Source organism: Caballeronia terrestris (assembly GCF_001544515.1).
In the GTDB taxonomy this organism is placed as follows: Bacteria; Pseudomonadota; Gammaproteobacteria; order Burkholderiales; family Burkholderiaceae; genus Caballeronia; species Caballeronia terrestris.
Genome location: NZ_FCOL02000003.1, coordinates 115,036 through 284,467, shown reverse-complemented (window position 1 = coordinate 284,467; position 169,432 = coordinate 115,036). Strand labels below are relative to the sequence as shown.

The window sequence follows — 169,432 nt, the reverse complement described above, 5'->3', positions numbered from 1 at the left end:
CGCGTGACCGACATCATGGGCGAGATCGCGGCGGCATCGGAAGAGCAGAGCAGCGGGATCGACCAGGTAGCGCGCGCTGTCACGCAAATGGACGAAGTGACGCAGCAAAACGCGGCGCTCGTCGAGGAAGCGGCGGCTGCGGCGCAATCGCTCGAAGATCAGGCGGGCGCGTTGCGGACGGCAGTCGAGACTTTCAGGTTGAACGACGAGGCGACGGCAGGATTCAGCGCGATTGCGACGCCGAAGGCCAAAGCGCGTGTTACGACCGTCGCAAAGCCTGTTCAAAAGAGCGCGCCGAAAGCGGCTGTGCGCGCGCCTGCCGCCGCGCCGAAGCTCGCAGCGACGGCGGGTGGAGACTGGGAGACGTTCTAAAGCGCGTGCGCAAGAACTGACCGCTTCACCGGAGGACGACCTCGCCGATCGTCCTCAAAATAAGAATGGCTTTTAAATTGTCTCCGCATTGCGGAGACAATTTCGTTTTGCGCCTCGATTTCTTCCCGCAAGACCCCAGCGACCCCACCGCAAACGCCCCCGCACGATCTCGATCCCCTGACGAAGCGTCACATCGAATTCCTCGACGGAAGGGACACCGTTGCATCAAGGTCGCCCTTCGGCATCGGGCCTCCGCACTTTCCCTATGTTACGATCGTAACAAGAGTGTTATAAACTGAGATCAATCTATCAAAAAGGTGTTGTGCATCGCACAACTCGCGAACGATCTCATGCTCGATGCTGCTTCGAAATCCGTTCTAGCCTGGCCGGGCCGCTCGCCGGCGCAGGTCATCGCGCGCAATTCCGGCGTCCCGTTCGACCTCGCGTGGCTCGACGGCTTGCGCGTGAACCAGTCGGCGGTCGGCCGGCGCGCCTCGACGCTCGGTACGCGCCGCGCCGTCAAGAAAGACGCGCAGGCTGCGTGGCTGCTCAAGGCCGTCACCTGCATCGACCTCACGACGCTCAACGGCGACGATACGACCGCTCGCGTCGAACGCCTCTGCGCCAAAGCCCGCCGCCCGATCCGCGACGACCTGCTCGACTCCCTCGGCATGCCGCCCGGGTCGATCAAGACGGGCGCCGTGTGCGTCTATCACCGCTTCGTGAAAGCCGCCGTCGCCGCGCTCGACGGCAGCGGCATTCCGGTCGCGGCGGTATCGACGGGCTTTCCCGCCGGGCTCATCCCGCATCCGCTGAAGCTGCGCGAGATCGAGGCATCGGTCGCGGATGGCGCCGCCGAAATCGACATCGTCGTGACGCGCGAACACGTTCTGACCGGCAACTGGCAGGCACTCTACGACGAGATGCGCGACTTCCGCGCGGCTTGCGGCGACGCGCACGTCAAGGCGATCCTCGCGACCGGCGACATCCGCACGCTGTCGAACGTCGCGAAGGCGTCGATGGTCTGCATGATGGCCGGTGCCGATTTCATCAAGACCTCGACGGGCAAGGAAGGCGTCAACGCGACGCTCGACGTCTCGCTCGTCATGGTGCGCATGATCCGCGAGTACCTGGAACGCACGGGCGTCGCGATCGGCTTCAAGCCGGCGGGCGGCGTATCGACGGCGAAGTCGGTGCTTGAATACCAGATCCTGATGAAGGAAGAACTCGGGCGCGAATGGCTCGAAGGCGACCTGTTCCGCATCGGCGCATCGAGCCTGCTCGCCGATATCGAGCGGCAACTCGAACATCACGTGAGCGGCCGTTACTCGTCGTTCAACCGTCATCCCGTCGCGTGATCCGCGCGCAGTCATCCAAACTGAAAGCCCCATGAGCGTAGCCGAATACTTTTCTTCGATGGAATACGGACCCGCACCGGAAGACGATCGCGCCGCGCGCGTATGGCTCGATCAGCATGCAAGCCGCTTCGGCCATTTCATCGGCGGTGCCTTCCGCGCGCCCGCAGCGGGCGATGAAGCTGAGCGCTTCGAATCGCGCGAACCGGCGACGGGCCGCGTGCTCGCATCGATCGCGCAAGGCAGCGACGCCGATGTCGCCGCCGCCGTCGATGCCGCGCACGGCGCGCTCGCCGCGTGGCAGGCGCTCGGTGGCGTGGGCCGCGCGCGGCATCTGTATGCGCTCGCGCGCATGGTCCAGCGGCACGCGCGGCTCTTCGCGGTGCTCGAATCGCTCGATAACGGCAAGCCGATCCGCGAGACGCGTGACATCGATATTCCCCTTGTTTCCAGGCACTTTCTGCATCACGCGGGCTGGGCGCAACTGCAGGATCGCGAGTTCGCGGACTGGGCTCCACTGGGCGTGATCGGCCAGATCGTGCCGTGGAATTTTCCGCTGCTGATGCTTGCGTGGAAGATCGCGCCCGCACTGGCGCTGGGTAACTGCGTCGTGCTGAAGCCAGCCGAATTCACGCCGCTTACCGCGTTGCTTTTCGCTGAACTCGCGCATCGCGCGGGGCTGCCGGCGGGCGTGCTCAACGTCGTGACCGGCGATGGGCGCACGGGCGCGGCGCTCGTCGAGCACCGCCAAGTGGCGAAGATCGCGTTCACGGGTTCGACGGAAGTCGGCCGTCAGATTCGCGTCGCGACAGCGGGCTCGGGCAAGTCGCTCACGCTCGAACTCGGCGGCAAGTCGCCGTTCATCGTCTTCGATGACGCCGATCTCGACAGCGCCGTCGAAGGCGTCGTCGATGCGATCTGGTTCAACCAGGGCCAGGTGTGCTGCGCGGGTTCGCGCTTGCTCGTGCAGGAAGGGGTCGAGGCGCGCTTCGTCGAGAAGCTCCTGCGCCGCATGGAGACGCTGCGCGTCGGGCCGTCGCTCGACAAGGGCATCGACATGGGTGCTATCGTCGACGAGGTGCAGCTCGAACGCATTCGCTTGCTTGTCGCGAAGGGCGAGAGCGAAGGCTGCGTGATCCATCAGCCGTTGAAGCTGCGTTTGCCCGAGGGTGGCGCGTTCTTCCCGCCGACGCTCGTAACGAACGTCGCGCCCGCCTCGATGCTCGCGCAAGAGGAAATCTTCGGCCCGGTGCTCGTGACGATGAGCTTTCGCACGCCCGACGAAGCCGTCGCGCTCGCGAACAACTCGCGCTACGGGCTTGCCGCGAGCGTGTGGAGCGAAAACATCAGCCGCGCGCTGGATGTGGCGCCGCGCCTGCAATGCGGCGTCGTCTGGATCAACTCGACCAATCTCTTCGATGCAGCCGTCGGCTTTGGCGGCTATCACGAGTCGGGCTTCGGACGCGAAGGCGGGCGCGAGGGGATTTACGAGTATCTGAAGCCGCGTGCGTGGACTAAGCTTCCGGTTCGCGGCGAGAAGGCCGCACGCTCAAGCGAAACGCAAGGCGAAGCGCACGTGAACGTCAGCGCGCTCGACCGGACCGCGAAGCTCTTCATCGGCGGCAAGCAGGCGCGCCCCGATAGCGGCTATACGCGGCTCGTGCATGCGCCTTCGGGCAGTATCGTCGGCGAAGTGGGCGAGGGCAATCGCAAGGACATTCGCAATGCGGTGTCGGCGGCGCGCGGCGCGCAGAAATGGTCGCATGCGAGCACGCATAACCGCGCGCAAGTACTCTATTACCTCGCCGAGAACCTGTCGGCGCGCGCCGAGGAGTTCACGCGGCAACTCGCTTCGCGCGCAGGCTTGAGCGAACGCGATGCGGCACGCGAAGTCGAAGCATCGATCACGCGCCTGTTCACCTACGGCGCGTGGGCCGACAAGTTCGACGGCGCCGTGCATTCGCCGCCGTTGCAAGGCGTCGCGCTCGCGATGAACGAACCGCTCGGCGTGATCGGCGTCGTGTGTCCGGATGAGGCGCCGCTGCTCGGCTTCGTGTCGCTCGTGGCTCCTGCGCTCGCGATGGGCAATCGCGTGGTCGCGGTGCCGAGCGAAGCGTGTCCGCTGATGGCGACAGACTTCTATCAGGTCGTCGAGACATCGGATGTGCCGGGCGGCGCGTTGAACATCGTGACGGGCGATTCGCGCGCACTCGCTCAAACACTCGCGCAACATGACGACGTCGATGCCGTGTGGTGCTTCAAAAGCGCGGCGCTATCGACGATGGTCGAGCGTGAGTCCGTGGGCAATCTGAAGCGTACGTTCGTCGATCATGGCCGCGTGTTCGACTGGCACGATGCATCGAGCGAAGGCTTGCCGTTCCTGCGGCAGGCCGTGCAGGTGAAGAACATCTGGGTGCCGTACGGCGACTGAATTCCGAATCATCAAAGGGCGAAGACTTCACGACGAAGCGCGCCCACGCATGGAGGAGACACTGTGCTGAAGAACATCGATCCGCTCCTGAACGCCGACATCCTGCACGCATTGTGCGCGATGGGACACGGCGACGAAGTCGTGATCTGCGACGCGAATTTCCCCGCCGACTCGGTCGCGCGGCAAACCGTGCTCGGCAAGCTCTTGCGCATCGACGGAGCGAACGCGCCGCGCGCGATCCGCGCGGTGCTGTCCGTGCTGCCGCTCGATTCGTTCGTCGATCATCCGGCCGAGCGCATGGAAGTCGTCGGAGATGCGAGCGCGTTGCCCGCGGTGCAGCGCGAAGCGCAACGCGAAGTCGACGATGCCGAAGGGCGCGAGACGCCGTTTGCTTCAGTCGAGCGTTTCGCCTTCTACGAACGCGCGAAAAAAGCCTACTGCGTGATCGCGACCGGCGAAGCGCGCGGCTATGGTTGCTTCATCTTCAAGAAGGGCGTCGAACTCGCTCCCGATGCACCGGAGATTGCGAAGTGAAGCGCGGCACGGTAGTGATTCTCGGCATCTACGTGACCGATCTCGCGTTTCGCGCCGAGCGCATGCCGCTGATCGGCGAGACGATTCCCGGCTCCGCCTTCGCCATGGGACCGGGCGGCAAGGGTTCCAATCAGGCAGTCGCTGCGGCGCGCGCGGGTGCGGACGTGATCTTCTGCACGCGCATCGGCGCGGACGCATTCGGTGAAATCGCGCAATCGACGTGGCGCGCCGAAGGCATCACGTCGCGCGCGACGGTCCTCGAAGGCGTATCGACCGGGGCGGCACACATCTACGTCGACGAGCGCACCGGCGGCAACGCGATCATCGTCGCGGCGGGCGCGGCGGGCACGCTGTGTCCGGCGGATGTCGATGCGATCGAAGCCGATATCGCCGATGCTGCCGTCTTCGTCACGCAGCTCGAACAGCCGATTCCGGCGGCCAAGCGTGGCCTCGAACTCGCGCGCAAGCACGGCGCGACGACGGTCTTCAATCCTGCGCCCGCGCTGCCGCTGCCCGACGACATCTATCCGCTCTGCGACTACATCACGCCGAACGAGACCGAGGCGACGGCGCTGACCGGCATCGCGATCACATCGGCCGACGATGCGCGCCGCGCCGCCGACGCGCTCCTCGCGAAGGGCGCGCGCGCCGTGATCGTGACGCTGGGCGAAGCGGGCGCGCTCCTGCATTCGGCGGAGGAATCGGTGCTCGTGCCGGCGTTCGATTGCGGACGCGTCGTGGAAACGGCAGGCGCCGGCGACGGCTTTACCGGCGGCTTCGCTGCCGCACTCGCACGCGGCGAGTCGCCACGCGATGCAGTGCGCTTCGGCTGTGCGCTCGCGAGCCTCTCGGTGACGCGCGCGGGCACGGCCCCCTCGATGCCCACGCTCGATGAAATCAACGCGGTGCTCGGCGAGCGCCGTGCCGCGGTGTCCAACGGAGCCTGACCGATGAAAGCGTCGAAGTGGTTCGCCGACCGCCAGCTCAACTTTCTCGTCGGCGTGAACCTGCTGGTCGTGATCGTCGCGACGTGGCTCTCGGGCGGCCAGTTCCTCGATATCGACAACCTTCAGTCGATGGGCGGACAGTTGCCCGAACTCGGCCTGCTCGCGCTCGGCATCATGCTTTCAATGGTGTCGGGCAACGGCGGTATCGATCTGTCGGGCGTCGGGCTCGCGAATCTCTCGGGGATGGTCGCGGCGATGGTGCTGCCGAAACTCGTCGTCGCTGACGATTCGCCCGCGCTCTATACAGCGGTGTTCAGCGGCGTGGTCGTCGTGGTCGGATTGCTCGGCGGCTTGCTGAACGGTGTCGTGATCGCGAAACTCAGGCTCACGCCGATCCTCTGCACGCTCGGCACGCAACTGCTCTTTACCGGCATCGCGGTGGTGCTGAGCAATGGCGCGTCGGTGCGCGTCGAATACGTCGATCCGCTGTCGAATATCGGCAACGGCACGTTCCTGCAAGTGCCGATCTCGCTGTGGATCTTCATCGCCGCCGTCCTCGTGCTGGGTTGGATTCTCAAGCGCACGCCGTTCGGGCTGCGTCTCTATCTGATGGGCACGAATCCGAAGGCCGCGTTCTATGCGGGTATCCCGCGCGCGCGGATGCTGATCGTGACCTACGGCCTGTGCGGCGTGCTCGCGTCACTCGCTGGGCTCATCAGCGCGACGCATACGTCGAGCGCGAAGTGGGACTACGGCAATTCGTATCTGCTGATCGCGATCCTCATTGCGGTGATGGGCGGCGTGAATCCGGCGGGCGGCTACGGGCGCATCGTCTGCGTGTTTCTCGCCGCGACCGTGCTGCAATTCCTGTCGAGCCTCTTCAACCTGCTCGGCGTCTCGCAGTTTTTCGGCGACTGCGCGTGGGGCTTTCTGCTACTCGCCTCGCTCGCCTTCGCGGGCGGAGAGCGCGTGCGCGCGATTTTCGGCATCGGCGGAGCGGCGCCTACGCCCAAGGCGCCGCCGCCCGCATCGACCGGACGTTAGTTTTCAAACCTTCTCGTGCAGCACATTCGAACCATAAGCGAAGATAAAGGAGACATTGCATGAAACTGACCCGACTCGGAACCGCGCTCACAGCGGTGGCGCTCGCCGCTGGCGCGATCGCCGGCGCAGAAGCCGCGACCAATGAGACGATCGTCACGGTGGTGAAGGTGACGGGCATCAACTGGTTCAATCGCATGGACGACGGCGTGAAGGAATTCGGCAAGGAAACGCCGGGCGTGACCGTCTATCAAACGGGCCCCGGACGCGCCGACGCCGCGCAGCAACTGAAGATCATCGAGGACCTGATCGCGAAGAAGGTCACGGCGATCGCGGTCGTGCCCTACGACCCGCCGACGCTCGAACCGGCGCTCAAGAAAGCGATGGATCGCGGCATCAAGGTCGTCACTCACGAAGCCGACAACGCGAAGAACACGATGGTCGATCTCGAAGCCTTCGACAACACCGCGTACGGCGCGGGCCTGAACGAACGTCTCGCGAAGTGCATGGGCTCGCAAGGCAAGTGGGCGGTGCTGGTCGGCTCGCTCGGCAGCCGCTCGCAGGTGCAATGGGCGGACGGCGGCATCGGCAACGCCAAGCAGAAGTACCCGAAGATGGATCTCGTCGAGCCGAAGCTCGAAACCAACAACGACGGCGAGCGCGCGTATCAGGTCGCGAAGGAAGTGCTGCGCAAGCACCCTGACCTGACGGGCTTCCAGGGCTCGTCGTCGCTGGACGTGATCGGCATCGGGCGCGCGGTGGAAGAGGCGGGCAAGGTCGGCAAGATCTGCGTGTACGGCACGGGCCTTCCGACCGAAGCGGGCAAGTTCCTCGAAAGCGGCGCAATCAACGGCATCGCGTTCTGGGACCCGAAGCTCGCCGGCCTCGCGATGAACAAGGTCGCGAAGATGCTCGTCGATGGCAAGACGGTCGCCGATGGCTCCGACCTCGGCGTGCCGGGCTACACGAAGGTGACGGTCAGCAAGGGTCCGGGCAAGGGCGTGATCGTGCGCGGCACCGGCTGGGTCGACGTCGACAAGACGAACTACAAGCAGTATCCGTTCTGATACGCATGCGGGGCGCTTCGCCTGCGCAAAGGTGGAGCGCCCCGCTTTGAACGAAGGACATGATGAATTCAGCACCGCTTCTCGAAGTCGTCGATATTCACAAGCGCTTTACCGGCGTGTACGCGCTGCGTGGCGTGAGCCTCGCGTTCAAGCGCGGGCAGATCTATCACCTGCTCGGCGAGAACGGCTGCGGCAAGAGCACGCTCATCAAGATCATCTCGGGCGCACAGCCGCCGGATGAAGGCGAACTCGTGATCGAAGGCGCAAGGCACGCGCGTCTCTCGCCATTGGAAGCGCTCTCGGCGGGTATCGAAACGGTGTATCAGGACCTTTCGCTTCTGCCGAACATGAGTGTCGCGGAGAACGTCGCGTTGACGGCGGAACTCGCCACGCACGCGGGACGTCTCGCGCGCACGTTCGATCGACGCGCGATGGCCGCGACCGCGGCGCTCGCGCTCGAAGCCGTCGGCCTGCCGGGCGACGCGGATTTCCAGGCGACGCTCATCGAACAACTGCCGCTCGCGACGCGTCAACTCGTGGCGATCGCGCGTGCGATTGCGAGCGAAGCGAAGTTCGTGATCATGGACGAGCCGACCACTTCGCTCACGCAAAAGGAAGTGGACAATCTGATCGCGGTGCTCGCGAAGCTGCGCGCGGACGGCGTTGCGGTGCTGTTCGTGAGCCACAAGCTCGACGAATGTTATGCGATCGGCGGCGAAGTGATCGTGCTGCGCGACGGCCAGAAGATGGCGCAAGGTCCGATCGAAAACTATACGAAGGCGCAGATCAGCGAACTGATGACGGGCAAGCATCTTTCGACCGAACGCTATCGCGCCGATGGCGCCGCCGAGTCGCGCGAAGTCGTGCTCGATGTGAAATCGCTCGGACGCAAGGGCCAGTTCGCCGATGTCTCGTTTGCGCTGCATCGCGGCGAGATTCTCGGCGTGACCGGCCTGCTCGATTCCGGCCGCAACGAACTTGCGCGCGCGCTCGCGGGCGTCGCACCTGCGGATCATGGCACGGTCACGCTCGACGGTTCGATCGTGCGCCTGCGCACGCCCGCCGACGCCAAGCTGCAACGCATCGGCTACGTGCCGGAGGACCGGCTGAACGAGGGCCTTTTCCTCGACAAGCCGATCCGCGACAACGTCATCACCGCGATGATTTCGAGCCTGCGCGACCGCTTCGGCCAGATCGACCGCAAGCGCGCACAGGAACTCGCGGAACGCACCGTAAAGGATCTGCAGATCGCGACACCCGATGTCGACAAGCCCGTGCAATCGCTTTCCGGCGGCAACCAGCAGCGCGTTTTGATCGGCCGCTGGCTGGCGATCGATCCGCGCGTGCTGATCCTGCACGGACCGACGGTGGGCGTCGACGTGGGATCGAAGGACATCATTTACCGCATCATGCAGCGGCTGTCGGGCGCGGGGATCGGCATCATTTTGATCAGCGACGACCTGCCTGAACTGCTGCAGAACTGCGACCGAATCCTGATGATGAAGAAAGGCCGCGTCGCGAACGAGTATCGCGCCGAAGGCATGGCCGAAGCCGATCTTTATCACGCTCTACTTTCCGAGGCAGCATGAGCGAGTCTATCCGTCGCGTCTCGCCCGAGACGATGCCGCAGTCCACGCAGGACATCCCGCCGCGCGTGCGGCAACTGAGCTGGTCCGCGCGGCTGACGCGCAACCCCGAGTGGTTCACGGCCGCGCTGATCGTGGTGACATGCATCGTGGTCGGCACGCTGAATCCGCGCTTCTTCCAGTTCGCGACGGTGTTCGACCTGCTGCATTCCGCCACCACCGTCTCGCTTTTCGCGCTCGGCACGCTGGTCGTGCTGGCCTCCGGCGGGATCGACGTGTCGTTCACCGCGATCGCCGCGTTCACCATGTATTCGATCACCAAGGCCGTGTTCGCATGGTGGCCGGATGCGCCGTTCGTGCTGATCCTGCTGACCGGCGCGCTCGGCGGCGTGCTGCTCGGGATCGTCAACGGCATTCTCGTGCATCGGCTGAAGGCGCCGTCGCTGATCGTGACGATCGGCACGCAGTATCTGTATCGCGGCTTGCTGCTGACGTTCGTCGGCACGCAGTTCTTCATGAACATCCCGCACAGCATGGATACGTTCGGGCGTCTGCCGCTCTTTTTCTATCACACGTCCGATGGCTTGCGCGCCGTGCTGCCAGTGTCGGTGATCGCGCTCGTGATCGCGGCGGTGGTGACGTGGTGGCTGCTCAACCGCACGATGATGGGGCGCGGCGTGTACGCGATGGGCGGCAGTCTGCCGATCGCCGAGCGGCTCGGCTACAACCTGCGCGCGATCCATCTGTTCGTGTTCGGCTATACGGGGATGCTCGCGGGCGTCGCGGGAATCCTGCACGTATCGACGAACCGGCTCGCGAATCCATTCGATCTCGTCGGCACGGAACTCGATGTGATCGCGGCGGTGATTCTCGGCGGAGCGCGGATTACGGGCGGAACGGGGACCGTGGTGGGGACGCTGCTCGGGGTCGTGCTCGTGACGCTCATCAATAGCGTGCTGATTCTCGTCGGCGTGCCGAGTACGTGGCAGAAGGTGATTATCGGGGCGTTTATTCTGGTCGCCGGGACGTTGTTTGCGCTGGGGCGGCGAGGTTAAGCGCTTTATGAAATGACAACGGCCGTCGATGCGAATCGGTGGCCGTTTTTCATGGAGCGCGTCCGGCGTGAATCGTTGTGGTTCAGGCGCACGCGTCGCGGATTGCGAGGGACCGGGCCTATTACTGCCCCCTCCGCGCCTGCCCTTTCTCCGTAATCACCGAATCGAACTCATCGAGCTGCGAGAAGCGCACGGCCTTGACCTTCCCGAACTTGCTGGCATCGACGACGAGATGCCGTTCCACCGCGCTCGCCATCGCCGCCTGCTTGATCGCGACCTCGTGAAAATTCCAGCACGTCACGCCGCGCGCCTCGTCGACGCCGCCCGCCGATAAAAACGCCTTGTTGATCCCCATGCGCCGCAGCGTCTCGACGCTTTCGTCGCTCGCGAACGAATCCGACGACGGCACGTACACGCCGCCGAGCAGGATCATCCGCACGTTCGGCCGGCGCCGCAGGATTTCCGCCACGTTCAACGAATAGCAGACGACCGTCAGATGCATTTCGGCGGGAATCTGGCGGGCGAGGGTGGTGAGCGTCGTCCCGCAGTCGATGAATACGGTTTCGCTATCGACCAGCAGCTTCGCAGCCGCCGCAGATGCCTCCGCCTTCGCTTGCGCGAAGTGGTCCTTTTCCTCGTCGATGGTGTAGCCGGCCGCGTTGGGCACGTCAGCGGCGCTCACGATATAACCGCCGAGGTACGTAAACCGCCCCGGGCTCGCGGCGATGTCGCGCCGGACCGTCATTTCCGATACGCCGAGCAGCGTTGCGGCGTCGCGCAGACGCATCACGCTCTGATTGTCGAGGGCGCTGGCAAGGGCGCGCAGGCGTTCGGCTTTGGTCATCGGCAAGGGCCTGCGAGTCGGCGAAGCGCGCCGCTGGCAGTGTTAGATTCCGGTCGGAAGATGAAAGAATTATAACAATGCAAGCTGCCGATACGATGCGCTTACCCGGCCGCCGCGGGTAAATCCCGACTCGCCGAATCGCCGACCGAACCTGTTGTTTTTTTAAGATAGGTTGCACTGCAGCATAAAAAGAGTAGTATCTAGGGTATTCCCTTAGTTACTTACCCGGATAACTGCCATGAAGACGACTGCTCAAACCTCCTTGCTCGTTTCCCTCGGTTCCTGGCTGCGCAATGCGATGGCTGTTACGCGTCGCGAATGGAATCGCGCGCTGGACCTGCACGTCCAGAACTGCGAGATCCTCGTCGAAGCCTATCGCCGCGACTGATCGCATGCGGCCGCCTCGACCGCAGCAAGAAGAAGAAAAAACGCCCCGGAAACGTTAGTTTCCGGGGCGTTTTGCCATCTGAAGCGCGGCAAGCGCGAATCTAAATCGCCCAGCCGCCGAGATAGAACACCGCCAGCACCAGCGCGATCACGACCGTCCCGACGTTCAGCTTGCGATATTCGCCCGCCACGATCCGCCCGATCACGAGCGTGCAGAAGCCAAGCATGATGCCCGTCACGATATTCGCCGACAGCACGATGAACACCGCGCAAACGAGGCCCGACATCGCATCGACGGTGTCCTCCATGTGCAGCTTGCTCACGTTGCCGAGCATCAGCAAGCCGACGTACATCAGCGCGGGTGCCGTCGCGTAGGAAGGCACGAGCCCGGCGAGCGGCGAGAGGAACATCACCGCGAGGAAGAGCGCGCCGACCACCGCCGCCGCCAGCCCCGTCTTCGCGCCCGCCGCCACGCCGACCGTCGATTCGATGTAAGCCGCCGCCGGCGCGCCGCCGAAGCACGCGGAGAAGATCGAACTGACCGAGTCGGCCGTCAGGGCGCGGCCGCCGTTCACGATGCGCCCGTTCTTGTCGATCTGGCCCGCCTGGCCGGCGACCGCGCGGATCGTGCCGGTGGCGTCGAAAACGGCCGTCATCACGAGGGCGAGGACGCTCGGCAGGACCGCCATCGAGAGCGCGCCCTTGATGTCCATCGCGCCGATCAGCGAAGCGTGGCCCGGCGCGGAAAGCGACGGCAGCGCGAAAATCCCGTGAAAACGCACGGCCGGATCGAACGCGAGGCCGATCGCCGACAGTCCGACCACCACCAGCAGAATCCCGCCCGGCACGCGACGGCGCTCCAGCCCGAAAATCGCGGCGAGGCCGAGGATCGACATCATCACCGGAAACGCGCTGATGTGCCCGAGCGACACCGGCATGCCGGGCGCGGGATTCTTCACGATCAGCCCGACGTCGTTCGACGCGATCAGCAGCAGGAACAATCCGATGCCGATGCCCGTGCCGTGCGCGACGCCCGTCGGCAAGTTGCGCAAAATCCACGAGCGCACGCCGGTGACGGAGATCGCCGTGAACACGACGCCCATCAGGAACACGGCGCCGAGCGCCACCGCCGGCGACAGCCCCTTGCCGAGCACGAGCCCGAACGCGGTGAACGCAGTGAGCGAAATCGCGCAGCCGATCGCGATCGGCAGGCGCGCCCAGATGCCCATCAAAAGCGAGCCGAACGCGGTCGTGAGACACACGGCGACGAATACGGCGCTCGTGTCGAAACCCGCCTTGCCGAGCATGCCCGGCACGACGAACACGGAATAGACCATCGCGAGGAACGTCGTCACGCCGGCGACCACTTCGCGCCGTTGCGTGCTGCCGCGGGCGGAAATGCCGAAATACCGGTCGATGAAGCCGCCGCCTCGCGAGGCCACGTGGCCGTCCTCTCGTTCGATCTCGTTGATCTCGGTGATGTTGATGTCGCCAAGCGGCTGGGCGGGGGATTCCATCATGGACTGCTCTCCTTTATCAGCTTGCTGAAACGGCTGGTGCCGGGCGCATCGGAGCGCGCGGTGCCGTCGTCAGGGTCGTCTCGTCTGTGTAGTTTTGGGTGTGTCCGAGACAGCCGCGGGCTGGACTCGGTCAGGACAGAGACTAGGGGAACGCAAAGCATCATCCAATCTCATAAAAAACATGCCGTTCATGCCGGCATGCTTATAGTCTTGCGCACCGGGGCGAGCGCGCGGTCGACTTCAGGCAAACCCTTATACAAAAAGGCCAGGCGCGAGGGCCTGGCCTTTCAATCAGCTTGGGGTTTACGTGGCCGAAATCACCGAATCACGCGCGCCACGCCGCGTCCGCGCGGATCGGCCATCGGCTCGGGCGTGGTGTCGTCGATGCGGATCGCCTGGATGTCTCCATTGAAGTCCTGCATCGTGAATTTGTAGCCCTTGTCTTCCAGCGCCTTCACGACTTCCGGGTCGAGCTTGTGGTACGGCTCCTGGAAGATGGTGTTCGGCGGCAACAGTTGGTGATGGAACCGCGTCGCGCCGACGGCTTCGGGCAGCGGCATCCGGAAGTCGTAGACGTTTGAGATGACCTGGAATATCGACGTGAAAATGCGCGAGCCGCCGGGCGTGCCGATCACCATCGCGACCTTGTCGTCCTTCGTGAGGATGGTCGGCGTCATCGACGAAAGCGGGCGCTTGCGAGGGGCGATCGCGTTCGCATCGCTGCCGACCACGCCGAACATGTTCGCGACGCCCGGTTTCGACGAAAAGTCGTCCATTTCGTCGTTCAGCACGATGCCCGTGCCTTCCGCGACGACGCCCGAGCCGAAATACCCGTTGATCGTGTACGTGTTCGAGACGGCGTTGCCCCATTTGTCGACCACGGAATAGTGCGTCGTCTCCGCCTTCTCCGGCATCGACGTGCCGAGGCCCGGCAGCACGCTCTTCGTGTCCGACGGCGTATCCGGATTCACTTCCTGCGCGCGCTTCAGGATGTAGTCGTCGTTGGTGAGCTGCGCGACGGGCACCTTGTAGAAATCCGGGTCGCCGAGATACTGCGCGCGATCGGCGAACACGCGCTTCTCGATTTCCGCGACGAGGTGAATGTACTGCGCCGAATCCAGCGGGACGTTGTCGAATTTATCCTTGAGATCGGCCTTCATCTTCAGCAACTGCACGAGACCGATGCCGCCCGAACTCGGCGGCGGCGCGGTGATGATCCGGTAGCCGTTCCAGCTCGCGAGGATCGGCTGGCGCCACACGGCCTTGTATTCCTTCAGGTCGCGCTCGGTGATCAGGCCGTGGCCGCGCATCGATTCCGCGATTAGTTGCGCCGTCTGGCCTTCGTAGAAGCCTTTCGCGCCGCCGTCGGCGATACGCTGCAGCGTCGCCGCGAGGTCGGGCTGCTTGAACACCGCGCCCTGCTTCATGCCGCCGAAGTACAGGTCGAAATTGGTCTTGCCGGCGAATTCCTTCGATGCCGCGTCGCGCCGTTCCTGCAACTGGTCGTCGACTTCGAAGCCGTCCTGCGCGTATTTGATCGACGGCGCGAGCACCTGCTTCCACTTCAGCTTGCCGAAGCGCTTCTGCGCCTCCCACATGCCCGCGACCGTGCCGGGCACGCCCACCGCGCGATGGCCGTAGAGGCTCATGCCCTTGATGACCTCGCCCTTGTCGTCGAGGTACATGTTCTTGGTCGCGGTAAGCGGCGCGCGCTCGCGATAGTCGAGGAAGTACGGCCGATGGTCGACGTAGAGCGTCATGAACCCACCGCCGCCGATGTTGCCCGCCTCCGGATACGTCACGGCGAGCGTGAACGCGATGGCGACGGCGGCGTCGACCGCGTTGCCGCCCTGTTTGAAGATCTGCTCGGCGGTATCGGCGGCGTACTTGTCGGCGACCGCGACCGCCGATGCTGTCAGGACCGCCGGCTGGGCATCGGTTTTCGCGTAAGCGGGCGTCGATTCGACGAAGCCCGTCGATACAAAAAGCGCGGCGGCCGCGAACGCGCCGAGCATGCGCGAGCGCACGCGTTGTTCGAATTTCAACGACATTTCCAGATCGCTCCGTGGCTATCGGTAAAGATGGGCTTATACCACGCGAGCGCTTTTTTAAGAAAGCGCCGTCAGGCGCCTACGGCATCAACTGACCGCCGTTCACGTCGATGATCTGGCCCGTGACGTAGCGCGACATCGTCTCGGAGGCGAGGTAAAGGAACGCGCCGCTGCAGTCGTCCGGCTCGCCGATGAAGCCCATCGGAATGGTCTTGCGGAACGCGTCGAGCTGCTCGGGCGACGTAAAGCGGTCCTGGAAGGGCGTCTGGATCACGCCGGGCGCGACCCCGTTGACGCGGATCTTGTCGGGCATCAGTTCCTTCGCCATTCCCTTCGTGATCGTGCTGACGAACCCCTTCGATGCCGCGTAGAGCAGCGCGCCCGGGCCGCCGCCGTTCCTTGCCGCGACCGACGTCACGTTGATGATCGAGCCGCCGCCGTTCTGGCGCAGCGCGGAGAGCGCCGCGCGCGTGAACGCGACGACCGAGCGCGCGTTGATGTGCAGGACTTCGTCGAAGAGTTCGTCGGTGACGCTTTCGAGCGGCTCGCGCTTGACGAGGCTTCCCGCGTTGTTGATGAGGACGTCGAGCTTGCCGAATTCGGCGGCGACCTGGGCGACGGCGGCGTCAATGGCTTTCGTGTCGCGGACGTCGGCGCCGACGGTGATCGCGTTCACGCCGAGCGCGCGCACTTCCTGCGCGACGGCTTCGGCCGCTTCCTTCGATGCGTTGTAGTGAATCGCGACGTTCGCGCCGTAGCTGCCGAACGCGCGCGCGGCCGCGGCACCGATGCCGGTGCTCGCGCCGGTGATAAGGACGGATTTGCCTTTCAGGTCGTGCATGTGTGCTCCTGGGTTGCCTGCTGACTAGGAAAGGCTCGCCGCGCGGAAAGCGGGCGAGCGAAGCGTCTACGGGTGTTTGAGCGGGGGAGCGAGCGGTGGTTCGATTTATGTGCGGGCGAATGCCGCGCGTGCAAAAGGGCTATTCTTTAGAACGGAGACGTAAAGGAGGAACGAATGAACGCAAAAGTCGACCGCATCCCCAAAGACCGTCACGGCGTGACGCCTTATCTCACCGTCGCGGGCGGTGTCGCCGCGATCGAGTTCTACAAGACGGTGTTCGGCGCCACCGAGCTTTTCCGCCTCGACGCACCCGGCGGCCGCGTAGGCCACGCAGAGCTGGAGATCGGCGGCACCGTGATCTATCTCTCCGACGAGTTCCCCGAGATGGACGTGCACGGCCCGCTCTCGCTCGGCGGATCGCCCGTCACGCTGCATCTGTACGTGGAAGATGTCGATGCCGTCGCGCAACGCGCCGTCGACGAGGGCGCCACGATGCTGCGCCCGGTCGCGGATCAGTTCTACGGCGATCGCGGCGGCAAGCTGCGCGATCCGTTCGGTCACCTCTGGTGGCTCGCGACGCATATCGAAGACGTGTCGCCGGACGAGATGCGCGTGCGCGCCGAGAAGCTCTTCGACGGCGAAGAAAGCTGAGGTGCTTACTCGTCGAACGAGTAGTGCTCGACGATACGCAGCACCGATTCCCTGAACGACGCGACCAGATCCGAGCGGATGCCGCTGCTCGGATACGAGAGCGCATATTCGTATTCGATCGCGGTCTCGAACGGCCTGACGACTACGCCATGCGCGCGCCATACCTTCGCCGCGAACGGCTCGACGATCGACACGCCGAGCCCGCCCGCGACCATCGCGTAACGCGTGTGCGCGGTGTCGGTGAGGACGGTGTAGTTGGGACGTTCCTCGGTCGCGGAAATCGTCGACTGTTCCGCCTCGTAGGCCTGCCGCGAATTCGGCAGCCAGCCGATGATCTTCTCGCCGCGCAAATCCTGCGCGCGCACGACCTTCTTTTTGGCGAGCTTGTGACCGGCCGGCATCGCACAGAGCGCGCGCGTCTTGAGCAGCGTCTGCACTTCGATGCCCGCGACCGCCGGAAACGCCTGGCTGATCGCGACATCGGCCTTGTGGTTCTGCAGGCTCACGAGCACCTCGGGCACTTTCACCGAATCGACGCGGATCGGCACGCCCGGATGGCGCTCGACGAAGTCCGCGAGGATCGGCGGCAAGAGGGTGGTGGCGAGCACCGGCATGCACGCGACGGTGAGGCCTTCGGAGGCTTCGTCGCGGATCATGTCGGCGACCTGCTTGAGGCGTTCGAGCCCGAGAAAATTTTCCTCCACCGACTTGTAGAAGCGCAGACCCGCAGTGGTGGGGTTCAGACGGCCGCCGATTCTACTGAACAGGCTAAAACCGAGATCGGCCTCTAAATCCGCGATCAGGCGGCTGATCGCGGGCTGCGTGACATGCATCTTGCGCGCGGCACCGACGCTGGTGCCGGTCATTATCAAGCTTCGAAATGCTTCGATCTGGCGAAAACGGATCATCGTACTGGATTACTCATGCATGACAACAAGGACACGGATGGTATAGGAAACAACCCCTTACTGCCTTGATGGACCGGCCCGTCCCGCCGATAAAACAAAGGTTTCGCCAAAGCAGCGCCAGGGTATGCATAAAACGTATTACCTATAAGCACATGTGAGTGGATTCCGCCTTATTGTTGTTAAATACTCGCCGCCAGCCTGAATTGTTGCCGTAAGCGAAGCGCAAAGAACGCGACTTCTCGTGCGATAAAGCGGTCTCATTTTTCGAAAGCAAAACGTTAGGCTCACTAAGATTGATCGCGATCCGGTTTAGCTAACGAAGGCTAAACGCATCGCCGAATAAGAATCGGGCTGCGAGCATCGCAGCCTGCGTGTAACAACATAAGACTTAGCAGGAGACTTCCCCGTGACGTTCTTGTCTGTCCCCTTGGCATATCGTTTCGTTCCGCGCAGTCGCGCTATCGCCGCCGCGCTAGCCGCCGTATCCGGCGCGTTTGCTTTTAACGCTCAGGCAGCCAACGTGCCGTCCGGCGTGCAACTCGCCGCGAAGCAGGAACTCGTGCGCAACAATGCCGCCGAAGTCGAGACGCTCGACCCGAATCTCGTCGAAACGGTGCCGGCGAACAATGTATCGGAGGACCTGTTCGAAGGCGCCACTACGACCGACGCGGACGGCAACGTGCAGCCCGGCGTCGCGGAGAAGTGGGAGCAGAAGGACCCGACCACCTGGATCTTCCATCTGCGCAAGAACGCCAAATGGTCCAATGGCGAGGCCGTCAGCGCAAACGATTTCGTGTACGGCTGCCAGCGGCTCGTCGATCCGAAAATGGCGTCGCCGTCGGCGGGGACGTTCGGCAAGTTCCTGCTCAACGGCACCGACATCATCGCGGGCAAGAAGCCGGTGACGGCGCTCGGCGTGCGCGCCATCGACGCGAATACGCTCGAAGTAAAGACGCCGTATCCGGTGCTGTTCCTGCCCGAACTGATGTCGAATACGACGCTCGGGCCCGTGAACCGCGCGGCCGTCGAGAAGAACGGGAAGGACTGGACCAAGCCCGGCAAGCTGGTGAGCAACGGCGCGTATCAGTTGAAGGAGTGGCAGGTCAACAGCAAGCTCGTGCTGACGAAGAATCCGAACTATTGGGACGCATCGCGCGTGCAATTGAGCCAGGTGACGTACCTCCCCGTCGAGGATGAAAACAGCGACGTGAAGCTCTTCCAGTCGGGCGAGAACGACTGGGTGTATCAGTTGCCCTCGGGCACGTACGCGAAGTACAAGGCGCAGTTCCCCGCCGACATCAAGAACGCGCCGATGCTCGGCCTGCGCTACTACTCGTTCAATAACCGCGATCCGCTGTTGAAGGACGTGCGCGTGCGCAAGGCGCTTTCGATGGTGATCGATCGCGACTTGCTCGCGCAGCGCGTCACCGCTGACGGCCAGCTCGCCGCGTATGGCGTGATTCCGCAGGGCGTCAAGGGCGCCGACGTGACGAACTACGAGTGGTCCGCGTGGCCGATGGCGAAGCGCGTCGAGGAAGCGAAGAAGCTGCTCGCGGACGCAGGCGTCAAGCCCGGCACGAAGATCCGCTTCGCGATGAACACCAGCGAATATCACAAGAAGATGGCGATTTTCGCGGCATCGGAATGGAAGACGAAGCTCGGCCTCGATACAGAAATCGAAGCGATGGAGTTCAAGGTGCTCCTGAAGAAGCGCCACTCCGGCGACTATCAGATCGCGCGCAACGGCTGGGTCGCGGACTACAACGACGCCACCACGTTCCTCACGCTCGTGCAGTGCAATTCGGAGCAGAACGACAACTTCAGCTGCAACCCGAAGGCCGATGCGCTGATCAAGGAGGCCAACGAGACGACCGACCAGGCGAAGCGCACGCAATTGCAGACGCAGGCCGCGAAGCTCGCAATGGACGATTATCCGATGCTGCCGCTTTTGCAATACACGCTCGTGCGGCTCGTGAAGAGCTACGTCGGAGGATACTCGCTGAAGAATCCGATGGATCGCTATCGCAGCAAGGACCTCTACATCGTCAAGCACTGACGGCGGATCGCGGCGCTGTCCGCGAGGAGACATACCCATGTGGTCGTACACATTGAGGCGCGTGCTGCTGACGCTGCCCACGCTGTTGCTTGTCATCACGGCCTGCTATCTGCTGCTGCACGCCACGCCCGGCGGTCCCTTCGACGGCGAGCGCAAGGTGTCGGCGGAAGTGCTCGCCAACCTGCAGGCGAAATACCATCTCGGCGAGCCGCTCTGGAAGCAGTACCTGCTCTATCTCGACAGCCTGCTGCACGGCGACCTCGGCGCGTCGTTCCGTTACGCCGACTGGAGCGTCAACGAGCTCGTACTGCGCGCGCTGCCGGTGTCGCTCACGATCGGCGGCGTGTCGATGCTGCTGTCGATCGTGATCGGCGTCGCGCTCGGGATTCTCGCGGCGCTCTATCGCAACAGCGCCGCCGACTATCTGCTGATGCTCGTGAGCAATGCGGGCAGCGCGTTTCCGTCGTTCGTGATCGGGCCGGTGCTGATCCTCGTGTTCGCGATCCTGCTGAAATGGCTGCCGGCCGGCGGCTGGAACAGCTTCGACATCCGCTACATGGTCCTGCCGATCCTCCTGCTCGTGATGATCAACGTGGCGACCGTCGGCCGCGTGACGCGCGCGAGCCTGATCGAAGTGATGAACACGAACTACATCCGCACCGCGTACGCCAAGGGGCTGTCGCGCTGGACCATCGTCTTTCGGCACGCATTACGTCCGACGCTGATCCCCGTCGTCTCGGTGATCGGGCCGCTCGCGATCTCGTCGATCACGGCGGCGGTCGTCACCGAATCGGTGTTCTCGCTGCCGGGCATCGGCAAGCTGATCGTCAACGGCGCGGCCAATCGCGATTACACGCTCGTGCTCGGACTCGTCGTTCTCGTCACGGTCGTGGCCGTGCTGCTCAACCTGCTGGTCGATCTCGCGTACGCGTGGCTCGATCCGAAGATCCGCTACTGACATGAGGCCGGCAATGAAAACCTCCCTCGCGCCGCTGCTCGAAAAAGCCGCCGCCGCGCCGCTCGAAGGCCGCAGCCCGTGGCAGGACGCGCGTCTGCGCTTCATGCGCAACAAGGCTGCGGTCACGAGCGCCGTGCTGCTCGCGCTGATCACGATCGCATGCATGTTCGGCCCGATGCTGCTGCCGAACCAGTTCGATTCCGCCGACTGGAACGCGATGAGCGGCACACCCTCCTTCGCGAACTGGCATCTCTTCGGCACCGACGAAACCGGCCGCGACCTGCTCGTGCGCTGCCTGATCGGCGGGCGCGTCTCGCTGATGATCGGCGCGCTCGCGACGCTGACCTCGGTGACGCTCGGCATCGTGTGGGGCGCGATCGCGGGCTTCGTCGGCGGGCGCGTGGACAACGCGATGATGCGCTTCGTCGACATGATGTACGCGATTCCGTACCTGCTGATCGCGATCCTGATGGTGACGCTGCTCGGCCGCGAGTTCTACCTCGTCGTGCTCACGATCACCGTGTTCTCGTGGATGGACATGGCGCGCGTCGTGCGCGGCCAGACGCTCGCGATCCGCTCGAAGGAGTACGTGGAGGCGGCGCGCGCGATCGGCGTATCGACGAGTGGCATCATCGTGCGGCACGTAGTGCCGAATTTGCTCGGCATCGTCGCGATCTATACGACCGTGACCGTGCCCGGCGTGATCCTGACGGAATCGGTGCTGTCGTTTCTCGGTCTCGGCGTGCAGGAGCCGATGACGAGCTGGGGCGTGCTGATCCAGGACGGCGTCGGCGTGATGGAAAGCTCGCCGTGGATTTTGCTGTTCCCGGCTGCGCTCTTGTCGGTGACGCTCTATTGCATCAACTTTATCGGCGACGGGCTGCGCGATGCGCTCGACCCGAAGGATCGGTGAGCGTGATGTCATTGCTTAAAGTCAGCGACCTCGAAGTTGCATTCCAGACGCCCGATGCCATCGTGCGCGCCGTGAACGGCGTGAACTTCGAGCTGGAAGAGGGCAGCACGCTCGGCATCGTCGGCGAATCGGGGTCGGGAAAGAGCCAGAGCGTTCTCGCGATGCTCGGCCTCCTCGCGCGTAACGGCAGCGCGAACGGCAGCGCGTTGTATCAGGGCGAAAACCTGCTGACGATGCCCGCGAAGGCGCTGAATCGCATCCGCGGCAATCGCCTGTCGATGATTTTCCAGGACCCGATGACGTCGCTCAATCCGTACTTGACGATCGAGCGGCAGATGACCGAAGTGCTCGAACTGCACAAGAACATGACGCGGCGCGCGGCGAAACAGCGCGCGATCGGCATGCTCGAAGCGGTGCGGATTCCCGAGGCGGCGCATCGTATCGATCAGTATCCGCACGAGCTGTCGGGCGGCATGCGCCAGCGCGTGATGATCGCGATGGCGCTGCTTTGCGAGCCGCAAGTGCTCTTCGCCGACGAACCGACCACCGCGCTCGACGTCACCGTGCAGGCGCAGATCCTGCAATTGCTGCGCAACCTGCAGCACGACTTCGGCACGGCGATCGTGCTGATCACGCACGATCTCGGCGTGGTCGCGGGGCTCTGCGAAAAGGTCATGGTGATGTACGGCGGCCGCGTGATGGAGCATTGCAGCGCGGACAACCTGTTCGCGCGGCCGTCGCATCCTTACACGATCGGCCTCTTGCGCGCGGTGCCGCGTCTGGACCAGAACGGCGCGGCGTTGCAGGGCATTCCCGGCAATCCGCCGAACATGGCGCATCCGCCTGCGGGCTGTCCGTTCCAGGAGCGCTGCATCGACGCCGATGCGCACTGCGGCGAACGCGCGCCTGCGCTCGAACCGTGGCGTAACGACGCGACGTGGCTGCGCGCGTGCTATCGCCCGGTTGAGCGGATGAAGTCGTTGCACGAGGAGCCGAGCCATGTCTGAGCGAACCATTCTCTCCGTGCGCGACGTGCAGGTGCATTTCAAGGTCAGAGCGAAGAGCCGCCTGCCGTGGGCGCCGTCGCGCACGCTGAAAGCCGTCGATGGCGTCAGCTTCGACCTGAAGGCAGGCGAGACGCTCGGCGTGGTCGGCGAGTCGGGCTGCGGAAAATCCACGCTTTCGCGCGCGATCCTCAACCTGATCCCCGCGACGCACGGCGAGATCGTGTGGATGGGCGAGGACCTCTCGGGAGCGTCAACGCGCGCATGGCACGACGTGCGGCGCGATATCCAGATGATCTTCCAGGACCCGCTCGCGTCGCTCGATCCGCGCATGACGGTCGGGCAGATCATCGCGGAGCCGTTGCGCGAGCATCGGCCGGGGATGTCGAAGGACGAAACCATGCAGCGCGTGCGCGCGATGATGGCGAAAGTCGGCCTGCGCGACCAGATGATCAACCGCTATGCCCACGAGTTTTCCGGCGGACAGTGCCAGCGGATCTGCATTGCGCGAGCGCTCGTCGTCGAGCCGAAACTCGTCGTGTGCGACGAACCGGTGTCCGCGCTCGATGTGTCGATCCAGGCGCAGATCGTCAATTTGCTGAAGTCGCTGCAGGCGGAGATGGGACTTGCGCTGATCTTCATCGCGCACGATCTCGCGGTGGTCAAGCACATCTCCGATCGCGTGATGGTGATGTACCTCGGCCGCGTGATGGAGCTTGCCGGCAAACAATCGCTGTACGACGTGCCGCGCCATCCGTACACGCGCGCTTTGCTCTCGGCGGTGCCCGTGCCCGATCCGGCCGTCGAACGCCGCAAGGTCGTGCAGATACTTTCCGGCGACATCCCGAGTCCGATCGATCCGCCTTCCGGCTGCGTGTTCCGCACGCGCTGCCCGATTGCCGAGGCGCGTTGCGCGCAGGAAGTGCCTGCGCTGCGCAAACTTTCGGACGGCACGGCGGCGGCCTGTCTGCTCGCTTGAGCATTTTCCCCGACTTTGAACAAGACCCATGAGCTAGAGAACAAGAACCTCCCATAAATCCTCAATCCCCCGCTTTTGATCCGATGCCCCGGTCTTTCCGACCGCCGGGCACGGCTCAGTGCATTCCTTCGATTTGAATCGGCAGTCAGCAACATTTAAGAACAAGTGGGGATCTTTCCGTGAAAAAACAGAAGCGTTCACTCGCCTTATCGATTTTGCTTTTTAGCGGCCTCATGGCCGGCACGGTCGCGGCCTATGCCGAGGAAACCGAAACCGAACCGCCTTCGCGCCATACCGAGGCGCCGCCGAGTTCGCCGCCGAATACCGAAGCCGATGCGCCGATCAGCAAGCAATCGCAATCGAAGGGATTTATCGAGGATTCGCATTTCAACTTGCTGTTCCGATCTTATTCGGAGCATTTCGAAGCGGAAGGCCTCAAGAAAAAGGATGCGTGGGTCATCGGGAATCAGGCGGTATTCGAATCGGGCTATACGCGCGGACTGTTCGGCGTCGGTTTCGATGCGTCGCTTTTCAGCGCGTTGAAACTGAATGGCGGGAACGGGGCGGGGAATCGTGTGCATCTGAATGCCGACGGCACCGGACAAAATCAGCTTGCGTGGACGTATCCGGGCGTGTGGGACGTGAAGGCGCGTGTATCGAATACGGTGCTGAAATACGGCCAGCAGCTCTTCGATAATCCCTATCTCGTACCGCACGATAATCGCGCGCTGCCGCCTACTTATCGCGGCTTCTCGCTCGCCAGCGACGAGATCAGGAGCCTCACGCTCAAGGCGGGTAGCGTCGACGCCGTGCTGGCGCGGGGCATGACGAGCACATCGTCGCTCTCGACGGAATATGGCGGCGTGAAGTTCAGCCGTTTCACGTATGCGGGCGGCGATTATACGATTGGCGACGATACCGCGATTTCTCTTTACGGCAGCCGTGCGGAAAACGTGTGGGATCAGTATTATCTAACGGCGTCGCATAGTATCGGCAGCCCGTCGGCGATTCGCTGGACCGGCGCGCTCCAGTATTACTACACACACGACGTCGGCCAAAGCCGGGAAGGTCCGATCAATAATCACGCATATAGCCTGGCGCTGTCAGGGCAGCATAACGCGCATACCGTGCAGATCGGCTTCCAGCAGATCGCGAGCAATCAGTTCTTCGATTATGTCGGCCAGTCCGCCGGCGATTATCTCGCCAATTCGCTCGACGTCGATTACAACGCGCCGCACGAAAAGTCGCTCAGCCTCTCGTATTCGATCAACTTCAAGGATTATGGCGCGCCCGGCCTGAAAATGACGATGTGGACCGCCTACGGTTGGGGTGCCGACGCGACGACATCGGCGAACCGATATGCCAATCCGTCGAGTGCGCTACACGACCTCTATTGGAAAAACGGCGAGCCAGTCCACGGCACGCATTACGAATTCGGCGTAATTCCGAGTTACACGATTGCGAGCGGACCGTTGAAAAACACGTCGATGAAGTTTTATTACATGCATCACCACGGCAGCCAGTACTACTCGGACAGTTCGAGCGACGTGTACCGCCTGATGGTCAACGTGCCGGTGAACGTGTTCTAAGACGATTCGCGGGGGCTTGGAAGCATGCCCGAAACGAACGCGCCGATCATCCTAGGGAAACCTACAATCATAAACCTTCGCATTACATTAACCTTTCGTCTATAACGTGAGTGCGTGTCGCGGATCGCCATGTCTCGCGTCATGTCTCAGGCCCGCCAGCATTTGCTGGGGGGCCTTTTTTTCGCCTTGCCGAAATCATTAAGCACCTGCTTTCAAACGCTTACGTTGAAAGACTTCCTAGTGAAAACCCCATCGATTCTTTCGCTTGACTTACTTGATATATCACATACTGTGTATATCTGATTGCTCCAGAAAATTGAGCAACACCGGAGGATGCCGCGAGGTATCCCAACGAAAAGTCAGACAAGCTTAGGAGACAGGCATGGAAACGGAACGTCAGGCAGGGGCGTCGCGTCTAGCTTCGCCGTGGGTGCAACTCGTGTTCGGCGTGGTCTGCATGGCGATGATCGCCAACATGCAGTACGGCTGGACGCTATTCGTGAACCCCATCGATGAGAAGTACCACTGGGGACGCGCGGCCATTCAGGTCGCGTTCACGATTTTCGTCGTGACTGAAACCTGGCTCGTTCCGATCGAAGGCTATCTCGTCGACAAGTACGGCCCGCGTCCGGTGGTCGTCGTGGGCGGGCTGCTGTGCGCCATCGCGTGGGTCATCAACTCCTACGCGGCTTCCCTGCCGATGCTCTATTTCGCGGCGGCGGTCGGCGGCGTGGGCGCGGGCGCGGTGTACGGAACGTGCGTCGGCAATGCGTTGAAGTGGTTCCCGAATCGCCGGGGGCTCGCGGCGGGCATTACCGCGGCGGGCTTCGGAGCGGGGTCGGCGGCGACCGTCGTGCCGATCGCGCACATGATCAAGAACAGCGGCTACGAGTCGACCTTCCTCTGGTTCGGTCTCGGGCAGGGCCTGATCGTGTTCTTCCTCGGCATGGCGCTGTTCGCGCCGCCCGCCGAGTTGCTCGCGCCGGTCAAGAACGCGCTCAAGCGCGCGGTCTACAACGCGAGTCCGAAGCAGGTGTTGTCGTCGCCGATCTTCTGGGTCATGTACCTGATGTTCGTGATGATGGCGGCTGGTGGCCTGATGGCGACCGCGCAGCTCGGGCCGATCGCGAAGGACTTCGGCCTGCACGATTCACCCGTGTCGATCCTCGGTCTCACGCTGCCCGCGCTGACCTTTGCGCTCACGATCGACCGCGTGCTCAACGGGCTGACGCGGCCGTTCTTCGGCTGGGTGTCGGACCGCATCGGCCGGGAGAACACGATGTTCATCGCGTTCGCGGTCGAGGCGGTCGGCATCATGATGCTGTCGAAGTACGGGCACAGCCCGGTGGCGTTCGTCGTGCTGACGGGCATCGTGTTCTTCGCCTGGGGTGAAATCTACAGCCTCTTCCCGGCGACGTGCGGCGACACCTTCGGGCCGAAGTTCGCTGCAACCAACGCGGGCCTGCTGTACACGGCGAAGGGAACGGCGGCGTTGCTGGTGCCGTTCAGCAGCGTCATTACGACGATGACCGGAAGCTGGCACGCGGTGTTCACGCTGGCTGCGGGGATGGCGGCGCTTTCCGCGCTCCTCGCGATTTTCGTGCTCAAGCCGATGCGTCACGCGCATGTGCAGAAGCATTCGCGGGCATCGGTCGACATGCAGTACGGGTCGCCGATCAAGGACTGACGACGACCTTCGTTCGAAAAAAAGCGGCGGACGCGACGAGCGTCCGCCGCTTTTCATTGCGCACCCGCGTCGTCTCAATGCGAACCCCGATCGCAAGCGCCAGAGCGCACGATTACACTTCAGCGATTCGCGTCAGACGTTCGTCGGGCGTTTGGCGTACTTCTGTATGGTTAACCCCGATTTCAACGTAAACGAACAAAAAGGAACATGCTCCTTGTTGTTTTGGTTTCCTTTTTGAAAATCAGGGCCACGACCGCAGCATCGGTGTCCAATAAAAACGAACGAGACATGGATGAACCAAACGCCTGGCAGTTTCCTTGGCCGCGTCCCGCAAAGCGGACGCCCGCGCCTTTCCCGAGCCGGCTTCGCCGCGCGGCCGGCGACACTTTTTTCGACGACCACCCGCACGCACGGCCCATGAGCGCGCGCCTCCGATGAGCGCCATATGGCGCCGGACCGCGGCGGGCGAAGCGCGCACGGTCATCGACGAAAAGACAGCAGGCATCGACAAGGAGCGCATTTTGGTCTTGGAACTGGAGCGGGTCACCGTCGTTTCGGGCGGGCAGACGCATCTGTACGGCGTCGATCTCCGCTTGACGCCGGGCGCCATCAACGTGCTGCTCGGCCCCACCCAGGCGGGCAAGACCACGCTGATGCGCGTGATGGCCGGGCTCGACAAACCGAACGCGGGGCGCGTGCTCGTCGACGGGAAGGACGTGACGGGCGTCGGTGTGCGCCAGCGCAATCTCGCGATGGTTTATCAGCAGTTCATCAACTACCCGGCGATGACCGTGTTCGACAACATCGCGTCGCCGCTCAAGCTGCAGGGCGTCGATTCGAAGCAGGTCGCCGTGCGCGTGAAAGAAGTCGCCGCGAAGCTTCATATCGAACATTTACTGCAACGGCGGCCGGGCGAACTGTCAGGCGGGCAGCAGCAGCGTTGCGCGCTGGCGCGGGCGCTCGTCAAGCGTTCGTCGCTCGTGCTGCTCGACGAACCGCTCGTCAACCTCGACTACAAGCTGCGCGAAGAACTGCGCGCCGAACTCGCGACGCTCTTCGCCGACGGCAAGACGACCGTCGTGTACGCGACGACCGAGCCGCTCGAAGCGCTGCTGCTCGGCGGCTACACGGCGATCGTCGACAAGGGCCGCGTGCTGCAATACGGCCGCACGCTCGACGTCTACAACGCGCCGGCGACCGTCGATGTCGCCGCCGTCTTCAACGATCCGCCGATGAACATGCTGACGAGCGAAGTCACCGCCGACGGCATCGCGCATCTGCCGATCGGCATCGACGTGCCGGTCAGGCTCGGCGCCGCCGATGGTTCCACCTGCCGCATCGGCATCCGGCCAGGGCATCTGCGGCTTGAGGCGCGTACGCCGCGCGCGATCGCGGTGCCGTGCCGGCTCGAACTCGCCGAGCTGAGCGGCTCGGAAACGTATCTTCACGTCCACACGAAGACGGGCGGCATCGATCTCGTCGCGCAGTTGCAGGGCGTGCACCAGATCGCGCTCGGCACCGAACTCGACGTATTCGTCGATCCCGCCGAACTCTTCGTATTCGATGGGCACGCCAAACTCGTGTCCGGCCCGGAGGCGAGCCATGGCGCGTATTGAGTTCGAGAACCTGGCGCACGCGTATCGCCCGAACCCGGCGACGCTCGACGACTACGCGCTCCAGCCGATGAGCATGGTCTGGGAAGACGGCGGCGCGTACGCGTTGCTGGGACCGTCCGGTTGCGGGAAGTCGACGCTGCTCAACATCGTGTCGGGGCTCGTGACGCCGTCGGAAGGACGCGTACTCTTCGATGGCCGCGACGTCACCCGCCTTGGCGCGCGCGAACGCAACATCGCGCAGGTGTTCCAGTTCCCCGTGATCTACGACACGATGAGCGTCTTCGACAACCTTGCGTTCCCGCTGCGCAACCGCAAACTGCCGGCGCGCGAAGTCGATGCCCGCGTGCACGAAGTCGCGGAAATCCTCGACATGACGCGCGAACTGAAGCGCAAGGCGAGCAACCTGTCGGCGGATGCCAAGCAGAAGATTTCGCTCGGGCGCGGCCTCGTGCGCAAGGACGTCGCCGCGATTCTCTTCGACGAACCGCTCACCGTGATCGATCCGCACATGAAGTGGATGCTGCGGCGCCAGTTGAAGAAGATCCATCAGCAACTGAAGCTCACGCTGATCTACGTGACGCACGATCAGGTGGAAGCGCTCACGTTCGCCGACGAAGTGGTCGTGATGACGAACGGCCGCGTCGTGCAGAAAGGCGGGCCGGAGGCGCTGTTTTTGAAGCCGGATCACGCGTTCGTCGGGTACTTCATCGGCAGTCCGGGAATGAACCTCTGCCCGATCGCGCTCGATGCCGATGCCGTCACGATCGGCTCGCAACGCCTGCAAGTCGACGCGAACACGCTCGCGACCTTGAAGCACGCGAACGGTGATCTGAAGCTCGGCATCCGTCCCGAATTCACGCGGCTTTCCGAGAACGAAACGCCGGGCGCGGTCAAGGCGCGGCTCGTGCGCGCGCAAAGCCTCGGCAACTACCAGCTCGTGACGGCGGATTGCGATGGCCACGTGTTCAAGGCGAAGGTCGAGCCGCACGTGACGCTGAACGACGGTCCGGTGTGGCTGCGGCTCGCCGCGCCGGAGACCGTGTTCTTCAGCAACGACGAAAGGATCGGACGATGAAGCCCATTAATCAGAAGGCGTGGCTACTGGTCGTGCCCGTGTTCATCTGCGTCGCTTTCTCTGCGATCCTGCCGCTGATGACCGTGGTGAACTATTCGGTGCAGGACATCATCAGCCCGACGCAGCATGTGTTCGTCGGCACCGAATGGTTTCGCAACATCATCAACGATTCGGATTTGCGCGGCGCGCTTGGCCGTCAGGTGATTTTTTCGCTGTGCGTGCTGCTGCTGGAGATACCGCTCGGCGTCGGCCTCGCGCTCGCGATGCCCGCGTCGGGCTGGCGCGCATCAGCGGCACTGGTGATCCTCGCAATGCCGTTGCTGATTCCATGGAATGTCGTCGGCACGATCTGGCAGATCTTCGCGCGCCCCGACATCGGTTTGCTCGGCTACTGGCTCAATCATTTCGGCATCGACTACAACTACACGGCGAGTCCGTCGGATGCGTGGGTCACGGTCCTCGTGATGGACATCTGGCACTGGACGCCGCTTGTCGCGCTGCTCTGCTATGCGGGATTGCGGGCTATTCCCGATGCGTTCTATCAGGCCGCCGAAATCGATGGCGCGAGCCGCTTCGCCGTGTTCCGCTACATCGAGTTGCCGAAGATGCGCGGTGTGCTGATGATCGCGGTGCTGCTGCGTTTCATGGACAGTTTCATGATCTACACCGAACCGTTCGTGCTGACAGGCGGCGGCCCGGGCGATTCGACGACGTTCCTCTCGCAATACCTCACGCAAAAGGCGGTGGGCCAGTTCGACCTCGGGCCGGCGGCGGCGTTCTCGCTGATCTACTTCCTGATCATCCTGCTGCTGTGCTTCATCCTGTACAACTGGATGGAGCGCGTCGGCAAGGGCGGCCCCGCGACGACGGGAGACGACCATGCGTGACGACCGCCGCTGGATGCGCACGTTGACGATCGTCGTCTACATACTCTTCGCGCTGCTTCCGCTCTACTGGATGCTGTCGATCTCGCTGCGCACGAACGAGGAGACGCTCTCCGCGTTCTCGACGTTCCCGCGCCACGTCACGTTCGACAACTACAAGATCATCTTCACCGATCCCTCGTGGTACTGGGGCTACATCAACTCGATCATCTACGTATTGATGAACACGGTGATGTCGGTGCTGGTCGCGTTGCCCGCGGCGTATGCGTTCTCGCGCTATCGCTTCCTCGGCGACAAGCACATGTTCTTCTGGCTGCTCACGAACCGCATGACGCCGCCTGCCGTGTTCCTGCTGCCGTTCTTCCAATGGTATTCGAGCGTTGGGCTGATGGATACGTATATCGCCGTCGCGCTTGCGCACATGCTGTTTAACGTGCCGCTCGCCGTGTGGATTCTCGAAGGCTTCATGTCGGGTGTTTCGCGCGAGATCGACGAGACCGCGTACATCGACGGCTATTCGTTTCCTGCGTTCTTCATCAAGATCTTTCTGCCGCTCATCAAATCGGGCGTCGGCGTGACGGCGTTCTTCTGCTTCATGTTCAGTTGGGTCGAGTTGTTGCTCGCGCGCACGCTCACGACCGTCAACGCGAAGCCGATCGCGGCCGTGATGACGCGCACGATCTCGGCGGCGGGCATGGACTGGGGCGTGCTGTCGGCGGCGGGGGTGCTGACGATCATCCCGGGCGCGCTCGTCATCTACTTCGTGCGCAACTACATCGCGAAGGGCTTTGCGATGGGGAGAGTCTGATGATTACGTGGATGTACTGGACGCCCGAGGTGGCGATCTTCTTCGCCTGCATCGCGGTGATGCTGGCTGGCATGACGGTCTGGGAGATCCGGGCGCCGACCGTCGAGCGCAAGGGCTTCCTGCCGATTCCTACTACGCGCGGGGACCGGCTGTTCATCGGCTTGCTGACTGCGGCTTATATCAACCTTGCGTGGATCGGCGTGAGTTCCGAAGGCGCCAGTGCCTGGCCAGGATTCGTGGTTTCGATGCTCGTGCTTGGGGTGGTGATGTGGAGGGGGTAAGCGCTGGCGCTTGGAGTGGGGCTGATTTGGTGCGCGTGGGCTTCTATGGAACTTGCTTTCTTAGCGGTCTATTTGCTCTGCCCCTGTCCGGGGCGGGACTCACTTTCTTTGCTGCTGCAAAGAAAGTAAGCAAAGAAAGCAGCTTCCAACCGCTAGTACAAACGAACCCTCACTCGCGTAAAAGCGGATTGGCGCTGGAGAGTAAGTGTCGCCCTCATGGTGGAACCGGGCTTGGCTCGCGGACCCACTGTGGCAACGCGCAGTACACCGGACAGGTGCAGCAGTCATACATCCGTCCTCGCGCTACGCGCTCAGACGTTGGGTGCACGGCGCAGGGAATTATGGCAAGCAGGGAGCGCAATCAAGAGATGGCTTTTGTGAACCCGACGTCGGAGCGAAGCGAGGACGGAGCTACGCGCTCAGACGTCGGGTGTACGGCGCAGGGAATTAAGGCAAGTAGGAGCGCAAGCAAAAGATGGTTCTAGTGAACCCCACGTCGGAGCGAAGCGAGGACGGCGCCAAACGGAGCGCATACCACTCAGAGGAAGTGCGCGTTGCCACAGTGGGTCCGCGAGCCAAGCCCGGTTCCACCGTGAGGGCGACACTTACTCTCCAGCGCCAATCCGTTTTTACGCGAGTGAGGGTTTGTTAGCTTTGGCGGTTGGAAGCTGCTTTCTTTGCTTACTTTCTTTGCAGCAGCAAAGAAAGTGAGTCCCGCCCCGGACAGGGGCAGAGCAAATAGACCGACAAAAAGACAAGTTTCATAGAGGCCCACGCGCATCAAACGGCGTTCAACAATAAACCCCGAGCGCCAGCGCAGAAAGACAGCCGGTTCGTTGTTACCCCGAGCGGAACCCGGCAGATGATCCAAGGGGTGTGTGAGAAAGTGAGGAGAAAACCATGAAGCACAGGAGACGGATCGTCGCGCTTGCAGTCGGGAGCATCTTCGCGGGGGCGTTGGCAAGCACCGCCGCACTCGCAGATACTGCAGCAGCGCAAAAGTGGGTCGATAGCGAGTTCCAGCCGAGCACGCTCTCTAAGCAACAGCAGTTGGACGAGATGAAGTGGTTCATCGACACCGCCGCGAAGCTCAAGTCGCAAGGCGTGAAAGAGGTCCACGTCGTGTCGGAAACGCTCGACACGCACATGTACGAATCGAAGACGCTCGCCAAGGCGTTCGCCGAAATCACCGGTATCGAGGTCAAGCACGACATCATCCAGGAAGGCGACGTCGTCGAGAAACTTCAGACGTCGATGCAATCCGGACAAAGCATCTACGACGGCTGGATCTCGGACTCGGACCTGATCGGCACGCACTATCGCTACGGCGTAATCGTGCCGCTCTCCGACTACATGGAAGGCGAGGGCAAGGCCTACACCAACCCGGGCCTCGACATCAAGGACTTCATCGGCACGAGCTTCACGACCGCGCCCGACAAGAAGCTCTATCAGTTGCCCGACCAGCAGTTCGCGAACCTCTACTGGTTCCGCGCCGACTGGTTCGCGCGCAAGGACCTGCAGGACAAGTTCAAGGCGAAGTACGGCTATGACCTCGGCGTGCCGGTCAACTGGAGCGCCTACGAAGACATCGCCGACTTCTTCACGAACGACGTGAAGACCATCGACGGGGAAAAAGTCTACGGTCACATGGACTACGGCAAGAAGGACCCGTCGCTCGGCTGGCGCTTCACCGACGCATGGCTCTCGATGGCCGGCGAAGCGGACAAGGGCATCCCGAACGGCCTGCCCGTAGATGAATGGGGCATCCGCGTGACGCCGGACGGCTGCCATGCGGTGGGCGCGTCGGTGTCGCGCGGCGGCGGCACGAACAGTCCGGCCGCTGTTTATGCGACGACGAAATACATCGACTGGCTGAAGAAATATGCGCCGCCCGAAGCCTCGGGGATGACGTTCAACGAAGCCGGCCCGGTCCCCGCGCAAGGCAAGATCGCGCAGCAGGTCTTCTGGTACAGCGCGTTCACGGCATCGATGCTGAAGCCGGGCAACGTGACCAATGCGGACGGCACGCCGAAGTGGCGCATGGCGCCGTCGCCGCATGGTCCTTACTGGAAGGACGGCATGCAGAACGGCTATCAGGACGTCGGTTCCTGGACGTTCTTCAAGTCGACGCCCGCCAACCAGCGCGCGGCTGCGTGGCTCTATGCGCAGTTCGTGACGTCGAAGAGCGTGTCGCTGAAGAAGTCGATCGTCGGTCTCACGTTCATCCGCGACTCGGACGTGCATAGCGACTACTTCACGAAGAACGCCAACAAGTACGGCGGGTTGATCGAGTTCTATCGCAGCCCGGCGCGCGTCGCGTGGACGCCGACCGGCAACAACGTGCCCGACTATCCGAAGATGGCGCAGCTCTGGTGGAAGAACGTCGCGACGGCGGTCGCCGGCGAGAAGACGCCGCAAGCCGCGATGGACAACCTCGCGAAGGAAATGGATCAGGTGCTGGCACGCCTGCAGCGCGCGGGGATGAAGGTCTGCGCGCCGCAGCTCAATCCGGAAAGCGATCCTTCGAAGTGGCTGTCGGACCAGCACGCGCCGTGGAAGAAGCTCGCGAACGAAAAGCCGAAGGGCGAGACGGTGAAATACGACGAACTGCTGTCGGCGTGGAAGAGCGGGAAGGTGCGTTGAGCTATTCTTAAGTTGGTCAAGGCGGGCGGCCCGGCAGGTCGCCCGTTTTTATTGGGCACGCGCTGTCCGCGGTTGGCCCGCCGCTTCGTCGACGCGCGTCGTCGCTGCTGCCGGCAGGTGGTCTCCTCGCCCATTTGTCCAGGCGTGACCGGCGATGATGTTTGCTTGTGTCGGCATGCGCGTTTCGCGTCGATGCCTGCCCCGATCCGTTCACGATGCGTCCTGCTTGTTGGTGCCGTTCCCCGTTCCCCGTTGGCCCGGCAGGTCCGCATTCGTTGAACCGTTGACGTAGTGTCGCGCTTGCCGCGCGCGGCTGAAACCCGCCGCGAGTAGGGTTGGCTCGGGCTTCAGGGGGATGGTCTTGTGAACCCCGCCAAAGGAGGGCGGATGCTGGCGAATTCAGCCCGGCTTGCCGTCGGCGCGTGGCCGGCACAGCAAGCGCGCATACGCGGCCACATAGATCGCGAAGCCGAGCGCCCAGCACAGGCCCGCGCTCCAGAGCCACACGCCATAGAACTGCGGCGCGACGAGTGGCCCGAGCACGCGCAGCGCCGATCCGCCCATCACGAGCGCGTAGCTCCAGACATCGCGCGAATCGGCGACGAGCGGCCGGCCCGTATGCCCGCGCGCGGTGCGCGTGATCATCGCGATGATCGCTCCGCCGATCACGCCCGCCGTGAACGCGTGCATCGCGAGGGTGTGCGGCGCTGCGCCCACCGCTGAGAGGGCGAGCAGCGCGAAGCCAAGCGGAATCCACGCGTACGCGAGATGCAGCACCGCGAGGATCGCCGGACGCCGCACGCGATACGAGCGCCAGCCGATGAGCCGCGCCGCATGCGTCGCGCACGCGGTGACCGCGAGCACGAGGACGATCCGCGAATCGATCGCGGCGGCATCGGCGAAGAGCGCGAGCACGGTGACGGGCGCGACCGCGAGCTCCACGGGACGCCATTTGCGCGCGACGAAGCCGGGTATCGCGTTGGCGGTGAACATCGGAATGACGCGTCCGCTGATCACGCTGACCAGCAGCACGACAATGCCCGCCGCCGCGTAAATGCAGCGCATCGCGAGATCAGGGCGGGCGTCGAGCGTGAAGAAGTGGAAGGCTGCATCGAGCGCGCCGAAGACGAGCAGCACCGGCACGAGGAAGTAATTGCGCTTGTTGCCGGCAGCAAGCAGCACGCGCAACAGCAGCAGCGCCGTGACGGGCAAGAACGCGCTGTCGACGATAGCGGCCGGCACTGCGGGACCGCTCCACACGAGCGCACGCGCCGCCAGCCACAGCGCGGCGAGACCTACGAGCGCGGCGCCGTGCGCGGTATCGCGTCCGGTCCACGCGCGCACAGCGGTGAGCAGAAAGCCGGCGACGATCGCCGCCGCGAACCCGAACACCATCTCATGCGCGTGCCATCCGATCGGATTCGCGCGCATCAAATATCCGCCCGTCACAGGCACTCCGGCCAGCACCATTAGCCACACGACCAGCGCAACCGACGCGCACGCCGCGCCGCCAAGATAGAACGGCCTGAAGCCGAGGTTGAACAGCGCGAAATGCCCGGGCGGCTGGCGCTTTCCGGGCGGTGCGACGTAGGTGGTGGAGGGTTCCTGGATCTTCATCAGAGTGTCCCGAAGCGCCTTCAAGTATGAGCCGCTGCAACTGCTTTGCGAGCCTTTCCGCTCGACCGTTGCGAAGAGCGAAAGGCGCGCAGGCTCATTTCAGAATCGGCATCAAGAAGGGATCTTGCGGAAGCCGATCGAGAAACGATTCCATGCATTGATCGCCGAAACGAGCAGTGTCAGGTCGACGATTTCCTCGTCGCTGAAGTGCGGCTTCACGGCTTCCCACACGGCGTCGGGCACGTGCTCTTGCGACACCAGCGTGAGCGATTCGGTCCATTCGAGCGCCGCACGTTCGCGATCCGTGAAGAACGGTGATTCGCGCCACACGACGACCGTCGCGAGCCGTCGATCGGTTTCGCCGGCCTTGCGTGCATCGGTCGTGTGCATGTCGACGCAGAACGCACAGCCGTTGATTTGCGACGCGCGCAGCCGCACCAGTTCGGCGAGCGACTTTTCCAGCGACGATTTGCCGATGCGCTCTTCCAGCGCGAGCATCGCCTTGATTGCGTGGGGGTTGGCTTTGTAGAAGTCGAGACGGGATTGCATGATCGGTTCCTCTTCGTTCGGTTGAGCGAGGCGCCGGAAGTGGCGCGACAGGAGCAAGATTAGGCTTCGAAGTGGCTTCTGAAAATAACCGGTTTTGGCTATTTTTAGGTGACCAGTGACGCGCGATGAAAACTGCGCACGCCACCGGTTATCGAAACGTTATTCCAGCGCCGATGCCGGCCCGAAAAACTCGTAGCGGCTCTGAGAATCCGGTACGCCGAGCGCCTTCAGATGCCTCTTCACCGCCTTCATGAACGGCACCGGCCCGAGGAAATACGCGTCGACGTCGCGCGTTTCCGGCAGCCACTGATGCAGCCGCGCCTCGTCGATGAAACCGAAGCCGTGCGCGTGATCGTCGCCATCGCGGCGATGCTCGTAGCAGTAGAAATGCTTCAGTTGCGGATGGCGGTCCGCGAGCGACTGGATCGTTTCGCGGAACGCATGCACGCCGCCATGACGCGCCGCGTGGATGAAGTGCACCGGACGCCGCGTCGCGAGCGCGGCTTGCAGCATCGCGAGCGTCGGCGTGATGCCCACACCGCCGCTTATCAGTACGAGCGGCTTGTCGTTATGCTCGAGCTTGAAATCGCCCGACGGCGCGAAGAGTTCCAGCGTGTCGTTTTCGTGCACGTTTGCGTGCAGGTGATTCGAGACCTTGCCGTTCGGCTCGCGCTTCACGCTGATGCGGTACTCGCGGCCATTGGGCGCGGCCGAAAGCGAATAATTGCGCCTCGTTTCTTCGCCGTCGATGATGACGCGCAAGCCGATGTACTGGCCCGGATGGAAGTCGAGCAGGGCGCCGCCGTCGTCGGGACGGAAGTAGAACGACGTGATCTCGTCGCTTTCCTGCACCTTGCGCGCGACGCGAAAGAGCCGCGTGCCACGCCATCCGCCGGGCGCTTCTTCGCGCTCGCTGTAGATCTTTTCTTCGAGCCCGATGAGGATGTCGGCGAGCTGGTTGTAGGCGGCGGCCCAGGCTTCGATCACGGCATCGGTCGCGATCTCGGCGCCGAGCACTTCGCGGATCGCTCTGAGCAGGCAGCCGCCAACAATCGGATAATGCTCCGGCAGGATGTTCAGCGCGACGTGCTTGTTGATGATCTGCGAGACGAGACCGCCGAGTTTTTCGAGCTGGTCGATGTGCCGCGCGTACATCAGCACGCCGTTCGCAAGCGCGCGCTGTTGCGAGCCGCTCGCCTGATGCGCCTGGTTGAAGAGCGGACGCACTTCCGGGTGCTCGGCCAGCATCATCGCGTAGAAATGCCGGGTAAGGGCCTCGCCGCCGCTTTCGAGAAGGGGAACGGTTGCTTTGACGATCGCACGGTGTTCGGGTGACAGCATGAGTGGTTCCTCGCGTGAGTTTGAGTGGTTGCCCGCAATACGCATCCACGATTCGTGCCAGCCTTGTATCTCAATGAAATCAATAGGTTAAATGGATTGATGGTCGATTCGACTCTGGTCATAACGACTCCAACCGAAGTCGATATGACTGCAAAGGCATTACTCGACGCCCTCGTCCCGCTGATGCAGGACTTGTCGCGCGATCTCTCCGATACCGAGCGCTACCGGCGCCTGTTGCAGAGCCTGCGCGCGCTTTTTCCCAGCGATGCGACCGCGCTCCTGCGTCTCGACGGCGACACGCTCGTGCCGCTCGCCATCGACGGCCTGACGAGCGACACGCTCGGCCGGCGTTTTCGCGTGAGCGAGCATCCGCGTTTTGCGCAACTGCTCTTGCAGGCGGGGCCGACGCGCTTCGCATCGGACTCTGCGCTGCCTGATCCCTATGACGGCCTCGTGAAGGGCGTCACCGGCGATCTCGAAGTGCACGATTGCCTCGGATGCCCGCTTTTCATCGGTGGCCGTCCGTGGGGTTTGCTTACGCTCGATGCGCTCGATCCGGCGCGCTTCGATCGCGTCGACATGGCGTCACTCGAAGCGTTCCTGAGCCTCGCCGCGGCGACGGTGAGCGTGGTCGAGCGCATCGATACGCTTGCGCGCGAGAGCGAAGAGGAGCACGAGCGCGCCGAGGCGTATCGTCAGGCGAGCGGCAGCGCCAGGCGCGAGATGATCGGCGCGAGCGAGCAGCACAAGCGCTTGCAGGAAGAGATCGCGATCGTCGCGAAGAGCGACCTGACGGTGCTCGTGACGGGCGAAACCGGCGTCGGCAAGGAGCTGGTTGCGAGCGCGATCCATGCGCTCTCGACGCGCGCGAGCAAGCCGCTCATCAGCCTGAATTGCGCGGCGCTGCCCGATACGCTCGTTGAAAGCGAGCTCTTTGGACACGTGCGGGGCGCGTTCTCGGGGGCTTCGTCGGACCGGCGCGGCAAGTTCGAACTCGCCGATGGCGGCACGCTCTTTCTCGACGAAGTGGGCGAACTATCCCTGGTCGTGCAGGCGAAGCTGCTGCGCGTCTTGCAGAACGGCCAGCTTCAGCGCATCGGCTCGGATAGCGAGCACACCGTCGATGTGCGGCTGATCGCGGCGACCAACCGCGACCTCGCGCACGAAGTGCGGGAGGGACGCTTTCGCGCGGACTTCTATCACCGGCTGAGCGTGTATCCGCTCGTCGTGCCGCCGCTGCGCGAGCGCGGTCGCGACGCGCTGCTGCTCGCGGGCTACTTCCTCGAGGAGAACCGCTGGCGACTGGGCTTGCAGAGCCTGCGCCTATCCGCCGATGCGCAAGCTGCGCTGCTCGGCTATGCATGGCCCGGCAACGTGCGCGAACTGGAGCATTTGATCGGGCGCACGGCGTTGAAGGCGCTCGCGGCGCTGCGCGAAAGGCCGCGCATCCTCACGCTCGATGCCGCCGACTTCGGCCTGTCCGATACAACGCAGGCGCGCATGCGTATCGAGCCCGATGCCGCGCAAGCCGCCCAGCAAAATTTCCGCGATGCAGTAACGTCGTTCGAACGCACGGTCGTGGCCGGCGCGCTTGGGCGTAACAGTCAGAACTGGGCATCCGCTGCACGTGAACTGGGCATGGACCGCGCCAATCTGAACCGTTTGGCCAAGCGGCTGGGCTTGAAATAAAAGCCGATACAAATCGAAAGCCGTCCAGAAAACCCGCTATTGTTCCCCGCATCAAAAAAGTGGTATTGATTATTCCCTTCATACGCACGCGAATTTAAATGTCCTTTGCGTTTTCACAATGTTCACTTAACTAGCTGCTGTATTCCTGCTGGCATTTTCCAGCGAGTCTTGTAAGATCAAGTCAACCCAGCCGCACCCGTAATCGCTGTTCGCATCGCCTTTAATAACGCTCGTTGCTGGATCGTTGAGATTCACCGCTGCAACGAAACGAACACGGCAAATCGAAACGGGGGACACGTGGAAAAACGCAGCGCTTTTTTCTTGTTCGCGCTCCTCGCGTTTTTCAGCATGAATGCCTTCTGCGCGGACGCGCCGCTTGAGCGCGCGCCCGACACGATGGCTGCGCGCGTCCTCGGCTGCGCTGCGTGTCACGGCGCACGCGGCGAAGGCACCGACAACGACTATTTCCCCCGCCTCTCCGGCAAGCCTGCGGGCTATCTCTACAATCAGTTGCAGGCGTTTCGCGACGGCCGCCGCAAATATCCGCCGATGAATTACCTGCTCGCGTATTTGCCCGATGCGTATCTGCATGACATCGCCAATTACTTCGCGTCCGAGCATCCTCCGTTTCCGCCATCGGCCCCCGTCACCGTCGATGCCAAGACACTCGCGCTCGGCAAGACGCTCGTGATGCAAGGTGATGCATCGCGCAAGCTGCCCGCGTGCGTCGCATGTCACGCGGCGGCGATGACTGGCATGGAGCCCGCCATTCCCGGCCTGCTCGGCCTGCACGCCAACTATCTCAGCGCGCAGCTCGGCGCATGGCGCTACGGCACGCGCAGCGCGCTTGCGCCCGATTGCATGAAGACGGTCGCTCAGCTTTTGAGCGAGCGCGACATCACGGCCATTGCCGCGTATCTCGCTTCGCTGCCCGCGCCGGCCAACCCGGTGCCGGTAGCGGCCGGGTCGTTGAAGATGCCGCTCACGTGCGGCAGCGTGCCCAACTAGCCGAGGACTCGACGTGCCCAGTCTCCGACACCTCGAAGCGCTTGCCGTACGGGTCCTGCTCGGGACGAGCTGCGCCGTGGCGCTCGCGTGCGTGTCGATGACCGGCGCAAGCGCGCAGACGACCACGACGAAAGCCGATGCCGCAACCATCAAGCGTGGCGAGTACCTCGCGCGCGCGGGCGATTGCGTCGCGTGCCACACGCTGCCGGCAGGCAAGGAGTTCGGCGGCGGCCGTCCGATGGACACGCCGTTCGGCACGCTGTTTTCGCCGAACATTTCGTCGGACAAGGAAAACGGCATCGGCAAATGGACCGCTGCCGAGTTTTACACGATGATGCACACGGGCAAGTCACGCGATGGTGCGCTGCTCTATCCCGCGATGCCGTTCGGCTCGTACACGAAGGTCACGCGCGCGGACTCGGACGCGATCCACGCCTATCTGCTCTCGACGACGCCGATACATCAGCCGAACCGGCCGCACGAATTGCGCTTTCCGTTCAACCAGCGGCAACTGCTGCTCGGCTGGCGCGCGCTCTTCTTCAGGGAAGGCGAGTACGTGCCGGACCCGAAGCAGTCGGCGGAATGGAATCGCGGCGCGTATCTCGTCGAAGGGCTCGGACATTGCTCGATGTGCCACACGGCGATCAACAAGCTGGGGGGCAACGTGTCGTCGAAGGCGTTCGAGGGCGGGCTGATCCCGCTGCAGAACTGGTACGCACCGTCGCTCACGTCGAACAAGGAAGCCGGGCTCGGCGACTGGAGCATCCAGGACATCGTGGGCCTGCTGCATGCCGGCATCTCCGATCGCGGCGCCGTGTACGGACCGATGGCGGAAGTGGTCTACAACAGCCTGCAATACCTGACCGAAGAGGACGTGCGCGCGATGTCGGTCTATCTGAAGGCGCTGCCGCAGCGCTCCGGCGATACGTCAGAGCCGCCAAGCCCCGACGTCACCGAAGCGCGCAACAACCTCGTGCCGCTCGGCAAGAAGGTCTACGACGCCGAGTGCGCGGTCTGCCACGCGGCGCAAGGGCAGGGCAAGCCGCCGCATTTCCCGCCACTTGCGAACAACCAGTCGATCGAGATGAATTCCGCGGTTAATCCGATCCGCATGGTGCTGAACGGCGGCTACGCGCCCGGCACCTTCAAGAACCCGAAGCCCTACGGCATGCCGCCGTTCGCGCAGTCGTTGTCGGACGTGGAGGTGGCGGCGGTGGTCACCTATATCCGCACGGCGTGGGGCAATCACGGCGCGCCCGTGACCGTCAAGGAAGTGAACGAACTGCGCTCCGCACCACTTTATTGAGGACGTGATGAGCATGCCACTCTCCGAAAGAGATGCAGACGACGAAGCCGCCGTCGAGGAGATCGTCGGTCGCGGCCCGGGCGGCGCTATCGTGCTCGCGAGCATCGCGACCGCGATCGTGATCGGCTGCTGGTTCGCGTTCTACTTCATCGTCTTCCTGCCTCGCGGCGTGATCCAGTGAGGCGGCGCACATGGCCATGAACTCCGCATCGCACGATGTCGCCGAACGGGTCGAGAAGCGCTGGGCGATGGTCGTCATCGCGATCATCCTGGTCCTCATCGCGATGACGATCTTCACCGGCCTGCACTGGGCGATGATGCCGCCCTCGCGCGTCGAGACGATCCGGCCCGAGACGCTGCACGTATCGGGCGAATTCGTCGAAAGCAACCTCGGCAGCGCGACGGAGCCGGACGGCTCGGTGACCGTGCGCATCGTCGCGCAGCAGTACTCGTTCACGCCGCAATGCCTGCTCGTTCCCGCGAACACGCCGATCACCTTTCGCGCAACGAGCTCCGATGTCGTGCATGGCTTTCTCATCACGAACACGAACATCAACTCGATGCTGGAGCCGGGCTACGTCTCGACGTTCAAGACCACGTTCGACAAACCGGGCGATCACCTGATGCCGTGCCACGAATACTGCGGCGTGGGCCACCAGGGCATGTGGGCGCACGTGCGCGTGGTGGACAAGGCGTCGTTCGCGCAAATGGCGGCTGCCTCATCGGGGAGGTTGAGCTGTGTTAAATAGCAAGCGACTCGTGCTCGCGCACTTCTGGCTGGCGTTCGCGGCATTCGGCATCGCGCTCCTGCTCGGCGCGTGGCAGATGCTCGTGCGCAGCCCGCTGCATCCGTGGCTGCAGGACGCCGAGATTTACTACCGCTCCGTGACCGCGCACGGCTCGGCGATGGGCTACGTCTTCCCGACGCTCGTCGCGATGGGCTTCGGCTATGCAGTGAGCGAGCTTGCGCTGAAGAAACCGCTGATCGGCTTGCGCTGGGCGTGGGCGGGATTCGTGCTGGTCGCGGTGGGCGCGGTCGTCGCGATGGTGCCCGTGGCGATGGGCCTCGCGTCCGTGCTCTACACGTTCTATCCGCCGATGATCGGCAACGTCTTCTATTACCTCGGCGTCGTGCTGGTCGTGGTCGGCTCGTGGATCTGGGTCGGGCTGATGTCGGTGAACATGAACGCATGGAAGCGCGAGAATCCGGGGCGCCCGGTACCGCTCGCGATGTTCGCGACCGTCGCGGGCGCGTACTTGTGGGGCTGGACGGCGGTCGGCGCGGCGCTCGAAATCATCTTCCAGATCCTGCCGGTCGCGTTCGGATGGAAGAGCACGATCGACGCGGGACTGGCGCGCGTATTCTTCTCGTGGACGCTGCACGCGATCGTCTACTTCTGGCTGATGCCGGCTTACATCGCGTACTACACGATCATCCCGCGCGCGATCGGCGGGCGGCTCTACAGCGATTCTATGGCGCGCATCTCGTTCATCCTGTTCCTCGTCGTGTCGATGCCGATCGGCATTCACCATCTCTTCGCCGATCCGCAAGTCGGCGCGGGCTTCAAGTTCATGCACTCGGTGTTCACGGCGCTCGTCGCAGTGCCGACACTGCTCACCGTGTTCACGATCTGCGCATCGGTCGAGATCGCGGCGCGGCTGCGCGGCGGGAAGGGCGCGCTAGGCTGGATCGCGGCGCTTCCGTGGCACAACCCGATGATGCTCGCCGTCGCGTTCTCGTTCGTGATGCTCGGCTTCGGCGGCGCGGGCGGCATCATCAACATGAGCTACCAGCTCGACTCGACGATCCACAACACGCAGTGGATCACTGGCCACTTCCATCTGATCTTCGCGGGCGCGATCGTCATCATGTATTTCGCGATCGCCTACGATCTGTGGCCGCATCTGACGGGCCGCGCGCTCACGAGCCTGAAACTCATGCGCGCGCAGTTGTGGCTGTGGTTCATCGGCATGATCGTGCTGACGTTTCCGTGGCATTACGCGGGCATTCTCGGCATGCCGCGCCGCATGGCCTTCTACGATTATTCGAATCCCGAGATCGCGGCGCAGGCGTTCTCCGTCATTCTCTCGGTGATCGGCGGGTTCATCCTCGTCGCATCGGCGGTGCTGTTTTTCATCGTCCTGATTCGCGGGCATCGCGCCGAACGCGTCGTGCCCGAGGAATTCCGCTTCAGCAAAGCCATACACGAGCCGCGCACGATACCGGTCGCGCTGAACGGCTTCGCCCTGTGGCTCGCGCTGATGATCGGCCTCACGCTCGTCAACTACGGCTATCCGATCGCGCAACTGATGACGCGCGCCGAGACGTCGGTGCCCGCCGTTCCCATCGGAGCGCAGCGATGAACGACGAACGTCTTTTCTCGCTGAGCAATACGTGGTTCAAGACGAGCGTCGCGATCACGGTCGGGGTCGCGATCGTGGCGGCGGTGATCGGGTTCGTATGGCTGCCGTCCGTACAAACCGACGCGGGATTCAAGGGCATCTGGAACGCGATCTGCAGCGCGGCGGGCGTGCCGCAGAAGTGGCTCGAAGGCGGCACGCCGGTGGCGCCGACGGTGCGGCTATCGGCCGTCGAAGTGACGCCGCAACTACTCGCGAAGTCGAGCGACAACTCGATCGGGCGCGGCGCGACGCTCGCGCTCAGATGCACGATGTGCCACGGCGAGCGCGGCATGAGCGACGCGAATTCGCCGAATCTCGCCGGACAGTATGCAGTCGTGATCTACAAGCAGCTGCTCGATTACCAGCATGGCGCGCGCACCAATGCGGTGATGTCGCCGATGGCGAAGAACCTGAGCGACCAGGACATGCGCGACCTCGCCGCGTACTACTCGAGCCTCCCGAAGCCGGCGGCGCAGCATCGCGTAAGTACGTCGAACGCGCCGGCGATCGTCGCGCACGGCGCACCGATGCGCAACATCGCGCCTTGCGCCGCGTGTCACGGCGGCATCGACAACAAGGCGGGCAGTCCGTGGCTCGACGGCCTGCCAGCGTCCTACACGAAGGCGCAGTTGCAGGCGTTCTCGACGGGTGCGCGCAGCAACGACATCAACGAGCAGATGCGCAATATCGCGCGCAACATGACGCCCGAGGAGATCGACGCGGCAGCGGCTTACTACGCGGGAGCGTCAGCGCACTGATTGCCCTTCGTCCTTACCGGGCGCGGTGTTATCGTTGCCCGCGCCGGATGCATTCTGTATCTTGGGTTCGTCGAAACGAACGATCGAACGCGAACCCATGTCCACCGATGCAGACAGCTACCAACAAGCGCCCATCCGAACCGATGTGCTGATCGTCGGCGCCGGTCCCGTGGGGCTTTTCGCCGCGTTCGAGGCGGGCGTGATCGGCCTTTCGTGCCAGATCGTCGATGCGCTCGGACGCATTGGCGGGCAGTGCATCGAGCTGTATCCCGACAAGCCGATCTACGACATCCCCGCGATTCCCTCCTGCACGGCACGCGAACTCGTCGAGCGTTTGATGCAGCAATGCGCCCCGTTCGATGTGCCGATCCATCTGGAGCAACGCGTGATGGACGTCGTGCAGCGCGACGACGGCCGCTGGACCGTACGCACCGAACAAGGCATGACGTTCGATGCCGCCGCGATCCTGCTCGCGGCCGGCAACGGCGCGTTTCTTCCGCAGCGATTGTTGCTTCCCGAAGCGCCTGCGCTGGAAGATCGGCACGTGTTCTACAGCGTTGCAAAGCTGGCCGATTTCGCCGATAAGTACGTCGTCGTCGCGGGCGGCGGCGACTCCGCGCTCGACTGGGCGCTCGCGCTCCGCAACGTCGCGAAGCGCCTCACACTCGTGCATCGGCGCAATGGCTTCAGCGCGACGGCATCGTCGGTGGACAGCATGAGGCGCGCCGTCGAATCGGGGGAGATGGATTTCGTCGTCGGCATGATCGCGGGGCTCGAAGCGCCGGAGGGCACGTTGCGCTCTGTTTCGATGAAGCATGTGGAGGGCACGAGCGAGATTGCGGCCGACATGCTCGTCGTGCTCTACGGCCTCGTCGCGGACCTGGGGCCGATCGCGAACTGGGGGCTCGACATCCGCGGCGGGCGCGTGGAAGTCGATACGTCGAACTACGAGTCGTCGCGGCCGGGCATCTTCGCGGTCGGCGACATCGCCAACTATCCGAATAAGCAGAAGCTGATTCTGTCGGGCTTTCACGAGGCGTCGCTCGCATTGCGTAAAGCGTACTCGTATGCGTATCCGGACAAGAAGCGCGTCCACGTGCATTCGAGCTACGACGCGAAGCTTGCCGAGCGCGTGCATGCGAGTGCGACATGACGGTGCAAATCGTCATATCTTTGAGGTCATTTACCGTTCCAATATGCAGGACGGCATGCGCATACCACGGTTCGCAATGAGCGCACAGGTTGGGCCGAAACCCGCGCCAGCTCTATGGATGAGCCCCATCGAAGGGCATCCTTGGTTTATTTATACGTAGGTATCATGGCGCGCCATTTTCGAACGATGTAAGGTGTGCTCTCGCTACGTATCATCGACTACATAACTACTCCGTAACTCCCGCCGGACCCGCACGCAGCATCGAGTGCCTCCGACGCGGCCGCTTCATTTTCGACGTGAATTCAGCGCCCGGTGCTGGCTTTGAGCGCCGGTTCCTCCTGATCTGACGAGAAGAGGTGCCTTATGGAACGACGAACCTTCGGTATCGATCCCTGGTCGCAAACGGTCGGCTGGCTGACGATGCAGTCGGCCGGCAAGGGCGCGTGTGCCAGCGATTCGAGCGCCGCACGCAAACACGCGATCTGCGACGCCCCCACGAGCGCCGCCGTGCGCGTGAGCGTGATCGACCGGCCGACGTCGAGCACGGCGACGGTCGCGTGGTGCGATCCGCGCTCCTGCCGCTACGGCGATCAAGTCTGGCGCGCGAGCATCGCACGGCAACCGGGCACCTGCGCGCTGAGCGGCCGCAGCATCGGACGCGGCGATGCGATCTATCGGCCGCGTGCGTGCCGCCCGTCGCCGCTGAACGCCAGCGCGATGATCCTCGCGGCGGTTGTCGAGGACGTGCCGCGCGGATAGCGCATAGCAGATTGACGGGCACGCGTCATGCTCGCTCGTGCGGTCCTGAGCGGACTTCGGAGTGAACGTGGGCGCACGCATCGCCGGATGGCTGCTGTTGATCGTGTTCTTGATCGTGATCGTCGGCGTGGCGCTCGTAGGCTTCGCCATGTATTCGGGGCGCGTCGCGGTGCCGGACAAGTGGAACCCGTTCGCGCCGCTCGACGTGCGCGAGCCGCGCGGACCGCTCACGTCGATCAAGCTGTGGCGCATCGCGCATGACCACGCGCTTTGCATGGCGGCGCTGGATCGCTCGGGCGTCGCGTACCGGCCGATTGCGGATTCATCGAAGCCCGCCGGCTGCGAACTAAACGATGTGCTCCGCGTGACTCAATCGGATGTCCAGTACAGCGGGCCGTTTCTCGCGACGTGTCCGCTCGCGGTCGGCATGGCGCTGTTCGAGCATCAGACTCTGCAGCCGGCGGCGGAAGAAATCTTCGGCCAGCCCGTGCGGAAGATCGAGCACGTCGGGAGCTTCGCGTGCCGCAACGTCAACAATCAGGAAGAGGGGGCGCGCAGCCAGCATGCGAGCGCGAATGCCATCGACCTGAGCGGCTTCGTCCTCGAAAGCGGACGGCGCGTCACCTTCGCGCGCTGGGACGGCGACTCGTCCGATGCCGTGTTCCTCCATCGCCTTCACGACGGCGCGTGCCGCGCGTTCAACACGACGCTCGGCCCCGATTACAACGCGCTGCATCGGATGCATTTTCATGTCGACATGGGGCCGTACCGACTCTGCCGATAGAGCACGACAAGAGCATGTCGCAGCGGGTTCGATAGAATCACGCGGTGAATGCTTGCGGCACGATGTGTGCATGCATGCAGCAAACCAATGTGAATCACTCTGAGGCCGCAATGGACGATCCCTACGAAAGACGCGCTCTGCTTCTCCACCTCGGCGATGTGCTCGAAGCGATCTTCTGCCTGACGAAATGCGCGGACAGCCGCGCGACCATCGGCGAAGCGCTCGCGAAAGACGACGCGCTGGTGAGCTTCAACATCCTTAATCAGGTCGATGCCGGAATGCATCCTCAGGATTTCATCAAGCGCGCGACGGGCGCTTTCTTCGTGTGGCCGAAGGCGCTGCTTGACGAGACGCTGAACCGCCAACTGCTCGCGCACACGATCCAGCATGATCTCTTCGCAGGCGACGCGAAGGGCTGGGAGGCGTATGTGAGCGAGCGGCGCCAGGAGGTGCCGTGGTTCGGCGAGAATTTGCCGAAGGTGCCGAAAGAAGAGATCGAAGCGCCGCCGAGCGAGGTCGAAGCGCCGCCGGGCGATGCCGATGCGCCGCCTGATTCAAAAGATCAGCCTTCGCGCTATTCGACGTGGCCGTGGCGGCCGGAGTAAGCGTTACTGCTTCTTGCTCATGCTGCCCGCGCCCGCATCCATGCCGAGTCCGTTCGGACGGTCAGGCGCCGGACCCTTCCCCGACGACGTCTTGCCCGGATCGGTCTTGAGCGCCTGATTGCGCGCGGCGGTCGCGCTCGCGGGCGATGTCGTGTTGTGCTCCTGATAGGCGGGCGTGCTGTCCTTGTCGAGCTTGTTCGGCTGCTGCGCGTTCGCGACGATCGCGATCGTGCTGCCGATAAACACAGCCGCCATGTGGCTGAGCGCCAGTGTTGTGGGCTTCATCGTGATCCTCGCTTTTGTGTGTGCGCCTGATTTTGGGGCAGCAAGGATCGGTCCCGAATGCGCTGCGTTGTTCGACGCGGTGCGCCTCTAACGCCGGGCGTAAAATCATCGTCCTCCCGCTGATACCTCTTCCTCCCATGTACATCGAAACTCCGCTCGTCGAATCACGCGCACTCTCCGAGCGCCTCGGCAAATCCGTCTGGATGAAGATCGAAGCGATGCAGCCGACCGGCTCGTTCAAGGCGCGCGGCATTGGCCACGCGTGCGCGGTGTACAAGGAGCGCGGGGCGCGGCGGTTCGTGTCGTCATCGGGTGGGAATGCGGGGCTCGCCGTTGCTTACGCGGGACGCAAGCTCGGCGTGCCGGTGCTCGTGGTCGTGCCGGAGACGACCTCCGAGCGCGCGAAGCACCTGATCGGCATGGAGGACGCCGAGGTCGTCGTGCACGGCAAGTCGTGGGACGAAGCGAATCGCTTCGCGCTCGCGTCGTGCACATCGGCCGATGCGTTCCTCCATCCCTTCGACGATCCGCTCCTCTGGGAAGGCCACGCGACCATGATCGACGAAGTCGCGCGCGCGGGACTCGAGCCGGATGCAGTCGTGCTGTCGGTGGGCGGCGGCGGGTTGCTCTGCGGCGTGGCTGAGGGCCTGCGCCGCAACGGCTGGGAGGACGTGCCGATCGTCGCCGTGGAAACCGAAGGCGCCGATTCGTACGCTCGCTCGCTGGCTGCCGATGAGCGCCTCGAATTGCCGGCGATCACGAGCATCGCGACGTCGCTCGGCGCGCGCAGCGTGTGTGCCGAGGCGCTCGCGCTCGCGAAGCGTCGCCCGGTGGCGAGCATCGTCGTATCGGACCGGCAGGCGGTCGCGGGATGCTTCGAGTTGCTGACCGAGCACCGGATCGTCGTGGAGCCCGCGTGCGGCGCGTCCGTCGCCGCGCTCGATGCGCTCGCGCACGCGCAAGAGGCCGAGCTGCGCGACGCCCGGAACATCTTGCTGATCGTGTGCGGAGGGGTGGGAACGAGCGTCGATCAATTGAATCGATGGCGCGCCGCCACGGACCCCAACACCGAAACAGCTTGACAGTCAATCGGAGACCACGTAATGTCTGGGTCGAAGTATTCAAGAAGTCCGATTGCTGTTCATCATCCTCCGCTCGCGGTATTTGTTGTCCTCATTCCTCCTTGATGCTTCCCTCGTCCCGGCCGGTTTCCGTTCGGGATGGCTTAATTTTTAATTTCAAGGATTCGTTATGGATACCGGTACCGTCAAGTGGTTCAACGACAGCAAAGGCTTTGGCTTCATCACCCCGGATAAGGGCGGTGACGACCTTTTCGCGCATTTCTCCGAAATCCGCAGCGATGGCTTCAAGACCCTCGCAGAAAACCAGAAGGTCAGCTTCGAAACCAAGCAAGGCCCGAAGGGTCTGCAAGCTTCGAACATCACCCCGCTGTAATACCGCGCTGTAAGCAGTAGATACAACGCTCGTCGCGAATCGGCCCAGCCGGTTCGCGACAGTAGCTGAAACCCTCGCGGAGCTTCTTGTGCTCCCGCCACGGTTGCCGGAAATACGGCACACCATCGCAGCGCCCCTTCAGCATTTCCAGCGTTTTTTCTCGCACTTTCCTGCGTATTTCAAGCGGCTTTTTCAAGTCACTCATCAAGCGTTGCGCCTTTGGCCGGCTCGTTTGCCGCGACCACGCGCATGCGCTCGCACCATCATGCAAAACTCGAAAATTCAAAACTACAACGGCTATAAAGTTCTCCCGTCGGCGCATCGTCTGCCTGACGGATCGTTCGCATCCAACCTCCTGCTCGAACGCGATAGCGGCGCGGGCGAAGCGATGCGCTATCAATTCCACATCCTCGACTGTTTCGACGACGAACAGCAGGCGCTCGGTCATTCGAGCCGCTGGGCGCGCCAATGGGTCGATTGCCGCGGCTAGGCTTTTCTTCTACCCCGAGCGTGGCGTGGCGCACAGCGCGCTTTCCACGAACGCGTCCCTGCGCGCCTTCGACCCGAAAAATGGCGGAAGAAGCCGGTGCTTCTGGCGTGGCGAGCGTTACAGGATCAGTATCCTTGACTCAGGCCGGGCGGCAATCGAAGGGGCTCGAACGGCAAGCCGAGCCGCGACGTGCCGACACCGCCGCTACGATTAAAAAACAACGCTTCGGGGTTTGCACGCCAATGAGACTTTCCACCTTCGCCGGGATTACGCTGCTCGTCGCCAGTAGCAGCGCGCTCGCACAGCAACCGCTCGCCGTGCCCGGCCGCAGTCAGACCGCGGGCCAGCAGGCCGTCGATAACGCCGCCTGCTACGCATACGCCAACCAGACAACACGCGTCGTCATGGCGCGCGAGCCGCAGATGGCTCCGCGCGATCAGCCGCGCGAACAGCGCACGTTCGCGCCGCCTCGGCCCGTCGAGCCGCCGCTTCCGCCGGTTGCCTCGGGGGCGCTGGCTGCTTCGGCGGCGGGCGCGTCAGGCGCTTACGCGCCGATGCCGGCCAGCATGGCGATGCCGGCGAGCGGCGCATCGGCGGCTGTGGCTGCGGGTGCTTCGATGCCCGCCGCATCCGATGCCGTCGCGGCGAGTGGCGCCTCCGACGCGCACTACGCCGAGATGAAGATGCCGCCGCTTCCGCCGCCCGAGCCGCCGATGACGCGCTACTGGCGCGCTTACGGCGACTGCATGCAAGGCAAGGGCTATTTCGTGCGTTAAATACGGAACGCGCGGCGAGTGATCGTCCGCGCGGTTTTGCCGTTTACGCGCTCGTTGAAGCGCGCCGCAACGCGAGATGCTGCAGCAGCATGATGGTCTTGCCATCGACGATCTCGCCGCGCGCGACCATCGCCAGCGCCTGCTCGAGCGGCAACTCGATCACCTCGATGTCTTCCCCTTCCGACGCCACGCCACCCCCTTCTGCGACCTTCGACGCCGAATCGTAGTGGGCGACAAAGAAGTACAGTTTCTCCGTCACCGATCCGGGGCTCATGAACGCCTCGAACACCTTCTCCACGTCGCGCACGCGATACCCCGTCTCCTCCTCCAGCTCCGCGCGAACGCGCTCCTCGGGCAATGCCGCGTCGAGCAATCCGGCGGGCGCTTCGATCAGCATGCCGTCGTGGCCGTTAACGAACGCGGGCAACCGGAATTGCCGCGTCAGCACGACGGTTTCGCGCGCCGGATCGAAGAGCAGCGCGGTTGCGCCGTTGCCTCGGTCATAGGTTTCACGGCTCTGGCGCTGCCAGACGTTGTTGCTGCGCAGGAATTCGAATGTGGTTTTCTTAAGCACGTACCAGTCGTCGGAAAGCGTCTCCATATCGATGATGCGCACGCGCTCTGCAGTGTTCAGCGGCATGTTCCAGCTCCGGTTGGAAAAAACGTCAGCTAATGGTATCGTGCAGACTCGTGCAAAAACAAGAAATTTCGTGCAAGACAATTTCCGATGCTGACCTCGCAAAGAAAGACCGCCATCCTCGATACGCTTGCACGCGACGGCCAGGTGCTGGCAAAGACGCTCGCGGAGGAATTCGGCGTGTCGGAGGACACCGTGCGGCGCGACTTGCGCGAGATGGCCGCCGAGGGGCTCTTGCAGCGCGTGCACGGCGGCGCGCTGCCCGCGTCGCCCGCGACGGCGGATTTCGCGCATCGGCAGTCGATCGAATCGGTCGCGAAGCGCGCGGTCGCCAGGGCGGCGGCGGAGATGATCGTGCCGGGACAGGTTGTGATCGTCGATGGCGGGACGACCGCCGTGCAGCTCGCCCGCTACCTGCCGCGCGACCTGCGCGCGACAGTCGTCACGCATAGCCCGAGCATCGCGGTCGAACTGGTCGATCATCCGTCGGTGGAGGTCGTCGTGATCGGCGGGCGGCTGTACAAGCATTCGATCGTGACGGTCGGCGCGGCCGCGATCGAAGCGCTGTCACACATCCGCGCCGATCTGTTCTTCATGGGCGTGACGGGCGTGCACGCAAGCGCGGGCCTGTCGACCGGCGATCTCGAAGAGGCCTACATGAAGCGCGCCCTCGCGGCGCACGCTGCTGAAACAGTTGTGCTGGCGTCGGCGGACAAGCTCAACGCGGCGTCGCAGTACCGGATCGGCGAGATCACGATGGCGAGCACGATCGTCGTCGAGCGCAATACGCCCGCCGCACTCACCGATCCGATCGCGGCTGCTGGCGTGACGATCGTAAGGGCGTGACGCGGGTCGTTGCGATCTATCGCAGCAGCCCAAACACCACCACCCCCGTCTGCGTCCCCACGAACACCTTGCCCTGCGTGATCATCGGTGTGATGAACTTGTTGCCCGGACCCCACTGGTCGCGCGCGCCCGACTGATTGCTGTTGTACAGCTCGCGCCCGAGGTTGCTCGCGTCGTATGCGTGCAGCGCGCCGGTCGCGCCGTTTTCCAGCGCCCACACGATGCCATTCTCCGCGCCATTTGCGGAGATTGCGGGTGTCGTTCCGGGGTAGGGGAAGGTGGTCGCGGTGCGCGTGGCGGCGCTCGTCGCAAGGCGCGCGTTGGTGACGGGCAGTGCCTTCAGGCTGTCGTTCAGTCCGCCGTAGTACACGACGCCGTTGTAATACGCCGCCGAACCCCAGATCCCGCCCGCGAGCGTGCCCGTCAGCGTCTGCCAGTTGCCGTTCGCATTCGGGTTGTACTTGCCCATCGCGTCGCGATCGACGACGTAGATCTTGTTGTCCTTGCCCGCGCCGACCGCGAGCCGCTTGACCGTGCCGTCGGCCATCGTCTGGTCGGGCAGAAGGAGCGGCCCGCCGGAGCCGAAATCCTCGTCGTTCGCGGCCTGCGTGACGTTGTTCATCGTCGCGAAGTAGTCGGTGACGGCGAGGCTCGGCGCGAGCGACAGCTTCATGAACGTGTTGCCGAGATTGCCGTCGACGGGAAAGCCTTGTGCGTTGAGCGTCGGCGTGAACGAGCCGTTGCCGTCGATCAGCCAGAGCGAGGCGCCATCGGATGCCATGCCCGAGCCGGCCATCCAGATCGAGCCCTGCGAGCCGTTCGGCGTAACGTTGAGCGTGCCGGTCTGCCTGAGCGTGTCGGCGCTGTAGGCCATCACCCAGCCGGTGTACGGGCCGCTCATGCAGTGCGCGGTCCAGCCCATGTAGACGATGCCACCGACGAGCGTGAGCGCCGCGCGTTCGGTGTGCAGGTCCGGCTCGAAATGGATCACGCCGTTCACGCTGTTGCTGCCGTTGCCCGGATAGCTCGCGGCGATCTCAGTCGGGCCGCCGAAGAGCTCGGCGCCGGTCGCGAGGTCGATCGCGTGGAAGCGGTGATGGGCGGCGCCGTTGCCGTCGGTGCTCATCGCGACCGCGTAGAGCGCGCCGTTCGGGCCGCGCGTGCGGTCGATGACCGGTGTCGACGTGATGCCGATTTCCGGCGTGAAGTCGGGGCAGCCGGTGGTGGTCGAGGTCTCGCCGGCGCCGAGCAGCGTGATTTTCCAGAGTTGCGCGCCGGTGTCGGCGTCGTAGGCGTAGAGACTGCCATGTTCGGTCGCGACGTAGACGACGTTGTGCGCCGCCCCGCCGGTCGCGAGGTTCGTCACGTAGAGCGGCTGGGCGTTTACCTTGCCGTCGGCGGGGACCATGCGCAGCTTGCCGAATGTCGCCACGTTCACGTTCGATAAGGTCAGAGTCGTCTCGGCGAGCATCTGGCCGGTGCGGGCGAGATCGTTGTGATGCATGAGAACGTCGGTGGGATAGGTTTTTGCGGTGGTGGTCCCGCTGCCGGTGTTACCGCCTGCGTTGTTTCCCCCATTTGTGCCGCTGCCGCTGCCGCTGCCGCCGTCGCTCGCATCGCCCATATTTGAGCCCGAGCCGCTCCCCGAATTCGCGCCAGAACCGCTTCCGGACGAGCCGCCCGCGCTGCTGCCGTTGCCGCCCGGAGCCATGCTGGTGGTTGTCGTCGTGCCGTCGCCGCCGCCTCCGCCGCAAGCCGCGCAGCATATAGCGACGAGTGCCTGCAATCCGAGAAGCCTCAGGCGTCCGCGCGCACGGACGGTTGCGCCTTCAGCGGCGACACGGCCGGCCTGGCCGGATAGCGGCGAATTCATGCGAGTCTCCAGCGCTCTGGCGTCCCGGGTGAATTCTTGGATGCGTTGTTGGCATCGCGCGTGCGACGCTTGGCAGCGCGACGGGACTGCGTCGCTGCGGACTACACTCGCAGCAAGAAAAACGCCTGGCCGACGGTTCTTACTGCGCATGGCGCGCTTTCAAATTCGCGAACGATGTCAGCGAAAATTTCACAATCGAAGATGTAGGAGATGCCGAGCGTGCATTCGTCGGCGGAAACGTGTGGATTCAGGCGGGAACTAAGGAGCAACGATGAACGTAAAACACGAAGGCGGCTGCGCATGCGGCGCGGTGCGCTTGCGGGTGAGCGCCGAGCCGCTCGAAGTCAACCTGTGCCATTGCCTGACGTGCCGCAAGATTCACGGCGCGCCGTTCGGCATCTACGCAATTTTCGAGCGCGGCGCGGCCGAGTTCTTCGGCAAGACGCGCTTTTGGGAAAGCTCGGCGACCGGCCGCCGCCATCATTGCGCGGTGTGCGGATCGCCGGTCTATCTCGCCTTCGAAGGCGTGCCGGAAGTCGAAATCCCGGCCGCGCTCTTCGATGAAATCGGCCTCTATGCGCCGACCTACGAGATCTGGGCGAAGCATCGCGAGCCGTGGCACGACGCGCAAGGTCGGCCGCAATACGACGAAGCGGGACCTTAAGTTGTCAGCCGACGCTCAACACTCCACGATCGCCTTCACCACGCCTGCCTTCGGATCGAGCAAGCTCGAAAAGCCCGAAGGAACATCGGCGAGTTGCATCCGATGCGTATTGAGCGCCGCACTCGGCACTTCGCCCGCGCGCATCGCGGCTAGCACCGTCTCGAAATCCTCGGGCGTCGCATTGCGGCTCGCGAGCAGCGTCGCTTCGCGCTTGTGGAACTCGGGATCGGCGAACGAGATGCGCTCCGGCACGATCGACACCAGCACGTATTTTCCGCCGTGCGCGATGAATTCGAAGCCGCGTTCCATCGCGCGGGCGTTGCCGGTGGCGTCGAAGACGACATCGAAGAATTCGCCGTCGGTCAGGCGCGCGAGTTCATCCTTGTCGCCTTCGCCGATTTGCACCGTCGCATGGACTTTCAGCTCGCGGTGGCAGAACGAAAGCCGGTCTTCGCGCGTATCGAGCGCTGTGACGGTCGCGCCGCGCAGCCGCGCGAACGTGAGCGCGGCCATGCCGATCGGCCCTGTGCCGACGACCAGCACGCGCTGGCCCGGCTGCACGTCGGCGCGGCGCACGGCATGCGCGCCGATCGCGAGGAATTCGACCATCGCGGCTTCGTCGAGCGTGACGCCTTCCGCTTTGTGCACGAACTGCGCGGGCAGGCTGAGGTATTCGGTGAACGCGCCGTCGCGATGCACGCCGAGCACCTGAATGTTCGTGCAGCAATTGGTCTTGCCCTGCCGGCACGCGATGCACTTGCCGCATGAGAGATACGGCATCACATAGGCGTTGTCGCCGGCGTTGAGGCCGCTCGCCGGATCGGCTTCCTCGACGACGCCCGATAATTCGTGCCCCATCACGCGCGGATACGAGAGAAACGGCTGATTGCCGGTAAAAATGTGCAGATCGGTGCCGCAGACGCCGACGCGCTTCACGCGCAACAGCACTTCGTTCCCACCGCGTTGGGGCTTGTCGCGTTGTTCGGCGCGCAGGGTGCCGGGCGTATCGCAGATCACGGTCAGCATGGTTCGTTCGTCTCGCAGGTTTTTTGAGGTGCGTGGGGTTGCGACAAATCTACCCATCCGATCCGTTTTGGTCAAGCCAGTTGATGTACTTAGATAACTGGTAAGGCCGGTTGACGCGCAAGCGTGGCGCCGATATTCGTCTTATATTGCAGCATCCCCGACAAATAAGGTCTTGTCAGTGAACGACATTCTCGATTTCGTCGAGCGGTATCCGCGCCTTTTCGTGCTCTCGGGCGCGGGCATCAGCACCGATTCGGGCATCCCGTGCTATCGCGATCGCGAAGGCCAGCGCACCGGCCGCTCGCCGATCCTGCTGCAGGAGTTCCTCAACTCGGATTACGCGCGGCGGCGCTACTGGGCGCGCAGCCTGATCGGCTGGCCGGTCGTCGCGGGGGCACAACCGAATGCCGCGCATCACGCAGTGCGCGCGCTCGCGTCACGCGGACGGGTGCATCGGCTCGTGACGCAGAACGTCGATGGACTGCATGCGCGCGCCGGCAACGCGGACGTGATCGAACTGCACGGCAACATCGGCCGCGTGCGGTGCCTCAATTGCGGCGAGCAGCATGCGCGCGCCGACGTGCAGCGCCTGCTCGAAATCGCCAACCCGGCGTTCGCGGGACTCACGGCGCCCGCCGTGCCCGACGGGGACGCGCACATCGAAGACCTCGATTTCGGCGCCTTCGACGTGCCCGGCTGCACGCGCTGCGGCGGTCTGCTGAAGCCGGACGTCGTGTTTTTCGGCGAGGGCGTGCCGCGCCCGCTCGTCGACGATGCCGCCCAGGCACTGGAAGCCAGCGACGCGATGCTCGTGCTCGGCTCATCGCTGATGGTGTATTCGGGCTACCGGTTCTGCGAATGGGCGCATCGCGCGGGCAAGCCGATCGCTGCGATCAATATCGGCCGCACGCGCGCCGACCCGCTGCTAGCGCTGAAAGTCGAGCAATCGTGCGCAGCGGCGCTGAACGCGCTCATCGAAAGGCTCGATGAGCGCGAACTCGCGCGCTAGCCCTCGCGCGACAGCACCGTCAGGCCCTCGACCAGACGCTCCACATCGGACATCCGCGTGAAAACGGCGGGCGTCACGCGCACGACAACGCCCGCATCCGGCCCCGGCCGCGACACCGTGAACACGCCGAAACGCTTACGCAAGGCGGCGACGATCGCGTTGTTGTCCACCTTCGACGTGCGCCCGTGCAGCCGGAACGACGTGATCCCCGCGACCATCGACGGATCGTCGGGCGTCTGGATCACTACGCCCGGCAATTCGCGCGCGGGCGTCACCCACGCGTCGCGCAATGCCCGCAGGCGCGCCTCCTTCGCGCGCGCACCGATCTTCAGATGCAGTTCCAGCGCGGCCGGCAGCGTCGCCCATGCAGCGAAATTCGGCGACCCGGTGTGAACGCGCGAACGGATATCGTCGGCGGGCCAACTGCGGTCGCCGAGATGCGGATCGATCGCGCCGAGGCCGTCGCGCCGGATATAGATCGCCCCGCAGCCGAGCGGCGCGCCGACCCACTTGTGCAGATTGAGCGCCGCGAACCCCGCGCCGAGAGAAGGCACGTCGAAGTCGAGCTGGCCCCACGAATGCGCCGCATCGACGATCACGCCCGCGCCCGCCGCCTCGGCCATCGCGGCGATGTCGCGGACCGGCATCACGAGGCCCGTCGCGTAGCACACGTGCGACAGCAGCACGAGACGCGTGCGCGGGTGCGCGCGCAGCGCGGCCGCGTAGGTGTCGAGCACGCTTTCGCGTGTGGCCGGCTCGGGGATCGTCAGGCGCACGGGCGTGACGCCCCGGCGCGCCTTGAGCCACTCCATCGCGTCGCGGCCGCACGGGTAGTCGAGGTCGCTGTAGAGCACGGTGTCGCCGGGTTCGAGCCGGTTGTAGCCGCCGATCAGCGCGAGCAAGGCTTCCGTCGCGTTGCGCGTGAGCTCGATTTCGTCGATGCCGCACCCCATCGCCGCAGCGATCTGCCCGCGGATGCCGTCCATCATCGCGGGCCAGCGGTCGCGGATCAAAAATGTCGTTTCAAAATTAACGCGCTCTGTCCAGTACAGAAGCATCGACTTGACCGGCTCGGCCATCGCGCCCCAGAAGCCGTTTTCGAGGTTGATCAGCGCGTCGGAGTGGCTGTATAGCGCGCGCACGGCACTCCAGTAAGGCTCGTCGCGGGCGATGTCCTTGGCAGGCGGGGACGGCAGCGCCGCGAGCGCGGCGTCGAATACAGGGAGGCGGTAGACGAGTTCTTGCATCGGCGGTGGACACTGTTTCGGTAAAAAGGAACCCACACCATAAACCCAGGCACGTACGTTCGCAAAGGTATAGCAACTTTTTGTCCAGCACCCTTCAGGCCTTTGGAAACGGGTCGTTATCAGATGCAGAGCGTGTGATCGGGCCGCCGGGCCGCGGAATCCGATCCCTCAATCGACAGCCGGTTTTTCCGATCGGCGGATCGGGCGCCATTGTCCGCCAAGGGCAGGAGAGAACGCAGTGAATCTGAAAAACGTCACGATCAAGAACAAGCTCGTCGCCGGCTTTGGCGTCATGGCCGTGCTGGTCCTGGTTATCGCGGGCATGTCGCTCAGGGCGCTCGCCACCGCCACCGATGGCTTCTCGCACTACGTGCACGGCATCGACGCACGCGCCGACGTAGCCGCACAGTTGCGCGCGGCCGTCGACCGGCGCGCGATTGCCGCGCGCAATCTCGTGCTCGTGAAGACGCCCGCCGACGTCGAAATCGAGAAGGCCGACGTCCTGCGCGCTCACGAGGACGTGCAGGCGCGCCTCAAGCAGTTGAAGGACATGATCGCCGCCGCGACCGATACCAGCGACAAGGCGCGCGCGCTCGTCGCGGAGATGGATCGCGTGGAAGCGCTGTACGGTCCGGTCGCGACGAACATCGTAGGCCTCGCGCTCGCCGGCAAGACCGAGGAAGCCATCGCGAAGATGGACGACCAGTGCCGGCCGCTGCTCGCCGCGCTCGTGAAAGCCACCGATGCGTACGCGAGCTTCACGCGCGAGCGCCGCGACGGGATCGTGCAGGCGTATCAGAGCGACTATGAAACGCAGCGCAACGTGCTCGCCGCGCTCTGCACGGGCGCCGTGCTGCTCGCCGTGCTCGCCGGATTGTCGATCACGCGTTCGATCACGCGGCCGCTCTGCGTTGCTGTCGAGTTCGCCCGCACGGTGGCGCGCGGAGATCTGCGCAGCAAGATCGTCGTCGATACTAAGGATGAAACGGGCGACCTCTTGCGCGCATTGCAGGAGATGAACGAACGCCTGACCGAAACCGTCGGCCGCGTGCGGGAAAGCAGCGGTGCGATCGGCAATGCGGCAAAGGAGATCGCGACGGGCAACACCGATCTGAGCCAGCGCACCGAGCAGCAAGCCGCTTCGCTCGAAGAAACCGCCGCGAGCATGGAAGAGCTGACCTCGACGGTCAAACAGAACACCGGCAACGCGCAGCAAGGCAGCACGCTGGCATCGAATGCGTCCGACGTCGCACAGAAGGGCAGTGCGGTGGTGAGCCGCGTGGTCGATACGATGCACGGCATCAGTGAAAGCTCGGCGAAGATCGCGGACATCACGGGCATCATCGAAGGCATCGCGTTCCAGACCAACATCCTCGCGTTGAACGCGGCCGTCGAAGCGGCGCGCGCGGGCGAGCAAGGGCGCGGGTTCGCCGTGGTGGCGAGCGAAGTGCGCAGCCTCGCGCAGCGTTCGTCGACGGCGGCGAAGGAGATCAAGGAACTGATCGCGAGCTCGGTCGTGAAGGTGCAGGACGGCTCGGTGCTGGCCGGTGAAGCGGGCAAGACGATGGCCGAAGTGACGCAGGCGGTCGCGCGCGTGACGGACATCATGGAAGAGATCGCGGCGGCATCGATCGAGCAGGGACGCGGCATCGAGCAGGTCAACACGGCGATCGCGCAGATGGACGAAGTCACGCAGCAGAACGCGGCGCTGGTGGAAGAGGCGGCGGCTGCATCGCATGCGCTCGACGAGCAGGGGCGCCAGTTGAATCAGGCTGTGGCGTTCTTCGTGATCGAAGGTGGTTCTTTCAGCGCGGCGCCGGTGCAACCGACGTTTGCTAAGGGGAAAGTGAAGCGCGCGCCGGTGCTTGCCACGGCTTCTTCGGGCAGCGAAAGCTGGAGCACGTTCTAAAAGCAAGCGCCGCCATGAGGTTCATGGCGGCGCTTTTCTTTAGCGATTTACATCGACGATCACGCGACCCTTCACTTCACCCTGCAGCAAACGGCCCGCGACATCGACCGCTTCGCCCAGCGCGATCTCGCTCGCGACATCGTCGATCACATGCGCCGGCACTTCCTGCGCGATGCTGTTCCAGGCGGCGATGCGCCGTTCATGCGGCACGTACACGCTGTCCACGCCCAAGAGCGCGACGCCGCGCAGGATGAACGGCGCGACCGATGCCGGAAGGTCCATGCCTTGCGCGAGTCCGCACGCGGCCACCGCGCCGCCATAGCGCAGCGTCGCGCAGATGTTCGCGAGCGTATGGCTGCCGACGCAATCGACCGCCGCGCCCCATCGTTCTTTTTGAAGCGGCTTGCCGGGCGCGGAGAGCGTCGCGCGGTCGATCACTTCGGCGGCGCCCAGTTCACGCAGACGCGCTTCCTCGGCAGCCCGCCCCGTCGATGCGACCACGCGAAAGCCGCGCCGCGCGAGAATCGCGATCGCAAGGCTGCCGACGCCGCCGTTCGCGCCGGTCACGAGCAGGTCACCGCGGTCCGCGCGCACGCCGTGCCGTTCTAGCGCCTGCACGCAGAGCATCGCGGTGTAGCCCGCGGTGCCGACCGCCATCGCCTGGCGCGTGGTGAGGCCTTCGGGCAGCGGAATCAGCTGGTCGCCGGGTATGCGCGCCTTCTGCGCGAGACCGCCCCAATGCGTTTCGCCCGCGCCCCAGCCGTTGAGCACGACGCGGTCGCCCGGCTTGTAGCGCCCGTGTCCGCTCTCCTCCACGACGCCCGCGAAGTCGATGCCGGGCACCATCGGAAACGTGCGCGCAATCGGCGCACGGCCAGTGATCGCGAGCGCGTCCTTGTAGTTGAGCGTCGAATACTCGACGCGCACGAGCACGTCGCCATCGACGAGGCGCGCTTCGTCGATGGACTGGATGGACGCCGTCATGCGGTCGTCCTGTTTGTCGAGCAGCAGTGCATTGAACATTGCGGAACTCCGGGTCTCCTGCTTCGTGTCCGCATGAAGAAGCCGATGCGGCGCTGAAGCACTTATCTGGTTGCGTAGCTAATCAATTACTCCGCACGAAGCGACGACGCATCGCGCCACCGCTTCATGGGCGTACTTCAGTGATGCTCGAACTGCGCGCGGGGCTTGGGCGCTGCCTTCATCTTCGCGTACTGGAACTCCGGCAGCGCCTTGATTGCGTCCTTCGTTGCGCCCGCGAGCACCGGCTTGCCGCCGACGAAGTCGAGCTGCTCGATCGGGATCGCGACGTCGTGATGCGGGACGCCGAGGAACTGGTTCGCCGCGATGATCGCGAACGAAACCGAACGGTCGGGCGCGACGATGATGTCGTGAATCACGCCCACGCGCGCGCCCTGATCATTCACGACCGGCTTGTTGAGGATCGACTTCTTGACGCTCCAGCCTTCGATCATCGCAGTGGACACTTCCACGGTTACGCCGAGCGGCTGGGAGCCCGCGACCTGTGCAAACGCTGTCGAGGACAACATCCCCATGGCCGACGATACGATCAGTAAAGCGGCGATTCTCGATTTCATTTTTCCATTCCTTTTGAAGGTGAATAGGACCACGGAAGCAGGAACGCGCGAGAGAGCGCGGTAGCAGTTTGACGGATTGCCGCGCGTTTTGCAGACATGGCGCGGCGAGACGATCGATGCACCACGATCGGGCGGGATGGCGTTAAGCTTCGTTCATTGCGCGAGCCTGAAAGAAGGCAGCGCTGACTCTTTACCGCATGGAGAGAACGATGCCCACTTGGCGGAATCCTCGCATCATTGAACTGTTCGGCATCGACACGCCGATCATCCAGGCACCGATGGCCGGGTCCAGTACGCCGGACCTCGCGATCGCGGTGAGCGAGGCGGGCGGCCTTGGTTCACTGCCTTGCGCCCTGATGAGCGTCGATCAGGCGCGTGAAGCGATCGGCTTGATCCGCTCGAAGACGAGTCGCGCGCTAAACCTCAACTTCTTCTGCCACGCTACGCCGCCGCATGATCCGGTGCGCAACATGCGCTGGCGCAACCGGCTCGCGCCGCTCTATGTCGAGTTCGGAATCGATCCGGAAGTTACGCCGCCTTCAGCGGGGCGCCGTCCTTTCGACGATGAATTCTGCGCGCTCGTCGAGGCGACGCGGCCTGAAGTCGTGAGCTTTCACTTCGGCTTGCCGGAGGCGCGTTTGCTCGATCGCGTGAAGGCAGCGGGCGCGAAGGTCATCTCGTCGGCGACCACGGTGGCCGAAGCGCGCTGGCTCGAAGAGCGCGGCTGCGACGCGATCATCGCGATGGGGCTGGAGGCGGGCGGCCATCGCGGCAACTTCCTCACCGACGACATGGCGACGCAAGTTGGCACGTTCGCACTCGTGCCGCAAGTCGTGGATGCCGTGAAGGTGCCGGTGATCGCGGCGGGCGGCATCGCGGACGCACGCGGGATTGTCGCGGCGTTCGCGCTGGGCGCGTCGGCGGTGCAGATCGGCACGGCGTATCTGTTCTGCCCGGAGGTCAGGCTCGCCGCGCACTACACAAAGGCGCTGCGCGAAGCGGTGGACGATGCCACCGCACTTACCAACATTTTCACCGGGCGGCCTGCTCGCGGTATCGTCAATCGTGCGATGCGCGAACTCGGACCGCTGTCGGAGGATGCGCCGGCTTTCCCGCTGGCGGGCGGCGCGCTCTTGCCGCTCAAGACGAAAGCCGAACAAGCGGGCTCGGGTGAATTTACTAACCATTGGTCCGGACAGGCTGCGCGTCTCGCGCGCGAGATGCCTGCAGGCGAGTTCACGCGGGTGCTTGCTGCAGAGGCACTGGCGCTTGCTGGCGTCGCAGCCGATTAAGCGTGTTTCAGCGCGCTGCCCTTGTGGACGGCGTGCTTGCCGCTTTTCTCGCTCTCGACTTCGTAATGCGGCTCGGATTTCGATGCATCGACCGTGTGACCGTCGATCGTCGTGCGCGACGTGATCACGCGCACGATGTGCCCGCTAGTCTCGCCTTGCGGTGTGTTCCAGGTGACGTGATCGTGTGACTTGAACGCGGTGCGCATATAAGGTTCCTGTAGTGTCATGTCAGGCGGTCGAGCGTTCCTGAATCTGCCTGACCGCCGAAGTACTTTTGCAGCGCTTCATCGAACTCGTCGTGATCGGCTTCGCATTGCGCGAAGAGCGTCATCGACGAGTGGAATTTCATGTCGTCGGGGTAACCGAAAATCTGCGCGACGGTACGTTCCTGCACGCCGTTCACGATGCGCGTCAGTTCGCGCAAGCGCGAGCCGAGCACCGGATGCGCGAGATACGCCCCGGCCTCCGCACGTGATGAAATCGCATACTGCTGCGCCATCGCGCTATGCCCGAGACCCGCGATCTGCGGAAAGATGAACCACATCCAGTGCGTGCGCTTCCAGCCCGCCTGCAACTCGGAGCGCGCCTGCTCGTAGGTGGAACGCTGCGCATCGATAAAGCGTTCGAGATCGAATGTGTCGTCGCTCATGTCAGCTCCTTGTGTCACACGAATTAGCAACGCGCGTACCCGAGGCTCAAGTGCTCACGGCATCGACGATCCGTTTGCGCAGCGCCGCATCGGGGTAATTGCCGAAGCCCGCGCGCACGTTGTCGAGCATGTGTTCGCGCTTGCCTGTGCCCGGGATCACGCAGGTCACGGCGGGATTCGCCAGCACGAATTTGAGCAGTACCTGCGCCCAGGTCGTGCAGCCAATCTCCGCTGCCCATGCGGGAAGCGGCTTGTTGCGCAGTTGGCCGAGCAGCCCGCCGCCACCGAACGGCTGATTGACGATCACGGCGACGCCGCGCTCTTTCGCGAGCGGCAGGATGCGTGCTTCGGCGTCGCGATCGCCGGCGGCGTAGTTGATCTGCACGAAGTCGAGCTTCTCCGAGCGCAGCACCGCTTCGACCTCGCCGAACGCGCTCGACGTGTAATGCGTAATGCCGATATAGCGGATGCGTCCGCTCGCTTTCCACTCGCGCAGCGTGACGAGCTGCGTGCGCCAGTCGAGCAGGTTGTGGATCTGCATCAGGTCGATGCGCGGTTGCTGGAAGCGCCGCATCGATTCCTCCATCTGCGCGATACCCGCTTCGCGCCCGCTTGTCCACACCTTGGTCGCGACGAACGCCGTGCGGTGCGCGTCCAGTTGCGTGAGCACCGCCCCGGCGACTTCCTCCGACGAGCCGTACATCGGCGACGAATCGATCACGGAGCCGCCTGCATCGAAGAGTACGCGCAGCGTGCCGGCGATACCTTCGCGCGCCTTCGCGTCCGCGCCGACATCGAACGTGCGCCAAGTGCCGCAGCCGACGATGGGAAGCGCTTCACCGGTTGAGGGAATCGCGCGTTTGGTCATGGTCTTCGCCTCAGGCGTTTGCGCGCGAGCGGCGCTTGCGAACGGTAGCGCGAGCGTCGCGCTGGCCGTGAGCCGCACGAAGGCGCGACGGTCGTATGTGAGAGGAGGCATAAGTTTTCAGTACCGCCCAAGCGATGCCGACCGCCTTGCGCGCCGTGCATCGAGGCTGAACATTCCGCCACCAAACGCCGCGACCTGCAGAAAGCCGCCCGCGATCGCGATGTTCTTCATGAAGTGGATCGTCTGGTTCTTGTCGTCGAAATGCGCGTGGAAGGCGAACGCAGTGGCGAGCGCGAAAAGCGTCATGACGACCGCGACGAAGCGCGCGTGGAACCCGAAGACGAGCGCGATCGAAAAGCCGATCTCGACGACCACCGCCCCGGCGTACGCGATGCTCGGAAACGGCATGCCGCTCGACGCGATATACGCGATGGTAGCCGTCGGTGCCGCGAGCTTGCCGAAGCCGCTCATCAGGAAGATGGCCGCGAGCAGGAGGCGGCCGAGAAGCGCTGCGAAAGAGGCGGTGCCCGTCATGTGCTGTCTCCGTGTATCGATGGATGGGTCGGTTTGGTGCGTGGCACTCACCATACATCAGGACGATGCACTGAGACAAACCATCTGAAGATCGTCGCGCAGTGATCGAGGCTCGTAGTCGAAAGTCAGGAAAACGGAATTGTCATCGTTGCTGGCGCAATATCGTCCAGTTACGATGGTTTCGATTGCCCTGCGCCACCCGCCTATTCGTCAGATCGAAACGCGAAAGGACCCGTATGAGCATCATCTTCACCTTCGGCAAACATCGGCTGGTCACGTGCCAGGGTTGCGGAAGGCTGCTAGCCATCGATGACGACGTGTGTCCCCATTGCGCGTTCGATCGCAGCAGCGAGATCCACGATATGGCGCGGCTTGAGAATTCCGTGGAAGCGCCAGTGCCGCTTCTCCTGACCGACGATCGTCCTCGCGAAGTGCCTGCGCCTCGGGCTTCACGCAGGCGCACGCATCGGGCCAAGGCAGTGATCGTTGCGGTGGCGATCGTCGTCGTGGGAGGGCTGTGGTACTTGCAGAGCCGCGAACCGGAGGAACACTTCACGCCGATGACCGCGCAAGCCGCTTTGGGTTCGGTGGAAGACAAGGGCAAGCAAAACGCACTCGCCGTGCAAAAGGACGCCCAAAGCAATGCACTCGATGCACAACTCGGGCTCGCGCGATCATGCGTGAAGGTGAATGCATGGGACTGCGTGCGCGAACATGCGGGCAACGCGCTCAAGCTCGATCCGAAGAACGGGGAATCGCAGGATCTGCTGGAGCAGGCCATCACGCAGGCGGGGTGGAAGAGCAAATGAAGCGTGACTATTGGGCATATCATCGAACCATGAAAGCTCAACGCACCGATAACGGGCAAAACCTCCGCCGGGAAGCGTTCTCTGATAGGCTGGACCGTTCGACGCGCGCCTGATTGCGTCATACCGCACCATTGACGCATCGAATGCATGCGCCGCCGCCGCGAAACGGCTAAAGTCCGTATAACCGATCCGTCTGATCAAAGCCCCGCAGCGACCCGATTCCCCGCAGGAGATTGCCATGACGCTTTATCCGCAAGCCGCGCATCATTGCGCGGCCACGGTGCCTTTCACGCGGTGACCCAAGTGACCCAGACAAACGACCCGCAGCGTTTCACCGTGCGGCACGTCAGCGCTTATCGTTATTCGGAACCGGTTGAATTCGGCGAACACCGGATGATGTTCCGGCCGAGATCGAGCCACGATCTGCGCCTCGTGACCACGCAATTGCACATCACGCCGACGCCTGCGCATCTGCACTGGCTGCACGACGTATTCGACAATTCGGTGGCGGTCGCGACCTTCGCCGAGGAAGCCTCGGAGCTGATCTTCGAGAGCGTCGTGACGCTCGAGCATTACGAGGCGCCGCAGCCCGACTACGCGCTCGAACGCTACGCCACCACGTATCCGTTCGCGTACACGAACGAGGAAGCATCGGACCTCGTCAATGCGCGCAACCGGCAGCATCCCGACGAGGACGTGAGCACGTGGGCGCGTCAGTTCCTGTCGTCGGGGACGCCGACCGGCACGCTTGCGATGCTGCGCGCGATGACGCTCGCCATCGCCAACGACTTCAAGTACACGCGCCGCACGGAGAAGGGCGTGAACCGCCCCGCTGATACCCTGCGTCACAAGAGCGGCAGTTGCCGCGACTTCGCGGTGTTCATGATGGATGCGGTGCGCTCGCTCGGGCTCGCCGCGCGCTTCGTGAGCGGCTATATCTTCGTGCCCGATCATTCGGAGACGCAGGGCGGCGGCGCGACGCACGCGTGGCTGCAGATCTATCTTCCCGGCGCGGGCTGGGTCGACTTCGATCCGACCAACAGCATCATCGGCAACCGGCATCTGATCCGCGTGGCGGTCGCGTGGAATCACTATCAGGCGCTGCCGCTCTGGGGCACCTGGAACGGCACGCCCGGCGCGTTTCGCGGACTCGAAGTGACGGTGCACGTCACCGAAGTGCCGCACGAGGACGCGACGCCAGCGGTCAAGGGCGAGCCCGCCAAACTCAAAGCACCGGTAAAAGAGCCAATGAAAGAACCTGTTAAAGACTTGAGCAAACCCAAGGCCGCCCAATGAAACTCCGTGTCGGTTACGAACTGGTCTACGAGTGTCCGCAACCGACACCCATGATGCTGATGCTCAACACGCATTTCTCGCATGCAGAGGAAGTGGTGGTGCCCGACGTGCTCGTGGTCGATCCGCCGGTGCCGATCGTGCAATACCGCGACGGCTTCGGCAACCTGTGCAGCCGCATCGTCGCGCCGGCGGGGCGCATTTCGTTGTCGACGACAGCGCTGCTTGAAGTCAGCGGCGAGTTCGAGGCGCGCGCGCACGACGGCCGCCAGCATCCCGTCGAAGAGTTACCGACCGACTGCCTGGTTTTCCTGCTCGGCAGCCGCTACTGCGAAACCGACCTGCTCTCCGACATCGCGTGGCAACTCTTCGCGAAGTCGGCGCCCGGCAGCGATCGCGTGCAGGCGATTTGCGACTACGTGCACCGCCACATCACGTTCGGCTACCACCACGCGCGGCCGACCAAGACCGCGTGGCAGGCCCATGAGGAACGCGAGGGCGTGTGCCGCGATTTCGCGCATCTTGCCGTTACGCTGTGCCGCGCGATGAACATTCCGGCGCGCTATTGCACGGGCTATATCAGCGATGTCGGCTTGCCGCCGCCGTACGCAACGATGGATTTCGCCGCGTGGTTCGAGGCGTACGTCGGCGGGACGTGGCAGACATTCGATCCGCGCAACAACGCGCCGCGCATCGGCCGCGTGCTGATGGCGCGCGGTCGCGATGCGGCGGACGTTGCGCTCAGCAACAACTTCGGCCAGACGACGCTCGTCAAATTCGAGGTGCATTGCGCGGAAGAATAAGTATGTGCGCGCCTGACGGTGATAATCTGCATGAAAGGTGTCGATTCATTCTGCCGTCATTCAACGTGTCGGGATTCCCATGTCCGCGCCCAATGCGACCCTCAGGCAGCACATACGGCTTTGCACCGGGAGCGACAACGTGCGCATCGCGTACGCGTCGTGTGGCAACGGGCCGCCGCTCGTCAAGGCGGCGAACTGGCTGAGCCATCTCGAGTTCGACCTGCGCAGTCCCGTCTGGAGCCATCTGGTCGCGGAGCTGTGCAGGAGTCACACGCTGATCCGCTACGATCAGCGCGGCTGCGGTCTCTCCGACCGCAACGTCGCCGATATTTCCTTCAGCGCATGGCTGCGCGATCTCGAAGCCGTGGTCGATGCGAGCGGCGTCGAGCGCTTTGCGCTGCTCGGCATCTCGCAAGGCGCATCGATTTCTCTCGCTTATACGATCGCGCATCCGGAACGCGTGAGCCATCTGATCCTGTACGGCGGTTACGCGCGTGGCAAGCTCGTGCGCACGACGACGGTGCAATCGGTGGAGGAGGCCGAGACGCTCGTCAAGCTCGCCGAGCTGGGCTGGGGTCAGGCGAATCCCGCGTTTCGCCAGTTCTTTACGACGCAGTTCATCCCGGGTGGCACGGCCGAGCAGCATCGCTGGTTCAACGAACTCGAACGCATCTCGACTTCTCCGCAGAACGCCGGGCGCATCATGCGCGTTTTCAACGAGATCGATGTCGTGGATCTGCTGCCGCTTGTGCGCTGTCCAACGCTCGTGCTTCATGCGAGCGGCGATGCGCGGGTGCCGTTCGAGGAGAGCCGTCTCATCGCGGGACTGATACCCGGTGCGCGCTTCGTGCCGCTCGATAGCGAGAACCATCTGCTGCTCGATGGCGAGCCTGCGTGGCTGCGCTGGCGCGAGGAGTTTCGTGCGTTTCTGCCGACGGGGACATCGGCTGATCCGGCTTTTTCGCTACTCACGCCGCGTGAGCGCGACATCGTCGAGCTGATCGCGGGTGGCCGCGACAATGCGCAGATCGCCGCACGCCTCGGGCTCAGCGAGAAGACCGTGCGCAATCACATCACCAGCATCTTCGCCAAGCTCGAAGTGGAGAGCCGTGCACAGGCGATCGTGCTCGCGCGCAAGGCGGGCTTCGACGCGCCTCCGGGACACTAGTCCCATATAAAAAGCAATCCGCATGCACGTCCCGGCCCCGTCCGGGACCGCCGCCTCATGCCCGTCCCCCGCCGCGTCCGGAGAATCCATTCTCGAACGGTCGCGAAGAAACACCCGTCTCGCTCCCGCTCAATTCCGCAACCCACTTTCCGACAGGAGCCAGACCATGCAAGCCGTTCAACACGAATCGCAAACTCAACGCTATGCAAGCTGCATTGCGGTGTCGAAGCGCATTCGCTGGGATATCGACCGCGATGTCATTCGCGCACGCCATTTCGATTTCGCGCACAAATTTCTCCCGGACGGTCTCTCGCAGGTCGATCGCCTCACGTTCCTGCACGCAGCCGAACAACGGCTCATGTCGCAGATTCAGGGCCGCACGTATGCCAACATGTTTCGCCTTTGCGAGCGTTTCATCGGCGCGAAGATGCTCGAGCTCGGTCACGATCACGCGCTCGGCGACCAGATCGCGCTCGAAGCTGTCGTGCGCTTCACCGACGAAGAGCTGAAGCATCAGGAGCTTTTCCGCCGCATCGAACTGCTCGCCGCCGAAGGCATGCCCGAAGGCTACCGCTTCATGCCGCAAGCCGACGACGTCGCGCAGTTCGTCCTCGGCAAATGCACCTGGGCGATTCTCGCGCTGACGTGCCACATCGAAATCTTCACGCAGGTTCATTACCGTCAAAGCATGGAGACCGACGACAGCCTCTCGCCGCTCTTCAAGGACGTGTTTCTCTTTCACTGGAAGGAGGAATCGCAGCACGCGATCATCGATGAACTGGAGCTGATTCGCGAGCACGCGAAGCTCGACTATGCCGCGCGCGATGCCGCCGTGGACGATCTCATCGCGCTGGTGGCGGGCGTCGACGGCATGCTGCAGATGCAGGCCAAAGCCGATGCCGAGTACTTCCGCGCGCAATGCGGCCGCACGTTCACGGCGCAACAAAGCACCGCCATCGATGCCGGTTTGCTCGACGCGTATCGCTGGCAGTACATCGTCTCGGGCATCGAGGAGCCGCGCTTCGCGAAGCTGCTGGCGCGTCTCGTCGACGAGCGGCAGGCGGACCGGATCGGCTCGGCGCTCGCGCCGATCATGCGTCGCAGCCCGATGAACTGAGGCCGCCGCGCCGGTCCGCCCGGGCCTGAAACTACGGTACGATGACCTGTTCTCACCACGCGCGTGGCGCGAGGGGCAGCGGGTCATGCGTCACCCATCGATCGATGTCATGCGCCGTCTCGGCGTCGCCTGCCTGCTCGCGGCCGGCGTCGCCGCGCCCGCCTGGGCGACCGACGAGCCATCGACGGTCGTGAGCGACGTGCACCTCTTCGTCGTCGCGGAGGACGGCTCGGTCGTCGAGGACGACGCGACGGTCCTGCGTGCGAACACGCCTGCGGGCATCGATGAAATCGCGCAGCGTTACGTGTGGTTCGACAAAAGCGTGTCGAAGGTCGACATCGTCGATGCCTACGCGATCGACATGAACGGCGTGCGCCACGCGGTGATGCCCGACCAGATCCGCGACATCCAGGAGCCGCGCTCGGCGGGCGCGCCCACCTTTCAGGACGCGAAGCTGCGCGCCGTGATCTTTCCGGGAGTCGGCACCGGGTCGAGTGTGTATCTGCGGTTTCATAAAAGCCAGTCGACACCCGTCGTCGCCGGCCAGTTCAACTACTTCGTCGAGCCGGGCCGGCGCCCGGTGCAAAGCCAGAAGCTGATCTTCGACCTGCCGGCCGGCAAGACGCTCTACGCCGACGCGCGCGGCTACGTCGCGTCGCCGCCCGTGACCGAGAACGGCCGCACGCGCTACGAATTCAACTACAGCAGCGAGCGCGTCGAGCGCATCGAAAACGGCTCGGTCGGCTACGTGCAGTACGGCGACCGCCTGATGGTCTCCACTTTCCCCGATTACGCGACCTTCGCCGCGAGCTACCGCGAACCCGCCGCCGATCCGACCGCCGACGCTCCCGCCATCCGCGATCTCGCCCGCGCGCTCACGCGAAACGATCCCGACGAGCGCGTCAGGGCGAAGACGCTCTACGATTGGGTGCGCCGCAATATCCGCTACGTGGCGCTCTTCATCGGCCAAAGCCCTGCCGTGCCGCATCGCGCGACCGACGTCCTCGCGAACCGCTATGGCGACTGCAAGGACCACGTCGCGCTGTTCGGCGCGCTGCTCGCGGCGGTGGGTATCCGCAGCGAGGCGGCACTGATCGGCCTCGGTGCCGTCTACACGCTGCCCGCCGTGCCCGGCTACGGATCGGGCGCAATCAATCACGTCATCACCTGGCTGCCTGATCTGCAGCTCTACGCGGATTCGACGGCGGCGAGCGTCGAGTTCGGCTATCTGCCGCCGATCGACATGGACCGCCCGACGCTCCTCGTCGATTCCGGCACGCTCGCGCGCACGCCCGCCGTGCAGCCGCTCGGCCGCGACGCGCGTCTGGCAATCGACGTGGCGGCGAACGGCGGCGCGGCGCTGTCGTACTGGGTGCGTGATGCGGGCTGGATTGCGGAGATGGAGCGCTCGAACCTGCGCTCGACGAGCACGCAGCGGCGCGACGCGCTCGCCGTCGAGCGCCTGCGCGCCACCGGCCTGCGCGGCAGCGCGAGCCTCACGACGAGCGACGTCGATGCCACCACCGGCCCGTTCATGACGACGCTCGCCGGCACGCTCGACGACGTCGTGTGGCCGACCGGCACCACGGCGCTGCCGGCGCTGACGAGCCTCTCCGGCGGCATCGCGACGCAAGTGCGCAACTGGCTTTCCGAGCGTACGCGCACGCAGCCTTTCGTGTGCGTCGGCGGCGAGTTCGAAGAGGTCTCGCAGATCGCGCTGCCAAAAGACGTGCGCGTCGTGGAAGTGCCGGACGGTGCGACGATCGAGGGCCGCTTCTTCGCCTTTCGCTCGCGCTACGTGTTCGATCCGGCGAGCAACGTGATCCAGGTGACGCGGCGCCTGAGCGCGGATTTCGGCAAGCAGGTGTGCTCCCCAGCCGATTTCGAGGCGACGCTCGCACTTTTGAAGAAGATAGAGCGCGATATGCAGGCGCAGATCATCGTGAAGGCGGCGCGCTGAAGCCTTTGCAACCTGCGTGACCTAAAATCGATAAGACGCGGCGCAACCGGCCGCTTCACGACATAACAACATACGACCCATCTTCCGAATGGGCGGAGAACACCGCATGCCCTTCTTGACGGAAGACCACGGCTGCCCGGGGTGGAAAGGCGAGATGGCCGGACGCATCAAGGCGTTCGACTGGTCGCTGACCGAGCTGGGACCGATCGACGCCTGGACGCGCAGCCTGGCCGCCGCCGTGCAGCTCCTGCTGGCGTCGCCGGTGCCGCTCGTCATGCTCTGGGGCCGCCAGGGCTACATGATCTACAACGACGCCTACGCGGAATTCGCGGGCGGGCGCCACCCGTATCTGCTCGGCGCGCCCGTCGAGCTCGGCTGGCCGGAGGTCGCGGCTTTCAACCGCCAGGTGATGGAGACCTGCCTCGCGGGCGCGACGCTCTCCTACCACGACAAGGAGCTCGTGCTGCTGCGCAACGGGCGGCCCGAGCACGTGTGGCTCGATTTGTACTACAGCCCCGTCGCCGACGACCACGGCGCGCCGGCCGGCGTGCTGTCGATCGTCGTGGAGACGACCGGGCGCGTGCTCTCCGAGCGCCATCGTGAGTCGGCGGAGGCCGCGTTTCGCGCGACCAACGAGCGCCTGCAACTCGCACTCAACACGGGCGCCGTGCTCGGCACGTGGGTGTGGGACGTCGCGACCGACACCATCCGCGGCGACGAACGCTTCGCGCGCACCTTTTCCGTCGATGCCGACGCCGCCGCCCACGGCCTGCCGCGCGAAGTCGCGCAACGCACGGTCCATCCCGACGACCGCGACCGCATCGCCCATCTTGCGGGCGAGATGCTGCAATCGAACGAGCCGTTCAACATCGAGTTCCGCATCCGCCGCCCGGACGGCAGCTACGGCTGGGTGCAGGCGAACGGCCGCTGCCAGCTCGACGCGACCGGCGTACCGTTGCGCTTCCCCGGCGTCCTGATCGACATCCACGAGCGCAAGATCGCCGAGGAGGCGCTGCGCCAGCTCACTAGCACGCTGGAGCAGCGCGTCGCCGATGCGGTGGCCGCGCGCACCGCCGCCGAGGCCCAATTGCGCCAGGCGCAAAAGATGGAGGCGATCGGCAGCCTGACGGGCGGCGTCGCGCACGACTTCAACAACGTCCTGCAGGTGATCGGCGGCAATCTTCAGATGCTCGCGACGAGCGCGGGCGGCGACGCGGCCGCGCAGCGCCGCATCTCCGCCGCGACGGATGCCGTGCAGCGCGGCGCGCGTCTCGCCGCGCAACTGCTCGCGTTCGCGCGGCGCCAGCCGCTGTCACCGGCGGTGGTGAATCCGGCGCGGCTGCTCGCTGGAATGACGGAGATGCTGCACCGCGTGCTCGGCGAGACCGTCGCCGTCCGGACGAACCTCGACGAAAAGCTGTGGAACGTGCTCGTCGACAAGAACCAGCTCGAGAACGCGCTCCTCAATCTCGCGATCAACGCGCGCGACGCGATGCACGGCGAAGGCACGCTCACGCTGAGGGCGCGCAACGTCGTCGTGGGGGCGGGCGAATGGCGCGAGACGCCCGAGCTGGCGCGCGGCGACTACCTGTGCTTTTCCGTCACCGATACGGGCGCCGGGATGCCGCCCGAGGTGCTCGAACACGCATTCGAGCCGTTCTTCACCACCAAGCCCGACGGACGCGGCACGGGCCTCGGCTTGAGCATGGTGTTCGGCTTCGCGAAGCAGAGCGGCGGGCATGCGTCGATCGAAAGCGAGCCGGGGCGCGGCACGACCGTGCACCTCTGCTTTCCGCGCTGCGACGAGGCGGAAACGCCCGAAACCGTCGACACGGGCGGCGTGCCGCTCGGCGCGCACGAGACGATTCTCGTCGTCGAGGACGATGCCGACGTGCGGCTCGCCGCCGTCGAGATGCTGACGGAGCTCGGCTACGAAGTGCTGAAGGCCCCCGACGGCGACGCGGCGCTCAAGCTGATCGAAAGCGGGCTCGACATCGACCTGCTGTTTACCGACGTCGTGATGCCCGGCGAGGTGAAGAGCGCCGAACTGGCGCGGCGCGCGGCCGCGTGTTCGCCGCCGATCGCGGTGCTCTTCACGTCGGGCTATACGCGCGACGTGATCTTCCACCAGGGCAAGCTCGACCGGGGCGTGAGTCTGCTCAACAAGCCGTATCGGCGGGACGATCTGGCGAGGAAGATTCGCGCGGCGCTCGAAAAGAACCGCGCGCGCCGCGCCGGAAGCCCGCCGCCGAAAGAGATGCCGCGCGCCGCGGGGCAGCGCTCGGTCTTGCTGGTCGAAGACGATGGCGATTCGCGCGAAGCGATGCACGACCTGCTCACGATCCTCGGTCTCGAATGCACGGCGGTGGCGAGCGCGGAGGAGGCGGTGGAGGTGCTCTCGGCGGGCAGCTTCGACATCTTGCTCACCGACTTGACGCTGCCCGGCATGTCGGGCGCCGAACTCGCACGCGACGTGCGGCAGACGCGCCCGGCGATCCGCGTCCTGCTCGTGTCCGGCTACGGCAACAGCGCGGTGATCGGCGAGCCGATTCCGGGCGTGCGCGTGCTGCAGAAACCCGTCGATTTTGCGGTGCTGCAAAGCGAACTGACGGGCCACACCGACAGCGACGTCAGCGCTTGACCGCCGACGCGAGCACGCACGGCATCGGCACGAGCAATTGCCCGTTCTGCATGTAGCGGGCCACGCTCGCCTTCACTTCGCTTTCGATTTTCAGGAGCGCCGGCGGCTCCTGCGCGTTGAGCAGCGCGCTCATGCGCACGCCGCCGCGCAGCAGGCTGTGAAACGGCGTTTCGGGCGGCGCGATGTGCCACGTCTGCTCGACTTCGATCACTTGCGGATCAGCGAAACCCGCATTGGTGAGCACACTTTTCGATTCGTCGGCGTCGCTGAAGCGGAAGAACGGCGGCCCGGCCGGCAGCGCGACGTCCATCCGGCCGTGCATCTCCACGGCTTTCAGCACCATCTGGAAGCCGATCGCCTTTTCTGGCGCCGCCCACACCGTGAACGCGACGCGCCCGCCCTTGCGCAGCACGCGGAACGCCTCGGCGAGCGCGGCTTCGGGGTCTGGGAAATGCAGCATGCCAAAGGCGATGCCGACCGCATCGAAGCTTTCGTCGTTGAAGGGGAGTTTGTCGGCGCTCGCGACCTGGAATTCGACTTCCGGATACGTCTGCCGCGCGTGGGCGATCATCGCGGCGGAGAAATCGATGCCCGATACCGTCGCGCCGCGCTCAATGGCGGCCGCCGCGAGCGTGCCGGGGCCGGTCGCGACGTCGAGCATGCGGCTCGCGTCGCCGACGCCGAGCGCATCGAGCAGCGCGCCGTGCGACTGCGCGGTCAGCCTGACGAAGTAGTTTTCGTAGGGCTGGACCAGATGCTCCCAGCCCCGGTGTTCGAACGCGGTGAAATCGTCGTATGCCATCGAAAACCTCTGCTTGGCCGCATGGCGCGCAGCCCCGGACCTGAGCTCTGGCTAGGTCTGAGGCCGGTTCACCGATGCTTTCAGCTCCTTCAGCGCGTCTTCCATGCGCTTCGAAACGAGCGCGTAGGCTTCCGCCTGAGTCTGCTGGGTGGTGCGCGCGATGTCCTGCATGTCGGCGAGACCGTCGCGCAGCGCGCGTTGCACGAGTTCGGTCGCATTGAAAGGCGGCTTGCTTGACGACGCCTCGAACTGCGTCGCGATCGCTTCGAGCTCGCTCAGCGTCCGGCGCAGGATTTCGAGCTGCTTGTCGCGCAGCGCCTGCATGCCGCCGAACGCGACCTGGTTCGTCGCGGCGAGCGCCTCGACGTCCCTGCGGCGCGCCTCCAGGATCGCCGAGACGTCGAATCCCGGCAGCTTGTACTGCTGGAACATCGCGGCGAACTGGCTAAACGGATCGCTGAATTTTGATTGATTCATTCGTGTCTCCCGTGGTCTGCGAGTCGGTGCGGCGCGTGGGGGCCGGCCGCGTGCGCGTTCGTTCCCGCAACGATGCCGGCAACTGATACTACCAACAACGCACGCGGGCAGAGCCAAGGGAAAACACCAGAGCAGGCATGCCTTTGGCAAGCCTTTCGGACGCTTGTGTGGACGCTTTTGCAGACCTTGACGCAGGTCAACGCATGCGAGCATCGGGGCTACAAAAATAGAAAGAGGTATGAGCGTGCAAGGGCGGCGTCATGGAAGTCGGCATGCAGATCGCGTATCGCGGATTCGCCGGATCGGCGGCCATCGAGGCCGCGGCGGCCGGAGAACTCGCGCGCATGCAGCGCTTTGCCGGACGCCTTACTGGCTGCCACGTCGCGGTGGAACTGATGCGCTCGGCTTCGAGGGCGGATCGCTTCGACGCGCGGCTCGATCTGATCATGCGCGCGCACGAGCTGATCCCGATGCCGCATAGCGTCGATGAAGACGCGCGCGCCGCTTTGCACGTCGCGTTCGACGCGGCCGTGCGCGAGATGGAGAAAAGCCATGGTCAGGGGTGAATCGCGGATCGTACTGGCGGCGGTGGCCGTCTTCGTTGCGCTCGTGGGCATCTCGACCGCGTTACGCGGCATGCTTTTCGACCAGGACGCCGTGATGCTCTACGGCGTCCTCGCGATCGTCACGGGCGTGACGACCTTCGTCGTGCTCCTGATGCCGCTGCCAAGCGACGGACCATGAGCGAAGTGTTTCCCTAGGCGTCTTCTTCGCCCGCGAAGACGCCGTGCTCGGCCGTGATACGTTCGCGGTCGATGCACTGCACATGCCAGCGTCCGGCCGCCGGTGCGCGCGACGCATCGATGTACCACAGCGCGCGCCCAGCCTGTCCTTCGACGCATCCGCCGACGGCATCGAAATCGAGGTGTTCGAGCACGCACAGCGGCGACTCGGCATGCGGGTCGCAAATCAGCGTGCCGTCGGGACGCGCCTGCAGGCCGCCCCAGTCCGGCAAATCGACGCTTTGGTGTCCCTCGCGTGACCAGCGGCGTGTCTCCTTGTCCAGCCACAGGATGGCGAATGCAGCGGAATCGACTCGCTCGAACGCATCGAGCTTGACGGTGATACGCATGACAAACCTCCACGATAGCGATTCAATCGCCCGGGACCACGCGGCTTCAGGCGCACGCCACGTCGTTCCGGGAACCGGTATTCCAATAACGGCATGACGCGGGAAAACGCGTTCATGCCGACCATGTCTGATGGGCGGGCGATGCGTGCAGGCTTTGGCCGTGCACTCTTGCATCGCAGCAACTTCTTCTTCACGGCGCTTTTAATAGCGCTGGCTACATTCTTCCACTCTAGTGAGAAGCAAGGCCGATGCCGAAGTTCAATCGAAATTCGCATCGCGCTGAACGGCGCTCTGAGTCCGCGTCGTTGCGAATCTGCGGAGACCCGTTCGATACAACACTATGCGTTTCCATCGATGCCGTCCATCGAGCATTTTGCGCATTGGTATGAATGTGCATTTGCTTTGCTTATGCTCAAGAATGAGCCACGGACGCGGCGTGTAGCGAGATCACTAGCGGCTGTGAAAGCACGAAGCAGTGCACGCGTGCACCAGTGCGATTCGCCCGCGCCCCAACAAGCAGCCTGGGTCCGGCTTTTGCGGCTGCAGCAAATTGCGGTGCTAATTTTTCGAGATAGCACGCCGCTCTGTGAGCACTTCCTTAAAAAGGAACGAACGTCATGCGCGCGATGATCTTCGACGGAACGTCGCCCTTGCTGCGCGAAGCCGACCTGCCGGACCCGATCGCCGACACTGGCCAGTTGCTGATCGACGTCCACGCGTGCGGCGTGTGCCGGACCGATCTGCACGTCGTCGATGGCGAGCTTGACAAGCCGAAGCTGCCGCTCGTGCCGGGACACGAGATCGTGGGCGTGGTGACGGCGGTCGGCGTCGGCGTGACGGATTTCGAGCCGGGCGATCGCGTCGGCGTGCCGTGGCTCGGGCATACGTGCGGGCACTGCCGGTATTGCGGCGCGGGCCGCGAGAATCTCTGCGACGCGCCCGCATTCACCGGTTACACGATCGACGGCGGCTACGCGGAGCGCGTTGTCGCCGACAGCCGCTATTGCCTGCATCTTCCCGCGCGCTATTCGGATATCGAAGCGGCGCCGCTCATGTGCGCGGGCCTGATCGGCTACCGCACGCTCGCGATGGCGGGCGACGCGCGGCGCATCGGCATCTACGGGTTCGGCGCGGCGGCGCACATCATCGCGCAGGTGGCGCGTCACCAGGGGCGCGCGGTGTACGCGTTCACGCGTCCGGGCGATGCCGCCGCGCAGCAGTTCGCGCTCGATCTGAAGGCGAACTGGGCCGGCGGCAGCGACGAATTGCCGCCCGACGAACTCGATGCCGCGCTCATCTTCGCCCCGGCCGGCGCGCTCGTGCCGGCGGCGCTGAAGGCGGTGGCGAAGGGCGGCGTCGTGGTGTGCGGGGGAATTCACATGAGCGACATTCCGTCGTTTCCGTACGCGCTTTTGTGGGGCGAGCGGCGTGTGGTGTCGGTGGCGAATCTCACGCGCGACGACGGCCGCGCGTTCATGAAGCTCGCCGCGCAATTCCATCTGGAGATGCGCACGACCGAATACCGACTCGCCGATGCAAACCGCGCGCTCGCCGACCTGCGCGAAGGGCGCGTGACGGGCGCGGCGGTGTTGAAGGTGCGCTGAGGCGCTAGACGCGCGACAGCTTCTCGCGATCGAGAATCCGCACCTGCCTGCCGCGCGTATCGATGAGGCCGTCCTTTTGAAATCTGGACAGCATCCGGCTGACGGTTTCGAGCTTGAGTCCGAGAAAACTGCCGATTTCCTCGCGCGTCATGCGCAACTGGAATTCGGCCGATGAGTAGCCGCGCGCCGCCAGTCGTGCCGACAGATCCAGTAAGAACGCGGCCACGCGCTGCTCGGCCGTCATCGTGCCGAGCATGACCATCAGCGCCGACTCGCGCACGATCTCGCCCGAGAGCAGCCGATGCACGTGATGCTGCATCGTCCTGACTTCGCGGCACAGCGTTTCAAGCAGATCGAACGCGACGATACACACGGAGCTGTCTTCCAGCGCGATCGCTTCGCAGGCGTGACGGTCGGTGCAGATGCCGTCGAGCCCGAGCGTCTCGCCCGGCAGATGAAAGCCCGTAACCTGCTCGTGGTCGTCGTGATGCGTGATCACGGTCTTGAAGCAGCCTACGCGCACGATGTAGATGCTGCGGAAATCGTCGCCCGTACGGTAGAGCGTTTCGCCGCGATGAATGGTGCGGGTCGGGAACTGGATCGAATCGATGCGGGCGAGGTCGTCGGGGGAGAGGTCGGGCGGTGTGATGGGACGGTCCGGGCACGGCATCGCCCCGGCGCCAAGCGCGGCACGCTGCCGAACATCGGTTGCGGATGACATGACCTGCCTCGGCCCATCGCGGAGGATTCATCCAACAGTATCGTTCACGGCGCGGCTAAAACCAAAACCCGCCGCATGAGACGCTTCAAAACTCCGCGTCGAGTTCGTCGATTTCCTCGGCTTCGTGCTGCGCGTCGGCGATCCATTCCTGCATCTCCGGCATCGCGAGAATGGTCTGTCCGTACGTGACGATCTCCGGATCGAGCTTCACGTCGTAGGTCACGAAACGTGTCACGACGGGCGCGAACATCGCGTCGGCGGCCGTGCGCTCGCCGAACAGATACGGCCCGCCGTATTGCGCGAGACATTCGTGCCAGATCGTCGTTACCCGTTCGATGTCGGTCTGCGCGCGCGCCCACACCTTGAAGCCGGGTAAGTGCGCCTTGAGGTTCATCGGCAGGGCGGAACGCAGCGACGCGAAGCCCGAATGCATCTCACCGCAGATCGCGCGGCAATGCGCGCGCTCACGGCGCTCGGGCGGGAGGAGCCCGGCATCGGGGCACACTTCGTTCAGGTATTCGGCGATCGCGAGCGTGTCCCAGACCTTGATGCCGTCGTGAACGAGGCACGGCACAAGGATCGACGGCGAGAGCAGCAGCAGTTCCGCGCGCGCACGGGGATCGTCGACGGGCATGACGACTTCCTCGAACGGCAGGCCGCTGAAACGTGTCAGCAGCCATCCGCGCAGCGACCACGAGGAGTAGTTCTTGCTACTGATGGTCAGCGTCGCTATTGCCATACGAATCTCCAGCGGGTTGTAAGTGCCGACAAGGCACGCCGTGGTGCGGTGGCGCACCATTTCGCGGCAAAACCATGGCCCGGACGGGTACGCGCAAGTGTTATGCCAAGCTAATCAGACTACTATGCCGAAGTGATGCGGCGGTGTAGCCGATCAAGCCCGCGTCGAGGCGCTCGTGGCATATGTATTGCGTTCTCAAGGGCTCCTTTGTGTATCGCGCATCTGTGGGAGATCGATGAACCCCTTCGCATATCCCGCCTACCAGGCGCTGTCCGACCTGATGCTGCCGCTCCGGCACGGCGCCGCGCTCGTCAGCCACGCGCTCGCCGCGTGGCCCGCGATGGCCGCGACGCCGCAAGGCCGCGGCCTGCGCGCGCGCTGCGATCTCATGACGCTCGCGGGTCTTACGCATTCGCGCCCTCCGTTCGAGCTCGATTCGGTCGAGATCGACGGAAAGACGGTGCCGGTCATCGAGCAAGTCGCGGCAAAGACGCCGTTTTGCTCGCTCGTCCACTTCGTGAAGGACCTGCCAGCGGCGCAAAGGCAGCCGCGGGTGCTCGTCGTCGCGCCGATGTCCGGGCACTTCGCCACGCTCCTGCGCGGCACCGTGCGCACGATGCTCGCCGATCACGACGTCTACATTACCGACTGGCACAATCCGCGCGACATTTCGCTGATGCACGGCCGCTTCGGTTTCGATGAATACGTGCAGCACATCATCGATTTCGTCGAGGAGATGGGGCCGGGCTCGCACCTGCTCGCCGTGTGCCAGCCGACCGTCGCGGTGCTCGCGGCCGTCGCACTGATGGCGGCGGATAACAACCCCGCGCAGCCCGCGAGCATGACGCTAATGGCCGGCCCTATCGATACGCGCATCAACCCGACGCGCGTGAACGATCTCGCGAAAAGCAAGCCGCTCGACTGGTTCGAGAAGAACCTGATCAGCGCCGTGCCGTTCGGCTTCGCGGGCGCGCACCGGCGCGTGTATCCGGGCTTCATGCAGTTGAGCGCGTTCATGTCGATGAACATGCCGCGCCACCTCGAATCGTTCGCCGACATGCACTACCAGCGCGCGAAGGGTGATCCCGATATCGCGGACGCGGTGCGTGTCTTCTACGAAGAATACTTCGCCACGATGGACCTGACGGCCGATTTTTATCTGGAAACCGTCGACACCGTCTTTCAGCGCCATTTGCTGCCGCTGCACGAACTGGAAGTGCGCGGACGCAAGGTTGAGCCGTCGGCGATACGGCGCACCGCGCTCTTGACCATCGAAGGCGAGCGCGACGATATTTGCGCGGTCGGCCAGACGCTCGCCGCGCAGGACCTGTGCGACAAGCTGCGCCCTTATCTGAAGGCGCATCACGTACAGACGGGCGTGGGGCACTACGGTGTGTTCAACGGCAAGCGCTGGGAGCGGCACATCTATCCGCGCGTGCGTGCGCTGATTCACGACAACGAGGCGAGCCCGATCACCGTCAACGCGCGCGCGCAGCCGATCCTGCCGTTGCAGTCGATTGCGCCGCTCAAAAGCGCGGAGGCTTTGAGCGTGATGGACGAGCCGGGGAAGATCAGCACGGACGCGACGCCGCGTCCTTCGCGGCATCGCGAGGCCATTGCGCCGGAGCACATGATCGATCCGGAAGCGCTGGCTGAAGACGTGCCGATCTCGCAGGCCGTGCAATCCGATGGCGATGCCTCAGCGCGCTCGCCCTGAAACGTGCGCGACGGTCAAGCCGTCTCACTCACCCAGGGCGTGACGGCGGGCACTTCGCACGGCCCGACGGCATCGATCGTCTTGAAGTCCGCCGGACCAACGATCTCCAGATACTCCATGTCCTCCGAATAGTCGAAGAGGAAATGGACGATGCCGGGCGCCTGATGCACGCAGTCGCCAGCGGCGACGAGCGTTTCCTGATCGCCGTACATGAAGCGCGCCCAGCCCTTCAGCATGATCACGATATGGAACTCGGCCTCATGGCGGTGCCAGCCGGTGCCTTGCTCTGGTGCGGCATGCGCCTTCACGAGTTGCGCGATTACTCTGCCGCCCGTCGCGCTCGCGATGCCGAGATCGCGGTAGCGAAAGAAATCGCGCAATCCTTCAGGCTCGTAACTCGTGTCCTGCGAGCGAACATGCGAAAACTTCGTGGGCAAGTCGAACATTTCGAACGATTCGGAAGACATGGCGCGCTCCAGTTCGGTGGATGGCAATGGGACACCGCAAGGTGGGGGTCGTCATCAAGCATCAAGCGTTCCATTCGTTGTTCGCTCAAGCATTCGAAACGATCCCGAGCGTCACCAGCGCCTCCATCCCGCCGCCTTCGCGCGCGCGCAGTTCCAGCGACCCGCCATGCAGCTTCGCAATACGCTCGACGATAGCAAGCCCCAGCCCCGTGCCCGCTGGATGCCCCGCGCCGCCGCGCCCGCGCCTGAACGGCTCCTTCAGCTTCTCCATCTGGTCGGCGGCGATGCCCTTGCCGCGATCGCCGATCGCGATGCACACAGCATGTGCATCCTTATCGATCCACGTGCGCACCGATAGTCCCGTGACGCCGTAAAGCACCGCGTTCTGCATCAGGTTCATGAGCATGCGCATCGTGCTCACGGGGCGAAACGCGAAGGGCGGCACGTCGCCGAGCGTGAGGTCGAACTCGTGGCCGAGACCCGCAAAATCCGCGGCGAGGTTCGCGATCAGCGCGTTCACATCGCCGACGATGGGCGCCTCGCGCGCGCCGCTCCCCGCATAGTCCATGAACTGCTGGAGGATGCCGTCGATCTGTTCCAGATAGTTCTCCGACGATGCGACGAACGCCTGGTCGCCGCCTGCGGGAATCGCCATCGCCATCGCGAGACGCAGCTTCGTGAGCGGCGTGCGGATATCGTGAGAGATGCCGGCGAGCATCAACGCGCGGCTCGCCTCGGCTTCGCGCAGCGCCTCGGTCATGCGGTTGAACGCGACGCTGACCTGCGCGATTTCGGTCGGGCCGTCGGTGGGCAGCGGCTCGGGCTGGCCGCCCGCGCTCAGCTTGCGCGCAGCGGTCGCGAGGTCGTCGAGCGGACGGTTGAGGTGGCGCTGGATCGCGTAGGCGGTGAGCGTCGCGAGCGCGGCGAGGCCGAGCGAGAGCAGGAACGTCGTGAGCATGCCGTCGCTGTGTGCCGCGTCGGGGATCACGAGCGAAATCCAGTACGGCTCGCTTGCGACATGCACGCGGAACCACAGGCGCTCTTCCGCGTTCGCGCGTGTTTCCCAGCGCACGGGCATGTCGGCGGGGAGATGGCGGCGCAGCATCGTGAGGAACGTCTCGCGCTGGTAGGTGCGGTAGAGCGCGCGTAACGAGCGCGGTGGTTCTAGCGTGGCGTCGGCGGGCAGGGCGGCTTCTGCGTGGAGCTTCGCAATGAACGCGCCGCGCGCGTCGGGGGGCGCGACGGCGAGCACGTCGCCGAGCGTCGTCACGTAGTTCGCGAACGCGGCGGCCGCGCGTTCGATGCGCGGCGTCTGCACGTAATGCATCAGCACGCTGAGCGAGCACACCTGGCTCAGCGCGACGAGCGCCACCAGCAGCGCGATGTTGCGCGCAAAGAGCGAACGCGGCAGGCGAAGGCGCTTCACGACGCGATATCCGCAAGCAGCATGTAGCCGACGCCCCACACGGTCTTGATGAAGCGCGGCTTCGACGGATCGGCTTCGACGATCTGCCGCAGCCGAAGCACCTGCACGTCGATGCTGCGATCGAGCGCGTCGTGCTCGCGGCCGCGAGTGCGCGCGATCAGGTTGTCGCGGCTCACCGCGCGATTCGGCGACGCGCCGAGCGCAGTCAGCAACTGCATCTGCGCGGAGTGGATCTCGAAAGGCTCGTCGTTGCGAAAGAGTTGCTGGCGCCCGAGGTCGAGGCGGAATTCGCCGAAGCGGATCGACTGCGCGGTTAGCGTCGGATCGCCGGAGGCCATTTTCTGGCGCCTGAGCAGCGCTTTTATCCGCGCGACGAGTTCGCCCGGCAGGAACGGCTTCGCGAGGTAATCGTCGGCGCCGGTCTCAAGGCCAATGACTTTGTCGACCGGATCGCCCTTCGCGGTCAGCATGAGGATCGGCAGCGTGTGGCCTTCGGTGCGCAAGCGGCGGCACACGGAGAGACCGTCTTCCGGCTCCATCATCAGGTCGAGCACGAGCAGGTCATACGGCTCCCGCTGAAGATAGCGGTCGAGCCGCTGGCTGTCGGCGACGGCGCGCACCTCGAAACCCTGCGAGCCGAGAAAGCGCTGCAGCATGTTGCGCAGTTCGGCTTCGTCGTCGAGGACGATGATTTTCGGCAGCGTGTCCATGTCCGATTGGCTCCTGCAAAAGCGCGGCGATGCGCTGATGAGCATCGTGCTTCGGGTGCTCAAGGCGTGCTCGTTAAATCAAGCGACGATCGCGTGGCGCGCCGCGTGTCGTCAGTGCGATGCCGCGCGTTGCTGCATGAATTGCTCGATCTGCGGGAGGGTGACGTAGCCTTTTTTCTGCGTGTCGATCTCGTCGAAATGCTGCGCGACGCGGGGCATGCCGGAGGCGGCCTGCTCGTGGGTGAGCTTGCCGTCGTGCGTGGTGTTGGCGCTCGTGAAGCGCATCTGCAACTGCTGCATCGCGTGCTCGACGCGCGGCGAGGCGCCCATCGGCTGCGTCGCGGTCTGCGCGAATGCGCCGTTCGACAACGCGATCGCACTGCATGCCGCGAGCAAGGCCAGCATCTTTTTCATTTGGATTCTCCAATCGATTCGTTTTGACAGACGCATTCTAGGGACGGCCCCACGGTCGATGCAATTTGCAAATCATGTCGCCGAATGTCGTGGTTTTTGGTCAGGCGATTAAGCACCTACATCATCGGCCGCCACAAAGTTCGCGACATCCGATGACACAAGTTTTCGCTACGGTTTTCATGGCGCCTTGGCTATCGTTTGCACCGTCGGCGCCACGAGCGTCTCAACGGTTCGCTTCAGGCGAGCCATCGGCGGGAAGCCTTCTTACGCGAAGGAAACACGCCGCATTCGATGCATGAGGATTCCAAGTGGACTTTCGTATGATCAGTGTCTCCGCCGCCGCAGCCCTCGGCCTCATCTGTTCGGAAGGCGCCTCCGCTTCCACCGTCGTGCGCGTCACCTACATGGCGCCCGCCATCGTCTATGCGCCGCCGCCGCGGCCCGTCTACTACTACGTGCCCGCGCCGCCGACTTACGTCGTGCCCGTCGTTGCCCAGCCGGTCGTGCCTGTTCCTCCGCCGCCGCCGCGTGTCACTGTCGTGGTGCCGGTGCAGCGTAGCTATGCGGTCGCGCCCGTGCCCGTCGTGACGTATTCGCAGCCGGTGATGGTCGTGCCGGTCGCCGGGATGCACTGACATCGACATCGACTAGTGGTGCTCCCTGATCGCGAGAAACACCGACTTCAGTCGCTCGGCCTTCGCGCCGAGCACGCCGGGCACTTCGTCGAGCCTCACGGGTTCCGGTCCCGCGTCGCCGGGCAGAGGCGGATTGTTGATCGCGAAGAGCAGCGTCTCGCCGTCTGGACTCACGCCTAACGCCTGCACGGTCATCGTCTGAAGCGAGACCTTGCTCACGCCCGCGACGCGCTTTACCCCGTCGATCACGATGCCGACCGGCGTGATGTCGCGCGGACGAAACGAGCGCTTCGTGAGGCGCACGTCGGTCAACGCGATCTGGACGACCATCGAATCCGGCTGCGGTGTATCGACCACGTTGGCGTTCTGCAGCACGTTCTCGCGCAGGATGTCGGTGAAGGCGGCGGTGAGCGCGGCCATCTGCGTGGGTTCGATGCCCTTGTACGGCGAATCGGGCGCGAGGAAGATTTCGATCGGCGCGAGATACACGCTGTGCAGCGCGGCGCGGCGGGCATCGTAATCGGGCGCGATGTAGCCGGTGCTGCCGGGAATTTGCGCGACTGGCCCGAGCGGTGTATCCGGCGGGATCAGTCCGTCGGCGCGTGCTGCGCTGCATGCAAAGATGAGCGCTGTAGCGATGAAAAGCAGAAACGTCGGCGATTTCGCGTGTCGGTTCATGGTGACTCCGGGGTGAGTGAGCCTCGATGGCCTTTCGTTATTGAGTGCGCCGCTTGCTGAAGTGTTCTAGACCATGAGCCTTACAACTTCCTCCCCGACACCTTTTTATTCAGACGTGATGCGCTCCACGGCCGCTTGGTCCGGCTCCTATACTGAATCAGCGAACCGCTGCGCGCGAGCACGCGCGACGGTTTGCCGTCGAGCCGGGCGCACGGCAACGGGTTGGCCGGGTGGCCGGTTCCGCAACGATTTCCCACGGAGGTCAGGACCATGCTATTCATTGCCAAATGGACCGCGTTGCCCACAGCCGAGCAGGCGGCGAGCGAGCGCTTTCGCAGGACGGGTGGCGCGCCGCCCGACGGCATCAAGGTGATCGGACGCTGGCATGCGGTCGGCGGCGTGGAAGGGCTCGCGATCTGCGAATGCGCGACGATCGAACCGCTGGCGGCGTGGGTGCTCGAATGGGCCGACCTGATGAGTTTCGACGTCAAGCCCGGTTTGACGGACGAACAGCTCGGCGTCTTGCTGACCGCTGCGGCCGAGAAGAAATAGATCGAACGTCAGGTGGCGGCGGGCGCTCTTTTTGCGGGAGGGGAGGGTCCCCAATCTCAGGGCATCGAGGCGTTAGGGTTTGTGGGGCTTGTCGCGCCCCGGCGATTGCTTCAAGATTACGGGCGTACTAGTTAGTTAAAAATACCGGCAGGATGGCCCTCACCCGACGGAGCCCGAGCCGCAAAGGAGCGAAGAGCATGAGTCAACCCTGCATTATCTCCGTCGCCATCACCGGTTCGGTTCCGAAGAAGAAAGACAATCCGGCGGTGCCCATCACGATTCCCGAGCAGGTCGAAAGCACGCACGAAGCGTACGAGGCGGGCGCGACGCTGGTTCACCTGCACGTGCGCGACGAAGATGAAAAGTCGAGTTCCGACCGTCATCGCTTCGCCGAGCTTCAGGAAGGTATCCGCAAGCATTGTCCCGACATCATCATCCAGTTCTCGACCGGCGGTCGCGGACGCTCGTTCGAACAGCGCGGAGCAATGCTCGACCTTGCGCCCGACATGGCGTCGCTGGCAACGGGCTCCGTCAACTTCCCGACGACCGTTTACGAAAATCCGCCCGATTTCGTGCGCACGCTCGCGAAGATGATGCTCGATCACAACGTGAAGCCCGAGATCGAAATTTTCGACCTGGCGATGCTCTACAGCACGGTCGATCTGGTGAATCAGGGCCTGTTGAAATCGCCGGTGCACGTGCAGTTCGTGATGGGCGTGAAGAACGCGTTGCCGGCGCGGCGCGAAATCCTGGAATTCGAAGTCGAGCAGTTGAAGAAGAATCTGCCCGACGCGACCTGGACGGCGGCGGGCATCGGCCGTCATCAGCTCGAAGTGAACCACTGGACGCTCGAAATGGGCGGCCACTGCCGCACCGGCCTCGAGGACAACGTGCGCTGGGACAAGGACACGCTCGCGAAAAGCAACGCCCAACTGGTGTCGCGCGTGGCGTCGCTGTGCGCCGAGTACGGGCGTCCGGTGGCAACCGCGAAACAGGCGCGCCAACTGCTCTCGATGTAAGGTCAAAGTGCCGGGCCTAATCGCCCGGCGCACACACCCGGATAAACCCGCTCCGGTAGAACAACCCGAAAAATCTGCCTTACAATCGGGCTTTACGCTGACAAACCGTGAAGCCCGCAATGAACGAGCGCAAAACATCGGGTCTGGCCGACCGGATCTACAGCGACATCCTCAACAGCATCATCGAAGGCGAGTTCAAGGAAGGCGATCGCCTTCTGACCGAGCACGCGCTCGCCGAACGCTTTTCCACCTCCCGCCCGACCGTGCGCGAAGCGCTCGCGCGGTTGCGCGCGGACGGCATCATCGTGACGCGGCGCGGGTCGGGCACGACCGTCGGCCGCCGTCCGGACCCCGACGTGCGCCGTTTCGCGCCGCTCGAAACGCTGTCCGACATCCGCCGTTGCTATGAATTCCGCGTCGTTACCGAGGCGGGCGCGGCCGCGCTCGCCGCTCGCCACGCCGACGACAGCGACATTGCCGCGATCCAGGCCGCGTGGGAAGAACTGGAGCGCGTGGTCGAGACGCAGGGCATCGGCGCGAAGGACGATTTCGCGTTTCATATCGCGATTGCGCGGGCGTCGAAGAACCAGTTCTTCATCACGGTGATGACGTTCATCGAGGAGCAGGTGGTCTTCAGCATGAACCTTTCGCGCAATCTCTCGCTCGTGAAGACGCTCGAACGCCAGCGGCTCGTGCAGGCCGAGCATCTCGAAGTGCTCGAAGCGATCCGCGCGCACGATCCAGAACGCGCCGGGCGAGCGATGAAGGCGCATCTCGAAAACGCGCTCGACCGGATGTTCGGGTCTTAGTAAACCGCGCTCAAAGCCCTGCACACAGGGAAAACCACGGCATCAAGTTGTTTGACAACATTGAAAGCCGAATGATACTTTCGCGTCACCCAGACACGCCGCGCGCGAGGTGCCATGAACGTCTCTCCGATCGTCGAAGCCGAGTTCGCTCACAGCGTGATGGCGGTGCCGCCGCTCGCGCGCCGCGGCGATTCTTCGCTCGACGCCGACGAGAACCGCAGACTGATCACGCATATCGAAGCGGGCGGCGTGCGCACCTTGCTCTATGGCGGCAACGCCAATCTGTATCACGTCGCGGTCAGTGAGTATCGCGCGCTGCTCGATCTGCTGGCCGAGAGCGCCGGCCCGCAAACGCGCGTGATTCCCGCGATCGGCCCCGATTTCGGCAAGATGCTCGACCAGGCGCGCATCCTCGCGAAGACGTCGTACCGAACCGCGATGATCCTGCCGCTCGCCGGCTTCACGACGCCTGAAGGCGTCGCGACGGGCCTTTCGCGGCTGACCGACGCGGCCGGTATTCCGCTCACGCTCTATCTGAAAAGCGAAGACTACGTGGATGTCGATACGCTCGCGCGCCTCGTCGACGACGGCACGCTGCTCGCCGTGAAGTACGCGATCCCGCGCGCGAATCCCGCCGACGATCCTTATCTGCGCCGCCTGCTGCAAAGCGTGAAGCCGTCGCGGGTGGTGTCGGGCATGGGCGAGCGGCCCGCGCTCGTGCATGTGCGCGACTTCGGCCTCGCCGCCTGGACGACCGGCTCCGGCTGCATCGCGCCGCGCGCGGTGATGGCGCTGCTGCGCGCCGCGAAGGCGGATCGAACGGAGGAAGCGCAGCGCCTCTACGACGCGTTCCTGCCGCTCGAATCACTGCGCGACGAGATATCGCTGATCCGCGTGCTGCACGACGCCGTGACGCTTTCAGGAATCGCGGACATGGGACCGATCCAGCCGCTCCTTAGCGCGACGCCGCCTGAACATCTGGCGCGGATTAAGAAAGCAGTCGAAGAACTGCTCGCCTTCGAAACAAGCTGCGAAAGGTGTTAAACAAATCGGTCGAAACACGCTCCGGGTATATCCCGAGCAATGGCCGAAAGCGCTATCCCGCAAGCGCTTCCACCGCTCGGCGTGTTCGTCTGACGGCCCGGTTGACAAGGTATATTTGCTTGACATCAGCTTGCGCGGTTGGCTATTTTCCAGCTTTCAGAAGTAACAGAATGCCGGCGTAAAAATCGACCGGCCGCCATCCAAACGAAAGAAGTGAGGAGACAAAATGACGTTGCGTTCAGGGTTGTCAGTCAGGTTGGCGGCGATGTGCGTCGCGGTGAGTGCGGTCTTCGCCACGGCCGCGCAGGCGGCGGACCCGGTATCGATCAACATTGTCGACGTCGCGGGGAACCTGCAGTTGACGCAAAAGGGCTTCGAGGCCTTCAAGGCGAAGAACCCGAATCTCGTGTCCAGCATCACGTTTACCAACGCGCCCGCGCCGCAGTTGCCCGGCAAGATCAAGGCGATGCAGGCGGCGGGCCGCTCGGACATCGATCTCGTCGTCACCGGCACCGATGCGCTCGCCGCCGGCATCCAGCAGGGCCTCTGGGAAAAGCTGCTGCCCGAGCAATCGGCCGCGTTCCCCGGCGTACTCAACAGATACGCGCCCGGTCCGCGCAAGATGCAGGACATCGCGCAGGGCTACGGGCTCGAAGTGACGTACATGCCCGCCGGGCCGCTGCTCGAATACAACCCGGCAAAGGTCACGGAAGTGCCGAAGACGCCCGAGCAACTGCTCGCGTGGTGCAAGGCGCATCCGAACAAGCTGATCTATGCGCGCCCGGCGAATTCCGGGCCGGGGCGCACGTTCCTGATGGGCCTGCCATACGTCCTCGGCGACAAGGACCCGCTAGACCCGATCAACGGCTGGGACAAGACCTGGGCCTTCCTCAAGCAGTTGAACGACTGCATTCCCTACTACCCGGGCGGCACGTCGGCAGTGATGAAGGAACTCGGCGAAGGCACGCGTGACATGACCGTCACGGTGACGGGCTGGGACATCAACCCGCGCGCGCTCGGCATCGTCCCGGCGGAGTTCAAGGTGCAGGCGTTCGACAACATGACCTGGGTGAACGACGCCCACTATATGGTGATCCCGAAGGGCGTGCCGAAGGAAAAGCTGGACGTGCTCTACAAGCTGATGAACTTCATGCTGGAGCCGGCGCAGCAGGCGCTGACCTACGACGACGGCTATTTCTATCCGGGTCCGGCGGTCAAGGACGTGCCGCTTTCGATGGCGCCGGCGAAGAGCCAGGAAACGATCCAGAAGTATGGCCGGCCGGAGTACGCGAAGCTGCTGTCGGATCGTCCGCACGTCGTGCCGCTGAACGCCGCGGCGATGGTGTCCGCGTTCCAGAAGTGGGATCGCGAGATCGGCGCGCAGAAGACGAAGTAAGCGGATTTCGTGGATTGAAACGCGGCGGCTTTCGCTTGGCTTATCGCAGGTAGCGAAGCCGCCGCGTCATCGGGAATAACGTCATGAAGCACAATTTCGAACAGTTGCGGCTGGATTCGGTGTCGCGCAGCTTCACCAACGCCGAGGGCCAGCAGCTCGCGGCGTTGCGCGGGCTCAACCTGAACATCCGGCGTGGCGAGTTCATCGCGCTGCTCGGGCCGTCGGGCTGCGGGAAGTCGACGGCGCTCAACTGCATCGCCGGATTGCAGCCGCTGACGGGCGGCGGCATCTGGCTCGACGAACAGCGCATCGATGTGTTGCCGCCGGAGAAGCGCGGCTTCGGCATGGTCTTTCAGAACTACGCGCTGTTTCCGCACATGTCAGTGCTGGAGAACGTCGGCTTCGGGCTCAAGATGCAACGCGTGCCGAAAGCCGATGCATTGCGCCGCGCGAAGGCCGCGCTGCAACTCGTGCAACTGATCGGACACGACGCCAAGCTGCCCGGCCAGCTTTCGGGCGGACAGCAGCAGCGCGTCGCGATCGCGCGCGCGATTGTCATCGAACCGCCGCTCGTGCTGATGGACGAACCGCTCTCGAATCTCGATACCAAGCTGCGCATCGAAATGCGCGCGGAAATCCGCCGCATCCACGGGCAATTGGAACGCGCGACGATCTACGTGACGCACGACCAGGACGAGGCGCTTTCGATGGCCGATCGCATCGTCGTGATGAAGGAGGGCGTCGTGCAGCAGGTCGCGCCGCCAAAGGAGGTGTACGGACGGCCGAAGAACCTGCACGTCGCCCGCTTCATGGGTTTTCGCAATGTCACGAGCTTCACGCTCGAAGGGCAGCAGGGCGAGGGCGTCGCGGTGACGTCGAACGGCGTGCGCCTCATCGGCACGCCGATGGAAGGCTTCAACAGCAAGAACGTGAGTGTCGCGCTGCGTCCGGAAGACATGGAACGCGCCGCGCCCGGCACGGAAAACGCGTTCGATGCGAAAGCGGAAACCGTCGAATACGGCGGCCGCGACTCGCTGATCCGCGTGAACACAGCATTCGGCAAGCTGTGGGCGCGGCTTGCGGGCGAAGTCGCCGAGGGCGAGCGTCTTAGCCTGCGCGTCGCGCCTTCGCGCACGCTCGTCTACGACGGGGAAGCGCAATGAGCACGCCCGCGCTGCCTGTTCGGCGGGATCCGAAGGGCTGGCTCGTCTCGCCGGCGCTCATTTTCATCGTCGCGCTTTTCATCTATCCGTTCGCCTACGGTCTCGTGCTGTCGTTCACGCCGATGAACGGCGGCGGCGCGCTCGCCAACTACATCACGTTCTTCACCGACACGTCGATGTGGCCGACAATCATCGTCACGCTCAAGCTCGCCGTGCCCGCGACGGTGATCAACGTCGGCGTGTCGGTGCCGGTGGCGTTCGCGCTCAGGCGCACGTCGCCGTATCAGAAGTTCGTCACGACGCTGCTCGTGATCCCGGTGACGCTCGGCACCGTGCTGATCGCCGACGGCATGCTCACGTACTTCGGCCCGAACGGTTGGTTTCCCCAGGCGCTGCAGGGCCTGCATCTCTATTCCGACGAAGTGCGCCTCACGCATAACTATTGGGGCGTGCTGATCTCGCTGATCGTGTCGGGCTTTCCGTTCGCGTTCCTGCTCACGCTGTCCTACGTGACCGGCATCGACCCGACGCTCGCGCGCGCCGCCGCGACGCTCGGCGCGAGCCCGTGGCAGCAGTTCCGGCAGATCTATTTCCCGCTGCTGTTGCCGGGCCTCACGATGACCGCGTGTCTCTCGTTCGTGCAGGCGTTTTCGGTGTTTCCGTCGGCGGTGCTGCTCGGCGCGCCGGCCGGTCCGACGCGCGTCATTTCGATCGCCGCCGCCGAGGCCGCGTTCGAAAGCTACGACTATTCGCTCGCCTCGACCATCGCGATCCTGATGGGCTTCGTGCAACTGATCGTGGTCGGCGGGATGCTCTACGCGCGGCGCTTCTTCTATACCGGTCCGGTGACGGGAGGCAAAGGCTGATGGCTTCCGACAACCACACGGCGCAGGCTTTTCCTGCCGCACTGAACGGCAAGAACATGAAACAGCGCGCGAGTTTGCCCGACCGGCTCTGGAAGGCGCTCGTCTGGTTCACGATGGGTTTTTTCCTGCTCAACGTGCTGCTGTTGATCGCGACGGTCGCGGTGAATTCGGTCGCGACGCGCTGGTTCGGCACCCTGCTGCCGCAAGGCTTCACACTGCACTGGTACGGGCAGGCGTGGAGCGACTTCCAGTTGACGAGCGTTCTGTGGGTGACGATTCAGGTCGTCGGCGCGGTGGTGATCCTGTCGATCGTGCTCGGCGTGCCGGCCGCCTACGCGCTCGCTCGCGTGCAGTTTCCCGGCAAGCGCGTGGCGATGCTCGTCTTCCTGCTGCCGCTGATGGTGCCGCCCGTGACCTACGGCATTCCGATGGCGACCGTCATGTACAAGGTACATCTCGCGGGCACGCTGACGGGCGTGATCCTCGCGAACCTCGTGCCGGCGCTGCCGTTCGTGATCCTCGTGATGACGCCGTTCATCGAGCAGATCGATCCGAACCTGGAATCGGCGGCGCGCATCTTCGGGGCGAACACGACGCGCTATTTCCGCTATGTGCTTCTCCCGCTGCTCGTGCCGGGCATGCTGGCGGCCGGGCTGCTCGTTCTGGTGCGCACGATCGGCATGTTCGAACTGACGTTTTTCACCGCCGGGCCGACGACGCAGACGCTCGTCGTCGCGCTGTACTACGCGGTGTTTTCGACGGGCGTGCGAGCGCCGCAATCCATCGACGCGATGGCGATGATCTACATGGCGATCACGCTCGTCTGGGTGCTGATCGCGCTGCAATTCGTCAGCCCGACGCAGCTCGTGTCGCGGGTAAAAGAGCAGAAGCAATGAGGTGTGAATGCAACGACAGGTAGTCAGCTTGAACGCGTCGGCGCGCCTGACGCTCGCGCGCGGACCGCATTCGATGGAACTCGCACCGGCGGCGGGCGGCAGAATCACGCGCTTCTCGACGACCCTGGACGGCGGCACGGCCCACGACTGGCTCGTGCCGATCACCGCCAAAAATTGGCCCGCCGATGCGTGGCCGAAGGGCGGCTGCTATCCGCTCGTGCCGTTTTCGAACCGCGTGCGCGATGCGCGCTTCACGTCGCCGGACGGCACGCGCATCGAGCTGTCGACATTTCTGGGCGCGGCGCATGCGCTGCATGGCTTCGGACAGTACGAGGCGTGGACGGTGGAGTCGCAAAGCGCGGATGAAGTCGTGCTGCGTTACACGCACCAGGCGGGGCGGGAAGGCTGGCCGTGGGCGTTCGAAGTCACGCAAACCTTCGCACTGACCGATGACGGTGCGCGGCTGACCATGCGGATCAGGAATGTATCGGAGCGGGAGATGCCGGTGGGCTTCGGCTTCCACCCCTATTTCACCGCCGATGCCGCCGATCTCGACGCCCGCGTGGACTGGCGCCATGAGACTGAGATCGCGATCGAGCCATCGCCGGATGCGCCTCGCCGCCATCACGAGCGTGAGGCGGCGGGTTATACGCGCTATCTCGGCGGCTGGGATCGCCATGCCCGACTGCGCTTTGCGAACGGAGCATTGCTTACGTTGAGCGCGAGTGACGAGCTATCGCACGTCGTCACGCATTGCCCGCCTGGCGCCGCGTATCTGTGCGTCGAGCCGGTCTCGCACGTGAGCGACGGCTTCAACCTGCAATCGAAAGGCTTGGCCGGCACGGGCGTATCGATCATCGCGCCAGGTAGTGAAACACAGGCGTGGCTCGAGCTGGGAACCGGCGTCCGCCGGGACGCACGCGACGGCGGCGCCTTCTAGCCGCTTCGATTGCTCTAGCCGAACCGCTCGCACGCGATGCCTTCGCCGGCATCGCGCCCCGCGCGACGAGGCAAGTGTCCTTGTTCATCATGCACCTCCAGGAGTAGCCGGCGCGGCGAAAAACGCCTCCACCAGATCGACGATGCGCCACGTCGAACACGGGCGGCGGCAGTGCGCGTCGAAGCCGACGTCCTTGAGCGTTTGGATCGGATCGGCGGGCCAGACATTGCTCATGGCGACGAGCAGCCGCCCGGTGAGGTCCGCGTCCATGCGCAGCGTGCGGATGAAGATATAGCCTGACTCGCTGTCGAGGCTCGTATCGAGGATGAGAGCCTGTGGCTTCCACGTCTCGACGAGCCTGCGCACCGATTTCAGATCCTGCGAATGGATCACCTGAAGCCCCTTCAGCCGAAGCATCACTGCAAGCGATTCCGCGATCGATTTATCCTTGTGCGCCACGAGCACGCGGCGCGACGGGTCCTGCGTCCTTGCCCGCTTGATGCTCCATAACGCAAACTGTTTCTCCTGATCGACAGGTGATCGGCTGGCCATGTGCTTCTCCGCTATGCAATGCAGTGGATCGGATGAGCCATTTTCGACCGGCCGTGCTTAACGCAATACCCGCACCGCGCAGGGTGGCGCCGAATCATTGGGAGGGTAAGTGAATCCATCGATCCCCGCGAAAGGAGGGTGGCGGGGCGTCTGCGGGCGCGTACTATCGGTGTATGTTCTCGGGGACTGCAATGGAAAACGGATACTTCAAAACAGTATTGCTGGTAGAGGACGAAGGGCTCACGCGCAGCGCGATGAAGACGCTGATTCTCGCGAACGAGCCGTTGCTCGAAATCGACGAAGCGGACGGTTTCGAGCAGGCGAAGGCCAAGCTATCCGCGGGCTCGTACGATCTGATGTTCCTCGACTATCACTTGCGAGGGAATTCGACCGGCATGGACCTGCTCAACTGGATTCGCGAGGAAGAGCGCGAGGTGCAGACCATCATGCTCTCGGCGCAGGACGACCGCGACACCGTGCTCGATTGCATCAAGAACGGCGCGTGCGGATTCATCTCCAAGGGAAGCGAACAAGGCGCAGGCGTTTTTCGTGAAGCGCTACGTACGATCCTGAGCGGGCGCGTGTATCTGCCCAACACGGTGCTCGGTAAAGGCGGTCACAGCCCGAAGCCGGTCGCGACGCATTCCAGCCCGACGGTCGAATCGCTCGAACTGCCGCCGCGCCTGACCGAGACCCTGCGCTATCTGTTGCAGGGCCTCTCGAATAAGGCGATCGCGCGGAAGATGAACATCAGCGAGAACACGGCGAAGGAATATTCGAGCGACCTGCTCGCGCGTTTCCATGTGACGCGCCGGACGTTCCTGATCGTCGAGATGGCGCGGCGCGGGATCGAGATGCCGGTGAGCCATCCGTCCACGTCGTGACGTCGTGACGCTCTGGGCGATCAGGCGGCGACTTCGTCCGGACACTTGCCCGATACCAGCGACAGAATCTCCTGACGCAAGTCCGCCGGGCTGACCGGCTTGGAGAGCACGTCGTGCGTGCAGGCGAGCGGAACGATCGTCGCCTGCGGCTCGCCCGTCACGACGAGCGTCGGGCAAGGGCGCCCGAGCTTCTGCGTGCCGAGCATCGCGACTTCGCGCGCCGTCTTGAAGTCGCGCAGGCGGAAGTCGGTGATGATGAGGTCGGGGAAGCGCTCCAGCGAATCGAGGATCTCCTCGTACTCCTCGAACGTCGCCGCCGAATCGAACAGCACGCCCCATTGCGACAGCAGCGCCTCGGTCGACGCGCGTACCAGGCCATCGTCCTCCACCAGCAGCACATAAAGGCCGTCGAGTTGCAGGGCCTCGTCCGCGTCGGTTTTGGCGGGCAGGCGCGGCGACGGCTTCTCCGGACTCGCGCCGCACAGCGGCATCTCCACCGAAAAGCGCGAGCCGAGTCCTTCGGCCGACTTCAGTTCGAGCCGGTGTTCTTCGAGCATCGAAATCACCGCATTGACGATCGACAGCCCAAGGCCGAGCCCCTTGTCGCGGTCCTGCTCGGGGTTGTCGACCTGGAAGAACGGCTGGAAGATCGCTTCCCAGTGCGCGGTCGAGATGCCGATGCCGTTATCGACCACGTCGATGCGCGCGCGCGTCGCGGAACGCACGACACCGACGATCACCGTCGGCTTCGCGGTCTGTCCGGTGTTGGCGTACTTGATCGCGTTGGAAACGAGGTTGGCGACCGCACGCCCGAGCCAGTGCGCGTCGCTGCGCACGCAAACGAGGCTCTCTTTCGGCAGGCGCAGACGCAGATCGACGCCGCGGCTCTTCGCGAAAGGACCGAGCTGCTCGGCGGCTTCCTCGATGATGAGCCGCAGATCAAACACGTGATAGCGCGGCACGACGCGGCCCGATTCCAGCCGCGAAAGGTCGAGCACCGCGTTCAAAAGACGCGCGAGGATCACCGACGAGCGCCCGCATTCGTCGATCAGCCGTCCCGCTTCCCTGAATTCGCCTCGCCGGATCGCCTCCGACGACGCCTGCAGGAACAGGTTGAGCGCGTGCATCGGCTGGCGCAGGTCGTGGGTCGCTGCCGCGAGAAAATTCGATTTATCCTTGCTCGCGGCCTCAGCGGCGCGCATCTGCTGCTCCTTGAGCGCGAGCAGCGCGTTCGTCTTGATCTCCTGGTCCTTCTTCGAAATCTCGAGTTCGGTGTTCTTGCGCCCCAGCTCGACGTTCGCCGTCGACAAGTCGCGATTGAGCGACGCGAGTTCGCGTTCCGCCGCGTACCGTTCGCGCGAGACGCGTTCCGCGTGCACGCAGACGCCATGACCGACCACCGCCATGTTGATCAGATAAAACATGCCCGCGCCGAAATCGGCCGGGTGCAGGACGTTGAATGCCACCTGCAGAAAGATCACGGCGCCGAGCGTCAATATCGCGACGGTCAATGCCGATTTGGAGCGCAAATAGAAGAATGAAAACTGGAAAAAAAGCGCGAGATAAAGGCCGGGAAAATGCTGCGAATAATTGAATGGCGCCGGAGTGACGGCCACCATCCAGAGCATTAGAAAAATAAGTCCATAAATACCCGTGAAAATCACCCGCGATGACATCACATGCGAGCGGAACGACGGCCGCAACACCAATACGCCGACGCACATCAGCAGCAAAATGCCGAGGAGCCGGAGCACGAGCAGGTCTGTGAACGCGACCTGGAGTATCGGCGTGCGGCGCGCGACGGTCAGGTCCCAGGTGAGGAAGGACGTCCACAACACCAGCGCCAGCAAGGCGGAAGCGCGCCGGAACGCGCAGAAGCGCTGGCTGTGGTCTTCGAGAAACTGCGCTTCGAGGGCCGGGTCCGCGAATGGCCTGGGTATCGACAGGTTCTTGATCAGACTCGCGCCCGCTTCACGCGCGGCAGCGGAATACGACCAAGACCTTTGAACGCCGCCAATCCGGTTCGGGACATGCATTTCACGCTCGCTTATACAGGGAGGAGGTTAACTACTGTAGGCGACATCTCACACGCGACAAGCGCGTTTTTCGGACGAAATTTAGAACGCTGGGAATGGCCGGTATTGGCGTCGAGGGAAAAATGGAGGGTGAAGCGCCGCGCTCAATGGAGAGAATAACCGCTATAAGAGAGCCCGCCCCCGGCCCATGGACGAGGGCTTGGGCCGTTCAACTCTTTGGCTTGGCCTTGGTGGTGCGCTTGGCGACCTGCATTTCCTTGGCGCCTGTTGCTTTGACAGCCGATTGCTTCGTGCCGGTCGCGCTTTTCTTGCGACTCGACATTTCGTTTTCGGCCGGATTGCTCGGCGGGGCTTTCCTTGGGGATGGCATGTTGACCTCCTTCACGTGTCGAATTGACACATTTTAAAAATAGGCGCCACATGCCCGGGAATCAAGCGCGTCAAGCCTTTCGTGATGCATCGGCGCGACACGTCGGGCCATTTTGTTCAGAGAGCGAAGCATTTCGAACGCAACGGCATCAAGACGGCTCAGCCGATCAGCTTTAGTCCAACCGGCAGCGATTCGCCGAACACGCGTCCCTCGTCGGCGCGATCGAGCTTGACGGCCGCACTCACCATGTCGATCCAGGTCCGCGATGCGTTCGCCGCCGTGAGCCGCCGCACGACTTCGGCGCGAGTGTCGGCGGGGAGGTCGCGCGAGCGGTCGCCCGTCATGCGCGCGATCTGGACCGCGGCGAACGCAGCCGGCTCGACCTTCTTCCAGTCGAGCGCGAGGATCGCCGTGAGCCATTCGACCGCGACTTCAGGCGGCACGACGCCGTGCGCGCTGCCGTAAAACGGCTGGCGCGCGCCGATGCGACCGACGGCCCACCAGCCCTGCGGGTTCTCCGAAGGCTTCTTGAGCCGCGTCAGCAGCCATTGCCCGACCTCGGTCTTGCGCTCGACAGGCACGCGTTCGAGCGATGCCGCGAGCCGCACCATGTCGTCGTAGCCGACCTTCATCGTCCCCGACGGGCGGTTGTAGCGCGACGTGCCGGGCGGCTGGAGATGGAACGCCATGTCGTCGAGCAGGAAGACTTGCGCTTCTTCGGGGAGGCCGCCCGCCGCGCGCCGCCAGAGCGTCCACCACTCGGACCAGATCTGGCTCTCGTTGACGTACTGGATACCCTGCGCGTAGAACGGCCACAGTTGCTCGACGCGCCAGTCGTCGAGCGCGTAGCCGAAGCCCGGCCGCACGCAATAGCCCGCGAAATTGAGCCACAGCCGCTCGTGGTCCGCCGAGCGCCGGCGCCGCCGTGCGCGGTCGATGAAGGTGCCGAACAGTTCGCGCAAGAGCACGATGTCCCAGCTTTCGCGCGGGCCGAGCAACTGTTCGAGCTGCGCGCGCAGCCGCTTGACCTCCTTCGGCCCGACGTCGTGCGACTTGGCGCCGAACGTGCGCTCGACCTGCTCGATCGCCTTCGGCAGCGCGGGATGCGACTTCGAGGCGTCGATATCGCTTTGCGCCTGCTCGCGCCGCAGCTGGAATTCCAAGCGCCAGCGACGTTTCGGATCGTCGGCGGCGATGCAGTGGACGTCGAGCGTGCCGACTTCGGTGAGCGTCGTCGTCAGGTGGACGGCGGTTTCGCTCGCGCCGCCCGCGCCCTTCGGGTCGACGACGGTCGCGATCGGCGGCAGGCGCACGAAGTCGCCCGCCGATGCCGAGAGATCGGCGATATCGCCTGCGCGGTACGCGGTATCCGCCACCGACGATACCAAATGGAAGCGCACCGGCGCTCCGAGCTTCAGCGCGAAAGTGCGATCCTTCAGCTCCATTGGCTGGCCTTCCTCCGTGCCGCGCGGCAGAAGGCAGACGCCGCGCCCGGTCTGGGTCTCGCCGTCCTCGTCGAGCACGAGGAACAGGCTGCGCGGCGATCCGCCGCCGATCCGCGGCGCATGTCCCGCGCGCGCGAGCGCATACGCTACCGCGCCGCGCGCCACCGCCACGTCCGGATTCGCGTTGTGAAGCAGGTTGAGCGGCTCGCCGCGCCAGGCGCCGAGCGTATCGGCGAGGCGCTCGGTGAGCGGCGCCGCGCGAAAGACGCCACCGTTCAGCAGCAACGTATCCGGCACGGGCAAGCGCGCGCCGTCGGAGTCGGGCGTCGCGAGCGCTTGCCGCGACTGCGCCGCGTGCTGTGCGAGAAACGCGGCGATGTGGCGGGTGATCGCGGGATCGCTCGCATACGGCAGCCCGAACTCGACGATCCCGCCGCGCGCGCGCCCCGGCCGCTCCTCCGACGACACCGCGGGAAAGAACCCGTCGACGATGATCCTTTCGATCTCCTCGCGCGACACCTGCGCCGAGCGCGACCCGCCGACGAGCTTCGAGCCCGCGCCGAGCAGCGTGATCGACGTGGACTCGGGCGCGTCGTCGCCGAGCAGGTGCTCCTTCGCGGCGCGGCTGCGCTCGACGAGCTGCGAAAGCTGCCCGGCCGAGAGCCGCGTCGTGGTGGAACTGCCCGGCGCGATCCGCCCCTCGGCGAGATGCGCGAGCGCGAGATCCATGTTGTCGCCGCCGAGCATCAGGTGATTGCCGACGCCGATGCGCGTCAGTTGCGGCTCGCCGTCCTGCATCTCTACCTTGATCAGCGTGAGGTCGGTCGTGCCGCCGCCGACGTCGCAGATCAGCACGAGCCGCGTCGCGTTAAGCGCCGTGTCGAGGCTCTCGCGATGGTGGAAAAGCCAGTCGTAGAAGGCGGCTTGCGGCTCCTCCAGCAGCCGCAGCGCCGGCAGCTTCGCGAGCCGCGCGGCTTCGAGCGTCAAGGCGCGCGCGCCTTCGTCGAAGGAAGCGGGGACGGTCAGCACGACGTCCTGCGCTTCGAGCGGCGCGTCCGGAAAACGATGGTTCCACGCGGCGCGCAGGTGCGCGAGATAGCTCGCGCACGCCGCCACGGGTGAAATTTTGGTGACGTCGTCGGCCGCGCCCCACGGCAGGATCGGCGCGGTGCGATCCACCGATCCGTGCGACAGCCAGCTCTTCGCGCTCGCGACGAGGCGCCCAGGCACCTGCGCGCCGAGCGTGCGCGCGAGCCGGCCGATCACGACCGGCTGCGCGTCCTTGTGACCGGCGGCTTGCCATGGCAGGTGCAAGTCGCCGGGATCGAGCTCGCCCGCCGCCGCGTGATAGCGCAGCGACGGCAGAAGTGGCCGCGCGGCGACCTCGCCGAGCCCGACCAGTTGATCGACATCGAAGACGCGGATGTCCTCCGACCCCGTCTCCCCGTACGCGACGACCGTATTGCTCGTGCCCAGGTCGATGCCGACGGTGTAGCGCTTCATCTGGCGCGACGCCTATTCACTCACGCCGCCGCGCACGTCGAATTCGACTTTCCAGCGCTCGCTGCTGCCGCGCGGCACGGCTTCGAGTTCGAGCGTGCCCGCTTCCGTCACGCGCGCGTGCAGCTTCACCGGTACGATTTCGCCGGGCGTGCGGCCTTCGGTGGGCAGCGTGGCTTCGATTTCGTCGAGTTCCTGAAGTTCGTCGGGCTGCCAGTAGTCGAGCATCGTGCCGACCTGATCCTGGCGCCGCACCGACGATCCGAAGAAGCGGAAATGCACCGGCTCCCCGACGACGAGCCCGAATTCCTGCGCGGGCAACTCGGCGTCGGTGCCTTCCTCCATGCCGAACGGCGCGACGCAAAGCGCCGTGACGGGCGGTTCGAGACCCGGCACGGCGGGCATCGCCGATTCGACTGCGACGTAGTACGCGCGCGCCGTGCCGCCGCGAATCCGCACGCCCTTGCCGCGCCGCACGTAACCGTAGTAAGCGGCGCCGCGCGCGACCGCGAGATCGAGGTCCGCGCCTTCGAGCAGCCGCGCGGCCGGCGCGCCTTCGGCGGCAAGCCAGCCGTTGAGCGTCTGCAAAATTCGATCGACGAGCAGCGTCGACTTGAAGACGCCGCCGTTGAAAAGGACCGCCGTCGGATGCAGGAAGGTGGCGTTTTCCGGCACGCTGCGGCCGAGATCGGCGAGCGCCGCGACCTGCCGGCCGAGGAAGCCCGCGAGATGACGCGTCACCGCGGCATCCTGCGCGTAGGGCAGCCCGAGCTGTGTCAGGCCGACGCGCGCCCGGCTCACCGGCCGCGCGCTGGCGTCGACTTGGGGGAAGAAGCCGTCGAGGATCGTCTGCGTGAGTTCGGCGCGCGTGAGTTCGGTGCGGATCGAGCCGCCGATCAGTTTCGAGCCGCGGCTCGGCACGACGAGCGGCACGGCCTCCTGCGACGGATCGGAGAGCAGCGTTTCCTTCGCCGACCGGCACGCGTAGGTGAGCGCGCGCAGTTGCCACGGATCGGGCTGCGTGCCCGCGGACGCAAGTTTGCGTGCGACGACGTGCGCGAGCGCGAGGTCCATGTTGTCGCCGCCGAGCAGGATGTGCTCGCCGACCGCCACGCGATGCAGTTCCAGATTGCCTTCCCGCTCGACCACCGCGATCAGCGAAAAGTCGCTCGTCCCGCCGCCCACATCGACCACGAGGATCACGTCGCCCACGCGCACTTGCTTGCGCCAGGCGCTATCGGTGTTCTGGATCCAGCTATAGAGCGCGGCCTGCGGTTCTTCGAGCAGCGTCATGCGCGCGTAGCCCGCGGCCTGCGCGGCTTCGGCCGTCAGTTCGCGCGCGGCCGGATCGAACGAGGCGGGGATCGTGACGGTGATCTCCTGCTCGGCGAAAGGCGCGTCGGGATGCGCGTGGTCCCATGCTTCGCGCAGGTGCGTCAAATAGCGGACCGATGTTTCCAGCGGCGAGACGCGCTCGACTTCCTCGGGCGCGTCGTTCGGCAGGATCGCCGCGCGCCGGTCGACGCCGGGATGGCACAGCCAGCTTTTCGCGCTCGAAACGAGGCGGATCGGCGTGCCGGCGCCACGGCTGCGCGCCAGTTCGCCGACGGCGAAGGTGCGCTCGGCGGTCCACGGCAGGTTCAGGTCGCCGGGCGTGAGCTCGTTCGGATGCGGCAGATAGAGGAACGACGGCAGCAGTTCTGGCTGCTCGACAGCGCCGGGCGCGGTGATCTGTGCGATCGGCAGAACACCTTGCACGGTTTTGTCGCCGTCGCTGGCGGTGATGTCGACGTAGGAGAGGGCGCAGTGCGTCGTGCCCAGATCGACGCCGATCGAATAGCGCGGATCGCTCATAGTTCCACCTCGGCGGGGGCGACGACGCTTGCGTCGTGACTGTCGGCGAGCTTCGGCAGGCGCACGTCGGCGACTTTCCAGCCGCGATGGCTGATGCTGCCGTTGAACGGCGGCTTGCCGACGACGTTGCCCGTCAGGCGGATCGCGGTGGCATCGAAACCGTCGGGCAATGTGACGCGGCTGCCTTCGGCTTCGTCGCGCACCGGGCGGATCGTGAAATGCTCGCGCAGCACAGTGCGGCAGCCGTCGTGGACGAGGCGCGCGGCGGCGCCGATGTCGGCGTCGGTGTAGTTGGCGATGTCTTCCTCGACGAAATCGATGAAACGCGCGTCGCGCTGGAGCAGGCCGAGCAGTTGCAGCGCGGCTTCGGGGGTGGCTTCCTTGAGTGTGGGAGCGACGGGTTTTACGGGTGCCGGAGCCGGAGCGGCTGCGGGCGCTTCACGCAGACGCTTCACCTGGCCGGCGAACTCGGCGTCGCCGAGAACGCTGAAAAACGTGCCGAAAGCTATCGACATCCTGCCGAAAAATGACGGGTTCAAGTCGGTCATGACATGCTCCTATGGCCGTTGCCCGAGGACGACCCATCCTCAGGCGACGCTGAACAGACTGTGGGCTGCGGGGTTGCCTGCGCGGTTTTTCGCGCGGCGCGCGGTGTTCGTTTGATGCTTGCGGGTTTGTTGGCCTGATGCGGGCCACGCGGCCGATACGGCCGGCGGTGCCGGCAAGCACTCTTGCCGGTTATACAGCATCCGCATTTATTTTCGTGACGGAACGGGGGAAATGCAGTGCTGATGGGCGCTCCGGCGGGGCCGGGCACACATTTTCGCGAATATTGAGGGCAAGTCAAGGACGATATTCAGCCGATTCCGGACAGCGCCCGGCCGATGCAGCGGGCTGTTTTAAGCTACGGAAGCCCTCACGCCTTATACCCGATCGTCCGCAACAACCCGCGCCGCCAAGCCACGTCCTCGGTGGTTTCGACGCCGAGCGGCGGCAATCCGTCCACGACGCCCACTATTCCGCGTCCCCGATCCGTCTGCGCGACGAGCACCTGCGTCGGATTCGCGGTCGCGCAGAAGATGCGGCACACCTCCGGCACGGCCTTCACCGCGTTCAGCACGTTCACCGGGAAAAAACCGTCGCCGAGAAAGACGATGAAGCTGTGCCCGGCGGCGATCGACAGCGCGTTCCTTTCCGCGAGTTGCTGCGAGGCGGGATCGGTGCCGGACGAGCGCACGAGGCGCTTGCCCGACGCCTCGCAGAACGCCAGCCCGAATTTGATTCCCGGCACGGCGCCGAACAGCGCTTCGTGCAGGTCCTCGACGGTCTTGATGAAATGCGACTGCCCCAGGATGAAGTTGGTGTCCTCGGGCTTGTCGATGTCGACAGTGAGCAGTTCCATGTGAGCCTCCGCGCATTCGCGACTTTACACATGAATAGTAGGTCAGGCGCGCAGGTCGAACCCGTCGAGATAGAGCCTGGGCGCTTCGCCGTCCCAGGCGCGGCCGTCGCAGAGCACGTCGCGGCGGTATTCGTCCGGTAACTCGACGCCCTCGAGCGCGGCTGCCTCGCGATACAGCGCCGTCTGGTTGACCGCGACGGCGATTTCGGCATCGCCAGAAGGTCTGTCAAGCAGACCCCAGCGACGATATTGCGTCATGAACCACAGGCCATCGGAGGAGCGCGGATAGTTGACCTTGCCGCCATCGAAGAAACTGACGGGGAGCGCATCCGGAAAACGCGCCGGATCGTAAGCGCCGGTCAAACGCGGCTCGATCAGTTCGCGCGGCGCATTGACCAGATCCGGCGCGGCGAGCAGCGGCGCAATCTCCGCGCGATGCCCCGGCTCGTCGAGCCAGCGGCAGGCTTCGAGCATCGTCCGGATCAGCGCGCGCGACGTGTTCGGATACAGCGCCGCGAAATCGCGCCGGCTCGCGAGCACCTTTTCGGGATGATCCGGCCAGATGCCACTCGTCAGCACGACCGTGCTTCCCGCCCCGCGCGCTTCCGCGAGCGCGTGCCAGGGCTCGCCGCAGCAAAAGCCGTCGAGCTGGTCTTCGGCCAACGCATCGACCATGCGCGGCGGCGGAATCACGACGCTCTCGATGTCGCGCAACGGATGCACGCCGTTCGCCGCGAGCCAGTAATAGAGCCACATCGCGTGGGTGCCGGTCGGGAAGGTCTGCGCGAGGACGGGCGGGCGTCCGAGCGACGCGAACGCCTTTTTCAGGCTGCCCGTCGCGCGATAAACCTCGGCGAGCGCGTTCGACAGCGTGACCGCGCCGCCGTTGCGATTGAGCACCATCAGCACGGCCATGTCCGCCTGCGGCCCGCCGATGCCGAGCTGCACACCGTACACGAGCCCGTAGAGCGCATGGGCGGCATCGATTTCGCCGGACAGCAGCTTGTCGCGCACGGCCGCCCACGACGGCTGGCGGCACAGTTCGAGCGTGAGTCCGTGGCGGCGGCCGAAGTCGAGGAGGCGCGCGGCGGCGAGCGGCGCGACGTCCGACAGCGCGACGAAGCCGAGCCGGATATGCGTCTTTTCGGGCGGGCCGAAGCGGTCGGCGGGGATCGAGTCAGGTGTGTTCATAGCGTGCGGGTCACCCCAGTAGATCGGCCATCGCGATCAGTTGCCGCGCGACTTCGGCCACTTTGATGCCCTGGTCCATCGCGCGCTTGCGCAGCGCGGCGTACGCCTCCTGCTCCGTCATGTGGCGGCGGTCCATCAGGAGGCGCTTGGCGCGGTCGATCGTCTTGCGTTCTGCGAGCTCGCTTTCCACCTGCGCGAGCCGCAGACGCAACTTCTCTTCGTGCGCGAACCGCGCGAGCGCGACTTCGAGGATCGGCGCGAGCCGCTCGGCCGCGAGCCCTTCGACGAGATACGCCGTCACGCCCGCGCCGACCGCCGCGCGGATGAACTGCTGATCGGCGTCGTTGCTGAACATCAGCACGGGGCGCGGCGCTGCCTTGTTCATCACGGCGAGCTGCTCGAGCGTATCGCGCGAAGGCGATTCGGTATCGATGATGACGACATCCGGCCGTTCGCGCTCGACGACCTTCGGCAGCGCGGCGGGCGTTGCGACTTCGGGCAGCATCTCGTAGCCGAGGCGTGCGAGCGCCTGGCGCAGATCGCCGATCGGTTTGTCCGTGTCGGTGACGAGGAGAACACGAAGCATGGGTCAGGCGCAGAGTGAGTTCATTGCAGGGGGCGTGCTGCTTATATATGCGCTTCTCTTGTTAACCAAGTATATCGGCGCGTGATTTTTGATATCAGGCCGCATGCGCCATGTCATCGTGCGCTTCATATCGCGCGTTTGCCTCGCCAATCGCATTCCCGACGAGAATCACCGCCGGACTGCCGAGCCCGGCCGCGGTCGCATCAGCGGCGAGACGGCCGAGCGTCGTGACGAGCCGCCGTTCGCGGTCCGTGCCGGCCCATTGCACGACCGCCGCCGCCGTACTCAAGGGCAGCGTCGAAAGAAGCCCGGCGCAAATCGTGTCGATGCGGCTCATGCCCATATAGATCGCGAGCGTGGTGCCGGTCGCGGCGAGCGCGGCCCAATCCGGCTCGCCGTGATCCTGCATGTGCGCCGTGATGAAGGTCACGCCCTGGCAATGCTCGCGATGCGTGAGCGATACGCCGAGGCTCGCCGCCGCCGCGAATCCCGACGAGATGCCGTTCACGATATCGACCGGAATCTGTGCGCGCCGCAGCGCCGCGAGTTCCTCGCCGGCGCGGCCGAAAAGCAGGGCGTCGCCGCCTTTCACGCGCACGACGTGCAGCCCCTTCGACGCATAACGCTGCATTAGGCGCTGGATGAACGCCTGCGGCGTCGACTTGCAACCGCCGCGCTTGCCCACGCGAATCACGCGCGCACGCGGCGCGAGCGACACGATGTCGGGATTGGCGAGATCGTCGAGGAGCACGACGTCGGCGGCGGCGAGCGCCTTCGCGGCCTTGATGGTGAGCAGGTCCAGATCGCCGGGGCCGGCGCTGAGCAATGTGACCTTGCCGTTATTCATCGTGATGTCCTCTTGGATATTGATGCCGCGCACTAAACAAAAAACGGCGTCCGCTCGTGGGGTGCACGAGGGGACGCCGTTGTCCGGGGGTTTGCCTTGGAGGCCAGTGATCGATGCGAGCCGGCTTCGTTGCCGACGGCGCTCTTGCCCATGCAATATGCGGGCCATTCGTCTTGGAGCCTTGATTGGCGGTGCCAAAGCAGGCGGCAATTCCAAAAGGCGCACACCTGCTGTGCTGCGCTGCACAGATTCGGCGCCAAGCGCCTCGTTCGAGGGAATGCACCAATTGAAAACCCGGCGTGCGCTGCGCACGCCCGCAGTGCTGCATCGCACCAGCGATGTGCCGCCGCGCTTCATCGTGAATCCGGATCGGCGTCCGCGTGACCCGGCGAAAACCCCGCAAAGCCGCGTCCTATAAGGAAATCACCCCTGATGGCATAGCCCTTGCATTTTGTCTTGCCATCGGATCAACGGCGATCCGCAGAAATAACCGCAGCACGCGCAACAGAGCGCACCCCCGATACCCGAGCTTTTGGACAATGGCGTCCCCCGAGCAGATCGACATCTGTTTCGCGGGACGCCTTTTCTTTTTCTGGAAAAGAAAATGGCAAACAAGGCAACCCGAATCGATCTCTTCAGCATGCGCACGCCGCCGATGCGCGCTTTCCACCTCACGTGGATGGCGTTCTTCGTCTGCTTCTTCGCGTGGTTCGCCTGCGCGCCGCTGATGCCGCTCATCAAAAAGGAGTTCAACCTCTCCGTCGACCAGATCGCTAACATCAACATCGCCGCCGTCGCGGTGACGATCCTGGTGCGTCTCGTCGTCGGCCCGATGTGCGACCGCTTCGGTCCGCGCAAGGTGTATTCGGCGCTCCTCCTTGCAGGCGCGGTGCCGGTGTTCGGCGCGGCGCTCGCGACCGGCTACGAGAGCTTCCTCTGGTGCCGCCTCGCGATCGGCGCGATCGGCGCGAGCTTCGTCATCACGCAGTACCACACGTCGGTGATGTTCGCGCCGAACGTCGTCGGCACCGCGAACGCGACCACCGCCGGCTGGGGCAACGCGGGCGCCGGCGCTTCGCAGGCGCTCGTTCCGCTGCTAGTCGCGGCGGCGATCGTGATCGGCGTCGGCGAACAGTCGGCATGGCGCGTCGCGCTGCTCGTGCCGGGCATCGCGATGCCGGTCATGGCCTTCTTCTACTGGCGCTATACGCAAGACTGCCCGCAAGGCGATTTCTCCGATCTGCGCGCACGCGGCATCGCCATCGACGGCGGCAAGAAAGGCGGCTGGGACAGCTTCCGCACGGCCTGCGCGAACTATCGCGTGTGGATGCTGTTCGTGACGTACGCCGCGTGCTTCGGCGTCGAAGTGTTCATCCACAACATCGCGGCCATCTATTACGTCGATCACTTCCAGCTCTCGCTGAAGGCGGCGGGCATCGCGGCAGGCAGCTTCGGCCTTCTCGCACTCTTCGCCCGCGCACTCGGCGGCTGGCTCTCGGACAAGGTGGCGGCGAAGCGCGGCCTGGACGTGCGCTCGACGCTCCTCTTCGCACTGATCGCGGGCGAAGGCATCGGCCTCTTCTGGTTCGCCCACGCCGACGGCGTCGCGCTGGCGATCGTCGCGATGCTCGTGTTCGGCCTCTTCACGCACATGGCCTGCGGCGCGACCTACGCGCTCGTGCCTTTCATCGACCGCAAGGCGCTCGGTGGCGTGGCGGGCGTGATCGGCGCGGGCGGCAACGTCGGCGCGGTGGCGGCGGGCTTCCTGATGAAGGGCGTCGGCAACGTGCAGCAGACGCTCTCGATGCTCGGCATGCTCGTCGCGGTCTCCGCGCTGTGCGCGCTCGCGGTGCGCTTCAGCCCGGAGCACAAGGCACGGGAAGCCGCGTTGCGCGAAAGCGCGCTCTCGGTCAACAACGGTGTAGTCAACTAAGGACGCGGTCATGAAAATCATCGTCATCGGTCACGGGATGGTCGGCCACAAGTTCCTCGAATGCCTCGCCGACACGCAGGCGGAAGGGCTCGACATCACCGTGCTGTGCGAAGAGCCGCGTCCGGCCTACGATCGCGTGCACCTGTCCGAGTTTTTCGCAGGCAAGACGGCGGACGACCTGTCGCTCGTCGCGCCCGGTTTCTTCGAGCGTGAGAACTTCGTGCTGAAGCTGAACGCGCGGGCGGTGTCGATCGATCGCGCGGCGCGCACGGTGACGGTCTCGACCGGCGAGACGCTCGACTACGACAAGCTCGTGCTCGCGACGGGTTCCTATCCGTTCGTGCCGCCGCTCGCGGGCAGCGATCGTGCGGACTGCTTCGTCTACCGCACGATCGAAGATCTCGAAGCGATGCGCGAATGTGGTGCGCGCTCTAAGACGGGCACGGTGGTCGGCGGCGGGCTGCTCGGTCTCGAATGCGCGAAGGCGCTGCGCGACATGGGGCTGCAAACGCATGTCGTGGAATTCGCGCCGCGTCTGATGGCCGTGCAGGTCGACGAAGGCGGCGGGCGCGTGCTTAAAAGCCGTATCGAGGAATTGGGCCTGACGGTGCATACGCAGCGCAGCACGCAAGCGATCGTCGATGGCGAGACAGGCACGAACCGCATGCAGTTCGCCGACGGCACGCATCTCGATACCGACATGATCGTGTTCTCCGCGGGCATTCGTCCGCGTGACGAGATCGCGCGCGCGGCGGGGCTTGAAGTGGGCGCGCGCGGCGGCATCGTGATCGACGATGCATGCCGCACGAGCGACGAGAACATCTTCGCGATCGGCGAATGCGCGGTGTGGAACGGCCAGGTATTCGGCCTGGTCGCTCCGGGCTACGACATGGCGCGCGTGACGGCCAAGCAGTTGCTGGGCGAAGCGGCCGAATTCGGCGGTGCGGACATGAGCACGAAGCTGAAGCTGATGGGCGTGGACGTGGCGAGCATCGGCGATGCGCACGGCAAGACGCCGGGCAGCCGCACGTATCAGTTCAGCGACGAGCGCAAGCAGGTGTACAAGAAGATCGTGGTGTCGGATTGCGGCAAGTATCTGCTGGGCAGCGTGATGGTCGGCGATGCGAGCGAATACGGCACGCTCTTGCAGATGATGCTGAATCGCATCGAATTGCCGGACGCACCGGAGTTCCTGATCCTGCCGCAATCGGATGGACAGGCGAAGCCCGCGCTCGGCGTCGAGGCGTTGCCGGCTGCGGCGCAGATCTGCTCGTGCAACAACGTCACGAAGGCGGAGATTTGCGAAGCGGTGTGCGCGGGCGCGACGAGCATCGGCGCGATGAAGGCCGCCTGCAAGGCCGGCGCATCGTGCGGCGGCTGCGTGCCGCTCGTCACGCAAGTGATGAAGTCCGAGATGAAGCGGCAGGGCATGAGCGTGAACAACCATGTCTGCGAGCACTTTCCTTATTCGCGTCAGGAGCTGTATCACATCGTGCGCGTGGAAGGCGTGAAGAGTTTCGGTGCGCTGCTCGCGAAGCATGGGCGCGGGCATGGGTGCGATATCTGCAAGCCGGTCGTGGCCAGCGTGCTTGCTTCGTGCTGGAACGAGTTCGTGCTGAAGAAGGAGCACGCGAGCCTGCAGGACTCGAACGACTATTACCTGGCGAACATTCAGCGCGATGGCACGTATTCCGTCGTGCCGCGCATGCCGGGTGGTGAAGTGACGCCCGAGGGCTTGATCGCGGTCGGGCAAGTCGCGAAGAAGTATGGGCTCTATACGAAGATCACTGGTGGGCAGCGTGTCGATCTCTTTGGCGCGCGTGTCGAGCAGTTGCCGTTCATCTGGGAAGAGCTGATTGCGGCTGGCTTCGAATCGGGTCATGCGTATGGCAAGTCGTTGCGCACGGTGAAGTCGTGCGTCGGGTCGACCTGGTGCCGCTATGGCGTCGGCGATTCGGTCGGGCTCGCGATCGAGGTCGAGAATCGCTACAAGGGTTTGCGTGCGCCCCACAAGATCAAGTTCGGCGTGTCGGGATGTACGCGGGAATGTGCTGAAGCGCAAGGCAAGGACATCGGGATCATCGCGACAGAGAAGGGCTGGAACCTCTATGTCTGCGGCAACGGCGGGATGAAGCCGCGTCATGCCGAATTGCTCGCTTCCGATCTCGACAAGGAAACGCTCATTCGTTACATCGACCGCTTCCTGATGTTCTATATCCGCACGGCGGACCGGTTGCAACGGACGAGCGTCTGGCGTGACAACCTCGAAGGCGGACTGGACTATCTCATCGATGTGGTCGTGCATGACAAGCTCGGTTTGTCGGATGAACTCGAGGCCGAGATGCAGCTTGTCATCGACACGTACGAGTGCGAGTGGAAGAAGGCCGTCACTGATCCCGAGACGCGCAAGCGCTTCCGTCACTTCGTGAATAGCGATCAGGGCGATGGGAATGTCGCCTTCGTCGAGGAGAGAGGGCAGATTCGGCCTGCCACCGTCGAGGAACGTGCAGGGCGCGTGATTCCTATCGCGGTTCTGGATTCTGCTGGCGCTTGATTTTCTTAAACCGGTGTAACCCAAAGGAAAACGGATCATGAACGCAGAGCGAATCGACCAATCCTGGACCCCAGTCTGTGACCTGCACGAAATCATCCCCGACACGGGGGTGTGCGCGCTGATCAACGGCTCGCAAGTTGCCGTATTCCACGTCGCCGGCGGTAACGACACCGTCTTCGCCATCGACAACTACGACCCCAACTCGCAAGCCTCGGTGCTCTCGCGCGGATTGATCGGCAGCCTGGGTGAACGCGTCGTCGTGGCCTCGCCGATCTACAAGCATCACTTCGATCTGCGCACCGGGGAATGCCTCGAAGTCCCCGCGCATTCGGTCGCGTCCTACCCCGCAAAAGTCGCAGCCGGCAAGGTATGGGTCGCGGCATGAAGATCGAGCATGCATCGTCGAGCGGTGGCGGCACGGCGGCACGACGTCTGAAGCTCGTCGTGATCGGCAACGGCATGGCGGGCATGCGCACGGTCGAGGAGCTGCTCAAGCTCGCGCCCGCTCTCTACGACATCACCGTGTTCGGCGCCGAACCGTACGGCAACTACAACCGCATCCTGCTTTCGCCCGTGCTCGCAGGCGAGAAAAGCGTCGACGACATCATCCTCAACTCGCGCGACTGGTACACGCAGAACAACATCGAACTGCATGCGGGCGATCCGGTTACCGAAATCGATCGCGCGCGCCGCATCGTGCGCTCGCAAAGGGGCATCGAAGCACGCTATGACCGCCTGCTGATCGCAACCGGTTCGAAGCCGTTCATCATTCCGGTGCCGGGTCATCAACTGCCGGGCGTGATCGCGTTTCGCGATATCCAGGACGTCGAGACGATGCTCACGGCCGCGCGCGATCATCGTCACGCGGTGATCATCGGCGGTGGCTTGCTTGGGCTCGAAGCGGCCAACGGCCTGCAACGCCAGGGCATGCACGTTACCGTCGTACACGTCACCGATGCGTTGATGGATCGCCAGCTAGACAAGAGCGCGTCAACGCTCCTGCAACGCACGCTCGAAGCGAAGGGCATGCGCTTCATGCTCGCGGCGAACACGGCGGAGATCGTCGGCCCGGATCGCGTGACGGCCGTGCGTTTCGCCGACGGCGCCGAGATTCCTGCCGATCTCGTCGTAATGACGGCAGGCGTGCGGCCGAACATCGACCTTGCCAAAGCGGCCGGGCTGCATTGCGAACGCGCGATCGTCGTCGACGATACGTTGCAGACCTACGATCCGCGCGTCTATGCGGTCGGCGAATGCGTGCAGCATCGCACGGCGACCTTCGGGCTCGTCGCACCGATCTGGGATCAGGCGCGTGTCGCGGGCGCGCATCTCGCGGGCGCGGGGCATCGCCGCTACGTGCAGCGCGCGACCGCGACGAAGCTCAAGGTGACGGGCGTCGATCTCTATTCGGCGGGCGATTTCATCGGCGGGCCGGGCAGCGAGGATCTCGTGCTGCGCGATCCGAAGCGCGGCATCTACAAGCGTCTCGTGCTCGAAGGCGGCCGCGTGATCGGCGCCGTGCTCTATGGCGACGTGAAGGACGGCGGCTGGTACTTCGACCTGATCCAGAACCGCACCGACATCTCCGCGCTGCGCAGCCAGTTGCTGTTCGGCAAGACCCTTTGCGAGGCGCTGGCCGCCTGAACCGGAACCGAACGTGAGCTTTCCCGTCATCCCTATTTCGTCGTCGGCTTCTTCTTCAACCGTGAAGACGACGTGCCCGTATTGCGGCGTCGGCTGCGGCGTGAAGGCGACGCCGCGCGGGCACGCGCAACCCGACATCGCCGGCGACGAAACGCATCCGTCGAACTTCGGGCGCCTCTGCGTGAAGGGCTCGGCACTCGGCGAAACGGTGGGCCTCGACGGACGGCTGCTGCAACCGAAGCTGCGCGACAAGGACAGCGGCGCCATGCACGCGGTGCCGTGGAGCGATGCGATCGGCGTGGTCGCTGACGGCTTCACGCGCATCATCGACCAACACGGTCCTGATTCGGTCGCGCTCTACGTATCGGGCCAACTGCTGACCGAGGACTACTACGTCGCCAACAAGCTGATGAAGGGTTACGTCGGCAGCGCAAACATCGACACGAACTCGCGGCTTTGCATGTCATCGTCGGTGGCGGGGCACAAGCGCGCGTTCGGCGAGGACATCGTGCCGGTGAACTACGAGGACCTCGAACTCGCGGACCTCGTCGTGCTCGTCGGATCGAATACGGCATGGTGTCATCCGATTCTCTTTCAGCGCATCGTGAAGATGAAGGAGAAGCGGCCGGAGATGAAGATCGTCGTGATCGATCCGCGCTATACGGCGACCTGCGAAATGGCGGACCTGCATCTGCCGCTGAAGTCAGGTTCCGACGTGCAGCTCTTCAACGGCCTGCTCGCGTTCCTCGCGGAACACGATACGACCGACGCCGCGTTCGTCGATGCGCACACGTCGGGCTTCGATGCCGCGCTCGCCGCAACCGATGGCTCCGATCTCACGCAAACGGCCAGGGCCTGCAAGATCGATGCGCATGAGTTGCTCGAGTTCTATCGTCTCTTCGCGCGCACCGAGCGTGTCGTGACGGTGTATTCGCAAGGCGTCAACCAGTCGAGCTCGGGTACCGACAAGGTCAACAGCATCATCAACTGCCATCTCGTGACGGGACGCATCGGCAAGCCCGGCATGGGGCCGTTCTCGTTCACCGGACAGCCTAACGCGATGGGTGGACGCGAAGTCGGCGGCCTCGCGAACATGCTGGCCGCTCATCTCGAACTCGATAACGTCGAACACCGCGAACTCGTGCAGACGTTCTGGGAATCGCCGTCGATTGCGTCGCGACCCGGACTGAAGGCGGTCGATCTCTTCAACGCGATCGAGGCGGGCCGCATCAAGGCGGTCTGGATCATGGGCACGAACCCGGTCGTGAGCCTGCCCGACGGCGAGCAAGCGAAGCGCGCGCTCGCGCGATGTGAACTCGTGGTGAGCTCGGACATCATCGAGCGCACCGATACGAATGCGTTCGCGCACGTTTTGCTGCCCGCGCTCGGCTGGGGTGAGAAGGACGGCACGGTAACGAATTCGGAGCGCCGCATCTCGCGTCAGCGCGCGTTTCTTCCGGTGCCGGGCGAAGCGCGCGCGGACTGGCGGATCATCTGCGACGTCGCGCGACGCATGGGCTACGAAGGCTTCGACTTCAGGGGCGTGCACGAAATTTTCGATGAACACGCGCGACTGAGCGCTTATCGAAACGAAGAAGACCGCGTGTCGCGTGCGTTCGATCTCGGCGCGCTGACGGGCATGGACCGCGCGCGCTATGACGCGCTCACGCCGATCCAGTGGCCTGTGACAACGGCAAACGCAGTGGGCACGGAACGGCTCTTCGGTGACCATCGCTATCGTCACGCGGACGGCCGCGCGCGCTTCATCGCGACGCCGCCGCGCGCACCGGTCAACGCCATCGACGACGACTACCCGCTCGTGCTCAACACGGGCCGCGTGCGCGACCAGTGGCACACGATGACGCGCACCGGCAAGTCCGCGAAGCTAGCGGGTCACATCGGCGAAGCATTCATCGACATGCATCCGCAAGACGCGCTCGCATGCGGCGTGCGCGAAGGCGAACTCGCGCGCGTGTCGAGCCGCTGGGGATCGATGGTCGCGCGCGTGCAGCATGGTGGCGGCATGTCGCGCGGCAGCGTGTTCGTGCCGATCCACTGGAACGACCAGGTCGCCTCCGATGCGCGCGTTGGCGCCGTGGTGAACCCCGTGGTCGATCCCGTTTCCGGCGAGCCGGAGTTCAAGCACACGCCGGTTGCCGTGGAGAAATTCCATGTGTCTTGGCATGGCTTCGCGTTGAGCCGGGATACACCTTTGCTCGATGACGTGACCTACTGGACGCGCATTCAGGGCGCGCAATTCGTGCGCTACGAGCTGGCGGGACGCAAGCACTTCGAAGGCTCCGACGATCATCGTGCATGGGCGCGCGCGATGCTGGACGTCGATGATCCGCATGCCGACTGGCTCGAATACGAAGACCGTTCCGCAGGCGTGTATCGCGCGGTGTATGTGGTGGACGATCGCATCGAGGCTTGCGTGTTTCTTTCCGAGCGGCCTGAACTGCCTGCGCGTACATGGCTTTCGACTCTGTTCGCGAAGGACCAGCTCGACGAGGAGGACCGCATCGGCCTCTTGCTCGGACAGCCGGTCGGCAAGGGCGTCGATACGGGACCTACCGTTTGCTCTTGTTTCGGCGTCGGACGCAATACGATCTGCAGCGCGATTCGCGAGCAAGGGCTCAAGACGGCGGCAGAAATCACGTCGTGTCTCAAGGCCGGCGGCAATTGCGGATCATGCGTGCCGGAGCTGAAGAAGCTCATCGTCGAAACTGAAATGGCGCGCTTGAGCACGGTCTGATCGCCCGCGAGAATGATATGCCCCGGCGCGCTCGCGCCGGGTATCGACACACCTCGAATCCCCTCAAAGCCCCTCCGCATCAGCGATTTCCCGTATCCCGCCACGCTCAATGAGCGCTATCGAACCAACAATTGCATGAGCAATTTCCTTGTAAGGATTAGTGTTGGCCTTCGAACGAATCTGATTGTCGGTCTTCCGTAAAGTCACATCAAACGTAGGTACAGCGTAAGGAACCTACAAGAAAGGCATCGACATACGATGCTACGGGGATCGAGATGAAGAACGCACAAAAACAAATGAGCATCACTGGCGTGGCCGCCAATCGCGCCTCTTTGCGCACACGCGACACCGCCTCACACGGCCAAAGCGCCGTCACTGTCATCTCCAAGCCAAGAAATCCACGAGCGCGCTGCTGAACGCGCACCACGCCTAAGGCGCCTGGCGTTTGGTAATCGCCCGGAGCACGACGCTCCGTGTGAAAGCACACGCACGCCCCAAGCAATCCGACAACGCTTTTCGCTTCACCTGCTACATGCCGGCGTCCATGTAGCTGGATAACCGTGCGCCATCAAACCGGAGACACACCATGAAACGCAATCTGATCGTAGCCGCAGTCCTCTCCCTCGCTTCCGTCGCAGCCTTCGCAACGGGCACGAGCTCCAGCTCGAGCTCGACTTCGGGTGGCTCGACCGCCGCTGCCGTTCTCGGCTACGGCCACTTCAGCGCAACCGATGCAGGCGCAGCAAACGGCCACGCCACGGCAACGGCCGGCAAGGGCTTCAACACGACGGGCAACACGACGAACGCAACGACTAGCCACATCAACACGACGACGGCTGGCGGCAAGGGCTTCGGCGGCGCAACGGCCGGCGGCACCTCGGGCGCCGACGCGGCTGCCAACGCATGGAGCAAGCTCGGCGGCGGCTGGCGCTAAGCCGAAAGGCTGCAGCAAAGCTGGTGACATGACCACGAGCGTCGTGAGCCGGCCAGGTAGAGAAGGTGGTAGTGGGTAAATAACAGAGAGTCCAAACTTTCAATTCACCATGGGATGTCCATCATGAAACGCTCGATGATCGCTGCTGCACTGTTCTCGCTTTTCTCGGTTGCCGCTGTTGCCGGCACGGGAACGAACTCCACCTCGACGTCTTCGTCGGGTGGCCAGACCTCGGCTTCCGTGTCGGGCTACGGCTTCTTCAAGGCAACCGACTACGGCACCGCCAACGCGAACGCGCAAGCGGTTTCCGGCAGCGGCTTCGGTCTGACCGGCAATGGCACGAACGCCACGACGAGCCATACCAACACGTCGAATGCAGGCGGCTACGGTCACGGCAATGCATCGGCAATCGGCGGCTCGGGCGCGGATGCAACAGCCAATGCCTGGAGCAAGCTGGGCGGCGGCTGGCGCTAAAGCCTCGTTTGTCGATGTAAAGAGGCGGCGCCCGGTCCGATATTCGTCGACCTGGCTCCGCCTCGCCGCGAAAACCATAAAAATTCAAACCGTTTCAAGGGATCGCCTCTGCGTCGCGTTCCCCTTCCTTCCGGAGAAGCATCATGACCAAGACCACATTGCAACTCGCATGCGCCGTACTGTTTTGCATCGGACAGGCCGCGCACGCGGATACCACCGCCAACTCGTCGTCGGGATCGACGTCCGGCTCTTCGTCGGTGGGTATCGGCCAGGGCGGCGGATCGAGCCTGAACAACATCGGGACCTCGGCCAACTCGTCGGCGAGCACGAATTCGGCTTCGTCGTCGGTGGGCGGCATCGGTAGCGCCAACGCATCGGGCGGATCGTCGAACGTGAACGTCTCCGTGACCATGCCCGCGATGACCGCTTCGAACGGCACTTCAGGTTCGGGCACGGGTACCACGGGTTCAACGGGAAGCACGCCCGACGCCACCACGAAGGCCACGACGCCGGGCTCGAGCCCCTACGATACGCGCGCCACCGTCGACTACAACCAGAGCTCCTACTCGGTGCGCACGACGCCGTCGATCGCGGCGCCCTCGCTCACGACGACGCTGTCCGACACCTGCATGGGCTCGGCGAGCTTCGGCATTTCGGTGACGGGTTTCGGCGCGACCGGCGGCACGACGATGGTCGATCAGGCTTGCGTACGCCGCCTCGATGCACGCGAATTCCGCGCGATGGGCCTGACCGACGTAGCGCTCGCACTCCTGTGCCAGAGCGATTCGAATCGCCGCGCCGTGGAAGCGACCGGCCACCTGTGCCCGGGAACGACGGCACCGCTCGCGAAGACGGGCGATGGCGCAACGCTGTCGGATGATGAAAAATATCGCGATCCGATCGTGCGTGCGCGTCTCGGGCTGCCGGTGACGGCCGCGAACGATCCGGCGGTGCAGATGAAGTCGCAGCGCGCGCCTGAAGTGAAGAAGGATCAAGTGGCTCCGGCACGCCCGCTGCAAAGCGAAGTGGCCGACGTGAAGACAATCCCGGTTGAAGACCGCAAGATCGAAGTCTCGCTCGTCAAGTAAGACCTGAGAGGCTTGTCAGGCGCAATGACAACATGCGTCGCGGAGATGAGGCGCGGTAATAGAGCTTCTCTCCAATTTTAGGGTTGGTCGTTGTTGCTGGACCGGAAAGCCAACCCTCGTTTTCAAATCGAGGCATCCGTATGAAGAGTCGTCCGATGCTCATGCTGCTCGCGTTGATGGCAGCGGCAGGCGTGAATGCACAGACCGCGCCGTCAGGTTCGGTCCTGTGGGCGGCGAGCCCCGCAGGCCAGCAGCCGATGCCGGGTGCGCCGCCGCTCACGCTGTTGCCGTTTTCGAGCGGAGCGGTACCGCTCAGAACCGGCGATGGCGGCAAGTGCCTGCTCGTCGCGCGGCGTGGCACGCAAATCGTCGCGGTCGAATTGTCGCCGGTCGTGAACGGGCCGAAGCTCGTCGGCTGGGCGCCGAAGCAGATCGACATGAACACGCTGACTTCGAAGTGGGGCTATCAGGCACCGCAGGCCAGTAGCGCTGTCAGCGCGTTTGGCAATCCGGTTACGAAGTCGATCGCGGCTACGAACAAGACGAGCGTGTCGTCGAGCGCGAGCGCCGAATCGTCGGAGACGGTGACCGTCAACGGCAAGACGTATCGAAGATTCACGCAATTCAAGGACACATCGGCGGACGAGTTTCTCTGCGAGTAAGGCCTAGCCGACCGATCGTTGACGCATGTCGCCACCGATCGTCGCAGCCTGTGCAGGAGAATTCGGCGGCGCGGCCGTCCTTTGTTCGTTGCCGTAACGCGCCACCGAAAACGCGAACGTGTTGACGCCCTGAGCGCTGCTCGCCGACACCGTTCCGCGATGCATTTCCGCGACCGCCTTCACGATCGCGAGCCCGAGCCCGTGATTCTCGCGGCTGTTGGTGCGCGAACTCTCCGCGCGATAGAAACGGTCGAACAGATGGTCGAGCATCGCAGGCTGGATCGGTTCGCCGGGATTGGCCACCGCGATGCTGATGCGCCCGCGTTCGCGCCCGATCGATACCGATATCGTCGCGCCGCGCGCACAATGCTGAATTGCGTTCATCACGAGATTGATGAGCGCGCGTCCGAAGAGCGACGTGTTCACGAACGCGCGTGCATCGCCGGTCGATACCGCGTGCACCTGCGCCTCTTCCAGCGGTATCTCCAGAAATTCGAGTGTGCGCGTCACTTCCGCCGCCAGCGACACTTCGACGAGACCCGTCGCGCGCTCGCCCTGATCGGCGCGCGCGAGGAACAGCATGTCGTTGATGATCGCACGCACGCGCTCGAACTCTTCGAGATTCGATTGCAGCGTGTGGCGCAATTCGTCGATCGAGCGGTCGCGCGTCAAGGCCACTTCGGTCTGTCCGATGAGGATCGTCACCGGCGTGCGCAGCTCGTGCGCGACATCGGCGTTGAACGATTCGAGCCGTGCGTAGGCACTATCGAGCCGTTCGAGCGCGCCGTTGAACGACTTCGCAAGGTCCTCCAGTTCATACGGCAACGAGCGCGTGCTCAGGCGTTGCGACCGGTTGTTGGGACTCACGTTCGATGCATCCTTCGTCAGCCGTGTAAGCGGCGCGAGTCCGATCTTCGCAACCGAATAGCTCAGCAGCAGCACGGTGATGGTGCCGAGCGCGGTCAACGCCGCGAGCGCGAAGCCGAAGACGCGCATCGTGCGCACGTTCGGCGAGCAGTCGATGGCAACCTGGAGCTGCAACGGTGGACGCTCGCCGTTCGCGGGGATGGTGACGGCGGTCATCAGCATGTCGTACGCGCGGCCGTTCGGGCGCAGCCGCACGTAGCCGCCCGGCACTCGTTTCTCGATGCTGCCCGCGAGCGGCGTGCCATAGGTGAAGCGCGAATCGTCGCTCGATGCGGCGAAGAGTGTAGAGCCGTCGCGTGGCGTGATGTCCGCGAGCTTCTCCTTCGCCATCTTCCACTTGTCGGGCGTGGATGCGTGCAGCACGATCAGCCGCGCGATTTCGGCGCGCGTATCGAGCGATTCCCGCAGATGATTTTCCAGTTGCGTGCGCAGTACGAGAAAGAGACCCGTGCCCACCATCGTGAACACGAACAGCGCCACGACCGCGAACATCGCGGCGAGGCGCCGTGAGATGGAGTGCTTCACCATGCCCTCGGCTCTTCACGCATCTCGCGTGCTTCGCGCACTTCGAGCACGTAGCCCATGCCGCGCACGGTGTGCAGCAGCTTGGTGCGAAACGGGCCGTCGAGCTTCGCGCGCAGGCGCTTGATCGCCGTCTCGACGACGTTCGTATGGCTTTCGAAATCCACTTCCCAGACGAGCTCGGTGATCGCGGTCTTCGACAGGATGTCGCCGTGGCGACGCGCGAGCACGCTCAGCAACTGAAATTCCTTGGCGGTCAGGTCGAGCCGCAAGCCATCGCGCGTGGCGCGCCGGCCGATCAGGTCGACATAGAGATCGCCGACGGAGATCAGCGTCGATTCCTGCGCTCGCGTACGGCGTGCGAGCGCATGCAAACGCTCGACGAGTTCGAGAAAAGAGAAGGGCTTCGTGAGATAGTCGTCGGCGCCTTCGCGCAGACCGCGCACGCGATCGTTGATGTGGTCGCGCGCGGTAAGCATGATGACGGGTGTCGACTTTTGCGCGCGCAGCGCCTTGAGCACCGCGAAGCCGTCGCGCTTGGGCAACATGACGTCGAGCACGATCACGTCGTAGTCGTACTCGGTGGCGAGATGCGTGCCTTCCTCGCCATCCAGCGCGATATCGACGACCCAACCCTGCTCGGTTAAACCTGTGCGCAGGTAATCGACCACCTTGTGTTCGTCTTCGACGATCAGGACTTTCATGCGGGCGCCTCGCTGCGTGCTGTCCGTAATAACTATACGAGCGTTGCGGCTCGCGTGCTCGCAAGGGACGCGTCTAAAGGATCGCGCTTGAAAGGGAACGGTCGTTCGCGATGGTGCGCGACCCATGACGCGTGCAAGCCAGACTGCATGGTAGAGGGTCGGCGCCAACGGCCTGATGACGCGAAAATGGCGGGACGGTCAGAAAACTTTCAGGCGCGGCCTTGCAGGCCGCCCTGGATTCGAGGATTTGCTGTCTTACTGCGAAACGCCCTGAGCAGCCGGCCCCGCACCCGATGTGCCTTCCACCGACGGTCCATAACTCATTGCGCCCGGCTTCACCGTTTCACCGGCCTGGACCTTTGCTTCGGCCGCCTGCAGGTTGTTCGGATAGTACGGGTCCCGTTCTGACGGGTCATAGCCGGCCTGTTCCAGTTTCACTAGGTCCGCGCGGACCTGCGCGCGCGTCACGGGCTCGTTGGACTGCGCGAACGAGAGGATCGGTGAGAGGGCTAAAGCGACGACTGCGACGCGGATCAATGTCTTCATGATGGACTCCTCGACGGATGGGGGAACGTGCGCGTCGCGCGGTATTGGAAGTGAGCGCGACTGCGTGGCCTCAGTGTATTTCCCCGACCGTGACGAGATGCTGGCGATGAGATGGCATCGCGGTCATATGAAGTAACTGCATTCAACTTCCTTTCGATTCAGCAAGCCACGCACGCCAGCCGCCGAAGCGCGTGATGTCCGTAGCGCCATCGAGGCCCATGCCTTCGCAAACGAAGCCCGTCTGCCAGCTTCCATCGGCGAGTTGCACTTTGCCGAGCGCGAGCGGCGCGGGGATGGCGGCAAGGAACGATCCCAGCTCGACACTCGGCATCTCCCACACTTCGACCTCGATCGCAGCGCCATCCTGAGCGACACGCTCCATCCCGGGACGAAGCGTCTCGCCCGCATTCGCAGCGAGTGCATGCAAGCGATAATGCGGCGCGCTCGTCGTCTTCTCGACGAGGCTCGCACTGCGCGAGCGCAACTGTCCGTTGAGCGGCAAGCCATCGAGATGCGCGCCGCACACGACGAGCCGCACGCGATCGTTCCGCGCGTTTCTGGTCGACGCTTCGGCGCCGAGCGTCGCGCCGCCAACGAGCGGCATTGCGAACGAACGCTGCAACGTATCGGCCACGCTCAGCAGATATTGATCCGTGAACGCGCGGCCGAATACGGTGACGCCCCACGGCAGGCCGTTTTTCATGAACGTGGTCGGCGTTGCGACGGCGGCGTAGTCGAGCAGGTTCATGAAGTTCGTGTAATAGCCGAGCAGCGAGTTGGGTCCGATCGGATCGCGTGCGAGTTCATCGAGTGTGACCGGACGCGGATAGCTCGGTGTCAGGACGAAGTCGAGTCGATCGAGCGTTGCATCGCAGATCTTCTTCAACGCCTGCAAGCGATATTGTGCGCGAAACGCATCGACGGCGGTCGTGCCCGGCGCCTTCGCGAGCACGTCGCGGATCACCGGCAGGACGGCATCCGGATTCGCCTCCATCAATCCGCCTGCGACGCTGTAGCGCTCGGCGACCCACGGACCGTCATAAAGCAGCCTGGCCGCTTCGACGAACGGCGTGAAGTCGATCTCGACGGCGGTCCCCCCCGCTGCTTCAAGCGCCGCGCGCGCTTCTTCAAAAAGCGCGGGGCTCTCACCGCATCCCGCGAATTCGAGCGTCGAAGGCACGCCAAAGCGAAACGGGGTTAGCGTGCCGAACGCGCCTGCATCGTTGAATTGCGGATTTGCGCGGCTATACGCGTCGCGCGGATCTTCCATTGCGGTAAGCGCAAACAGCTCGCTTGCTTCGCGCGCGGTCGCGGTGAAGAATGTCACGCAATCGAGCGTGCGGCACGCGGGCACGACGCCCGCCGTCGAGAGCAGGCCTTTCGTCGCCTTCAATCCGACGAGGTTGTTCAAACCGGCAGGCACGCGGCCCGAGCCGGCGGTATCGGTGCCGAGCGCGAAGCTCGCGACGCCGAGCGCCACGCTCAATGCGCTCCCCGCGCTCGATCCGCCCGACGGGTAATCCGGATGCACGCTGTTGCGGCATTTGCCATAGGGCGAGCGCGTGCCGTTCAGGCCAGTCGCGAACTGATCGAGATTGGTTTTGCCGATCGGCACGGCGCCGAGCGCGATCAATTGCGCGACGAGCGTGGCCGATTCATCGGGCGTATAGGCGAACGCGGGACATGCGGCCGTCGTCGGCACACCGGCGAGATCGATGTTGTCCTTGATCGCGAAGGGCGCGCCGTAGAGCGGCAACGAATCGATGTCGCGTCCTTCGAGCGCATCGAGGTAGGGTGCGATCTCTGCGTCGTCGAGCAGATGGATGAAGAGATTGAACTCGGGGTTTAACGCGGCCGCCTTCGCGCGCAACTCGCCGATGAGCTTCGCGGGTGTGGTGTCCTTCGCGCGATAGGCGGCGCGCAACGTGGAAAGACGCAGATCGAATGAGGGCATGTTTTTTTCCTTAGAGGCGGTTTCAAAAAGCCTAGATTGATCGTTGGAGAGTATTCCAGCAGATCACGCAAGCGGCCAATTTCAAGAATGCTTCATGGATGTTGGCGAGTTGCTCGTAGCGGATTCGAAGACGATGGAAATTATGGAACCAGGCATGAGTACGCTCGACTACCCATCGATACTTTCCGAGGCCGCTGCCGTGCTCGGTGCGTCGCTTCGCGAGAACAGGTTTAATACCCCGCTCGCGCAATTTTTGGCGGTGTGCTTCGGAGTCGTACCCGCGATCGGCATAGACGGCTTGAGGTTTTTGCAAAGGACGACCGCGAATGCCCCGGATAGTTGGAATCGCATCAATAAGCGGCAACAATTGTGTGACGTCATGGCGATTGGCAGCGGTCAGAATGATCGAGAGCGGCACTCCATTTGCGTCGGTCGCGATATGGTGCTTGGACCCTGGTCGCGCACGATCTACGGGGTTTGGCCCGGTTTTTGGCCCGCCCCAATAGCGCGCACAGAAGACGAATCGAGAATCACGCGCGAGAGGTCGATTTGGCCAGTTGCGCGTAGCTCGGCAAGAAGCAGTTCGTGCAATCGATCCCATACACCTGCTTCTTGCCAGTCGCGTAACCGGCGCCAACACGTCACGCCGGAGCCGCAACCCATTTCGGCAGGTAGATCGCGCCAACGCAGCCCCGTACGTAACACAAACACAATGCCGCTCAATGCCGCGCGATCGGGTACCGGCTTGCGGCCCGGGTACTTCTCGCGTCGAGCCTTTGGCTGTGGCAATAGAGGTTCGATTCTTTTCCACAATTCGTCGTCAATGATTGGCTTATCCATCCCTTGATCTCATCGTTAGATGGCCAAGGTTAATCTATGGTCACCCCCATTTTTGCAACACTGATCTTTGATGGGTGGGTGGTTTGCACAAATCTATCCGGCGTCGTTGTGAGGAATGTTCCTCGCGCCACGATGAGAATCGCGCCTGGCGGTCCTGATAACAGCTGCAGCTTCAGGAAGCTCGTTAACCTTTCAGGGTTTCCGCCGGGCCGTTTTGCCGTTCACGTCATCAGTTATCAGCAGTCGCAAAACCAGATGGGTTGATTCCTAAAACTATCGGCAACGGCACCGTCACAATGCCGGAACGGACGCCTGTCGGTCGAATACAGTGTTAGAGCTCGCGACGGCCCATGCAATTCGTGCAAGCTTGCTGGCCAGGGCACACGCAACCACGCTGGAATGTCGCCGCGTAAGCATTGCTCGAACCCAATCGACCACGCGTCCGGACTGTTTGTCTAGCCGAAGCATAAGTGCTCGGGCACACTGGACCAGCAGGTGGCGAATATTCTTGTCCCCTCGCTTGGAGATTCCGAGCAGGTTCGCTCTACCGCCTGTACTGTATTGCTTTGGTACCAGCCCCACTGCGGCGGCAAAGTCTCGGCCGCATCGGTACTGCTTTCCGTCACCGAGCTCCGATGCAAGCAGACTAGCGGTGATCGGACCGACACCGGGTATCGTCAGCAGGCGTTGCCCAACCGGATCCTCGGCTAGTTGCCGATCGAGTTCTTTTTCGATATCAACGATCTGCTGGGTAAGATATTTGAAGTGCGCGTGCAGGCGTTCAAGAATCGCGACGAGGCGCGGCGGTAACTGATGTTCAGCTAGCACTACGGATAGGCGCTTCACAACGGCGTGGCCAACTGGCAGGCTTATGCCGAATTCGAGCAGGAACCCGTGCATCTGGTTGATAGTGCATACCCGATCGCGGACCAGGGCTTGGCGAACCCGGTGCAGTGCTGCAAGCGTTTGCTGCGATTCGGTCTTTGGGGTCACGAATCGCATCGAAGGTCTCGCAGCAGCCTCGCAAATAGCCTCCGCGTCAACGAAGTCATTCTTGTTGCTCTTGACGAACGGGCGCACGAATTGTGGAGAGATCAGCTTGACGGTATGTCCGAACTGGCTGAGCTTGCGTGCCATCCAGTGAGCGCCGGCGCAGGCCTCCATCACCACAGTGCAGGCGTGAAACGTGGCGAAGAACTCGACCAACTGCTTGCGTGAGAGCTTCCTGCGAAACACGGCTTTGCCGGCTTTGTCCTGCCCATGCACGTGAAAGGAGTGCTTGCCCAGATCAATCCCGACCAACGTGACGTTTTGCATGGAAATGGCCTCCGGTGGAAATTAACTCCAGCCTACTCGCTGAGAGGCGGGGGTGACCATCCCATTACAGCATGTCCATGAAGTTAACAGCCCCCTTCATGTCTTTTTGAAACCGTCTCTTAGATGCTATCGATGACGGCAACACGCTGTCCCGCCTTCACCGGCGCGCCAGGTACGACATGCACGTCGCTCACGGTGCCCGCGCAGGGCGCGCAGACGGATATCTCCATCTTCATCGATTCGATGATGACGAGTACGTCGCCAGCCGCTACGCGTTCGCCCGGCTTCACGCGAACTTGCCACAGGTTGCCGGCGATTTCGCTATCGACGGCGGTCTGGCCGACTTCGAGCGGCACAGATTCGGTCTCCGCTGCGACAGGTTCCTCGATCTCCACTTGTGCCTGTCCCGCTTCTCGCCAGCGTTCGCGCTCCGCCTGAAACGCGGCTTGCTGGCGTGTGCGGAAGGCATCGATGCCCGCAGCTTCGCGTTCGAGAAACGCTTCATAGTCGGCGAGAGACAGCTCTGTCTCCTCGATCTTCAGCGGATAGCGACCCAGCGGAAAATCCGCGCGGATACGCAGCAACTCATCGGCCGGGACTTCGTAGAAGCGTATCTGGTCAAAAAAGCGCAGGAGGTACGGACGCCCTGCGAAATCCTTGGTTGCTCGATAGCGGTTCCACATCTGCAGCGTGCGGCCGACAAACTGATATCCGCCCGGGCCTTCCATGCCGTACACACACAGATAAGCCCCGCCGATCCCGACCGAGTTCTCCGCCGTCCACGTGCGCGCCGGGTTGTACTTGGTCGTCACCAGCCGATGCCGAGGATCGAGCGGCGTCGCGACCGGCGCGCCGAGATAGACATCGCCGAGACCCATCACGAGATAGCTTGCATCGAAGACGATGCGCTTCACGGCATCGATCGAATCAAGGTCGTTGATGCGGCGGATGAACTCGAGATTGCTCGGACACCACGGCGCATCCTTGCGCACGGTCGTCATGTACTTGTCGATGGCGAGGCGGCAGGCGGGATCGTCCCATGAGAGCGGCAGATGCACGATCCGCGACGGCGCACGCAAGTCCTTTTGCAATAGCACGCTTTGCCATGCGCGTTCGACGGTATCTAGCAGTTTCGCGAGCGGCAGGCGCTCCGGCTGATAATGCAGTTGCAGCGAACGGATGCCGGGCGTGAGGTCGATCAGGCCGGGCAGCGCAAGCGCTTCGAGCGACTGCATCAGCGCATGACCGCGAAAGCGCAGCACGAGATCGAGTTCGGCGGGACCGAGTTCGAGCAGCAGATGCGTGTCGCCGGAAAGTCGCGCGACCAGACGATCGTGATCCGCGCCGATGTCGAGCACGACCGGCGATGCGAGCGTGCCGCGCTTCGCATGAGTCATCGCGGGCTGCGCTTCGAGCGTATCGATTTTGCGACGTCGCGCGGCTGCCGCATTGCGCGCTTCATCGATGCGCATCGGAACGAAGCGCACCTTATCGCCCGCCTTCAGTTGCCCGATCTGCCACAAGTCCGCTTCGATGATCGTCACCGGGCACACGAAGCCGCCGAGGCTCGGGCCGTCCGGTCCGAGAATCACCGGCATGTCGCCGGTGAAATCGATGGCGCCGACCGCGTACGGGTTGTCGTGAATGTTCGACGGATGCAGGCCCGCTTCGCCGCCGTCCTCGCGTGTCCATTCGGGCTTCGGACCGATCAGGCGCACGCCGGTGCGGCTCGAATTGAAGTGAATCTCCCACTCTGTATCCAGGAACCGCTCGATATAGCGCTCGCTGAAATACTCAGGCGCGCCATGCGGACCGTAGATCACGCGCAGCGTGCGGACCTGTTCGAGCGTAGGCGCAAACGGCAGCGTGTCGCCTGCGTGCTTATCGTCGAGTGGTGCGAGATGCAGGACGTCGCCTGCGCGCAATGCACGTCCGCCGTGCCCGCCGAACTGGCCGAGCGTGAACGTGCTGCGGCTGCCGAGATACAGCGCGACATCGAAGCCGCCGCGCACGCACAGATAGGCGCGCGCGCCTGCGCCGCGAATCGTGCCGAGCGCGAGCGTCGAACCGGCGGCGACGAAGAGCGTTGTGTTCATCGGCTGCTCGTTGCCGTCGATCGTGATGGCGAGCGTCGCGCCCGTGATCGCGATCACGGCGTCCGTATTGAAGCGCAGCGTCGGGCCGCTCATCGTGATTTCGAGCGCGGCGGCATCGGCGGCGTTGTTCAGCAGGCGATTGCCGAGACGCAGCGCGCGGTCGTCCATCGGACCCGAGGGCGGGATACCGACGGCCCAGTAGCCAAGCCGGCCCGGATAATCCTGCACCGTGGTCTGCGTGCCGCCGCTCACGATCTCCACCGTATCCGCTCGATAGCGCAGGCCTTCAAGGCAACGCGTCCAGGGTTCGCCGGAAGCGAACGGCGTGTCGTCGATGATCTGGCGCAGGTATTCGCGATTCGTCTCGACACCGTAGATGCGCGTCGCGTGCAAGGCGCGGTTGAGCGCATGCCGAGCCTCGTCGCGCGTCGGCGACCACGCGATCACCTTCGCGAGCATCGGATCGAAGTAGGGCGGCACTTCGCAACCGGCTTCGATCCACGTATCGATGCGCAGCGCGCGGCCATCGGCTGCGGGGAACGATACTTCGGTCAGCAAGCCGGGGCTCGGCTTGAAGTCGCGGCCCGGGTCTTCGGCGTAGAGGCGCGCCTGTATCGCGTGGCCGCGCGGCTGCAAGGTCGCGGCGAGTTCATGCAGCGGCGCGAGCGTGCCGGCCGCGAGCTCGATCATCCAGCGCACGAGATCGACGCCCCAGACCTGCTCGGTCACGCCATGCTCGACTTGAAGCCGCGTGTTCACCTCCAGAAAATAGAACTGCTCCGCGCCGCTGTCATAGACGAATTCAACCGTTCCCGCCGACCGGTAATCGACCGCTTTCGCAAGCCGCAGCGCCGCTTCGCAGAGCGCGTCCGGCATACCGTCGGGCAGCGAGGGTGCAGGCGTCTCTTCGAGCACTTTCTGGTTGCGCCGCTGCACCGAACAGTCGCGCACGCCGAGCGCGATTGCATTGCCCCGGCCGTCACCGAAGACCTGCACTTCGAGATGCCGCGCACGCTCGATGTACTTTTCGATGAAGACACCCGCGTCGCTGAAGTTGTTCTGTCCGAGGCGCTTCACCACGTCGAACTGCGTGGCGAGTTCGTCCGCGTTCCAGCACACACGCATGCCGATTCCGCCGCCGCCCGCAGTGCTTTTAAGCATGACGGGGTAGCCGATCCGCTGCGCCGATTTCAACGCGGCATCGACGTCATCGAGCAGACCGGTGCCTTCGAGCATCGGCACGCCTTGCTCCGCGGCGATCGCGCGGGCCGTGTGCTTCAGGCCGAACGCGCGCAGTTGCGCGGGCGTCGGTCCGATGAACGCGATGCCGGCCGCTTCGCACGCCTCGCCGAAGTCGGCGTTCTCCGAGAGGAAGCCGTAGCCCGGATGAATCGCCTGCACGTTGTCGCGCCGCGCGATAGCGAGGATCTTAGCGACATCGAGATACGTCGCGGACGCAGGCCCTTCGCCGAGAGAATGCGCAACGGGCGCCTCGCTCACGTGACGGCTCGCGAGATCGGCTTCGCTGTACACCGCGACGCCCGTAACGTCGAGTTCGCGCAGGGTGCGAAGGATGCGGCACGCAATGGCGCCGCGATTGGCAATCAGGACTTTCTCGAACATGAGAGGTGACTGGATGCGTGGGCGGGCCGTCCCGCCACGTGAGAGATGCATGCCGGGGTCGTCCCCGGCATAGAGGGTTCAGTGCTTCTTCAACTCATCGCGCGTGCGCATGAAAAGGCGGCCCGATCGAACGAGCAGTACGTGAAAAATCCATGCGCGCGCTCGCATCAGTCCCATATCAGCAACTCGGCGGGCGTCGGGTTGTATGCGTTACACGGGTTGTTTAACTGCGGGCAGTTCGAAATCAGAACGATCACGTCCATCTCCGCGCGCAGCTCCACATATTTGCCGGGCGCCGAGATGCCGTCCTCGAACGTGAGTCTGCCTTCGGCCGTCACCGGCACGTTCATGAAGAAGTTGATGTTCGGGCTCAGGTCGCGTTTGGAGAGACGCCCGTCGTGCGCGCACGCTCGCAGGAAGTTGTCGCGGCAGCTATGCATGTAGCGCTTTTCCAGCGCATAGCGCACGGTGTTGCTCTCCTGCGCGCATGCGCCGCCGAGCGTGTCGTGACGCCCGCACGTATCCGCGACGATCGTCAGCATCGGGTTGCCGAGGTTCGAATACAGCACGGTGCCGGTCGTCAGATAGAGGCTCTTCTGGCGGCGCAGCGTGCGTTGCGGATCGAATCGTTCACGCGGGTTGTTGAGGCTGTAGAAGAGCGTATCGACGGCCTGATTGCCTTCGACATCGCGAATGCGCAGCGTCTGTCCCGCTATCACTTCCTTGAGCCACGGTTCGCCAGCGGCAAGCGTCTCACGATGAATTGCGTCTTCGGGTTTCCGGTCGCTGGCGGTGAGGAATGTCGTCATGTTCGGGTCTGCGCTCAAAGAAAGAAGCGATCGGTGTTGATAAAGCCGCGCGCATTTTCATCGCATGACGTGCGGCAGATTTCGGCCACGCTGCTGTCGGCTGCATTGAGCGCGAGCTTCACGGGCTTCGGCGCGTACTCGGGATTCGGGTCGAGCGGATGCTGGATCGCGGTGAGCACGACGAGCGTATTCATAGGCGCATAGAACTCGACGTAGTCGCCCGCCTTCGAATTGCCGCTCACGAAATCGAGCGCGCCTGCATCGGTTACGTCGACGCGGCTGAAGAGATTGAGCGTCATCAGGAGATCGGAAAGGCCGAGGTTCCACTTGCCGAGTTCGACGAGCAGATTGTCCGTGCCGTTGCGATGAAACGCGTTGCGCAATTCCTGATAGCGGCCCGCGCCGTACTTCTCGCTGACCTCATCCGCATTCGATACCCCGCCGATGCTGTCGTGCCACCCGCATGTGTCCGCGACGATGGCGGCGAGTATGCGGCCCATGTCGGAATAGAGGCAGTGGCCGGCGGTGAGCTTCGCCGTGTGCTGGCACTTGAGCGAGTCGGGAAGGTTCAGGCGTTCGCTTTTTTCCGTGGCGTTGAAGAGCATGATGCTGACGTTGGCGCCGCCGCGCACGTCGGTGATGCGCAACGACTGGCCGCGTTTCACGATCAGCGATGCATGTCCGCCGCCGGGAACGGTCTCTTCGAATAGCAGTTCCATGTTTTGTCCTCGTTTAGGCAGCGATCACGTCGGCGCGCACGGCGCCTTCCACAGCGGCACGCGCCACGTGGATCGACGACGCCGCGTCACGGCTGTGATCGAGCGGAATGTTGTAGGTGATGCGTGCGCCATACGCGCCGGGCGCTTGAGGGTCGACACGCACTTTGTCAAACACGAGCACGCGGCTGCCGAGCGTGAAGCCTTCTTTCAGATCGTGTGTGACCATGAAGATCGTCAGGCCCGATTCGCGCCAGAGCTTCAGCAGCAGTTCGTGCATGTCCTTCCGGATGCCCGGATCGAGTGCGCCGAACGGTTCGTCGAGCAGCAGGATGCGCGGCTTCATCATCAGCGCCTGCGCGATCGCGAGACGCTGTTGCATGCCGCCGGACAACTGATGCGGATACTTGTCGAGCGCGGCGGCGAGCCCCACGCGCTCGAGCATCGACACCGCTTCATCCTGCGCCGCGCGACGGCGCGCACCGAACAGCCGCCCCGTGAACGTCGCCTGCGGCAGTTCGAGCCCGAGCATCACGTTGCGCACTACGCTCAAGTGCTCGAAGACCGAATAGCGCTGGAACACCACGCCGCGATGCGCATCCGGTTCGCCCGGCAGCGGCTTGCCGTCGAGCAGGATCTCGCCGCGCGTCGCGCGTTCCTGCCCGAGCAAAAGCCTCAGAAATGTGGACTTGCCGCACCCCGACGCACCGACCATCGAGCAGAATTCGCCTTCCCCGATCGTCAGGTTGAGCCGTTCGAGCACTACCTGGTCGCCGTATTCCTTCCACACGTTGCGAACTTCGATCATCGCGCGCCTCCGCCGTACCAGGGAAAGGCCCACTGCGTGAGGCGGCGCAGGCTTTCGTCGATGAGCCACGCGAGCAGCGTGATCCACGCGACGTAAGGCAGGATCACGTCCATCGCGAGGTAGCGGCGCACGAGGAAGATGCGATAGCCGAGCCCATCGACCGATGCGATCGCTTCCGCCGCGATGAGAAAGAGCCACGCCGAGCAGAGCGCGAGACGCAACGCGACGAGAAGGCGCGGCATCAACTGCGGCACAATCACGCGCAGCATCAGCGTCCAGCTCGTGGCGCCGAGCGTTTGCGCCTTCACCCACAGTTCGTTCGGGATCTCGCGGGCGCGTTGCTGCAAGTCGCGGATCATCATCGGCGTGATGCCGATCACGATCAGCACGACCTTCGAGAGTTCATCCAGACCGAACACGATGAAGAGAATCGGCAGCACCGCGAGCGGCGGGATCATCGAGACAACGGTGATGAACGGCGAGAACGTCGCGGTGACGAGCGGAATGCTGCCCGTCACGATGCCCGCGACGAGCGCGATGACCGCGCTCACCACGAGCCCGATGCCGAGGCGCTTCAGGCTCGCGGCGGTATCGGCCCATAGCAGGTACTGGCCGGTGCGCTTGTCCTCCGTAAAGGCGAACTGGTGGATCGCGTCGCTCATTTGCGTGGCGCTCGGCAGCACCTTGTCGTCGGGATTGTCCTTCAGACGCAGCGACGAACTGGTGAAGTACACCGCCACCAGCACGATGAACGGCATCAAAAGCAGCATCAGCGCGCCGCTTTTGCTCGGGTGTCGGTTGATGAGTCGCATCGTGCGGCCTCTTCTCGTGGATCGTGGAGTCAGAGCTTGCCGTCGGCGGCCATGCGCACATAAGTCGGATCGAAGCGCAGCTTGACGTTGCTCTTGCTGCCGATCACGACGCCGTTATCGAACGCCATGCCGACCGCGTCCGCGCTCGGCGCGCTTTGCCCGAGCAGGCCGTGGTCGAACGAGAACTTGGCGACGCGCGTCATCGTGCGCGGCAGGTTCGGGCTCGTCGCGAAGTCGAGCGCGGCCTTCGGCGTGTTGAAGAGCGCGGTGGTCGAGAGCTGGCCCTTGAAGCCCGCGAGATCGGTGCCGGATGCCTTCGCCATCGCGTTCATCGCGGCCGTGCTGTTCGCGCTCGACGCGTTCATCAGCGCAACCATTTCGAACCATGCGCCGGTGAGTGCCTTGCCGAGTGCCGGATTGTCCTGCAGCGTCTTCGTGTTGACGACCATCATGTCCATGATTTCGCCGGGGATCTTGCTCGAATCGAAGACTTCGGTGACGTTCGGCTGCGCCTTCAGATCGGCGAGCATCGGGTTCCAGGTGACGGCCTGCTTGACCGCGGGCGTCGCGAACGCGGCCGCGATGTCAGCGTCCGACGTGTTGACCACCTTGAGATCGCGCTCGCTCATGCCCGCCGATTCCAGAGCACGCGCAAGCAGGTAATGCGAGACGGAGAACTGCACGAGGTTGATCTGCTGGCCCTTGAGGTCCGCGACCTTCTTGCTCTTGCCCTTGATGAGCACGCCGTCGTTGCCGTTCGAATAATCGCTGACGATGAGCGCGGTGGAATCGACGCCGCCTGCAGCCGGAATCGTCAGCGCGTCCATGTTGGTCATCGCGCAACCGTCGAACTTGCCGGCCGTGTACTGATTGATCGATTCGATGTAGTCGTTGAGCTGCACGACATCCACGTTGATGCCGTACTTCTTCGCCCACTTGCTGACGATGCCTTGTGTCTTCGCTTCGCCCCACGGCATCCAGCCCGCGTAGATGGTCCAGCAGACCTTGAAGTCCTGACGGCCAGCGGCCAGAGCGGAAGTGGAGGATGACGCGAACGCAGCGAGGGAGAGTGCGGCGATGCCGAGAAGGCGGGAGAGCTTCTGCATGGGGTTGACCTCGAAGGGGCGGTTATCGGCGGCAGGAGCGGCGCGACACATCGATCGCGTTCTCTCCCGGGCTTTTATCCCGCCGTGTAACCTCGAGCACCTTTGAGGTCGACAACTCTCGGACCAGCATCCATCGCATTCGACATGCGGCGGACCGGAACCCTAGTCGTCCATTTCCAGATTGTCTTTGCAAACCGGGTGATGCGCCGGCTCCTTGCACAGCTTCTATAGCGATAAGCGTGCCATGAGTGAGAGCCTTGCATTTACAGGCTTTAAGCGTGGCTTATGCAAGAACTTGGTGCATGACGGGCCGCGCGCGGCACAGCGACGCACGTTCAGGGTGCAGACTTTGGTGGGCTGCGCTCGGTCAACTGCTCATAGACATCGTGCGAGACATCGAGCAGAACCTTGCGGTCGATCGCGCCCGATACGGCATAGCCGAAGTCGCCATCGACCCAGTAGAACACGTTGACCGAGCCGTCCTGAAAGAGCTTGAAAGCGGTGACGTCGCGGCTCACCTTGCGATGCGACACGTTGAGCGTGATGCGCTCGCCGCTCGCATCGTGATACATGAACTGCGCGATGGGGCCGTCCTCGCCAGGCAGCAGGCGCCCGCCCATGAGGCTGAAGCCGACACGGGTGAGGATCGGCGCATGCACGTCGGTGCCGAGGCGGCTGGAGAGCCACTTGACGAGTTCCTGCTCCTGGTCGGCGCCGACTTCCACCGGACGCGTGACCATCGGCGCATACGTGACGTATGCAATCGCCGACTGCCGCGCGAACGATTCCTCCCTGCTCGCGCTCACGTGACGCGCGGGCATATCGCCAGCGCTCGTCAGCAGCATGTCTCGTGCGGGCTGGCTCGTCATCCCGCCCACGCCGATACCGATCCCCACGACGAGCGCCGCCGCGAGCCCCGCGAACTGCGGCCAGTTCGCCGCCGGCAGCCAGCGTTTTTTCGCGACCGGTGCTGGGGCAGGCGCTGGATCGTGTGGCTTTAGCCGCTGCGGCACGGGTTCGAGCAGCACGCGATCGTAGCGGTCGTGCAGCATGTTGTTTAGCGCGAAATAGTCGCTGATGCGGGTTGCGAGCGCGTTGTCAGTTTCGAGCAGGCGGTCCAGCTCCGCGCGCCGGTGTTCAGCGAGCGCCCCGTCCACGTAGGCATGAATTTCTTCTTCGCTGATGGGAGTGTGTTGTTCGTTCATCGCACCACCTTCAATTTCGCACCGGGCTGCGTGCCGGCCATCAGCGTGCGCAAGCGTTCGCGTCCCCGCGACAGACGCGACATCACGGTCCCGAGCGGTATGTCGAGCGCAAGCGCCACTTCGGCGTAGCTCATTTCTTCCAGGCCGACGAGCAGTAAGACCTGCCGCTGCTCGATCGGCAGGCGCTGCAACGCATAGTCGAGGTCGCGCACTTCGAGCGACTGCGATTGCGTGCCCGCGACGGCGAAATCGCTCTCCGGCAAGGCATCGTCGTCGACGGAGACGTGGACGGCCCGCGCCCCTGCGCGGCTTACCTGGTTCGCGAAGACGTTGTGCATGATCGTGAAGAGCCACGCGCGCAAATCGGTGCCGGACCGGAACTTGTCGGTGTTACGCAGCGCGCGTTCGAGCGTGTCCTGCACGAGGTCGTCGGCAAGATCGCGGTTGTGGATCAGCGCGCGCGCATAACGGCGCAGGCGCGGCGCGTGATCCATGAGCTGGTCCCGGACACTCATCGGCGTTCCTTGCATCGGACGGGTTCGGTGGGCAGAGGTGGTCTCCTCGCGGCGTTCATCGATGTGTTTGTTCTTCGGCCAGCAGGTCGGCTGCGCGCATCAGGCCGTGCGTCCCCGCATGGCCGCCGACGATCGTGCGAACGCCCGCAGCGGACGTCCATTCGAGCAGCCGCGCGCCGCCGATTCTACGCGCGCTCCATTGCGTGCGCGCGGCGGCGGCATGCCCGCGCATCGACAGCAGCACCAGCCGCTCCTGCTGCGCGTTGCGGTAGGTGATCGCGTCGGCCGTCGAGAAGGCGCCGAGCGTCACCGTGCGCACGCCGACCGCGCGGAAACCCGCGGCGGAAAGATCAGGCGCATCGGCGGGGGCGGGCGTGAACGGCGTGTCGATCATCAGCGCTTCCATTGTCGCGCGCTCCAGCGCTTCGTTGGGCACGCGCACCGTCGCGAAAAGGGACGCGAGAATCAGCGCGAGGCACGCAATGATCGCGACGGCGAGCGGCACGCGATCGCGCATCGGCGGACGGCGCAGGGTGTGCTCGGTGCCTGAGGCGTCCGCCGTGTCGAAGATCGACTGCATCTGCACGTTGAGCCGTCCGTAGAACGCGACGCGCCGCGCCTCGTCGGGCCGCCGTGCCAGATACGAGCGCACGCGCGCGGCGCGCTCGGGCGCGAGCAGGCCGTCGGCGTAGGCCTGCATATCCGCTTCGGAAAGCTGCGAGGTGTAGTTCACGGTCGTTGATCAGAAAAGGGGCTCAATAGCACTAACAGCGATTCGCCGTCATTTATTCCGCGCGCCTCGATATTTTTTTGAGGCTGGCGGTCACTGTCCGAAGAAAGTCGCGCGCGTCCCGGTTTTATCGGCATCCGCGCGCACGCCCGACGCCGAAGAACCCGGCGCAGCGGCGCCGTAAGCGCTTTGTCCTGCGTTCGGAGCAGCGGCGATTCGCGCCTCGGCGGCCTGCAATTGCTCGGGATAGTGCGCGTCCTCGCCGCCGACCGAATAGCCCGCCTGTTCGAGCTGCGTCAGTTCGGCTTTTACCTGGGCGCGCGTGAGCGGCGCGTTCGATGGCGTCGCGGCAAACGCCGGCGCGGCGAGGAGGGACACGACTGCTGCTGCGGCTGACAAAAAGGTCTTCATGGCAAGTCTCCGGTGGATGAATGGATGTGACGCGTGGCTGCGTTCAGGAACCCGAGTAGATGTTGCAGAAGCTCACGGGGCCGACGCACTGCCCCGGCATGTTTCTTTGAGCGCTCATGCTCGACCCCGCGGATGCGCCGCCGTATGCGTTGTTATCGGCGGTCGTGCGGTGCGTTACCTGGTTCTGATAGACGGGGCTGACATCGGGATACGACGCATCGGTGACGAGACGCGATCCGCTCTGTTCAGCCTCGATCAGTTGCGCGCGCACTTCGGCGCGGGTGAGGCCTTGTGGCGAGCTTTGAGCGAACGCGCCCGACGACACGATCAGCGCGGCGGACAGTGCAACGATTTGAATGGCTTTCATCTTCGACTCCTTCGAAATTTAACGGGTTGGTACCTGGGATAACCCGGGCAGCCGTCGATCTATTCCCGATGCCGGGAAGATTTTTCGAATGAGTGAATCGATGCGTTTTCGATGGAATAAAAGCGCTGCGCGCGATGTTTGCATAATCGGCGATGAACACCGGGGCATGGCGTTTGCTGCTGTAATGGCACGCAAACAACCAAGGAGGCACATTCCATGAAGCTTTACTACTCGCCGGGCGCCTGCAGTCTCGCGGACCATATTGCATTGCACGAAGCCGACATTTCTTTCGACCGCGTGCGCGTCGATCTGAAGACGAAGCTCACCGAGACCGGGCAGAAGTTCGATGAAATCAATCCGAAGAGCTACGTCCCCGTACTGGAACTCGACGACGGTCAGCGTCTGACGGAGAACATCGCGATCCTGTCATGGGTCGCGCAGCAGAAGCCTGCGCTCGCGCCATCGGGCGAGCAGGGATCATTGCGCCTGCTGGAAATGCTCGCGTTCATCTCGACCGAGATTCACAAGCAGTTCGGCCGCGTGTTCAAGCCGAGCACCGATGCCGAAGCCACCGCCGCGCGCGAAAAAATCGGCCAGCGCTTCAACCTGATCGCAACGATGATGAAGGGCGATTATCTGTTCGGCCCCGAAGCGAGCGTCGCGGACGCGTATCTCTTCACTATGCTGCTGTGGGCGCAGAAGGTCGGCATCGATGTGCCGCAGCGCCTCGCGGACCTTGCACAGCGCATGCGCGCGCGGCCCGCGGTGCAACTCGCGCTGAAGCACGAAGGCATCGACTGATAGCTCAGTCGCGATCCGGTGCGCCGAGCGGGAAGAACGAGCGATACGGCCGTGCGTCGTCCACCACGCGCACGACCGACGGCCGCGCGAGCAACCGCTCCCGATAGCTGCGCACGTTGCCGAATTCATCGGCGATCGGATGCGTCCAGTCGGCGTAGAAGAGCGAAGGCGCGGCGGCGCAGTCGGCCATGCTGAACGCGCCGCCTGCGGCCCACTCGCGATCGTTCATCGTCTGATCGAGCCAGCGGTAGGCCACCTCCAGCATTGACCGCGCATTGGCGACGCCCGCGTTATCGCGATCTTCAGGCGCGCGCATGCGATCGAAGACGATGGTCTGCATCGGCGTCATGATGTAGTTGTCGAAGAAGCGATCCATCAGGCGCACGTCGAGCGCGTCGCGCGGGTCGTCGGGAATCAGCCGCACCGGCCCGGGATGATTCAGCGCCAGATACTCGATGATGATGCTCGATTCCGGCACCGTGCGCCCTTCGTCGACAAGCAGCGGAAAGCGCTTGAGCGGCCAGAGGGCGGCGTGCTCTTCGCGAATCGTTTCCTCGTCGAGGATGCGGTATTCGAACGGCGTTTCATTCTCTCTTAGCGCGATCAGCACTTTCTGGCAGTAGGACGAAAACGGGTGGGCGTATAGCTTCATGGCTGCTCCTTCGATGTCAGGTCGGTGCGCGGCGAGCACACTCAAATACTCGACGTTCGAACGCATCGAAAATCGACACGACCTCGAAGAAATTCATCCCCGCGCGTTCCTCGCCGAAACTTCCTGCAGATCCAGATCGCCTTCCAGCATGCGCAGCACTTCATCATGAATCAGCCCCGCGCGATGCATGCACAACAACTCCGTGCGCCCCGCCTTGATCGCGGCGAGAACGACGTCGTAATGCGCACCCCGCAAGTCCATCGGATACGAGGCCGCATTTTCGAATTGCTGCGTGAGCCGCGCGCGATACGTGTATTGCTCGAGCAGCCGTGGATGGATCACGCTGCCGTCGGGGCCGTGCACGAGCGGCTGGATCGCGGCGAGTTGCGCCGCTTCGAGCCGCGCCCACGCCTGCGGCTCGGTGAGTTGCGGCGGGTAGTCGTCGCCGCCGTCGGGTGGATTCACCACGCGGATCAGCGGGCCGATCGTCGTGCCTTGTAGCAGCACGGTGACGAGGATCACCGCGAACGCCGCGAACAAAATCAGATCGCGTCCGGGCATTTCCTCGGGCAAAGATAACGCCACCGCCAGCGTCACGACGCCGCGCATGCCTGCCCAGCTCACGATCGTGGCGGAGCGCCAGTCGGCTCGCTTCGCACCGCGACCGGTCAGGCGCGCATACGTCGCGCGAATGCCTTCCGCGCAGAACGCCCACACGAAGCGCGATACCACGACCGTCACGACCACTGCGATCACGGCGGGCGCGAGCACCGCGAAAGCATTCTCGCCGCCGCCCAGCCGCTCGACGATACTGCGCATCGACAACCCGATCAGCACGAACACGAGCGCCTCCAGCACGAAAACGACGACATGCCAGAACGCCTCGCCGCGCGTTCTGACGGCGGCGGAGAACACCTCGTGCTGATGCCAGCCAAGCATCATGCCGCACGTCACCGTCGCGATGACGCCCGACACGTGGACCATTTCACCGGCTATATACGCGATCCACGCCGACATCACGGAGAGCGTGATGACGAGATAGTCGTCGTCGAGCGCGCGCAAAAGGCGCACGACCACATAGCCCACCACGAGCCCTATCGCGATGCCGCCGAGCGCGAGTCCAACGAAGCTGAGTGCGGCCTGTGGCGCGCTGAACATGCCCGTCAGCGCGGCCGCGACGGCGAAGCGGAACAGCACGAGGCCGGCGGCGTCGTTGAGCAGGCTCTCGCCTTCGAGCACGACCATCAGGCGGCGCGGCAGCGCGACGCGCTCCAGCACGGCCTTCGCGGCGACGGCATCGGGCGGCGAGACCACGGCACCGAGCGCGAAGCACGCGGCCCACGGCAGGCCGGGCGCGACCAGATGCACGACCACGCCGACGACGAACGTCGTGAACGCGACTGCCCCGATCGCGAGCAGCAGGATGCCGCGCAGATGCCGCTTGAAGTCGCCCCAGACGAAGAAGTACGCGCCGTCCATCAGCAACGGCGGCAGGAACAGGATGAGCACGAGATCGGGATCGAGATCGACGGGCGGCAGGCCGGGCGCGAACGCCATCGCGGCGCCGCCGACCAGAAGCGCGGCGGCGGGCGGGAGCCGCAGGCGCTTCGCCACGAGCTCGAGCGCGATGATGGCGAGGAGCGAGACGAGAACGAGCTTGAATGCCGAAACGGCGGACATGAATACAGCCTCCAGATGGACGGAAACCGCAGTATCCATCATGGAGGCGATGCGGTCATCGACCGCGGACGGGTTTTTGCGCTGGCGTCAGGCCTTCTTCGCGCTCATTGCTTCGCCGATGCCGACGCTGGCCGTGCGCCCATGCCCGGCAGCCGCTTGATGACGCCCGTCGCGAGCGCGGTGCCGACGAGGATGATCACGCAAGCCTTGACCATCCCGAGCGACACGTGTTCCGACAGGAACATCGCGCCCCACAGAATGCCGAAGACCGGAATCACGAACGTCACCGTGATAGTGCGCGCCGGACCGATGACCGAGATCAGGTGATAGAACATCATGTACGCGACGCCCGTACACGCGACGCCCAGCGCGATCACGGAGCCCCAGGCATCGAGCGAGACTGGCGCCGCCGGCCAGTAGTAGATCGCGAACGGCAGCAGAAGAACGGTCGCGCAGAGCATCGTGCCGGCGGCGACCGTCAGCGAATCGACGCCCATCAGATGCCGCTTCGTGTAGCTCGCCGCGATCCCGTAGCAGAGCGTCGCGCCGAGTCCGGCCACGGCGGCGAGCGCCGTCGTCGCGGGCGTCGCGCTTGCGCCGTGCGGTGTCGCGACTTGGTCCCAGACGAGCGCGAGCACGCCTGCGAAGCCGATCGCGAGGCCGGCGACGCGCAGGCCGCTAAGCCGGTCCTTGAGCCACAGGAACGCAACGACCGCGCCCCAGAGCGGCGTGGTCGCGTTGATGACCGAGGTGACGCCCGCCGAGAGCGTCAGTTCCGCATACGCGAAGAGACAAAAGGGCGCCGCCGAATTCAGCACGCCGACGACCAGAAGCGGCCACACGCGCGCGCGGATCGTGCGCAACGCCTCGCCCGAGGAACGGCGCAAGACGAGCATGGCGACGAGGAAGAGCGCCCCGATGCCGACGCGCAGCGCCATCAACGGCGCGACGCCGAAGTCGGTCACGCCGACGCGGATGAAAAGAAACGAGCCGCCCCACAGGGCTGCAAGAACGAGCAATTGGACGATGCTGAGCGGATTCATGATGGGCTTCGCGTGCGAGAGAGTCGGGAGACGAAGCCATCGTATCGCCGTCGCGGCGTCAAATGGTTCACGCCGGAATGAAATGACAAGATTCGGGAGCTTTGCTCGACGTTGGGAGCCATCGTAGGCGCGTCGCGTGGCTTCGCCAAGCGAGCGATTTTCACCGGTATGTGAGAAATATTGCGATCAACGCTGTTGTTTAAAACGACGCGCACGCATGCGACCGGACGCGCAGCACCGCCTCCTGGCTGAAGCGCGCCTTGTAATCGGCGATGAGGGTGCGGACGGCGGCGTCGGTGGGGTCGTCGTCGGGGTGTACGAGCGTCAGCACGTATGAATCCTCGCGGATGATCGCACCATCGGCGGCGCGCCATTGGCCGGACGCGGGCCACACGGTGAGCCCTGCAGGAAAGCGCGGCGTCACCGACGATTGCAGGAACGCCGCCCACTGCGCCGGCGTGACCGCGCCGTTGGCGCTCGACGTGCCGAAGTACAACTGGTCGCTGACCGCGCTCTGTTCACTTCGCGCGCAAGGCGGCGCTTGCACGGAGGCACAACCCGCTGTTACGAAAGCGAGCACGCAGGCCGCCGCATTGCGCTGCAACAGACGCATAGGGAAGCTACTTCACCGTCTGAATGACTTCGAAGCCCTCGAACTCGGGATGCCCGAGATAGAGCGACCGGCTTTCATTGCCCGCGTTGCGGTGTGCGGCGCGAAACGCGTCGGACTTGGTCCAGCCTTCGAATGCGGCGTAGTTCGCCCAGATCGTGTGGCTCGAATAGAGCACGTGGTCGTCGCGTTGCGGACCCTTGAGCAGGTGAAATTCGACGAATCCGGGCACTTCCTTCAGATGCGTGTCGCGCGAGGTCCAGAGTTCTTCGAACGCAGACTCGGACCCGAGGGCGACCTTGAAGCGATTCATGGCGATGTACATGCGGTTGGCTCCTGCGTGCGTGGTGGTGTGTCGATGATAAGCGCAAACACGATACGAAGAACGCAGCCCCACCGTACAAACCCCGAGCGACTCGATCCGATGACAGCGTTACCATCCGCGGCGAATGATAGCGTTACCAAATGGAGACGGACGTGACCTCAGCACGCAAAACCCCCGAACAGTTGCGCAGTTACCGCTGGTACGGCGTGAACGACCTGCGTTCGTTCGGGCATCGCTCGCGCACCGCGCAGATGGGCTATCACTCGTCGGATTACATGGGCAAGCCCGTGATCGCGGTCGTCAATACGTGGAGCGAGATCAACTCGTGCCACACGCACTTCAAGCAGCGCGTGGAGGAAGTGAAGCGCGGGATCTGGCAGGCGGGCGGCTTTCCCGTCGAGATGCCGGTGATGACACTCGCCGAGCCGTTCCAGAAGCCCACCACGATGCTCTACCGCAACTTCCTCGCGATGGAAACCGAGGAACTGCTGCGCTCGTATCCGTTTGACGGCTGCGTGCTGATGGGCGGCTGCGACAAGACCACACCCGGCCTTCTGATGGGCGCGATCAGCATGGACATTCCGGCCATCTTCCTGCCCGCCGGTCCAATGCTGCGCGGCGACTGGAACGGCCGCATGCTCGGCAGCGGCTCGGACACGTGGAAATACTGGGCCGAACTGCGTGCGGGCAAGATCACCGAGGAAGAGTGGAAGGGCGTCGAGAGCGGCATCGCGCGCTCAGCCGGTCACTGCATGACGATGGGCACCGCATCGACGATGACCAGCGCCGCCGAATCGCTGGGCCTCACGTTGCCCGGTTTCTCGTCGATCCCCGCGGTCGATTCGCGCCACGCGCAGTTCGCGTCCCTCACAGGCCAGCGAATCGTCGAGATGGTTTGGACCGACGTGAAGCCGTCGGACATCCTCACCGCGAAGTCGTTCGACAACGCCATTACCACCGTGCTCGCGATGTCCGGCTCGACCAACGCGATCGTGCATCTGGTCGCGGTCGCGCGCCGCGCGGGCGTGCCGCTCACGACCGCCCGCTTCGACGAACTTGCACGCATCACCCCGGTGATCGCGAACCTGCGCCCCGCCGGGCAGTACCTGATGGAGGATTTTTTCTACGCAGGCGGCTTGCGCGCGCTGCTCGCGGAACTCGGCGAACTGATCGACGGCACGCAGAAGACGGTGAACGGCACGACGCTCGGCGAGAACATCGCGGGCGCGGAAATCTTCAACGACGACGTGATCCGCCGCCGTGACAATCCGCTCGTCCCGAGCGACGGCCTCGCGGTGCTGACAGGCAACCTCGCGCCCGATGGCGCCGTCATCAAGCCAGCGGCGATGGAATCGCATTTGCTGAAGCATCGCGGGCCGGCCGTCGTGTTCAAGGATTACGCGGACATGGCAGCACGCATCGACGACGAAGCGCTCGACGTCACCGCGGATTCCGTGATCGTGCTGCAGCATGCAGGTCCGGTCGGCGCGCCGGGGATGCCGGAGTGGGGCCAGTTGCCGATCCCGCAGAAGCTCTTGAAGCAGGGCGTGCGCGACATGGTGCGCATCTCCGATGCGCGCATGAGCGGCACGAGCTATGGCGCGTGCGTGCTGCACGTCGCGCCGGAATCGTTCGTGGGCGGGCCGCTCGCGCTGGTGAAGGACGGCGACGTCATCGAGCTCGACGTCCATGCGCGGCGCCTGCATCTCGAAGTCAGCGACGCCGAACTCGCCGCGCGCAGGGAGACGTGGACGCCGCCGAAGCGCCACTTCGAACGTGGCTTCGGCGTGATGCATCAACTGCACGTGACGCAGGCGAACAAGGGCTGCGATTTCGATTTTCTCGAAGAACCGGCCGCTGCCGCAACGCACGGCGACGAGCCCGAGATCCACTGACTTCCCCACGGAACCCACACCATGACTTCCATCGAAACCACCGCCGTCAGTGACGCCGCCCTCGAACAGCTTCGCCACGTCAGCACCGCAACGCTCACTACGCAGCTCTTCAAGCGCGGCCTGCGCAACGTATTCCTGCAGGGCGTCGCGCCGCTCGTGAAGCCTGCACCGGGTGCGCCGAATCTCGTCGGCCCGGCGTTCACGCTGCGCAATATCCCGGCGCGCGAGGATATCGATCACGTCGGCGTGTTTCAGGACCCTGACCATCCGCAGCGCAAGGCAGTAGAAAGCGCGCCGCCCGGCAGCGTGCTCGTGCAGGACTGTCGCGGCGACCGCACCGTTGCATCGACGGGATCGATCCTCACGATGCGGCTCAAAGTGCGCGGCGTCGCGGGCATGGTGTCGGACGGCTGCGTGCGCGACAGCGGCACGATAGGCGACATCGGCTTGCCGCTCTTTTGCGCGGGCGCAAGCGCGCCGCTTAATCTCGCGAAGCATCACGCGGTGGACATGAACGTGCCGATCGCGTGCGGCGGGGTTGCGGTGTATCCGGGCGATATCGTCGTGGGCGACGTGGATGGTGTCGTGATCGTGCCGCGTCAACTCGCGGAGGAAGTCGCGCGCGATGCTGCAGAGCAGGAGCTGATGGAGGAATTCATCATCGGGCGCGTGGAGGCGGGCAGCATTCTGCGCGGCACCTATCCGCCGAACGAGGAAGCGCTTGCTGCGTTCAAGGAGTGGAAAGCGAAGCGGAGCTGATTTCCAGGGCTTGGCAATAACGCGGCGCGGAGGAGACACATGAACACGACGACGCAGACGATCGACGAGCCGCGTCTGATGAACAAGCTCGCGTTGCGGCTGATGCCGCTCTTGGGGCTTCTCTATCTCGTCGCCTATATCGACCGCTCGAACGTCGGCTTCGCGAAGCTTCAGATGCTCGAAAGCCTCGGCTTAAGCGAAGTCGCGTACGGGCTCGGCGCGTCGCTCTTCTTCATCGGCTATCTGATCTTCGAGATTCCGAGCAACGTGATGCTGCACAAGTACGGCGCTCCGCGCTGGATCGCACGCATCATGCTGACGTGGGGTGTCGTCACGATCCTGCTCGCGTTCACGAAGAGCGCCACGATGTTCTACGTGCTGCGCTTTTTGCTCGGGGCATCGGAAGCGGGGCTGTATCCGGGCGTCATCTATTACATGACGCTATGGTTCCCAGCCCGTCAGCGCGTACGCATGCTCGGCTACTTCACGCTTGGCAGCAGCTTGGGCAACATGGTCGGCGCGCCGATCTGCGGCTATCTGCTCGACAAGGGCGGCCTTTTCGACCTGCAAGGCTGGCAGCTCGTTTTCATCGTGACCGGCTTGCCTTCGGTGCTGTTGACCGGCGTCGTGCTCTTGTATCTGCCCGTATCGCCGTTGAAGGTGAAGTTCCTCTCCGATCCCGAGAAGAAATGGCTCGCCGACACGCTCGAAACCGAGCGCGCGCTCGCGCGGCGCAAGGAGGGCGGCGGCTCGCATCTGCTGAGCGTGCTGACCGAGCCGCGCGTGATCGGCATGGCGCTCTACTACATGATGCTGTCGATCTCGGTGTACGGCGTGAGCTACTGGCTGCCCACGCTCGTGAAGGGATTCGGCGTGAGCAACACGACCAACGGCATGCTCAACATCGTGCCGTGGCTCGCCGCGACGATCGTCCTCGCGTGGTTGCCCGCGAAGCTGCGCGCCGGCAACCGAACGATGGGCGCGATGCTCGCGGCAGCATTGCTGGGCGTGATGTTCTTTCTTGGCAGTGTGTTCCTGCCGACGAATACGTTGCGCTTCGCAGCGCTGTGTCTCGGCGCGCCTTGCATGTACCTGCTGCTGCCATGCTTCTGGACGATGCCGCCCAAGTTCCTCACCGGCGCGCGCGCTGCGGCCGGCATCGCGGCGATCAATTCTATCGGCAACGTCGGCGGATTCATTGCGCAGAATCTCGTGCCGTGGGTGCGGCAGACGAGCGGCAGCGTCAAGGCGCCGATGCTGATTCCCGCGACCTGCCTCATGATTTTCGCGATCATTACGCTGATTTTGATGCGGCGTAGCAAGGCGGCGCTGGCGCTCGCGGCGTCTTCATCGCCGCGGTGACGTCGATGTCCGCCGACAAACCGGTCGAATCTGTCAGGCGCTCGCGCAGTGCGCCGAAAGGCATCCGCATCACCGATGTCGCGGCGTCGGCGGGCGTCTCGCCGATTACCGTCTCGCGCGTGTTCAATGCGCCGCAAACGGTCGCGCCAGAGACGCTCCTGCGCGTGCGCCAGGCTGTGCAGGAACTCGGGTATGTGCCGAACCGGCTGGCGGGCGGGTTGTCGTCGGCGAAGTCGCGGCTGATCGCCGCCATCGTGCCGACGGTCGCGCATTCGCTATTCTCCGAGAGCGTCCAGGTGTTCAGCGACACGATGTCGCGCGCGGGCTATCAGGTGCTGCTCGGCCTCTCGGGCTACAGCGACGAGGACGAGGACACGCTTCTCGATGCGGTGCTGAGCCGCCGTCCCGAAGGCGTGCTGCTGACGGGCGTCGCGCATACGGCGACGCTGCGCGCGCGCCTGCTCAGGATCGGCATCCCGATCGTCGAAACGTGGGACATGACCGAGCATCCGATCGATATGTTGGTCGGGTTCTCGCACTACGCGATCGGCGCGGCAGTGGCGGAGCATTTCATCGCGCGCGGCGTGCAGCGTCCCGCGCTCGTGTCGGCCAGCGACAATCGCGCGCTCGCGCGGCGGCGCGGTTTCGTCGATACGCTCGCTATGGATGTGGCCGAGGTGATCGTATCGCCACCGAGTTCGGTCGCGCTCGGCCGCGATGGATTGCAGCGCATTCTCGCGCAGGCACCGGACGTCGATGCGATCTTTTGCAGCTCCGACCTGCTCGCGCTCGGAGTGGTTTCGCAAGCGCGCAAGCTCGGGATCGCGATACCGGATCGCCTCGCCGTGTGCGGCTTCGGCGACCTAGAATTCGCCGCCGACACGACGCCTGCGCTTACCAGTGTGCGCGTCGACGGCAAACGCATCGGCGCGACGGCGGCACGCTGTCTGATCGAGCGGCTCGGCGGCGCGCCGGGGAGGAACCTGACCGACGTCAGCTTTGAACTGGTCGCGCGCGAGACGACCTGATCACACGGCCGCCGTCTGCGCAACCGGCCGCATGCGTTCCAGCGCGCTGCCGTCCTCGCGGAACAGGTGCACGTGACGAATGCTGAAGCCCGCGTTGATGCGCTGACCGTCGACCGCCGTCGATTCCCCCGAGCCCTTCACCTGGATCACGAGATCGTTCGGCAAGCGCACATGCAAGAGCGTCTCACCGCCGAGATGCTCGATCACCATGACCTCGCCGGCAAGTCCGCTATCGATATCCCCGCCGCCCGACTCGACGAAGTGCTCGGGCCGGATGCCGAGCGTGAGCGCCTCGCCTGCCTTCACCGCCTGGCCGGTGAACGGCAGCGTGAGCGGCGCGCCGCCGGGCAATTCGATCGTCACGCCTGCACTGTCGGCGCGCAGCACACGCACGTCCATGAAATTCATCTTCGGCGAGCCGATGAAGCCCGCGACGAAGCGGTTATGCGGCGTGCGATACAGCTCGAGCGGCGTGCCGACCTGCTCGACCTTGCCGTGATTCAACACGACGATGCGATCGGCCATCGTCATCGCTTCGGTCTGGTCGTGCGTGACATAGATCATCGTCGCGTTGAGTTGCTTGTGCAGCTTGATGAGTTCGAGCCGCATTTGCACACGCAGCGCGGCATCGAGGTTCGACAGAGGCTCGTCGAAGAGAAAGACCTTCGGCTCGCGCACGATCGAGCGGCCGATCGCCACGCGCTGACGCTGCCCGCCCGAAAGCGCACGCGGCTTGCGTTCGAGCAACTGCCCAATCTGCAGGATTTGCGCGGCGCGCTGCACGCGGTCCTTGATCTCGGCTTCAGGCAACTTCAGCATGCGCAGCCCGAACGCGATGTTCTCGTAGACCGACATGTGCGGATAAAGCGCATAGGACTGGAACACCATCGCGACGCCGCGATGCGACGGTTCAAGGTCGGTCACGTCTTCGCCGCCTATCAGGACTTGCCCTGAATCGCTTTCCTCCAGACCCGCGATGGTGCGCAGCAGCGTGGACTTTCCGCAGCCCGACGGTCCGACGAAAACCATGAACTCCCGGTCGACGATTTCGATGTCGATACCCTTCAGCACTTCCGTACCCGCAAACGTCTTGCGGATCTGCTGCAAATGGACTGCGCTCATGCATCGTCTCCTGCAAAGGTCCAGCGCCCTGGCGAGCGAGAGGGTCCGTTGACTGTCGCGCTGGCCGCTTCACACCGCAGCGCAGCATCGAATGCTTTTCGATTTTGTTCTTGACAACGTCTTCGCGTCAAAATATACAATTGTAAAACCGGAATTACAAGTGAAACGCACAAGGTCACCCTGACGTCCGGTTACGTCGCCGGCCCCCGGAAAAATGCAGCGCGCGAACGCATCCACCGCTCGAGAAAAACCAAGGAGACAGGAATGAATCAGCGCTTTACGCCCCGCCTCACGATGTTCAAGCAGGCCACCGCCGTGATGTTCATGACGGCCACCGCATCGCTCCTCGCCGCATCGAACGCTCATGCGTGGACCCTCAAGGAAGCCGCCGAGCCGTTTTCGGGCACGACCATCAAGGCGATCTTCCTCGACCGTCCGGGCTACAAGGCGGCGCAGAAACTGATCCCGCAGTTCGAGAAGGAGACGGGCATCAAGGTGCGCTGGGAAGTGATTCCCTACGAGAACACGCGCGAAAAGGAAGTGCTCAACTTCGTCGGCGGCGGCGATCAGGACATCGTGCTCGTGGACGTGGTGTGGATCGGCGAATTCGCGAGCAACAAGTGGCTCGTGCCGATCAAAACCTTCACCGACAACCCGAAGCTCGCTGATCCGAAACTCAACCTGCCGGGTTTTTTCCCGATCCTGCTCGATTCGTTCGGCTCCTGGAACAAGACGACGTATGGCCTGCCGTTCGATAACTACTCGGGCCTGATGTTCTACAACAAGTGCATGCTGAAGGACGCGGGTTTCAGTGAACCGCCGAAGACGTGGGACGAATTGCTCAACACGTATGCGCCGAAACTCACGAAGCCGGACAAGAACCAGTTCGCATTCGCGCTGCAATCGCGGCGCGGCGAGACGCAATCGGCGGACAGCTTCATGCGTGTTCTTTGGCCAAACGGCGGGTCGCTGCTCGATGCGAAGTTCAAGTCGAACCTGATGTCGCCACAATCGCAGGCGGGGCTCGAATACCGGCAGAAGCTGATGAAGTACATGCCGCCGGGCATCGTCGACTTCGATCACGCCGAAGCCGTGAACGCGCTCGCGCAAGGGCAGGTTGCGATGATCACCGAGTGGTCGGCGTTCTATCCGACGCTCACCGATCCGAGCAAGTCGAAGATCGGCGACTGCCTCGCGATCACGACCGAACCCAAGGGCGCGGCGGGGCTCAAGCCCGCGCTCGGCGGCTTCTCGCTCGCGGTGAACGCGAAGTCGAATGCGAAGAAGCAGGCGGCGTCGTGGCTCTTCATCCAGTGGATCACGTCCGAGGAAATGGCGAAGCCTTATCTCGAAGCGGGTGGCGTGAGCGCGCGTACCGCGGTCTATCAGGACAAGGCCGTGCAGGACAAGTATCCGTTCGTGAAGCCGATGGTCGAATCGTGGCAGGGCGGCGTACCGGATTATCGCCCGCGCTTCCCGGAATGGCCGGCGGTGTCGGAAGTGATCGGCGAGTGGGGCAGCAAGATCATGCTCGGACAGGTGACGGTCAAGGAAGGCGCGCAGACCATCGGCACGAAGACCGAGGACATCCTGAAGAAAGCAGGCTATTACGACGGCAAAAAGCCCCTGCTCAAATAATCGAGCAAGTATCGGCGATATAACCCAGGAGGCGATAGATGGCGAACGGTACTGCTCCATCAGCGGCGGGCGCGAAGGATGCGCTCCCGCGTCCGCACCGCTCGCGCATGAGGCGGCGTTCGCCCGCCTTCTGGTTCCTGATCCCGGCGATCCTCGCGCTCGCCGTGATCGGCATCTATCCGCTCTTGCTCGCGCTCTACAACTCGTTTCATCAGTACAAGCTGGCTGACCTCGCTTCGGGCACGCCGTTCATCGGGATCGACAACTACATTGCGACGCTGACCGATCCGTCGTTCTGGGGCGCGCTCGGACGCACCGCGCTGTTTTTGTGCCTTACGCTGCCGATCGAAGTCGCGCTCGGCCTCTTCGCCGCATTGATGCTGCATCGCACGGCGCTCCCGTGGATGCGCGCGGCAGCGCGCGTGAGCCTCGTGATCCCGATGGCGACGACGTATGCGGTCGTGGGCTTGATCGGTCGTTTGATCTTCAACCGCCAGTTCGGCGTGGCGAACTACCTGACGGGTCTTCTCGGCATTCCGCCGCAGGACTGGCTTGCTGATCCGACACTCGCGTTCGTCTCCGTGATGATCATGGACATCTGGCAATGGACGCCGTTCTGCGCGCTGATCATGCTCGCCGGCCTCGCTATGGTGCCGAAGGAAGCGGAGGAAGCGGCGCGCCTCGAAACGCCGAAGTGGAGCAAGATCCTGTGGCATCTGCAACGGCCTTACCTGCTGCCCGGTCTCACCGCCATCCTGATCCTGCGTTCCGCCGACATGCTCAAGATGTTCGACGCCGTCTTCACGATGACGCGCGGCGGCCCCGGCACTGCGACCGAGTTCATCAGCATCTACATCCAGCGCGTGGGTTTTCGTCTCTTCGATCAGGGCATGGCATCCGCGCAGGCGGTGCTGCTGCTGATCCTGACGATCGTCCTTTCACGTCTTTATATTCGCTTTGTTTATCGGGAGGCCGCGTGAGCACCGCACCGCTGCAGGCATCGAACGGCAACGTCGGCAAGCGCGCGAAGCGTGCGCGCGCGGCGCGCCGGCGTGCGACCGGCTGGCACTTCGTGGGCCTTCTGATCGTGTTCCTCTCGTCGGTGTTTCCGTTCTACTGGATGGTCACGACGAGCCTCAAGAGCCAGTCCGATGCACTCGCGTATCCGCCGGTATGGCTCTTCACGCCGACGCTGCAACATTACTCGGAAGCGCTCTTCACACACGAAGTGGGCCACAGTCTCATCAACTCGCTGATCATCGCGAGCAGCACGACGGTGCTCGCGATCCTGCTCGGTACGCCCGCCGCGTATGCGCTCGCGCGCTTCGAGTTTCGTGGCAAGGAGGACCTGTGGTTCTGGTTCATCTCGAACCGCATGGTGAGCCCGGTCGTGCTCGCGGTGCCGTTCTTCCTGATCGCGACGAAGCTCGAGCTCGTCGATACGCATATCGTGCTGATCCTTTTGTACCTGACGTTCTCGCTGCCGATCGTCGTGTGGATCTGCACCGACCAGTTCCGCAACATTCCCGTCGAGCTCGACGAAGCCGCGCGGCTCGACGGCGCTTCGCCGTGGCGCGTGTTCTGGCGCATCAACCTGCCGCTCGCGATGCCGGGCATCGTCGTATCGGCGATCTTCGCGTTCATCTTCTCGTGGAACGACCTGCTGTATGCGCTCGTCCTCACGCGCACGGAAGCGATCACGTCCCCCGTCGCCGCGACGAGCTACATGAGCGGCTACGAGTTGCCGTGGGGCGAGATCATGGCGACCGGCACGCTGATCGTCCTGCCGATGGTGGTGTTCGCGCTGGCCGTCTCCGGGCGCCTCGTGCAGGGCCTGACGATGGGCGCGGTGAAGTAGAGTCAGCGGCTTTTTCCATACCAACATACGCCATGAGCAAGACAGCACCGCCCGTCGTCGTTGCGGAACCCGACGAATCGATCGCCGCCGAGAAGGAGTTGCAGGCGCGCGTCGCGTGGCACTACTACGTCGGCAACCTGACGCAGCAGGAGATCGCGCAACGCATCGGCAGTAATCGCGTGCGCGTGAATCGCCTGCTCGCGGCGAGCCGCGACTCGGGCCTCGTGCAGATCACGATCAACAGCAAGATCGCGCCGTGCGTCGCGCTCGAAGAGGCGATCGTCAAGCGCTTCGGGCTGGAAGATGCCGTCGTCGTGCCGAGCGGCGCGAACGTCGAGGCGAACATGGCGGCGATCGGCATCGGTGCTGCGAACTGGTTCGCGAAGCAGATAGTTGCAGGGCAAATCATCGGGCTCGGATGGGGCCGCACGATCCGCGCGGTGCTGCGCGCGATGCCGCAGCGCAATTACGGGCAGGTGTCGGCGGTATCGCTGCAGGGCGGCCTCGCGCATTGTCCGAGCATCAACACGTTCGACATCGTCTCGGACTTCGTGAACATCTGCCGCGCGAACGGCTTCATCTTCGCAGCGCCGATCTACGTGAGCAGCCAGAAGGTGCGCGACGTGATCCTGCAGGAGGACACGGTGCGCGAAACCTACGAGCTCGCGCGCCGCGCCGACATGGCGTTGCTGACATGCGGCGATCTCACGGAATCACTCGTGGTGACGTACGGCATCGATAGTCCCGAGCAGTTGAAGACGTTGCAGAAGGCAGGCGCGGTCGGTGACATGCTCGGCCACTTCATGGATGCCGATGGCGAACTGATCGATCATCCGCTTAACCGGCGCACGATCGCGATCACGCTCGACGACCTGCGAAAGATTCAGCGCGTCTTGCTCGTGAGCGGCGGCGCGAAGAAGTTTCATGTGACGCGCGCGGCTTTGCGCGGACGCTATCCGTCGGTGCTCGTCACCGACGAAGACACCGCGCAGCGCCTGTGCGACGAACCTTGAGAACCCAACGATGACGAGTGACAGAAACACGGAATTTGCCGGCAAGACGGTGCTCGTGACCGGCGCGGGGAAGGGCATCGGTCATGCGACCGTGTTGCTGATGGCGGAGCGCGGCGCGCGCGTGATTGCACTGAGCCGCTCGGCGGCGGACCTCGCCGCGCTGAAAGACGAGATCGGCTGCCAGACGGTCTGCGCCGATCTTGCCGATGCCGACGCCGCCCGCGAAGCCGCCCGCTCGGCGCAACCGGTGGACTTGCTCGTGAACTGCGCGGGCATCGCCGAATTGCAACCATTCCTCGATACCACCGCCGACAAGTTCGACCTCACGATGGCCGTCAACGTGCGCGCCGCGCTGATCGTCGCGCAGGAGTGCGCGCGCAGCATGATCGCGCGCGGCGTGAAGGGGTCGATCGTCAACGTGTCGAGCCTCTCCGCGACGGTCGGTTTGCCGATGCATGCGGCATATTGCGCATCGAAGGGCGCGCTCGACGCGATGACGCGCGTGATGGCCGTCGAACTCGGCGCACACGGCATCCGCGTGAATACGGTGAACCCGGTCGTCACCCTCACGCCGATGGCCGAGAAAGCGTGGGGCGACCCCGCCAAATCGCAGCCGATGCTCGCGCGCATTCCCCTTCAGCGTTTCGTGCAGCCGCTGGAAGTGGCGCGCACGATCGCCTACCTGCTCGGCGACGATTCGAGCATGGTCAACGGCGTGAGCCTTGCCGTCGATGGCGGATTCCAGGCGGGCTGAAACCGTCCCTGACTTCATCACCACAACGAGATCACCATGAGCGCAACGAACGACACATCGACGCAGATGACGGCCATCGTCTGCCGTGCCCCGAAGGACTATCGCGTCGAACGCGTCGCGCGTCCGCGTCCCGGGCGCAACGAACTCGTGATCCGGATCGCCGCTTGCGGCATCTGCGCGAGCGATTGCAAATGCTGGTCGGGCGCGAAGATGTTCTGGGGCGGACCGAACCCGTGGGTGAAGGCGCCGGTGATTCCGGGGCATGAATTCTTCGGCTATGTCGAGGAACTGGGCGAGGGCGCGGCCGAACATTTTGGCGTGGACACAGGCGACCGCGTGATCGCCGAGCAGATCGTGCCGTGCGGCAAATGCCGCTATTGCAAATCGGGCCAGTACTGGATGTGCGAAGTCCACAACATCTTCGGCTTCCAGCGTGAAGTGGCGGACGGCGGCATGGCCGAATACATGCGCTTCCCGCCGACCGCCATCGTCCACAAGATTCCCGACGGCATCTCGATCGAAGATGCCGCGATCATCGAGCCGCTCGCCTGTTCGATCCACACAGTCAATCGCGGCGATATCCAGCTCGACGACGTCGTCGTGATCGCGGGCGCGGGGCCGCTCGGACTCATGATGACGCAGGTCGCGCATCTGAAGACGCCGAAGAAACTGGTCGTGATCGACCTCGTCGATGAACGGCTCGAACTCGCGCGCGAATACGGCGCGGACATCACGATCAATCCGAAGAAGGACGACGCGCTCGCGATCATCAAGTCGATTACCGATCAATACGGCTGCGACGTGTATATCGAAACGACCGGTGTGCCCGCGGGCGTATCGCAAGGGCTGGACCTCATCCGCAAGCTCGGGCGCTTCGTCGAGTTCTCGGTGTTCGGCGCGGACACTACGGTCGACTGGTCGATCATCGGCGATCGCAAGGAACTCGACGTACGCGGCGCGCATCTCGGGCCGTATTGCTATCCGATCGCGATCGATCTGCTCGCGCGCGGGCTCGTGACGTCGAAGGGGATCGTGACGCACGGCTTCACGCTGGAAGAGTGGGACGAGGCGATCAAGGTCGCCGATTCGCTCGATTCGATCAAGGTGCTGCTCAAGCCGCGATAGACCTCAGGCGCGCGTAATGGGTTCGCGTGGAGCGTGCTTCTATAATGCACGGGACTCAATTCACGGAACCCACGCAGTGAAACAGACACTCCCTGTCATGCTCGCCTTGCTCGCACTCGCAGGTTGCGGGACCTCGCAAACTGCGGCCGAACGCGAAAGCCGGTTCTCGCGCAACGAAACCTCGCTCGAAGCGGCGCAGCGCCACGCAACGCTCCAGTGCCAGGACGCACAGCAATGCGACTCGGTGTGGAAACTCGCGCAAACCTACGTGCAGCAGCATTCCGATACGCCGATCATTCACGCGGATGCCGTCGCCATCGATACCGATTTGCCGACGCGCGACGGCCGCGTCAGTTTCTCGGCGACGCGCGTGAACAAGGGCAACGGCGCGACGATCGCCCTCTTTGCGCAATGCCGCGACATGTACGGCGCCGAGAAAGCGCGCGGGTCTTCCTACGACGAGTGCTACGAAAAGATTACCTCGACGCAGGACAAGTTCCTCGACTTCGTCCGCCAGGGTTTGCAGCGGAACTGAATCCGAACTGCACATCCCATCACGCTTTTCTCGCGGCAAATGCAAGCCGCGATTCAGGTTTTTCCGCAAGCCGACGTTAACACATGAATTGCTGTGGCTTCGTGTGCGTTTTCGCCGGGCCGTTCAGGTAATACTTGCTGGAGAACGAGCGTGACAACGAAGACCCGATCACGCATGAACAGTTCGCGTGGCCACCCCGCGAAATGCGCTGCCGCCACGACGGGCGGGGCATCGGCGCGCAATCAGCTCTTCCTGTCGTATTTTCTCGACCGATATTCGCGCGGCATTCAGATGCCGCTCGTCTTGCTCGCGATCACCGCGGCCGCCAGCTTTGGCGCCGGGGCGTTCGCGTTCGTCATCGCCCTCTTCGCGTTCGAAGCGGGTCCGATCCAGTGTTACGCGATCGCCGCCGTGACAGGCGCCGCCGCGTTCGCCGTGGCTCAACGGATATTGCGCGCAACACACGGCCGACGCACGGCGGCTTTGGCGCTGAGCGCCGGGCTGCTCGATGCGAACCGCGAATGCCTGAAACTGCTCGACATCGACGGCAAGATGTTGCGTATTTCGGAGTTCGGCGCCGAACTAATGAACGCCACGTCGCCCGACCAGCTCGCTGGAGCAAACTGGCTCGGCTTCTGGACCGGCGCTGACCGCATTGCCTCCGAGGCAGCGTGGGCGGGCGCGCTCGCGGGCCAGCGCACGTCCTTTGCCGGCCAGTGCGCGACGACGACCGGCCGCCCGAAATGGTGGGACTCGCGTCTCATCCCGCTCTCGGGCGCGGACGGGCGCGTCGCGGCCATGCTCTGCGCATCGGTCGATGTCACGCAGCAGAATGAACTGCTCGCCACGCTGCGCACCAAGGACGAACTGATGTCCGAAATGGAAGCACACGTGCGGCTTGTGTTCTATTCGTACAGCGCCGATTTCCGGTACTTCCACTACGTCAGCGCCGGGGTCGAGCGGGTGTTCGGCATCGCGCCGTCGGTGTTGCAGGAGAACCCGTCGGCGTGGCTCGAACTCGTCCTTCCCGACGATCTCGATGCGCTCCGCGACGAGATGGGCCGCATCGTCGCGGAATCGGCGGACGGGCGTATCAAGTACCGCATCCGCCGCACCGACGGTGTCATCCGATGGATTCAGAGCACGGCGTACCCGGTGCGCAACGAGGCCGGCACGGTGGTGCGGATCGTCGGCATCAGCGAGGACGTCACGGCGGAAGAGGAGCGCATTGCGGCGCTCGACCAGCTCGCGTACTCGGATTCGCTGACGGGCCTCGCGAACCGCGGCGCGCTCGTGCGACAGATGGAGGCGCATTGCGAAGAGGGCGCCGCGTTCGGCCTGATGTTCATCGACCTCGACCGCTTCAAGGTCCTGAACGACACGCTCGGACACACGGCCGCCGATCGCTTGCTGAAGGATATCGGCCGAGTCATCACGGAAACGCTTCCCGCCGACGCCTACGTCGCGCGCCTGGGCGGCGACGAGTTCGCCGTATTGATTTGCAGCACCGCCGACAAGGCGCGGCTCGGCTGTCTCGCGCAGACCTTGCTCGACGTGCTTTCGAGCAGCGCGCGCAACGATCACGCGGGCGCGTTCGTGACGGCGTCGATCGGCATCTCGCTCTATCCGGAGCATGGCCTCGACCACGAAGCGCTGCTGACGAGCGCCGACATCGCGATGTACGCGGCGAAGAAGGCGGGTCGCAACGGCTTCCGCTTCGCCGACAAGGACGCGACCGGCACCATCGAGGATTTCGAGCTGGAGCGCGACTTGCCGCAGGCGCTCGCGTCCGGCGAATTTTTGCTGCATTACCAGGGCATTCACGAGCCGGGCTCGGTATCGATGAAGAGCGTCGAGGCGCTGATCCGCTGGATGCATCCCGCGCGCGGCCTGGTCGCGCCGGGCGTGTTCATTCCGATCCTCGAAGAAAGCGGATTCATCGTCGAGCTTGGGGCGTGGGTGATGGACCGCGCGCTCGCGCAACTCGCCGAATGGCGCAGCCGGGGCGCGGACGGGCTGTGCATGTCGGTGAACGTGTCGGCGCGGCAGTTGCGGTGCGACGCGATCGTGACGGTCGTCGACCGCGCGCTGCGCAAGCATGGGCTGCCAGCGCGCTGCCTCGAAATCGAATTGACCGAAAGCGCGCTGATGGAGAATCCGGCGCTCGCGCAGCAAACGCTGACGGGGCTCAAGCGCCTGGGCGTGCGCGTGGCCATCGACGATTTTGGCACCGGCTATTCGAGCCTGCGCTATCTCGCGGATTTCGCGCCGGATACCGTGAAGATCGACCGGTCGTTCACGGCGAAGCTCGCGCGCGATGCCGCGACGCGCACGATCGTGCGAGGCATCGTCGAGATGTCGCACGAGTTGGGGATTCGGGTGACGGCGGAGGGCGTCGAGGAAGAGGAGCAACTCGACATCCTGCGCGAGGCGAAATGCGACTACGTGCAGGGCTACCATCTGAGCCGGCCGGTCGCGCCGCAGGCGCTCGATTTCAGCGGCGTCGCGCGGGCGACGGCGGCGTGAGTCGCGCTACAAGTCTCTGATCACCGCATCCGCGCTGGCTGACTCTTCTAACTGCATAGGAATCGCGTTGCAGCGCCGATTAATTTTTACAATGGAAAGATATCTTGACGGCGGATGGTTTCGAGATCAATATCTTTCCATCGTAAAGATAACGGCGCAGCGAGAAGTCAGAACGAATCGCCGAGCCATCTACAGGAGAAAATCATGTCGGTTCAAGCAATTCTGAGCGGTACGCCGGTTTGGGTCTGGGCACTTCTGGCCTTTTTGATTTCGCGCGGTTTCAAGGCGCTCAAGGGCGGTACGGCGCCGCTTTCGAAGCTCGCGATCGTGCCCGCCGTGTTCGCCGCGTGGGGCATCGTGCATATGCTGCGCGAACCAGCCGCCGGATGGCATACCGGCCTTGCGTGGATCGGTGGCGCGTTGATCGGCATCGCCGCGGGTGCGGGGATCGCGCAGGCCAGCGGGATGACTGTCGATCGCGTGCACCGGACGGTGACGCTGCCGGGCTCGATCGGTCCGCTGGTGCTGATGATCGTCACGTTCGCGTCGAAATTCTGGCTCGGCTTCGAACTGGCGACGACACACGCCGGAGTGGATTCGATGTACGTCGTACTCGACGGCCTGGTGTCGGGCGTTGTCGCCGGGATCTTCGCTGGGCGGTTCCTGATCTACTGGCTCGGGTTTCGTCCGGTCGCTTCCGGGACGCTGTCGAGCGAACGTATCTGAAGTGGCGGATGGCCATCGTGCGAGCGATGGCCATTTTTATCCTTTTGAATTGCAACTAACGGTCTATTCTGCCGACGTCTATAACAAAGTGCGCGTTTTTTTAAATCATTTAGAAAGTCGGCAAGAAAGCGATTGCTTTAATTCCTGATTTCCTCGGCGACAAAAGCGTCTATTCTTGAAACCTGCGGGTTGCCCTTCGGATGTAATAACAAAGCAAATCCCTAACCCCACGCGTATTAATTTATTGTGCGGTGTCGCACTTTCAAATCCACGCGGCCATTGCGCAAGAATTCCAAACCCTACTGCCCTGCAGCATTTTTTCCGCGTAGCATGACCCCGCCGAATCATGCTCGTGAGCATGCCGATGCCTGTAATGGGCATGCTCCCTGACCCGCAGTTGGAACGGAGGAATCTGTGCTGAACGAACCGCTCTCCCATCCCGCTATAAAGAGGTTTCTGCTAGTCGTCGTTTATTTCCTCGTGGCGTCCGCGGCCTTCAACGGCTTTTTCACCAAGTGGCAGTTCCGCGACAACTGGCCGCGCTTCTCGCTCCCCGCGATGCTCGAAGGAACGGCCGAGCGTCCGTTCGTTTACCGTCAACTGTTTCCCGCGATCGTCAATGGCGCGGAGCGTGTGCTGCCTGAGCGCGTGAAAAACCACGTGAATACGTTGTTGTCCGACGACAACAAATATCACCATCCGATCTCATGGATCTATCCGAACGCGACGGACGCCAAGGATCCGAAATACGCGCTGCGTTACTACATGATGTACGCGCTCGCATTCGGCACGCTGTTTTGTGCGCTCTTCGCGATGCGCGCGGTATGTCTTGAGTTCAACCAGAATCGGGTGGGGGCCACGCTCGCGCCGCTTGTGTTCGCTGTGATATTTCCGCTCATTCTCACGGAGGGCGGCTATTTCTACGATATTGCCGAGCTGCTCTTTATGTCCTTGGCGGTGATTCTTGCGATGCGGGGACGCGTTGTGCTGCTGATCATCCTCACTGCATTCGCGACCTGGAACAAGGAGTCGTTCCTCTTCTTCGTGATGGTGCTGTATCCATTCCTGCGCACGCATCTTTCGGTGAAGAAGACGCTGTTGCTTCAAGTGGTGCTGGTTGCGATCGCGGCTGCGATCAACATCGTCATCAAGATGCAGTACACGCAGAATGGCGGGGACGTGGTGCTGTTTCACCTCGCCAACAACTTGCGTCAGCTCGCGCGTCCGGCCACCTACCTACGCTTCGAATACAACTACGGGATCATGACGCCGAAGGCGCTCAACATCGTCAATCTCTTGCTGTTCGCGGTGATCGCGCGTGCGGGCTGGGGCAAGCTGCCGCCGCTCGTCAAGCAATACATGAAGATCGCACTTGTCATCAACGTGCCGTTATACGTGGCGCTCGGCTTCTACGATGAAATACGCGGCTTGAGCATGCTTTACATGGGGCTCTTGATGATGCTTTGCGTGGACATCATCACGTATCTCGAAGCGGGTTTTCGGGTGCCGCAAGCAGGCGCCGAAGCCCATGCGCCGCGACCAACGGAGCGCAGGGACATGCCGGCCCCCGTGCAAGCAATGACGCGTCACTCCGACTAAAGCTCAAGCAAAGCGGCCCGAATGAACGGGCCGCTTTGGCTTTAAATTCATTGCTGCAGATTCGCGTGAAAGAGACGTCCCCAGTTGTAGTCGATCGCCTCGGGCCTTAGCCGATATACGCCCGCACCGGGCGTGAAGGTCAACTCGCCGAAGAAAATCTCATCATCGGGCGCATAGAGATCGACGCGCACGTATTCGAAATTGCGCGCGAGCTTGCCCGCGATTTCCAGCATCGTATCGAGGTGCGCCGGCGGCGTCGCGGGTGTCTTGCTGCGCGGATAGTGGCCGATGGAAATGTCGAGATGGTTCCACTGCGCGTCGTAGAAATCGCCGCGCGGATGCGGCGTAAAGCGATCCGAAATCACGAGCGTATAGAACGTGGTCTTGCCGGAAGGATCGTTGAAGCAATGCACCTTCATGTCGGGCGGAATGTTGCCGCTCGAATCGAGCAGCACTTCTTCGAAGAACACCTTGGGCTCGATGTTCCGATAATGCCTCTCGCGCGCGATGCGATAGAAATCGGTCTTGAGCCATTTCGTCGCGAGGGCAAGCAGTTCTTCGAACGAAGTCTCCGACTTGTCCCTGACGATCTTGACGAAACCGCTTCCGTGATTCGCCTTCATCACGAATGAATTGGGCAACGCGTCGAAGAGTTCCTTGGTGAACGAATCGATGATGGCGATAAGCGGGATCAAGTGCTCCTTGCCGACCGCGCGCTCGACGTACTCGCGTACCGCCAGCTTGTCGGCGAGATCGACATAGCGCGGGTCCGGATGCAGGCAGCGATAAAGAATCTTTTCGTTGAAAGTGGAGGGACGCCTGAGATTCGGAAAGCGGCCGATCTTTTGCCGATGGGAGAAGCTCAGGAAAAGACTGTCGGGCAACAAATCCTTTGCGTTATCGATCAGTCCTTTAAGAAACGACATCGTTGTCCTCCTTATGCGCCGGCTGGTGCGCTCTCGCGCCGCCCGGTCGAAGTTATGCTTGCATGCCATGCGCTGCAACTGTCGTCGGGGAATGCCCGGCGCTTTGTACCTACGCAATCGGCGATTCGTTCGACATTTCCCGCCTTTTGCAGCGGGAAAGACCGCATGGTCGCATATCGACGCGTGATGAGCCATAGACAAGAACTCGCATGTCTTCGCCACGAACTGTCGTAGTTCTTATTCAGCGGCTATGCGTCAGTTAATACGCACGTGCGAATCGGAAAAAAAGCGCTTATGCATTTTCAATTATTCGTCAATTACCGATGGGAATTACGAAAATAAATTCCGATAAGCGGTTTTATCAGCTGAATGAAAGCATGAGTTGCGCCGCGCATTCAGGCGGGCGAGGTTTGCGAAGCAGCTTGCGTACAGTTGAGCGCGAACTCGCGGTGAGCGCAGGCACCTCCGGCGGCGCAAGGTCGAACGCGGGCCGCGCATCGCATGGCATCCATTCGAGCTCGCCCGCGACGAGGCGCTTCGCAAGCAGGCTATAGACATCGGCATCGAATGGATGCGGCTCATTCGATGCAGCGACGAGTGGCGCGATGTCCGGAACCTCCGCGCACGAGCCGAGATAGCACCATCGATCGACGACGTGCCAAGCCATGCGCTGAGTCTCGCCATCGCGCTCGGCGATCGCGATCGCGCCCGCGTGCGGCCAGCGCACGACGCGCGATGAATCGAGCGCTTCACGCACGCGCGCCGAGTGTTCGGCGAGGGTTTCCGCGCCCACGCAAGCGCCCTTGCAGCGACGCACCTGAAAACCGAAGCAGCCTCGCAAACTGCCCAGCGGAATCTTTTCGAGCCCAAGCGTCGCGTGACAAAGACCGTGCTCATCGGCGAGACGACGCAAATGCGCTTGCGCTTTCGCGCGCGACTGATAGATGCCGAAAAGTCCGTCCTCGCGGGAGAAATCGCGCTTCTTCGCGTGGATCAGCACCGGCGCGTGCGCGCCTGGCAGCCATTGCCATGTCCATGCGCCCGTGGCACGCCGCAACAGCCGGTTGTGTACCGGCTGCAGTTCCTTGACGAGTCTGGCTTCGAGTAGCAACGCCCCGAGTTCGCCGATGGTCTCACGCGCTTCGATACGTCTGATCGTCTGCGAGATCGCAAGGTCTTTCGCGAGCCGATGGTCGCCCGAGAAATGGGACATCACGCGTTGCTTTAAATTGATGCTCTTGCCGACGTAAAGCGGCAACTCATCGTCGCTGTAGAAGATATAGACGCCGGGCGTGGACGGCAGCGCATCGAGCGCGCTTTCCGGCAGCGCGGCGGGCAGCGCGGCGCGGCGGATCAACGCGCGAACCGCCGCATCGACGAGTTCCTGCGAGTACAGCTCGTGGATCTTCTGCCAGAACTGCCAAAGCAGATCGGCGTCGGCGAGGGCGCGGTGGCGTCCCTCAGGTGCAAGGCCGAAGCGCGCGATCAGCGAATCGAGGCCGTGGCGCTGCACGGAGGGAAAGAGCGCGCGCGAAAGCCGCACGGTGCAAAGCACGTCGGCGCGAAACGTCAGCCCCGCGCGCCGGAATTCGTTCTTCAGGAAGCCGTAGTCGAACCGCGCGTTGTGCGCGACGAAGAGCTTGCCGCTCAGGCGTTCGATGAGCGCATCGGCTAGCGTGGCGAAAGTGGGCTGTCCGCGCAGCATGGTGTCGTCGATGCCGGTCAGCCTTTCGATGAACGGCGGCACCGGCGTTTCCGGATCGACCAGCACGCTCCAGCGTTCCACGCCCGCGCGGCTCACTTCCACGACGCCGATCTCGGTGATGCGATCAGTCGTCGCGTTGCCGCCGGTCGTCTCGAGATCGACGAACACGATGGGCCGCGCGAGCTGTTCGAGCAGGGCGTCGGCGAGAGAATCGGAAGAGAGGGCGGGGGGCATAATAAAGCAAATTGTAGCGCTCCCTATTGAGCCACATCGCGCGCTTTATCTGCTTAACGAATATGCGTTTCGCTTTTCGTTGGTTGCCGCATTGTGAAGTCGCTTGTAGATTGGACGTTTCATTGCCGCTTTCTCTGCCGTGACGACACTCGCCGATTCGCCCGATCAAATCATCGAGATCCATCCTTTCGACGCGCCGCTCGGCGCCGAAGTGATCGGCCTCGACCTTTCAAAGCCGCTTTCCCCCGACGATTTCACGCGCATCCATCGCGCGCATCTGGATCATCACGTGCTCGTGTTTCGCGACCAGCGGATCACGCCCGAGCAGCACATCGCGTTCAGCAAGCGCTTCGGCCCGCTGCAGATTCACGTGCTGCACCAGTTCGCGCTGAGCGGTCATCCCGAAGTGCTGATCGTGTCGAATATCGTCGAGAACGGCCAGCCGATCGGGCTCGGCGACGCGGGCCATTACTGGCATTCCGACCTTTCGTACAAGGAAAAGCCGAGCCTCGGTTCGCTGTTGCATGCGCAGGAATTGCCGGCTGTCGGCGGCGATACGCTCTTCGCTAACATGCATCTTGCCTGGGACGCGCTGCCTCAGCATCTGCGCGAAGCGGTGGAAGGGCGGCGCGCCGAGCACACGTACCTCGCGAAATATGCCGAACTTCAAAAGCGCAGCCCGTGGCGGCCCAATCTGTCGGCGGAGCAGATCGCGCAAGTGAAACCCGTCGTGCATCCGATCGTGCGCACGCATCCGGAGACGGGACGCAAGGCGCTCTTCGTGAGCGAGCACTTCACGACGCGCGTCGTCGATATGCCCGAGGACGAAAGCAACGCGCTCCTCGCGGAACTCTTCGCGCACAGTGTGCGGCCGGAGTTCATCTATCGCCATCGATGGGCCGAGCACGATCTCGTGTTCTGGGACAACCGCTCGCTGATGCACCTCGCGGCCGGCACGCCCGATGAAGAGCGCCGCAGACTCTATCGCACGACCATCGAAGGCGACCTGCCTTTCTGAAGACGCTTTCAAAAACACATACAACGGGGTTTCAATGCAGTTCCTGCTACAACGTTTTTCGCGCCGCGCGGTCGCGGCGTGCGTATCGCTGACGATCGGCGCCGCGTCACTTACGGCTGCTTCGACGGTACATGCAGAAGGCACGATCCGTGTCGCGGAGCAATTCGGTGTCGTGTACCTGCTGCTCAACGTGGCGCGCGACCAGCAGTTCATCGAGAAGGAAGGCAAGAAGCAAGGGCTCGATATCAAGGTCGACTGGACCAAGCTCTCCGGCGGCGCGACGATCAACGATGCGCTGCTGTCCGGTTCAATCGATATCGCGGGCGCGGGCGTCGGTCCGTTGCTGACGATCTGGGATCGCACGCATGGACGGCAGAACGTGAAGGGCGTCGCGTCGCTCGGCAACGTGCCGTACTACCTCGTCTCGAACAATCCGAACGTTAAGACGATCGCCGACTTTACCGAGAAGGACCGCATCGCGTTGCCGGCGGTCGGTGTGTCGGTGCAATCGCGCGTGCTGCAATACGCGGCCGCGAAGCAGTGGGGCGACAAGCAGTTCGACCGCCTCGACAAGCTCACGCAAGCGATGCCGCATCCCGACGCAGCCGCGGCCGTCATCGCGGGCGGCACGGAAATCAACGCGCATTTCGGCACGCCGCCGTTTCAGCAGCAGGAACTCGCGGGCAATCCGAAGGCGCACATCGTGCTGAATTCATACGACATGCTCGGCGGGCCGAGTTCCGCAACGGTGCTCTACGCCACCGAGAAATTCCGCAACGAAAACCCGAAGACGTATCGCGCATTCGTCGATGCGCTCTCGGATGCCGCTAGCTTCGTCACGCAAAATCCCGATGCTGCGGCCGACATCTACATCCGCGTGAACAACGCGAAGATCGACCGCAATCTGCTGTTGAAGATCATCAAGGACCCGGCCGTGCAGTTCAAGGTCGCGCCGCAGAACACGTTCGCGCTCGCGCAGTTCATGCACCGCGTCGGGGCGATCAAGAACGAGCCGAAGTCGTGGCAGGACTACTTTTTCAACGATCCCGCGACGCGTAACGGCAGCTAGCCTTGCGGATCGCTGGCGCATGAGCGGACGAACCGCCGCTTATGCGTCATGCTGTTTTCGATATGCGCAATGATTGGTTCGCTTGACCGCCGCGCGACGCTATCGTTGGGTTTTGCCGATGAGTCCAACGAGCATGGCCGCCATTCCTACCGCGCTCTATCCCGTCCCCGCACAGGCTGAAAAGGCCGAAACGCCGCCTGAGCGCGTGCCCGCCGCGAGCGAAAAGCTGCTCGCCGCGAAAAACGTCACGCTGGAATATCGCACTCGCGAACGCATCGTGCGCGCCACGCACGACGTCAGCTTCGATGTCTACGACGGCGACCGCTTCGTGCTGCTCGGTCCGTCCGGCTGCGGCAAGTCCACGCTTTTGAAAGCGGTGGCCGGTTTCATCGAACCGGTTGCGGGCAGCATCGAAATTGATGGCGAAGTCGTGCGCGGACCGGGCGCCGACCGCATCGTCGTGTTCCAGGAATTCGATCAACTGCCGCCGTGGAAAACGGTGCTGCAGAACGTGGCGTTTCCGTTGCGCGTCGCGCGCAAGATGGGGCGCGCGGAAGCACGCGAACGGGCGCTGCATTATCTCGACAAGGTCGGTCTCGCGCGTTTCGCCGATGCCTATCCGCACACGCTTTCGGGCGGCATGAAGCAGCGCGTGGCGATCGCCCGCGCGCTCGCGATGCAGCCGCGTGTGCTCCTGATGGACGAACCGTTCGCCGCACTCGATGCGCTCACGCGGCGCCGCATGCAGGAAGAACTACTTCGTCTCTGGGACGAAGCGAAGCTCACGCTGCTTTTCGTTACGCATTCGATCGAGGAAGCGCTGATCGTCGGTAACCGCATTCTGCTGCTGACGCCGCATCCGGGCCGCGTGCGAGCCGAAATCAACAGCCATCAATACACCCAGGACAGCACCGGGCGCTACGAATTTCAGCAGAGCGTCGCACGCATTCATCGGCTGCTGTTCGAAGAGGAGATCGCGCAATGAGCACGCCACATTGGACCGCGCCGCCCGTGCGTGCCGAATACGAAGTCGAGCCGACGGCGCTGCCCGACGTCGCGCACGAAGCGCCTCTGCCCTTCGCGCGACGTCTCGCCGATCAGACGTGGCTGCGCAAGACCGCTATCGCCATCGTGCTGATCGCGATCTGGGAAGTCGCGGCGCGCGCGCTCGGGAACGACCTGTTGCTGCCCACGTTCAGCGCGACGTTCGTCGCTTTTGTGCAGGGCGTGGCATCGGGCGAACTCATACAAAAGACGGCTATTTCGATGTCGGTGCTATTGCGCGGCTATCTGCTCGGCGTCGTGCTCGCGTTCGCGCTCACGTCGCTCGCGGTGTCGACGCGCCTCGGTCGCGATCTGCTTTCGATGCTCACGGCGATGTTCAATCCGCTGCCGTCGATCGCGCTCTTGCCGCTTGCGTTGCTGTGGTTCGGGCTCGGTACGGGAAGCCTGTTGTTCGTGCTCGTGCATTCGGTGCTGTGGCCGCTCGCGCTCAACACGTATTCCGGCTTTCAGGCCGTGCCCGCGACGCTGCGCATGACCGGACGCAACTACGGTCTCACGGGCCTCAAACATGTGCTGCTGATTCTTGTGCCCGCCGCGCTGCCCTCGATCCTCGCGGGCCTGCGAGTGGGCTGGGCCTTCGCATGGCGCACGCTGATCGCAGCCGAGCTCGTGTTCGGCGCGAGTTCGGGCAAGGGCGGGCTCGGCTGGTACATCTTCCAGAACCGTAACGAGCTTTATACGGATCGCGTGTTCGCGGGGCTCGCGACGGTCATCGTGATCGGGCTTGCGGTCGAGCATCTCGTCTTCGATACGTTCGAACGCGTCACCGTGCGGCGCTGGGGCGTGCAGCATTAAGTCGAGATTCGCCGCCAGCTATCGATATGCCTATCGATTGGTTGGGGTGAGCACCGCATTGCCTTAAGGTCGAAGGTCGCCGCATATCGGAGAAGTACATCGCATGATCAAGGCCTCGTTGCGTTTCGTATGGCTCGCCGTTCTCGCGGTAGTTGCAGTGCAGGCGCAGGCCGAGGGCACGGTAAAAATCGTCGATCAATACGGCATCGGTTCGCTGCTGCTCAAGGTCGTGAAGGACCAGAAGCTGATCGAGAAGCACGGCGCCAAGGAAGGCCTGCCCATCGACGTGCAATGGAACACGCTCTCAGGCGGCGCGGCGGTCAACGATACGCTGCTCTCCGGTGCCGCCGACGTCGCGACGATCGGTATCGGCCCGTTGCTCACGATCTGGGACCGCACGCGCGACCGCCAGGACTTCCGCGCGATCGCCGCGCTTGGTGCTGTGCCGGTCTATCTCGTGTCGAACAATCCGCGTATCAAAAACATCAAGGATATCGGCGAGCAGGACCGCATCGCGGTCGTGTCGGTGGCGGTATCGCAGCAGGGACGGCTCTTGCAGATGGCTTCGGCGAAGGCGTACGGTGATGCCGAATATGCGCGCCTCGATAGGCTCGAAGTCAGCATGCCGCACGCCGATGCAACCACGGCGATGCTCGCGGGCAGTTCGCTCATCGACCTGCACTTCTCCAACGCGCCCTATCAGTATCAGGAACTGGAGAACCCGAAGATCCACAAGGTACTGAGTTCGATCGATATCCTCGGCGGACCGTCGACGGGCAGCGTCGCGGCTGCATCAGCAAAGTGGCGCAGCGACAATCCGAAGACCTACGCAGCAGTGCGCGCGGCGCTTGCGGACGCAGCGAAACTCGTCGAGACCGACAGGGCGCAGGCCGCCGCCATCTATATCCGGCAGGACGGTTCGAAACTCTCCCCCGCGTTTGTCGAGAAGATCCTGGGCGATAGCGAAGTGAGCTTTAGCACCGTCCCGCAAAACACCTTGCAGCTAGGCACTTTTCTGCACAAGGTCGGCGTGATCCGTCACGAGCCGAAATCGTGGCGCGATTATTTTTTCAACGATGACCCGTCGCTGAAGGGAAGCTGATCGTCCCGTATGCGTCAAGGTCCAAGGAGACTCGCAGTGAACGCAGCCGTTTTGTCGAACGATGAAGTGATTCAGGTCAGCCCGCTGTCCGCGCATATCGGCGCAGAAATCGGCGGGGTGGATCTCACGCGGCCGCTGAGCGTAGAGCAGGTGGCGGCGATCCGCGCGACGTTGCTCAAATGGCGCGTCGTGTTCTTTCGCGAGCAGTTCCTGAGTCACGAGCAGCATGTCGCGTTCTCGGCGCAGTTCGGCGAATTGACCGTGGGGCATCCGGTCTTCGGACACGTCGAGGGCCACCCGGAGATCTATTCAATCTCGAAGTTCAGGAAGGCGACGCGCTTCGAAGGGCAGGCGCTGTTGCGGCCGTGGACCGGCTGGCACACCGACGTAACCGCCGCCGTGAATCCGCCGTTCGCATCGATACTGCGCGGCGTCACGATCCCGCCCTACGGCGGCGATACGCACTGGACCAACCTCGTCATTGCGTATGAAAAGCTGTCGGCGCCGCTGCGGCAGTTCGTCGATGGCTTGCGTGGC

The 169,432-nt window shown here is 63.9% G+C and carries 159 protein-coding genes, 2 pseudogenes and 1 riboswitch (1 of these 162 cut by a window edge); of the genes and pseudogenes, 96 read left to right on the top strand and 65 right to left on the bottom strand.

Going from position 1 to position 169,432, the window contains the following annotated elements; all coding sequences use genetic code 11:
- The 9 genes and pseudogenes from AWB67_RS04585 to AWB67_RS04545 form a co-directional block, all read left to right on the top strand.
- Nucleotides 1–372: pseudogene (locus tag AWB67_RS04585) on the top strand (methyl-accepting chemotaxis protein); the annotation flags it as partial.
- 350 nt (nucleotides 373–722) lie between these two features.
- Nucleotides 723–1,730 carry a deoxyribose-phosphate aldolase gene (gene deoC, locus AWB67_RS04580; protein WP_125477547.1) on the top strand — a complete coding sequence of 336 codons (1,008 nt, stop codon included), beginning with the start codon at nucleotides 723–725 and terminating at the stop codon, nucleotides 1,728–1,730.
- A 31-nt stretch (nucleotides 1,731–1,761) separates the two neighbouring features.
- The gene (locus AWB67_RS04575; protein WP_087655034.1) at nucleotides 1,762–4,158 is read left to right on the top strand and encodes an aldehyde dehydrogenase family protein; all 2,397 of its coding nucleotides are present in this window, start codon (nucleotides 1,762–1,764) and stop codon (nucleotides 4,156–4,158) included.
- A gap of 63 nt (nucleotides 4,159–4,221) precedes the next feature.
- Nucleotides 4,222–4,692 carry an RbsD/FucU family protein gene (locus AWB67_RS04570; RefSeq protein ID WP_087655033.1) on the top strand — a complete coding sequence of 157 codons (471 nt, stop codon included), beginning with the start codon at nucleotides 4,222–4,224 and terminating at the stop codon, nucleotides 4,690–4,692.
- A complete protein-coding gene (rbsK, locus tag AWB67_RS04565) occupies nucleotides 4,689–5,639 on the top strand; it encodes a ribokinase (RefSeq protein ID WP_087655032.1) in 951 nt (316 codons plus the stop codon). Before AWB67_RS04570 ends, rbsK begins: the two co-directional genes overlap by 4 nt.
- A 3-nt stretch (nucleotides 5,640–5,642) precedes the next feature.
- Nucleotides 5,643–6,683 carry an ABC transporter permease gene (locus AWB67_RS04560; RefSeq protein ID WP_087655031.1) on the top strand — a complete coding sequence of 347 codons (1,041 nt, stop codon included), beginning with the start codon at nucleotides 5,643–5,645 and terminating at the stop codon, nucleotides 6,681–6,683.
- A 59-nt stretch (nucleotides 6,684–6,742) separates the two neighbouring features.
- The gene (locus AWB67_RS04555; RefSeq protein WP_087655030.1) at nucleotides 6,743–7,747 is read left to right on the top strand and encodes an autoinducer 2 ABC transporter substrate-binding protein; all 1,005 of its coding nucleotides are present in this window, start codon (nucleotides 6,743–6,745) and stop codon (nucleotides 7,745–7,747) included.
- A gap of 59 nt (nucleotides 7,748–7,806) precedes the next feature.
- Nucleotides 7,807–9,336 (top strand): sugar ABC transporter ATP-binding protein, encoded by a 1,530-nt coding sequence (locus AWB67_RS04550; protein WP_087655029.1) that lies wholly within the window; start codon nucleotides 7,807–7,809, stop codon nucleotides 9,334–9,336.
- Nucleotides 9,337–9,368: 32 nt separating this feature from the next.
- Nucleotides 9,369–10,388 carry an ABC transporter permease gene (locus AWB67_RS04545; protein ID WP_087655068.1) on the top strand — a complete coding sequence of 340 codons (1,020 nt, stop codon included), beginning with the start codon at nucleotides 9,369–9,371 and terminating at the stop codon, nucleotides 10,386–10,388.
- Nucleotides 10,389–10,509: 121 nt separating this feature from the next.
- On the opposite strand, the gene AWB67_RS04540 is transcribed toward AWB67_RS04545, so the two are convergent.
- The gene (locus tag AWB67_RS04540; protein ID WP_087655028.1) at nucleotides 10,510–11,232 is read right to left on the bottom strand and encodes a DeoR/GlpR family DNA-binding transcription regulator; all 723 of its coding nucleotides are present in this window, start codon (nucleotides 11,230–11,232) and stop codon (nucleotides 10,510–10,512) included.
- 238 nt (nucleotides 11,233–11,470) lie between these two features.
- Here AWB67_RS04540 and AWB67_RS40725 point away from each other — a divergent pair, with 238 nt between their 5' ends.
- Nucleotides 11,471–11,620, top strand: a complete 150-nt coding sequence (locus AWB67_RS40725) for a hypothetical protein (RefSeq protein WP_159907676.1) — start codon at nucleotides 11,471–11,473, stop codon at nucleotides 11,618–11,620.
- Nucleotides 11,621–11,720: 100 nt separating this feature from the next.
- Here the strand turns inward: AWB67_RS40725 and AWB67_RS04535 are convergent, their stop codons facing one another.
- The 3 genes from AWB67_RS04535 to AWB67_RS04525 all read right to left on the bottom strand — a co-directional run bounded on the left by AWB67_RS04535 (nucleotide 11,721) and on the right by AWB67_RS04525 (nucleotide 16,031).
- Nucleotides 11,721–13,139, bottom strand: coding sequence for an NCS2 family permease (locus tag AWB67_RS04535; RefSeq protein ID WP_125477545.1), 1,419 nt, complete (start codon nucleotides 13,137–13,139; stop codon nucleotides 11,721–11,723).
- 317 nt (nucleotides 13,140–13,456) lie between these two features.
- Nucleotides 13,457–15,154: a gamma-glutamyltransferase gene (gene ggt / locus AWB67_RS04530; RefSeq protein ID WP_235025037.1), complete on the bottom strand. Its 1,698-nt coding sequence runs from the start codon at nucleotides 15,152–15,154 to the stop codon at nucleotides 13,457–13,459.
- Between the two features lie 115 nt (nucleotides 15,155–15,269).
- Nucleotides 15,270–16,031, bottom strand: coding sequence for an SDR family NAD(P)-dependent oxidoreductase (locus AWB67_RS04525; RefSeq protein ID WP_087655026.1), 762 nt, complete (start codon nucleotides 16,029–16,031; stop codon nucleotides 15,270–15,272).
- 174 nt (nucleotides 16,032–16,205) lie between these two features.
- On the opposite strand from AWB67_RS04525, the gene AWB67_RS04520 reads away from it, so the two are divergent.
- Entirely contained in the window at nucleotides 16,206–16,682 is a 477-nt protein-coding gene (locus AWB67_RS04520; protein ID WP_087655025.1) for a VOC family protein, read from the top strand.
- Nucleotides 16,683–16,687: 5 nt separating this feature from the next.
- Here AWB67_RS04520 and AWB67_RS04515 read toward each other — a convergent pair whose 3' ends face one another.
- Nucleotides 16,688–17,590 (bottom strand): LysR substrate-binding domain-containing protein, encoded by a 903-nt coding sequence (locus AWB67_RS04515; protein ID WP_087655024.1) that lies wholly within the window; start codon nucleotides 17,588–17,590, stop codon nucleotides 16,688–16,690.
- Between the two features lie 406 nt (nucleotides 17,591–17,996).
- Here AWB67_RS04515 and AWB67_RS04510 point away from each other — a divergent pair, with 406 nt between their 5' ends.
- The 13 genes from AWB67_RS04510 to AWB67_RS04450 all read left to right on the top strand — a co-directional run bounded on the left by AWB67_RS04510 (nucleotide 17,997) and on the right by AWB67_RS04450 (nucleotide 34,083).
- The gene (locus AWB67_RS04510) at nucleotides 17,997–19,646 is read left to right on the top strand and encodes a peptide ABC transporter substrate-binding protein (RefSeq protein ID WP_087655023.1); all 1,650 of its coding nucleotides are present in this window, start codon (nucleotides 17,997–17,999) and stop codon (nucleotides 19,644–19,646) included.
- Between the two features lie 37 nt (nucleotides 19,647–19,683).
- Nucleotides 19,684–20,604, top strand: a complete 921-nt coding sequence (locus AWB67_RS04505) for an ABC transporter permease subunit (protein ID WP_087655022.1) — start codon at nucleotides 19,684–19,686, stop codon at nucleotides 20,602–20,604.
- A gap of 13 nt (nucleotides 20,605–20,617) precedes the next feature.
- The gene (locus AWB67_RS04500) at nucleotides 20,618–21,517 is read left to right on the top strand and encodes an ABC transporter permease subunit (RefSeq protein ID WP_200822167.1); all 900 of its coding nucleotides are present in this window, start codon (nucleotides 20,618–20,620) and stop codon (nucleotides 21,515–21,517) included.
- Nucleotides 21,518–21,519: 2 nt separating this feature from the next.
- Nucleotides 21,520–22,524, top strand: coding sequence for an oligopeptide/dipeptide ABC transporter ATP-binding protein (locus tag AWB67_RS04495; RefSeq protein WP_327365289.1), 1,005 nt, complete (start codon nucleotides 21,520–21,522; stop codon nucleotides 22,522–22,524).
- Nucleotides 22,517–23,500 carry a murein tripeptide/oligopeptide ABC transporter ATP binding protein OppF gene (gene oppF / locus AWB67_RS04490; RefSeq protein WP_087655020.1) on the top strand — a complete coding sequence of 328 codons (984 nt, stop codon included), beginning with the start codon at nucleotides 22,517–22,519 and terminating at the stop codon, nucleotides 23,498–23,500. Before AWB67_RS04495 ends, oppF begins: the two co-directional genes overlap by 8 nt.
- A gap of 179 nt (nucleotides 23,501–23,679) precedes the next feature.
- The gene (locus tag AWB67_RS04485; RefSeq protein WP_087655019.1) at nucleotides 23,680–25,089 is read left to right on the top strand and encodes an OprD family outer membrane porin; all 1,410 of its coding nucleotides are present in this window, start codon (nucleotides 23,680–23,682) and stop codon (nucleotides 25,087–25,089) included.
- A gap of 382 nt (nucleotides 25,090–25,471) precedes the next feature.
- A complete protein-coding gene (oxlT, locus tag AWB67_RS04480) occupies nucleotides 25,472–26,776 on the top strand; it encodes an oxalate/formate MFS antiporter (protein WP_087655018.1) in 1,305 nt (434 codons plus the stop codon).
- Between the two features lie 521 nt (nucleotides 26,777–27,297).
- Nucleotides 27,298–28,392 (top strand): ABC transporter ATP-binding protein, encoded by a 1,095-nt coding sequence (locus AWB67_RS04475; protein WP_087655065.1) that lies wholly within the window; start codon nucleotides 27,298–27,300, stop codon nucleotides 28,390–28,392.
- Nucleotides 28,379–29,467, top strand: a complete 1,089-nt coding sequence (locus AWB67_RS04470; protein ID WP_087655017.1) for an ABC transporter ATP-binding protein — start codon at nucleotides 28,379–28,381, stop codon at nucleotides 29,465–29,467. Before AWB67_RS04475 ends, AWB67_RS04470 begins: the two co-directional genes overlap by 14 nt.
- Nucleotides 29,464–30,354: a carbohydrate ABC transporter permease gene (locus AWB67_RS04465; protein WP_087655016.1), complete on the top strand. Its 891-nt coding sequence runs from the start codon at nucleotides 29,464–29,466 to the stop codon at nucleotides 30,352–30,354. The genes AWB67_RS04470 and AWB67_RS04465 overlap by 4 nt, the downstream gene beginning before the upstream one ends.
- The gene (locus AWB67_RS04460) at nucleotides 30,347–31,159 is read left to right on the top strand and encodes a carbohydrate ABC transporter permease (RefSeq protein ID WP_087655015.1); all 813 of its coding nucleotides are present in this window, start codon (nucleotides 30,347–30,349) and stop codon (nucleotides 31,157–31,159) included. Before AWB67_RS04465 ends, AWB67_RS04460 begins: the two co-directional genes overlap by 8 nt.
- The gene (locus tag AWB67_RS04455) at nucleotides 31,159–31,440 is read left to right on the top strand and encodes a DUF2160 domain-containing protein (protein ID WP_087655014.1); all 282 of its coding nucleotides are present in this window, start codon (nucleotides 31,159–31,161) and stop codon (nucleotides 31,438–31,440) included. The genes AWB67_RS04460 and AWB67_RS04455 overlap by 1 nt, the downstream gene beginning before the upstream one ends.
- A 900-nt stretch (nucleotides 31,441–32,340) precedes the next feature.
- Nucleotides 32,341–34,083 (top strand): ABC transporter substrate-binding protein, encoded by a 1,743-nt coding sequence (locus AWB67_RS04450; protein ID WP_087655013.1) that lies wholly within the window; start codon nucleotides 32,341–32,343, stop codon nucleotides 34,081–34,083.
- Nucleotides 34,084–34,482: 399 nt separating this feature from the next.
- On the opposite strand, the gene AWB67_RS04445 is transcribed toward AWB67_RS04450, so the two are convergent.
- The 3 genes from AWB67_RS04445 to hmpA form a co-directional block, all read right to left on the bottom strand.
- Complete coding sequence (locus AWB67_RS04445) at nucleotides 34,483–35,700, bottom strand: NnrS family protein (protein WP_087655012.1); 1,218 nt, start codon at nucleotides 35,698–35,700, stop codon at nucleotides 34,483–34,485.
- A gap of 111 nt (nucleotides 35,701–35,811) precedes the next feature.
- Entirely contained in the window at nucleotides 35,812–36,249 is a 438-nt protein-coding gene (locus AWB67_RS04440; RefSeq protein ID WP_087655064.1) for a carboxymuconolactone decarboxylase family protein, read from the bottom strand.
- 159 nt (nucleotides 36,250–36,408) lie between these two features.
- Nucleotides 36,409–37,590 (bottom strand): NO-inducible flavohemoprotein, encoded by a 1,182-nt coding sequence (hmpA, locus tag AWB67_RS04435; RefSeq protein WP_087655011.1) that lies wholly within the window; start codon nucleotides 37,588–37,590, stop codon nucleotides 36,409–36,411.
- A gap of 99 nt (nucleotides 37,591–37,689) precedes the next feature.
- On the opposite strand from hmpA, the gene norR reads away from it, so the two are divergent.
- From norR to AWB67_RS04380, 11 genes are all read left to right on the top strand, one after another.
- The gene (norR, locus tag AWB67_RS04430; protein WP_087655010.1) at nucleotides 37,690–39,279 is read left to right on the top strand and encodes a nitric oxide reductase transcriptional regulator NorR; all 1,590 of its coding nucleotides are present in this window, start codon (nucleotides 37,690–37,692) and stop codon (nucleotides 39,277–39,279) included.
- Nucleotides 39,280–39,627: 348 nt separating this feature from the next.
- A complete protein-coding gene (locus AWB67_RS04425) occupies nucleotides 39,628–40,287 on the top strand; it encodes a c-type cytochrome (protein WP_087655063.1) in 660 nt (219 codons plus the stop codon).
- 97 nt (nucleotides 40,288–40,384) lie between these two features.
- Nucleotides 40,385–41,593, top strand: a complete 1,209-nt coding sequence (locus tag AWB67_RS04420) for a c-type cytochrome (RefSeq protein ID WP_087655062.1) — start codon at nucleotides 40,385–40,387, stop codon at nucleotides 41,591–41,593.
- 13 nt (nucleotides 41,594–41,606) lie between these two features.
- Nucleotides 41,607–41,774: a hypothetical protein gene (locus tag AWB67_RS41355; RefSeq protein ID WP_200822171.1), complete on the top strand. Its 168-nt coding sequence runs from the start codon at nucleotides 41,607–41,609 to the stop codon at nucleotides 41,772–41,774.
- Between the two features lie 10 nt (nucleotides 41,775–41,784).
- Nucleotides 41,785–42,342 carry a cupredoxin domain-containing protein gene (locus tag AWB67_RS04410; protein ID WP_087655008.1) on the top strand — a complete coding sequence of 186 codons (558 nt, stop codon included), beginning with the start codon at nucleotides 41,785–41,787 and terminating at the stop codon, nucleotides 42,340–42,342.
- Nucleotides 42,332–43,957, top strand: a complete 1,626-nt coding sequence (locus tag AWB67_RS04405) for a b(o/a)3-type cytochrome-c oxidase subunit 1 (protein WP_087655007.1) — start codon at nucleotides 42,332–42,334, stop codon at nucleotides 43,955–43,957. Before AWB67_RS04410 ends, AWB67_RS04405 begins: the two co-directional genes overlap by 11 nt.
- Nucleotides 43,954–44,754 (top strand): c-type cytochrome, encoded by an 801-nt coding sequence (locus AWB67_RS04400; protein WP_087655006.1) that lies wholly within the window; start codon nucleotides 43,954–43,956, stop codon nucleotides 44,752–44,754. The genes AWB67_RS04405 and AWB67_RS04400 overlap by 4 nt, the downstream gene beginning before the upstream one ends.
- Nucleotides 44,755–44,851: 97 nt before the next feature.
- Complete coding sequence (locus AWB67_RS04395) at nucleotides 44,852–45,907, top strand: NAD(P)/FAD-dependent oxidoreductase (protein ID WP_087655005.1); 1,056 nt, start codon at nucleotides 44,852–44,854, stop codon at nucleotides 45,905–45,907.
- A gap of 363 nt (nucleotides 45,908–46,270) precedes the next feature.
- Entirely contained in the window at nucleotides 46,271–46,666 is a 396-nt protein-coding gene (locus tag AWB67_RS04390) for a DUF3331 domain-containing protein (protein ID WP_087655004.1), read from the top strand.
- A gap of 67 nt (nucleotides 46,667–46,733) precedes the next feature.
- On the top strand, nucleotides 46,734–47,450 hold the full coding sequence (locus tag AWB67_RS04385) for an extensin-like domain-containing protein (protein WP_200822166.1): 717 nt from the start codon (nucleotides 46,734–46,736) through the stop codon (nucleotides 47,448–47,450).
- A 110-nt stretch (nucleotides 47,451–47,560) separates the two neighbouring features.
- A complete protein-coding gene (locus AWB67_RS04380) occupies nucleotides 47,561–48,055 on the top strand; it encodes a hypothetical protein (RefSeq protein ID WP_087655003.1) in 495 nt (164 codons plus the stop codon).
- 3 nt (nucleotides 48,056–48,058) lie between these two features.
- Here the strand turns inward: AWB67_RS04380 and AWB67_RS04375 are convergent, their stop codons facing one another.
- Nucleotides 48,059–48,340 (bottom strand): hypothetical protein, encoded by a 282-nt coding sequence (locus AWB67_RS04375; protein WP_125477543.1) that lies wholly within the window; start codon nucleotides 48,338–48,340, stop codon nucleotides 48,059–48,061.
- A 137-nt stretch (nucleotides 48,341–48,477) separates the two neighbouring features.
- Here AWB67_RS04375 and AWB67_RS04370 point away from each other — a divergent pair, with 137 nt between their 5' ends.
- Together AWB67_RS04370 and AWB67_RS04365 are read left to right on the top strand one after the other, a co-directional pair.
- Nucleotides 48,478–49,422 carry a pyridoxal-phosphate dependent enzyme gene (locus AWB67_RS04370; protein WP_087655001.1) on the top strand — a complete coding sequence of 315 codons (945 nt, stop codon included), beginning with the start codon at nucleotides 48,478–48,480 and terminating at the stop codon, nucleotides 49,420–49,422.
- A 169-nt stretch (nucleotides 49,423–49,591) separates the two neighbouring features.
- Nucleotides 49,592–49,795 (top strand): cold-shock protein, encoded by a 204-nt coding sequence (locus AWB67_RS04365; protein ID WP_087655000.1) that lies wholly within the window; start codon nucleotides 49,592–49,594, stop codon nucleotides 49,793–49,795.
- On the opposite strand, the gene AWB67_RS39425 is transcribed toward AWB67_RS04365, so the two are convergent.
- Complete coding sequence (locus AWB67_RS39425; RefSeq protein WP_125477542.1) at nucleotides 49,782–50,000, bottom strand: hypothetical protein; 219 nt, start codon at nucleotides 49,998–50,000, stop codon at nucleotides 49,782–49,784. The genes AWB67_RS04365 and AWB67_RS39425 overlap by 14 nt on opposite strands.
- A 60-nt stretch (nucleotides 50,001–50,060) precedes the next feature.
- Between AWB67_RS39425 and AWB67_RS04360 the strand changes: the two genes are divergently transcribed.
- The gene (locus AWB67_RS04360; RefSeq protein ID WP_087654999.1) at nucleotides 50,061–50,285 is read left to right on the top strand and encodes a hypothetical protein; all 225 of its coding nucleotides are present in this window, start codon (nucleotides 50,061–50,063) and stop codon (nucleotides 50,283–50,285) included.
- 242 nt (nucleotides 50,286–50,527) lie between these two features.
- The gene (locus AWB67_RS04355) at nucleotides 50,528–51,061 is read left to right on the top strand and encodes a hypothetical protein (RefSeq protein ID WP_087654998.1); all 534 of its coding nucleotides are present in this window, start codon (nucleotides 50,528–50,530) and stop codon (nucleotides 51,059–51,061) included.
- A gap of 43 nt (nucleotides 51,062–51,104) precedes the next feature.
- Here AWB67_RS04355 and AWB67_RS04350 read toward each other — a convergent pair whose 3' ends face one another.
- Complete coding sequence (locus AWB67_RS04350; protein WP_087654997.1) at nucleotides 51,105–51,701, bottom strand: NUDIX domain-containing protein; 597 nt, start codon at nucleotides 51,699–51,701, stop codon at nucleotides 51,105–51,107.
- An 87-nt stretch (nucleotides 51,702–51,788) separates the two neighbouring features.
- Here AWB67_RS04350 and AWB67_RS04345 point away from each other — a divergent pair, with 87 nt between their 5' ends.
- Nucleotides 51,789–52,544 carry a DeoR/GlpR family DNA-binding transcription regulator gene (locus tag AWB67_RS04345; protein WP_087654996.1) on the top strand — a complete coding sequence of 252 codons (756 nt, stop codon included), beginning with the start codon at nucleotides 51,789–51,791 and terminating at the stop codon, nucleotides 52,542–52,544.
- 16 nt (nucleotides 52,545–52,560) lie between these two features.
- Here AWB67_RS04345 and AWB67_RS04340 read toward each other — a convergent pair whose 3' ends face one another.
- Entirely contained in the window at nucleotides 52,561–54,417 is a 1,857-nt protein-coding gene (locus AWB67_RS04340; RefSeq protein WP_087654995.1) for a PQQ-binding-like beta-propeller repeat protein, read from the bottom strand.
- A gap of 271 nt (nucleotides 54,418–54,688) precedes the next feature.
- Between AWB67_RS04340 and AWB67_RS04335 the strand changes: the two genes are divergently transcribed.
- On the top strand, nucleotides 54,689–55,081 hold the full coding sequence (locus tag AWB67_RS04335; RefSeq protein ID WP_087654994.1) for a GFA family protein: 393 nt from the start codon (nucleotides 54,689–54,691) through the stop codon (nucleotides 55,079–55,081).
- 15 nt (nucleotides 55,082–55,096) lie between these two features.
- Here AWB67_RS04335 and AWB67_RS04330 read toward each other — a convergent pair whose 3' ends face one another.
- Complete coding sequence (locus AWB67_RS04330) at nucleotides 55,097–56,107, bottom strand: zinc-binding alcohol dehydrogenase family protein (RefSeq protein ID WP_087654993.1); 1,011 nt, start codon at nucleotides 56,105–56,107, stop codon at nucleotides 55,097–55,099.
- A gap of 178 nt (nucleotides 56,108–56,285) precedes the next feature.
- Here AWB67_RS04330 and AWB67_RS04325 point away from each other — a divergent pair, with 178 nt between their 5' ends.
- The gene (locus tag AWB67_RS04325; protein ID WP_087654992.1) at nucleotides 56,286–57,116 is read left to right on the top strand and encodes an NAD-dependent protein deacetylase; all 831 of its coding nucleotides are present in this window, start codon (nucleotides 56,286–56,288) and stop codon (nucleotides 57,114–57,116) included.
- Here the strand turns inward: AWB67_RS04325 and AWB67_RS04320 are convergent.
- Nucleotides 57,113–58,363, bottom strand: a complete 1,251-nt coding sequence (locus AWB67_RS04320) for an aminotransferase class V-fold PLP-dependent enzyme (protein ID WP_087654991.1) — start codon at nucleotides 58,361–58,363, stop codon at nucleotides 57,113–57,115. The two genes, AWB67_RS04325 and AWB67_RS04320, sit on opposite strands and share 4 nt — an antisense overlap.
- Nucleotides 58,364–58,601: 238 nt before the next feature.
- Between AWB67_RS04320 and AWB67_RS04315 the strand changes: the two genes are divergently transcribed.
- Nucleotides 58,602–60,272: a methyl-accepting chemotaxis protein gene (locus AWB67_RS04315; RefSeq protein ID WP_087654990.1), complete on the top strand. Its 1,671-nt coding sequence runs from the start codon at nucleotides 58,602–58,604 to the stop codon at nucleotides 60,270–60,272.
- A gap of 39 nt (nucleotides 60,273–60,311) precedes the next feature.
- Here AWB67_RS04315 and acuI read toward each other — a convergent pair whose 3' ends face one another.
- Complete coding sequence (gene acuI, locus AWB67_RS04310; RefSeq protein WP_087654989.1) at nucleotides 60,312–61,295, bottom strand: acrylyl-CoA reductase (NADPH); 984 nt, start codon at nucleotides 61,293–61,295, stop codon at nucleotides 60,312–60,314.
- 137 nt (nucleotides 61,296–61,432) lie between these two features.
- Nucleotides 61,433–61,870, bottom strand: a complete 438-nt coding sequence (locus tag AWB67_RS04305) for a PRC-barrel domain-containing protein (RefSeq protein WP_087654988.1) — start codon at nucleotides 61,868–61,870, stop codon at nucleotides 61,433–61,435.
- Nucleotides 61,871–62,079: 209 nt separating this feature from the next.
- Between AWB67_RS04305 and AWB67_RS04300 the strand changes: the two genes are divergently transcribed.
- On the top strand, nucleotides 62,080–63,162 hold the full coding sequence (locus tag AWB67_RS04300) for an NAD(P)H-dependent flavin oxidoreductase (protein WP_087654987.1): 1,083 nt from the start codon (nucleotides 62,080–62,082) through the stop codon (nucleotides 63,160–63,162).
- On the opposite strand, the gene AWB67_RS04295 is transcribed toward AWB67_RS04300, so the two are convergent.
- The 4 genes from AWB67_RS04295 to AWB67_RS04280 are packed head-to-tail and all read right to left on the bottom strand — an operon-like array spanning nucleotide 63,159 to nucleotide 65,213.
- Nucleotides 63,159–63,368 (bottom strand): hypervirulence associated TUDOR domain-containing protein, encoded by a 210-nt coding sequence (locus AWB67_RS04295; protein WP_087654986.1) that lies wholly within the window; start codon nucleotides 63,366–63,368, stop codon nucleotides 63,159–63,161. The two genes, AWB67_RS04300 and AWB67_RS04295, sit on opposite strands and share 4 nt — an antisense overlap.
- A gap of 17 nt (nucleotides 63,369–63,385) precedes the next feature.
- On the bottom strand, nucleotides 63,386–63,811 hold the full coding sequence (locus AWB67_RS04290) for a DUF1810 domain-containing protein (RefSeq protein ID WP_087654985.1): 426 nt from the start codon (nucleotides 63,809–63,811) through the stop codon (nucleotides 63,386–63,388).
- Between the two features lie 46 nt (nucleotides 63,812–63,857).
- Complete coding sequence (locus AWB67_RS04285) at nucleotides 63,858–64,790, bottom strand: aldo/keto reductase (protein WP_087654984.1); 933 nt, start codon at nucleotides 64,788–64,790, stop codon at nucleotides 63,858–63,860.
- Nucleotides 64,791–64,796: 6 nt separating this feature from the next.
- The gene (locus AWB67_RS04280; protein ID WP_200822165.1) at nucleotides 64,797–65,213 is read right to left on the bottom strand and encodes a DoxX family protein; all 417 of its coding nucleotides are present in this window, start codon (nucleotides 65,211–65,213) and stop codon (nucleotides 64,797–64,799) included.
- A gap of 236 nt (nucleotides 65,214–65,449) precedes the next feature.
- Here AWB67_RS04280 and AWB67_RS04275 point away from each other — a divergent pair, with 236 nt between their 5' ends.
- The 7 genes from AWB67_RS04275 to AWB67_RS04245 all read left to right on the top strand — a co-directional run bounded on the left by AWB67_RS04275 (nucleotide 65,450) and on the right by AWB67_RS04245 (nucleotide 75,004).
- Complete coding sequence (locus tag AWB67_RS04275) at nucleotides 65,450–66,022, top strand: hypothetical protein (RefSeq protein ID WP_087654982.1); 573 nt, start codon at nucleotides 65,450–65,452, stop codon at nucleotides 66,020–66,022.
- 303 nt (nucleotides 66,023–66,325) lie between these two features.
- Entirely contained in the window at nucleotides 66,326–67,318 is a 993-nt protein-coding gene (locus tag AWB67_RS04270; protein WP_235025030.1) for a transglutaminase family protein, read from the top strand.
- Nucleotides 67,315–68,118, top strand: a complete 804-nt coding sequence (locus AWB67_RS04265) for a transglutaminase-like domain-containing protein (RefSeq protein ID WP_087654980.1) — start codon at nucleotides 67,315–67,317, stop codon at nucleotides 68,116–68,118. Before AWB67_RS04270 ends, AWB67_RS04265 begins: the two co-directional genes overlap by 4 nt.
- 79 nt (nucleotides 68,119–68,197) lie before the next feature.
- On the top strand, nucleotides 68,198–69,286 hold the full coding sequence (locus AWB67_RS04260; RefSeq protein WP_087654979.1) for an alpha/beta fold hydrolase: 1,089 nt from the start codon (nucleotides 68,198–68,200) through the stop codon (nucleotides 69,284–69,286).
- 166 nt (nucleotides 69,287–69,452) lie between these two features.
- Nucleotides 69,453–70,403 (top strand): hypothetical protein, encoded by a 951-nt coding sequence (locus AWB67_RS04255; protein ID WP_087654978.1) that lies wholly within the window; start codon nucleotides 69,453–69,455, stop codon nucleotides 70,401–70,403.
- Between the two features lie 85 nt (nucleotides 70,404–70,488).
- Complete coding sequence (locus tag AWB67_RS04250) at nucleotides 70,489–72,363, top strand: DUF3857 domain-containing transglutaminase family protein (protein WP_087654977.1); 1,875 nt, start codon at nucleotides 70,489–70,491, stop codon at nucleotides 72,361–72,363.
- A gap of 106 nt (nucleotides 72,364–72,469) precedes the next feature.
- Nucleotides 72,470–75,004 carry a hybrid sensor histidine kinase/response regulator gene (locus tag AWB67_RS04245; protein ID WP_087654976.1) on the top strand — a complete coding sequence of 845 codons (2,535 nt, stop codon included), beginning with the start codon at nucleotides 72,470–72,472 and terminating at the stop codon, nucleotides 75,002–75,004.
- Here AWB67_RS04245 and AWB67_RS04240 read toward each other — a convergent pair.
- Together AWB67_RS04240 and AWB67_RS04235 are read right to left on the bottom strand one after the other, a co-directional pair.
- A complete protein-coding gene (locus AWB67_RS04240; RefSeq protein ID WP_087654975.1) occupies nucleotides 74,994–75,806 on the bottom strand; it encodes a class I SAM-dependent methyltransferase in 813 nt (270 codons plus the stop codon). The two genes, AWB67_RS04245 and AWB67_RS04240, sit on opposite strands and share 11 nt — an antisense overlap.
- A gap of 51 nt (nucleotides 75,807–75,857) precedes the next feature.
- On the bottom strand, nucleotides 75,858–76,283 hold the full coding sequence (locus AWB67_RS04235; protein ID WP_087654974.1) for a phasin family protein: 426 nt from the start codon (nucleotides 76,281–76,283) through the stop codon (nucleotides 75,858–75,860).
- A gap of 260 nt (nucleotides 76,284–76,543) precedes the next feature.
- On the opposite strand from AWB67_RS04235, the gene AWB67_RS04230 reads away from it, so the two are divergent.
- Nucleotides 76,544–76,849: an HPF/RaiA family ribosome-associated protein gene (locus AWB67_RS04230; protein ID WP_087654973.1), complete on the top strand. Its 306-nt coding sequence runs from the start codon at nucleotides 76,544–76,546 to the stop codon at nucleotides 76,847–76,849.
- On the top strand, nucleotides 76,836–77,027 hold the full coding sequence (locus tag AWB67_RS04225; protein ID WP_087654972.1) for a DUF2964 family protein: 192 nt from the start codon (nucleotides 76,836–76,838) through the stop codon (nucleotides 77,025–77,027). The genes AWB67_RS04230 and AWB67_RS04225 overlap by 14 nt, the downstream gene beginning before the upstream one ends.
- Nucleotides 77,028–77,040: 13 nt before the next feature.
- On the opposite strand, the gene AWB67_RS04220 is transcribed toward AWB67_RS04225, so the two are convergent.
- Nucleotides 77,041–77,415: a DUF3564 family protein gene (locus tag AWB67_RS04220; RefSeq protein ID WP_087654971.1), complete on the bottom strand. Its 375-nt coding sequence runs from the start codon at nucleotides 77,413–77,415 to the stop codon at nucleotides 77,041–77,043.
- Between the two features lie 617 nt (nucleotides 77,416–78,032).
- Between AWB67_RS04220 and AWB67_RS04215 the strand changes: the two genes are divergently transcribed.
- Nucleotides 78,033–79,019: a zinc-dependent alcohol dehydrogenase family protein gene (locus AWB67_RS04215; protein ID WP_087654970.1), complete on the top strand. Its 987-nt coding sequence runs from the start codon at nucleotides 78,033–78,035 to the stop codon at nucleotides 79,017–79,019.
- A gap of 4 nt (nucleotides 79,020–79,023) precedes the next feature.
- On the opposite strand, the gene AWB67_RS04210 is transcribed toward AWB67_RS04215, so the two are convergent.
- A complete protein-coding gene (locus AWB67_RS04210; RefSeq protein WP_235025034.1) occupies nucleotides 79,024–79,689 on the bottom strand; it encodes a helix-turn-helix domain-containing protein in 666 nt (221 codons plus the stop codon).
- Between the two features lie 136 nt (nucleotides 79,690–79,825).
- Complete coding sequence (locus tag AWB67_RS04205) at nucleotides 79,826–80,479, bottom strand: glutathione S-transferase family protein (RefSeq protein WP_087654968.1); 654 nt, start codon at nucleotides 80,477–80,479, stop codon at nucleotides 79,826–79,828.
- 235 nt (nucleotides 80,480–80,714) lie between these two features.
- Here AWB67_RS04205 and AWB67_RS04200 point away from each other — a divergent pair, with 235 nt between their 5' ends.
- Nucleotides 80,715–82,196 carry a polyhydroxyalkanoate depolymerase gene (locus AWB67_RS04200; protein ID WP_087654967.1) on the top strand — a complete coding sequence of 494 codons (1,482 nt, stop codon included), beginning with the start codon at nucleotides 80,715–80,717 and terminating at the stop codon, nucleotides 82,194–82,196.
- 14 nt (nucleotides 82,197–82,210) lie between these two features.
- Here the strand turns inward: AWB67_RS04200 and AWB67_RS04195 are convergent, their stop codons facing one another.
- The 4 genes from AWB67_RS04195 to AWB67_RS04180 all read right to left on the bottom strand — a co-directional run bounded on the left by AWB67_RS04195 (nucleotide 82,211) and on the right by AWB67_RS04180 (nucleotide 85,213).
- The gene (locus tag AWB67_RS04195) at nucleotides 82,211–82,663 is read right to left on the bottom strand and encodes a cupin domain-containing protein (protein WP_087654966.1); all 453 of its coding nucleotides are present in this window, start codon (nucleotides 82,661–82,663) and stop codon (nucleotides 82,211–82,213) included.
- An 85-nt stretch (nucleotides 82,664–82,748) separates the two neighbouring features.
- Complete coding sequence (locus tag AWB67_RS04190) at nucleotides 82,749–84,089, bottom strand: ATP-binding protein (protein WP_235025029.1); 1,341 nt, start codon at nucleotides 84,087–84,089, stop codon at nucleotides 82,749–82,751.
- Nucleotides 84,086–84,799, bottom strand: a complete 714-nt coding sequence (locus tag AWB67_RS04185) for a response regulator (RefSeq protein ID WP_087655059.1) — start codon at nucleotides 84,797–84,799, stop codon at nucleotides 84,086–84,088. Before AWB67_RS04185 ends, AWB67_RS04190 begins: the two co-directional genes overlap by 4 nt.
- A 111-nt stretch (nucleotides 84,800–84,910) precedes the next feature.
- Nucleotides 84,911–85,213 carry an EF-hand domain-containing protein gene (locus tag AWB67_RS04180; protein ID WP_087654965.1) on the bottom strand — a complete coding sequence of 101 codons (303 nt, stop codon included), beginning with the start codon at nucleotides 85,211–85,213 and terminating at the stop codon, nucleotides 84,911–84,913.
- A gap of 320 nt (nucleotides 85,214–85,533) precedes the next feature.
- On the opposite strand from AWB67_RS04180, the gene AWB67_RS04175 reads away from it, so the two are divergent.
- On the top strand, nucleotides 85,534–85,848 hold the full coding sequence (locus tag AWB67_RS04175) for a hypothetical protein (RefSeq protein WP_087654964.1): 315 nt from the start codon (nucleotides 85,534–85,536) through the stop codon (nucleotides 85,846–85,848).
- A gap of 12 nt (nucleotides 85,849–85,860) precedes the next feature.
- Here the strand turns inward: AWB67_RS04175 and AWB67_RS04170 are convergent, their stop codons facing one another.
- On the bottom strand, nucleotides 85,861–86,526 hold the full coding sequence (locus AWB67_RS04170) for a DUF3313 family protein (RefSeq protein ID WP_087654963.1): 666 nt from the start codon (nucleotides 86,524–86,526) through the stop codon (nucleotides 85,861–85,863).
- Nucleotides 86,527–86,796: 270 nt separating this feature from the next.
- Between AWB67_RS04170 and AWB67_RS04165 the strand changes: the two genes are divergently transcribed.
- From AWB67_RS04165 to AWB67_RS04125, 9 genes are all read left to right on the top strand, one after another.
- Nucleotides 86,797–87,078 carry a DUF3303 domain-containing protein gene (locus tag AWB67_RS04165; protein ID WP_087654962.1) on the top strand — a complete coding sequence of 94 codons (282 nt, stop codon included), beginning with the start codon at nucleotides 86,797–86,799 and terminating at the stop codon, nucleotides 87,076–87,078.
- A 197-nt stretch (nucleotides 87,079–87,275) separates the two neighbouring features.
- Nucleotides 87,276–88,097, top strand: coding sequence for a 3-oxoadipate:acetyl-CoA acetyltransferase (locus AWB67_RS04160; protein WP_087654961.1), 822 nt, complete (start codon nucleotides 87,276–87,278; stop codon nucleotides 88,095–88,097).
- A 119-nt stretch (nucleotides 88,098–88,216) separates the two neighbouring features.
- Nucleotides 88,217–88,906, top strand: a complete 690-nt coding sequence (locus AWB67_RS04155) for a FadR/GntR family transcriptional regulator (protein ID WP_087654960.1) — start codon at nucleotides 88,217–88,219, stop codon at nucleotides 88,904–88,906.
- 114 nt (nucleotides 88,907–89,020) lie between these two features.
- Nucleotides 89,021–89,950 (top strand): dihydrodipicolinate synthase family protein, encoded by a 930-nt coding sequence (locus AWB67_RS04150; RefSeq protein ID WP_087654959.1) that lies wholly within the window; start codon nucleotides 89,021–89,023, stop codon nucleotides 89,948–89,950.
- A 265-nt stretch (nucleotides 89,951–90,215) separates the two neighbouring features.
- Complete coding sequence (locus tag AWB67_RS04145; RefSeq protein WP_374729800.1) at nucleotides 90,216–91,346, top strand: ABC transporter substrate-binding protein; 1,131 nt, start codon at nucleotides 90,216–90,218, stop codon at nucleotides 91,344–91,346.
- 83 nt (nucleotides 91,347–91,429) lie between these two features.
- Nucleotides 91,430–92,509 (top strand): ABC transporter ATP-binding protein, encoded by a 1,080-nt coding sequence (locus tag AWB67_RS04140; RefSeq protein WP_087654957.1) that lies wholly within the window; start codon nucleotides 91,430–91,432, stop codon nucleotides 92,507–92,509.
- On the top strand, nucleotides 92,506–93,375 hold the full coding sequence (locus tag AWB67_RS04135) for an ABC transporter permease (RefSeq protein ID WP_087654956.1): 870 nt from the start codon (nucleotides 92,506–92,508) through the stop codon (nucleotides 93,373–93,375). The genes AWB67_RS04140 and AWB67_RS04135 overlap by 4 nt, the downstream gene beginning before the upstream one ends.
- Complete coding sequence (locus AWB67_RS04130; protein WP_087654955.1) at nucleotides 93,375–94,271, top strand: ABC transporter permease; 897 nt, start codon at nucleotides 93,375–93,377, stop codon at nucleotides 94,269–94,271. Before AWB67_RS04135 ends, AWB67_RS04130 begins: the two co-directional genes overlap by 1 nt.
- 7 nt (nucleotides 94,272–94,278) lie before the next feature.
- Nucleotides 94,279–95,211 (top strand): aldose epimerase family protein, encoded by a 933-nt coding sequence (locus AWB67_RS04125; RefSeq protein WP_235025028.1) that lies wholly within the window; start codon nucleotides 94,279–94,281, stop codon nucleotides 95,209–95,211.
- Between the two features lie 87 nt (nucleotides 95,212–95,298).
- Here AWB67_RS04125 and AWB67_RS04120 read toward each other — a convergent pair whose 3' ends face one another.
- Nucleotides 95,299–95,763 carry a response regulator gene (locus AWB67_RS04120; protein ID WP_087654954.1) on the bottom strand — a complete coding sequence of 155 codons (465 nt, stop codon included), beginning with the start codon at nucleotides 95,761–95,763 and terminating at the stop codon, nucleotides 95,299–95,301.
- A gap of 191 nt (nucleotides 95,764–95,954) precedes the next feature.
- Here AWB67_RS04120 and AWB67_RS04115 point away from each other — a divergent pair, with 191 nt between their 5' ends.
- A complete protein-coding gene (locus AWB67_RS04115) occupies nucleotides 95,955–96,647 on the top strand; it encodes a response regulator (RefSeq protein WP_087654953.1) in 693 nt (230 codons plus the stop codon).
- Between the two features lie 20 nt (nucleotides 96,648–96,667).
- Here the strand turns inward: AWB67_RS04115 and AWB67_RS04110 are convergent, their stop codons facing one another.
- The 9 genes from AWB67_RS04110 to cobA form a co-directional block, all read right to left on the bottom strand.
- Complete coding sequence (locus tag AWB67_RS04110) at nucleotides 96,668–98,683, bottom strand: ATP-binding response regulator (protein WP_087654952.1); 2,016 nt, start codon at nucleotides 98,681–98,683, stop codon at nucleotides 96,668–96,670.
- 208 nt (nucleotides 98,684–98,891) lie between these two features.
- Nucleotides 98,892–99,068 (bottom strand): hypothetical protein, encoded by a 177-nt coding sequence (locus AWB67_RS40720; RefSeq protein WP_159964779.1) that lies wholly within the window; start codon nucleotides 99,066–99,068, stop codon nucleotides 98,892–98,894.
- Nucleotides 99,069–99,211: 143 nt separating this feature from the next.
- Nucleotides 99,212–102,001 carry an Hsp70 family protein gene (locus tag AWB67_RS04100; protein WP_087654950.1) on the bottom strand — a complete coding sequence of 930 codons (2,790 nt, stop codon included), beginning with the start codon at nucleotides 101,999–102,001 and terminating at the stop codon, nucleotides 99,212–99,214.
- A 12-nt stretch (nucleotides 102,002–102,013) separates the two neighbouring features.
- Entirely contained in the window at nucleotides 102,014–103,852 is a 1,839-nt protein-coding gene (locus AWB67_RS04095) for an Hsp70 family protein (RefSeq protein ID WP_087654949.1), read from the bottom strand.
- Complete coding sequence (locus AWB67_RS04090) at nucleotides 103,849–104,400, bottom strand: DUF2760 domain-containing protein (RefSeq protein WP_087654948.1); 552 nt, start codon at nucleotides 104,398–104,400, stop codon at nucleotides 103,849–103,851. The genes AWB67_RS04095 and AWB67_RS04090 overlap by 4 nt, the downstream gene beginning before the upstream one ends.
- A gap of 368 nt (nucleotides 104,401–104,768) precedes the next feature.
- On the bottom strand, nucleotides 104,769–105,254 hold the full coding sequence (locus AWB67_RS04085) for an adenosine-specific kinase (RefSeq protein WP_087654947.1): 486 nt from the start codon (nucleotides 105,252–105,254) through the stop codon (nucleotides 104,769–104,771).
- Nucleotides 105,255–105,296: 42 nt separating this feature from the next.
- Nucleotides 105,297–106,445 carry a CmpA/NrtA family ABC transporter substrate-binding protein gene (locus tag AWB67_RS04080; protein WP_087654946.1) on the bottom strand — a complete coding sequence of 383 codons (1,149 nt, stop codon included), beginning with the start codon at nucleotides 106,443–106,445 and terminating at the stop codon, nucleotides 105,297–105,299.
- A 10-nt stretch (nucleotides 106,446–106,455) separates the two neighbouring features.
- Nucleotides 106,456–107,031 (bottom strand): ANTAR domain-containing response regulator, encoded by a 576-nt coding sequence (locus AWB67_RS04075; RefSeq protein ID WP_087654945.1) that lies wholly within the window; start codon nucleotides 107,029–107,031, stop codon nucleotides 106,456–106,458.
- 94 nt (nucleotides 107,032–107,125) lie between these two features.
- Entirely contained in the window at nucleotides 107,126–107,878 is a 753-nt protein-coding gene (cobA, locus tag AWB67_RS04070) for a uroporphyrinogen-III C-methyltransferase (protein WP_087655058.1), read from the bottom strand.
- Between the two features lie 604 nt (nucleotides 107,879–108,482).
- On the opposite strand from cobA, the gene AWB67_RS04060 reads away from it, so the two are divergent.
- From AWB67_RS04060 to AWB67_RS04020, 9 genes are all read left to right on the top strand, one after another.
- Nucleotides 108,483–109,811, top strand: coding sequence for an MFS transporter (locus tag AWB67_RS04060; RefSeq protein ID WP_087654943.1), 1,329 nt, complete (start codon nucleotides 108,483–108,485; stop codon nucleotides 109,809–109,811).
- A 10-nt stretch (nucleotides 109,812–109,821) separates the two neighbouring features.
- Nucleotides 109,822–112,365 carry a nitrite reductase large subunit NirB gene (gene nirB / locus AWB67_RS04055; protein ID WP_087654942.1) on the top strand — a complete coding sequence of 848 codons (2,544 nt, stop codon included), beginning with the start codon at nucleotides 109,822–109,824 and terminating at the stop codon, nucleotides 112,363–112,365.
- Nucleotides 112,366–112,402: 37 nt separating this feature from the next.
- A complete protein-coding gene (gene nirD / locus AWB67_RS04050) occupies nucleotides 112,403–112,750 on the top strand; it encodes a nitrite reductase small subunit NirD (RefSeq protein WP_087654941.1) in 348 nt (115 codons plus the stop codon).
- Nucleotides 112,747–114,009 carry an NAD(P)/FAD-dependent oxidoreductase gene (locus AWB67_RS04045; protein ID WP_235025027.1) on the top strand — a complete coding sequence of 421 codons (1,263 nt, stop codon included), beginning with the start codon at nucleotides 112,747–112,749 and terminating at the stop codon, nucleotides 114,007–114,009. Before nirD ends, AWB67_RS04045 begins: the two co-directional genes overlap by 4 nt.
- Nucleotides 114,010–114,022: 13 nt before the next feature.
- Complete coding sequence (locus AWB67_RS04040; protein WP_087654939.1) at nucleotides 114,023–116,764, top strand: nitrate reductase; 2,742 nt, start codon at nucleotides 114,023–114,025, stop codon at nucleotides 116,762–116,764.
- 586 nt (nucleotides 116,765–117,350) lie between these two features.
- A complete protein-coding gene (locus AWB67_RS04035) occupies nucleotides 117,351–117,698 on the top strand; it encodes a hypothetical protein (RefSeq protein WP_087654938.1) in 348 nt (115 codons plus the stop codon).
- 123 nt (nucleotides 117,699–117,821) lie between these two features.
- Nucleotides 117,822–118,172, top strand: coding sequence for a hypothetical protein (locus tag AWB67_RS04030; RefSeq protein ID WP_200822164.1), 351 nt, complete (start codon nucleotides 117,822–117,824; stop codon nucleotides 118,170–118,172).
- A 143-nt stretch (nucleotides 118,173–118,315) separates the two neighbouring features.
- Nucleotides 118,316–119,260, top strand: coding sequence for a hypothetical protein (locus AWB67_RS04025; protein WP_087654936.1), 945 nt, complete (start codon nucleotides 118,316–118,318; stop codon nucleotides 119,258–119,260).
- 140 nt (nucleotides 119,261–119,400) lie between these two features.
- A complete protein-coding gene (locus tag AWB67_RS04020) occupies nucleotides 119,401–119,922 on the top strand; it encodes a hypothetical protein (RefSeq protein ID WP_087654935.1) in 522 nt (173 codons plus the stop codon).
- A 3-nt stretch (nucleotides 119,923–119,925) separates the two neighbouring features.
- Here the strand turns inward: AWB67_RS04020 and AWB67_RS04015 are convergent, their stop codons facing one another.
- The 17 genes and pseudogenes from AWB67_RS04015 to AWB67_RS03930 form a co-directional block, all read right to left on the bottom strand.
- Nucleotides 119,926–121,374 carry a heavy metal sensor histidine kinase gene (locus AWB67_RS04015; RefSeq protein WP_087655057.1) on the bottom strand — a complete coding sequence of 483 codons (1,449 nt, stop codon included), beginning with the start codon at nucleotides 121,372–121,374 and terminating at the stop codon, nucleotides 119,926–119,928.
- Nucleotides 121,371–122,075, bottom strand: coding sequence for a heavy metal response regulator transcription factor (locus tag AWB67_RS04010; protein WP_087654934.1), 705 nt, complete (start codon nucleotides 122,073–122,075; stop codon nucleotides 121,371–121,373). The genes AWB67_RS04015 and AWB67_RS04010 overlap by 4 nt, the downstream gene beginning before the upstream one ends.
- Nucleotides 122,076–122,330: 255 nt before the next feature.
- The gene (locus AWB67_RS04005; RefSeq protein WP_087654933.1) at nucleotides 122,331–122,621 is read right to left on the bottom strand and encodes a DUF4148 domain-containing protein; all 291 of its coding nucleotides are present in this window, start codon (nucleotides 122,619–122,621) and stop codon (nucleotides 122,331–122,333) included.
- Between the two features lie 142 nt (nucleotides 122,622–122,763).
- The gene (gene atzF / locus AWB67_RS04000) at nucleotides 122,764–124,575 is read right to left on the bottom strand and encodes an allophanate hydrolase (protein ID WP_087654932.1); all 1,812 of its coding nucleotides are present in this window, start codon (nucleotides 124,573–124,575) and stop codon (nucleotides 122,764–122,766) included.
- Nucleotides 124,576–124,606: 31 nt separating this feature from the next.
- A pseudogene (locus AWB67_RS03995) lies at nucleotides 124,607–125,415 on the bottom strand (IS5 family transposase).
- A gap of 291 nt (nucleotides 125,416–125,706) precedes the next feature.
- The gene (locus AWB67_RS03985; protein ID WP_087654929.1) at nucleotides 125,707–126,732 is read right to left on the bottom strand and encodes an IS110 family RNA-guided transposase; all 1,026 of its coding nucleotides are present in this window, start codon (nucleotides 126,730–126,732) and stop codon (nucleotides 125,707–125,709) included.
- 119 nt (nucleotides 126,733–126,851) lie between these two features.
- Complete coding sequence (gene uca, locus AWB67_RS03980; protein WP_087654928.1) at nucleotides 126,852–130,451, bottom strand: urea carboxylase; 3,600 nt, start codon at nucleotides 130,449–130,451, stop codon at nucleotides 126,852–126,854.
- 167 nt (nucleotides 130,452–130,618) lie between these two features.
- The gene (locus tag AWB67_RS03975) at nucleotides 130,619–131,260 is read right to left on the bottom strand and encodes an urea amidolyase associated protein UAAP2 (RefSeq protein WP_087654927.1); all 642 of its coding nucleotides are present in this window, start codon (nucleotides 131,258–131,260) and stop codon (nucleotides 130,619–130,621) included.
- A 14-nt stretch (nucleotides 131,261–131,274) separates the two neighbouring features.
- The gene (locus AWB67_RS03970) at nucleotides 131,275–131,979 is read right to left on the bottom strand and encodes an urea amidolyase associated protein UAAP1 (RefSeq protein ID WP_087654926.1); all 705 of its coding nucleotides are present in this window, start codon (nucleotides 131,977–131,979) and stop codon (nucleotides 131,275–131,277) included.
- Between the two features lie 13 nt (nucleotides 131,980–131,992).
- Nucleotides 131,993–132,784: an ABC transporter ATP-binding protein gene (locus tag AWB67_RS03965; RefSeq protein ID WP_087654925.1), complete on the bottom strand. Its 792-nt coding sequence runs from the start codon at nucleotides 132,782–132,784 to the stop codon at nucleotides 131,993–131,995.
- Nucleotides 132,781–133,596 carry an ABC transporter permease gene (locus tag AWB67_RS03960; RefSeq protein WP_087654924.1) on the bottom strand — a complete coding sequence of 272 codons (816 nt, stop codon included), beginning with the start codon at nucleotides 133,594–133,596 and terminating at the stop codon, nucleotides 132,781–132,783. Before AWB67_RS03960 ends, AWB67_RS03965 begins: the two co-directional genes overlap by 4 nt.
- Nucleotides 133,597–133,625: 29 nt before the next feature.
- Nucleotides 133,626–134,702, bottom strand: coding sequence for a putative urea ABC transporter substrate-binding protein (locus AWB67_RS03955; RefSeq protein WP_087654923.1), 1,077 nt, complete (start codon nucleotides 134,700–134,702; stop codon nucleotides 133,626–133,628).
- A 61-nt stretch (nucleotides 134,703–134,763) separates the two neighbouring features.
- Nucleotides 134,764–134,879, bottom strand: a riboswitch (guanidine-I (ykkC/yxkD leader).
- Between the two features lie 158 nt (nucleotides 134,880–135,037).
- A complete protein-coding gene (locus AWB67_RS03950) occupies nucleotides 135,038–135,907 on the bottom strand; it encodes an anti-sigma factor family protein (RefSeq protein WP_087654922.1) in 870 nt (289 codons plus the stop codon).
- Nucleotides 135,904–136,422, bottom strand: coding sequence for an RNA polymerase sigma factor (locus AWB67_RS03945; RefSeq protein ID WP_087654921.1), 519 nt, complete (start codon nucleotides 136,420–136,422; stop codon nucleotides 135,904–135,906). The genes AWB67_RS03950 and AWB67_RS03945 overlap by 4 nt, the downstream gene beginning before the upstream one ends.
- A gap of 55 nt (nucleotides 136,423–136,477) precedes the next feature.
- Nucleotides 136,478–137,155, bottom strand: a complete 678-nt coding sequence (locus AWB67_RS03940) for an anti-sigma factor family protein (protein WP_235025026.1) — start codon at nucleotides 137,153–137,155, stop codon at nucleotides 136,478–136,480.
- 90 nt (nucleotides 137,156–137,245) lie between these two features.
- The gene (locus AWB67_RS03935; RefSeq protein ID WP_087654920.1) at nucleotides 137,246–137,563 is read right to left on the bottom strand and encodes a DUF4148 domain-containing protein; all 318 of its coding nucleotides are present in this window, start codon (nucleotides 137,561–137,563) and stop codon (nucleotides 137,246–137,248) included.
- Nucleotides 137,564–137,606: 43 nt separating this feature from the next.
- Nucleotides 137,607–137,930, bottom strand: a complete 324-nt coding sequence (locus AWB67_RS03930) for a DUF4148 domain-containing protein (protein WP_087654919.1) — start codon at nucleotides 137,928–137,930, stop codon at nucleotides 137,607–137,609.
- 216 nt (nucleotides 137,931–138,146) lie between these two features.
- Between AWB67_RS03930 and AWB67_RS03925 the strand changes: the two genes are divergently transcribed.
- Nucleotides 138,147–138,731: a glutathione binding-like protein gene (locus AWB67_RS03925; RefSeq protein ID WP_087654918.1), complete on the top strand. Its 585-nt coding sequence runs from the start codon at nucleotides 138,147–138,149 to the stop codon at nucleotides 138,729–138,731.
- Nucleotides 138,732–138,735: 4 nt separating this feature from the next.
- On the opposite strand, the gene AWB67_RS03920 is transcribed toward AWB67_RS03925, so the two are convergent.
- The 5 genes from AWB67_RS03920 to hmuQ form a co-directional block, all read right to left on the bottom strand.
- Nucleotides 138,736–139,383: a glutathione S-transferase family protein gene (locus tag AWB67_RS03920; RefSeq protein WP_087655055.1), complete on the bottom strand. Its 648-nt coding sequence runs from the start codon at nucleotides 139,381–139,383 to the stop codon at nucleotides 138,736–138,738.
- 93 nt (nucleotides 139,384–139,476) lie between these two features.
- The gene (locus AWB67_RS03915) at nucleotides 139,477–141,063 is read right to left on the bottom strand and encodes a Na+/H+ antiporter (RefSeq protein ID WP_087654917.1); all 1,587 of its coding nucleotides are present in this window, start codon (nucleotides 141,061–141,063) and stop codon (nucleotides 139,477–139,479) included.
- Nucleotides 141,064–141,167: 104 nt separating this feature from the next.
- Nucleotides 141,168–142,106, bottom strand: coding sequence for a DMT family transporter (locus tag AWB67_RS03910; RefSeq protein ID WP_087654916.1), 939 nt, complete (start codon nucleotides 142,104–142,106; stop codon nucleotides 141,168–141,170).
- A 199-nt stretch (nucleotides 142,107–142,305) separates the two neighbouring features.
- Nucleotides 142,306–142,719, bottom strand: a complete 414-nt coding sequence (locus AWB67_RS03905; protein WP_087654915.1) for a DUF3574 domain-containing protein — start codon at nucleotides 142,717–142,719, stop codon at nucleotides 142,306–142,308.
- Nucleotides 142,720–142,726: 7 nt separating this feature from the next.
- A complete protein-coding gene (hmuQ, locus tag AWB67_RS03900) occupies nucleotides 142,727–143,041 on the bottom strand; it encodes a heme-degrading protein HmuQ (protein WP_087654914.1) in 315 nt (104 codons plus the stop codon).
- Nucleotides 143,042–143,181: 140 nt separating this feature from the next.
- Between hmuQ and araD the strand changes: the two genes are divergently transcribed.
- From araD to AWB67_RS03880, 4 genes are read left to right on the top strand one after another with little or no spacing between them, the layout of a single operon-like run.
- The gene (gene araD / locus AWB67_RS03895; protein ID WP_087654913.1) at nucleotides 143,182–144,936 is read left to right on the top strand and encodes an L-arabinonate dehydratase; all 1,755 of its coding nucleotides are present in this window, start codon (nucleotides 143,182–143,184) and stop codon (nucleotides 144,934–144,936) included.
- Nucleotides 144,937–144,957: 21 nt separating this feature from the next.
- On the top strand, nucleotides 144,958–145,695 hold the full coding sequence (locus AWB67_RS03890) for a ribonuclease activity regulator RraA (RefSeq protein ID WP_087654912.1): 738 nt from the start codon (nucleotides 144,958–144,960) through the stop codon (nucleotides 145,693–145,695).
- Nucleotides 145,696–145,734: 39 nt separating this feature from the next.
- Nucleotides 145,735–147,057: an MFS transporter gene (locus AWB67_RS03885; RefSeq protein WP_087654911.1), complete on the top strand. Its 1,323-nt coding sequence runs from the start codon at nucleotides 145,735–145,737 to the stop codon at nucleotides 147,055–147,057.
- Nucleotides 147,058–147,062: 5 nt separating this feature from the next.
- Complete coding sequence (locus tag AWB67_RS03880) at nucleotides 147,063–148,085, top strand: LacI family DNA-binding transcriptional regulator (RefSeq protein ID WP_087655054.1); 1,023 nt, start codon at nucleotides 147,063–147,065, stop codon at nucleotides 148,083–148,085.
- Here AWB67_RS03880 and AWB67_RS03875 read toward each other — a convergent pair whose 3' ends face one another.
- On the bottom strand, nucleotides 148,086–149,207 hold the full coding sequence (locus AWB67_RS03875; protein WP_087654910.1) for an ABC transporter ATP-binding protein: 1,122 nt from the start codon (nucleotides 149,205–149,207) through the stop codon (nucleotides 148,086–148,088).
- Nucleotides 149,208–149,471: 264 nt separating this feature from the next.
- On the opposite strand from AWB67_RS03875, the gene AWB67_RS03870 reads away from it, so the two are divergent.
- The 10 genes from AWB67_RS03870 to AWB67_RS03825 all read left to right on the top strand — a co-directional run bounded on the left by AWB67_RS03870 (nucleotide 149,472) and on the right by AWB67_RS03825 (nucleotide 160,981).
- Complete coding sequence (locus AWB67_RS03870; RefSeq protein WP_200822163.1) at nucleotides 149,472–150,845, top strand: ABC transporter substrate-binding protein; 1,374 nt, start codon at nucleotides 149,472–149,474, stop codon at nucleotides 150,843–150,845.
- A gap of 38 nt (nucleotides 150,846–150,883) precedes the next feature.
- Nucleotides 150,884–151,825: a carbohydrate ABC transporter permease gene (locus AWB67_RS03865; protein WP_235025025.1), complete on the top strand. Its 942-nt coding sequence runs from the start codon at nucleotides 150,884–150,886 to the stop codon at nucleotides 151,823–151,825.
- Nucleotides 151,822–152,703 carry a carbohydrate ABC transporter permease gene (locus AWB67_RS03860; protein ID WP_235025024.1) on the top strand — a complete coding sequence of 294 codons (882 nt, stop codon included), beginning with the start codon at nucleotides 151,822–151,824 and terminating at the stop codon, nucleotides 152,701–152,703. Before AWB67_RS03865 ends, AWB67_RS03860 begins: the two co-directional genes overlap by 4 nt.
- Before the next feature lie 32 nt (nucleotides 152,704–152,735).
- On the top strand, nucleotides 152,736–153,716 hold the full coding sequence (locus AWB67_RS03855; RefSeq protein ID WP_087654909.1) for a sugar-binding transcriptional regulator: 981 nt from the start codon (nucleotides 152,736–152,738) through the stop codon (nucleotides 153,714–153,716).
- A 10-nt stretch (nucleotides 153,717–153,726) separates the two neighbouring features.
- A complete protein-coding gene (locus AWB67_RS03850; protein WP_087654908.1) occupies nucleotides 153,727–154,470 on the top strand; it encodes an SDR family oxidoreductase in 744 nt (247 codons plus the stop codon).
- A gap of 36 nt (nucleotides 154,471–154,506) precedes the next feature.
- Complete coding sequence (locus tag AWB67_RS03845) at nucleotides 154,507–155,595, top strand: alcohol dehydrogenase catalytic domain-containing protein (RefSeq protein ID WP_087654907.1); 1,089 nt, start codon at nucleotides 154,507–154,509, stop codon at nucleotides 155,593–155,595.
- 76 nt (nucleotides 155,596–155,671) lie between these two features.
- The gene (locus tag AWB67_RS03840; RefSeq protein ID WP_200822162.1) at nucleotides 155,672–156,130 is read left to right on the top strand and encodes a hypothetical protein; all 459 of its coding nucleotides are present in this window, start codon (nucleotides 155,672–155,674) and stop codon (nucleotides 156,128–156,130) included.
- A gap of 174 nt (nucleotides 156,131–156,304) precedes the next feature.
- Complete coding sequence (locus AWB67_RS03835) at nucleotides 156,305–158,656, top strand: putative bifunctional diguanylate cyclase/phosphodiesterase (protein WP_087654905.1); 2,352 nt, start codon at nucleotides 156,305–156,307, stop codon at nucleotides 158,654–158,656.
- 204 nt (nucleotides 158,657–158,860) lie between these two features.
- Nucleotides 158,861–159,382, top strand: coding sequence for a DUF6622 family protein (locus tag AWB67_RS03830; protein ID WP_087654904.1), 522 nt, complete (start codon nucleotides 158,861–158,863; stop codon nucleotides 159,380–159,382).
- Nucleotides 159,383–159,796: 414 nt separating this feature from the next.
- Nucleotides 159,797–160,981 carry a hypothetical protein gene (locus AWB67_RS03825; RefSeq protein WP_087654903.1) on the top strand — a complete coding sequence of 395 codons (1,185 nt, stop codon included), beginning with the start codon at nucleotides 159,797–159,799 and terminating at the stop codon, nucleotides 160,979–160,981.
- 47 nt (nucleotides 160,982–161,028) lie between these two features.
- Here the strand turns inward: AWB67_RS03825 and AWB67_RS03820 are convergent, their stop codons facing one another.
- Both AWB67_RS03820 and AWB67_RS03815 read right to left on the bottom strand, forming a co-directional pair.
- Nucleotides 161,029–161,907 (bottom strand): ATP-grasp fold amidoligase family protein, encoded by an 879-nt coding sequence (locus AWB67_RS03820; protein WP_087654902.1) that lies wholly within the window; start codon nucleotides 161,905–161,907, stop codon nucleotides 161,029–161,031.
- Nucleotides 161,908–162,268: 361 nt separating this feature from the next.
- The gene (locus AWB67_RS03815) at nucleotides 162,269–163,846 is read right to left on the bottom strand and encodes a 3'-5' exonuclease family protein (protein WP_087654901.1); all 1,578 of its coding nucleotides are present in this window, start codon (nucleotides 163,844–163,846) and stop codon (nucleotides 162,269–162,271) included.
- Nucleotides 163,847–163,985: 139 nt separating this feature from the next.
- On the opposite strand from AWB67_RS03815, the gene AWB67_RS03810 reads away from it, so the two are divergent.
- The 6 genes from AWB67_RS03810 to AWB67_RS03785 form a co-directional block, all read left to right on the top strand.
- Nucleotides 163,986–164,864: a TauD/TfdA dioxygenase family protein gene (locus AWB67_RS03810; protein WP_125477541.1), complete on the top strand. Its 879-nt coding sequence runs from the start codon at nucleotides 163,986–163,988 to the stop codon at nucleotides 164,862–164,864.
- A 34-nt stretch (nucleotides 164,865–164,898) separates the two neighbouring features.
- Entirely contained in the window at nucleotides 164,899–165,933 is a 1,035-nt protein-coding gene (locus tag AWB67_RS03805; RefSeq protein ID WP_087654900.1) for an ABC transporter substrate-binding protein, read from the top strand.
- A 133-nt stretch (nucleotides 165,934–166,066) separates the two neighbouring features.
- Complete coding sequence (locus AWB67_RS03800; protein WP_087654899.1) at nucleotides 166,067–166,918, top strand: ABC transporter ATP-binding protein; 852 nt, start codon at nucleotides 166,067–166,069, stop codon at nucleotides 166,916–166,918.
- A complete protein-coding gene (locus AWB67_RS03795) occupies nucleotides 166,915–167,793 on the top strand; it encodes an ABC transporter permease (protein WP_087654898.1) in 879 nt (292 codons plus the stop codon). Before AWB67_RS03800 ends, AWB67_RS03795 begins: the two co-directional genes overlap by 4 nt.
- A 103-nt stretch (nucleotides 167,794–167,896) precedes the next feature.
- Nucleotides 167,897–168,895 carry an ABC transporter substrate-binding protein gene (locus AWB67_RS03790; protein ID WP_087654897.1) on the top strand — a complete coding sequence of 333 codons (999 nt, stop codon included), beginning with the start codon at nucleotides 167,897–167,899 and terminating at the stop codon, nucleotides 168,893–168,895.
- Nucleotides 168,896–168,931: 36 nt separating this feature from the next.
- Nucleotides 168,932–169,432 carry the 5' portion of a TauD/TfdA dioxygenase family protein gene (locus AWB67_RS03785; protein ID WP_235025023.1) on the top strand. Its footprint extends 447 nt past the window's final position, so 501 of the gene's 948 nt are visible here — the first part of the coding sequence; its start codon is at nucleotides 168,932–168,934; its stop codon lies off the right edge, out of view.

Bases quoted from the DNA above. Each gene is read 5' to 3' on its own strand.
- deoC (WP_125477547.1), top strand. From the start codon at position 723: ATGCTCGATGCTGCTTCGAAATCCGTTCTAGCCTGGCCGGGCCGCTCG.
- AWB67_RS04575 (WP_087655034.1), top strand. From the start codon at position 1,762: ATGAGCGTAGCCGAATACTTTTCTTCGATGGAATACGGACCCGCACCG.
- AWB67_RS04560 (WP_087655031.1), top strand. From the start codon at position 5,643: ATGAAAGCGTCGAAGTGGTTCGCCGACCGCCAGCTCAACTTTCTCGTC.
- AWB67_RS04555 (WP_087655030.1), top strand. From the start codon at position 6,743: ATGAAACTGACCCGACTCGGAACCGCGCTCACAGCGGTGGCGCTCGCC.
- AWB67_RS04550 (WP_087655029.1), top strand. From the start codon at position 7,807: ATGATGAATTCAGCACCGCTTCTCGAAGTCGTCGATATTCACAAGCGC.
- AWB67_RS04545 (WP_087655068.1), top strand. From the start codon at position 9,369: ATGCCGCAGTCCACGCAGGACATCCCGCCGCGCGTGCGGCAACTGAGC.
- AWB67_RS04540 (WP_087655028.1), bottom strand. From the start codon at position 11,232: ATGACCAAAGCCGAACGCCTGCGCGCCCTTGCCAGCGCCCTCGACAAT.
- AWB67_RS40725 (WP_159907676.1), top strand. From the start codon at position 11,471: ATGAAGACGACTGCTCAAACCTCCTTGCTCGTTTCCCTCGGTTCCTGG.
- AWB67_RS04535 (WP_125477545.1), bottom strand. From the start codon at position 13,139: ATGATGGAATCCCCCGCCCAGCCGCTTGGCGACATCAACATCACCGAG.
- ggt (WP_235025037.1), bottom strand. From the start codon at position 15,154: ATGCTCGGCGCGTTCGCGGCCGCCGCGCTTTTTGTATCGACGGGCTTC.
- AWB67_RS04525 (WP_087655026.1), bottom strand. From the start codon at position 16,031: ATGCACGACCTGAAAGGCAAATCCGTCCTTATCACCGGCGCGAGCACC.
- AWB67_RS04520 (WP_087655025.1), top strand. From the start codon at position 16,206: ATGAACGCAAAAGTCGACCGCATCCCCAAAGACCGTCACGGCGTGACG.
- AWB67_RS04515 (WP_087655024.1), bottom strand. From the start codon at position 17,590: ATGATCCGTTTTCGCCAGATCGAAGCATTTCGAAGCTTGATAATGACC.
- AWB67_RS04505 (WP_087655022.1), top strand. From the start codon at position 19,684: ATGTGGTCGTACACATTGAGGCGCGTGCTGCTGACGCTGCCCACGCTG.
- AWB67_RS04500 (WP_200822167.1), top strand. From the start codon at position 20,618: ATGAAAACCTCCCTCGCGCCGCTGCTCGAAAAAGCCGCCGCCGCGCCG.
- oppF (WP_087655020.1), top strand. From the start codon at position 22,517: ATGTCTGAGCGAACCATTCTCTCCGTGCGCGACGTGCAGGTGCATTTC.
- oxlT (WP_087655018.1), top strand. From the start codon at position 25,472: ATGGAAACGGAACGTCAGGCAGGGGCGTCGCGTCTAGCTTCGCCGTGG.
- AWB67_RS04470 (WP_087655017.1), top strand. From the start codon at position 28,379: ATGGCGCGTATTGAGTTCGAGAACCTGGCGCACGCGTATCGCCCGAAC.
- AWB67_RS04465 (WP_087655016.1), top strand. From the start codon at position 29,464: ATGAAGCCCATTAATCAGAAGGCGTGGCTACTGGTCGTGCCCGTGTTC.
- AWB67_RS04460 (WP_087655015.1), top strand. From the start codon at position 30,347: ATGCGTGACGACCGCCGCTGGATGCGCACGTTGACGATCGTCGTCTAC.
- AWB67_RS04455 (WP_087655014.1), top strand. From the start codon at position 31,159: ATGATTACGTGGATGTACTGGACGCCCGAGGTGGCGATCTTCTTCGCC.
- AWB67_RS04450 (WP_087655013.1), top strand. From the start codon at position 32,341: ATGAAGCACAGGAGACGGATCGTCGCGCTTGCAGTCGGGAGCATCTTC.
- AWB67_RS04445 (WP_087655012.1), bottom strand. From the start codon at position 35,700: ATGAAGATCCAGGAACCCTCCACCACCTACGTCGCACCGCCCGGAAAG.
- AWB67_RS04440 (WP_087655064.1), bottom strand. From the start codon at position 36,249: ATGCAATCCCGTCTCGACTTCTACAAAGCCAACCCCCACGCAATCAAG.
- hmpA (WP_087655011.1), bottom strand. From the start codon at position 37,590: ATGCTGTCACCCGAACACCGTGCGATCGTCAAAGCAACCGTTCCCCTT.
- norR (WP_087655010.1), top strand. From the start codon at position 37,690: ATGGTCGATTCGACTCTGGTCATAACGACTCCAACCGAAGTCGATATG.
- AWB67_RS04425 (WP_087655063.1), top strand. From the start codon at position 39,628: ATGAATGCCTTCTGCGCGGACGCGCCGCTTGAGCGCGCGCCCGACACG.
- AWB67_RS04420 (WP_087655062.1), top strand. From the start codon at position 40,385: ATGACCGGCGCAAGCGCGCAGACGACCACGACGAAAGCCGATGCCGCA.
- AWB67_RS41355 (WP_200822171.1), top strand. From the start codon at position 41,607: ATGCCACTCTCCGAAAGAGATGCAGACGACGAAGCCGCCGTCGAGGAG.
- AWB67_RS04410 (WP_087655008.1), top strand. From the start codon at position 41,785: ATGGCCATGAACTCCGCATCGCACGATGTCGCCGAACGGGTCGAGAAG.
- AWB67_RS04400 (WP_087655006.1), top strand. From the start codon at position 43,954: ATGAACGACGAACGTCTTTTCTCGCTGAGCAATACGTGGTTCAAGACG.
- AWB67_RS04395 (WP_087655005.1), top strand. From the start codon at position 44,852: ATGTCCACCGATGCAGACAGCTACCAACAAGCGCCCATCCGAACCGAT.
- AWB67_RS04390 (WP_087655004.1), top strand. From the start codon at position 46,271: ATGGAACGACGAACCTTCGGTATCGATCCCTGGTCGCAAACGGTCGGC.
- AWB67_RS04380 (WP_087655003.1), top strand. From the start codon at position 47,561: ATGGACGATCCCTACGAAAGACGCGCTCTGCTTCTCCACCTCGGCGAT.
- AWB67_RS04375 (WP_125477543.1), bottom strand. From the start codon at position 48,340: ATGAAGCCCACAACACTGGCGCTCAGCCACATGGCGGCTGTGTTTATC.
- AWB67_RS04370 (WP_087655001.1), top strand. From the start codon at position 48,478: ATGTACATCGAAACTCCGCTCGTCGAATCACGCGCACTCTCCGAGCGC.
- AWB67_RS04365 (WP_087655000.1), top strand. From the start codon at position 49,592: ATGGATACCGGTACCGTCAAGTGGTTCAACGACAGCAAAGGCTTTGGC.
- AWB67_RS39425 (WP_125477542.1), bottom strand. From the start codon at position 50,000: ATGAGTGACTTGAAAAAGCCGCTTGAAATACGCAGGAAAGTGCGAGAA.
- AWB67_RS04360 (WP_087654999.1), top strand. From the start codon at position 50,061: ATGCAAAACTCGAAAATTCAAAACTACAACGGCTATAAAGTTCTCCCG.
- AWB67_RS04355 (WP_087654998.1), top strand. From the start codon at position 50,528: ATGAGACTTTCCACCTTCGCCGGGATTACGCTGCTCGTCGCCAGTAGC.
- AWB67_RS04350 (WP_087654997.1), bottom strand. From the start codon at position 51,701: ATGCCGCTGAACACTGCAGAGCGCGTGCGCATCATCGATATGGAGACG.
- AWB67_RS04345 (WP_087654996.1), top strand. From the start codon at position 51,789: ATGCTGACCTCGCAAAGAAAGACCGCCATCCTCGATACGCTTGCACGC.
- AWB67_RS04340 (WP_087654995.1), bottom strand. From the start codon at position 54,417: ATGAATTCGCCGCTATCCGGCCAGGCCGGCCGTGTCGCCGCTGAAGGC.
- AWB67_RS04335 (WP_087654994.1), top strand. From the start codon at position 54,689: ATGAACGTAAAACACGAAGGCGGCTGCGCATGCGGCGCGGTGCGCTTG.
- AWB67_RS04330 (WP_087654993.1), bottom strand. From the start codon at position 56,107: ATGCTGACCGTGATCTGCGATACGCCCGGCACCCTGCGCGCCGAACAA.
- AWB67_RS04320 (WP_087654991.1), bottom strand. From the start codon at position 58,363: ATGCAAGAACTCGTCTACCGCCTCCCTGTATTCGACGCCGCGCTCGCG.
- acuI (WP_087654989.1), bottom strand. From the start codon at position 61,295: ATGTTCAATGCACTGCTGCTCGACAAACAGGACGACCGCATGACGGCG.
- AWB67_RS04305 (WP_087654988.1), bottom strand. From the start codon at position 61,870: ATGAAATCGAGAATCGCCGCTTTACTGATCGTATCGTCGGCCATGGGG.
- AWB67_RS04300 (WP_087654987.1), top strand. From the start codon at position 62,080: ATGCCCACTTGGCGGAATCCTCGCATCATTGAACTGTTCGGCATCGAC.
- AWB67_RS04295 (WP_087654986.1), bottom strand. From the start codon at position 63,368: ATGCGCACCGCGTTCAAGTCACACGATCACGTCACCTGGAACACACCG.
- AWB67_RS04290 (WP_087654985.1), bottom strand. From the start codon at position 63,811: ATGAGCGACGACACATTCGATCTCGAACGCTTTATCGATGCGCAGCGT.
- AWB67_RS04285 (WP_087654984.1), bottom strand. From the start codon at position 64,790: ATGCCTCCTCTCACATACGACCGTCGCGCCTTCGTGCGGCTCACGGCC.
- AWB67_RS04280 (WP_200822165.1), bottom strand. From the start codon at position 65,213: ATGACGGGCACCGCCTCTTTCGCAGCGCTTCTCGGCCGCCTCCTGCTC.
- AWB67_RS04275 (WP_087654982.1), top strand. From the start codon at position 65,450: ATGAGCATCATCTTCACCTTCGGCAAACATCGGCTGGTCACGTGCCAG.
- AWB67_RS04265 (WP_087654980.1), top strand. From the start codon at position 67,315: ATGAAACTCCGTGTCGGTTACGAACTGGTCTACGAGTGTCCGCAACCG.
- AWB67_RS04260 (WP_087654979.1), top strand. From the start codon at position 68,198: ATGTCCGCGCCCAATGCGACCCTCAGGCAGCACATACGGCTTTGCACC.
- AWB67_RS04255 (WP_087654978.1), top strand. From the start codon at position 69,453: ATGCAAGCCGTTCAACACGAATCGCAAACTCAACGCTATGCAAGCTGC.
- AWB67_RS04250 (WP_087654977.1), top strand. From the start codon at position 70,489: ATGCGTCACCCATCGATCGATGTCATGCGCCGTCTCGGCGTCGCCTGC.
- AWB67_RS04245 (WP_087654976.1), top strand. From the start codon at position 72,470: ATGCCCTTCTTGACGGAAGACCACGGCTGCCCGGGGTGGAAAGGCGAG.
- AWB67_RS04240 (WP_087654975.1), bottom strand. From the start codon at position 75,806: ATGGCATACGACGATTTCACCGCGTTCGAACACCGGGGCTGGGAGCAT.
- AWB67_RS04235 (WP_087654974.1), bottom strand. From the start codon at position 76,283: ATGAATCAATCAAAATTCAGCGATCCGTTTAGCCAGTTCGCCGCGATG.
- AWB67_RS04230 (WP_087654973.1), top strand. From the start codon at position 76,544: ATGGAAGTCGGCATGCAGATCGCGTATCGCGGATTCGCCGGATCGGCG.
- AWB67_RS04225 (WP_087654972.1), top strand. From the start codon at position 76,836: ATGGTCAGGGGTGAATCGCGGATCGTACTGGCGGCGGTGGCCGTCTTC.
- AWB67_RS04220 (WP_087654971.1), bottom strand. From the start codon at position 77,415: ATGCGTATCACCGTCAAGCTCGATGCGTTCGAGCGAGTCGATTCCGCT.
- AWB67_RS04215 (WP_087654970.1), top strand. From the start codon at position 78,033: ATGCGCGCGATGATCTTCGACGGAACGTCGCCCTTGCTGCGCGAAGCC.
- AWB67_RS04210 (WP_235025034.1), bottom strand. From the start codon at position 79,689: ATGCCGTGCCCGGACCGTCCCATCACACCGCCCGACCTCTCCCCCGAC.
- AWB67_RS04205 (WP_087654968.1), bottom strand. From the start codon at position 80,479: ATGGCAATAGCGACGCTGACCATCAGTAGCAAGAACTACTCCTCGTGG.
- AWB67_RS04200 (WP_087654967.1), top strand. From the start codon at position 80,715: ATGAACCCCTTCGCATATCCCGCCTACCAGGCGCTGTCCGACCTGATG.
- AWB67_RS04195 (WP_087654966.1), bottom strand. From the start codon at position 82,663: ATGTCTTCCGAATCGTTCGAAATGTTCGACTTGCCCACGAAGTTTTCG.
- AWB67_RS04185 (WP_087655059.1), bottom strand. From the start codon at position 84,799: ATGGACACGCTGCCGAAAATCATCGTCCTCGACGACGAAGCCGAACTG.
- AWB67_RS04180 (WP_087654965.1), bottom strand. From the start codon at position 85,213: ATGAAAAAGATGCTGGCCTTGCTCGCGGCATGCAGTGCGATCGCGTTG.
- AWB67_RS04175 (WP_087654964.1), top strand. From the start codon at position 85,534: ATGATCAGTGTCTCCGCCGCCGCAGCCCTCGGCCTCATCTGTTCGGAA.
- AWB67_RS04170 (WP_087654963.1), bottom strand. From the start codon at position 86,526: ATGAACCGACACGCGAAATCGCCGACGTTTCTGCTTTTCATCGCTACA.
- AWB67_RS04165 (WP_087654962.1), top strand. From the start codon at position 86,797: ATGCTATTCATTGCCAAATGGACCGCGTTGCCCACAGCCGAGCAGGCG.
- AWB67_RS04160 (WP_087654961.1), top strand. From the start codon at position 87,276: ATGAGTCAACCCTGCATTATCTCCGTCGCCATCACCGGTTCGGTTCCG.
- AWB67_RS04155 (WP_087654960.1), top strand. From the start codon at position 88,217: ATGAACGAGCGCAAAACATCGGGTCTGGCCGACCGGATCTACAGCGAC.
- AWB67_RS04150 (WP_087654959.1), top strand. From the start codon at position 89,021: ATGAACGTCTCTCCGATCGTCGAAGCCGAGTTCGCTCACAGCGTGATG.
- AWB67_RS04145 (WP_374729800.1), top strand. From the start codon at position 90,216: ATGTGCGTCGCGGTGAGTGCGGTCTTCGCCACGGCCGCGCAGGCGGCG.
- AWB67_RS04140 (WP_087654957.1), top strand. From the start codon at position 91,430: ATGAAGCACAATTTCGAACAGTTGCGGCTGGATTCGGTGTCGCGCAGC.
- AWB67_RS04135 (WP_087654956.1), top strand. From the start codon at position 92,506: ATGAGCACGCCCGCGCTGCCTGTTCGGCGGGATCCGAAGGGCTGGCTC.
- AWB67_RS04130 (WP_087654955.1), top strand. From the start codon at position 93,375: ATGGCTTCCGACAACCACACGGCGCAGGCTTTTCCTGCCGCACTGAAC.
- AWB67_RS04125 (WP_235025028.1), top strand. From the start codon at position 94,279: ATGCAACGACAGGTAGTCAGCTTGAACGCGTCGGCGCGCCTGACGCTC.
- AWB67_RS04120 (WP_087654954.1), bottom strand. From the start codon at position 95,763: ATGGCCAGCCGATCACCTGTCGATCAGGAGAAACAGTTTGCGTTATGG.
- AWB67_RS04115 (WP_087654953.1), top strand. From the start codon at position 95,955: ATGGAAAACGGATACTTCAAAACAGTATTGCTGGTAGAGGACGAAGGG.
- AWB67_RS04110 (WP_087654952.1), bottom strand. From the start codon at position 98,683: ATGCATGTCCCGAACCGGATTGGCGGCGTTCAAAGGTCTTGGTCGTAT.
- AWB67_RS04100 (WP_087654950.1), bottom strand. From the start codon at position 102,001: ATGAAGCGCTACACCGTCGGCATCGACCTGGGCACGAGCAATACGGTC.
- AWB67_RS04095 (WP_087654949.1), bottom strand. From the start codon at position 103,852: ATGAGCGATCCGCGCTATTCGATCGGCGTCGATCTGGGCACGACGCAC.
- AWB67_RS04090 (WP_087654948.1), bottom strand. From the start codon at position 104,400: ATGACCGACTTGAACCCGTCATTTTTCGGCAGGATGTCGATAGCTTTC.
- AWB67_RS04085 (WP_087654947.1), bottom strand. From the start codon at position 105,254: ATGGAACTGCTCACTGTCGACATCGACAAGCCCGAGGACACCAACTTC.
- AWB67_RS04080 (WP_087654946.1), bottom strand. From the start codon at position 106,445: ATGAACACACCTGACTCGATCCCCGCCGACCGCTTCGGCCCGCCCGAA.
- AWB67_RS04075 (WP_087654945.1), bottom strand. From the start codon at position 107,031: ATGCTTCGTGTTCTCCTCGTCACCGACACGGACAAACCGATCGGCGAT.
- cobA (WP_087655058.1), bottom strand. From the start codon at position 107,878: ATGAATAACGGCAAGGTCACATTGCTCAGCGCCGGCCCCGGCGATCTG.
- AWB67_RS04060 (WP_087654943.1), top strand. From the start codon at position 108,483: ATGGCAAACAAGGCAACCCGAATCGATCTCTTCAGCATGCGCACGCCG.
- nirB (WP_087654942.1), top strand. From the start codon at position 109,822: ATGAAAATCATCGTCATCGGTCACGGGATGGTCGGCCACAAGTTCCTC.
- nirD (WP_087654941.1), top strand. From the start codon at position 112,403: ATGAACGCAGAGCGAATCGACCAATCCTGGACCCCAGTCTGTGACCTG.
- AWB67_RS04045 (WP_235025027.1), top strand. From the start codon at position 112,747: ATGAAGATCGAGCATGCATCGTCGAGCGGTGGCGGCACGGCGGCACGA.
- AWB67_RS04035 (WP_087654938.1), top strand. From the start codon at position 117,351: ATGAAACGCAATCTGATCGTAGCCGCAGTCCTCTCCCTCGCTTCCGTC.
- AWB67_RS04030 (WP_200822164.1), top strand. From the start codon at position 117,822: ATGAAACGCTCGATGATCGCTGCTGCACTGTTCTCGCTTTTCTCGGTT.
- AWB67_RS04025 (WP_087654936.1), top strand. From the start codon at position 118,316: ATGACCAAGACCACATTGCAACTCGCATGCGCCGTACTGTTTTGCATC.
- AWB67_RS04020 (WP_087654935.1), top strand. From the start codon at position 119,401: ATGAAGAGTCGTCCGATGCTCATGCTGCTCGCGTTGATGGCAGCGGCA.
- AWB67_RS04010 (WP_087654934.1), bottom strand. From the start codon at position 122,075: ATGAAAGTCCTGATCGTCGAAGACGAACACAAGGTGGTCGATTACCTG.
- AWB67_RS04005 (WP_087654933.1), bottom strand. From the start codon at position 122,621: ATGAAGACATTGATCCGCGTCGCAGTCGTCGCTTTAGCCCTCTCACCG.
- atzF (WP_087654932.1), bottom strand. From the start codon at position 124,575: ATGCCCTCATTCGATCTGCGTCTTTCCACGTTGCGCGCCGCCTATCGC.
- AWB67_RS03985 (WP_087654929.1), bottom strand. From the start codon at position 126,732: ATGCAAAACGTCACGTTGGTCGGGATTGATCTGGGCAAGCACTCCTTT.
- uca (WP_087654928.1), bottom strand. From the start codon at position 130,451: ATGTTCGAGAAAGTCCTGATTGCCAATCGCGGCGCCATTGCGTGCCGC.
- AWB67_RS03975 (WP_087654927.1), bottom strand. From the start codon at position 131,260: ATGACGACATTCCTCACCGCCAGCGACCGGAAACCCGAAGACGCAATT.
- AWB67_RS03970 (WP_087654926.1), bottom strand. From the start codon at position 131,979: ATGGAACTGCTATTCGAAGAGACCGTTCCCGGCGGCGGACATGCATCG.
- AWB67_RS03965 (WP_087654925.1), bottom strand. From the start codon at position 132,784: ATGATCGAAGTTCGCAACGTGTGGAAGGAATACGGCGACCAGGTAGTG.
- AWB67_RS03960 (WP_087654924.1), bottom strand. From the start codon at position 133,596: ATGCGACTCATCAACCGACACCCGAGCAAAAGCGGCGCGCTGATGCTG.
- AWB67_RS03955 (WP_087654923.1), bottom strand. From the start codon at position 134,702: ATGCAGAAGCTCTCCCGCCTTCTCGGCATCGCCGCACTCTCCCTCGCT.
- AWB67_RS03950 (WP_087654922.1), bottom strand. From the start codon at position 135,907: ATGAACGAACAACACACTCCCATCAGCGAAGAAGAAATTCATGCCTAC.
- AWB67_RS03945 (WP_087654921.1), bottom strand. From the start codon at position 136,422: ATGAGTGTCCGGGACCAGCTCATGGATCACGCGCCGCGCCTGCGCCGT.
- AWB67_RS03935 (WP_087654920.1), bottom strand. From the start codon at position 137,563: ATGAAGACCTTTTTGTCAGCCGCAGCAGCAGTCGTGTCCCTCCTCGCC.
- AWB67_RS03930 (WP_087654919.1), bottom strand. From the start codon at position 137,930: ATGAAAGCCATTCAAATCGTTGCACTGTCCGCCGCGCTGATCGTGTCG.
- AWB67_RS03925 (WP_087654918.1), top strand. From the start codon at position 138,147: ATGAAGCTTTACTACTCGCCGGGCGCCTGCAGTCTCGCGGACCATATT.
- AWB67_RS03920 (WP_087655055.1), bottom strand. From the start codon at position 139,383: ATGAAGCTATACGCCCACCCGTTTTCGTCCTACTGCCAGAAAGTGCTG.
- AWB67_RS03915 (WP_087654917.1), bottom strand. From the start codon at position 141,063: ATGTCCGCCGTTTCGGCATTCAAGCTCGTTCTCGTCTCGCTCCTCGCC.
- AWB67_RS03910 (WP_087654916.1), bottom strand. From the start codon at position 142,106: ATGAATCCGCTCAGCATCGTCCAATTGCTCGTTCTTGCAGCCCTGTGG.
- AWB67_RS03905 (WP_087654915.1), bottom strand. From the start codon at position 142,719: ATGCGTCTGTTGCAGCGCAATGCGGCGGCCTGCGTGCTCGCTTTCGTA.
- hmuQ (WP_087654914.1), bottom strand. From the start codon at position 143,041: ATGTACATCGCCATGAATCGCTTCAAGGTCGCCCTCGGGTCCGAGTCT.
- araD (WP_087654913.1), top strand. From the start codon at position 143,182: ATGGAGACGGACGTGACCTCAGCACGCAAAACCCCCGAACAGTTGCGC.
- AWB67_RS03890 (WP_087654912.1), top strand. From the start codon at position 144,958: ATGACTTCCATCGAAACCACCGCCGTCAGTGACGCCGCCCTCGAACAG.
- AWB67_RS03885 (WP_087654911.1), top strand. From the start codon at position 145,735: ATGAACACGACGACGCAGACGATCGACGAGCCGCGTCTGATGAACAAG.
- AWB67_RS03880 (WP_087655054.1), top strand. From the start codon at position 147,063: ATGTCCGCCGACAAACCGGTCGAATCTGTCAGGCGCTCGCGCAGTGCG.
- AWB67_RS03875 (WP_087654910.1), bottom strand. From the start codon at position 149,207: ATGAGCGCAGTCCATTTGCAGCAGATCCGCAAGACGTTTGCGGGTACG.
- AWB67_RS03870 (WP_200822163.1), top strand. From the start codon at position 149,472: ATGAATCAGCGCTTTACGCCCCGCCTCACGATGTTCAAGCAGGCCACC.
- AWB67_RS03865 (WP_235025025.1), top strand. From the start codon at position 150,884: ATGGCGAACGGTACTGCTCCATCAGCGGCGGGCGCGAAGGATGCGCTC.
- AWB67_RS03855 (WP_087654909.1), top strand. From the start codon at position 152,736: ATGAGCAAGACAGCACCGCCCGTCGTCGTTGCGGAACCCGACGAATCG.
- AWB67_RS03850 (WP_087654908.1), top strand. From the start codon at position 153,727: ATGACGAGTGACAGAAACACGGAATTTGCCGGCAAGACGGTGCTCGTG.
- AWB67_RS03845 (WP_087654907.1), top strand. From the start codon at position 154,507: ATGAGCGCAACGAACGACACATCGACGCAGATGACGGCCATCGTCTGC.
- AWB67_RS03835 (WP_087654905.1), top strand. From the start codon at position 156,305: ATGAACAGTTCGCGTGGCCACCCCGCGAAATGCGCTGCCGCCACGACG.
- AWB67_RS03830 (WP_087654904.1), top strand. From the start codon at position 158,861: ATGTCGGTTCAAGCAATTCTGAGCGGTACGCCGGTTTGGGTCTGGGCA.
- AWB67_RS03820 (WP_087654902.1), bottom strand. From the start codon at position 161,907: ATGTCGTTTCTTAAAGGACTGATCGATAACGCAAAGGATTTGTTGCCC.
- AWB67_RS03815 (WP_087654901.1), bottom strand. From the start codon at position 163,846: ATGCCCCCCGCCCTCTCTTCCGATTCTCTCGCCGACGCCCTGCTCGAA.
- AWB67_RS03805 (WP_087654900.1), top strand. From the start codon at position 164,899: ATGCAGTTCCTGCTACAACGTTTTTCGCGCCGCGCGGTCGCGGCGTGC.
- AWB67_RS03800 (WP_087654899.1), top strand. From the start codon at position 166,067: ATGGCCGCCATTCCTACCGCGCTCTATCCCGTCCCCGCACAGGCTGAA.
- AWB67_RS03795 (WP_087654898.1), top strand. From the start codon at position 166,915: ATGAGCACGCCACATTGGACCGCGCCGCCCGTGCGTGCCGAATACGAA.
- AWB67_RS03790 (WP_087654897.1), top strand. From the start codon at position 167,897: ATGATCAAGGCCTCGTTGCGTTTCGTATGGCTCGCCGTTCTCGCGGTA.